Raw genomic sequence first — 230,686 nt, 5'->3', positions numbered from 1 at the left:
CATGGTGGTTTACTCGACCGGATGGACAGTCTGATCTTTAATGCTCCCATTTTCTTTTGGATCCTATCTCTTATTATAAAAAGTTAAAATCATGAGTGAAAAATTTAAAAGAGCGGTTCTATTTTCAGGAGGCGGAACCAGACTGATGATTTACCTTGGAATGTTCGCGGCTCTTGAAGAATTGGATTTGAAACCCGACATACTGATCGCTTCATGTGGCGGAGCATTTGCAGCAACTGTTATTAATGCTTTTCCTGATCATATTTCCAGAAAGGAATATCTCAAGTCGGAGGAATATTTCAGGTTTGTACGCGGAACGGTATTGACAAAACATAAAAAACTTTCTCAGATCGGAATTTTCTCACTAAAAAAATTATTATATAAAAAAAGAGCGCCTTTCATTGAAGATGTTTTTAGCAGATATCTTGTTGAAATGCCCCAGGATCTGTCCGAAGTTTTTCCTTCATTAAAAAACCTTCAATTTTCACAAAACATTCCTACAGTAGTAATCGGTTCAGAAATTCTCTTTCATCCAAACGAGAATGGAATGGAAAGAAATGGAAGAAAGCTTTATCAAAAAATTATAATCACTGACCCAAAGACAGCAGAAAAAATCAAGCCGGAACAGATCATTATCAGATCTGAAAATTTAATGAATAGCGCTGTAGAAAGGCTTGCGATGATAAGAACTGATATTTCTTTGCTTGAAAGCACCCGGATTTCTATTTCCGATATGTTTTATGTAGAACCCGCTTTTCTGCATGGAAAATATTTTGCAGGCGGAGCTATTGATCTTATTCCTGTAGAATTGGCCAGTCATCTTGCCGACGAAATCATTACCGAAAAAAAACAATCTTACAGTTCTGTCGAAGAAGCTTTTGTCCGAGCTGTGCTTGGTTTCAGTGGCAATGAAAGACTTGCCGAAATTGAAAAATCCCCGGTGAGTTTCCAGGTTGACACCACTACTATTAAGAAGGATTTAAAAGGTCATTATCTTAAAAAGGGAATCAACTGGAGTAAACTGGAGATTGATTTTTCTTTCCCAAAAACATACAACCAGTTTACAAAAGATATGGAAATGCAGTGGCAGTACGGCTATGACCAGACGATAAAATCTATTCGCAGCTGATGTTCTATGACCCAATATATTTGTCTAAAGCCCATTCCTATTGATGCATTGAAAATCTTTGATTTTCTAAACAACTCATGTGATCTTCTATTCTCAAACCTTTACACTTAAAATCACTAAAGTGTTTAAAAACTTTTGAACCTTTTGTGGTTGATAAAATCCAACTTTCAGTTTTAAAATCTATTTTTACACAAAATTCAAATCACCACAACCTCATGAATGTTTTTATAGCAGGCGGAACGTCCGGTATTGGCTATGCTCTTGCCCGGCATTATTTTGAAAAAGGAGATGATGTAGGGATCTGCGGAAGAAACCTGGCAACGATGTCTGAAAATAATTTTGAAAATTTAAAAGCATTTCAGGCAGATGTTTGTGATACGGATTCTATTGCCGCTGCGGTACATTCATTTTTGAACGATCGCGAAAATCTTGACATTTTCATCAACTGTGCCGGAAGTTATGCGGAAGATGTAGCCGGAAAAATTTCCTATGAAGAAGCTGAGGAAATGCTTCAAACCAACATTTTAGGAACGGTCAATTGTTTTGAAACAGCCCGAAAACTGATGAAAGGACAAAAAAAAGGAAGTATTGCGGTTATTGCTTCCGTTTCCGGAATTTTAGATTATGATAACTCAAGTCTGTATACCAAAACAAAACGCTCCGTCATACAAATCGCCGATGCCTATCGCCGTGCCCTGAAACCATTTGGAATCTCTGTAACGACCATTGCTCCGGGATATGTAGACACTAAAAAATTAAGAGAACTCAATAATAATGATCTTCATAAAAAACCTTTCCTTACCGATGTTGAAACTGCAGTAAGCATCATTTCAGAAGCTATTGAAAACCATGAAAAACTAGTAATTTTTCCGGCAAAAATGAAGTGGATGATGAAATCACTGTCTTTACTTCCTTCTTTTTTATTAAATACAATTATGTTCAGGAAAGCCCGATGGATGAAAGAAGACCAACCCTAAAACAGCAAACCTATGCTTTGGCCCTCTGTGCGTTTGTATTCATGACTGTTTACAATTTTGCGGCATGGTATACTTCAAAGGCTGAAAAAGTTCCGTCGTTCACCTTTGATTTTGAAAAGTATATCCCATTTCTACCCTGGAGCATTATTCCATATATGACCAGTGTCTGTTTTTTCTGTTTGGTATTTTTTGTATGTAAAAATAATGAGCAGCTTAAAGTTTTAACAAAGAGAATGCTTTTTACTACAATAGTTGCAGGCGTTTGTTTTATTCTGTTTCCACTGCGGTTTTCTTTGACAAAACCCGCTACAGACAATTCTATTTTAGATTACTCTTTTCAGTTTCTCAAGATATTTGATTCGCCTTTCAACCAGTCTCCGTCTCTGCACATCGCTTATGCGCTGATCTTTTGGACCGTATTCAGAAACTTAAACCGATTCCGGATTTTTCTGATGGTATGGCTTATTGCATTGGGAATTTCTACCCTGACAACTTACCAGCATCATTTCATGGATATTATTGCAGGAACTGTCCTTGCACACCTAAGTTTTATAGTTTTTCCTTATCGAAAAAATGATTTCAAATACAGAAATTTCCAGATTGCAAACTTTTATTTTTTGTCCGGATGGATTCTGATCATAGCTTCAGTTCTTCTTGATAAATTTTATGGCCATTTAGGGTTGATTCTTCTTTGGCCGGCCGCAATGGCTATTATTATCGGTTATCATTATCAAAAAAATAACATTCACTTTCTAAAAGATAGAAACGGAAAAATTTCATTATGGAAAAAAATATTTTATGCACCCTATCTGATGGTCTATTGGATTTTCTGGAAATTTTTACGGAAGAACAAAAGACCGCTGGAAATTGCTCCCTGCATTTACATTTCGCCAAGGCCCGGTCGTGATGATGTACATTATTTCGGAACAGGCAGAGATATTTTAGTCTATGATCTTTCAGCAGAAATTGAGGAAATACCGGATTTACAAAAGAAGTGTTCTTACCACTCTGTTTCTTTTCTGGATATCGGAACTTTAGATATTGAAGAAACGAAAAAGTTGGTTAATGAAATCACAGAGAACTATAGAAAACTTCCAGAAGAGGGAAAAATATTCATTCACTGCACCATGGGATTAACAAGAAGCTCTGTTATAGGCATTTTAGTAATGAAAAATATTCTATCTTTACCTCTAGATGAAGCAGTAGAAACCATGAAAGGCATCCATAAAGATGCAGTCATTCATCCTTATCTGAAGGATTTTTTGAAAAAAATTTAAACTATGAACAGCGGACATTTTAAGAGTTTCGACGGCAGTACTATTTTCTATCGGGAATGGAATTATCAGCCACAACAAAAAAGCATCATCATCATCCACCGCGGTCATGAACATTCGGAGAGACTGAATGATATTGCGCAATCTTCACAATTCTCAAAATACAACATTTTCGCATTTGATCTTCGCGGACACGGACACACCGAGACGAAAACATCATCTATCTTTATGGATTACGTGAGAGATCTGGATTCTTTCTCCAAATTTCTGGGATCAAAATACGCTGTGAATATTTCAGATATTTTCCTGTTGGCCAACAGTATCGGAGGGGTTGTCGCTTCAGCCTGGGCTCACGATTTCGCTCCTGATATTGCCGGAATGGCTCTTTTAGCTCCTGCTTTTAAAATCAATCTTATTGTTCCGCTGGCCAATGAAATGATTACGCTTGGAACAAAGTTAAAAAAAGGACTGATCATCAAAAGCTATGTAAAATCTAAAATGCTTACTCATGATCCGGAGCAGCAAAAAGCATACGACACAGATCCACTGATCACAAGATCTATCGACGCTGAACTTCTTATCGACCTTGCCAAAGCGGGAAAACGTCTGGTAGAAGATGCTGAAGCTATTGATACACCAGCATTGATTCTGGCAGCAGAAAAAGATCATGTGGTTTTCAATAAAGAACAGAAAACTTTTTATGACAGGCTTGATACAGATTTAAAGAAATATGAAGTATTATCCGGCTTTTTCCATGGAATCCTGTTTGATAGCGGAAAGGAGAAAGTATACGACAAAATAGCTGATTTTGCTGAAAAGTGCTTCAGCAGAACCCACAAAACAGCTTCCCTCCATCCTGACCGCTTTTCTGTAAAGGAATATGAGGATCTTCAGAATAATATCGGAAATAATCTGAATTTCAAGCTTCAGAAATTTTCACTGAATAACATCGGAAAAATAAGCAACGGAATGGCGATCGGTCTGAAATACGGCTTTGATTCCGGTGCTTCCCTGCATTATGTGTATCAGAACCAGCCGAAAGGCAAATTCGGTTTTGGGAAAATGATGGATAAAAATTATCTTAATGCGATTGGCTGGAAAGGAATTCGTATCCGTAAGGAGCATTTGATCCGACTTTTGGAACAGAATATCCAAAGTCTTAAGAAAGAAGGGAGAAAAATTAAAATTCTTGATATTGCCGGTGGGACAGGAAATTATTTATTCGATATTAAAGAAAAATATCCTGATGCCGAGATTGTTATTAATGAATTTGTTAAGGCTAATATTGAGATCGGAGAAAAAGTAATCAAAGAAAAAAACTATCAGAATATCCGTTTTACCAACTTTGACTGCTTTGATTCTGAAACCTATAAAAAGGTAGATTTCCAACCTAACATTACCATTGTTTCAGGGATTCTTGAACTATTTGGAGACAACGAAATGGCGGCTAAAGCAATTCAGGGAGCAGCTTCTATTTCTGAAAAAAATTCTTTTATCGTCTACACAGGACAGCCATGGCATCCGCAACTTAAAATGATTGCTTATGTTTTGAATAATCATCAGAACAAAGACTGGATCATGAGGAGACGTTCTCAGAAAGAGCTTGACAGGATCATGAAATACAGCGGAATCCGAAAGGAAAACATGCTGATTGATGACTACGGTATTTTCACAGTTTCTTCCGGGAAGATTAATTCTTAAACTTAAAAAAATATAATCTCCCGCAGATTTAGCAGATGGCACAGATGTTTGCGTTGCAATTAAACCTGCAAGATCTGATAGATCAGCGAGAATCAAATCCCAATAAAAAAGGTTTTTCAATCACTTGAAAAACCTTTTTTTATACAAATGGTCTATAAAACTATTGTTTTACCAGTTCAAAATATAAACTTACGTCTACATCCTTAGCGACTCCTGCACCAGTCGGGTCATATTTGATTCCATAGTCTAAACGGTTAACCGTAAATTTTGCCTGGAAACCCATTACTTCTTTCCCTTGCTGATTCTTAGTAATGCCCCCAAAGGTTACAGGAATGCTGACATCTTTTACAGTTTCCTTTATTTTCAGAGCTCCTTTCAGAATATAGGTGTTATTTTTATCTTTTGTGATCGATTTACTGCGAAAACTCATGGCCGGATATTGATCAGCATCAAAAAAATCCGGACTTTTAAGATGTTTGTCTCTCATATCTGTTCCTGTATTGATTGAGTTGACATCCACGTCAAATGCAAAAGTAGCATTATCTAAATTAGCAGCTTCTGTGCTTACTTTTCCGTCGAATTTATCAAATCTTCCCTGCACAAAATTGATTCCCATATGCTTGATATTGAAATTTACGGAAGAATGCATAGGATCTACAATCCATTCCGTTTGTGCAAACCCCAAAACGCTTAACAGCGTGAATACGAAAGATAAAAATACTTTTTTCATTATAACTTATTTTTAGTAGAGTAAAGATAATGCATATTGGTTATTCTCTTCTTGATGTAGGTTAGTTTTTAATTTTAGATCCCAAAATTTTAGAATAAAGGAGATCAAATAAATACATCAGAAGGAAAACAATAATTGAATTGATGTACAACATTAAGTCTATAAGATGATTATCTGTTGCCTCAATAAAATAAATAAGAGGATTAATACCAGACAGCAACAGCATCACCAGATAGAGGATTTCAAATAAAATGGCACTTTTCCATAGGGATTGATAGCTTCTCCTGAATATCACTATAGTTACAGATGCAATCACGGTAATGATCAAAGATCCGAAAAAAACAGCCGTTGGAAGCATTCCCAATTGACCGGCAGACAACTTAAGAATTCTTCCGCTCCAATGGGCAAGCTGAGCATTGAGACAACTCATCACAACAAATATGATCACACTTTTCAGAAGAATATTTTTCATGGCTGAAAATTAATTAAAATTCTGAAAGGAGATTCATTTTTTTTAACTTCGCAGTATGGCAAAACTGAAAACAGCATATTTCTGTCAAAACTGCGGAACCCAGTATTCCCAATGGATGGGGCAATGCAAAAACTGCGGAGAATGGAACACCCTTGTAGAAGAAGTCGTTGAGAAAACCTCATCTAAAACTCCCCCTTTTTCAAAATCAAAACAGCATGTCATCAACATCATTGAAGTGGTGACCAGCGAAGAACCCAGGATAAAAACACCTTCCGAAGAACTGAACCGTGTTCTGGGCGGAGGTATTGTACTGGGTTCAGTAACTTTGATAGGTGGAGAGCCCGGAATCGGAAAATCTACGCTTTTGCTTCAGCTGGCTTTAAAGATGAAGAAGAAAGTATTTTATGTTTCCGGAGAGGAAAGCGCTTCACAAATAAAAATGAGAGCGGACAGGCTGACAGATCTTCAGAATCCTAACTGTTTTCTTTTTACGGAAACTTCACTGGAAAAGATTCTTCACGAAGCCAAAAAACTGGAACCTGATTTTATGATCATCGATTCCATTCAAACTTTACAATCTCAGTTAATCGAAAGTTCACCTGGAACCGTTTCCCAGATCAGGGAATGCTCCAATGAGATCATCAAATATGCAAAAGAAAACAATACTCCCGTTTTCCTTGTAGGCCATATTACAAAGGATGGCCAGATTGCAGGACCTAAGGTATTGGAACATATGGTAGATGTAGTTTTAAATTTTGATGGCGACAGAAATCATCTTTTCAGATTGCTAAGGGCCAATAAAAACCGTTTCGGATCTACTGCCGAGATTGGAATTTATGAAATGGTTTCCCAAGGTTTAAAAGAGATCAGAAATCCTTCTGAAATCCTCATTACCAAAAAATTCGAAGAACTTTCCGGAAACTCTGTGGCAGTCACTTTGGAAGGAAACCGACCGATGTTGCTTGAAATCCAGGCACTGGTTAGTACAGCTGTTTATGGAACTCCTCAAAGAAGCTCCACCGGATTTGACGCCAAAAGACTGAATATGCTTCTGGCCGTTCTTGAAAAGCGGGCAGGTTTTCAGTTGGGCGCTAAAGATGTCTTTTTAAATATTACCGGAGGAATTAAAACGGATGATCCTGCTTTGGATCTTGCCGTAGTAGCTTCTATCCTGTCTTCCAATGAAGACATTGCGATTTCCGAGCATTTCTGTTTTGCCGGAGAAATCGGGTTAAGTGGAGAGATTCGTCCTATTGCGCAGGTTGAACAGAGAATTACAGAAGCTGAAAAATTAGGGTACGAAAAAATATTTGTCTCCAACCTGAACAAAATTCCGAAAAGAAAATTTGGAATTAAGATTGAGGAAGTGAGCAAAATTGAAGATTTCCATGAAAGAATTTTTTAACCCTGTTTTCTAAAAAGGTTGGAATAGTTATTGACAGACAGCTAAAGAATTTAAAATAATGAAAAACAGTATTCATGAATACTATGATCATCTTGCAGAAACCTATGAACAAAACCGTTTCGGGAATTCTTACGGAAGGTATATCGACGAGCAGGAGAATGTTTTTCTACATTCTTTTTTCAAAGATAAAAGATATTCAAAAATTCTGGATTTAGGATGTGGAACGGGCAGGCTGCTTAAATTTGCAACGCATGGACTCGATTTCAGTGAAAAAATGCTCCGCATTGCGAAAGAAAAAAATCTGGGGAAAATAACAGCTGTTGGGGAAATTTCTAAAATTCCGTTTGATCTAAAATTTGACTGTATATTCTGCTTTCATGTGATCATGCATCAAACGAAAGAGGAAACTGAAAAATTCCTTGATGAATGTTATATGAAATTAGATGATCATGGAATTTTGATTTTTGACTATCCTACAAAAACCAGAAGAAAGGCTGTTTCCCCTCAGCAAGACTGGCATGCAGGGAATACCTTTACGGCTTCAGAGATTTCAATTTTATCAGATAAACAATGGAATATCAGGAGGACTGCAGGTATTTTATGGTTTCCCGTTCACAGATTTCCCAACAGCATAAGAAAACTTTTTCTACCTTTAGATATTCTGCTCTGCCGTACTTTTCTGAAAAAGTGGGCTTCCTATCATATCGTAGTTCTGGAAAAGAAATGAAAAGGATATTAAAAAAAATGCTTCCCGATTCATTGAAACTGCAAATCAGATTGTGGCAGCGGTATTTTGACGAACAACAATCCCGTTATCGCTATTCAAAGGAATATAATTCAAAAAGAATCGGTAATCATATTCTCGAAATGAAACAGGCCATAAAAAAGGGAGAGTTCAATGAAAATAAGATCCACAACTTAAAAGTAGTCAGTGAGAAAATTCACCATCTGGTCATTCAGCCCGGTGAGGTCTTTTCTTTCTGGAAATTAGTTGGTAAGCCCTCAAAGAACAATTTCAAAGAAGGCCGGAATCTTATTAAAAATCATATATCCAGCGGAACCGGAGGCGGAATCTGTCAGTTTTCATCTATTCTGTATTATACAGCTTTACAGGCAGGGCTTAAGATTATTGAAAGGTACCCCCATTCTATAGATATTTATAAAGATCATGAGCGTTTTACTCCTTTAGGTTCAGACTGCACTGTGGTTTATGGGTATAAAGATCTGCAGATTCAGAATCACTTTCCCTACCCTGTACAGTTCACAAGTTTCGTGAACGAGGAGGAGCTTCATCTTCATTTGGTTTCTCCGGAAAAAATCATTTTAAATACTATTGATTTTAAATATACAGAAATTGAAAAAGGAGTTTGGGTGGAGACCTTTGCGGAGGACAGGTTATTGTGTAAAAATTTTTATATTCGTTTATGAATTATTTAGCCCATTCTTTTCTTACTTTTTCGGACGGCCAGATCGTAGGACAATTTCTTGAAGATTTCATCCGGAACAAAGACCGTTATTCTTTTCCGAAAGACATTCAGGATGGAATCACAATGCACAGGGCTGTGGATACATTCACCGATTCTCATCCCGCTATTCATGAGGCCAAAAAAGTATTCTCTCCTCTTGTGAGATTGTATGCCGGTGCTTTTGTAGATGTTGCTATGGATTATTTTGTGGCCAATGATCTCAGCCTGCATTCTTTGGCTGAATGGAAAGCTCATTCCCTAAGGGTTTACAGAGTATTGAACGAACATGAAGAATGGCTTCCTGAAAATTTCAAAAAAATGCTGGTAAAAATGGAGGAAGACGATTGGCTGTATAATTATCGTGAAGACCGGGGCATCAAATTCAGTATGAGAAATGTTCTCAACAAAGCGAAATACCTTGAACCGGACATTCCTGTTTTTGAAGCTTTCCTGAAAAACAAATCTTTTCTCCAGGAATGTTATCATGATTTTTTTCCTGATCTTCTTGCCCACGCAAAAGGCATCAATACATTGATCCAGCTTGACCATAAATAAAAAACACCTACAGGGAACGTAAGTGCTTTTTTAACAATTTGTGTTGTTAGAATCCGCTGCCTTCAATGTCATAAATGGGAATTTTTATGCATTACACCAAAGGTCTTATTTAAAATTATGGGTCAATCCCGTTTTAAATCTTCTCATCTCTACTTTTAAAGAGTTCATCATGATGTCCTACTGATGAGCTTTTTTTACTCTTGAATTCATTTAAAAAATACCTCAGTACTAATCCCTACTTAATCTGAAGAGCTATTTATCCTATGAAAATGCCAGTAGGATTACCTTGATTCATGTATGATTTTAGTGATTTCTTATTTTTAAATAAAAGATCGTAAATTCTAATTTATCAATTAATTTCAAATTTTATGAAAAATTTTCTTTAATAAATCATTAATTTAAAAATTAATCATCCTTATTAGACATACACAAATATAATTTATTTCAAACAAATAACAAATATTATAAAGGTTAATTAATTAAATAATATTTACCAATGCATTATTGATAACAAAAATAAGAATTCGCTAAAAAAAACTTATTAAAATTAATTCTAAAAGTGGGACAATTTAAAATTATTAATCATCAACTAGTGATTTAATATTTATTCTAAAATCTAGCGATGAAGAAAAAACTTCAACAAACAAAACAGCGCTAAAACTGGCGGTACAGATAACGGTTAGGATAAGTAAGTTTTTCACTTTGCCGTTGTCCGTTCACAATCATATGAACAATATTGATCTGATCATCAAAAAGATTGTACAAAAAACTTACTGCCGCTTCTAATTTTTTTGGAGGAGAAACCGTTTCTGATTCCAGAAAAATATTGACAGACTCGCTGTCTTCTTCATAACCCACATAATTTATTTTTAAAAACCTGCCGTCTGCTTTCAGTTTAAAATATTCGGCACAGTACTTTTCTAAAGCCTCGTTGAGTTTCGCTTTATATTTTTCATCATTAAAATGAAATGAGCTTCCGTATTTTTTACCCAGTCCGTTTTCCAGATCATCCAGAAAAAAACGTCCGGTAATCTCAAATGATTTGGATTTGGCATTATAATTAATTTCTACAGAACCTACATGATAAGGATGAACATGATCAGGCTTTGTAAAACTCTGAAAAAAAACAGCTATCATAAAAATAAAGGCGTAAAAGAATGTACCCTGCATTGATTTTATTTTTAAACAAATATAAAAAAAGCAGCAGTTATCCAACTGCTGCTTTTTTAAGACATCTGTTTGTATGTTTAACCTCGATTATTCTTTTACTATTTTCTTAATAATTTTAGTAGTATCATTTAATACAACATTGAACACATATACTCCTTTTACCAATTCTGAAACATCAATTTTATTGGAAGAAGCATCAACATTTACTGTTTTAATGAATTTTCCTGAAGCATCATAGATTGTTACAGTTGCTTTAGTATATTTTCCTAAGATTACATTTACATCATCTCTCGCGGGATTAGGTGTAATATTAACTTCTGAATTTATCTTAACATCTGCTGTTCCCAACACACTGGTGCTCGCCTTAGCAAAATATCCCCCGAAACCTGTCGTCTGAAAACTCACTTCCCAATATTGATAGGTTTCATTCCAGACAATATCATTTACATTAGGATTAATTACACTAGCTGAACTTCCAAAAGAAGCTATGGTACCGGTATTGCTTGCACTGGTTCCTGCATATTTTTCAATCACAAGATTGGATTTGTTTGCATTATCTGTCGCGGACATAGGTAGTTTTACGCTGCTAGTCAGATTATAGGCATCAAAATCAGCCTGCTTGAAGTATAGCGTAACTTTTCCCGTTGAAGTAGTTGCAGACGTTGCAGGATTGATTTCATATCTCCTTGAAACATAATTGGACTGCGCATTATCAACCCACACTTTTGAAGTAATATCTCCTGAAACGGTACTTGCTGCTTCTTTTTCTACCCTTGCAATCAGCTGACAGGTATTCGTAAAATAATTATATCCTCCGGATACTGTTGCTGTTTTATTCAGATTTGAAGTAGCGAGATTTTTCACTTCGGCAATATTTTCATAAACCGTTGCTCTCATTTTAAGATCAAAGGTTCTCATCATCCAGGTGGTTCCGTTGGTTGAAGTTTTAGTACGTCCGCTGGCCGAAACAGATTCGTTCTTCATAGAAACTCTTCCGCTCAGTCCATTAATTACAATATAAAAATCCTTCCCTGTCACCATCTGAACATTTAATCCGGACAGATCCACATAGTTCCAAGTAAATCTCTGAATATCATTTACCCATGAAGAAACGGTTTTAGTTGCAATGATATCTCCCGGATCACCATTGGCATTTACTTTTCTAATTTGAATATCAACGGCCATATCACTTGGAATTGTGGATGTACCTGTTGAGAATGAAAAGCCTCCTAATTTTCCTGTTAATGTTGGCGTATATCGAACAGCTAAAGCAGCATTATCAAAATAATTGTTGTTTTCTGCACTGACAAGAATGTATGGTTCGTCATAAGTTACAGTCTCAAAATTGGATTTTACACATCCCAGTTCATCCGTTACTGCTTTATAAATATCCAATTTTCCATAGCCCCATCTTGCATTCGGGATATTTCCTGTAGCTCCGTCTTTTCTAGCATTAGCAGTAAGTCGGCTCTTCACCTGTGCTGCGGTCAAAACAGGATTAGCCTGAAGAAGCAAGCCTACAGCTCCAGCCACTCCCGGTGAAGACATGCTGGTTCCTTGATTTTTCACATAGTAAGACGTACCGTTGATAATATCCGTTGCTCCCGGAACAGAATCAACTGATCTCGAAGAAATCACATTCTGACCTGAAGCAGTAATGTCCGGTTTTTGAAAACCATCAACCCTAGGTCCTTGTCCACTGAATGAGGAAATAGATTCTTGTGGAGTAGGTGTTAAATATCCGCCAGCAGCAGTATACCAGCTTCCCCTTCCCATATATGAGGCTACAGTAATAGCGTTAGAAGCATTACCAGGAGTTCCCACAACATATTCATTATCTCCATTTTGGAGGGTAGCATTAATCCCTATTCCTTTGCTATATAACCAGCCATGAGTGGTGATTGCCTGGGTTCCGTTATTCGTGATTTCTAAAGTATAATTTCCTGCACAATCAGCTGCAGATCCTGTATTTCTACTGATCACCAACTGCACATAACGTTTGTTATTATCTGTTCCCCAATAGTTATACATGGATGCTGTAAAACCTCCGCCTAATATACTATGGGCTGTATTCGTACTTACGTTTTGTATATATTGCTGTCCATCCGGGGTTGTCAGTTTTGCAGTAACAGCAGTATCATTGTTCGCATACATCAAAAATGCAAATACTGAAGAAGCAGAAGTATTACTTCCCACCGTAAAGGTATAAGACTGAGCAGCATTGGGTTCGATATCAACTTTTCTGTGAAGATTGGCACCATAATCATTTCCTGCGGAAATTACGACTACCCTGCCTGGAGCTGCTGTTGTGAAACTATTAACTGCGACTTCATGAGAAGAGGTTCCATCATGAGCACTTCCCTGACCTCCAATACTCATGTTAACGACGATTGGCTTATTTAAAGCTGTGGCCACATTCTGAAAGTAGGTCAAAGCATTGATTGTATTTGTCGTAGGAAAAGAACCGTTTCCTCCTTTTACAAAAACGATGTCTGCTTCGGAAGAAAAACCTTTGTGCCTTTTATCTGCAAAAGCAGCACCATTTCCGGCAGCTGTACCAGATACGTGGGTTCCGTGGCCGTTGGTATCATTTTCGCGAACAAAACCTGCCGGGCTACCATCCAATTCATTTTCGATCTGAGCTCTTGTGTACTCTACACCCGTCGCAAATCCTGCGGGCGGTACTTCACCTGCCTGAGCAGTTAATGTCTGATCCCAAATGGAAACAATTCTACTTTTTGTCTGGTCAGCAGCTTTTCTGAAATCGGGATGTTTCCAATCTATTCCCGTATCATAAACCCCCACTAAAATTCCGGTTCCGTTATAGGCGGTATTATTAAAAGCACCCTCCTGGAGCAGGCTTGCTCCGGATTGAGCTCTGCTCACATCGTTATGAAGCTCATCAAAGGTGGGCGCCATTACTGAAGTCACATAGGGAAGCTGCATCAGCTTTTCAATATCATCAATGGTGACCAAGGCGGTCGCAAAATTAGGAAGCTGACTTTGAACCAAAAAACCGTCAGCTTTCAGTTTTTCCGGTGTTTTTGTATAGATAATACATGAATACATGGTTTGAGCACCTTTAGAAGTTACGACAAGATGCTTGTCCAGCTTCATATCGTCACGTTCAAGATCTTTAATAACATTCCCTTTTACCAGGATATCTTTATTTTTCAACAAAATATCAAATCTGGAATCCAATTTCTGTACCTGTCCGTAAAAAGCATACGAGTACAGTCCTAAAAAAGCAGCCGTTGCATTCCTGAGAAACTTCGCTCCTCCAATCGGAATGTTTACTTTTGCAAGAAATAGTTTTTTTAATTGCATATTTTAAGTTTTTTTTAACATCACAAGTATACAATTTTTATTTCACAATAAAACCCAACAAAACACCATAAATATTAACAAAAACAACAATTAAAAAATAAATAATTCACAAAAATACCAAATTAAACAAAAATAAATCACATTCAAACTATTCAATAAATAAAAATTTTAATCTATTATTTAAAAAATAAAAAATTTATAAACCATACTAAAAATGCAGGATTTTCTATTTTACTTAAACCTTGGCTGGGAACATATTATTTCTCTTGACGCGTTGGATCATCAGTTGTTTGTACTGGCTCTGATCGCGGTCTATTCTTATAGTGACTGGAAGAAAATTCTTATCCTGGTTACCGCATTCACCATCGGACATTCTGTTACCCTCGCATTAAGTATTCTTGATGTTTTCAGAGTTCCTTCTGCGTGGGTAGAATTCCTGATTCCGCTCACCATCGTTCTGACTTCTCTGGATAATATTCTGATGAAGAATAAGAAGCAGATTCTGATGCGCGCCAATTATTATCTCGCCCTGATCTTCGGACTGATTCACGGAATGGGATTTGCCAATACAGCAAGAGTAATGATTGCCAAAAGCCAGGGCATTGCCATTCCTTTATTAGGATTTAATATTGGATTGGAATTAGGGCAAATCGTTATTGTACTGGCTATTCTTATCCTTTTATTTATTCTGCTTAAAATTTTTAAGGTCAATAAAAAAGACTGGATCCTGTTTGTTTCTTCGGGAGTATTTGCACTGGCGCTAAAAATGACATTAGAGAGAATTCCTTTTTAACTTTGAAACATTTTCAATTTTTCAACTACTTATTATTATCTTTGATAATTATTAAATCTTTTCGGTAATGAAACTAAAAGCAGTCCTATTTTCATTTTCTGTATTGGCCTATACAGGTTTCACCGCACAAAATATCCAGAACAATCCTGGAAGTAATCACGGAAACAGATTCGAGCAGCTGGGGACTATCCTCCCGACTCCCAATATTTACAGAACGGCTTCCGGGTCTCCCGGCCACGGATATTGGCAGAACAGAGCTGATTATGATATTAAGGCTTACCTTGATGAAGATAAAAGAAATCTGAAAGGTTCAGAGACCATTACCTACTACAACAATTCGCCGGATGATCTGGATTACATCTGGCTTCAATTGGACGAGAATGAACAATCTACCGTTAAAAATGCCGGATTCCAGTTCTCTTCTACCCTTCCGGCTTCTTCTAATGATCAGCAGCTGAAAGTCACTGATCTTCCGGAAAAAGACAACGGCTATGGCGTTAATCTGGAAAAGGTAACGGATGCTTCAGGAAATCCTCTGAAATATACGGTGAACAAGACGATGATGCGTATCGATCTTCCGAAAGTTTTAAAGAAAGGAGAAAAACTGGTCTTCAAAGTAGACTGGAACTATAATATCCCGAACAGAATCAAAATGGGCGGCCGCGGCGGTTATGAAAACTTCGCTGAAGACGGAAATGATCTTTACACAATGACCCAATGGTATCCGAGAATGTGTGTATACAGTGATTTCCACGGATGGCAGAACCATCAGTTCACAGGTCGTGGTGAATTCGCACTGGTATTCGGAAATTTTAAAGTTTCAATGGATGTACCGGCGGATCATATTATTGGCGGAACTGGAGAATGTAAAAACTACGATCAGGTTCTGACTTCTGACCAGATGTCCAGATACAGAAAAGCCGAAAGTGCTTCCGAACCTATTGAAATTGTAACATTAGACGAAGCGAAAAAAGCAGAGAAAAATCATTCCAAGCAGAGAAAAACATGGAATTTTGAAGCTAATGATGTAAGAGATTTTGCATGGACCTCATCCAGAAAATTTGTCTGGGATGGAATGCGTGTTACGATTCCTGAAAACAATAATAAAGTGATGGCGATGAGTTTCTATCCAAAAGAAGCCTATGGTCTGTACAGAAAATATTCAACAAAAGCCGTTGCCCACACTATCAAAACTTACTCTGAATTCACGATTCCTTATCCCTATCCTGTGGCACAGTCTGTAGAGGCGGCCAACGGAATGGAATATCCCATGATCTGTTTCAACTTCGGAAGAACGGAGAAAGACGGGACTTATTCTGAAGGAACCAAAAACGGAATGATTGGAGTAGTGATCCATGAAGTAGGACATAATTTCTTCCCGATGATCATCAACTCTGATGAAAGACAATGGAGCTGGATGGATGAGGGGTTAAATACATTCACAGAGTATCTTACCGAAGAGAAATGGGACAATAAATTCCCTTCAAAAAGAGGTCCGGCATGGACGATCACAGATTATATGAAATTGCCGAAAGATCAGCTGGAACCGATCATGAGTAATTCTGAAAACATTATTCAGTTTGGCCCGAATGCGTATTCAAAACCGGCTACAGGATTGAATATTCTTCGTGAGACCATCATGGGAAGAGAACTTTTTGACAAGGCTTTTAAAACGTATGCTAAAAGATGGGCATTCAAACATCCTGAGCCTGCCGATTTCTTCCGTACGATGGAAGATGCGAGCGGTGAGGATCTTGACTGGTTCTGGAGAGGATGGTTTTACGGAACAGATCCGGTAGATATTGCAATTGACAAAGTAACGGTTGCTGTCCCGGATCTCAACACGCCACCTAAAGAAGTCAAAGAAACAAAATATAAAGTGGAAAAACCACTTCAGAATACTTTTGAAGATATTTCAAAAATCAGAAACAGAGAAGATAAGAAAATCACATTCTATGTAGATAAGGATAAGGATCTTCAGGATTTCTATTACCGATATGACAGAGGTCAGGAGAAATTAGATGCGGACAAAGAATATACTGTAAAAACAGAAGCCGGTCTTCCGCTGGATGCCAAGGATCAGGAGAAATTCAAAAACCTGACAGGCTACCAGATTGATTTTGTTAATAAAGGCGGACTGGTAATGCCGATCATTCTTGAATTCACATTTGAAGACGGAACTCAACTGTATGACAAATCATCTGCGCAAATATGGAGACAGAATGAGCAGAAGGTTTCCAAGACGTATTATTTTGACAAAAAAATAAAATCGATCCAGCTTGACCCGATGAGAGAAACCGCGGATATCGATACTTCCAATAACGTATGGAGCAGTACCGGAACAGATACTCAGGTTTCCAAATTCCAATTGTTTAAACAGAAACAGGGAGGTGGTCCTGTAAGAGGAGGAGCCAACGGAAAGGTCAATCCGATGCAGGCTGCCGGAAAGAAATCATAAAATTAAAGGTTGTTTCAAATTGAGACAACCTTTTTTCTTGTAATACAACATTTTAATGATTGGGCTAAAGCCTACCCGTATTGAATTTTTAAATATTAAAATCAAAAAAATCTTCGTAATTTGTGTGATCTGCCGGAAATTTCCAAACGTACATTTTAATTTAAATAAGCCTTTAAAGAATTTTTATACGTTCTCCCAAGCGGAAGCTTCTCCCCGTCTTTAAGATACACATGAGCCGCATCATAGGAGCTGATGTGGGAAGACAGAACAATATATGATTTGTGAATTCTGATAAATCCCAGATTCTGAAATTTCTCTTCAAAATTGGACATCCGCTCAAGGATCATATACTTTTTAAGAGGAGTCACCAGAATAATATATTCACCGAATCCCTGGACCCAACGTACCTCATCCAGAAGAACTTTATGCATCACGTAATTGGACTTGAACATGATAAAGTCTTCTTTCTTCTGATCCTCCACAGAATTTTTAAACTGCAGGAAATCCTTTGCTTTACTAATCGCTTTTCTGAACGTCTCAAAGTCGACAGGCTTGACAAGATAATGCACCACATCCAGTTCAAAAGCTTTAACTGCATATTGAGTTTCCAGGGTAAGAAATATGCATAACGGCTTATACGGAAGCTGATGTAAAAGTTCAATTCCGTTGATGTAAGGCATATTGATATCCAGAATCACGAGGTCTACCCTATTCTGTTTAAGGTATTCCAATGCTTCTTCCGGATCCTGAAATACCTTCAGCAGATCCACATCTTCCATTTGCCCGCAATACTTCTGGATAAGCTGGAGCGCCGGATATTCATCATCTACACTTACAATCGTCAGATTAGGCATTACAATTTGATTTTTAAAATAGTTTGATAGTGGTTCTCTTCCGCAGGTTCCGATATAAAAGTAAATCTTCCTGCATAATTTTTCTCTAAAATATTCATGACTGCTTCATTTCCCAATCCGCTGTCATTCATATTTCCGACCAGGTTCTTTTTCTTCGATACAGAATTCCTTATCTCAAACAGAATATGCTGATCCTGTATTGTATAGCTGATCTGGATGTAGCTATCCGCTTCTATTCCAATGGCCGAATGTTTCAGGGCATTTTCAAATAACGTAAGGCATACAGAAGGTGGAATATCTATTAATTCCAGAGTTTCTTCATCCTGAATATCAAAAGTGATGTTCAGCACATTATTATATTTTAACTGATACAGTCCTGCAAGAGATTTTATGGAAGAAAACTCCTGAGCCATACTGATCTTTTCTTTACTCGTATCATAAATCACATACTGAAGCAGTTTACTGAGCTGTAAAATAGATTCTGAGGTATTTTCTGAAGGCTGAAAACTTTTGGAATAAATATTATTAAGGGTATTAAGCAAAAAATGAGGATTCATTTTAGATTTTAAAAGATCCAGATACAGTTGGTCTTTTTCCTCACCCAGATCTTTAAAATCCTGTTCAATGAGAAATTTATCCTTGGTAATTCCTAAAAATGAGGCAACAAGTATCACAATTCCCTGCGCCGTATATACATTGTAGAGAAATTTGGTATTGGAAAGCGTCTCGTTAAAATGCATATTAAAAACTGCCGGTTCGAGTAAAATTCTAAAGAGACTCGAGAACAGAAAGCTGATGAGCGCATAGAGAATGAACTCGGGATATTTATTGGAAAGATAGAATTCAGGAACCAGATAAAAATAGACGAGACTGTAAATTCCGACATTAAAAATAATCACAGATAAAACACTCCAGACCAGTTCCGGAACATCTAAAAAGTAGTTTTCAGTGAAAAAAGTGATGATAAAGAAGATAAAAAAGAAAAAAACATGCTGAAACTTCAGCAAAAGTCCCCAATGATATTCCATCAGTCTTTTCAAAACCTTTGCATTAAACAAAATCCTGAAAACCAACAATATAAATACAATATTTATAATTAAAAACATTTAAAAAATCCAAATTTCAATCTTTCAAATATACCATCTTTTTTACCCCCTCCTGCAGTTCACTGATAAAATCTGTCATTGGTTGAAAAATAAATCCGCGGCTGGTTCTTATAAATATATTTGAGACATCAGGATGTTAACTCAATATTACATGAAAATTAAATTCAAATTAATCGTCATTTTACTGCTGGCCATGAGCTGGCAGATCGATGCACAAAGCCGAGACAAATACAATATGTGGTTTCAGTATCTCATGTCTGCAAAACTGACCGACAAGAGTACACTGACCGCTCTTTCACAGTACCGTTCTTTTGATCTGGCGTATGACACCAGGCTTTTTCTGGTTTCTGCCTATGTAGATTATGAAGTAGCCAATGAAGTGAAGCCCGCAGCCGGATTTATGTTTCTGGTACTGGATTCTTATAAGTCTGACAATTCAAAAAAAGAAAGGTATGAAAAGAGACCTTTCCAACAGGTGACTTTGGGAGGCAATATCGGAAGAACGTCCGTCTCACACCGTTTCCGTGTGGAAGAACGCTTTATCAGTAATCCCGATGAATTCATTGTCAGGCTGCGGTATCTAATTTCCCTGAGAATTCCCTTTAACAGGGCGGGAGAAAAAGAAAAACTATACGGCATTCTGAAAAATGAATTAAGAATGAACGTAGTGAAAGAAGATCCGTTTGACAGTAACCGATTAACAGCAGGACTGGGAATTAAGGTTGGAAAAAACTCAGCAGTTGAAGTTGCTTTTATCAATCAGCTGGAGACCGGATCTACAAGCAACTACGCCTACATTGGGTACAGAAACAGCTTCGACTGGAGAAAGAAAAACAAAAATAAATAACTATAAATCAAATCATCTATGCTTACATTCCTTGGATTTCTCATGATTCTGATCTTCATGGTCCTGATCATGAATAAAAAACTGACTCCGCTTACGGCTTTGGTCATCGTACCGGTAACCATCGCTCTTTTGGCGGGTTTTGGTCCTGAACTTGGTGAAATGATGAAGAACGGGGTCAAAGAAATAGCGCTCACCGGAGTCATGCTGATCTTTGCCATCCTTTATTTCAGTTTAATGATCGACACAGGACTTTTTGAGCCTTTAGTCAATATCATTTTAAAAGCCGTTGGAGACAATCCCATCAAAACAACAGTGGGAACCGCTGTTCTTACGGCTTTGGTTTCGCTGGACGGCGATGGCTCTTCCACTTATCTCATTGTGGTTGCCGCTATGCTTCCTCTTTATAAAAAACAAGGTATCAATCCACTGATTCTTACGTGTATTATTATGCTTGCGGGACAGATCATGAATATTCTTCCATGGGGAGGTCCTACGGCAAGGGTAATGAGTTCTTTGAAACTTGGGCACACCGAAATATTCGTTCCTATGATCCCGATTATGGCTATTGGAATCCTTTGGGTGATATTCGTTGCCTATATTTTAGGGAGAAGAGAAAAAATAAGAATTGCCAAACATGGAAAATTCACCAAGTATAACAGCAATGATATCATCGGTGAGGTAGATCTTAAACTCAGACGTCCGAAACTGATCCTGATCAACCTGTCGCTTACGATCGCGCTTCTGGTTGTGATGATTCTGGATGTAGTTCCATTGGGAATTGCCTTTATGATCGCCTTTTGTATCGCTTCCATTATCAACTATCCCAAATTAAAAGATCAGCAGAAAATTATTTCAAAACATGCGGGTAATGCTTTATCGGTTGCCGGAATGATCTTCGGAGCGGGAATTTTCACCGGAATCCTGAATGGTTCAGGCATTATGCAGGCCATGGGAAACAGTATGATAGAAATCGTTCCGAAAAGCTGGGGTGGCTACATGAATATTGTTACTGCGGTATTCAGTATTCCGCTTACTTTTTTTCTTTCCAATGATGCTTATTATTTCGGGATCTTACCTATTATTGTGGCTACCGGACATCAATTGGGAATTTCTCCGGAAATCCTGGGAAGAGCGAGTCTTATTGGCCAAGGTTCCCATCTTTTGAGTCCGCTGGTTCCCTCAACCTATTTATTAGTATCATTAGCCGGTGTGGAATTTTCAGATCATTTGAAATATACTTTAAAATGGGCATTGGGATCTTCTGTTGTGATGTTGATCGCTGCATTGATCCTTGGAGTCATATAATCTGAATTCGTTAATTATTATTATATTTCGGAGGTATAAAAACCTTTCGTATTTCGTTTAGATCGATACGGACTGTATATTTTTTTCAGATGAACCTTTTTGAAACCAGGAAAACATTCACGGGAAGATATTTAAAAAATCTCACCTTATATGTATTTGCCGCCATTCTCGGCGGAGTACTTACAGGCTATTATGCGCCTGAAGCAAGTATTCAGCTGGGAATGGTGAGCAGATATTTTTTCATGGTGCTTGAAATGCTTATTCTTCCCATTATTTTCATGGCGATCATGTATGGAATCTGCCAGCTGTCCGGTATCAGAAATGCAAGTAGCATTGTCTGGAAAACCATTCTTTATTTTCTGATCATCAGTTCTGTGGCTATTATTATAGGGTTCATTTTCGGTTTTGCCGTAAAGCCCGGCGCTGATACAGGAATTAACACTTCGAGAATCAGTACATCGCTTCCGAAAACATTTGAAATCAATGACAGCAGCTTATCCGGTAGTCTGTATCTCAACAGGCACGGAATTTTTCTTATAGTCTCCATTATTGCCGGAATTTGCATGAATCTTTCCGGGGCAAGAGAAAAATTCCTGAATTTATTAGACCGCGGTCTCAAAGTTTTTTATACCGTAATTAAGTATCTCTACATCATTCTCCCGATTATTATTTTCTGTAATATCGCGTATGGCGTTGCGGTATATGGCATCAACACGCTCCTGCCGCTCAGTAAAGTCGTTGCCACGGTTTATCTCGCTGACATTGTTTTTATCTTTGGAATTTTAGGAATCGTTTCTTATATATTCAAAATCCGTCTGTGGAAGTTTTTGCTTGATTTAAAGGAGGAAATTATTCTGGTCATCACCACCTCTTCTTCCAAAACAGCATTTCCACTGATCTTTGAAAAAATGGAATCGGAAGGCTACAGCAGAAAGATTTTAAGATTTGTCATTCCTTTAGGCTATAATTTCAATCTTTCCGGGGCTTGCATTTATATCTCTGTAACCTGTTGCTTTCTCATCCAGTTTTATAATATTTCATTAACCGTGAGTGATTATCTCTGGCTTTTCGTGATTATTTCCGTGACTTCAAAAACGGCTTCAGGCGTTCCCGGATCAGGATTTCTTGCCCTTATTTTTACGTTGAACCGGTTTGGAAAAATTCCTTTAACGGATATTGCCCTTTTGTACAGTGTAGACCGTTTTATGAACGAGGCGAGATCTGTGACCAACTTTATCAGCATCGCTGTTTCCGGGGCGGTGATTTCAAAGATCAATCAGAATCAGAAAAATAAGATAAATTCTGTGTCATATGAAGAAAAGCTGATATCGGATCTGTAACTTTTTGAAAATCAGAAATACTTATTGGTAAAAAAATCATGAGAACATTTCTTATCTTTTTATTAGTAAGCAGCGCTAATTTATTTTCACAAAAACTGTTCACTCCAGGCAACAGCACCATTGATTCTAAACTGATCAAAGATGAAACCTCAGAAGCAGTATGGTACGCAGAAAATGCAGGCACAAAAATAGAGATAGGAAGCATTATTACAGAACTCAAAAAATTAAACAAAACCGATCTGCTCATCAAAACGACTGTAAAGCTGAAACAGGCTCCGGATGCCAAGTGGACAGATTCTACCATTGTAAAAACAGCCAATTTCGAACCGGTCTATCATTCATCTTTTAATATGAGTAGGGATATTGTTCTGAAATCTGAAAAAAATAAAGTCACCGGATATTATCTGGACAAAAATTCTCAGAAAAAAGACCATATAGAAATGGATGCCGCAGATTATTTTGACAGCAGCAGCTATCCTATGCTGGTCCGGTTTTTACCCTTAAAAGAGAATTATACCGCAGACCTTTCTATCTTCGATTATAATCCGGATGCTAAGAAAGGACTTATTAAAGCTTACATAATGGATGTAAAGAAAACAGATTATAACGGAAAAAAAGTATGGGCTGTAAAAACAACCGATGATATAGGAGATAAAAAAAACATCGTTACTTATTATATTGATCCCGAAACCAGAAAAATTCTGAAACAGGATATAGAGATGAGTGGAAGAAAAATGACAATGGAAACCATTCAATAATGAATATACAAAGTTTACTGCAATGGTAAACTTTTTCTTTTTAATGTATTGCGGCCATCAAAAGCATCGGTTAACTCCATCTCGCAAAATAAAAGTTAAAATAATGACAATCAGAATACAAAATTCATAAATAAATCTACCAACGGTGTATTATTGAATTCTATTTTTATTTATCTTTGACTTACACTTATCAAATCAAATCGTCAAAATCCTGATTGACATTAAATGTTCAGGCACGTACAATAAACAAAATATTACTTATGAAAAATGCTAAATCATTAAGCAGAGACGCCCAAAAATCCATCATGGGAGGCGCAGCAAGAACAGTCTGTTGTGAACGCGACGACCAGGGAAAATGTACTTTATGGATCGGGCCGGGACAGCACTGCCCATAATTCAATGAATCATCAGAGTTCAATACAAAGCCGGAATCTTCCGGCTTTATCTTTTCTATTTTTCTGCCAAATTTTCACACTCGGAATTAAAATTCTGCCATTTCATCCATCAGGGCCTCATGGCATACATTTAGAGAATTATAATGGAGAATTAATTAAAAAATAAAATATATTATGTCAGTAAACTTTAAACCATTAGCAGACAGAGTTCTTATCGAGCCTATCGCTGCAGAAACTAAAACAGCTTCAGGTATTATTATTCCGGACACTGCGAAGGAAAAGCCGCAGGAAGGTACTGTAGTAGCAGTAGGTCCAGGTAAAAAAGATGAGCCTACAACTGTTCAGGTAGGTGACAAAGTTCTTTATGGAAAATATTCAGGTTCTGAATTAAAATTAGACGGAAAAGATTTCTTAATCGTTAAGGAAGGAGATCTTTTAGGAGTTATTGGGTAAAAATCTGTACGTTGTACAATGTAAAATGTACAATGTATTAATGACTGATTAAAAGTAAATATTAAAAAAGTAAATCAAGTACTTTGTACACTGTACATCGTACATTAATACAACAAACAATGGCAAAAGAAATAAAATTCGATATTGAATCTAGAGACGCTTTAAAAAGAGGGGTTGATGCATTGGCTAATGCAGTAAAAGTAACGTTAGGACCAAAAGGTAGAAATGTAGTGATCGAGAAATCTTTCGGTGCACCTCACGTAACGAAGGACGGTGTTTCTGTAGCAAAAGAAATCGAACTTGAAGACAGAGTAGAAAATATGGGAGCGCAGATGGTAAAAGAAGTGGCTTCCAAAACCAATGATATCGCAGGAGACGGTACTACTACCGCTACTGTTTTGGCACAGGCTATCGTAAGAGAAGGTCTTAAGAATGTAGCTGCAGGTGCCAACCCAATGGATTTAAAAAGAGGAATCGACAAAGCAGTAACCGCGGTTGTTGCAAGTCTTAAAGCTCAGTCTAAAGAAGTTGGAGATTCTAAAGAAATGGTGAAGCAGGTAGCTTCCGTTTCTGCTAACAACGACGAAACTATCGGATCTCTGATCGCTGAAGCTTTCGGAAAAGTAGGTAAAGAAGGGGTAATCACTGTAGAAGAAGCTAAAGGTATCGATACAACAGTAGACGTTGTAGAAGGGATGCAGTTCGACAGAGGATACCAGTCTCCTTACTTCGTGACGAACCCTGAGAAAATGGTAGCTGAAGTAGAAAACCCTTACATCCTTTTAGTAGAGAAGAAAATCTCTTCTATGAAAGAATTACTTCCGGTTCTTGAGCCTATCGCACAAAGCGGAAAATCTTTATTGATTATCTCTGAAGAAGTGGAAGGTGAAGCTTTAGCAACTTTAGTAGTAAACAAATTAAGAGGTTCTCTTAAAATTGCTGCGGTTAAAGCTCCGGGATTCGGAGACAGAAGAAAAGCAATGTTGGAAGATATCGCCATCTTAACAGGTGGACAGGTGATTTCTGAAGAGCAAGGTTTCACAATGGAAAACATCTCTTTAGATATGCTGGGAACTGCTGAGAAAGTAACGATCGATAAAGATAACACAACGATCGTAAACGGTGGTGGTGATGAAGCTAAAATCAAAGGAAGAGTAGCTCAGATCAAAGCTCAGATGGAAACGACTACTTCTGACTACGACAGAGAAAAACTACAGGAGAGATTGGCTAAATTAGCTGGTGGTGTTGCCGTACTTTACGTAGGTGCAGCTTCTGAAGTTGAAATGAAGGAGAAAAAAGACAGAGTAGATGATGCCCTTCACGCTACAAGAGCAGCAGTTGAAGAAGGTATCGTTGCAGGAGGTGGTGTTGCTTTAGTAAGAGCAATCTCAGCTTTGGAAAACCTTACAGGAATCAATTCTGATGAGACTACAGGGATCAAAATCGTTAAAAGAGCGATCGAGGAGCCATTAAGACAAATCGTTGCTAACGCAGGAGGTGAAGGTTCTGTCATCGTTGCTAAAGTAGCAGAAGGTACAGGAGACTTCGGATACAATGCTAAAACTGACGAGTATGTAAACATGCTTGAAGCAGGAATCATTGACCCTACGAAAGTAACAAGAGTTGCCCTTGAAAATGCAGCTTCTGTTTCTGGAATGCTTCTTACGACTGAGTGTGTAATCACTGAAATTAAGAGCGCTGAACCTGCTATGCCAATGGGAGGTGGAATGCCAGGAATGATGTAACGCAGCGTGTCGCTGAGACCATTTAATATACTAACCGTTCTGCTTTTGCAGGGCGGTTTTTTGTTGGATTATGGTTTTATAGTATTAAACATTGATACTGAGATTTGTATATTTGTAAAGATCAAAAAATAAAGAACATACTCTTCCAAAGCAACAAAGTTTCGTATATTTAAGAATTGTACAACATTTCATCTAAAACCCTTGGTAAAAAGAAAATCAATAAATAATGTAATGAAACTAAAAATAAAAAGGTAGTGTCTCACTAACTGTGTAAGTTGAAAAGTTATTCTGGAAAATTTTGAGCCCTTAGAGCTCAAAAAATTTTACGGAAATAACTTTTTATTATTTTTAACATTACATAGTTATGATTGACAAAGAAGATTTATTAAACAACAAGGATTTCTACAAATCCTTTAAGAATGGGGAAGATTTAACATCCTTCTTCAAAGAACTGCACAAAAAAGCCGTGGAGCATATGTTGGATGCAGAGCTGGACAGTCATCTGGATAACGAAAAGCATGGTAAAACAACTAATGGAAATTATCGAAACGGTCATGGAACCAAAAAGATAAAATCGTCTTTTGGGGAATCCGAGATTAAGGTTCCCAGAGATAGAGAAGGTAGTTTTGAGCCCGCATTAGTTCCCAAAAGGCACAACATTATCGATGGTTTAGAAAACATCATCATCTCATTCTATGCCAAAGGAATGAGCGTATCAGACATTGAGGAACAAATCCGTGAAATGTATGATTTTGAGGTTTCTACTTCTACCATATCACGAATAACCAATGCGGTTGCAAGTGAAGCAGTAAGTTGGCAGAACCGCCCGCTTGAAGATTTGTATCTCATTGTCTGGATGGATGGGATTGTTTTCAAAGTAAGGGAAAACTCCAAAGTCATTAATAAAACAGTTTATCTGGCTGTTGGATTAAGCCGTGACGGGAGAAAGGAAGTATTGGGAATGTGGCTTGGAAAAAATGAAAGCTCAGCATTCTGGATGAGTGTTCTCACAGATTTAAAAGCCCGTGGTGTGGAGGATATTCTCATCACCGCCACCGATAATTTAAACGGATTTACCCAGACGATCCGCTCTGTCTTTCCCGAATCTCAAACCCAGATTTGTGTTGTGCATCAGATCAGAAATGCCTGCAAATATGTGGTATGGAAGGACAGAAAAGAATTCTCTGCCGATATGAAGCATATTTACACCGCTCCAACAAAACAAGCAGCTGAACAAGCACTCAATGATTTTGCAGATAAATGGGAAAGTAAATATTCTTATGCTATCCAATCCTGGAGAAACAATTGGGATGAACTTACTGTATTTTTTGATTTTCCTTTAGAGATCCGAAAAATCATTTATACAACTAATTTAATTGAAAATCTAAACGGAAAAATCCGAAAATACACCAAAAACAAAATGTCTTTTCCTACTGATGATGCCGTAATGAAATCAGTGTATCTGGCATTAAAAGAAGCTACTAAAAAATGGACGATGCCTATCCAAAATTGGGGCATTGTTCTCAATCAATTTATCCTTATTTTTGAAAAAAGGCTCAGATTATAAAATCCAAGCCTAACTTTTTAACTTACACACTTTGTGGGATAGTGTCAATAAAAAATTATTTCATCGTTTTTTTTAGAGTTGTATTCACTTTCCTTTCATTCTTCCTTCCATTTATTTTTACTAAAGGAGCGTCTCAAAATATGATTTCAAAAGGTCATTATTTATGGTTCAGCTACTTTATCTTATTCTTTCTATTTACAATTTACATATTAGTGAGAAAGAATTATTATGAATTGATACTTGCCAATATTCAAAATGACAATCTCATCTATAATAACTTCTTATTAATTAAAAAGACTATCCGCCTAAAAGACATTCTTGGATATAAAAATGGGATTGATGATGATGGAAATGAATTTATAAGTCTATTCAATAATAAAAGTAAAAAAATTGCAACGTTAAAGATAAATATATATTCCAATTTGCCTGAATTTATTGAGGCTCTGGATTCTAAGAACATTGGTTATGAATTAACTTCATTTCAAAAAATGATTGAGAAGATTAAAAAACTTTTTACAAATACATAAAAAACGTCGTATAATATTATATTACAAAATGTAAATCAGCTTTAAATATGCTTCTTACCACTGAGTGCGTAATCACTGAAATTAAGAGCGCTGAACCTGCTATGCCAATGGGTGGTGGAATGCCGGGAATGATGTAACGGTCAGCGACCGAGGCAAATTAATATACTAACCGTTCTACTTTTTGTAGAGCGGTTTTTTTGTTTGTATTATGATTTTCCGTAAGAAAATAGTATATTTATATTTGATGATTGACAAATAGATAACTAAAATCAAAACAGCATTAATGCAATTATATATATTGACGCAATGCGTAAATTAGAAAGTTACCTGCAAGCGTATGACAAACATTCCACATTATTTAGGAGGATATAATATCATTAAATTAAAGCCGATAAGTTTTGGTGCTTTACAGGGTAAAACATCACATACTTGTTCAAGTTGCATTAATTTTTCAATTTTCGATTCTTGGACTCAAAGCTGGGTAAAACAAAATTTGGGTAAAACTCAACAAGCAGAATTAAATATTAACGACGAAAAAATTAAAGAAATACAGAAATGGACAGAAGCAAAGTTCGATAATCTTGCAAATCTTTTCCCAACACTCGAAGATGCAAAAGAATTTAAAAATTTATTTCTTGAAAACATTCCAGATTTGGGAATTTATAGCATTAATTTTTCCGAAATAGATGCAAATTTTTAATTGATGAATTTGCAGAAGGTTTTCATACAAATGATTACAATTACAACAACGGAGATTTTGTTTTAAGAAAAAATTTGCTGAATAAAATTCCAGAAAATTCTAATGAAAAATTTATTGGGTTTGATTTAATCGGAGTTGAATGTGATGGTTCGTTTCATAGTTTTCTATGCAATAACACAAGTGAAAATTTGAATATTCAATTCGGTTTAGAATTAAATGAATTTGAATTATATGATGAAGTTTTTGACACTCCGAAATTGAGAAAATTTTTAGGAGATGAAAATTATTTCGAACCTGTTCCCTACTATATTTGTAAAGTAAAAAAACTAATTGAATAACAACGCCTGCAGATAATAACTAAGCTTTCGTTTTGTCCGCAGGACACGAGATGAAAGCCCGTTGAACGGAAGCTCCGGGAGCTTTTTTGGCCGTCTATGGAGTTTTCGATTTTAGGATTTAGGGTAACAAAGCAGTTTTTTGGAATGACTGCTTTTTTTTGTGGCATTTGGTAGCCTTTATGAGTGGTTTTCTGCAGGTTTTTCTTCGCTGCAGCATATAAATTCCCTTACCCGCAAAGGTTATTTTGCAGACAATGGTTGGATAACGAAAAGAAATTCCGGTGGCGGACCGCGCTGCCCGAAAACAGCTATAGTGACTAAGTTTCCTTCCTTGCAACTTCGACATTTCCGGAGCAAAGTTTTCGGTTTTGCTGCAGTAACTCTGATTTTCAAATCGGATTGCAGTGCCTGCAGTTTCCCACGCTTCCAGCTGCTGCTCAGGATGCCGTAATGCCGGATCCTTACAAATCTTTTCGGTAAAATATGCATCGAAAACCTCCGGACAAACTCCGTGTTTGCAAGAGTCATTTCCTTTTTTTCGCCGCCTTTGCGGTAATCTTTGTACTCAAAACGGACCTGCTGATCCGTCACTTCTTTTATGCGGTGATTGCTGATGGCGACTTTGTGAGTGTATCTCCCCAAGTACTCGATCACCTGTTTCGGGCCGCCAAAAGGCCGCTTGGCATATACGACCCAGTTCTTGGTGAAGAGTTTCTCCATTAAATCCCGGTCAGTAATTCCACAGGCTCTTAAGGAAGTCACAAACTTTGCCCGAAAGACTTTGCTCAGCGCTTTTACTGGAAACAGAAACTTATCCGTCCTTACTTTCTTTCTCCATTTTCCCTGCATCGTGAGACCACCTCCCGGCACAATGCAGTGCAGATGCGGATGAAGGCTCAGATTTTGTCCCCATGTGTGAAGTATGGCAATCATTCCCAACTGAAGGCCTTCGGTTTTGCCGAACTGGTTTAAAGTAGCCCAGGCGGCCTCAAATAAGGCTTTGTAAATGAGTTGGGGCTGGGATATTGCTAGCCCATTCAACTCCTCCGGCAGGGTAAAAACCACATGGTAATAGCTGCAGGGCAAGAGGTCCTGTTCGCGCTTTTGGATCCATTCTTCCTTTTTGTGTCCCTGACACTGCGGACAGTGCCGGTTACGGCAGGAGTTGTAGCTGATGGAAAGATTTCCGCAACCATCACACGTATCAATATGACCACCCAAGGCAGAAGTCCGGCAGTTGGACAATGCCCTAAGCGTCTTTTCCTGATGAACGCTGAAGTTTTGGGATGATAAATTGATTTTGCGAAGAACTTCTGCTACACTCGCACCTTTACTTCGGGCCTGCATTCCTGCTGCATAAAGTAAATACCGTATCCAAAGGACTGTGCGGTTTTTGGTCCGAGAGCTGGCACACATGAAGATATTCCATTGTACTTTCAATACGCTCATGACCCAGAAGTTTCTGTACCATGATGATCGGAACGCCGTCTTCCAAAAGGTGTGTGGCATAAGAATGCCGCAACGTGTGGGTGTGAACGTCTTTGGTGATGCCGGCTTTTTTAGAAATGGTTTTTATTACCCACTGCACACCGCGCTGGCTGTAGCGGGAATCGAAATCTTTGCTGGCAGACCGTGAAGCCCCTGTGCTGAGCGCATCAATCTCTTCAATATTCCTGTTATGGTTTCCATTGAATAAATACTGAACCGGATTCTCAATACTGATGAAGGTTTTCAGTCCCCGGATCAAATGTTCCGACAAGGGAACGTAACGGTCTTTGCTCCCTTTACCCTGAACAACATGCAACATCTTCCGGTCAAAATCCAGATGCTGAAGTTCGATATTCCTTACTTCCATGCAGCGCAGTCCACAGCCGTATATCAGACCGATGAGCAGTTTATGTTTCAGGAGTTCGGCACTCTGAAGCATACGCCAGATCTCTTCCCGACTCAGGATTACAGGAAGTTTCTTCACTTTAGCAATGGTGGGAAGGTGCAGAAAACTATAAGGCAAACCCTCAGTTTTCAGCAGGAACCGAAGACCGTATACAGTATGCTTAAAATACGATTGCGAAGGGGTTCTGCTCCGCCGCTGCAGTTCAAAAAGATAATCTTTGACCTGTTCGGGATCCAACTCGGTAGGCAGGGTTTTAAAATGCAGCGCCAGGGCCGCCACATGACGGGAATAATTATCAAAGGTTCTGGGGCTCCTGCCCAGGATAGAAATATTCCGCTCAAAGCGTTGCAGCAGTTCAGCAAAACCACTAACTTCGCTCGAGGCGCGGTTCAGAATTTTGTTTACCCTTAACTCCTCCGGAGATTTTTTTTTGTAGCCATTTTAAAGATTTTTTGTTGTTTTACCAAAGTTAATAAAACAGCGAAGGGAAAAGCTACCGGAGGTTTAGTTCAACATGGGTAACCGTTGCACAACTCCTATTTTTCAAAACTTATAAATAAATATGACCTCTTTAGAAGCGATTTTAGAGAGGTTTTTGCTTTTTTGGCAGGTAGATTTTTAATATTTTGAGGCTCTTAATTCAGAGATATAACACTCGTATTTTGCAGTTTGGACAAAAACCAAGACTTTACTTTGGGAAGGTCTTGAATTTGAGCTTTGATTTTTACTTTTCGGGCAGAAAATTTCAGTAGTTTCTTTAAATTATAAGATAATGCCGCCATCAAAACATGCTTGTTGGCAGATTTTATGCCGCGAGCATTGATGCGTTTCATCGAATGATGATTGATAAGCGTGCCTAAAACAGGCTCCACCGTAGAACTCCGGCGTTTGGTGAGGTATCTTGTGTAGTTTTTATCTCTGTTCAGCTTTTCGTGCATGGCATCGTAAAGGGGTTTATGAATGCTGTCGTCAAGCTTTTTAAATTTCGTCACTTTACCACAACAAACCTCTCTAAGTGGGCATTTCCCACAATCTTTTTCGCTGCTTCGGTAGACTTTTTTTCTGTAGCCTTTAGAATCAATCGCTTCTTTTTTGAATGGTAAAAAAGCCTTGTTCCCTCCTTCTTTTGTGCATTCGTAGCGGTTTTCTGATTGGTTAAAAACAAAACCATCACGATGAGATTTGTACTGTCCAAAATTGGGGATAAAAGCATTAATACCGCGTTTTTGACAATAGCTTAAACTTTCTCCACTGCTGTAACCCGCATCGGCTAAAATTTCATCGGGTTGTAAGTGGTTTTCTTTAAAATTGGCTAAAGTCTGATCCATAATTTCATTAAAAATTGCTGAATCTTTACTCCCAGAAGTACTTCCGCAGGCTCCTGTAATCACGTGATAAGCATCGTCTACTGAAACTTGTCCAGAATAATTCAACTGTCTGGCTTTCCCTGGTTTTACAGAGATTTTTGCATCGGGATCTGTGGGAGAATAATGCGTATGGTTACTTAAAAATTTGGGCCTAATTGCGTTACCATCTTCATCTTTTCTTTCGCTTTTAGTATTACCAGGCATGCCTTTATAAGCTTCTTCTTTCCAGCTATGGTGCTGATTGACGAGTTTTTTACGCGTGGTCGTCACTTTATACTCAGAATTTTCTTCCAGTTCATTAACAAAAGCACTCGCATCGTCTAAAACTTCTTTCTCCTCCAAACTATCCATACTCGCATTGGCTTTGATGAAAGCGGAGTCTACCGCCTGACGTTTGCCTCTCACCATTCCTTTTTCTATACATAAACTCAGGATTTTCCGGAAAAGCTGAAGGAAAACATCCTCTCCCAAAAGACCTCTTGTACGAGAAATAGTGCTGTGCCAAGGAAGTTCTTCATCCAGATCATATCCTAAAAACAACCGCACATCTAAGCAATTACTACAAAAGCGAAGCAAAGCCCTGTCGCTATTGATATTATTGAGGTAACCTACCAATAAGATTTTAAAAAACACAACCGGATCAATACTTTGATGACCTTCTGTGCCGTAATATTTTTTGGTGCTTGAATATAGAAATTGAAAATCTAATTCAAAACTGATTTTTCTATAAAAATTATCCATGGGAACCAGCCGATCTAAGCTGAGTTCATAGAATAATTGTGGTGTAAAATTTTTTCGTCCCTGCATATATAAATTTACCAAAAAAACATCACAACACAAAGAGTTTTTTACTATATTTGAGTTGTGCAACAAGCACATGGGTTTGGCAATATGGTGGGTTTCGTACTTCTATGAAACATTTGTACAAGGTTTAACGACAGTAATTCTATTGAACTTTTGTGCCAAAAATCCCCGCCTTCGGCAATACCCAAACCGTTATTCTATTACCTAATAGGTTAATAAATACAAATCTCAACTTTCGTCAGAATTTTTAATCAATTCTGAAATCCAATAAATCTTTAGGTGCTACATTTAGGCCTCTACCAGCTATGCCAATGGGAGGTGGAATACCAGGAATGATATAACGGTCAGCGACCGAGGCAAATTAATATACTAACCGCTCTATTTTTATAGGGTGGTTTTATTTTGCAAAAAATCCAATGGCCTTTTTACCTGAAACTTTATTAGCAATTGTATATATTATATATTAGCGCAATTCGTAAATTTGGCTGTTAGCAAAAATTATAAAACGACAAGACAACGAATGAGAAAAATTGTATCGGCACTCATCATTTTGACATTTTTAAACCAAGCAAATGCTCAAAAAATTTTCACTTCTGACATCAATAATTTTTGGACTGCATACGACAGTATTCAAAAGGTAGAAAATAATAAAAATGAAATTCTCGAAAACCTTTTTTTGAGTAAAAAAACTGAAGGGCTAAATGCCTTTATGCAAATCAAAAAATTTGACAGTAACGATTATCTAAAAGCTTTGGAAAAGTATCCAAAGTTTTGGAACTCAATTAGGCCCAATACTTTAATTGACGCAAAAAAAATACGAACAATAAACAAAGCTTTGACGAAATTGAAAAAGCTTTATCCTAATAATTCTAAAGGAAATATTTATTATACAATTGGAACGCTAAAATCTGGTGGAACAACTAATAACGAAGATTTACTTTTAGGAATTGAAAAAATCGTTGGAAATGAAAACACAATAGTTTCAGAATTTGAAAATGAAAATCTTCAAAAAATGTTTCAATTTTCAAAGACCACAACAATTGAACAAGTTACAATTCACGAATTTGTTCATACTTTTCAGAAAGATGGCGAGATTAATGTTCTATCAAAAGCAATTAAAGAGGGTTCTTGCGATTTTGTAGCGGAATTGACTTTAAACAAAAAATTTAATTCTCATTATATTGATTTTGGATTTAAAAATTACGAACAAGTAAAATCTCAATTTAAGTCCAAAATGTTTAGTCAAAACTTCAGAGATTGGTTTTATAATAGCGATGTGAGTAAAAATCCAGATTTAGGATATTTTGTAGGCTATGTAATTTCTAAAAAATATTATGAAAACTCTAAAGACAAAAAGAAAGCCATTAAAGATATTATTGAATTAGATTTTAATAGTGAACGAGACATCGTTCAATTTTTAGAAAGATCAAAATACTTTGACGAAAAAATAAATGTTGAGCAAATAAAAGCATCTTATAAAGAAAATCAGCCAAAAGTTGTAAAAATTTTGGATTTTGAAAATGGCTTTCAAAATGTAAAATCAGACATAAAACACATTCAAATTGTATTCTCAAAACCAATGAATGACAATATTTCGATTAACTTTTCTAAAAATGGAAAGGAACATTTCCCTCTAAAAAGTATTATTGGATTGGACGAAACTAAAACCATTTTAACACTTGAAACAGGAGAATTGAAAACAGATACAGAATATGACTTTTACATAACCGACAGAGAAACAAAATCAAAAGACGAATTTTCCTTTAGTGAACAAGAATATAAAATATCATTTAAAACCGAAAAAAAATAGCTTCTGCTAATAACTAAGCTTTCGTCTTGTCCGCAGGACACGAGATGAAAGCCCGTTGAACGGAAGCTCCGGGAGCTTTTTTGGCCGTCTATGGAGTTTTCGATTTTAGGATTTAGGGTAACAAAGCAGTTTTTTGGAATGACTGCTTTTTTTTGTGGCATTTGGTAGCCTTTATGAGTGGTTTTCTGCAGGTTTTTCTTCGCTGCAGCATATAAATTCCCTTACCCGCAAAGGTTATTTTGCAGACAATGGTTGGATAACGAAAAGAAATTCCGGTGGCGGACCGCGCTGCCCGAAAACAGCTATAGTGACTAAGTTTCCTTCCTTGCAACTTCGACATTTCCGGAGCAAAGTTTTCGGTTTTGCTGCAGTAACTCTGATTTTCAAATCGGATTGCAGTGCCTGCAGTTTCCCACGCTTCCAGCTGCTGCTCAGGATGCCGTAATGCCGGATCCTTACAAATCTTTTCGGTAAAATATGCATCGAAAACCTCCGGACAAACTCCGTGTTTGCAAGAGTCATTTCCTTTTTTTCGCCGCCTTTGCGGTAATCTTTGTACTCAAAACGGACCTGCTGATCCGTCACTTCTTTTATGCGGTGATTGCTGATGGCGACTTTGTGAGTGTATCTCCCCAAGTACTCGATCACCTGTTTCGGGCCGCCAAAAGGCCGCTTGGCATATACGACCCAGTTCTTGGTGAAGAGTTTCTCCATTAAATCCCGGTCAGTAATTCCACAGGCTCTTAAGGAAGTCACAAACTTTGCCCGAAAGACTTTGCTCAGCGCTTTTACTGGAAACAGAAACTTATCCGTCCTTACTTTCTTTCTCCATTTTCCCTGCATCGTGAGACCACCTCCCGGCACAATGCAGTGCAGATGCGGATGAAGGCTCAGATTTTGTCCCCATGTGTGAAGTATGGCAATCATTCCCAACTGAAGGCCTTCGGTTTTGCCGAACTGGTTTAAAGTAGCCCAGGCGGCCTCAAATAAGGCTTTGTAAATGAGTTGGGGCTGGGATATTGCTAGCCCATTCAACTCCTCCGGCAGGGTAAAAACCACATGGTAATAGCTGCAGGGCAAGAGGTCCTGTTCGCGCTTTTGGATCCATTCTTCCTTTTTGTGTCCCTGACACTGCGGACAGTGCCGGTTACGGCAGGAGTTGTAGCTGATGGAAAGATTTCCGCAACCATCACACGTATCAATATGACCACCCAAGGCAGAAGTCCGGCAGTTGGACAATGCCCTAAGCGTCTTTTCCTGATGAACGCTGAAGTTTTGGGATGATAAATTGATTTTGCGAAGAACTTCTGCTACACTCGCACCTTTACTTCGGGCCTGCATTCCTGCTGCATAAAGTAAATACCGTATCCAAAGGACTGTGCGGTTTTTGGTCCGAGAGCTGGCACACATGAAGATATTCCATTGTACTTTCAATACGCTCATGACCCAGAAGTTTCTGTACCATGATGATCGGAACGCCGTCTTCCAAAAGGTGTGTGGCATAAGAATGCCGCAACGTGTGGGTGTGAACGTCTTTGGTGATGCCGGCTTTTTTAGAAATGGTTTTTATTACCCACTGCACACCGCGCTGGCTGTAGCGGGAATCGAAATCTTTGCTGGCAGACCGTGAAGCCCCTGTGCTGAGCGCATCAATCTCTTCAATATTCCTGTTATGGTTTCCATTGAATAAATACTGAACCGGATTCTCAATACTGATGAAGGTTTTCAGTCCCCGGATCAAATGTTCCGACAAGGGAACGTAACGGTCTTTGCTCCCTTTACCCTGAACAACATGCAACATCTTCCGGTCAAAATCCAGATGCTGAAGTTCGATATTCCTTACTTCCATGCAGCGCAGTCCACAGCCGTATATCAGACCGATGAGCAGTTTATGTTTCAGGAGTTCGGCACTCTGAAGCATACGCCAGATCTCTTCCCGGCTCAGGATCACAGGCAGTTTGTTTACTTTTGGAATGGCGGGAAGATGCAGAAAACTATAAGGCAGGCCTTCAGTTTTCAATAAAAAGCGAAGTCCATAAACGGTATGTTTAAAGTAAGTTTGGGAAGGAGTTTTCGAGCGTTGCTGCAGTTCAAAAAGATAATCTTTGACCTGTTCGGGATCCAACTCGGTAGGCAGGGTTTTAAAATGCAGCGCCAGGGCCGCCACATGACGGGAATAATTATCAAAGGTTCTGGGGCTCCTGCCCAGGATAGAAATATTCCGCTCAAAGCGTTGCAGCAGTTCAGCAAAACCACTAACTTCGCTCGAGGCGCGGTTCAGAATTTTGTTTACCCTTAACTCCTCCGGAGATTTTTTTTTGTAGCCATTTTAAAGATTTTTTGTTGTTTTACCAAAGTTAATAAAACAGCGAAGGGAAAAGCTACCGGAGGTTTAGTTCAACAAGGGTTTTGCCGCAGGCGGGCTGAATTGCAAAACTCAACGGCAGTTTTTCAATTAAATATTAGTAATAAAACCAGTTTTTGTGCTTCGATTGCCCCACCATTGCAAAGCACTGAAACATTGGCGGTAATGCGGCAGACCTATAACTTAATAAAACACGTAATGCCCAATTCGAGAAATCATTCTAAAAAAATCAAGCAATTGCGAGACAAAAAAATTGACCTTGGAATTATAGATAAAGGATTTATTAGTTTATATCACAACGAAAATGTTATGAGCAGCCAGGTAAGAAAGCAACCCTATAACACAATGTAAAGAAAAATAAATTTAACTGAAAACTATAAAAAAATGACGATGACAAACTTATACTCCCCGCAAAATGATCTCAAATAAAAATTTAGCTAGAGTTGCAGGCTTTTGCTACCTGATTGTAATAGCTACAGGATTATTTTCAGAAGTTTTCGTAAGACAGGCATTAAGAGTGTCAAACGATGCATTGGCTACTGCTCACAATATTCAGACTCATGAAATGCTTTTTCGTTGGGGTTTTGTGGCTGACCTAATCAATTTTGTAGTGGGCATCCCCACAATATTGATAATTTATCATTTCTTTAAAAAGTCAAATAAAATTATATTGCAAATCGCTTTAGCATTCGTTATTATTCAAACGGCAATTATTGCAGTCAATCTATTAAATCAAATTACACCATTGTTACTATTAGGTAATGACACTTACTTGAATACTTTTCAGCAAAACCAACTCGCAACACTTTCTCTTTTATCCTTAAATATTCAAGCACAAGGATATGGAATTGGTTTAGTATTTTTTGGATTTTATTGTATATTAATTGGATATGTAATTGTCAAAACAAATGCAATCCCAAAAATTATTGGATTAGCTTATGCAATAGCAGGAGTATGCTACTTGATAAATAATTTTACAATGTTTCTGTCAAAAGGATTTGTGAATCCGCTGTTCATTTACCTTGCAATTCCCATTTTTTTAGGAGAACTCTCTCTTTGTTTGTGGTTACTCATAAAAGGTATTGACATATCAAAATTAGAAACAAAAGATGAAAATTAATACCGCTCGCTACCACACGATTGTATCGTGTGACTTTGGCTTTTAGATTATAGTATTAAACGGTTTAATTTACACTAGTAAAACTACACGAAAGTAGTTCTGCGGTAACGGAGGCGTTAGAATGCCAGGAATGATGTGACAGTGTGTCGCTGAGACCATTTAATATATTAACCGTTCTGCTTTTTCAGGGCGGTTTTTTTGTTCCGAATAGTACAACGAAATCAAGAAAACAGAAAATCAAGAAAAGCTGCCGGCGGTACACTTCAACAGCCGTTTCACATAATTACGAATTTTGTTGTGAATTCATCTTTACGTTTCGCAAGAAGCTTTATCTTTAGCCAAAAATAAACTAACAACCTAAAGAATGACTTTCATTAAAACAATTTCCACATTTTTAATTACCCTTTTAACATTAGCCACAATTTTTGGACAAGAGTCTAAACACAAAACCAAAATCCTGTTAATCGGGACCATTCACTTCGAAACCCCTCATTTAGATACGTATGAATTAAAGACTGATGATTTTTTAGCTCCGAAAAGACAGAAGGAACTGGAAGAACTGACCGAAATTCTAAAACGGACAAATGCTGATAAAGTGATGATAGAAAAACCATTGAATCAACAAAAGAAAATTGATAGTCTGTATAATGCCTATTCCCAAAACAAGTATACATTAACCGTTTCTGAACGGGAGCAAATCGGTTTTAGATTAGCTAAAAAATTAAATTTAAAACAGATCAATTGTGTAGATAAGTTTTATGGAATGAAGCATGACAGTTTGGTTTCTGTCACGGCTAAAGAAAAAAATCAGGTATATCTGTTAAAGGAATTAGGAACTACAGCGAATAACTTAAAACTTGAATTCGATGGTGTAGTAAAACGAAATTCAATCACCGAAGTCCTGAAATATATCAACACAAAAGAACTTTTGCAGAAAAATTTATCTTTATACTTAAAATATTATGCAAAAATTGGTGCCGGAGACAATTACATTGGTGCAGAATCCGTTTCTGACTGGTATTTGAGGAATTTAGCGATTTACTCTAATATAATAACGCAAATAAATCCCAATGACAAATATGTTATCCTCATATTTGGACAAGGCCATATTCCTATCTTAAAACACCTGCTACAAAATAATGACGACTTTGAAGTGGTTGAATTAAATACCGTACTAAAATAAACTGCCTCCAACAGATAAAGTTAATATTACAAGACAAAAAAGGAATGCTTCTAACTACTTAATCAATGAATTGAAGAGCACTGAACCTATACCAATGGGAGATAGAATATCAGAAACAATGTAACAGCCTGTCACTGAGATCATTTAACATACTACCCGTTCTATTTTTGTAGGGCGGTTTTTTATTATATTTGATGAGTAACTATAACCCATGAAAACCAACTTTTTTTCTACCCTATTTATCTGGCTGTTATTAATAGCGTTACCAGAAATGGTATTTTCACAATCGGCCGGCTTTACCATTCAGGATGTCAAGTTTGAAAGTCAGGGGATCACTCTCGCAGGCTCCATTTTACAACCTAAAAACTCCTTTGCAGCAGTGGTCATTGTTCACGGATCTGATCCGGTAAAAAGAGAAATGGAATTCGCAAAACGTCTTGCCAAAGAAGGCATTGCTGTATTCACCTACGACAAACGTGGCGTTGGAGAATCTGGTGGTGTCTATGTAGGACCTTCTGTGGGCACCAATAATATTGACACGACTAATCTTACTTTATTGGCTCAGGATGCCAATGCAGCTGCAGAAACGTTTCAGACCTATCTGAAAGATAAAAAAATACCCATTGGATTAGTCGGATTTAGCCAGGCTGGATGGATCATCCCCATGGCGGCAAGCAAAAATCCACAAATTAAATTTATGGTTTTATTTAGCGGGCCTACCATTACCACGCTGGAACAACTTCGATTTCAGTTTTATACCAATGGAAACAATAGTTTTTGGGAAAATCATACAGAAGCAGATGCCATTGAACATACCAGAAATGATCCGGACAAATACCAATTTGCAGCGACTGACCCCAAAACCTATCTGAGTACCCTTTCAATTTCCGGACTTTGGCTTTTTGGTGAAAAAGACATACAGATTCCGGTAAAGTTGTGTATAGAACAATTGAACACTCTTAAAGCACAAGGAAAACCTTTCGAATATGTTTCTTTTTCTAAACTAGGGCATAATACTTCTTCCAGCAATGAGACAGCTCCTCTTGATACTGCTGTACAATGGATGAAGCAGAAAGCATTGAATAAAAAATCTAAATCTTCAAAATAAAGCATGTGTTCGTCGCTGCAGTACGATTGTATCGTGTGGCTTTGGCTTTTAGATGATATTATTAAAATGTTTAATTTATTATACTTAAACCACACGAAAGGATTCGTGCGGTAGCGGGGAATGATCAGCAACCGAGACAATGTAATATATTAACCGTTCTATTTTTATAGAGCGGTTTCTTGTGTTTTTTACTTAAATACGGTTTCCCGTAAGAAAATCATATTTTTATATTTTAACTTAGCACAGAGTATATTAAAAAGTTTTATATCTAAAATGTTTATCATATGAAAAGTGCACATATTTTACAAAATCTGAAACTACTTAAAGAAGATATGGAAGACAAAGGCTGGGTTATTGAAGCCTTTACGTTCAATTATAAAAATATAAGTTATATAGTTCTTGTTAAACTGTATGTTGAAGATGAAATAAGACCTGAATATGCACTTTTGAAACTTGAGTTTATAAAAGCAAATGATTCTGATCATACTTTGATAGTTCCAGCCAACTCAAATCAAATTATGATTACCCCTCAAATATTAAGAGAGTTCTTCAATATTAATTACTCAACAAATCTACGAGATATTTTACAGCAGTTTTATGAATATTTTTCTGGTTTTATTCCTACTCAAGTAAATCTCAATCAACCAGACTATATAAAAAAAATAATGGTTTCTTCACTATCTAAAAGTGACAGTGAAGATCCCGATAAAATATACTGTTATACAGTAAAAAGAAATCCTAACAATGAAAAAAGATCTCCGTTCAACGATAATAAAACTCAATTATTAAGACCTACATTATATGCACGATTTAAAGAAGAACGTATAATTAGCTTTTGCTATTCTTTACATCAAGAAAAACAAAAAACTGATGAAGAAATACTTTTAAATTTCGGAAAGAGAAGATAGTTGTTAGGCAATGTAAACTATTACCCTCACTACCGCACGATTCTATCGTGTGGCTTTGGCTTTTAGATTTAAACAATCTATAAAATATTGAAGATACCAAATTAAACTTAGCTTCTTTTTTTAGAAAATAATTTGTCTTTTTATAATGTAATACTATGACCGAGAAAACCTTTCAAAAAAAACCAGGATATTATAATGAATTCCCTATTTTTAGAGTAATAAATCTAATGAAGAAAAATATTGGATTACAAGATTCATGCTTACAAACTAATGAAATTGCAATATTATATTTGGAGGAACAATCTTTAGAAAGCGGAAATAATGAAATTTTCATAAAAGAATTATGTTCAAAATTCAAAGTTAGTTTGGGAATTAGAGATTTTGAACAGTTTAAATCTACACTCTATAAATCATATATATTGCAAACCTATAACCTTATAGAACCTTTTTTTAAAAATATAAATCAAACATACAGATATTATAATAATTTTGATAGAGATTGGAAAACTCAGGATGATAAAGGTAAAAATTTAGACCCTTTTAATCAACTATTAATAAATTTACCTAAAGATAAAAGCCAAGAGTTAAAAACATATCCTGAATATTTTTTATTTAATTATTACAGACTAGTTAGAAATTCAATTGCTCATTTACAAGATTCATCAAATCAACATGAAAGAACTAACGAATATTTTAATAATTATATAAAATGTAACATTGATTTTTTTAAAGATAATTATGAAATTATTGCACCTAATTCTCCAGAGAGTATAAATTTCACAGATTATATTCTATATACAAAATCAATAAAGTATTTCAGCAATATTTTAAATGATCTATGTTTTCCTTCAATACATAATCTAGTTATACTTGCTCAAAAAGATAAAAATTTACAGAGCAAACTAAACATGACCAAAACTATAAAAAGTGATGGTATGCTATTAGTAAGGATTAATACACTAAGAGGATTTTTCCATGGTCATTTTAATACAAACTATAAAAAAATTAGAGATGAATTCTGTAAAGCTTATTTAGAGGACGAAAAAGTTGACTGCTCAAAGTTTCTTTAAGCTACAGCTAATAACTAAGCTTTCGTCTTGTCCGCAGGACACGAGATGAAAGCCCGTTGAACGGAAGCTCCGGGAGCTTTTTTGGCCGTCTATGGAGTTTTCGATTTTAGGATTTAGGGTAACAAAGCAGTTTTTTGGAATGACTGCTTTTTTTTGTGGCATTTGGTAGCCTTTATGAGTGGTTTTCTGCAGGTTTTTCTTCGCTGCAGCATATAAATTCCCTTACCCGCAAAGGTTATTTTGCAGACAATGGTTGGATAACGAAAAGAAATTCCGGTGGCGGACCGCGCTGCCCGAAAACAGCTATAGTGACTAAGTTTCCTTCCTTGCAACTTCGACATTTCCGGAGCAAAGTTTTCGGTTTTGCTGCAGTAACTCTGATTTTCAAATCGGATTGCAGTGCCTGCAGTTTCCCACGCTTCCAGCTGCTGCTCAGGATGCCGTAATGCCGGATCCTTACAAATCTTTTCGGTAAAATATGCATCGAAAACCTCCGGACAAACTCCGTGTTTGCAAGAGTCATTTCCTTTTTTTCGCCGCCTTTGCGGTAATCTTTGTACTCAAAACGGACCTGCTGATCCGTCACTTCTTTTATGCGGTGATTGCTGATGGCGACTTTGTGAGTGTATCTCCCCAAGTACTCGATCACCTGTTTCGGGCCGCCAAAAGGCCGCTTGGCATATACGACCCAGTTCTTGGTGAAGAGTTTCTCCATTAAATCCCGGTCAGTAATTCCACAGGCTCTTAAGGAAGTCACAAACTTTGCCCGAAAGACTTTGCTCAGCGCTTTTACTGGAAACAGAAACTTATCCGTCCTTACTTTCTTTCTCCATTTTCCCTGCATCGTGAGACCACCTCCCGGCACAATGCAGTGCAGATGCGGATGAAGGCTCAGATTTTGTCCCCATGTGTGAAGTATGGCAATCATTCCCAACTGAAGGCCTTCGGTTTTGCCGAACTGGTTTAAAGTAGCCCAGGCGGCCTCAAATAAGGCTTTGTAAATGAGTTGGGGCTGGGATATTGCTAGCCCATTCAACTCCTCCGGCAGGGTAAAAACCACATGGTAATAGCTGCAGGGCAAGAGGTCCTGTTCGCGCTTTTGGATCCATTCTTCCTTTTTGTGTCCCTGACACTGCGGACAGTGCCGGTTACGGCAGGAGTTGTAGCTGATGGAAAGATTTCCGCAACCATCACACGTATCAATATGACCACCCAAGGCAGAAGTCCGGCAGTTGGACAATGCCCTAAGCGTCTTTTCCTGATGAACGCTGAAGTTTTGGGATGATAAATTGATTTTGCGAAGAACTTCTGCTACACTCGCACCTTTACTTCGGGCCTGCATTCCTGCTGCATAAAGTAAATACCGTATCCAAAGGACTGTGCGGTTTTTGGTCCGAGAGCTGGCACACATGAAGATATTCCATTGTACTTTCAATACGCTCATGACCCAGAAGTTTCTGTACCATGATGATCGGAACGCCGTCTTCCAAAAGGTGTGTGGCATAAGAATGCCGCAACGTGTGGGTGTGAACGTCTTTGGTGATGCCGGCTTTTTTAGAAATGGTTTTTATTACCCACTGCACACCGCGCTGGCTGTAGCGGGAATCGAAATCTTTGCTGGCAGACCGTGAAGCCCCTGTGCTGAGCGCATCAATCTCTTCAATATTCCTGTTATGGTTTCCATTGAATAAATACTGAACCGGATTCTCAATACTGATGAAGGTTTTCAGTCCCCGGATCAAATGTTCCGACAAGGGAACGTAACGGTCTTTGCTCCCTTTACCCTGAACAACATGCAACATCTTCCGGTCAAAATCCAGATGCTGAAGTTCGATATTCCTTACTTCCATGCAGCGCAGTCCACAGCCGTATATCAGACCGATGAGCAGTTTATGTTTCAGGAGTTCGGCACTCTGAAGCATACGCCAGATCTCTTCCCGGCTCAGGATCACAGGCAGTTTGTTTACTTTTGGAATGGCGGGAAGATGCAGAAAACTATAAGGCAGGCCTTCAGTTTTCAATAAAAAGCGAAGTCCATAAACGGTATGTTTAAAGTAAGTTTGGGAAGGAGTTTTCGAGCGTTGCTGCAGTTCAAAAAGATAATCTTTGACCTGTTCGGGATCCAACTCGGTAGGCAGGGTTTTAAAATGCAGCGCCAGGGCCGCCACATGACGGGAATAATTATCAAAGGTTCTGGGGCTCCTGCCCAGGATAGAAATATTCCGCTCAAAGCGTTGCAGCAGTTCAGCAAAACCACTAACTTCGCTCGAGGCGCGGTTCAGAATTTTGTTTACCCTTAACTCCTCCGGAGATTTTTTTTTGTAGCCATTTTAAAGATTTTTTGTTGTTTTACCAAAGTTAATAAAACAGCGAAGGGAAAAGCTACCGGAGGTTTAGTTCAACATTGTATTGATAAAATACGGAAAGACAATATTTCTTTACTACTTCCGTTTCTGCTTTTCAATTCCAAATTTTTTCTTTAATATAGTTTTATTGAAAAGTTACCTTTGGTGGTCCTTGAACAAAGTTCTTCAAAAATCTAAATTTGTTAATAATTTTTCCATTAGCGGTAAGCGCTTCAGAACTTAACTCTAAATAATATAAAATCATGAATGATATTTGGCATTTCTTACGTGAGTTTGAAAGTAAAGATTTGGTTAAACACTATATCAAAACCAAATTTGGTTATGAAATTAATACTTCAAAAGCAACAGAAATCACATCAGCGTTCAAGCAAGGAAGAAGTTATTTTGATTCTGTCCTCAATAGTGATATTTCTGTAAAGCCTCTATTGCAATATTATGGTATTGTTGCGCTTAGTCGGGGCTTAATATTAATTTTAAATAGAAAATCAAGAGAAAACAATATATTTCCTTCGCACGGATTAAAAATAAGTAATTGGTCAGATATATCACCTACTGGAAAGTTCGAAAATATAGTTTTGAAAACATCCTCAGGAACTTTTAAAGAACTTGTAAAAGCTACTAATAATAAGTCCTATTTTCGTGCTAAAAGCAACTACATAAATTGGCATTTAGAATATGTTATTTTAGATGAAGCATATGAATTTAGCCTCAAAGAACTTTCATATTCTTATCCTGACTTAAGAAAATCTGTGGAAGCTTGGTTAGGGGAATCAATTCCATCCTATCAATTAGAAACTTTAAAATATGCAGAGGGAAAAACAATTATTAATGCGATTGGCAAAGGGAATTTTGAAAGAATATTCCCCGAACAGTTGTACAAAAATAGAACGATTGAAGAATCTGAAAAGATTACGAAAGTCACATTCGAAAGCAATATTAATCCACATATTTCTCAAAAATGGTCTAGTTCATTTCAAGTCATCGGAGATCCATATTTAATTCCACCGTTTAATAGTACTCTCTTTCTAAATGAAATTTCAAAGATGTTTGCTACATCATTTATATTTGGTACGATTTCAAGATATTATCCAACAGCTTGGAATAATATAACTAGCGGAGTTAAAGATGATAGAATTTTACCATTCGCGATAAACTTAATGGATTTTTTGCAGGAAAAATATCCACAAATAGTTATGGATTTTATTAATTCTCCATATAATTTTGAAAATAACGCCAGTCACTAACAACCCTTTACGTAATAGCTGGTTTTTTAATTAATTTGATGTTTTTTCTTTACATGCTCCCAAGGCACGCGAAATCTCACGATTGTAGACAATTAATATAAAACAAATCCTTTAAAAAAATTATCCACTTCGGGAAATGATAAATAAGACTTTATTCCATATAAAACTATGTAAAAGCTATCGCTATATCTTGGTGGTTTTATTTTTGAATAATCCATAAATTTATATTTCAAGATATTTAAAAGTATGGAAATTTTTGAATATAATAATTTTGATAGTCCACTAAAAGTGGGTGATGATAATCCCCACAAACAAAAATGTGTTTTTTGTCAAAACGAATTAGAAGTATTTTCAATAAATGATTATTGGGATGTAGATTTAAAACAAATTTATAATTTTCATCAATTAGGAAAGAGTTGGTGTTATGAAGAAGGGATGGATGAAGATATGTGGGAACTTGATCTTTCTAGATACTCATGTGAAGTATATTTTCATCATTGTACTAAGTGCGGTTGGTGGAGAATAATAAAGGATGTGACAGTTAGTGCTAAAGTATTGCAGTTATGGCAATTTTTTTATGGTACTGTAGGTTTATTGAAAAAATTAGATTTGCATAATATTGATATTCCAATCAATGAAATTTCAAAATATCTTTTAGCTAAATATGAAGCACGATTTAGTTTACATCCAAAATTATTTGAAGATGTCACAGGACAAGTTTTTAAAAACCTCGGATACGATACAATTGTAACAGGTTATTCAAATGATGGAGGAATTGATCTCATCCTAGAAAAGGAAGGAAACCAAATTGGTGTCCAAGTTAAGAGATACAAGAGTAAAATAAAGGTTGATCAAATAAGAGAGTTAACAGGCGCTCTTTTTCTTTCTGGTATACCAAAAGGTATTTTTATTACTACATCAGATTTTCAAAGCGGAGCAAACAAGCTAATACAGAAATCAGCTAATAGAGGCTTATCCATCGAACTTATAAACTCTGAAAGATTTTATGACATTCTTAAATTGACTACTGAGTCTAAAATTGATAAAGAAAACATTCGAAATAAACTTGAACTAGTTTTAAAAAATAAATTACATAGTTATAACTGGGAGAATCCGATGAATAGCCTTTAAAAGGATACTCACACTGCGAAAAGTATTAGGAATTTTCACAATAAAATAAATTCTATAGAATATACTCCAAAGTCGTAAACTTTCGTGTCACCCCAAATCCACCAGCTCCGGCAAAGAAACGTCCAATGCATTGGCTATTTCGAGCAAAGTATAAAGGGTGGGATTTACTTTACCATTTTCCAGCTTTTCAATAGCCTGACGGTCTTTATTACACGCACGGGCAAGATCAGACTGGCTCCAGCCCTTCTGCTGACGAAGCATAACAATGTGCTTACCCAATTCTATCTTTAACTTCTCTCTGGTCATAAATCAAATGTCAGCTAATTTGTTGACAAGATTGTCATATAAAAGATTGACAATTAAAAATTTTACAATACATTTGTCGTATAATTATATGACAATGATTAATTCAAGAAGACTTAAAATTCATACAAGATATCAGACAGGCACGTACAAAATGAAAACTGTTCCGGAGATCCGTCTCAAGGGAAAATGGCTTTATAAGCTGGGGTTTAAAGAAGGCCAAATGGTGAACATACAACTAAAGAAAAACAAACTGACAATCACGCTTGATAAATCGTGAAATAAGAATTGTATCATCAACTTTAACTTATAGATCATATTGAGTTACAACCCCTATTGTTTGCCCCCGCCGGAGTCCTCCGTTGGTTTCCCGCAACCTGCGGAAGACTTCCGGACACCTCATTTGATGACAATCACTATTGGTGGGAACCAACGGAGCCTTTCGATGGTCTCCTATAACTTGCAGGAGACTTCCGTACAACGTATTTGATAACAAACATCAGTGTTTGAGACTTCCGCCGCTTGTGACTGATCATAAACAGCCTTGGAAAGCGTGATGTAATTTCCAGTAGAACTCTGCAGGATTAATACAATTTATCTATATTTATAGGGTCGCAATACGTACATTCGGGTGTTGTGCATCATTATAAAAAAACATCATGGAATTTGAAATTAAATATGAAGATTATTTTGAAAATGAAATAGATTTTAATGTCATCAATAGTTCTGAAAAATATCTGAAAGTTTATTATAAAAATGGCTCTATAAAAAAGACCCTGCAAAGAATATAAAGATCATGCACAATTCTGTTAGAAACCTTACTTTCTGATGCCAATGGAAGTCCGCTCACAAAACTAGATCTCATTAAAGGAAAAGAACAGCGGGCAAAGGAAAGTTTTAAGAAAAATAATAATTTTATTGAAAAAGAATTGTCTAAATAATAGAATTACCCTACGCTGACACGGGAATTTATACTAACAATGTAATGCTTAAATTTGTAAGCTAAACCAAATAATTCAACTAGCGATGAAAAGACCATTACTCATATTGATATTCTCGATTTTTCTAACGGGTTCAAACCTATACGCACAGCTCGACAAAAATGGAAACCCAATATTTAACAGTGAAAAAATAGAAAATTTCAGTTTTGAAAATGTTGAAATAATTTCAAATTATTACACCATTAAAGATAATATTGATAATAAGCAGTCATCAGTTTTCATCAGTGAAAACCCAACGTTAGATAATTATTGGAATTTCTCTTGTAACCTACCCTCTTACTATTTTATGGTAGTTGATAAGGGAAATGTTAAAGGAATGCTGATGCTGATTCCTAAAAAAGAAGATGATTCGTTTTTTTATAATGTAGTCATTCCCAACAAAAATGAAAGTTTTCAAATTCCTTCAAAACTAAAGGGCAGAATAACAGAAAACAGGGCAAAAGAATTAGCAGACTTCAATAAAACTAAAGCAATCATCAATAATGGTATTTTAAAATTTAATAATAAAGATTTTCAGGTTTTAAAATACAATGATGTAATAGAGGAAGTGAAAAATATTGTGAAGGAAAAATTCATTGACAATCAAGATGATGAAAATTCTAGTATTGAAAACTATATTAAATCGGAATCTAAGGGAGGAAAGTTAGACTTCAAAAATACGGTGGAAAAATATGAAGGTGCTTTTATAAACTTTGACGGAATCATGTATAACAAAAAAGACTTTGCCATATTGATGTGGGGAGCTGCTGTTAAAAAAACAGGGATAACAGAACTCAACAAAGCACAGTTACTCTGGCAGGAGATTAATGAAAGGAGCCTAACAGAACCGGAATTAAAAGCGCTACGAATAGGTTTTGAGACGAAATTTTAAAGAGCACTTCGTGCAAATATCCTATTCGGTGAGCAACAAAATTTAAATTGCAAATAAAATGATGCAGTTAGAAGAATTAGACAAAATCAAAATACTTGAATTTCTAAAATTACAAATGTCAAAAAAGAAATTTGTGGTAACTCCTGTTTCAATTTTAAAAAAATTTGGTTTTCCTGTTTCTGAGCATCACTTCCTCCTTGAAAATAAGGCACTGATTTTAAAACTAAAATATATTCTGGAAGAACTTAATGAAGACGGTATTCTCATCCAAAGGGAATCAAAACAGGATTTTAAAGGATTAAAAGAAATTGGATATGACTTTATTACTTAATAACAATCAATGGTGCTTTTCAGGTTCTCGGAATTGAAAAAGTACCAAAGAAATTTCTTAAACTTTCCCCAATCCATGAAGTTCAATTTTCTATTGATACTCTGTACTAAAAAATATCGAATTCTTAATAGAATTAAAACCAAACATTAAATCTTAACAATTGAAAATAAAATTATTACTCCTTTCATTTCTGAGCTCATTATCAGTTCATACACAGACACTTCAATTTAAAAATCTCGCCAATATGTCTGCAGGCAGAGGTGCCATAACCAGTGTAATCGTGGATGATAATATCTATGTGAGCAATGGGTATCATGAAAAAGCAAGTGATGCAAAGTATGTTGAGAAATATAGTATTACCGATAACCGTTGGAGTATTCTCAATTCTACCCTGCTTCCCAAAAGATTTGCTAATTCGGAGACATACAATAATAAAATTTATATTTTTAACGGTTGGGGAAACAGCCATCTTGAAATTGTAGACCTTGCAACCAATACAGTAACGCAGGGGGCGGTTAATCATTCCTACACAGGAAACTCAGGCTCAGCAATCCATAACGGCAGAATATATGTATTTGGTGGCAGCGGCCTCAATGGAGCTGCAACCACTGTATTTTCCAATAAATTCCAGTATTATGATATTGCTTCCAATACCTGGAATCCATTACCCAATATGCCCACAGCCAGAGAAGCCAAAGGCAAAATTATTAATGATAAGCTTTATGTCATTGGTGGGTTTAACGGAACTCCCTCCCGCCTGATCAATGTTTACGACCTCAAGACTAATGTTTGGATTGATAAGTACACCATGCCTGTCGGCATATCCGGACACTCATTAGCGGTATCAGGTCATAAGATCTTTATTGCAGGTGGTTTTAATAACCAATCTTTCCTGGCCTATTTTGATACTGTAACCAATAAGCTCCATCAGTTATCATCCAATATGATTCCCAGAAGACATGCTGCAGCGGAAGTATACAACAATAAACTATACATCATTGGTGGAAGTACAACGGCTCTCACCAGCTCAGCGATTAAAAGCATACAGGTGGCAGATATTAATGAAAGTGTACTTTCTGCCAATGCAGACAAACCCGTCCAGGAGAAGAAAAATTAACTCTAAAATTTTGAAGGTTGAAGAATATCCAAAAACCGGGAAAGTAATTCATATCTCCTGCGACAGAATGAGCCCAATATCTCCTGATAATATGATAAAATTATGGACTGAGCAACATATCAAACTCAGCCCACCAGCAACCATAGATTTAATTAAAGCAACAGAAAAAATTATTGAGTTTCAGTTTCCAAACGATTTTAAAGCGTTTTACTTAACACTGGACGGCTTCGCAGATTGGGACTGGACAAAAAAAATGTTTTCTATCTGGCCATTGACGAGAATTGTGGAAGAATATCATAATGAGAGTAACAAGAGCTTCATTGTGTTTGCGGATTATTTAATCAATTCACATCACATTGGATTTGTGAAAGGACAAAAAGGGGTGTTTAAAAATTCTGGTGTAATCCCTGAGTTGATAGCAGAAACTTTTCTTGAAGCCCTATTTCTGATCAATTCGGATGCAGACATTTTGTATTGAGATCATCCGGCTTGCTCCGCAAAAAATCTCAATTTTGAGCAATATAATAAAAACAGTATTTTTAAAACATCCTTTGAAGTACGGAAACTTCCGGATCGTCTTGGCGGTTTAAGAAACAAGAATATACAACATGAGAGTAGCCATTTTTTCTGATATACATGGTAAAATACTATTGCCTTTCAAATTGGTTGATCTATACCAAAAAGAAACGGGTAATACCGTTGATTTTATTTTGCAATGTGGAGATATGGGAGCCTATCCTCACATCGACAATCTGGACAAAGCCACTGTAAAACACGCCCAATATGACAGGGATGAATTGGGATTTCATGACGACTTCACCAAAGTAAATCCAAATATCAAATCGTTTTTAGATGAACTCAATATCAAGATGATTTGTGTTCGTGGAAACCATGAAGACCACGATTTTTTAGACAATCTGGAAAATGATAATTCTCAAACCAGCCTGTTTCCTATTGATATTTACGGAAAAGTTTTTGTCTGTAAATCGGGCTTCATACAGGAATTAAAAACGAAAAACGAAGTTTTAACCTTTGTTGGTATTGGAAGAATTGGGGATAGGAAAGGAAGAACAGAAAAGCGATTTATTCAGGAGTATGAACGAAAGGAAATCAGGAAACTGCTTAAAACAAAAGATGTATTTGATCTCTTAATCACTCATGACAAGGATGACAGTAGCCAAAGAGGCTATGGAATGTCTGAAATCAGAGAGGTTCTGGACAATATCATTTTTCATTATCATTTTTATGGACATACGGGAGAACCTTTTAAACAGGAAACAGATTTTAATGGGATAACACAGTCCATAAAAATAAAAGAACTGGAATTTAATGAAAATGGAATCTTAGAAAAGGGCTGTATGATTATACTGACAAAAGAAAACGAAGAATTAAGCATTGAAATAGTTGACCAAAAACTGACCAATACAATGACAAAATATAATTGGAAAACTTATAACTAAAATGAACGACATTTTTACGATTGACGATTTGCAAAAAATATGGCAAAAAATAAGTATCCTGCATAGCGGACAAACCTATGGAGGACAAAAGCAAGGCGAAAAAATTGAATACATCAACCACATTGGGAGCGTTGTATTTGAAATCATGAATGCGGCTAAAAATACATCTGACTTCAATGCAGGGCTTGCCATCAAATGCGCACTTTTACATGATACAATAGAAGATACAGACTTTAGTACAGAAGATCTGGAAAAAGAATATGGACAACAGGTTCAGGCAGGTGTTTTGGCATTGACAAAAAACACGACTCTTGAAAAGAAGCTGCAGATGAAAGATAGCCTGGAACGGATAAAAGCACAGCCAAAAGAAGTCTGGGCCGTAAAAATGGCCGATAGAATCTGTAATTTATATGCACCACCCTATTATTGGAACCAATCGAAGAAAGAAAAATATCTTGAAGAGGCCAAAATTATTTATGAGCATTTGAAAGATGGCAACGATTATTTAGCAAAAAGACTATTAGAAAAAATTGAGATTTATCCTGATAAATAATGAGCAAACAACGCATCGGATCCATCGTGGTTTTGGATAAGCTAAACGTCTTTTCCTTATCTTGATTTTATGGTTTCAGAATGTACTTTCTCCAATTGCCGCTACGCCTTATTAAACATTGACGCACCTATAAAACAAAACCTATGACACCAATAGAAAACGGTCTTTTTGAAAACAATGAAGAAATAACAAACTGGACCTATCCGGGAGCCACATTATACTATAAAGACTGCGATTTAAAACCTTCTGTCGCTGAAAAATTCACGAAAGACCAACTCATCAGAAATGGATTTTTTCTTGACGTAAGTGCCAGAGGCGGTGGAATAAAATTTAATACCCGATTTTTAATTGCCTCTGCAAAAGCAGCAAAACTCTATGAAGTAAATCCGGACAATGAAAGGTTTGGTCATTGCTGTTTAAATCTTGACAGCTATTTCAAAGTTCTTGACATCTATAAACTCGGAGATAAAACTCAGATTTTCCTGTTGCACATCCCTGCAAAAAGCTTAAAATATTTTGAGCGCGTCACCTCAAACTGGGATGAAGACTTTATCAAAAAAGCAAGAAAAAGTTTTGATGATAAAATACACATGGAGCCTATAAGTGATTTGCTGGAACCATTTTGGTTAAAAAGAACAAACTTCCCGGTTGGAATGGATGCCTCTGAAAGATTTTATCCTCTGACTTCAGTATCCACCATTACAAAAAATGAACAGCCTTTGTATAATGGAATTAAAAATCTGACAAAAGATACCGGTGACATCAATATTCCGACACCATTTTTCAGCGAACAACATAGTAAATCCAAAGAAGGAGGTTTCTGGAAAAAATTATTTGGTAAATAAATAACTTTTCCTAAAAACATCTCCCCCATTAAAAAACATAATAACCAACAATATCTATGGGATTTTTCAGCAGAAATAAAACACTTAAGATTAGAAATATAGAATTTCAATCTGATCATCACTATCATTACTCCAAAGGATTAAAATCCTCTATTCACAAAGAAATAAAAATTGCAAAAAACAATCTGTCATTAGAGGACTTACAACCAATTCTGCTATATCTTGTGGAATTTATTCAGGACGAAAAACCAGACATTAAAAACGGAGAAAAAATAACATGCTTCTCCTGGAGTATTTTATTCCATGAAGTTTCAGACTTTTTTGAAATTCTGGAAGTAATCCCGGAACAGCAAGGCTTTGGCGAAGGTCTAAACCGTACACTTCATATATTGAAACAGCAAATTTCCGTTTGCAACCAATTAAAAGTAGAACCGGATTTTCCTCACTTCGACCAAATGGTTACCGTAGATCCGCTGATAAAAACAGGATTACAGGCCAATTTATTTCGTTGGAACGGAGATGATCCAGATTCCGGATGGGTTGCCATGACAGAAAAATTTAATGAAGAAACAATGTCTTTCGAAGGAATGACAGTAGGACAACTAATGACGCTGAGACCGGAAACCGTACAATTTATGGCTCTCCCAATTGGATTTAAAGTAATTTGGCAGGGAAATAATGCAAACATAGGATTTGATAAAAATATGATAGAAAATTAAATGGCCCATCACATAATACCACGGTGATGATGCAGAGAATAGTATACAGAAGCCGCGAAACCATGAGCACCAATAAAAAATGAAAAAATGAGTGAATTTTCAGGGTATGAAAAGATGCCCAACACCTTAAAAAAACTAGGCCTGAGCGAGAATGATTTTTCCCAAATGGAAAAATTGAAATGGGTGGTTACAGAAAAAGTCCATGGCGCTAACTTTAGTTTCATCTATGAAAAGGGGAACTTGAAATTTGCCAAAAGGAAAGAATATCTAAAATGGACAGACGATTTTTTCGGTTTCCAAATAATTGTCAACAAACTTGAAGACGACCTTCTGCGCCTTTTTGAAACTCTAAGCAATGAAATACTTGGGAAGAAATATATTGTTTATGGCGAATTGTTCGGAGGTAAATACCCCCATCCGGAAGTGGAGCCTGTAAAGGACCTGCATGCCATTCAAACCGGAGTATATTATACCCCTGCCATCGAATTTTGCGCTTTCGATATTGCTGTTGAGACCGATGGTTCAGACTCTAAATACTATCTGGATTATGAGACCTCACTGGCTTATTTTAAGCAGTTTGAAATATTTCATGCGCAACCCTTACTGATTGGAAAATTTAATGAGGCCATGAATTTCAATATTAGAATTAATTCAGCTATTCCTAAAGAATTTAAACTTCCGGAGCTCAAAGACAATTTAATTGAAGGGGTGGTGATAAAGCCTTTCAATCTGATCGATAAGAACAGTCTTTTTTCCAGACCCATTATTAAATTAAAAAACCCTGAATTTGACGAAGAAGAAAAATTTCATGAAGCTGAAAAATGGTCTTTCATTCCCAACATTTCTTCTAAAACAGAAGATTTATCCTTTATCGTAGATGAATTGAGAAACTATATTACTCAAAACAGATTAAAAAGTGCAATTTCCAAAATAGGAAAGCCGGATAGAAGCAACCCACTTCGAATAGCCGAAATTAAAACAGAATTTTCAGAAGATGTCATAACAGATTTCAATGAAAACAACAATAATCTTTTAAACGATCTATCTCCTGACGAAAAAGAATGGATTATGAAAAGAGTTGATTCTGAAATAAATAGAATAATGATTTTAAATTTTGAAGAGTCGTAATCAGCAAAAATCCGACCTGCTCCTGCCTTGTGAAACCTTCCGGTTTTGCGGCATTAAGAATCACATTCATTGGTACGAATTTAAATTTTACTATTTTATTTAAATTTACAAACAAAAAAATTCGCACAAATAACCTGACCTCAACACTAGCAATGGAAAACAGTTTAAAAAATTTCGAAAAGACGATTAAAAAAAAACACAGCATCAGTTTTACTCCAAAATATAAAGAAGAATTCAAAACATATGTCAATGAAACACTTTTCATCGCTATTGCTGAGAAAACCTTTGAAAGATTGGATTGGGACTTTATTTATAAAGATAGTCATCATATAGAAGCAAAGCGTAAAGAAGAAACCTTGGTAAATGAACGCTGGACTGAAATCATTACAGCCACATATAAAAATGGGATTATTTTAGTCCAAAGTGAATCCTTAGGTAACGAAATATGGGATGTGGGAAAAAATTCTAAAAGAGTAAAGCTATTCATTTATGCCTATCAGGAAATATTAAAAACTTTTGATGAACAGGCTCTTAAGGAGCTTGAAAATGAAACTGAAAAGAAAAACAATTGGGATGACTACATCATTCCTGAAACTTTACCAAAACCTGTAAAAACAAAAAGTCCCAATATTACAATACCCATTATTGGTAGTTTATGCCTTTCTTTAATTCTCGGTTTTATCTTAGCATTCCTTTCTGTAAAAGGATTGTATTTGATAGTGCTGTATGAGTTTTTGGTGGCAACTGCAATTGCTTTTGTCATGAAATACTTAATTAAGATTTCAAACTATACGGATTTTAGTAAATTACAATATGTTTTGGGAGCTATGATTATATTGATTTATATATTAAACCAATATTTTCAATACGAACTTATTTTGAATGAAAACAATCTGGACAGAATTGGATTTTTGAATTTTTTATACATAAGATTTACGCAAGGTTTTACAATAAACAAAATTAATTTTGGCTGGATTGGCTGGATAATAAGCTGGATTATACAACTTGGACTAACGGGTATTTTTCTTTATTTAAAAATAATTGCTGTCTTAACCAAATATATCATCGGAAGAGTTCCGATTGAAGTTGTAGACTTTGCCTATTATCATTTAGTAAAAGAAAAATCAGAAGAACAGATTAGAAGTGAACTTGCTAAAAAAGGCTGGCCCGACAAAAAAAATCAAGATGAAGTTCTGGAAGCTATTGGAGGGTGGCAAAATGCGACAGAACTCAATAGAGTCAAATAGAAAGCGAAAGTTCCGCACAAGCGAAAGTGTAATTTTAAATCCTAACAACCAATTAATCAACAATCTACCAAACAATCAATTATATGAAAGAATACACACTCCCCCACTTCGGGCAATTGTCAACAGAAAATCTGGAAGAATACTACACAACCAATATGGACTTCAATGGCAATGAAGTTCAGGTAGATCTTAATTTTGAAAACAAAAATATAGATCCGTCACAATTGGAAAAAGTCAAAAACTATCTTGAAAACATCGGAAAATTTGACAAGCTGAATAAAACATACCTACACGATGACTACAACGATGAAGAGGGAGAAACCGTAAAATTTTATGTAGAACATCACCTGGAAGAAGTTGAAAAAGAGGAACTTTCAACACTGATCAACTTTGATGACTCTGCCACTGAACCGGAGCAGCAACTTTTAAAAAAACTTGAATTGGTGAGGGTAGGACTTTATCCGGACAGTGAAGATCAATTTGCTATTTTAGACTATTCAATCGGACGGGACATCACTGATTATCTGGTGGTCATCAATACAGACGAAAACGGACAATTGGATTATATGGCAATGGAAAATTAAAATCCCTTTGATAGCGCGAGCCTTCATTGATTTTAAACACAATTTACTATATTAGCCGTTCTGTTTTCCAGAACGGTTTCTTTATTTTTACACCGTTATCATTTTAGACTTAACTCCAGTTAAAGTATAAAAATCAGGACTTATTTTTAAATTGAGATCAAAAGTTTAAATAACTCTGGCAAAAAAAACTTCTCCTATATTGAAGAACTAAAAAAGACGTTAAGATAAACAACACAAAAAACATGGATAAAAAATCATTTTCAAAGATTATTGCCGGCACCATGACCTGGGGCGTTTGGGGTAAAAACTGCAGCACGCAACAGATGATCGAACTGATGAACTGCTGCCTGGAAAATAACATCACTACTTTTGATCACGCAGATATTTACGGAGATTATACAACGGAAGCTGAGTTTGGAAAAGCTTTTAACGAAAGCAAAATAGACCGAAGTACAATACAGCTGATCTCCAAATGCGGTATTCAGATGGAATCCGATAAAAGAAATAATTTCGTAAAACATTACGATTATGCTACCTCATACATCATTGGGTCTGTAGAACAGTCATTGAGAAACCTGCAAACGGATTATTTAGACTTACTTTTACTGCATCGTCCCAGCCCCTTAATGAGAGCTGATGACATTGCAGAAGCCATCGCAAAACTCAAACAGGACGGAAAAATTCTGGACTTTGGGGTATCCAATTTTACCCCCTTACAAACGGATCTGATTGAGACCAAAATCAAAATCAATTATAACCAGATCAGTTTTTCTATTACCGATTTTGAAGCGATGACAAACGGAAGTTTAGATCATATGCAGACTCGAAATATTACGCCGATGTGCTGGTCACCCCTGGGAACTGTTTTCAGACAGGACGACGATCAGACCCGACGATTAAAAAAGATACTGGCCAATTTCTCCGACAAATATGAAGTTCCCGCAGATATTATCCTTCTCGCATGGATATTAAAACATCCTGCCGGGATTCTGCCGGTTTGCGGTACCGCAGATCCGTCAAGACTGGCCAATCTGATGAAAGCCACGACCGTTAATATGGAATTGCAGGATTGGTTTGCGCTTTGGTCGGAAAGTACGGGAGTTCCGGTTCCGTAATTGTCTGAGATATTCAGCTTGGAATCTGCGCCATCCTTAGAAGATACAATGAACGGTTTTACTATTTTAAAAAGATCCTATGACACCGCCAGATCATTCAAAGATAATAAACAAAACGGCCAAAAAAGTTTTTGGTCCTTACGGCATCAAACAAAAAGGAAAATCAAGAATCTGGCTCGATGATCATGGCTGGTATACCACTATCATCGAGTTTCAGCCATTTAGCGGCAGACAGGGAACGACGCTCAACGTCGGGGTCAATTTCAACTGGCAAGAACAGGCATATTTTTCATTTGACATCTGCTACAGACAGGATGTTGATTTTGTAGAATATACCGAAAATGAAGATCACTTTTCAAAAGAGGTTGAACAACTTTGTGAAATAGCCCTTAACAAAGCCCTTGAATACATAGAAAATCTTCAAAATACCCATAAAGCCAAAGCGTTCATTTTGAATCACCTCTACACCAGCGAGAACATTTGGGGAAGTTATCATAAAGGCACAATATGTGGACTAACCAATGATCTCATTGAACAAAATCATTACTATCAGAAATTATTACAGGAAAATCATCCGGGAGAATGGCTCAATGAGTTAAAAGAACAGGTGCAACTTCTCATGACCAATTCAGACCATAAGTTTAAAGAAAAGATCGTTGCAATCATTAAAAAAACAAGGGTTTTGAAAAAACTTCCTGAGATTGAAATAGAATTTATAGAGTGATGAATAAAAATAGTTCATCAACTACTGTTGAAGCACTTATGCCCGTAATATTTTTATAAAACCAGTAAAAATTAAAATGATAAAATATTTTTATTTTACCGTTCTTATCATATTGATGATCAGTTGTTCAACAATGGATTATAAACCCCTTTCTAAAGAAGAAATAGCTCAATCCAATCTCAAATTTGATGGATTTTATTTTTGCTATCAAAGAAAACCAGAGAAAGATTCCAGCAATACATCCAAAAGACATCATTCGGAATTTGATCCCGCCCATTTGTCAATTTATCTGTTTAGTAAAGAAGGAAAGGCTGTTTACCGGGGAATTATGGCAGAAATGTGGCAAATACCGGGATCAAGCAATGATGACAGGTGGATTTTTGATGTATTATTAGGTCGTCTGGGTTGGACAAAATCACATCTCTCTCAAGAATATAAAAAAACAGATTCTTATTCACTTAAGGGCAACAATTTCATATTAACATCCTACAATAGAAAAAAAATATTTAGGTATACACGGGAGTGTAAAATCCTGGCTAACTCTGACATTGTAATCGATCAAGATACTTTTAAGTTCAAAAAATATTACGCCAATTATAATACTTTTTTAGAGAACAAATAATTAAAGTTGCAAACAAATTATATTTTATTTGAGGTTTCCTGTTCAGAAAAAAACCACTGTTTCACTTCCTCATATTTTTTGTAGCTTCGTTTCTTGAAGCCTGATGAAGCATCGTATTTCATTACACCAATCTAAAAACACCATCCATGAAAAACCTCCAGCGCGAAGACCTCCATATCATCAGCCGCCACAGCAATGTGACGGAACAAACCATAGAAAGGGCCCTGAAAGAAAACATTTACCACGATAAAGCGATGTGGCAGAAATTCCTGCGCCTGTTCTTCATCACCCTCGGAATCGGTTTTACCACGGCGGGCATTATTTTCTTTTTTGCCTATAATTGGGCAGATCTGAATAAATTTGCCAAACTGGGACTGACCGAAATCCTCGTTATTGCAGCCACTCTCATTGTTTTTCTTCCTAAAATAAATAACACCACCAGAAATATTGTCCTTACGGGATCGTCATTTCTTGTTGGAGTTCTGTTTGCCGTTTTCGGGCAGATTTATCAGACGGGCGCTAATTCCTATGACTTCTTTTTGGCCTGGACTCTTTTCATCACCCTTTGGGTGGTAGTTTCGAACTTTGCTCCGTTGTGGCTGCTGTATATTGTCTTACTCAACACCACATTTTTTCTATACACGGAACAGGTTGCCAAAGACTGGCCGGCATTATTGGTCATTGCATTGCTTTTTCTGTTCAACACGGTCCTGTTTCTTATCTTGCTCTTTTTGGATAAGGATAAAAAAATTGAAACTGTCCCCAAGTGGTTGACCTATATTTTAGCTTTGGGTTCCATAACCTTCGCGACTGCAGGAATGATTTATGGGATTCTTGACGGTTACCATCCTGTTTTTCCGGTTTTAGCTCCCATCGTTTTACTGGTTTTTGGACTGGGAATCTGGCACGGTATCCAAACGAAAAACGGGTTTTATCTTTCGGTGATTCCATTGAGCATCATTATCATTATTTCAGCTCTGCTCCTTAAAATATCGGAAGGTGGAAGCATGTTTTTACTAGTCAGTCTTTTTATCATTGTAAGTGTTACGCTGGTCATTATGAACCTGATCAACCTTCAAAAAAAATGGAACCATGAGAAATAGAGAAGAAATCAAAGAACTCCTGGATTATTTCCGGACCCAGGAAAATAAAGAACTGAAATTTGATGAAGAAGCCATCTTTACCGCTTATGAAAAAAGAGATGACCATCAATCTTTAGCAGTAAAAATATTGTCTGTCTTTGGGGGCATTTTAGCAAGTCTAGCTTTTTTGGGATTCCTGTTCATTACCGGAATATATGATTCTACGTCAGGGTTACTGATCTCCGGAATCCTGTTGATGACAGGAGGAATGTTCATTAATAGAATGTACAGAACCATCATCTTTGATACGGTAAGTGTTTCATCATACCTCATTGGATTGGTCCTTTTCGCACTCGGTTTATTTAAGATGGAAATGACTGAAAATACGGTCAGTCTTATTTGTATTCTGATTGCAGCGGGATCGCTGGTGGTTGTCCGGAGTTATATCATTGCCTTTATTTCTGTATTAATCATCACTGGAGGCTCTATAACACTGATAGTATCCAACCACAATTATGATTTGATACACCTGTATATTTCTCTCCTGGCGATCATGATTACGGCCGTGTTCCTGAAAGAAGCCAAAATAATTTCTCTGCATCCCGCCCTTTCAAAATTATACGATCCCGTTCGCATCGGGCTTATTTTTTCATTCCTTGCAGGATTGGTTTTTCTCGGAAATGATTTTATTGAAGTATCCCGGGATTACATTTGGGTATCCTCTGTGGTTATTATACTTAACATTATGTTTGTTCTTTCCCGTCTTTTTGAAGTTTTGAGCATTTCCCAAACCACCCAAAAGACAGGAATTTATATTGTAACAATGGCTCTTCTCTTACCTACACTTTTGTCTCCCGCGATATCCGGAGCTATTTTAATTATTCTTGTAAGCTTTTTAGTGAATTATAAAACCAGTCTGGCTATTGGCATGATGGCATTTATTTATTTTGTGTCACGATATTATTACGACCTGCATTTTACCCTGCTGACCAAATCCATTCTCTTATTTTCTTCTGGTATTTTATTCCTGGGGCTTTATTTATTAACCCGTAAAAAACTGACATCGAATGAAAAAATATAAATGGATGATTATCGCAGCCAACCTTGTTATTTTGCTGGTATACTTCAATTATACCGTTGTCAAAAAGGAAGCCCTTTTAAAAGAGGGGCAACTGGTTCTTTTGCAGCTGGCCCCAGTTGATCCCCGTTCTTTGATGCAGGGCGACTACATGAACTTGCGGTATAGCCTATCAGAAAATATAAATACAAAATACCTTCCTAAAAGAGGCTATTGCGTAGTCCGTATCGACAGCAAAGGTATCGCAGAAAGAGTGAGATTTCAAGAGAAAACAACCCCCTTGAATAAAGATGAATACCTGATTAAATATACGGCTCCCAATGAATGGAATATCAATATCGGAGCAGAATCTTTCTTCTTTCAGGAAGGACAGGCTCAGAAATATGAAAAGGCAAAATACGGCGGCGTAAAAATCGATAAAAACGGAAACAGTCTGTTGGTAGGCCTTTATAATGAGCAGCTCAACAATATACAATAAGAACCTCATTGTCAGCGTATGCAGACTTTAACTACTCTACAACATGAAAAAAGCACTTGAATTCCTTAAACAACTGGAAAAAAATAACAATCGGGAATGGTTTGCCCGGCATAAACCGGAATATGACTTAATTGTCAAAGAAAACAAAGTTTTTTTTGATCAGATCTATACCGAACTTCAGGAATATGACAATTTAAAAGGAATCCATATCTATCGGATTTACAGAGACGTGCGGTTTTCGAAAGATCAGACACCTTATAAAAATAATTTCGGGGTTGGCTATTCCCGTTCAAAACCGATGTTAAGAGGAGGATATTATATACAGATAGAGCCTAATAACAGTTTTGTGGGAGGTGGATTCTGGGGTCCTGATACCAAAGATTTGCTTCGCATCCGTAAAGAATTTGAACTTAGCACAACAGCCATAGAAAAGATTACTTCTGACAAAACTTTCTTACAATACTTTGGAAACATTGAAGGTGATGCTGTAAAAACGGCGCCAAGAGGTTTTGATAAAAATCATCCGGCCATTGATCTCATCCGAAAAAAACAATATGTCGTTATGAGGAAATTTACCGATAAGGAAGTTTTATCATCCAATTTTCAGAAAGAAGCCATACTCACCTTGTTAGCCATGCGTCCATTTTTTGATTATATGAGTGAGGTGCTGACGACGGATCTTAATGGAGAACCTTTATTTTAAAAATACTACTGGAACAACTTTTCTTATCTTTACTTTTATTAAAACCCATCCATGAAGGCAACTCTTGACACCATCATTTTGTACGTTAAAAACGTTGAATTGCTTAAAAATTTCTATGTCGAAAACTTTCGTTTAGAAGTAATGGAAGAAGATCCGGTCTGGGCTCTTCTGAATGCAGGAGCACTACAGATTGGATTGCATACAATAGGCGATCCTTATCTTGAAAATATAAAAAACGGACATCAGTTTGATAACAATACCAAACTCGTTTTTGAAATTGATACAGATATAGAATCGGCAAGGAAGGAATTTGTATCCAGAAACATTCAGATGCGAGACATTAAAACATTTGATAATTATGATTTTTGGCTGTGTGACGGAACAGATCCTGAAGGCAATGTATTTCAGTTAAAAAGTAAAAAAGCAATCCGTTAATGATCAGTCACCAAAGATTAGGAGAAAGAAACTTCAATCATTCAAAAATACCTTAGCATTCCTTTAATCTTTGGTAACCCAAAATTCACTGAGAAAACAATGAAAAATATTTTCAGAGAACCAGCAGAACCTTTCACATTTTTTAGTTATTCTGATTTTCTCATTTTAATCATTATTAATCTTATTCTCTATCTCTTGCTAAAAAAACAATTGTTAAAACTGACCAGAATAAACAAAATTATGATCGGAATCTTTTTTCTCATCATCGTGCCATTACTGTCTACTCAAATTGAATTATATAATGTTCACTATAAATTTGAAATTGTCGATAGCTTTAATCTGTTGTATGTGATTTTCAAATTTCCGTTTTGGTGGTTGATTGGCATAATAAATATATATCTGATTAAAATCATAGTAAAGAAATACATCTAAGCTGGTAAGCATTTTCATTCTATTAAAACAATACTCTGCCATGAAACTTAAAATAGTTATCCTCCTTTTTACTTTTTCACTTATAAAAATTTTTGCTACCGGCCAGGAACCTGACAAAATAATCATCAACAACAAAGAGTATGATCTCATGAATAATCCTTTGGAGGGATATTTGGAGAAGCATCCTGATGATCATCCGGTCTATGGATCTCAACTCACCGAATTTCATCAATATAAGAACGGAGAAAGAATGCTTTCATTTTCCTCATCAAATGACCGCGAGTATATAGCAACGTTTAAAATTGAAAATAATATTTTAAGTTTAATTGATATTAAAATTCAGGATCTGAATTCAGACAGTGAAGATTATATTTCCGTTTTCCAAAAACTTTTCGGAAATCGAAAAATAGTTCTTAATTATTCGGGAATACTCGTGATACCAACCGGAAAACTTATTAAAGCTGCCAGCTTCGGATACTCGTCATTACATGAGCAATACAAATTAATGACCATCGACAATGATACGGTGGTCAGGGAAAAAGATCTGGACAAAGATGAGTTTATAAAATTCAAGTTTCGCCAGTTTGCCCAATACAAAAAAACGGAAGAGTATAAAACCGGGTTAAAAAAATATAGGGAAGAATGGGAATATCGCAAAAAATCGGAACTGTCTAAAGAAAATACGAAAGGCATGTCAAAAAAAGAAATCACCGCATTAAAAAAGGAATATGACCAACCTCCTACGGAAGATGATATCAATGGTTACTTTTTCGCGACCGGAAATCCGGATTTCGTCATTGTAGATTATTAATTTCAAAATAGACAAACCGTTCAGAAATCTGGAACGGTTTTTTATTCTCATACAGTGAAGATAAAATTTTAAAATGTAATAATTACGGTCTTGAAGTTGTTTTTAAATAAAAACCTATCATGAAAAGTCTATCTTATACCCTTCTCTTTATTACGATCGCCATTTGCTGTCAGGCGCAGAGAAAACAGTCAAAGGAATTTATCAAAATCCAAAATGAATTAACCCATAAACTAACGGCAATCAGCAGGAATGCAAGCTTTAATGGATTTGGAGTGGCGTTGGTGAATGATCGGGATATTCTGTACCAAAACGGATTCGGCATTGCGAATACAAAGACGCTTCAAAAATATGATGAAAATACAGTTCAAAATATAGCTTCCATTTCAAAAACATTGATCGGTCTTGCGATTCTTAAAGCTCAGGAACTGGGAAAGCTCAAACTGGATGATCCTGTCAACCAATATCTACCATTCAAAGTCACGAATCCTTATCATCCTGAAGTCGCTGTAACGATCCGGCAGCTCACCACACACACCTCCTCCATCAATGACAACAACGGCTATTTATTGAATACTGTCGTGTTAAAAGATACGGTAAACCTTTCATCCAATGTAAATATTGATATCTCCCCCACCCAATTCAATCCTCCTTCCTCTAAAATTTCCATTGAAGATTTTTTAACCCAAGTTCTCAGCGAAAGCGGAAAATGGTATTCCAAAGATGTATTTACAGAAAACAAGCCTGGCGAAATCTTTAATTATTCCAATATTGGAGCAACGCTGGCAGCATTGGTTCTGGAAAAGGCAACAGGAATTCCTTATGATGTATTCACTACAAAATATATTCTTAAGCCATTAAAAATGAATCATTCCGGCTGGAACTTTAATGCGATTGATTTTTCAAAATATACCCATACATTCATCAACAAGCAAACGCCCTATCCTTACTATTCCCTTAATACCTATCCTGACGGAGGGCTGCTTACAACTTCAAGTGATATGAGCAAATACCTTCTGGAATTGATGAAAGGTTACTTCGGCAAAGGAACGATTCTTTCCAAAGAAAGCTACAAAGAATATTTTACGCCTCAGCTCAACGCCGGGAATTTTCAGGACAGGAGCAACAGCGAATACAGTGATGAATACAATATGGGCATCACTATGGGCTTTGGCTCTACCGGAAATTTCGGTCATACCGGCGGCGATCCTGGAATGAATTCTGTCATCTGGTTTTTTAAGGATAAAAAGATCGGCAGGTACCTTATAGTAAATACCGACTGGGACAACAAAATTTCGGGAAAAGACCAAAAGGCTATTTATGATCTGCTGGATGAATATTGTATCAAACTGAATGCATTGAGCGGGTCTGAAAAATAACAAGAAATTACTGCTGAAAATAAGAATACAGACAGCTTCTAACCCTCAACAATGGTAATAATCTCCTGTTCCTGCTCGAAATCCTGATTTCGTCATTGTTGATTATTAGTATATTTCTCTAAAAGTACATCTCTCATTTCTATTTTTTTTTAACATTACTTTTCTTCGTATGGATTAAAATATATAGATTTGCATTTATAATTAAATGAATATTCATTTAATTATATTAATCTGATAATAAGATAAATATGAGAAACAGAGATCTCAACAAAGAAAACAGTATTAAACAGAAAGCTATTGAAATTATTGTTAAAGAAGGACTGGACGGCTTTACGATGAGTAAACTGGCGAAGGCATGCCATATCTCTGTAGGAACTCCTTACGTATATTATAAGGACAAAGATGATCTTATTATTAAACTGGTTATTGAGGAAGGCAATACAATGGAAATCGAAATCAATAAAGGATTCGATCCCGATTCTTCTCTTGAAGAAGGCCTGCGGGTGCAATGGACCAACAGATATAATTATGCCCTCAAAAATCCTCTCCTGCTTCCATTCTTTGAACAGATCAACAATTCTCATTACAGTCATCAATTTAATGAAATGTTTAACGAGAAGCCGGGAATGTTTATGAGTGAGTTCAAAAACAATCTTTTAAACTTCATTTCCAATACAGTGCAGAGAAGAGAAATGGCTGAAATTCCCTTTGAAATTTACTGGTCCATCGCTTTCTCTCCCTTGTATACCTTATTGCGCTTTCATCAGCAGGGAAAAAGCATCAGCGGATTACCTTTTACTTTAACAGACGAAATGGTATGGATTACCTTCGAAAAGGTTTACAGATCACTAAAAGAATAAGGAACAGAACAGAACAGAACAATACATAAACAGATACAATGACACATTCATTTCTAATGATTGGCCAGTCCAATATGGCAGGTCGTGGTTTTTTAAAGGAAGTCCCTCCTATTGATGACGAAAAGATCAAAATGTTGAGAAACGGAAGATGGCAAATGATGGCAGAGCCTGTTAATCCTGATCGTTCCACTTCCGGAGTCGGTCTGGCAGCTACTTTTGCTTCTTCATGGCGTTTATTTCATAATCAACAGGATAATATTGCATTAATTCCATGTGCTGACGGTGGTACCAGTCTGGATGACTGGTCGGTAGAAGCTCCATTGTTTCAAAATGCAGTTTTTAAGGCAAAAGCGGCACAAAAAATAAGCACCTTGCAGGGAATTCTGTGGCATCAGGGAGAAAATGACAGCAATAGGCAAAAATACAGGCTCTATGGAGAAAAATTAGCCCTCATTATGAAAACCCTGAGAGAAGAACTTAATGTTTCAGACATTCCGCTCATCATTGGAGGACTGGGTGATTTTTTACAAGACGGTAGGTATGGTCAATATTTTAATGAATACAACGAAGTCAATAAAGCACTCATCCAATTTGCAAAAGATCATGAGCACTGTTACTTTGTATCTGCTGAAGGTTTGACAGCCAATCCTGACAATATTCATTTTAATGCCATTTCCCAGAGGAAATTTGGGATCAGATATTTTAAAGCATTCCAGCAAAAAACACATATACTGGGATCATTACCGGACGAGGATCAGATTATAGAAGCTATTCATAACAGACCGCTGACTAAAAACGAAAAAATTGAACGGCTTCAATATCAATTTGCTATGGGGACTGTCACTTCTGATGAATTTCAGGAGCAATTGGTTCAACTTCAATGATCATTAGAATTTTGCCCATCGTCTGAATAACAAAATCAAATGATTATTTTATTTATTTTTATACATCATATCACAAAAATACCTCTATGAACACAACATCCACAGAAGCTCCCATCTACTACCACGGTACCAAAGCAGATCTTAAAACCGGAGACCTCATCGAAATTGGTTTCAGCTCCAACTATGGCACCAAGAAAAAAGCAAAATACATCTATCTTTCTGCGACTTTGGAAGCGGCAACATGGGGCGTCGAACTGGCTTTCGGAGAGGGGAAAGAACGAATTTATACGGTAGAACCTACAGGCCCGATTGAAGATGATCCCAATCTAACAGACAAAAAATTTCCGGGCAATCCTACAAAATCTTACCGTTCACAGCATCCTTTTAAAGTAACAGGAGAAGTTACAGAATGGCAGGGGCATTCGCCGGAGCAGCTGAAAACGATGAGAGATCACCTTGAAAAGCTGAAACAGCAAGGCATTGAAGCTATTGAGGACTGAAAAAAAATATATAACAAAATGATAGATTTTGAACTTTGGGAGGCAGAATTAAAAACAATATGGGATCAACTTGGACTTATTTCCAATGCTGATTTCATCGAAAAAATAAAAGTACATACAGAAACCTTATGTGCTCACCAACCCCATGCTATTGCAAATTTTGAAAGAGCATGCGCCTATGATTCTACGGGTTTTGAGAAAGATGCGGAGCCTCTTTACAGATCAGCTTTACACTTAGGTCTTACGGGATTACGCAGAAGAAGAGCAAGAATTCAACTGGCCAGTACCCTTAGAAATAATGGGAAAACAGACGAAAGTATTGAGATCCTGAGAGAAGAAAAGGAAAACTATTCTGATGAACTGGATGATGCGGTGAATGCTTTTCTGGCGTTGTCACTTTCCTCCATCAATAATGATAAGGAAGCGTTATCATTAGTTCTTGAATCACTATCTAAACATTTACCCAGATATAATAAGTCTGTATATCATTATTCAAAGGAACTTCTTAAATAAAAAAAACTTTATTCACGCTATAAAAAAAGAATCTTGAAAGCACCCAAACTAACTATAGAAAGACTTACTACAGAAAGATTAATTCTTATTCCGTTTACCACAAAAATCTGCAGGGATATTCTGAAAGATGATTTCAGTGATCTTGCAGCGATGGGACTAAAAAAAGGAAAAGGCTGGCCCTACTCCGATGTAATAGAAACACTTCCCAGAATTATTGATAATCTCTCAAAAGTTGAAGAACCTACCGGGTTTGAATCCTGGATGATTATAAAAAATGATACTTTCGAAATCATTGGGGATGCAGGATTTAAGGGATATAATGGTGAAGAAAAAAATATAGACATCGGATACGGAATTTCTAAAGAGGAAAGGCGAAAAGGTTATGCGGAAGAAGCGGTAACAGCATTAATCCAATGGGCTTTCTCAACGGGCATTGTATCTGAAATTACAGCAAGATGTCTCCCGGACAATGTCAACTCCATTAATTTTCTGCAAAAATTAAGCTTTGCAAAAATAAAGCAGGATACTGAAATGATGTATTGGTCGTTAAGAAAGTAATTTACCTTAAAAAAACAATTCAGATTACGCAAATGGCATTTTTTTTATCCCCTTTGTATAAGTTTTAAAAAAAATTGACGTTCTAGATTCAAAACTTTTATCCAAAAACATAATCGCATTAATTCATGAAAATATTGTATGCTCTACTTATCTGTGTTTCTTTTGTATGCAGAGGACAGTCTGAAATACAGCTTCCACAAATAATTTCTGACAAAAATATCATCTCTCAAAAGTTTGAGAAAACAAGTGATATTAATTTGTTCTATCATACAAAAGTGCAATATCTCGGAAATCCTCAACCGTCTATAAAATTAAGCTATACAGATTATAATTGGTCGAATCCTATCCTTATGAATAATTATAAACGCCCTACGGATAACTTGAATAGACAGTATAAAAATGATTATAAAAATATAAGAATCTTTGTTGATACAAATCAAACAACATTATTGACTCAAACTTTGGCTGACCTAAGTAAAATAACGGAAGAGGAAATTGAAGCTGAAATGGACAGAATCAATGACGGAGAAAAAGCTACAAAAGAAATTCCTAATATAATAACTTATTATGACGGATTTCCAGTTACTATTTATAATGCAGAAGATAAAGATATCATTGTTGGATTTGGAAATCATATTCCATTGGAACTCGAAGCTCTGGACAAAGAAAACAACTGGAAACAGATTTACGGCTACAGAAAATATTTATGCGGAACTGGAATTAAATACATCATGCTAAAACCCAAACAAATTGCCATAGTGTTCGAACCCAAACTGAACGGAAATTTTAAAACAAAGTTAAGATACCGATTAAAAAATATAGTTTCAAATGAATTTGAAGGAAATATTGATGAAGTTTATTTCAAAAACTGATATGAAAAATCTAAGCTTTTTTTAATGACTCTCCAAGGAAATCAATAAAAAAAACAGCAAAAGTTGAAAAAGAATGTGCTTTTAATACATTTATTTTGTACAAATTAATACCTCATCACTAATCCCTATTCTATTTCTTTTTGTAATTTAACACAGCAGAAAATAATTCCGCCACACCAAACAATATGTTATGAAAAAAGACAGCTCTGTACTTGTGAAGCTTTCTATCTTTCTCTGCTGCCTCTATTTCCTGTTCAATTCCTGTTCAGAACCTATTCCGGCATCCAAGGTCACAGATATTTCCGATATCAAAGCGGTGGTTGATATCTATCAAACCTTAACGGATGAAAATGACAACAGTATTTCCGTAAGTTTATACGACCGAAAAGGCAAAATGTTTGGCAACGATTCGGTAAATGTCACCGTGAACGGCAAAAAAATAGAGTACAAAATTATACAGGGGTTATATTATACCAAAACGTATCTATACCACACAGAGAAAATAGCACCCGAAAATAATCAATATGAGTTTCAGATTCAATTGGCCAACGGTAAAAAGTTTTTTCTGGGCAGCGTTCCCTCTCTGAAACTAAGCAGTTCAAGAAACATTATCTATGACGAAGAAGCATCATTAAACAATGATTTTTCCATCCAATGGTCCGGCCTTCATGATGTCAACGTACTCTATCTGTCTAAAACCGTTAAGGTAAACACCAGAGAGAAAAGCAATGTGGAGACCTTTATGGAACAGCCCGGAGATACCATAAAAATCGGTCCTGCCGGAACGTACACCTTAAAAAAAGAAAAGTTTTCCAAACCTGGCGAAACCTTAGACATCCTGGGGTTTGAATTCACAGCAGAGAAAACCGGAACTATGAATCCACAGCTGCTGAATGGAAGCAGTATTACGATCAATGGCAACCATGACGAACAGGCTAACTTCAAATAATACATTAAATTTAATTTTTCAGACAGGATGTTTCGATAAGGAATATCTCAAACTTTATGTAATCATCAATTATGCAAAACACTAAAATCCAGGAAGAATGGTTCTCAAAAGGAGAACAGTATGCTAGAGAAATTAATGAAATGGTTGATTTCGGTGAAAAGAACGGTTGGGAAAACTGGAAAGGAAAAGAACCTGAAGATACCAGATCCAATCTTGCTGAAGCGGTCTTCAATCTGCTTAAAACAGCCAACCAAAATGGCGATACGGAAACCTTCAGAGCAGAATTTCCGCCGGCTCACACGCCGATCATTCCTTTGATGGAAAACAGATCACAAAGTATTGAACAGCTGCACCTTATTTCTGATGAAAAGATCGTTTTTATGACCGGTACTTCTTATGAAAAAAGACAGGCTTATCTGCTGGATCATGATCAGGTGACCCCACTGGACGAAAATATTCAGGCCATAGGAAAATCAAAACAAGATCATGTTTTTGCGGTCGCAACTGCGGGTAAAATATCCATGTATAAAGGCTGGGACGGAGAACTTATCAACGAATTTCTGCTCGATAAAACAATAGAATTGGGAATTACAGAACTCATCCCATTCAACGATGGAAGCAAAGTCATCTTGGTTACTTCATTCGGAATTTATCTGATTTCTACAAGTGAAGAAAAACTCATCCATCCTATCAATGAAGACAATGAAGAAGACTGGACACCGGATATCGATATGGAAAACGCTGCGCTTTCCAACGACAATTCTTATATCGTGGTGGGAGATCAAAGTTATGACCACCGAATTTTAGATCCGGAAGGCAATACCCTAGGTGCTGTAGGAGCACAATCTTCATATCCCCATTTTTGTCTGTTTGCTAAAGATGACAGCCAGATGATCACCAATTCCTGCCATTTTTACAATGGAATGACCATCGGAATCAATGCCGATCAATATGTAGGGGCTGATATCGAAGCCTACACTGAAAGCGATGATTACACCATTATTGATGAAGAAATGAGAGTGTATGCGGGTACAGCCACAGAAGATTACTATATTTTAGGGGATGCTTACGGATATATCAAAGCATTTGATAAAAAAGGAAATCGGCTGTGGAGACACTTTTTAGGTTCCACCATCTCAGGAATGACCCTTTCTGACGACGGGAAAACACTTTGGGTAGGTGCCCATTCCGGTATTTTGCACCAACTTAAATTAGATCAGGACCGAAGAGACCCACAAAGTATCGGCAACGCCAATCTTTATGAAGAGTTCAGACTGCTGATCTGGAAAGAGGAACCACAGATCTGGAAGTGGTAAAATCATAAAATAATTTTCAAACGTTCTGTTTTCAGAGCGTTTTTTATTAGGTAGAAAGAAGAAAATACAAGAGTATTCACTCTAGTTTTTGTATTTTTAGTTTCACAAAAAGCACCAGTATAAACCGGAATAAAAATAACTCATGGAAAAATACGCACAATCGTCAGACGGACAGAATATTCACTACAAAGAAAGCGGAGAAGGAAATCCGTCGATCCTGTTTGTACACGGATGGCTCGGCAATGCAGAATGGTGGAACAGTCAGCAGGAATACTTCAAAGACCAATATCATATCGTACAGATGAGTCTTGCAGGCCACGGAAAATCTGATACTTCCAGAAAAACATGGTCAAGCGAATCCTATTCAGATGATATCAAAGCCGTTGCAGATCAGCTTGATTCAAAAGAGATCATTCTTGTAGGACACTCGATGTCGGGAGCCTATGTTCTTGAAGCCGCTTTAAAAATCCCTCAGGTAAAGGCTCTTATTTTAATAGATACGGTGAAAGATCTTGATGAAACCTTTACAGATGAACAGGCCGAAGATTATTTATTCGTACATTATCGCAATGATTTTAAAAATGCGGTTGAAAATATTCTTCCCCAATATCTTTTTTCAGAAAAAACACCACCTGAAGTAAAAGAAAAACTACAGAATGAATTCCTTCACAATACATCAGAAACAGCCATTGAACTGTTGAGACCCTTATACAAAACAGATTTCAGAGAAACCGCTTCAAACGTTCAGGTGCCTGTAAGAGCTATTAATTCAGATAATTCGCCTACCAACGCAGACAATAACAGGAAATATTTAAAAGATTACGAATACGTTGAAATAGCCGGAACAGGACATTATCCGATGCTGGAAAACCCTGAGAAATTTAATCAGTTACTCGAACAGACCATCAAAGAACTTATCTAAATATTCATCTTTATTATGGCCGATATTTCCACTAAAAAAGAAGAGCGCTCGCGAAAAGAAAGAAGTGAGGAAATTCTCAAAAAAGAAGAAATAAAAATTAATGTTAACCTCCCCTATATAGAAACAGAAGAGGAAACGACCCTTAGAACCCCAGAAGAAATAGCCAGAAGAGTCACCGTTCTTGCGGTTACCAATCTTATTGCTTTTGATTCCATTGATCCGGAAGAAGCCGTTGATTATCTCAAAGACTGCAATCTGTGGGACGATGTAACTACCAAAGAAAAAGATTTCTTAAATGATCCTACAGAACAAAAAAAGGCACAAGAAAGCTGGAAATGTGAATGTATCTGGGTTTTACTATGGGCATTGAAAAAAGTAAACACCCTGCCTTTCCCTGATGAATTGTGTGATCTGAATGATATTCCGTCCGAAAACTATCCCGTTGGCGGTGACATTGATCCAATTGATTTCATTCATGCCCCTCATGAGCTCCGTTCAAAATCTGAAATACTTGATGCTGCTGATTTGTATTACAGATATGACTGGGCCTGTGTGGATGCCCGGATCCAAAATATAGAAATGGAAACAATAGATCCAGGTATCGTTTATGAAAGACACTATTCCTTAAACTGGCTCATCACGTATATGGATCAGGAGTGGGATGATGTTTCATGTGATACCTAAAATTATATTTTCACCCATCATAACTCAATCCTGAAATTCCTTTATTCAACGGATTTTTTCCTTACATCATTATTTTTGTATTGATGACAGATCAACATCTGAATAGCTTTGTCCTATATATGATAACCCTACTATGAATAAAGAATTAATTTTTCTAAGAACGTTTGCATGGGCAGCAGCTATCGGAATTGTTTTCCTCACAGCATCGGCATTTAAGAAAAACGGCAATCAAAAGTTCACCGAAATTGATGTTGAAAGAATCAACATCGTAGAAAAAGACGGAACCGTAAAAATGATTATTACGAATGTCGCCCAATTTCCCAACGGAAAGGACAAAGTCAATAACCGCACAACCAATGAAACCCGGAAAAAGCGTTCAGGAATGCTGTTTTACAATGAAGACGGCATTGAGTGTGGAGGCTTTATCTATGACGGAGAAAAAAAGGAAAACGGACATAGCTCCGGGTTATCCTTAACCTATGATCAATATGACGGAGATCAGGTGATGCAACTTTTAACGCAGGATTATTCAAAAGATGGCAAACGGTTTGTGACCAGCAGCCTTGCTTTTAATGACAGGCCTTCAGAAGAATCACAGCTTCAAACATTTAAAATTATTAAAGAGCTAGAAGAACTCCGCAAAAAAGATCCCAAAGCCATGCAGCAAAAATATGATGAATATTTAAAAAAGAATTTAATCGGGGGCGCACCAAGAATTATGCTCGGAAAATCCAGAAATGAAAACAACGGACTGTTTTTATTTGATGATAAAGGAATGCCTAGAGCGATGTTCTATATTGATAAAGAAAACAATGCGAAACTTGATTTCTATAATGACAAAGGAGAAGTTACAGCATCATTCCCTGATCATAAGACAAAATAATCTCAATAATTTAATAGCCCTCCATCTCCTGTAGGGCTATTTTGTATTCTATGAATATGCTCTTTATGAAAAATATTTTGAATGAAGCCAGGCAAAGCAAATACTTTTTACTGTTTGTTTTTCTGTTCGGCTATGCACAATCCATACAGATCAGACTGCTGGTGAGGAAAAAACTGGACTGGTATATTTTTACGCCAGAGGCGGCCGTCATGTCTTTTGTTAGTGCCGGAATTCTGTTCTTCGTCATGTATATTTTTATCAGGCACTGGCAGAAGTCCGAAACATTTAGCACGAGAGAAGCATTAAAAATATTCAGTATTTCAATGCTGGTCTATTTAATGGTCATGAAAATATTGGGGGTATTCATTTCCCTTGTATTTGATACTTTTGAAAGAAACTTTAATCAGCAGTCACTGGCTTTATCGACCCTCTCTGAAATAATGAATACCTTTATCTATGGGAGCTTCTTCCTTGCATTTTACTATTACCAAAAAAATAAAAAAAACAAAAGCAAATCGAAAGGTACAATCAGGCATTTTCTGAAACTAAGATCAACCAGCTCAAATCACAGCTCAATCCTCATTTTCTGTTTAATAACCTGAATGTTTTGGACCAGTTAATTGAAGAAGATCAATATAAAGCGTCTGATTTTCTTAACGAATTTGCTGATCTATATCGCTATGTGCTCCAGGTTTCCGACAAAAGTCTAATCTCCATCGATGAAGAAATCTCCTTTGCAAAAAAGTACTTTGGACTGATGCAGCACAAATATGGCCATGCTTATCTCCTTGAAATCCAGGATACCGGAATAAAGGGAACGATTGTTCCCCTCACCCTGCAGTTGCTGCTGGAAAATGCTATTCAACATAATATAGGAACAGAAAAAAATCCTGTTGTGATAAAGATCTTTATCAATAATAACCTTGTGGTATCGAACAATATTGTTGAAAAAAGAAATACAAAAATAACCTCCGGAAGAGCGTTGCGGAATCTGAAAGAACAATACACTCTTTTAGCCAATCAGCAGTTTGAAATCCTCCATACTCAAAATGAGTTTTCAGTAACTTTACCTATAATTCCATTACAAGAAAAATGATAAAAATTCTTATCGTTGAAGATGAAATCCCGGCCAGAAAAAAGCTCAGAAGATTTCTGGATCAAGTAAAAGAAACCGTTTCTGTGGAAGCAGAAATAGATACTGTACTTGAAGCTGTAAGTTTTCTAAAAAAAACAAAATCTATTGATCTAATCCTTTCTGACATTGAACTTTTGGATGGAAATGCATTTGACATTTATCATGAAGTAAAGGTTTCGTGCCCCATTATTTTTATAACGGCCTATGATCAGTTCCTGATGAATGCATTCGAGAGCAATGGAATTGAGTATCTTTTAAAACCTTTTTCATTTGAAAGATTTCAGAAGGCATGGGATAAATTCCTGTTGTTAAGAAATAATAATGCTACGGATCATGCTCTGTTTTTAAAATTGAATCAAATCATCGGAAATCGTCTGGAAAAATATAAAACGAGGTTTTCTGCTAATACCAGTCAGGGAATTTACTTTTTTGAGACCACAGACATCCTGTTTTTTGAAGCAGATGAGGGAGTTGTTTTTGCCATTGATAAAACCGGAAAAAAACATCTGTTAAACAGATCTACTTTAAAAGAACTGGAAACTCAGCTTGATCCGCTCGATTTTTTCAGGATCAACCGCAGCGAGTTGGTGAATAAAAAATTCATCGAAAGAATTGAACGCTATTCTAAAAATTCATTAGCTTTAAAGATTGCCGGGTATGAAAAACATCTGGTCACCAGTCAAAGCAATACCCCTCTCTTCCGGGAGTGGATAGAAAAATAGATTTTATCAGAATACAAAGGATATGATGCTACAGGACCTTATTGAAAAATTCATCAGCCTCACAGAAGGAAAACTCACGCCTCAGGAATGGGTGGCCTGGTTCACAGCTCATAAAGGCACCATAGAAAAAATATGTGGGAGAACGGCTTTTCTTAAAATAAAAAACAAAGAAAGTTTCAGTGAGAGCCGGAACGCCTACATCGGGCAGCTGGGCGCTTTTGAATGGTTGAATTCCATGAATGTTAACACGACTCTTTCTGATCGCTATAAAAAAGGCTGGGAAAAAGAATTTGATGATTTCTGCAAAGTTGAAAAACAAAAAGAAAAACAGCTTCAGGAAGAGGTTGAAAACAAATTCGGCTATTTAAAAGACCGCTATCCAAAATTCTTCAGACAATTAACCTACTCATATAGCATCTCTGACATCATCGAAGCGGGCGTACAACAGGAATTTATTCTAAATAAAGAAAAAGAACTTTCTATCCAATTGTCCGAAGACCTGATAACATGGTACCGAAATGTATCCATCCTAAAGCTGGAAGGTATAGAAATCGATTTTCAGGAATTAAGTACGGAAACAATTCAAAAAAAACAATACTTAGTCTTAGGTGAATTTTGGTTGTATGGTGATGGAGATCAGCTGCTGTACAGTTTGGAAAATCAAAATATTTATAGCTTTGCCCACGAACATAGCCCTCCAAAAATCATAAAAATAGCGAACTCATTATCTGATTTCATAGAGAAAAAACTCGTGACTTATTTAAAAGAATACGAATCATAAAAATCAAAGTTACAAAACACGTAAAGGCTCTACAAGATACAATAATTCTAATCTGACCTATGGATAAAATACTCCTTATCTTATTTCTAATCATTTTTGTAAATAAGAATTTATACTCCCAAAATGTAAACTTAGACGAATATGAAGTTTATCTTGGAAATACCTTGATTGCTAAGCAAGACTTCATAAAAAATGGCCAGAATTTAAATGAAAATCAAGCAAAAACAATTGAATTTAAGCCAATAACCAATGGATTTAAAAAAGTTTATTATTTAAACGGAACATTATACTCAAGCGGTAAAATTGAAAATTTAAAAGAAAATGGGGTTTGGGAATACTGGCATCCAAATGGTCAAAAAGCCCGGAAAGGAGAATTTATAAATGGAAAACCTAACGGAACTCATGAATACTGGTATGAAAACGGAAATCTTCGGGGCATAGGAAATTGGAAAAATGGAGTATATAATGGAAGATGGGAAATGTACAATGAAGATGGAAAGGAAAAAACAATCCAAAACTATAAGGAGGGAAAACAAATTCTCTAGATTAATTTTTTCAAAGAAAAAGCTTATCAAAAACTTCACAAAAAAATCATTTCAGTTCGGAATGATTTTTTTTTGTAATTTATAATGGCAATCTATAAATACCAGCAAAAATCCCTTCTCCAATTCAAAAAACTTCACGAAATTTGTGGTCTGTGCGTTAAATAGAATCAATGAAATAAAATTTTAAATCAGAACATACAGTAAAACTTAGTATAAGTTTTCTTCGGGGCAGGGTGCAATTCCCTACCGGCGGTTACAGTCCGCGACTCCTTTCTTTTGAAAGGACTGATTTGGTGAAATTCCAAAACCGACAGTTACAGTCTGGATGGGAGAAGAAAATGAAACGGTCAGTAAGATTCCTTACGGGCTTATTGTGCCGTATTTCATTTCCATGTACCGAAGACTATTTTAACTTTTAAAAGTAAAATAACATGGAAAAATTATTAGAACAATTTGGAGCAACCTCCACAGAACGTGTAGAAAATGCACTTCTAAAACTACAACAGGGAAAAGGTATTCTTTTAGTAGATGATGAAAACCGTGAAAACGAAGGCGACATCATCTTTCCCGCCTCCACCATTACAGAAAAAGACATGGCACTCCTGATCCGTGAATGCAGCGGCATTGTTTGTCTGTGCATTTCGGAAGAGAAAAGCAAACACTTAAATCTGCGTCCGATGGTGGAAACCAACAACTCAAAAAACCAGACCGCATTCACCATTTCTATTGAAGCTAAAGAAGGCGTAGAATCCGGTGTTTCTGCAAAAGACAGAGTTACAACCATCAAAACTGCCGTAGCCGAAAATGCTCAGGCGGCTCATATCGCAAGTCCCGGACACGTGTTCCCACTGATTGCAAAGGAAGGTGGTGTTTTCGAAAGACGCGGCCATACAGAAGGCAGTGTAGATCTTGTGAAAATGGCCAATCTCGGTGATGATGCCGTACTCTGCGAACTGACGAATGAAGACGGCTCCATGGCGAGGCTTCCGGAGATTGTGAAATTTGCATCTCTCAAAGAAATGAGTGTAGTGACGATTGAAGATATTTACGCCTATCGTAAAATCATGAGCAACTAAAAAATAGAGATAACGCACAGAACTGCCACCCGATTGTACCGGGTGGTTTTTTCTTTTAAACAAGTTATTAAAAATAAGTTAATATCAAAACTATACCCGTTTGTATCCTCCTTTCACTGATTTTGCATCATCCATTCATCACTTTACTCACCGAATGATTTTTTCAATAACACTATTTTATTTTGCCCATCACAATAACACAAATACCAACCATATCATTATTTTTAAGTTAAAAATCAATTCATATTGAAATATTATTAATTTTTTGCCTACTTTTTGCTGATACTTTTTTACACCACAAAATATAACATCATGAAAAAGCTTCTCACCTTAATACCCTGTTTTCTGATTTCAGAGGCAGGCGCGCAGGAAATTCAGACTGTCCAGACTGTTCCCGTTGATAAAATGAATATCATTAAGACCAACGTAACAGCTTACGCATTCAGAAATATCAACCTGTCCTACGAAAGAGCCATCACTCAATGGTTCTCTCTTAATGTAGGTTTTGGAGCTATGACCCAGGGAAAAGTCCCTTTTATTAATGCATTTTTGAAGGATGAAGATGAGAAAAGATTCCAGAACCTGAGAGTAAAAGCTACGAATTTCACCATTGAACCCAGATTCTACATCGGTAAAGGTTATGGAAAAGGATTTTATTTCGCTCCCTATTACCGGTATTCCGATGTTTCTTCCAACAGTTTTGATTTCTATTATGACTATAATGCCATCGACGGAAATACTTATCAAATTCCTCTTAAAGGACAGGGAAGTACCAGTGGAAACAGTGGCGGTCTGATGGTTGGAGTACAGTTTTTCCTCACCAGAAGCCAAAATCTGGTCCTTGATTTCTGGATTGCAGGCGCTCATTACGGAAGCGGAAAAGGCGACTTTACCATGACCAGCGATTTTGTTCTGACTCCTGAAATGCAGGCTCAGCTGAAGAAAGAAATTGAAAATCTGGATATTCCTTTTGTAGATTATACCGTAGAAACCAATGCCAATGGCGCTAAAGTAAAGGTAGACGGTCCCTGGGCCGGCTTCAGAAGCGGTCTCTCCATTGGATACAGGTTTTAAAAATATTATTAAAAAATTCCGTTCTTGATTTTCTGAACGGTTTTTTTATATCTTTAAACCGGATATTAATGTATCCGTTTAATCCTTTCGCATGAAAATTCTTATCATAGAAGACCATAAAGATCTTGCAGCCAATATCACAGATTATCTTAAAAAGGAAGATTACGTCTGTGAAGTAGCCTGTGATGCGACGGAAGCTTTAGAAAAAATTGAGCTTTTTGAGTACGACTGTATTCTTCTGGACCTGATGCTTCCCGATGGAAACGGCCTGGATATTCTGAAGCACATTAAAAACTATACTCCCGGATCAAGTGTCATTATTGTTTCAGCAAAAAATTCTTTAGATACAAAACTAACCGGGTTAGATGACGGAGCCGATGATTATATTACCAAACCATTTTCCTTACCCGAGCTTCACTCAAGAATAAAAGCTGTCCTGAGAAGAAAAACGCCTGAGGCCAACCGCATTCTCAGTTTCAATGAAATCAAAATCGATCTGGAATCTAAGGAATGTAAAATCAATGAGCAACTGATCAATCTTACCAAAAAAGAACTGAACCTGCTGATCTATTTTATCAACAATCAGAACAGGATGCTTTCCAAACAGGCCATTGCAAGTCATCTTTGGGGTGATTACACGTACAGCATTGACAATGTAGACTTCGTCTATCAGCATTTAAAAAATTTAAGAAAAAAATTGATTGATGCGGGTGGAAAAGATTATCTGCAGACCGTTTACGGACTAGGTTATAAATGGATTGATAAATGAATTTAAGTTTCCGTTTTGCCAGAGCATTCACGGTATTGGTATTTTTCGTGCTGATCACAGGGTTTGCCATTCTCTATTTTGCTTTTGAAAGGGCAACGATGCGTTCCGCTATTCTTAAACTTGAAGATTTAAATACCTATGTAGCCCATAGATTGGAAAAGGATTCCACCTATGATTATTTAAAGTTTCATCACCGGCAAACCCAGATCAATATTCTTCCTTTGAACTCTAAAAATATCAAGGAAAAAATTATTGAAGAAAAATACATCTGGAACAAAAGCATACAGTCCCACATGAACAGGATCACCGTGACCACCTACCCTGTCATTCACCATAAAAGATATGCCATCACCAGTGTAAGATACATTACGATTATTGAAAATAATTTCCTGATGAGCATCATCATGGTGATTGCATGGATTATGGTGTTTCTTATTATTCTGACCATTATCGTGAGCATTCTGGTGTCTAAAAAAATTCTTGATCCTTTCTATCATGCGATAGACGAAATAAAAAAATTCAGTCTGAGAGACAACCGCTCGATGGATCTGATGAAAACAGAAACCGAAGAATTTAAATCACTCAATACATTTTTACTAAAAATGACTGAAAGCTCCAAAAAAGACTACAATCTCCTGGAAGAACTTTCTGAAAATACTTCTCATGAATTACAAACACCGCTAGCTTCCATTAAAGGGAAAATAGAACTGTTGATGGACAGTGAGCTTTCAGAAAATCAACTCATCACTCTTTCTTCCATGAATGATGAACTGGACAGGCTTTCATCGATCAATCAATCCCTTATTCTCCTTGCCAAGCTGGAACATTTTGAAAAGAACGATTCCCAGCTTATCAATTTTTCTGACTTACTTCAGGAAAGGCTTTATTATTTTGAAGATATTTTTGAAATTCAGAATCTTACGGTGACAAAAGATATTCATGAGGATGTTTATCTTAATTTTGATAAAAACCTGGCAACAATTGTCGTCAACAACCTCATCAATAACTCCAAAAGACACAATATAGAAAACGGAAAAATCTCTGTCCTGCTTACAGAAAAGTATTTCCAAATTTCCAATACGGGAAATCCTCCCACCATTCCTACTGCAGAATTGTTCAAAAGATTCAAGCGCGGAAATCCCAATCAGAACTCCATTGGGATCGGTTTAGCCCTCGTGAAGAAAATTTTGGAGATTTATGACGCTGAAATATTCTATCAATTTGAAAACGATCTACACACAATAAGGATCAATTTCATAAAATAAAATACTGAAATTCAAAAACATAGCATCAAATGTTTGAATTTTATGAAAACTTCAGAATTTCTTCAGAATTTATGTATTGTTTAGGTGCAAACAAAAGCGCCAATGAAAAAATTAATCATTATTTTCAGTTTAACTGTTATGCAAAGTATGTATGGTCAGGATACCGTGAGTGTAAAAAAAACTACAGAAGAAGTTTCTTCTGAAAAAAATCCTTTAGATGTAGGAGAACTTAAAATAAATCTCAACTCCAAAGGGGATAAATGGTTAAAATTCGGTATTTCAAGCCAGATTTGGTTACGCAGTATCGATAATAACCCCGGGACATTGGTGAACGGAGTTCCTCAGGAGCAGACCTATGATGCAGGAATACGGAGAATGAGATTAACGGTTCAGAGTCAGGTTACGCCTTTTTATTCTGTGTTTTTGCAGATGGGAATCAATAATCAGAGTTTCATCTCAGGTGGTGGAACAGGTACAGGAAACAGTGGGGCCGGAAAAAAAGCGCCTTTCTTTTTTCATGATGCTTATAATGAATTCGCCATTATTCCAAGAAATGATTTTCAGACAGGAAAGCCGAATAAAAACAACCTCTATTTAGGAGCTGGACTTCATTCATGGAATGGAGTAAGCAGGCTCACCAATGCAAGTACCACGAAAATGCTTGCAGGTGATATTCCGGTTTTTAATTTCCCGACCATAGAAATTGCTGACCAGTTTTCAAGACAATTGGGTATTTTTGTTCATGGGGAGTTCGATCGGATTAATTATCGTTTCAGTGTCAACAAACCTTTTGCTACCAATTTAAAACCTGCTGTGGGAGGTGCAGCCGTAGACAATAATCAAAGCGGAAAATTGTCTTATTCCGGATATGCCTTTTATCAGTTTTTTACCAAGGAAACGACCGTAACGTCTTTTCTGCCCGGAAATAATTTAACCACCAAAAAAATTCTGAACCTGGGAGCCGGTTTTTATACCAATAAAGAAGGAACCCAGTCTCAACCTTCAGAAAATATTTTTGAATCCCACAATGTCAATATTTTTGGAGCAGATGTTTATACTGAACTTCCCCTAGGCGACAAAAGTAAAGAAATGGGACTTACTTTGTATTCGGTTTACTATAATTATAACTATGGACCTGATTATTTAAGAGTAAGTGGTCTTTTGAATCCCGGTACTTCCAATTCAGACTTTACAGGACAGAAAGCACTGGAAGGAGCCGGAAACAACAGAATTCTGATGGGAACAGGAAATATATGGTTTTCACAAATAGGTTTTGTGATTCCGAAATTCAGTAAAATTCTAAAGGTGCAGCCCTTCTTCAATTATGCCCTTAAAGACATGAAAGCGCTTAACCAGAATGGAAGTTATTATGACGTGGGAGCCAGTCTTTATCTATATGGTCAAAATGCAAGAATCGTCGCTCAATACAGCAGCAGACCACTCTATGATATCACCTCCAAAACAATTTTTGACAGAAAAGGTGAATTTCTACTGTCTTTTCAAATCGTACTTTAAAAAATTTAATATCTTACTTATATGAATACTACTCAAATTACAACTGCTCAAAGGATCAAAGCCATTGTGGGTGGTTCCGTAGGAAACCTTGTGGAATGGTACGACTGGTATGCCTACGCAGCTTTTGCCATTTACTTTTCCAATTCTTTTTTCCCGGATTCTGACCTGAATGCACAGCTGATGAATACTGCAGGAATTTTTGCCGTTGGATTTCTGATGAGACCCATTGGTGGATGGATATTCGGAAGTATTGCAGATAAGATCGGAAGAAAAAAAGCGATGACGCTTTCTGTACTTTTAATGTCTTTCGGCTCCCTTCTTATTGCCCTTACTCCTACCTATAAGACTATCGGAATCCTTGCTCCTGCATTATTATTAATTGCAAGATTACTTCAGGGACTAAGCGTTGGCGGGGAATACGGTGTTTCCGCAACCTACCTGAGCGAAATGGCATCAGAAAACCGCAGAGGTTTTTACTCAAGCTTCCAGTATGTAACGCTTATAGGCGGCCAGTTGATCGCATTAGGAATTCAGTTGATTTTACAGAAACTGCTTTTAACGGAGACTCAGCTTGAAGAATGGGGATGGAGAATTCCTTTCGTAATTGGGGCACTACTCTCTGTGATTGCTTTATATTTAAGAGCCAATCTTCATGAAACTGAAGCTTTTGAAAATAAAAAAGAGGTGAGCGACAAGAAAAAAGGAACTGTGACAGAACTCCTTAAGCATCCTAAAGCGTTGCTTACCGTGATCGGTCTGACTTTGGGAGGGACTCTGGCTTTTTACACCTACACAACGTACATGCAGAAGTTTTTGGTCAATACGGTTCATCTTACTAAAGAGCAATCAACCCTGATCTCCTTTATTTCACTGTTTATATTTGCCTGTCTGCAGCCTGTATTTGGAGCGTTGTCTGATAAGATAGGAAGAAGGCCTTTGCTTTTAGGTTTTGGAATTCTTGGTACCCTTTGTACAGTTCCGCTTTTAACGGCTTTAAGTACTACTACTTCGATGTGGACAGCATTTTTCCTGATTATGGCAGCCCTGATCATTGTGAGCGGCTACACTTCCATTAATGCTGTTGTAAAAGCAGAACTCTTTCCTTCTGAAATCCGGGCGCTGGGAGTAGGACTTCCCTATGCTCTTACGGTAGCTATTTTCGGTGGAACGGCAGAATATGTGGCTCTATGGTTCAAACAGGCAGGAACAGAGCAATATTTTTACTGGTACATCACCGGATGTATTTTATTCTCTCTCATCGTCTATGCAGGGATGAAAGATACCAAGGACAACTCATCACTGGATAAAGATTAATAAATCAAGTATAAAAACGGGCGCCGCAGATTCTCTGCGGCGCCCGTTTTATTTTTAGTGGTAAGCTTTTTTAAATTTCTCCACCATACTATCCAGATTATGGCGCTGGACATATACACTCTTCACGTCGTGGTATCTTGGTGATTTGTAAAAAACCTCATGGAAATCCATGCTTCCGTTTCCTACTTTCACTACTTTCTGTACATCGATATTCAGTTTTTTCAGTTCGTCTTTAAAGACTTCAAATTCATCTTGTATATTGCTCATTTATATTTTTGGATTTTAGTTAAAAATTTCAATTTTTCACTTTATCCCCCTTCATTTAACCGGGGCATCTTCTAAATTCGTAATAAAATTAGTGAATTTTCTAATATAATCATCATGTAAATGCTATTTTTTTATTTAATTTTCGATTTTTATACCAATTTTACATTTTTTGAAACTTTTCAGATAAAATACAGCCCATCGCCCGGAATGAAAATCTATTTGAAAAGCCCATTAATTCAGGAAAAACTATCAGAAAAACGAATCTTCTTTTAAACGAGATAAAGCATTGAAATATGCAGCTTTACCCCCCTGTTATATAGAAAATTCATGTAAATTTTGTGAGAACGGTACCTTCACACAGTGTTTTTTTCTTCCAAAGTATTTTAAAGCATAAAAATTTGAAAATTTTCAGCAGGAAAAAGAAAATATTGATAATGATTTTTTGATTTAAAATTGATCGTTGTGAGATCGATGCGCTCCTCACCATGACAGCGGATGATTAACATTTTTAAATTACCCAAACCCTGATATCATTCCATTGTACCAAAAAATTTAAAATAACTTAAAACATATTGTAACATTTTAAATAAGTCTCTCTCTAAAAGACAGATTCATCTTAAAATTTTATACAATGAAAAAATACAAAGTCTTCTTCATTCTGATATTGTTTTTTGCAGCCGTATGCAATATATTCGGACAGACAAAGACCTATCCTTTTGAAGTAAAAAAAACCGGAAAAGGTAACCAGTCTATCATTTTTATTCCGGGATTTGCCTCTTCCGGAGAGGTATGGAATGAAACTGTAACTAAATTTGACAAGAACTTTTCTTGCTACGTATTGTCCATGAAAGGATTTGCCGGAGTACAACCATTGGCAGATGCCAGTTTTAAAGAATGGGAAAAAGGAATTGCTGATTATCTAAAAGATCTGAAGATTGGAAAAGTTATTATTATCGGACATAGTATGGGCGGCGGTATGGCACTGGCAATCGCCGCAGATTACCCTGAACTGGTTTCCAAAATAGTTGTTGTGGATGCTCTTCCCTGTTTAGCCGCACTATCAGATCCCCATTTTAAATCTAAAGAAAACAATGACTGTAGCACCACCATCAATGGATTGAAAGCAATGAATGAGGAACAATTTAAACAAATGCAAACCGGCACGATCCCCCGTCTTGTAGCCGATTCTTCCATGCAGGAAACGGTAATTGGCTGGAGTATGAAATCTGACAGAACAACGTTTGCAAAGATATACTGCGATTTTACCAATACCGATCTTCGTGAAAAAATAAAAACGATTCAGTGTCCTTCACTCATCCTGCTGGAATCTTATTTTGTAAATTTCAAACCAGCTATTGAAGCTCAATATAAAAATTTAAAGAATGCAGATATGAGATATGCTACCAAAGGACTTCATTTTATCATGTATGACGACAAAGAATGGTACTTTGAACAGTTAAATAACTTTTTATCATCTCACTAATGGTATTTGAAGAGATATATGAATTATACTGGCAGAAGATATTCCGTTTATGCATGGGGTATGTCAATGATTCTGAACTGGCACAGGATCTTGCACAGGAAACCTTCATTATTGTTTGGCAACAGCTTCCAAAATTCAGGAATGAGTCCAGTATCGGGACATGGATCTTTAGAATTGCATCGAATACGTGTTTAAAACAGATCGAAAAAGAGAAAAGATTTGCGAAAGCTGATCTTCCCATTCATCTTGAGGAAAAAAAACAGGAATCCATTGAACCCCAGATACAGCTTCTTTATCAGTTTATTTCAGAGCTGCCGGAAACAGATCGTATTATTATTTCTCTGGAACTCGAGGAAGTAAGGCAGGCAGAAATTGCCGGCATCGTTGGACTCTCTGAATCCAATATCCGGGTAAGAATTCACAGGATAAAAGAAAAATTAACAAAAAGATTCAAAGAAAATGGCTACTAATATTGACTTTAAAAATCTGTGGAAACAACAGACCACTGAGAAACCCAGCATAGAAGAACTGCTTGGCAGACTGAAAAAATTTAAAAACGAGAATATCCGAAAACTTGCCGTTACCAACATTCTTTTAATCGTAACGAGTGTAGGGATAGGCTTGATCTGGTACCATTACCAACCTCAACTGATGACAAGCAAAATAGGGATTATTTTAATTATTCTGGCTATGGTCATTTTTCTGTCTGCCTACAATCAATTGTTTACGAATTTCTATAAACTGAACAATACCCAAACCAATACGGAATATCTGAACAGCCTGTACTCTCTGAAAAGCAAACAGAAATTTATACAGACCACCATGATGAACATCTATTTTATGATGTTGTTCATAGGGATCTGTCTGTATATGTATGAGTACACTTCAAGAATGACTGTCTTTTACGGAATAACCGTTTATGCTGTTACTTTTTTATGGATTGCTTTCAATTGGTTTTATTTGAGACCTAAGACGATAAAAAAACAGCAGGCTAAACTGAATGGACTTATTGATAAGTTTGAAGAAATTAATAATCAGTTAAAACAATAATATTGATTAGTGCTTTCAAAAATGTCAAATAAAAAATTCACACTTTTCACATAACCATGTAATAAAACAATATTTTCATCATAAATATAAAAAATTTTACTTATAATCAGAATATTTAATGAATTTTTTCGCGATTTCCGCATTTATATAATTTTTTATTATTTTTATTTAACGAAATCATGACTATAAGAATTATGAAAAAACTACTACTTTTAATTATCTCAGGAACCTTATGTTCCAACTTGTACTCACAAAAGCAGGAATTCCAGGAATGCGGAACTGATGAATTAATGCGGAAACATTATGAAAGATATCCCGAACAGAAAGCTCAGGATGATGCCTTTAATCTGGAATTATCCAAACTGATCAAAAGCGGGAAGTTTTCCAAAACGATCAATAAAAAGCTGGTCTATGAAATCCCTGTCGTTGTTCATGTAGTAGGCGACGGAAGTGCCATCGGAACTGTGAATAACAAATCTGATGCGGATATTATCGCATGGGTAAATTATACCAATGGGGTATTTTCCGGAAGTGTTTCCAGCGGAATGTCCGGAACCAGCGCGGTACTGCCTGTAAAATTTGTTTTTGCCAAAGTAGACCCAAATTGTAATACAACCAACGGAATCAATAGAATTAATGCATCTAATTTACCTAAATATGTAAGCGGCGGAGTCAATAATGACAATACAACCAATGCTGTAACCGCTTCCGAAATTACCGCTTTGGGGATGTGGGATACGAGCAAGTATTACAATATCTATGTCGTTAAAAAACTAACCTCTAACTCAGGAGGATTAAACGGATTTGCTTATTATCCGGGCGGCAGTAATGACTATTCTTTCATGTCTACTAACGCATCTTCCGTGAATGCACAGACTTTAGCCCATGAATTCGGACATGCTCTGGGCCTGCGTCACACTCATGAAGGGTACAATGAATCTACAGGAGCCTGCCCTACCAATACAGACTGTACGCTGCAGGGAGATCTGGTGTGTGATACGGAACCTATGAAAAGTCTTTACCACTCGTCTGTTCCAAGCAGCTGCCAAACGGGACAGATCAATCCTTGTACGACCCAAATCTATGCAGGAGGTGAGAAAAACGTCATGGCCTATACCTACTGTTTCAGAAACTTATTTACAACGGGACAGGCAGACAGAGCCACCGCGCAGCTATTGCAGTACAGACAGTCTTTGATCAACTCTCCGGTTGCATCTACCACGACTCCTAACAACAGTTCTGTTTTAACCGCAGCATGTACTCCTACTTCCATGACGAATCCCGGAAACTTTAACATTGGTGTTACTTCTGTGAAATTTGCCAACATCAATAATTATTCTGCCAACTACAAACAGGCTTCTAATAATTTCTACGAAAACTTTACCGGAAACTATTGTGCCGGGGTTTCAAAAACTACCATTCCAGCCAATACCGCAACAACGCTTACGGTTGCACCGGGAACAAGCAATCCCCATATTATAAAGGCATATATCGATTATAATAATGACGGACAATTCAATGAGACCTCGGAACTCGTTCTTAATCAAAGCGGGATCAGCAACGGTTCTGTAGCGAGCATATCGGTAACTCCGCCAGCAAATGCTGTTGCTAATACTCCTTTAAGAATGAGAGTAATCGGAGAATTTAACGGAACAGCCGTTACCGCTTGCTCTACTCCAAAATACGGACAGGTTGAAGATTATTCCGTAATCATCGAACGTCAGACTGTACTCTCTGTAGGAAATACTGTCAAGACAAGCACTGCCGACATTACAAAAGATACGAATGCTGTGCTGATCAAAAGTGATCTGAAAATTTCATCATTACATATCTATGATGCTTCGGGAAGACTCCTTACCACCAGAACAGATATAAAATCATCCGAATTCAGATTCCCTGTCAACGAAAAGAATACGATCTTAACCGTAACTGCGGTTCTGGAAAACGGAAAAGTACTCACCAAAAAATTAAAATTCTAAGAAATTCATTCCAAATAGAAAAGAGAGCTCCAGGGCTCTCTTTTTACTTTTATACCAGTCAATGGACTATGATTGCTTCTCTTCTTCAAGTTCTACCTCATGTCTGAGCTGAGCTTTGTAAAGGGTTGAGTAGTATCCGTTCTGATCAAGTAGCTCCAAGTGTTTTCCTTCCTCTACTATTTTTCCATGTTCCATCACAATTATTTTATCTGCTTTCTCAATGGTGGAAAGCCTGTGGGCAATGATAATTGAGGTTCTGTTTTTAGTAATCTTTTCCGTGGCTCTCTGAATCAGTTTTTCACTTTCATGATCAATAGAAGAAGTGGCTTCATCCAGAATCAGAATTTTAGGATCTGATAAATAGGCTCTAAGGAAAGATAACAACTGTCTTTGCCCTAAAGAAATAGAGGAACCTCTTTCGCTGACTACAAAATCATAACCACCGGGAAGCTGTTCGATAAACTGGTCAACTTCAATTTCTTTGGCTCCAGCTTTTATTTTTTCCAAGGTAACGCTTTCATCACCAAAGGCAAGGTTTTCAAAGATACTTCCGTGGAAAAGGAATACATCCTGCAGCACCACACCAATATGACTTCTCAGGTTATAGAGTTCATAATCTTTTACCTCAACATCATCAATCACGATTCTTCCGGAATTAATATCATAAAGTCTTGTGATAAGACTGATGATCGTAGATTTACCAGCACCCGTAGCCCCCACAATAGCAACTGTTTCTCCTGGATTTACTTTAAAATCGATTCCCTTCAGCACTTCCTGTTTATCATCATAAGCAAAACGAACGTTTTCAAATTCAATTTTACCATCGAAATGATCTTTTTTCACGATTCCTGTATTAGGCATTGCGTAATCTTCATCCATCACACCCAATACTCTTTCAGCCCCTACAAGACCTCTCTGGATATTATTGAAGCGGTCTGCAATCTGTCTTAACGGACGGATCAGCATTGAAATATATTGAATAAATGCGATAACAACACCAGCACTGATCGTAATGTATCCTCCATAAAACAGGATAAATCCAATGAATAATGAGGATATCAATTCTACAACCGGAAAGAACAAAGAGAAGATAAAAACCGTTCTCAGTAAAGCGCTTTTCAGAGTAATATTAATATCATCAAATTTTTTGAACTCAGCATCCTGTCTGTTGAACACCTGAATAATGGACATCCCTGCCAGTCTTTCCTGAACGAAAGAGTTTTGATTGGCCGTCCACGTTCTTTCATCTCCGAAAGCTTTTTTAAGTCTCTTCTGAAAAAACCTGGTAATCATCACCATTAAGGGAAGGATCGCCAAAGTAATATAACTCAGATGAACATTGGTGCTGAACATCATCACCAAAACGAATACAATTCTCAGAATATCTCCGAAAACCATCAGAAAACCATCAGTATACACTGTAGAAATCGTCTCCACATCACCCACGGCACGGGTAACCAACTGGCCGATGGGAGTTTTATCAAAAAATGATGTCCTGAAATAAATCAATTTGGCATACAGTCTCTCGCGAATATCACGGATAACATTCTGCGAAATATAATTTGAAAAGTAAACTAAGAAAAAGTTTAAAATAGTTTCTGCAAAAACCAAACCTACCAGAATGTAGATATGCTGCATCATCAACGCTTTATCCTTCAGCTTGGTAATATCATTGTCTACCACCTGCATGGTAAGATAAGGTCGATAGGTAGAAACCACGGACAGTATGACGGAAATTATTAAAGTTAGGATGAACCATGAACGGAATTTCATTCCAATAAAGAATAGCCTCTTAACAATCCCCCAGGTATCTTGTTTTTTCATTGTACGAGTTGAAGAAAGAATTTAAAATTCTATGCAAAAATAAGACTTTATAATTTGACAGCCTTTACAAGTTGATCAAATCGTCATAGAAAATTTCAGATAAGTGTCATTTACAATATGAATATATTTTGGTGGATTTGTGTTAACAGGTAAGTTACAATGATCGTAGCGAAGGCACCCGAAGCCAGCATAAAGGTGACTTCCGGAACCTAACCTACCTAATTTTACAGATCCTGATCTCCAATTTTTTCAATTTCCAGAGAAGGTTTACTGATATTTTCTTTTAAAAATTTTCTTTCAAGAAGCTTATACACTCCATATACCGCTGCAATGGAAATGACCCAGCTGATCATATTGATTAAAGAAAATCCTGTGTAGTCTACTCCGTCAAGGGAATCGGGATCTGTGACACCTTTATAAATTCCGTAAGAGAAACCAAAGAACAGCTGAGTTCCCAGGTATACTCCAATCGCTAAAAGTCCATAGTGCCATTTTGTTTTGCCAAACCTTTCAGCAAGCTGTGCGTAATACCGGTAGGCCCCGATAAGAATAAAAATTGATAACATAATTCGTGTTTTATAGATTAAAAATTCAGGTCTGTCCTGATTTCATTATTCAGTACTTCATCTATTTCCAATAAACACCTGCATTACAAAAGAGAATCAAATAAGTTTTACATGGAAATAGTCGTTATCTGCTAAAATAACATTTTTTTTCATAATGCAAACAAACAGAAAGTGACAGGGAAAATCCTTTGAATTTCTTGTCTTATACAATTACGCCTCTGCCTGTTTTGTCTTTAAAAAACCATTAAACAAGCCAATATTCAATTATTTATCGTGCTGATATGAAGATGAGAGCGTGTTCTTATGGAAATTCATATCCCACGTCCACCAGAAACAATCCGTGACCCGGAGCTGAGGTTCCGGCAGCGTTCCGATGTTTATCTTCAATGATTTTACGAAGATCTTCAGGCTTTATTTTGCCACTTCCAATTTCTACCATAGTTCCTACGATAGCACGCACCATATTTCTGAGGAAACGGTTGGCGGAAACCGTAAACTTAAGTTCTGTTCCATCCTGCTCCCACTCTGCTTTATACATTTTGCAGATATTGGTTTTGTTGTCCGTTTTTAATTTGGCAAAACTCGTAAAATCCTCATATTCAAACAGAATTTTACAGGCTTCATTCATTTTATTGATATCCAGCGGTCTTTTCCAGTGCTGCCATGCAGATTCCTGGGTAAAAGGATTTTTTGCCAGAGAAATATAATATTCATACGTTCTGTACGTCGCATCGAAACGGGCGTGAAAATCATCTTTTACCTGAAACATTTTTTTTATGGCAATATCAGGCGGAAGAAAACTGTTCAGTTTATAGGGAAGATTCATCACATCCACCTCTTTCTCCGTATCAAAATGGGCAAATATTTTTTTGGCATGAACACCGGTATCCGTTCTTCCGGCACCCGTAGTTTTAATTTCTTCCCTTAAAATAGTGGAAAGTGCTTTTTCCAGCTCTTCCTGTACAGAAATAGCGTCCGGCTGTATCTGATAACCGAAATAATTTTTCCCGTTGTAAGAAAATTCTATAAAGTATCTCAATGTATTAAAATAACTCCACAAAAATACTTTAATTTAATGAAAAGTCTTTCAGAATATTGCTTAAAATCCTTATGAAAATTCCTATTTTTGCAAACGTATGAAAAGATGGTACCTTTATCCTTTTTCCCTTGGTTATCATTTGGTAACGGGTATCCGAAACACAATGTATGATCTGGGAGTTTTTAAAACGACAAAGTTCAAGACTCCGATAATCAATGTCGGAAACCTTTCTGTGGGCGGAAGCGGAAAATCGCCTATGGTGATGTATCTTGCCCAATACCTGTCCAAACATTACAGGACAGGCGTGCTTTCGCGTGGATACGGAAGGTTGAGCAAAGGCTACGAAGTCACGAATTACGACAGCAATTATAAAGTAGTGGGCGATGAAGCCATGCAGCTTTTTGAGCGCTTCAAAAACCGCTTCGTCATTGCCGTGTCAGAAGAAAGGGTTCCAGGAGCCAAAAAGGTGATCGCTGATATGGATCTTGATGTTCTTGTTCTTGATGATGCTTTACAACACAGAGCCATCAAAGCTGGTTTCAACATTCTGATGACTGATTTTAATGATCCTTATTTTAAAGATCATCTTCTTCCCGCCGGAGATTTAAGAGAATCCAGAAACGGGTCAAAAAGGGCAGATATCATTATGGTCAGCAAATGTCCTGATGAACTTACCGAAGAAACCAAACGCTATTATATTTCAAGAATAAAACCGTCGTACAATCAGAAGGTCTTCTTTTCATCCATCGGATATGACGAAAATGTGTACGGAAAAGACAAAATGCTTCCGGACAATAACCTGAATTATTATGATATCCTTCTTATCACAGGAATTGCCAATCCAAAACCTCTTCTTGAGCACCTTGCAAAATTCTCAAAGCGGGTGAAGCATTTAAAATTCAGAGACCATCATAATTTTACGGATGATGACATCAAAAAAATTACGGCAGAATATAAAAAATTAGGGGAATACAAACTGATCCTGACTACGGAGAAAGATTATGTACGTCTGAAAACTTTTGATTATCTTAGAGAAATTGTTTACTACTGGCCTATCAATGTCATCATTGATAAAAAAGAAGAATTCAACCAAATCATCTTAGATTATGTTAGAAAAAATTAAGCAGACTGCAGATTTCATTAAAAATATTATCAGGGAAACACCAGACTTCGCGATCATTTTAGGGTCCGGACTGGGAAAACTGCAGGATGAAGTGGAAGCCATCCATATTTTAGAATACCCTGAAATTCCTCATTTCCCCCAGACCACAGTGGTGGGACATGGCGGAAAATTGATCTACGGAATTCTGGAAGGCAAAAAAGTTCTGATGATGAGCGGACGTTTTCATTATTATGAAGGTCATTCTATGGAAACGGTAACTTTTCCCATCAGGGTTTTCCATCTTTTAGGGATTAAAAACCTCATCCTTTCCAATGCTTGCGGCGGTGTAAATCCAGCCTATAACGTTGCAGATATCGTTATTTTAAAAGATCATATCAACATGATGCCTGAACATCCGCTTCGGGGTAAAAATATAGATTCTTTCGGGCCACGTTTTGTGGATATGAGCGAGCCGTATAACAAAAAAATGATCGAAATAGCTGAAAAAGCGGCGATGGAAAATAATATTAAAATTCATCAGGGTGTTTATGTGGCCTTACAGGGTCCCACTTTTGAAACGCCTGCAGAATACGGAATGATCAAAGCCATCGGTGGTGATATGGTGGGAATGAGCACTGTTCCGGAGGTCATTGTTGCCAGACATATGGGAATGGATTCTTTCTGCATCTCTGTTATTACCGATCTTGGAGGACCTGACATTGCCTTTGCCGTTTCTCACGAAGAAGTTCTGAATGCTGCCAATAAAGCCATGCCGAATGTGATTGCTGTGGTGAAAGGTCTGGTAAAAAATTATCATAATTCTTTATAGAAATTTTCGATCTCATCAATTTTTCCTAATTCATAAGAAATCAATCTCCAATTGCGTTTCATTGTTTAGCTTTGTATATGAAATTGAAAAAATGAAAAAGTTAGCCTTAATTTTTATGATCAGTGTTTTCGGGGTGAGCTATGCACAGCAGCAACCGAAAGTTCTAAAAACCAGTTTTTCTAAAAAAGCTTTGGTACAAAAGCTCGAAGATGAACAAGGTAAAAATGTGACCATTCAACAAATTCTGGATCAGCATAAGGGAAAAGTTTTAGTGATTGATTTCTGGGCCGGATGGTGCAGAGATTGTTTAAAAGCACTTCCAAAAGCGGAAGAACTTGAGAAAAACAATCCCAATATAGATTTCGTATTCCTGTCACTCGAAAGATCAAAAGAAGGCTTTGACAAAAGTCTGGACAGATTCAATATGAAAGACAAGGATAACTACTGGTTTTCTTCAGGATGGAAAAATGATTTCAATAATTACATTGATCTGAACTGGATTCCAAGATATATGGTGGTGGATCAAAAGTCTTCTATTGCAAAATATTACGCGATTTCACCGGAAGATCCGGAGATCCAGGAAACGATAAACCGTCTTTTGAAATAATGATTACAAGAGTAGCTACAGAACAGGATTTAGAAATCCTTTTAGAATTTGAGCAGGGAATTGTTACCGCAGAAAGACCCTTTAACAGTACCCTTAAAGATGGAAAGATTCACTATTACGATCTTCTTCATCTGATACAATCTGAGGATTCACTGGTACTGGTGACGGAAGATAATAACGAAGTCATCGCATCCGGGTATGCAAAAATCAAACAAACGGAAAATAATTATTCTGATTTTGAAACGTACGCTTATCTGGGTTTTATGTATGTAAAGCCTGAGCACAGAGGAAAGGGAGTTAACAAGTTGATTCTAGACGAACTGATCGGCTGGGCAAAGTCTAAAGACATTCACGAAATAAGGCTGGATGTTTACGCTCAAAACGAATCTGCCTTAAAAGCCTATGAAAAAGCAGGTTTTGAGTCATTAATTGTTACGATGAGAATGAAAACATGATCAGAATTTAATTCAAAATAAATGAATCCATATCTTTGCGGTATGGATTCTTCTTTTCCCACCCGTAAAATAATTCATGTTGATATGGATGCATTTTATGCTTCCGTGGAGCAGCATGATGATCCGTCACTCAAGGGAAAGCCTGTTGCTGTGGGAGGAGAACATCGTGGGGTAGTTTCAGCGGCAAGTTATGAAGCCAGGAAGTACGGAGTGCGCTCTGCTATGCCCAGCAAAACAGCCAAGGAAAAATGTCCGCATCTAATTTTTGTTCCTCCCCGCTTTGCCCGGTATAAAGAAATATCAAAACAGATCCGGGAAATTTTTCATGAATATACGGATCTGGTAGAACCTCTTTCTCTGGACGAAGCCTATCTGGATGTTACGGAGAATAAGAAAGCTATGGAATCTGCCAATCAGATCGCCAAAGAGATTCGTCAGAAAATATTTGAACAGACGGGTTTAACTGCATCTGCGGGAATTTCCGTGAATAAATTTCTGGCGAAAGTAGCTTCCGACATCAATAAGCCGAATGGGCAGAAGACCATTCATCCTGATAGAATTGAAGGTTTTCTTGAAGAACTTCCTGTCGAAAAATTTTATGGTGTAGGAAAAGTTACGGCTAACAAAATGTTTAGTTTAGGTATTTATAAGGGAAAAGATTTAAAGAAACGATCGATAGAAGAACTGACCCGGCTTTTTGGAAAATCGGGAGGTTATTATTACAATGTCGTTCGCGGTATTCATGCTTCCGAAGTGAAACCTCATCGCATTCAGAAAAGTGTAGCGGTAGAAAGAACTTTTTTTGAAGATCTGTTTGATGATCAGGAGATCAATGAAAAACTGGAACATCTGAGTCAGGAACTTCATCAGCGTCTGCAAAAGAATAACATTCTTGGAAGAGCCTTAACTCTGAAAATTAAATACAAAGATTTTTCTCTTTTTACGAGAAGCTTTACAAAGGAGGATTATTTCACTTCTCCTGAGCAATATTTCAACACGGGGAAAAAGCTCTGGGAGCTCAGACCCTTCGATAAACCCGTGAGATTATTGGGCCTTTCCCTCTCCCATCTCAATACAGAAGAAAAAAAACAGATTTCTATTCAACTAAAAATCCCGTTCGAAGAATTTGAAAACCAATAGGTGAAAAATTTTCACTATCTTGTAGGAAACCAACCAAATTACGACTTATGAACGCGACGATGATTCAATTTTTCCACTGGTATTCTGAAGGAAATGGCAAATTATGGAAAGAAGCAGAACAACAGGTCTCCCATCTGGCAAAATTAGGAATCACCTCAGTATGGTTTCCCCCAGCTTATAAAGGAACGAATGGAGGTTATTCAGTAGGATATGATGCCTATGATCTCTATGACCTTGGAGAATTTGATCAGAAAGGAAGTCTTCCCACCAAATACGGTACTCATGACGACTATCTTAAAGCCATTAAAGCTTTAAAAAAACAAGATATCAACATTATCGTTGACATCGTTCTCGGGCATAAGGCCGGGGGCGACGAACTGGAAAAGTTTAAAGCGGTAAAAGTAGACGAAAACAACAGGGAAAAGATTATTTCCGATGTCATGGAAATTGAATCTTATACTAAATTCACCTTTCCCGGAAGAGGAAAAAAATATTCTGATTTCGAATGGAATTTCAACTGTTTCAGCGGGGTGGATTATGCTGAAGGCATGGACTCCCATATTTTCAAAATACAGTCTGAATATGGTAACGACTGGGAAGAGATGATTGACGATGAAAAGGGAAATTATGATTACCTGATGTATAACGACATCGAACACCGGAATCCTTTTGTCCGTGAGGAACTGAACAGCTGGGCGGAATGGTATTTTGAACTGACTGATTTTGATGGGGTAAGACTGGATGCCTTAAAACATATTTCTTTTGATTTTTACAAAGAATGGCTGACGATGCTGCGTTCCAATTCAGGAAAAAACATTTTTGCGGTCGGAGAATACTGGGCTCCGGGGCAGCTTAGTCTTCTTCAGAAGTACATTGATGTAACGGAAGGATGCATGAGTCTTTTTGACAGTTCTCTGCAAAATAATTTTCATACCGCTTCCAACGAAGGAAGTTCTTACGATCTCCGAAGAATTTTTGACGAAACCCTTACGCAGGCAGATCCAATGCATTCCGTAAGTCTTGTGGATAACCATGACACACAGCCTCTGCAAGATCTTGAAGCTCCTGTAGAAGCGTGGTTTAAACCATTAGCTTATGCCCTGATCCTTCTTCGTGAAAGTGGCTATCCATGTGTTTTCTACCCTGATCTTTATGGTGCGCATTATACTGATAAAGGTGGAGATGGCAATGACCAGGAAATTTTCCTTGAGAAAGTAGACGGTATTGAAGAGCTTCTTACCGCAAGAAAAGACCATGCCTACGGAGCTCAGCGGGATTATTTTGAAGATGCCAACTGCTTGGGCTGGACCCGTGAAGGAGATGATGAACATTCGGGATGTGCTGTTGTCCTGAGCAATAAAGATGCTTACACCAAACCCATGGAAATGGGGAAACGCTATTCCGGAAAAGAATTCTATGATCTGCTTAACAGAAGTAATGAAAAAGTAATGATTGATGACAACGGATGGGGTAATTTCCCGGTTCCGGCAGGCAATGTAAGTGTATGGATTTCTGAGTAAGTCCTGAAATCGATATAAAAAAGCATCCCTGACTCGAAGTTTACCTTCTCTTCTGATCAGGGATGCTTTTTAGTTTTACTAATCCTGTAATTGTTAGCAGAATATATAACGGCAATTCTGTATATTAATGGCCCACTCGCAGCAATATCCATCTTCATTGGAAGTACAGCATACCTTATCGCGGTTGATATCTCCCCCTTTCAGATTCTTAAGTTCCTGACGATCAAGTTTTCGTGCGTTCAGATGTTTCTTTGTTTTCATAGTCATATATTTTAAAATTCGGTTAAACAAATATAAATAAAATATCCATATTATTAAATAATTACTCAAAATTCAATAATTCAATGCATTTACTTCAAAAATACGAAATACTTGCAGAAAATCCCATCCTCCCACTGCTCTCTTGTTTTATTCCAGGTTGATATTTAAAACTCAATTTTCCGGATTTTTAGAATTTCCGGCCTTTCAGACTTATCCGATATCTTTCCTGTTCTGGCAAACTCTGCCCAAAGTGCTCTCAATTTTTCTCCATTCTCATGCACAAATTCCCATGGAATATCTTTCAGTAGTTCTGCCGATTCCCATGCCGATTCATTTCCAAAAATCAATGGAAGATCAATACAGTGAGCGGCTCCAATATGATTATATTCCGGCTTTGAATGAATCCTGAACAGATAGACATTTCCTCCTGCCCTGGCGTAATTTTCCGCAAACTCTTCTGCAGGTTTTCCATAGATGAATTCAGTTGTTTTTCTCACTGCCTTATCCAATATCTTTAATCCGATGCCTTTTCCGAAATACTTGTTTAAAGCATCGGAAGTTTTGAGATAAAATGCAGTTTCATTATCATTTAAACCTATAAGAACATCATATTTCCCTGCCTTTAATTTCCATGTATCAAGGGCCTCGTTTTCCTGACATAAAGGGGGAAAACCATACTGCGTTCCGAACGGCATAGCTGCTTTCAGCCCGTATTTGATGACAGCCGGCACATGTTTCCGATATTCTTCCGCTATTTTTAAGACATCTGGTTCACTGCTAAGAAATGCTGTTTTCTTAAGGAATTCCGCGGACATTTTTTGTCTGGTATGGCGCAATCCCAAAGGGGCACTCTGGATAATCACCCGCTGAAACAGGTCATCCACTCCTTCAGAGATCATCAGATGGGCAATGGCATCTCCTCCTGAAGACTGTCCTAAAAGGGTAATATTCTGAGCATCACCATCAAAATCTGAAATATAGGTTTTGATCCACTTTAATGCTTCAATGATATCAAATAATCCGAGATTAGGAGGTCTGTTTTCATCACCGCCCAGGAAACCGAAAATTCCAAGTCGGTAGGAAACAGTAACCACTATAATCTGCTGTTCTTTTACCCAGTCACCAGGATCAGAAGTAGGAAGATCACCACATCCGATTTCATGAGAACCCCCATGAATCCAAACGACAACGGGAAATTTCTCTTGGTCTGTAAAGGTTTCAGGGCGGAAAACAGAAAGAAACTGGGTAGATTCATCAGGTTCAAAATTTTTAATTTGGGTGGGTCCAATCATCTTTTCTACCAGCGGGCTTATAGTCTGCGGACAAACCGGTGTTTTATGAGGAAATACTATTTCTGATTCCAAAGGCTTTTCTGGAACAGGTCTTTTGAACCTTTCAGAATGGGCATAACGGATGCTTTTGGCTTTAATAACACCGTTCTCTTTTAATGCGATAATTTTCCCAAAGGAGGTCTGAAAAATGTGAGTTTTTGTCTGTGGAACTATCATTTTAAAAACTTTGAAAAATTTTATCTATTAAAATTAATTTAGTTTTTTGAAATGGGAAAATTTATTGGGGAAATTCTTGGCTTCAGCTTTAATGCCTGGAACGCTAAAATTTTTATAACTGTATCGTTTGGAGCGGAAAGGCGTTAACACTCAGCAAAGGCTGATTTAAACGCAAATTCCGCTAATTTTTTTACACAAAAGTTCACAAATGATTCTGAACAACAATCGTAGTATGGTGAAAATATTTCTTTTATCTGTGTTTTAAAATGATCAGTTTAAAGTTTTATATTCACTGGGTGAAACCCCGACTTTGGCTTTAAATAATCTTGTGAAATGCTGCGGATATTTAAATCCAAGATCATAAGAAATTTCACTGATGGATTTTGACGGATTTAAGATCTGTTCTTTCGCTGCATCGATCAGTTTATTATGAATAAATTCCTGAGCGGAAACTCCTAATTCTTTTTTGATCAGGTCACCGAAATAATTGGCAGAAAGGTTAAGTTTTTCGGCAAAATAATTGACCATCGGAAAACCAATGTTTTTAGGATTATCGGATTTAAAATAATCATCAACCAGATTTTCAAATTTTCCGATCACGCCCTGATTGACATGGTCTCTTGTAATGAACTGACGATCATAGAAACGCATGCAGTAATTGAGGAACAATTCAATATTGTTGACGATCAATGATTTGCTGTGTTTATCAATGGACTGCTCAAGTTCAAGTCTTATATTTTTAAAACATTCCAAAACAATTTCTCTTTCTTTTTCTGAGAGGTGCAAAGCTTCGTGAACGTCATAGGAAAAGAAACTGTAATCATTGATATTTTTTCCCAGATTCGTTCCTTTAATCAGATCAGGATGAAACAGCAATGCATATCCGCCCGGTTGTATTGATTTTCCGTCATTATTTACTCCGCTTACCTGTCCTGGAGCAATGAAGACCAGCGTTCCTTCCTGATAATCATAGCTGTGCTTGCCATAATGCATATCGCCGCAGATGACATCTTTCAGAAAAACCGTATAAAAGGTATACGTTCTACGGTACTGGCAAATAGGATCTGATTTTGAAAAATCGACCACACTTACCAGCGGATGCAGGGTTTCATTATTAACCATTTTATTATAATCTGAAACGCTCTTCACTTGATCAACTTCCTGATCTTCCATTGACTATGTTTTTAATCTTATTCAAAATTACCACTTTCTGACCTATCTTTTATAATGTCTGTAAAATTGGTAGGTATTTCGGTAATCTGTATAAGCTGTGTTTATTTAAAAGTATCGAATTTTGTACCGTTATGGAAACAGTGAATACCAACATTTTTTCCAAAGGAGAAAAAGCCCCCGAAGCCTATTTTTCCGGAGGAACAGCATGGGTGCAGATTTTAAAACCCAATGAAGATGATCTGAACTGCCAGATCGGAAATGTTATTTTTGAGCCCGGATGCAGAAATAACTGGCATTCTCACGGCGGCGGACAGATTTTAATCGTAACTTCAGGAACAGGATTTTATCAGGAAAAAGGAAAACCGGCTCAGGTATTGCGTGCAGGAGATGTGGTGAATATTCTTCCCGATATCATCCACTGGCACGGGGCAGCTCCAGACAGTGAGTTTACGCATATCGCGATTAATCCCAATACTCAAAACGGTATTGTGGAATGGCTGGAACCTGTAAGTGACGAAGAATACAATAATTTATAACTCAACTTAATTAACTTAAATCGAATAAACCAATGAGCACATTAACAGTAAAAGCCTACGGAGCTGAGTCTACCACGGCAGACCTGAAGGAAATGAATATTGAAAGAAGAGAAACAACTCCGAAAGATGTAGAGATTGAAATTCTATATTGCGGAGTATGCCACTCTGATCTTCATACTGCCAGAAATGACTGGGGCGGATCTTTGTATCCTGTAGTTCCCGGACATGAAATCGTAGGAAGAATTACCAGGGTAGGAAGTGAAGTTTCTAAATTCAAAGTAGGTGATCTTGCAGCAGTAGGATGTATGGTGGATTCATGCGGACACTGTGACAGCTGTAAGCAGGATCTTGAACAATATTGTTTAAACGGATTTACAGGAACTTATAACGGGAAGGATAAACATTTGGGAGGTCATACTTTTGGAGGATATTCTCAGAAAGTGGTGGTTGATGAGCATTTTGTTTTAAGTGTCCCTGAAAATTTAGATCTGGCTGCAGTAGCACCCCTTTTATGTGCGGGTATTACGACATGGTCTCCATTGAGACACTGGAAAGTAGGACCGAACTCTAAGGTTGCTGTTGTAGGTTTAGGCGGATTGGGACATATGGCGATCAAACTGGCGAAAGGACTAGGCGCGGAAGTAACTCTGTTCTCAAGAACTCCGGGAAAAACGGAAGACGCCAAGCAATTGGGTGCTGATCACGTAGTGATTTCTACTGATGATTCACAAATGGATACGGTAAAGGGAAAATTTGATCTGATCATCGATACGGTTCCTTATGAGCACGATGTGAATCCTTATATGCAGACGCTTACGCTGAACGGAACTTTGGTTCTGGTAGGATTTGTAGGTGAATTCCAGGAGACGGAGGTGAGCACAAGACCGATGATCTTCCAACGCCGTTCTGTTGCAGGTTCATTAATCGGAGGTATTGCTGAGACTCAGGAATTACTTGATTTCTGTGGAAAACATAATATCGTATCAGATATAGAACTGATCAAAATGCAGGATATCAATCAGGCTTATGAAAGAATGATTAAAAGTGATGTGAAATACCGCTTTGTAATAGATATGCAATCTTTGTAATGACTCGTATATTTTAACGAAAAGACTGTCTTTGGGCAGTCTTTTTTATTTACAGCATTACATGATTTTCAGATTTGACCGAGTCATACGATCTTTGTATAATGATTAAAATTGATTCATTATACTTAAAAAACTTATTTATATTCTCCTCTCATATCCTGAAATGACCACTCGGCTAAAGCTCCGATCACAGGAACCAAACCTTCTCCTGCTTTGCTCAGTTTGTAGGTCACGTGAGGCGGAACAACAGGTTTTGCTGTTCTGATGACCAATCCGTCCGCTTCCAACTGTTTCAGATGCTGAATGAGAACTTTTTCAGTCACAGCCGGAATAGCGCGTTTAAGCTCACTGTATCTTTTGTCGCCATTGGAAAGCTGGTATAGGATAATCGGCTTCCAGTAGCCGCCTATTTTTTCCATGACATAGGTAACGGGGCACTTATCCAGTGCATATTTTTTGTTTTGCTGAATGGTAGAACTTTCTTTAATGGCTGTCATAATATCACCTACTTTAGGGTAAGTACTTGTATAAAAGTAAGTACAAATATACCTTTGTTATCAGAATAAAAAAATAATTATTATGAAAATTATCATCACAGGATCTTTAGGAAATGTAGCAAAACCTTTAACACAACAATTGGTTGCAGAAGGTCACGATATTACCGTTATCAGTAGTAACGGATCTAAGGTTAGTGAAATTGAATCCATCGGAGCTAAAGCAGCAATCGGATCTATCACAGATCTGGATTTTTTAACTGCAACGTTTGAGGGAGCTGATGCTGTTTTTGCGATGACACCGCCTAATATGGGAGGAGTTCATATTGTTGAAAATACGGTTAATGCAGGTAAAAACTACGCAGAAGCGGCTCAAAGAAATCAGGTAAAAAGACTGGTGATGCTGAGCAGTATCGGAGCAGAGTCTCCTGTAGAAAACGGTCCCATCAAAGGACTTCACCATATTGAAAAATTATACAATGATCTGGAGAACACTTCTGTAACTCTTTTGAGAGCCGGATATTTTTATTTCAATTTCTTTAACGATATTCCATTGATCAAGGGAGCCGGAATTATTGGAGGAAATTATTCTGAAAATGTAAGCATTCCACTGGTTCATCCAAATGATATTGCCAAGGCCGCTGCTGAAGAATTGGTAAAAAGTCCTGTTGGTAAAAATATCCGATATATGGTGAGTGATGTACGCAAAGCTTCTGATTTTGCAGGTACTTTCGGAGCAGCGATAGGAAAGCCGGAATTACCATGGGTAGAGTTTTCCGATGAAGATTCACTCAACGGAATGTTGCAGGCAGGTCTTCCACAGGAAATGGCTGAGCTGTATACTGAAATGGGACGAGGAATAAGAACAGGGGTTGTTCAGAAGGATTTCGCAGAGCATGGATCTGTAGTTGATGGTTCCGTAAAACTAGAGGACTTTGCGAAGTATTTTTCTGCTCAATTTAATTCTTGATTTTTTTTGACTTTCACTTTGAATGTGATAAAAAAGTTTCGGCGCACCTGCGGTGCGCCGAAACTTTAATTTTAAACGATTCTATAAGTTTTTTTGATATCAATCTTAGCTTCAATTTATCTTTTCTCCTTTAAAGTCTGTTTTAAAACTTTAAGTTTTCCATCGATAGGCTGCTCTATTTTCAATCCTAATATTTCGGCAACTAATGGATATACATTGACATTCGAAAATTCATCAACTACCACATTATTTTTAAATTCCGGACCCCAGGCAAAAAATGTAGCTTTCATTTCGGGTACGAGTCTGGCATTGTAGCCGTGTTTTCCAACGGATGTTTTCTTTCCTTTTTCTAAAAATATTTTTGGAGCTTTTGGAATGAGAAGAATCTGTCCTATTCTCTGGTATTGATCATCTTTGGTCCCGAAATGCAAATATCCAGGAAGTCTTTTATCTAAATAAACTTCATAATCATCTGTTTTTCCGGCTTTAAGTTCTTTATAAACGGATTTTACTTCTGCAGGATTCTTGACAACCACTCTTAATAAGGTCTGGGAATTATAAAAATCGAACCGGTCTTTATCAAAAAGTATTGCAGGTATGTCTAAAGGAGCTCCTCCGTCTACTTTGATCATTCCGTGATCAGACACAAAAACAAAGTTGACGTTTTTCAATCCTAAACTATTGACTTTCTGAACCAGTTCACCAATAGCGTTATCTACTAAATGAACGGCATCTTCCGTTTCCCTGGCTTCCGGACCGAAGTGATGTCCGCTTCCGTCCACTTCGGGAAAGTACAATGAAATAAAGTGAGGTCTTTTATCCATCGGTAATTTCAGCCAGTCAATGACTTTATTGACTTTTTCGGAAGGAGTGAATTTCTCATGGTAAGGGTAATAGTAAGTCGGTCTTTTTCCTCCGGCATCACTTGCAGAACCTACCCACATCAGGGAGGCTGAAATCATTCCCTGCTTTTCGGCTAATCCCCAAAGAGGAACGCCGCCATACCAGCTTCCGTCTTCCGCATTCTTTCTATCGCTCATGGCATAGAATTCTTTTCTTTTGTAATCGTAGAAGAAATTATCAATCAATCCATGATGTGACGGATAAAGACCGGTAATCAAACTCCAGTGGTTGGGAAAAGTGATGCTTGGATAACTGGGAATCATTGCTTTAGCCTGAACACCTTCTCCGGAGAGCTTTAAAAGATTTTCAGCATTGTATTTTTTAGCATAATCATAACGGAAGCCGTCTGTAGAGATCATGATTACATAAGGTTTTGTCTGCGCATCAACGCTGTTATAACGATTAGCAACCACAACCTGAGCAGTATCGACCGGTGATTTCTGTGCAAAAATTGTTAAAGAAAAAATAAGCAGTAAAAAATGTAGTCCTCGCATCATTATAAAAATTTTTAGCAAAGTTAGGCTCTCAAAACCTCAGATGAAAGTTTAGTGGGTTAAAAAATTATTAAAACGAGTTTAGAATTTTTATAAACCAAACTCTACATTTTGTTTATTATTAGCCCTTCGTTCCTTTCCCTATCTGGTCTGATGTGTTAATATATTCGCTGGGAGTAATGCCTTCTATCTGCTTAAACACCCTGTTGAAAGTAGCCTGATTGGAAAATCCGGCTTCAGTGTAAATATACATTAAGGTTACTTTCTGCAGATTGCTTTCATCAATAAGCTTTTTCACATAGTTAATCCTGTGTACATTTAGGTAATTGCTAAAATTCAGGTACCCTTTAGAACGGATTATTTTGGAAAGATAATTATAGTTGATATCCAAAGAGGTGCTTAACATGGATATATTCAGATTGGCCTTTTTAAATAGTTTATCATTCCTCATCATCACTTCCAGCTGTTCAAACAATTTTTCCGCAGCCTCGTCATTAATCATAGGGGTTTCAACTATTTTTTGCAGAACAGGTATTTTGACATCTTCCTCGTTGGCATTAATCAATTTTTCATCTTCAATATCAATCAGAACCTTGAGCTTATTTATTTTATTGCTGTAGATCAGTAACAATATGATGACAAGAAGATTAAAACCAAAAAGAAATACATCGGAGGCAACCACTTCCGTCCGGGAGTATCTTGGAAATTGAAGATCAAAATATTCATACACTAAAAAGCAAACAAGAATATTGAGAATTAAATAAATGGAATAAAGAATAGTCTCCCTTTTTTGAAAAAAAATATAGGCAACTAAAGGAAGCGGAAACAAAGAAACCACATTACCAATAGAATTACTCCAAAAAGTAAGCATAATATAAAAATTATACAATGGAGCCATAATCATATATCCATGAATTATGTGATCTGCTTTGTATTTTCCTCTGATCAGAATATAAGTATAAGAAAGAAGAAATAATCCTGCAGTAAGATAGATAACTATGGTAGGATTATAAATGAAAAATTGAAAAATAACAATATATAATACAAGTATACTGCACATAATCATGATGTACAGATGAATAAATTTTTTTTTTAGATTTTCGATTTCATTCAGAAAGAGATCCCTCATTTTTTAATCTATCAAGTAATTATTTTTCAATTATCACTGACATAAATATTTGGTTAACAAAAATATAAACACTTTAAGTTTATATTGAAAATCAACTCATGTACAATGATTTTGATTTGCTAAGGTATGTAATTTTGTAGAACGAAAAAACAAGTAATTCACTAATCCCTCAAACATTGAATATACCAGGTAGCTTTAGAGAAATATTAATCAGCATGGCATTGCTGATATTTCTTTTTGGTAATGCCCGGGAGAAGAATGATTCAAGGCATCATAAGAATAGACAAAAAAAAACAGAATCAATAAAAATTTTTATTTACGAAGAAACCAGCGTTTATGCAAGAAAACTTATTTACCATGCAACATTTCCCGTTATAATAAAGAAAATCATCAAATCAAATTCTAAATTTTCAGCGCAAAAGAAAACAATTGCCACCAAGACTAAAGAAAAAACACAAACTAAAAATATAAACTATTATGATCATATAATTACTACTCATGGGTCTGATAAAAAAATACGAGTTAGTGCCCATGAAAAATATCATTATATATCATTACCAAAACATCACTCACCTTATTTTACAATTCGTAAGACTGTAGTTTCCCAATTATACTTTTTAGTAAAACTACTGCCTTCCATCTATAATCATATTCTCATTGAGAACGGCAAAAATAAGGCTTTCAGTATCAGACCTCCCCCCAAAAAAAAATTCAATATATAAAAAACAAGAAAAGAAGAGGGTAAAGTTGCTCTCAATAAAATAAATAAACCCTATTAAGATGAAAAATAAAACATTCTATCTGTTCTTGCTGCTATGCTTTTCTGCAAGAATTTTCAGTCAAGTTGGTATTAATACCACCTCACCTAATCCTAAATCTGCACTGGATGTTATTTCCAAAAACAATAATACGGGAGTACTAATTCCCCGTTTGACCACTGTAGAGAGAGATGCTATTGGTGCAGCATCCACAGAGGATGGTCTAACGATATACAACACCGATGAAAAATGTTACAACTATTACCAGTCAACGAATACAGCATGGTTAAGTTTATGTGGTACCTATCAGAAAGCGGTATACACAACAGACTGTACAAACATTAAGGTGTTCGGTACCTACACACAGGGAACATCTTTGAACACAAGCAATTATATAACGATGCCTATTACAGTGGCAAAGGCAGGGACTTATAATATTGTTGCAAAAACCACTAACGGATATTATTTCGAGAAGTCCGGGGTCTTTCCCAACACAGGTACTTTTACCATTACTTTAGATGGTTCCGGTGCACCAAGTACAGGTCCTCAAACCAATACCCTTTCGTTTGTATATGATGGATTAACCGATACTGCATGTACCACTAAAACAGTAAGCGTTTTAGGCTCGCAGGTAAGTTATGGTATTAATTGCAACGGCGCTGTAGTCAATGGTACTTATAATAAAGGCGTGCAATTGGTATATGATGATAATACGGTTACTATTACTCTTTCTAATGTAGACACTTCAGGTACGGTAAGTATTAATTCTTCTACCAACAACGGTGTCAATTTTACGACTACAGAATCTATAAATCCAAGCAGCACCAATATTACCCTGCATGGTGTAGGAACCCCAACAAGCGCTGGTACTTATACGTATACATTTACTACCAATGGAGCTAATCCTCAGACATGTACATTTTCTGTAACTTTTGAAACCAATCTAGGTACTTTTGCCAATCCTGCCAATAGATGCCTTGAAATATATAATGATGGGAAGAGAACTGACGGCGAATATTTCATTAAAGGATCCGGAAGTGATGTCGTAAAAACTTATTGTGACATGACCAACGGTGGCTATACCTTAATACAATCCTACTCTGAAAAGGCTTTATTGACAGACAACGATAATGACTTGAGAAATAACCAGAATTTAAACTGGAATGGTAACAAAAATTATACAGCAGCAGTAGGTGCCAGCGGTATTGTTACCTACAGAAACTTTTTACTGCCCCTTGTAGTGAGACAACAGGTAAGAAGTAATACTACAGGTAACCTATACAGAGTACGTATTGTAGAAGATGCAGTCAATCTGAATACTAATGGTGATGCGTGGGCAAAAAACAACTACGCTGTATTTGATTTATCTACAGCTGGAAGCAATGATTTTATAGGTAATGTATGGACTTCAACACAGGTAAAAATAACATCAAAACTATTTGGTAAAAATTATAATACTACCGGACTAACCAGCGGAAACTATGTGACTTTTGACGGACAATCCTGGAACTATGCAGAGACCTATAACATTGGTAACGCGAAAGTGATTAGTCATCAAAGCAATCCTCCAAATTATGCTTTCACGTATACCAATACAAACGGAAGCACTACATCAAGTAATTTAGTTGGCTTAGATGATATTTGGGGACCTTATTCTGACAGTACATTTAACCATCATATCGGTAAATGCAGACCCACTCTTAATGGAACTACAGGTATAGGGGATGATTATCAGGGTGTCGTAGAATGTAATGGAGGTTTGAATGTTATCTATAGAACACCTCACTCATTTAATGGTGGTGAAGGTCGCTATGTACAATGGTTTGTAAAATAAAATAGAATGGAAGACTGAATATCGCTTTTAAACATCATGAATCGTCTTCTAATCAAAAATTAATACTGAAGCCAGTTTATGATGTCTGGCTTCTTTAATTTGAAGCAAAACATAAATTCCTATATAAAATACCCTTCTGTCTCTTATACAATTTAAGCAATTTTCATAGACACAAAAAGATTCGGAAGGGTATTTACCTTTCATTAAAAAACTAATAATCAACTCATATATGAATTAGAGATCACAATTTTTATAACGAAGAACACAAATTATGGCCTTACTAGAAAATCTTTTCAGTTTTAGTATGATGGATATGCTTAAGTATATCCTTATATCGGGTACCTTTTATGTGATATGCTATATTCTCTACAAAAAATCACTGGCCTCCGCCAAAATACAGGAAAGAATTATTTCAAAGAAAGATATCAAAAGAGAAATTTATTATTCTTTACTATCTTCTGTCATCATGACCTTTATTATTGTATTAATTCTCAACACCCCACTTGTCAGGCATACTCTACTATATACCACCATTTCAGATTACTCTATTCTTTGGCTTATAGCAAGTATCCCTATTGGAATGTTCATTCACGACACCTATTTTTACTGGTTGCACCGCCTACTGCATCATAAAAAATTATTCAGACATATTCATCTTGTCCACCACCAGTCCAATAATCCTACTCCTTTTGCATCGTATTCCTTTCATATTCTTGAAGCGGTGGGTGAAGGCCTGATTCTCCCTCTCTTATTATTTATCATTCCGCTTCATCCTTTTGCTATTTACACATTTTTGTTATTTTCCTTTATCATTAATGTTTACGGACATCTGGGATACGAAATTGCTCCTCAATGGTTCAGAACCTCATTTTTATTTGGTATTCTGAATACTTCCGTCTATCATAATCTTCACCACAGTAAGTTCCACGGAAATTATGGATTGTATTTTAGGTTTTGGGACAGAATCATGGGTACTGAAAATCCAAAATATATTGAATGCTATGATGAAATTCAGAATAACAGATTTCCTCAATAATTATAGTTTCATTCATTTTTACAGGGTAGCATCATCAATACAATTTCACTTAACTATTAATTAATATAATCTCTATGAAGCAGAATAACAAAGAAAATTTCAAGCATATCCATATCGGAAAATACCTTCAGGCAAGAGTCGAGGATTTACAAATACCGTTAGATAGAATTAGTAATTTTTTAAATGTTACCGATGAGGAAATAGAATCTATGTACCAATCAGAAAGTATAGACAGTCATCAATTATTAAGATGGTGTAAATTATTGGAATATGATTTTTTCAGATTGTACTCCCAACACCTTATTTTGTATTCATCTCCTACAAAAAAGGATGCAACGGCTTCTGACAAAAAAACAAGTCATCATTTACCAGCCTTTAGAAAACATATCTATACCAAAGAAATTATAGATTTCATGTTGGAACTTATCAATACGGGACAAAAGACACGACAGGAAATCATTACCGAATACAGGATACCAAAGACTACTTTATATAAGTGGATTGCAAAACATACTGATACCAATTAAATATAGTAATGTAAAAAAAAGAAATGAATCCTCCTGATTATAATAGAATTTATCTTGATCTTATCAACAGAAAATTTCCTGACAGAAAAAAAGAACTCATTCCTATGCTTGACAAAGAAATCAAAAATTCTCTTGAACTTATTTCCTTTAATAATTTGATCTTTAATCATCAGGAAAAGGATATTATGGCTTTTAATCAGAAATTAAGATCTTATGATGAGGTAAGTATCAAAAAAATAATGGAATATCAGAAAATAAATAAGCTTAACAATCAACAGGTGGCCAACCAATTCAGAATCAGCAGAAATACGATTGCGAAATGGAAGAAATTATTTGCATAGCGTTGAAGAAATAGTTGATCTTCTGAAAAAATAAAGTTATTTCTCAATTTATTACAAAAAAATCTCTTACGGTGTAAGAGATTTTTCGTTTCAGATTGTTTATTATTCTTTAATCAGTTTTTCATACGTCAAACTGCCATCTTTTAAAGTAATCTCAAGATAGTAGCTTCCCGGTTTCAAATCGGAAACAAGGATCGCGTCTCCAGTGAGTTCCACAGATTTAACTTTTCTTCCCGTCGATTCATAAACATCTACAGATTTGATTTTATCTGCATTTTTAAATTGTACCCTGTCTGTAGCCGGATTGGGATATAGAATTACTTTCTTACTTTCAGCAACAGCCTCGCTTGTACCCAGTACTGCTCTTGTTAAAACGGCATATCCTCTATTGGAGGTTCCTCCCCCATGATAAGCCAAAGCTGTAGAGGATCCTTTAGCAAAGAAAATATTGATAGAGTTGGTATTATTTGTAAAAACAGTATCTCCGGTTCCTCCTGCAAGGGATCTTGTGGCCACAAGGGTTCGGATTCCTCCACTCGTCGTATTTGAGGTAATCGTCCAATCCTGTGAAGCATCTGCATTAGGCGTTTGTCCAATTCCTGCAAACGTATAATCAATATTGGTATTGGATGTCGAGTTTGAATTATAAATAAATCCGTCGACTCCTGTTACCATTCCTCCGCTTATTCCGTTACCTCCAAAACCTATTCCCAAATAGGATGTATCCGGTCCGGTAAGCGTCATGGTGACTGTAGTAGGATTGGTATTCATCTTTATAGTCATACCGGCCGATAAACTGACCGTTCCCGTCGAAAACTGTGCCCATACGAGATTGGCAAGGGCTACACTAAGTACTAGTAAAACTTTTTTCATTTTAATTTTTTAAGAGGTTGATGATTTCTTTGTTATTGGTTTGTAATGCATATTCAAAAGGCGTCATTCCCATTGAATCTTTTTTGGATTGATCTGCTTTGTATTTAAGCAGCAATTCTATGAGCTCTTTGTTTCCGAACTTTACCGCCCAGAAGAGAGGCGTAGATCCGGTAGCATCCGCAATATTAGGATCGGCATTTTTACTTAATAAATAAGCAGTCAGATCCTTATTATATTTTACAGAAAGTCCTGCCAGAGCGGTTCCTTCCTGGCTTTTATAATTAATGTCTTTCACATGATCTATCAAAAATTTAGCGACTTCAGTATTTCCTCTGTAGCATGCGAGGATAAGAGGCGAAAAACCGCTTTCATTGGTTCTATTGATAATATCCGGATCCTGTTTCATAAGATTTTTCACTTCATCTACTGTTCCTGTTCTGGCAATTTCAAATATTGATTTTACTTTTTCCTGAGCTGAGATAGCAGAAAAACCAAGGAAAATACTTATGATAATAATGATGTTTCTCATGGTTTTGCCATTACATAGTTGTACTGCACATTGACATTTTCAGCCACCTTTTTGCTTACCATTTTGGGGATCGTTACATTGTGATCTGCAGGTCTCGCCACAAATCCTCCCTGCATATAGACCTTCCCATCCTTGGCATAAATAGTTGCTGCAGAAGACACAGCTTTATCTACTCCATGAAAATTCAGAGTTCCCTGAACATTATATTTCTGTGGGGAAGCGGTAAGTTTTGTTTTATCAAAATTGACGATTTTTCCTTTAAAGGTAGTCTTAGGGTATTTTGCTGTTTCAGCATAGCTTTCATTGAAATGTTCTTCCATTAATTTGGTTTTAAAATGAAAGTTTTTCACCGCCGAAACGGATGCTATTTCTCCGTTGTCCGCATTCAGAACAACAATATTGTTATCATCCTTTGCATACACATCTTCGAATAGCGGCAGAGATGCCTCGAAGGTTACACTTCCTGTTTTTGAGCTGTATTTCTGCGCTGACACTACGCCTATAAAAAACAGCACAGCGCTCATTACTATTAATCTTTTCATATCCAATATTTTTTAATTTTCAGTAAGCCCATCGGCTTTCCACTTGATGAAGGTATTGATTTGGGTTTGAGATAAGGAACCGCCCTGTGGCATTTTGCCCGGATCTCCATTGGGCCTCTGGATTCTGTCGATAATTCCGTCTATATTATTCTTCACATCTGTGTAGGTAGCTAAGGGCTTAAAACTTCCGGCAGAATGACAGTTGATGCAACTGTTATCCACAATAGCTTTCACCTCAGCATTGTATCTTACAGGCGCTGTAATGGGAGTATTATCAGAAATTTCATCATAGGTCCTGCTGTCACAAGCGGTAAATAGCGCAGCTGATGACAATATGTATAGTATCTTCTTCATTTTAAAAAACTCTGTAAAGGTTAAACCCAAAGAATATCTGTCCTTTTCCCCACTTCCCTACTGCATTGGAGAGATAGCCGATATCTGAATTGATCTGGGAATTGGAGAATAAAAGCTGAAACACATGTCCCCCGGTTTCTATATCCATCCCTAAGGACAAAGGATTTTTATAGAAACTGTGATTATCAAAATTCACAAAATATTCTGCGTTGATAGAAATTCTTTTGGAAATTTTATAGCGGCCGCCTAATCCGGCCAGAAATTGATTTTTATCTTCAAGCGCCGGATCATACAAATTTTTATGGATGAAAGAAGGACTCAGCTGTAACGAAAACTTATCATTGAATCTTCTTGAAATTAAAGCCTGGGTAAGATAGGCCAGCCGGTCACCGAATTTAAGATAAGGATAATTGTCCTTGTCAAGATCTGTATTTAATGCCATGACATTGTAGCCCACAATGTCTGCCGGAAAATTTTCAGTTTGCTTTATCAGTTTATACTTGACCGCGCCCTCGAATGTTTTCATATTTGTTTCCCGGGAAAGGCTCACTGATACGGCATCTGTAAGGCCATAGATGACTCCCAGTTTGGTGGAAGCGTCATCAAGACCGAAAAAGTTTTTGAATCCGGTGCTTATATCTCCGAAACGGTGAGCTACCACAATATACCATTCATTTTTAGCAGAAAGCTTTGTGGACTGTCCGGTGACAATTTGCAGCGCTTTAAAGGCCGGCTGAGAAATTTCTGTCGTTGTTTTGAGTGTGTCAATATCTTTGAGCAGGTCTTCCTGTGCTGAGACAAGACCTGAAGCCAATACCGACAAAAATAAGAGAGCTTTTGTCATATACAATTTGAATTAAATTATGATATGACAAACTTATCGAGTTATGAAGTCAAAAGTATGTGATAAAAGTCACCGAATAAATTGTTTTTATCAATAATAAAGATAAAATCATTAAAACATCACATATTAGACTGATCTAACATTTTCATTTACAGGGATTTTAATCCCTTCTTTGGTCTGCAAAATTTCACCTTCATTTTCTATTTTCTTCAAAACTCTGCTTACGACTTCTCTTGAAGTCCCCAAATTACTGGCGATCTCGCGGTGTGTAATCTTCAGTGGATTGTTTCCTGTCGCTGAAATCTGTTGTTTGATGTAGTTCAGAACTCTTTTATCAAGTCTGTGGAAGACGGCATCATTGACCATATTCATGACATCTGAAAAGCGTTTGTCATATTCATGATAAAATACTTTGTTGATTTCCGGAAATCGGATCAGCCATTCATGGATAACGGAAACAGGAATCAGGATCACTTCAGACTCTTCTTCGGCAACAGCATATACTCTGCTTGTATAATCTGTAAAAATAGAGGAGAAAGTCATCAGACAGCTGTCATTAGGCTTTATATAATAATAGATCAATTCTCTTCCATCATTAAGGGTAAACACCTTGATTGAACCTTTGATCAAAAAAGGAACATACTTATTTTTCTGTCCTTCCCTGATAATTTCTGTTTTTGCTTTTATATCAGTGATAACTGCATTTGCGTGCATCTCATTTAAGAAGTCCTCACCCAAGAAACTGAATTTCTCAAGAATAAATTGATTATTAATCATATCTGCCATATCATTTTCAAAACAAATATATAAAATTGAAGTATTCAAATGTTATAAAAATAATATTCTTTCATTATCACTGTTAAAAAATCAACAATTGATTCATTCATCAGAATATTTTAAATATAAATTAATATTTTATCTTTAAAATATTCAATAAAACAAGATGATATATATTTTTGCGATGATGATTCATTTTCCCTTTCATCTTTTTGGAATGATAGAATAGATAAGTTAAAATTGGGGATGAAATAAAAAATGCCCCGGCAAAACCGGGGCATTCTTATGTATTGTAAGAAAAATCTTATGCTTGTACGTTGTTTCCTCCTAATACGAAAGGCTCAACTTCTTTGATTTCTCCGAACTGCTGCTCATAGTTAGCAATGTTCTGTTGAAGAGCAGATAATACTCTTTTAGCGTGAAGTGGAGCAAGAATGATTCTTGATCTTACTTTAGCTTGTTGAACACCCGGCATTAACTGGATGAAATCTACTACGAACTCAGATGGAGAGTGGTTTACCAATGCTAAGTTAGCATATACCCCAGCAGCTACCATTTCGTTCAATTCGATGTTGATGTTTCCGTCTTGTGGATTTTGATTGTTGTCCATTGTTATAAAATATGTTTTTAAAATTCGAAATTTGAGATGGTGAAAATATAAAAATAAATCCAAACCTCAAATTTCAAATCATTAATTTTAGTTAAGGTCTTCGAATTCTTTCTTAGAACCTACAATTACATTCTGATACTCTTTAAGACCTGTACCTGCAGGGATTCTGTGTCCTACAATTACATTTTCTTTAAGACCACTTAAGAAGTCTACTTTACCAGCTACTGCTGCTTCATTCAGAACTTTGGTTGTTTCCTGGAATGATGCTGCAGACATGAATGATTTAGTCTGAAGAGCTGCTCTTGTAATCCCCTGAAGTACAGGCGTTGCTGTAGCAGGTAAAGCTTCTCTTACTTCAACTAAAGCCTGATCTTCACGCTTCAATTTAGAGTTTTCGTCTCTTAATTCTCTTGCCGTAATCATCTGACCTGGCTTGAATTCTTTAGAATCACCAGCGTCAGTAACAACTTTAAGTCCGAATACTCTGTTGTTTTCTTCCAGGAAGTCGAATTTATGCTCTAATGCTCCTTCAAGGAACTGAGTATCACCTCCATCTACGATAGATACTTTTGTCATCATCTGTCTTACGATGATTTCGAAGTGCTTATCGTCGATTTTTACCCCCTGAAGACGGTAAACTTCCTGAATTTCATTAACAAGATATTCCTGAACTGCAGTTGGACCTTTAATTCTTAAGATATCGTCCGGTGTAATAGAACCGTCAGAAAGTGGAGAACCTGCTCTTACGAAGTCATTCTCCTGAACAAGAATCTGGTTGGAAAGTTTTACCAGATAAATCTTTCTTTCACCAGTTTTAGCCTCAACAATAAGTTCACGGTTACCTCTCTTGATTTTTCCGTAAGAAACTACCCCGTCGATTTCAGTAACAACCGCTGGGTTTGAAGGGTTTCTCGCTTCGAATAATTCGGTAACTCTCGGAAGACCTCCGGTGATATCCCCTGCTTTTGCAGATTTTCTTGGGATCTTGATCAAGACTTTACCAGCCTTAATTTTTTCACCATCGTTTACCATTAAGTGGGCTCCTACCGGTAAGTTGTACCCTTTCTGTTCAACTCCTTTAGAATCTACCACCTTCAAGGTAGGTACGGCTTTCTTATTTCTGGATTCAGAGATTACTTTCTCTTCAAATCCTGTTTGTTCATCTATTTCAAGCTGGAATGAAATACCCTGGATGATATCCTCGTATTCTACTTTACCAGCAGTTTCAGCAATAATTACCGCGTTGTACGGATCCCATTTTGCAATCAGATCACCTTTCTTCACTTTATCACCAGACTTCACTACCAACTGAGAACCGTAAGGTACGTTGGCAATCATCATTGGTGTTCTCTGTTCGTTATCGGTAACCAATCTAAATTCTGTTGTACGTGAAACTACTACTTCCGCAGTATTACCGTTTTCATCTTCAGAAGTAATGGTTCTTACTTCGTCCAATTCTACGATACCGTCTCTTCTTGCAACAATAGATGGATTTTCTGAAACGTTCGTGGATACCCCCCCTTGGTGGAAAGTTCTCAACGTAAGCTGAGTACCTGGTTCCCCAATTGACTGTGCTCCAATAACCCCTACTGCTTCACCCATGTGGATCATCTTACCGGTTGCCAGGTTTCTACCATAACATTTAGCACAGATTCCTTTTTTAGTTTCACAAGTAAGTGGAGAACGAACCTCAACAAACTCTAATCCTGCCGCTTCGATTCTCTTGGCTAGTACTTCATTAATTACCTGATCTGCTTCAGCGATTAACTCGTCTGATTCAGGATCATAGATGTTATGAAGAGAAACTCTACCTAAGATTCTTTCAGAGATCTTTTCAACGATCTCGTCATTTTTCTTAAGGGCAGTTACTTCAGTACCTCTTAGGGTACCACAGTCGTCTTCAGTAACGATAACGTCCTGAGCAACGTCTACCAGTCTTCTGGTAAGGTAACCAGCATCGGCTGTTTTAAGAGCGGTATCTGCAAGACCTTTACGGGCACCGTGAGTAGAGATAAAGTACTCAAGGATCGAAAGACCTTCCTTAAAGTTCGCAAGAATCGGGTTTTCGATAATTTCCGCACCGGTAGAACCAGCTTTCTGCGGTTTTGCCATCAAACCTCTCATCCCTGATAACTGACGGATCTGTTCTTTAGAACCCCTCGCACCAGAATCAAGCATCATATATACAGAGTTGAATCCACCTTGATCGGTTTTCATTCTACCCATGATCATTTCAGTTAATCCGGCGTTGGTGTTGGTCCAAACGTCGATTACCTGGTTATAACGTTCTGTATCGGTAATCAGACCCATGTTATAGTTGGCTCTAATTTCGTCTACTGTTTCAATTGACTGGGCAATCATTTTCTTCTTCTCAACAGGAACTACGATGTCACCTAGTGAGAATGAAAGACCTCCTTTGAATGCGTTTGAATACCCTAAGTCTTTCATTGCATCCAGGAACTTCACTGTTGTAGGGAAATCCGTATCAGCTAAAACTCTACCAATAATGTTTCTCAGTGATTTCTTCGTCAATAGTTCATTAACGTATCCTGATTGTTTTGGTACAATTTGGTTGAATAGAATTCTACCTAAAGAAGTTTCGATCAATTTTGTTTTGATTTCACCATCTTCTTTAACAGGTAGTCTACATCTTACTTTAGCATTCAGAGAAACTCTTCCTTCTGCATAAGCGATTTCCGCTTCTTCAGGAGAATAGAATGCAAGGCCTTCCCCTTTCACTTTCATATCTTCTGTAGAGCTCAATTCTTTGGTCATGAAATAAAGACCAAGAACCATGTCCTGAGAAGGTACCGTAATTGGAGAACCGTTTGCCGGGTTCAAGATGTTTTGAGAACCAAGCATCAATAACTGAGCTTCAAGGATCGCTTCAGGACCTAATGGTAAGTGTACCGCCATCTGGTCACCATCGAAATCGGCGTTGAATGCTGTTGTTACCAACGGGTGAAGCTGAATTGCTTTCCCTTCGATCATCTTAGGCTGGAATGCCTGAATACCCAGTCTGTGAAGGGTAGGTGCTCTGTTCAGTAGAACAGGGTGACCTTTCATCACGTTTTCAAGGATATCATATACTACAGGCTCTTTTCTGTCGATGATTCTCTTTGCAGATTTCACAGTTTTTACAATTCCTCTTTCAATCAGTTTTCTGATGATAAACGGTTTGTAAAGTTCTGCTGCCATATCTTTAGGAATACCACATTCGTGAAGCTGTAAGTTTGGACCTACAACAATTACAGAACGCGCAGAGTAGTCAACCCTTTTCCCTAGTAAGTTCTGACGGAAACGACCTTGTTTACCTTTCAATGAATCAGAAAGTGATTTCAATGGTCTGTTTGATTCAGATTTTACAGCAGAAGATTTTCTTGTATTATCGAATAATGAATCTACTGATTCCTGAAGCATACGCTTCTCGTTTCTCAAGATTACTTCCGGAGCTTTGATCTCCAATAGTCTTTTCAGACGGTTGTTTCTGATAATAACTCTTCTGTAAAGGTCATTTAAGTCAGAAGTCGCGAAACGTCCTCCATCCAATGGAACCAATGGTCTTAGTTCTGGTGGTATCACAGGAAGTACACGCATAATCATCCACTCCGGTCTGTTGATCATTCTTGTATTAGCACCTCTTAATGCTTCTACAACGTTCAATCTTTTAAGAGCTTCAGTTCTTCTTTGCTTAGAACCTTCGTTGTGAGCTTTGTGTCTCAAGTCGAAAGACAATGCATCAAGATTGATTCTTTTCAGAAGATCTTCAACCGCTTCAGCACCCATTCTGGCGATGAATTTGTTGGGATCAGAATCATCAAGATACTGGTTTTCCACAGGAAGAGTGTCCATGATGTCAAGGTACTCTTCTTCTGTAAGGAACTCCATGTTATCGAAATCAGAACCGTCTAATTTTTTAGCAATACCTTGCTGAATCACTACATATCTTTCGTAGTAGATGATCATGTCTAATTTCTTAGAAGGAATTCCTAAAAGGTAACCGATTTTGTTTGGTAAAGAACGGAAATACCAGATGTGAGCGATAGGCACAACAAGGTTGATGTGTCCGATTCTCTCTCTTCTTACTTTTTTCTCTGTAACTTCTACCCCACAACGGTCACAAACGATCCCTTTGTAACGAATTCTCTTGTATTTACCACAAGCACATTCGTAATCCTTTACAGGACCAAAGATCTTTTCACAGAACAACCCGTCTCTTTCAGGTTTGTGCGTTCTGTAGTTAATGGTTTCCGGCTTTAAAACTTCCCCTCTTGATTCCTGAAGAATCGATTCCGGTGAAGCTAAACCGATGGTTATTTTATTAAATCTACTTGATTTATTTTTATTTGACATAATTTAATTTTTGATTAAAAGATTAAAAGATTGAAAGATTTAAAATACTTTCGCTCTTATCATCTCAGAGTTAATTAATGCTTTAATTTTTTACTAATTAAATCTTTTAATTACTCCTCCAATCTTACATCAAGTCCAAGTCCTTGTAACTCGTGAAGTAATACATTGAATGATTCCGGAATACCTGGTTCAGGCATCGATTCACCTTTTGCAATGGCTTCATAAGTTTTTGCTCTACCAATCACGTCATCAGACTTCACCGTTAAGATTTCTCTCAAGATGTTAGAAGCTCCAAATGCTTCAAGAGCCCAAACCTCCATCTCTCCGAATCTCTGACCACCGAACTGAGCTTTACCTCCTAACGGCTGCTGAGTAATCAATGAGTAAGGACCGATAGAACGTGCGTGCATCTTGTCATCAACCATGTGTCCCAGTTTCAGCATGTAGATAATACCTACAGTAGCCGGCTGAGTAAATCTTTCTCCGGTACCCCCATCATAAAGGTGAGTGTTACCGAATTTAGGAAGACCTGCTTTCTCTGTATACTCGGTAATCTGATCAAGAGTTGCCCCATCAAAAATTGGTGTAGCGAACGTCATTCCTAATTTCTGACCAGCCCATCCAAGAACTGTTTCATAAATCTGACCGATGTTCATACGAGAAGGTACCCCTAGTGGATTCAATACGATATCTACCGGTGTTCCGTCTTCAAGGAATGGCATATCTTCTTCACGAACGATTCTTGAAACGATACCTTTGTTACCGTGACGTCCTGCCATTTTATCTCCTACATTCAACTTACGTTTCTTAGCGATATATACTTTAGCCAACTTCATGATACCAGCCGGAAGCTCATCTCCGATAGAAATTGCGAATTTCTCACGGTTTTTAACTCCCTGAATATCATTGAACTTGATTTTATAGTTGTGAATTAATTGTTTAACCAATTCATTCTTATCGTTATCTACTGTCCAGTCTGCACCGCTTACGTTAACGTAATCTTCAACTGAAGTTAATAATTTATGAGTGAATTTCACACCTTTACCAATGATTTCCTCATCAAGGTCGTTGGTAACTCCCTGAGAAGTTTTACCACCCACCAGTGTATTTAATTTTTCAATTAAAGTGTTTCTTAACTCATCAAACTTAGCCTTGTAAGTGTTTTCAATTTCTTCAAGTTTAAGTTTTTCTTCAGTTCTCTTCTTTTTGTCTTTAATATTTCTGGAGAACAATTTTTTGTTGATCACAACACCTCTTAATGAAGAGTCTGCTTTTAATGAAGCATCCTTAACATCACCGGCTTTGTCACCAAAGATTGCTCTAAGAAGTTTTTCTTCAGGAGTTGGGTCAGATTCACCTTTTGGAGTGATCTTACCGATCATAATATCTCCAGGCTTCACTTCAGCACCAATTCTGATCATCCCGTTCTCGTCAAGATCTTTAGTCGCTTCTTCAGAAACGTTTGGAATATCCGCTGTCAGTTCTTCCATACCTAATTTGGTATCACGAACTTCAAGAGAGTACTCGTCTACGTGGATTGAAGTAAACCAGTCTTCACGTACCACTTTTTCGTTGATTACGATTGCATCCTCAAAGTTGTATCCTTTCCAAGGCATGAAGGCTACTACTAAGTTTCTACCAAGCGCTAATTCTCCGTTTTCGGTAGCATAACCATCACAAAGTACCTGTCCTTTTTCCACTGTTTCACCTACTCTTACGTTTGGTCTAAGGGTAATGGTTGTACTCTGGTTGGTTTTTCTGAACTTGGTTAATTTATATGTTTTCGTAGCGGACTCGAATTGTACTAAATCTTCGTCATCGCTTCTTTCATATTTAATGGTAATCTGATCAGCATCTACATACTCAACAGTTCCTCTCCCTTCAGCATTGATCAAGATTCTTGAATCTTTAGCCACCTGCTGTTCCAGACCTGTACCCACGATTGGAGCTTGTGGCTTCAATAGAGGAACGGCCTGACGCATCATGTTGGATCCCATCAATGCACGGTTCGCATCATCATGTTCCAGGAATGGAATCAATGAAGCTGAGATACCAGAGATCTGGTTTGGTGCAACGTCGATAAGGTTAACCTGAGAAGGCTCCACTACCGGATAGTCACCATCCAGTCTTGCAATAATTCTGTCTGTTAAGAATTCTCCGCCATCCGTCAATTCAACGTTCGCCTGAGCAATTACTTTATCTTCTTCATCTTCTGCATTCAGATAAATAGGATCAGCATTAAGGTTTACTGTGCTGTTTTCTACTTTTCTGTATGGAGTTTCGATGAAACCTAAGCTGTTAATTTTAGCATAGATCCCCAGAGATGAAATCAAACCGATGTTTGGTCCTTCCGGAGTTTCAATCGGACAAATTCTTCCGTAGTGGGTATGGTGAACGTCACGAACCTCGAAACCTGCTCTTTCTCTAGATAAACCACCAGGCCCTAGTGCAGAAAGTCTACGCTTGTGCGTGATTTCTGATAATGGGTTGGTTTGGTCCATGAACTGAGAAAGCTGGTTGGTACCAAAGAACGAGTTAATTACAGATGTTAATGTCTTAGCATTTACCAGGTCAAGTGGAGTAAATATCTCGTTATCTCTAACGTTCATTCTTTCCTTGATTGTTCTGGCAATTCTTGAAAGACCTACACCGAACTGTCCTGCCAATTGCTCTCCAACAGTCTTGATTCTTCTGTTAGACAAGTGGTCAATATCATCAACCTCTGCTTTAGAGTTTACCAATTCGATCAAGTGTCTTACGATAGCAATGATATCTTCTTTTGTAAGAACCTCAGTGGTTGTAGGGATGTTTAGACCTAACTTTTTGTTTAGTCTGTAACGTCCTACTTCACCAAGTGAATATCTTTGTTCAGAGAAGAATAGTTTTTCAATGATTCCTCTTGCCGTTTCCTCATCGGGTGGATCTGCATTTCTTAACTGACGGTAGATGTACTCTACTGCTTCTTTTTCAGAGTTCGTAGGGTCTTTCTGTAATGTATTCTGGATGATAGAGAATTCATTGCTGTTTTCTTTGTGAATCAGGATAGATTTCACGCCAGCATCAAGAATAAGATCTAAATGTTCTTTTTCAAGAATAGTTTCTCTGTCCAGGATGATTTCATTTCTTTCAATAGAAACTACTTCACCTGTATCTTCGTCTACGAAATCTTCGAACCAAGTGTTCAATACTCTCGCAGCCAATGTTCTTCCTTCTACTTTCTTAAGGGCAGCTTTAGAAACTTTCACTTCTTCAGCAAGGTCGAAGATCTGAAGGATATCCTTATCAGATTCATAACCGATAGCTCTTAACAGGGTAGTTAATGGTAACTTTTTCTTACGGTCGATATACGCGTACATTACGCTGTTGATATCGGTTGTAAATTCCATCCAAGATCCTTTGAAAGGGATAATTCTTGAATAGTATAGTTTAGTTCCGTTAGCGTGGTAAGTTTGTCCGAAGAATACACCAGGCGAACGGTGAAGCTGCGTAACAATAACTCTCTCAGCACCATTGATGATGAAAGATCCACTAGGCGTCATATAAGGAACCGGGCCTAAATACACATCCTGAACCACTGTTTGGAAATCCTCGTGCTCAGGGTCTGTACAATACAATTTAAGTCTTGCTTTAAGAGGAACTGAATACGTCAATCCTCTTTCCACACACTCGTTAATTGAATAACGTGGAGAATCTACCAGATAATCAAGGAATTCCAATACAAACTGATTTCTAGAATCGGTAATTGGGAAGTTTTCCTGGAAGGTTCTGTATAAACCTTCGTCTGTTCTGTCTTCTGGAAGGGTATCAAGCTGGAAAAAATCTCTGAAAGACTCTAACTGGATGTCCAGGAAGTCAGGAGTGATAATTTTTCCTTTCGCTGATGAGAAGTTAATTCTCTGATTCCCCCTTGTAGTTGCTGTTGTTTTACTCATAAAACTTTTAAGAAAGGGTTAAAAAATATTTTGATTCATTAAAAAATATCAGGAGCAGAAGAAAGAAAATCAAGAAAAATAAAAGACTTCAAATGTTTGGCGCTATTAGAAATAGTCTTTAATCTTTTTTCTTTATTCTTAGAATCTGATTCCTAACTGCAACGCTGGTATATCTTTTCACAGCGTAATGCAAAATATTCTTATTAACTTTTGAGGCAGAATAGCCGCTATACCTATACACACGAAACCCCTTTCACTATTTGCATGAAAGAGCTGATTTACAATATTTTACAGGTTTATGTACAATTATTCGCGCCAAAAGAGGGACAAAATTACAAAAATTTCTGCATATACACAAATAAAACCTCTCATTTTGAGATCGTTAAACGAGTTAAATATAAAAATGGCCGCTCCTAAGGGCGGCCATTGCTTTTATCGTATCTGAGAAATTATTTTACAACAATCTTATAAGATTTTACGGTTGTTCTGGTTTCTATTTTCACAATGTAAACACCTGCCGGCAGTGAAGCTGTACTGATTTCAGTATTGCCTGAGAATTTGTCAGATCTGATCAGCTGCCCCTGAGCAGAGAACACACTGTAAATACCGGTTTCTTCAGACTTAACATTAAGGTTTTCACCTGATTTTACAGGATTAGGATATACTTTGATATCATTAGCCTTTTCAGTAATATCAGAATCAGTAATTGCTTTTGCTGATGCCTGACCGATTTTCAACAGAGAGATATAAGGGGATAGTGGAGAATTCGGTGCTCCTCTTCTGACAAGGTCTGTATCTACTACCGCCTGAATACCATCTTTATCAAGATCATTAATTCTGGAAATAAATCCTGCCCCGAAGTCATCTAGATTATCTTTACCAATAGCATAAAGATCATAATCAGCTCCATTTGAATTTAAATCAATAAAATCAGGTTTATCATCACCATCTGTATTTTTAAGAGGATATTTCAATATTCCTGAATCCGGAGAAGTTTCCAGGATATCGGCAATACCATTATTTCCTACGGCAACATTACTATCTATAATACCGTTACGGTCTGTATCAATCTGACTGATTACAGATGCAGGAATACCCGATTCAGATAAGTCTAAAATACCATCATTATCAGAATCTAAATCCAGGTAGCTGGAAATCCCGTCTCCCAATACCTGTACAGGACCAAAAACTCCTTCTGTATCATCATCTTCAAATTTTCCGTTCTGATCAAGATCTTCAAGAGCATCCGGAATTCCATCGTTATCAGAATCAAGATCACAAGCATCTTTAATACCATCTGCATCAGTATCTAATGAAGGGGATTTATCATTCACTGCTGTACATCCTTCTGCACAATCAGGAATACCGTTTCCATTCATATCGATACTGTCATTACCGTTTGAACATTGGTCAAAACAGTTTGGAATCCCATCATTATCATCATCTCTGCTGGCAAATGCATTATAGATGTAGTAATTCTGAGGAATACGAATTCCTGTACCGCTGTAGAAAGTTATTTTAATACGGTTAAAAGGTTTTGTCGCCTTACCTCCGACATAAAATTTGTTTGAATCTGTTGTGAAGAAGTTTCCACTAATCAGGCTTCCTGTACTTGTGAAAACATCTGTTTGAGTATTATTGTTATAAAGAGTCACCCTAATATTTTCAAGAACACTTACCCCGATCAAATTGGCCGCTTTTTCCAATGTAAATCCGGCGTATGTATTGGCTGGAAGCATAGTATTGGTATCCACCGTTGCATAGGAAGAGAAAATACTCAGAAATGACGCTGCAGGAATCGTTGCTGTAGCATAATTAGAAGTATTGGTATCCACAATAGCAGAAGGGTTGGTCATTTTCGCCAAAATAAGACCAAGAAATCCAGGACCGGATGTCCAGTTGGTTCCCGTTACCAGATTACCGGCAATCGCAGAACCACTTGTCTGAATTTTATCGTTACAGTCACAAGATGCAGGCTCCTCAAATGCATAATACACTTTTAAAGATCCTAAATTAATCCCTAAAGTCTGCGTCACTTTTAAACGTACTTCGTTAAAAGGCTTGGAAGAGGTAAGGGTAACCTTCTGTTTTCCTGAACCAAAACCTAATACTTTGATATTGATCAATCCTCCTCCATCTAATAATGTTCTGGAATCCTGCAGCTGGCCATATAAATAAGTTTCTACCGTGATATTTTTCAGGAATTCTGCACTTATAAGTTTTCCTTCATCATCAGGAGAGATGACAAAACCTGCTTTGTTTCCTGCAGGATATACCTGATTTTTATCTAAAACCCCCACTGAATAAGATCCAAGAAGACCTGCAGGCAATACAATAGACCCGTAGGAATTTTTATCACCATCTCCGATTCTTTCTCTATTCTGAACAAAAGAAAGCGGAGCAATAAAACTGCTGCTTCCGGATACATTACCGTCTACCCCACTTCCAGCAATAATATCATCACAGATATTATTCTGGTCAACAGGAACTTTGGCGGGATCAAACGCGAATGCATAATATACATTCATTGCACTGAACAAAGACAGTACGTTGGTCTGATAGAGTCTTACTTCATTAAATTCTTTTGTTGTTTTTAAATGCAGGAAAATTCTGTTTTTACTCCCTCCAAATGCCGGTACAGACAATAATGTACTGCTTGTCGTGGTTTCCTGAAGCACACCATTTTTGTAGGTACTGATTCGTAATGAACTTAACAGGTCTACTGTGATAAAACTTGTTCCAAGGTCTACATTAAATCCCGTGATATATCCTGCCGGATAAGTGGTATTTGTATTTTTTACTGAAATACCATTTCCACTCAACAGGGAAGCAAAATTACCCATGCTTACGCTGTTATCAAGATTCGCATCCACCACCGGATTCATGCTTCCGCTATAACAAGCCAGACAGATCCCTGAGTTGTTAACAGGTTTGGCTTCCACCCCCATTCCACGGATAGGTTCATAGCCTTTTTGTGCGAATGCTGATGCTGAGATGATCAACACCAGAAATACTGACGCCCATTTTTCGAATAATTTTTTTGTCATTTTTTGTTTTATTTTTTTTTGTTAAGGTTTGTGTCTATTGATTATAGATTTTGCCATCCGTACACAGCATTACCAGTCTGTCTGCAACCGATAAAAGTACCGCTGGTTACTCCCAGTGTAGTGGTGACTTCATAAAGTACTGATCCTGCATTACTTGAATCACAAGCTGGTCTTGCAGCAGAAGCCTTTATCTGAAGAGCCTTACTTATTTCAAGATCCGCATAATTGGTTGAGCTAGGCGTGACATTGATCCCAACATCCGTAATCACTGTTCCCGCATTCCCTTGTCCTGAAAATACGTGAGAAGTATTGGCGTAGGTTGATTGGGCAGCCACTGAGGTACCATTAATTCCAATGGCAACAGAACCTGTCCCACTTACCGTATTATTGCTTCCAAGAGCAAAATTATTTAAGGTCACATTATTGTTGGCCCCGAATGCGAAGCCACCATTTGAAGCATCATTTGAGTAACCTACTGCAACGGCTACAGAGTTTCCGGTTTTATTAAAACCTCCAAAAGCAAAATTGTCGGATGATATTGCCGAATTTCCTGTACCAAACACTTTCCCCCCCGCTGTAGCGGTATTTCCTGAGCCTATCGCTATTCCGGGAAAATTAGCCGCTGAAGCCGTCGCTGTATTTCCTCTTCCAAGGGCTATATTATTTGAAGTGTTATTGACCGTATTCGTACTTCCCCATGAGAGGCTGGAAGCATTTTCACCACCGCCTGAGAGTCCTCCTGCAGCATCAAGAACTGCATGAACTTTATTCGCACTGATCATAACAAGATCTGCAGATCCTTTAGGTCCCAGATAATTAGCTGAAATCGGAGCAACTCCTAAAGTTTCTGCTGATGTAGAAATTTCGCCAACGGCATTTCCTTTAACCTGCCATTCCGTTCCTGTCTGCTTCTGCCATAGTGATCCGTCAAAATAATAGTAACCGGAAGCAGTAACATTAACCGTCTGAACAGCAGGAGCAGCATCGATAGCCGTTACGTAAACCAAAGCTCCGGTTTGAGCAGTAGTATAGGTTTTAGCAGTCAACTGACTTACTGAAATCCTGGGTGCAATAATGCCATCCAATTTATTTGTGTTTAAAGGAAAACCCACCACATCAAGGCTTGCCTGGGGCTGATTAGTATTAATTCCTACTTGTGCGTCTGCCCCAAAAGAGAGAGCCATGGCTGCGATCGTAAATAATCTGTTTTTCATTTTTAGTGAATTTTGTTTTTTTGTGTGTTTATTTTTTATTAATAAGTACAGAGATCCTTTCACCCGCATAAAGAGGAGAACATTGTTGTTTTTCGTTAAAGCGAATGGATTGGATACCTATTAGAGAGTCTGCCTAAGATAATTTGTCAGGAAACTTAATGATGTCGCTAAATCCTTTCGTACTTTTAGAATCTACAGACAAATGGACATTGGATTTCTGGTATTTCCTAGTCCTTGTTTCTATAGATGGAGGGTTGATATGGTGTTGATCTGATGTAATAAAAGAGAGAATTCTGCTATGAGAATAATGAATTAGAGCGAAGTAATTGAATGTACTGTAATCAGTTCCAGAATAATAGTTATTTTTTAAACGGAACACTTCTTTGTTCCATTCCCTACTAGTGCTTGTTTCTGGTAAAAAATGATTAGTACCAGGTTGATCATATTGCGGGTTTTCTGAAGAGTTCGCTGTGATGTATTCGAAACTATTCATGATATCCGTACGGTATTTTTGAACAGTGGACTTCTGTACCACTGAAGATATAATGCTGAGATTCCCAACCTGCAATGCAGCCAGCATACTGATACAATATGCTACAGCAGAGCCGTAGAAAATAAAGTAACTTTGTTTCAAATTGTGCGTTTTTTTTCGATACAAATATAGTTATTTTTCAAACATTACAATATTATAATACAAAAAAATCAATAAAAATAAGCTATTCTATAAATAATAAACATTCAATCGTATCAATTATTAATTATTTCATAATTATAATCAAATATGAAATTACATCCATCATGCATATTTGAATACGATTAGCGAATATTTCAGTTTTAATAATTGAATCCCCACAAAAAAAGCCCGGACATTACTGTCCGGGCTTCCTATTTTATAGTAAACTGAATTATTTCAATTCTACTTCAGCACCAGCTTCTTCTAATTGCTTCTTAAGAGCTTCAGCTTCGTCTTTAGAGATTCCTTGCTTGATAGCAGCAGGAGCTCCGTCTACGATATCTTTAGCTTCTTTAAGACCAGCACCAGTTAAATCTTTTACCAATTTAACGATAGCTAATTTAGATGCACCTGCAGACTTAAGAATTACGTCGAATTCAGTCTTTTCTTCAGCAGCTTCTCCACCACCTGCAGCAACTACTACAGCAGCAGCAGCTGGCTCAATTCCGTACTCATCCTTAAGGATAGTAGCTAATTCGTTTACGTCTTTTACAGTAAGGTTTACTAGCGTTTCAGCTAAATTTTTTAAATCTGACATTGTTGTAATGTTTTTGTTGATTATTTATTTAATTTTTTGAGAGTAATTATTCAGCACTTGGAGTTTCTTCCGTGCTTTCTGCAGCAGGAGCTTCTGGAGCCGCCTCAGCAGGAGTTTCTTCCGCAGCAGGTGCAGCAGCTTCTTCAGCTTTAGCTTCTACTGTTTCAGGTTTGTTTTGAAGAGCAGAAACAACTCTTTGAATTGGAGATTGAAGTAATCCGATGATTTCTCCGATCATTTCTTCTCTAGACTTGATGTTAGCAAGTGCAGATAAGTTTTCGTCTCCAACGTAGAAAGTTTCCTGAAGGTAAGCAGACTTTAAAGCTGGCTTATCTTCTTTCTTTCTGAACCCTTGAATTAATTTTGCAGGAGCGTTTGCCGTATCAGAAATCATCAATGCTGAATTTCCTTTGAACGTTTCAAACATTTCAGAGTAATCTACTCCTTCCATTTGCTCCATTGCTTTTTGTAAAAGTGTATTTTTTACCACTTTCACTTTGATATTCTGTTTGAAAGCCTGTCTTCTGAAATCAGAAGATTTAGCAGCGTTCAAACCGTCTAGATCTGCTACGTAAACTACTTTCGCATCCTGAAGCAAGTCTTTGATCTCTTGTATTGCTACAACTTTTTGGTCTTTTGTCATTGTCTTAAGGATTATTATTAGTTAACAGATTTACTATCAATTGCAATACCTGGGCTCATTGTAGAAGACAAATAAATGCTCTTCACATAAGTACCTTTAGCAGCAGTTGGTTTCATTTTGATCAATGTCGAGATTAATTCCTGAGCATTTTCTTTGATTTTATCAGCATCGAAAGATACTTTACCAATACCTGCGTGGATGATCCCGTATTTATCTACTTTGAAATCAATTTTACCTGCTTTCACTTCAGTTACTGCTTTACCAATTTCCATGGTTACAGTTCCTGATTTAGGGTTAGGCATTAGACCTCTTGGTCCTAATACTCTACCTAATGGACCTAATTTACCCATAACAGCTGGCATAGTAACGATAACGTCAACATCTGTCCAACCCTCTTTTATTTTTTGTAAATATTCGTCAAGACCTACATAATCAGCTCCAGCTTCTTTAGCTTCAGCTTCTTTATCTGGTGTAACAAGCGCTAAAACTTTAACGTCTTTACCAGTTCCGTGAGGAAGAGATACTACACCTCTTACCATTTGGTTTGCTTTTCTTGGATCTACACCCAATCTTACAGCGATATCTACAGAAGCATCAAACTTTGTAGTGTTTACTTCTTTTACAAGAGCTGCACCTTCTTCAAGGTTATAGATTCTACCTTTTTCTACTTTGCTTAAAGCTTCTTTTTGCTTTTTAGTTAATTTTGCCATTTCAGTAAGTTTTAAGCGTTAGTTGGTTTAGTTCCTGTTACTTTTAATCCCATAGATCTAGCAGTACCAGCTACCATAGAAAGAGCAGAGTCTATTGTAAAACAGTTAAGGTCTGCCATTTTATCTTCAGCGATCTTTTTAACCTGATCCCAAGATACAGCCCCTACTTTATTTCTGTTTGGTTCACCGGAACCTCCTTTGATTTTAGCCGCATCCATCAACTGGATCGCTGCAGGTGGAGTTTTAATAACGAATTCAAAAGATTTGTCTTCGTATACTGTAATTACTACAGGTAAAACTTGCCCTGGCTTATCTTGGGTTCTTCCGTTAAATTGCTTACAAAACTCCATGATGTTCACACCTGCAGAACCCAATGCTGGACCTACCGGTGGAGAAGGGTTAGCTGCGCCACCTTTCACCTGAAGCTTTACCATTTTAAAGACTTTCTTAGCCATTTTATTTTTTTTTAGTTTGAATAATTAATGAGTTTGGAAGCATTATTTATTCAGCAGATCACCGACTCACATACAGTAAATCTACTTTTCGGACTGCAAAATTATGAAATATTTTTGAATTAGCCAATGGAATGTGTTGATTTTTAGAAAGAATTATCAATATTTTTTTATTTGTGTCTGCCGGAAACGGAAATCGACAAAGTTTACATTCTTATTTTGAAATCTATTTTTTACGGCTAACCTCTATTCTCCTGGTTACAAATAAGTTCATCATAAAATAAGACAGCTATCAGCTATCAGCTTTGTTACTTCATATAGGGCATTTGTGTAAATCAGATTTCCGGAGAGAAGTACATTTTAGAAATTGAAATTGTCTCCATAAAGAGAAAGCTCTTTGTAAAGAAATACTCAAAAATAATTACCCATTCATGATTCACCAAAAGAGACCCACACTTTAAAGATAACCGACTTTTCAGAAAATTTCTCATTCAAAAAATAACTCAAGAAAATATAAAAGAAGCTGCCTCCAGACAACTTCTTTTATATAAGCAATTCATTTCTCCTGCTAAAAACCAGACGGCTTGTTGATCGTACTCGCTGAACCATTCGTTCCTCCGAGATCAGAATTAATATCGCCGATATTCTGTTTAGTGATAAGTCTTTTATAGGCCATCAGATAGAGGTCTATTGTAAAATTATTATAGGTTCTTCCAGGGTTAGCAGATGTAAGGGCAATAAGCTTACTGTCCGTAAACCTAGCTCTGATGTGCCAAGTCCCTTTACTTTTAAATGCTGTTACATCAGGAGATCCCTGTCTGTTGTCATTGGTTCCGTTATCGCCGTAATCAAGAGCTACATTGGTAGTACCATCATTCATTTTAAATGAATAATTATGAACTACGACCAAGAACTTATCCGCATCTATTTTAGTATCATAATCTGTAATTCCCGCACCGGATATTCCCGTAAGAGAAAGCTTAAGATAATTGAACAGTCCGCTGCTTTCCAGTTTAGGATCATACAGCTGGAGCGAATTTTCAGAAGTAGCCAAAAAACTTCCTCCGGTCATCGTAGGTTCTCCGGGATTTCTAAGATATAGTGAATTGGTGTATGTATTTCCGTTAACATCCAATGTCTCTTTGGGATCAGTGGTTTTGATTCCTACTCTTCCAGACTGGGCATTTACCAACATTCCCAGAAATAATATCATTATAATGTAAATTCTTTTTTCCATGATCATTATTTATTGAAGCCCTAAAGGCGTATTGGTTGAAACTCCTGAATAAACCGGCGAAGCTGAAGCGGATACAGACCCGGTAAAGGTTCCCCATTCTTTCACCAGTGATTTTTCAAATACATTAAGGGTAAGAGTCCAGGTACCGTTCACTGAAGACACCGTACCAACTCCTTTAAAGCTTAAATTAATAGCGTGATACTTTTTCCCTCCGTTCGTCACCTGAGTTACTTCCGTAGAATAAGCTCCGAAGGATTTGGGTGTGGTTGAAGTATTTACCGCTGAAACGGCGCTTGTAAAAACAGCACCCGTAATGGCCACTACATATTTACTGGTTTCCAGGCCAGTATTGAGATTAACGACTTCATCCTGGCTTACATTTCTAAGAATAATATTATATGTATTCACAGGGGCTACATTACGGAGTGAAATATCCAGCATCTTGACTTTTCCGACAGGTGAAGTATCTTTTGAGCGGGTGAGAAGAAAATAATTTCCTGTTGCGGGTGAATTGACGGTATCTACAAGGTAAGATTCAACCAATGTTTCTCCCGCTACATCTAAAGTTCCCTGAGGATTAGCAGTATTAATACCCACCTGTGCGTTTGCAGCACATAAAGCACCCGCCACAAGGAATAATGTGGTGATTTTTTTCATGATGTCAATCTTTTTTATTGAATTAATGGAGCAGCAGCTGCACCCGTGGTGGAAGCTCCCAGATCCTGAGTATTGTTCATTTCTTTTGCATAAGCTTTGTCAAAAACCAGCAGGTTGAGCGTCCATTCTCCTGTAGGAAAGGAATTATCCGGAGCAAATCCCTGGTAGTCGGCTTTCAGCTTCCATGTTCCACCGGATGAATAGGCAAAAATCTGTGGAACAGGTGTAAGCCAGTCGGCAGAATAGGTTCTTACAGGCTGTGTAAATCCGAATGAGGAAATTACCACAAGAAATTTGTTGGAGTTGATTTTGGTATCAAACTGATTGACCCAGTCCTTATCTGAAGGATCACAGGTAATTTTAAACTGAATCAGATTAATGGGTGCCGGTGAATTAGGTACAAAAGAATCATTGTAGGCCGTAATTTTATTTTCCGGTGCCGGAGATTTGATAACGAATGTATAATTTTCATCTGCGCCTAACTTTTCTAACGGACTTTTGAAAATCATTCCTGATGTTTTCATTGTTCCGTTTACTGAGAGGTCTTTTTCAGGCTTGGAGGTATTGATACCCACCTGTGCGTTCAAAGATACAGCGCTTGCGAGAAGCACCATCGAAATAATTTTAGTCATTGGACTTATGTATTGTGTTTGTATTTACTAATTCCTTAGTTCATTGTTTACCTTTCTAATTCTGTATAGCCAATGATGTTTCTCTACATCTGCTATGCGTTAAATAAATTAAATAGGATAAAGCTTTAAGGATTAATTGCTTACTTGTTTACAAGAAACATGCCATATGAAAATAAATCAAAAAATAATTCTTTATTTTCACAAAAAACGAACAAATTATCACAAATAGGTGAAAACTAAGTTAAAATAAAGTCCCTTTTTTAGGAACCTCACAATAAATTAATTCTCTGAAGTCTCCCTTTAAAAAAATTTGAAACTATGACTACAGGTACCAAAAAAAGACCGCTTTAAAAAGCGGTCTTTATATATTTCAAAAGTATCAATTATACTTTTTCTACTTGCATATAGCTAAGCTCCATTGGAGTTTTTCTACCGAAGATCAATACAGAAACTTCGATTTTCTTTTTGTCTTCAAGAATCTTCTCAACAGTTCCGTTGAATCCGTTGAAAGGTCCGTCAATTACTTTAACGTTTTCACCTACAATGTACGGAATCTCAACGTCAGTTGCGAATTCTGACAACTCATCCATTCTTCCCAACATTCTGTTTACTTCAGACTTTCTCATTGGAACAGGATCTCCTCCTTTGGTTAAACTCAGGAAAGATATTACTCCCGGAATGTTCTTAATTGCGTGAGGAATTTCACCCATCAGATCAGCTTCGATCATTAAGTATCCAGGATAGTAAGGTTTCTCTTTAGGAACTTTTTTACCGTTTCTTATCTGAATAACCTTTTCCATAGGAATAACCACCTGAGTCACGTACTGCTCAAACCCTAGACGTTTGATTTCTGTCTCAATATAGTTTTTCACTTTATTTTCCTGTCCGCTGATTGCTTTCAGCACATACCATTTCAATTCGCTCATTATGGGAAAATACTTTTTTAGTTGAACACGTTAATTAGCATTCCAATTATGTTGCTGATTGCTTTTGAAAACAATTCATCAACTCCAAAGGTAAACAATGCCAAAATCACTGTAGCTATAGTTACTACAATAGTGGAAGACTGAAGATCAGACCACTTTGGCCATTCAACTTTATGTCTGAATTCGTTATAAGAACCTTTTAAAAAATCAACAAATGAACTCATAATTAATATTTGCACGGGCACAAGGATTCGAACCCTGATCAACGGTTTTGGAGACCGGTATCCTACCATTGGACGATGCCCGTAGATAAAAAGCTTCCGAGAGTTTCCTTCCGGAAGCTTTATTTATTTTAAGATGATTAGTCTAAGATTTCAGTTACCTGACCTGAACCAACTGTTCTACCTCCTTCTCTGATCGCAAATCTAAGACCTACGTTAAGAGCGATTGGCTGTAACAATTCTACAGTGATCTCTAAGTTATCACCAGGCATTACCATTTCTACACCTTCTGGTAAGAAGATCTCACCTGTAACGTCAGTAGTTCTTACGTAGAACTGAGGACGGTACTTGTTGTGGAATGGAGTGTGACGTCCACCTTCTTCCTTAGAAAGGATATAAACAGAAGCTTTGAATTTTTTGTGTGGCTTAACAGAATCTTTCTTAGCGATTACCATACCTCTCTTGATGTCAGTTTTTTCAATACCTCTCAACAATAGACCTACGTTATCTCCAGCTTCACCTCTGTCAAGAATTTTTCTGAACATCTCAACTCCTGTAATCGTAGAAGTTAATTTTTCTTCACCCATACCGATGATATCAACAGGATCACCTGTATTGATAATACCAGCTTCGATTCTACCCGTTGCAACAGTACCTCTACCTGTAATAGAGAATACGTCTTCGATTGGCATCAAGAATGGCTTGTCAGTATCTCTTGGTGGTTGCTCGATCCAGTTATCAACTGCATCCATTAATTCCTCAACAGACTTGAACCATTTATCTTCAGTATCAGGAGTAGCAGCAGTAGCAGCTGTAAGAGCTCCTAATGCAGAACCTTGAATTACTGGAGAGTTGTCTCCGTCAAAATCGTAAGTAGATAGTAAGTCTCTAAGCTCCATTTCAACAAGCTCTAATAACTCAGCATCATCTACCATGTCAACTTTGTTCATGAAAACAACGATTCTTGGTACGTTTACCTGACGGCAAAGTAGGATATGTTCTCTAGTCTGAGGCATAGGACCGTCAGTTGCAGCACATACTACGATAGCTCCATCCATTTGAGCAGCACCAGTTACCATGTTCTTTACATAATCCGCGTGACCTGGACAGTCAACGTGAGCATAGTGTCTTTTTTCAGTTTCGTATTCAATGTGAGCAGTATTGATAGTAATACCTCTTTCTTTTTCTTCTGGAGCAGAGTCAATTGCAGAGAAGTCTTTTTTCTCAGCAAGACCTTTGCTAGCTAATACAGCAGAAATTGCAGCTGTAAGAGTAGTTTTACCATGGTCAACGTGACCAATAGTACCAATGTTCAAGTGTGGTTTGTTACGATTAAACGTTTCCTTTGCCATGATTTAAAATTATTTATTTTATTATTTTTCAATTTTTCGGTGTGCAAATATAATGATTTTTTAAATACCACAACCTTTTTCATGAAAAAAATTTCAATATTCAAATCAAAGAAGCACAAACCTTATATTTCAATGTATTGAGACTGCAAATTTACACAAATTTCCGGATTGAAAAAAATCATGTCTAACGTTTTTATTTGAATTTGTAAACTATATGATTAATTACTAACAGGATAGAACCCTAAAATATTTTTTTTATCATTAAAATTAAGGGTATAAAAACCGTCTTATGTGTTTTCTCGTAGATGTTATAAACCATTAAAAATAATATTATGAGAACACTATTACATTTCTTTCTGGTCCTGATGACCGTAACCACTTTTTTTTCGTGCAATGATTCTGATGATCCAATGATGACCCCGGACCCCACTGTTACCGGTCCTGATCTTATGGCCTATGGCCTTACTTCAATGAACGAACTTGTTTCTTTTAATGCCAATAATCCCAAAACATTTGCTGCGAAAACAGCAGTGACCGGAATTCCTTCAGGTGAAAAATTAATGAGTATCGATTTCAGACCTGCTACAGGTGAACTGTATGCTTTATCCAATGCCAGTAAATTATACATCATCAATACATCTTCTGCCTCAGCAAGAGTTGTAAGTTCTACCGCTTTCACTCCTGCCGTTTCCGGAACGATAGCTTCTATTGATTTTAATCCAACGGTGGACAGAATCCGTTTGGTAAGTAATTCAGGGCAAAATTTAAGACTGCATCCTGAAACAGGTGCCGTTGCAGCTACTGATACCAATATAACAGGCACAGGAACACCGAGCATTACCGGAGTAGCGTACACCAACAGTAAAGCTGGAGCTTCATCTACTGTTTTATATGATATTGATCCTGTTTCAGGAAAACTTTTTAAACAAGATCCTCCCAATAACGGAACTTTGGTAGAGGTAGGAAGTCTTGGAGCAACATTCTCAGGACAGGCTGCTTTTGATATTAAATATGATAACAGTACGGCATTGGTTGCTTTAAGTGATAAGCTGCACGTTTTAGATTTAAGCAGCGGTAAAACAACTTTTATAGGATCTCTTCAACAGGCTGTTATTGATCTTGCAATTCCGACTGAAGCAGTAGCCTATGCTATTGACAATTCAAATAACCTTCAGATATTTAATCCGAACAGTCCGGTGCCTGTTTCTAAAGCAGTGGCGGGATTACAAACCGGAGAAAATATTTTAGGAATAGATTTCCGTCCTTTAAACGGGCAATTGTATGCATTGGGAAGTTCAAGCAGAATTTACACGATTAATTTAGGAACAGGGGCTGCAACAGCAGTAGGAAGTTCACCATTTGCTACTTTACTTGCAGGAACAGATTTTGGATTTGATTTTAATCCGGTTGTTGATAAAATACGTGTCGTGAGTAATACTGGACAAAATCTTCGTTTAGATCCGGTAACCGGCGGGATTACCGCTGTAGACACTACTATTAATCCTGCAGGCGCCATGATCAGCGCAGCGGCTTATACCAATAATTTTGCGGGGACAACCGCTACTACTCTATTTGTGATTGACCATAATACGGATAAACTGTATCAGCAAAATCCGCCTAACAATGGAACTTTAGTTGAAACAGGTTCTTTAGGGGTTAATATTACGAATGCCAATGGTTTTGATATCGGAAGCGTAAGCCAGAAAGCTTATTTAATGGCTACGGTAGGAACCTCAACAAAGCTATATTCGATCAATACAACCAACGGGACTGCTACATCAGTTGCTGATTACCCTAATGCTGTAAAAGCTTTTGCTGTAGGATTAGGATTCTAAAAAGACTCATAGTTATTATTTCAATACCAAGAAGCGCGGAAAACAATGTTTTCCGCGCTTCGCTTGTTATAGATAGAAGAAATATTAAATCTGCTGGGACTTCTTCGTTCTGTTGAAGATCCAGAATATAATCGGGAAGATCAGCAGGGTTAATACAGTCGCGGTCATTAAACCTCCAATGATAACGATCGCCAGAGGTTTCTGGGATTCTGAACCGATTCCTGTAGACAGCGCTGCAGGCATTAATCCAATTGAAGCCATCAGTGCAGTCATAATAACAGGACGCGTTCTGGATTTTACTCCGTTTAATATGGCATTATCCAAACTTAATCCGTTTTTGACATTCTGGTGGAACTCTGTGATGAGGATTACTCCGTTCTGTATACAGATTCCGAGCAGGGCGATCATTCCAACTCCGGCGGAAATTCCAAAGTTCATTCTGGTGATATGAAGGGCAATAATTCCCCCGATCAATGCAAAAGGTACGTTGGCCAATACCAGCAATGAATCTTTCATGTTTCCAAAAAGGATGAATAATAGGAAGAAAATACCCAAAATACTGATTGGAACCACTTGCGCCAATCGGTGTGAAGCTCTCTGCTGATTTTCAAACTGACCTGTCCAACCGATGGAGTACCCATCAGGAAGGTTCACATTGGCCACTTTTTTCTGCGCATCGGCTATGGTACTTCCTAAATCACGGTCACGGATCGAGAATTTTACGCCGATGTATCTTTTAATATCATCTCTGTAAATGAATGCTGCTCCGTTATCTTTTACAATGGTACTGATCTCTTTCAGCGGAATCTTTGCACCGTCCTGTGTAGGTACCATCAAAGCAGCAATATCGTTTTCATCTTTTCTGTATTCCTGGGAATAGCGGAGACGGATCGGAAATTTCCTTTCGCCATCGAACATCTCTGAAGCCGTTTTTCCTCCAAAAGCCATTTCCAGTACAGATTGTGCATCATCCGGCATCACACCGTAAGCAGCCATTTTATCTCTGTCCAGCACTACGCTTACTTCCGGCTGACCGATATTTTTAATGATTCCCGGATCTTTTACCCCGTCTACATCTTTAATCTGTTTTAAAACCTCATCAGCCAATTTATCCAGGGTTTCCAGATTATCACCATAAATTTTAATTCCGTTCTCTGCCTTAAACCCTGCTACTGCTTCTGCCACGTTATCTGAAATAGGCTGTGAATAATTAAAAGTGATTCCCTGGTAGCTTCTGAGTTTTTTATCTATCTCCTCGATCAATTCTTCATAGCTGATCTTACGTTTCCATTCATCTTTGGGTTTAAGATTGACGGCAAACTGTACGAATCCAAATCCATTCGGGTCTGTTCCGTCATTACTTCTTCCGGTTTGAGCCAAAACATCGGTCACCTCAGAAAAACTCATAATGTCTTTCTTTAAGAGGTCTGCTGTCTTTAAAGATTCTTTTAACGATGAACTCATAGGCATTTCTGCGGTGATCCAAAGTGAACCTTCATTCAGCTGCGGCAGGAATTCCGTTCCCAAGAATTTCCCTGAGAACAAAGTGATCACCATGAACGATATGGCCACAATTAAACTCGTCTTTTTATGTTTAAAAGTATAGTTGAATCCTTTTAATACTATTCTGTCCCAGAAATTAACAAATGGATTGTTTTTTTCTCTAACATTCTTATTGAGTAGAATATGGGACAAAACAGGAACTAAAGTCAGTGTAAAAATCAATGCTCCTATCAAAGCAAATCCTAATGTAAATGCCAATGGTGAGAACATCTTTCCTTCTACTTTCTGGAAAGAGAAAATAGGGATCAGCGAGGTGATAATAATTAATTTTGAAAAGAAGATGGCCTTCCCTAAGCCTGTTCCGGTCTGTTTGATCCAGCCTCCTTTTGACAGTTTATTAAACTTTTCTGTTCCGTATTTAAGGGCTTTATGGTCGAGCATTACAAAGAGTCCTTCCACCATGACGACCGCCCCGTCAATGATAATCCCGAAATCTACTGCCCCCAAAGAAAGGAGGTTCGCACTCATCCCGGCCAGTTTTAAACATAAGAATGCAAACAACAATGATAAAGGAATAATAATGGAAACAATAAAGGTCGTTCTCCAGTCAGCCATAAAAATCAAAACGATTACGGTAACGAGGATGATTCCTTCAATCAGGTTATGCATTACGGTGTGGGTCGTAAAGTCCATGAGGTTGTCTCGGTCATAGAATGTGACCATTTTGACATCTTTCGGAAGGATTTTTTCATTGAGTTCTTTAATCTTGGCTTTTACCCCAACGAGAACTTCGCGCGGGTTTTCTCCTTTTCTCATGACAACGATTCCTTCTACGGTATCTTCGTGTTTATTGAGTCCGGCCTGCCCCACTCTGGGCATGGAACTTTCATGAACGTCTGCCACATATCTTACCAGTACAGGATTTCCACTGTCATTCTGTATGGTGATATTTCCAATGTCTGCTACAGATTTCACAAGACCTATTCCTCTTACCACATAAGCCTGACCGTTTTTTTCAATGACATCCCCTCCTACATTTAAATTACTTTTGGTAACGGCATCATACACCTGAAGCGGAGTCAGATTATATTTATCCAAAGCTCTGGGATCAATACTTAACTCAAATACTTTATCCTGTCCTCCGAAAACATTGATGTCTGCTACGCCCGGAACGCCTCTCAATGCACGGTCTATCACCCAGTTCTGAAGGGTTAGCAGTTCTCTTGAATCTTTTGTTTTACTTTCCAGCGTATATCTGAAAATTTCCCCGGTAGGCCCGTAGGGTGGCTGAACTTCCGGATCCACCTCATCAGGAAGGTTTACGGTTCTTAATTGGTTATTGACCTGATTTCGGGCAAAAGTATCATCCACCCCGTCGTCGAAAAGAATTTTAACGATAGAGAGACCAAACATCGTGGTACTTCTCACACTTGTTTTCTTCTGGACCGGGCTCATGGCCAATTCGATGGGCGTTGTGACAAAACGTTCTACTTCTTCTGCACTTCGTCCATTCCATTGGGTTATAATAACAATCTGGGTATTGGTTACATCGGGGAAAGCTTCAATAGGCATATTTTTGAAGCTTATAAAACCAGCAATGGCCAGAATAGCTACCCAGATAAAGGTAAATGCTTTGTTTTTTAGCGAGAAAGCAATTATATTTTTAATGAATTTATTCATGATAGATTAAATTGGTGACCTAAAAAAGCCGTTGAAAGAAATATTGGATTTGATCATAAAAATTTCAAACACCAAAACTGAAAAACAGGATTTACAGAGGCATCTAAATGAAGCTTGCAAAGGCATTTTACTCGACAAAGCCCAATACATTGAATTCATTGCAGACAACTGTTAACTGTTCAGAGAGCGGTAGATCAGCAGCTGATTGTTGGTAATCACTTCTTCACCTTCAGACAATCCACCTACGACGTAGGTGATATCCCCTACCTGCTTTAATATTTTTATTTCTTTAATTTTTATATCTGTTCTGGATTTGAAAACTACCACAAAACTTCTGTTATCATCAAAAATCACTGCTTTTGAAGGTACGGTAAGTGCGGTACTGTTTTCAGAACTTGACACTTTAATGGTGGCTTTACTTTCCGGAATCAAAAGACCATTGGCATTATCCAATACGACTCTTGCCTGCATGGAGTTAGTTTCCGGATCGATGATTTTGAATATTTTATCAATTCTTCCGTCAAAAATTTTATCCGGATAAGACAGGGTGGAAACCTGTGCTTTCATTCCAAGGCTTATTTTTTCGATATCAGCTTCATTGACGTTCATGATCGCCCAGACGTTTGTCGTGTTGGCTACATCAAAAATATTCTCACTTCTGTCGCTTCTCAGCTGCATATCTTTATTAATATTTTTCTGAACAATATATCCGCTGATGGGGGCTACCACACTGTAAATATTTCCTTTTTTCACATTGTAAACTGTACTTACTGCCGTGGCTCTCTGCATCTGATCCTGGGCTTTCTGCAATATGCTTTTGGCCTCAAGGACTTCCCTTTCTGTATTCAGCTTACCTTCGTACATTTCTTTGGCAACACGCAGGTTATTTTGAGCAACCACCATATCGGTCTTTGCATCACTTACATCTTTTTGAACTTCTGCCAGTTCGGTACTTCTTATTGTGGCCAGTACCTGTCCTTTTTTCACGTAATCGCCAAGTTCAGCGTTTACACTTAAAACATTTCCGCCTACCAATGGGTATACATCAATATAGCTGTTCTTGTCTGCAGAAATTTTCCCATAAAAACTATATTGATCTTCTATGTTTTTTTTCTCAGCCTTGGCTAAAGAGATGGAGTTCAGCATGGTATTGCTCAGTTCAAAACCTTTTTTTGCCTGTGGAGCTTTTTCTTCTTCTTTTTTTGCACATGACAACAAAGAGAAGGCTATCAGTACAGGGATTATATATTTTTTCATTGCTTAATAGAAGATTTTCGTTTGTATGAGTTGATTAAGTTGTTCTGCAGATTGCATGATCTCGTTCTTCATATCGTAGATCTGGAGGGCTGTTTCGCGGTAACTATCCATGAAATCTGTAAACTCTATCAGATTGACGTTCCCTTTTCTGAAATTTTTCAACATTCCGTCGTAAACCAGTTCCATATTGCTAAGGTCTGTGGTTTTAATTTCTGCAAACTGATCGTATTGACTTTTCCAGGTTTTATAGGCGGCCTGAACTTTCGTTTCAAGGTTCATTTTCTGGTACTCAGCATTTTTCTGATTTTGCTGAATCGCATAATTGGCTTTTTCCACATTCCCCTGATTGGATTTCCATAATGGCAAAGGAATTCCCAACATAAGATTCACCTCATTTTTAAAGGTTCCTCCATTCTGGTCCCATCCGGCTCCAACATTCAGATCCGGAACATTAAGGGATTTCTGCCACTGGGAATACAGCTTACTGTTGTCAATTAGTTTTAGGAAATAGAGATAGTCGGAATTATTTTCCAGTGCTTTTTTCTTTAATTCATTTTCATCTCCGAAAGGTTGAGCTGCGAGGATTTCCTTAGCATCGGCATCAGCAAGCTGTGGTTCTATATCATCCGATATTCCGGTAAGTACTTTTAAGTTCTGCTCAAAGTCAAGGATATTTTTATTGATTCCAAGTTTGTCATTGTTGAGCTGAATCACTAAACTCTGTAGTCTGACTTCATCCTTCAGGGATACGTTTCCTTTCGCAGACTGGACACGATAAGCACTGAGCAAATCATTCATGTAGCCAAGCTGCTTATTTGTATTATCGAGTTTCAGTTTCTCATAATAGAGATTGAAGTAAGCAGCATGAAGCTGAGTTCTAAGATCTACCAGAAGTTGGGAAAACTGGAGCTGGGCAAGTTCTTTATTTGATTTTGAGAAAGCAATTTCATTTTTCTTTTTTCCACCCATATAGATAAGCTGGGTAATCTGAGCTCCTTTAGCGCTTCCTATATCAAAAACTTTTTTGCCTTCAGGATTGTAGGCATTGATCTGCCCGCTCAACTGGGGGAGTTCCCAAATCTTAGCCTGCAGAATATCCGCATCAGCCATATTGATATTGTACTGCTCTGCAAGCAGCTGGAGATTGTTTTTTTGAAATGCCTCTTCACAGTCTGAAAGCGACATTTGTTGCTGCCCTGCCATGAATGAGGAAATGGCAATCAACAGCCCTGCAATTTTGTTCATTATTTTATTTTTAAAATACAAAATTGCTTTTATACGATTAAAACGAACTTAAAGAACCCTTAAAAAAAAATTAAATTTCCCATGAATACAATGATTTCCGAAAGTCTCAATTTGTTTATTACTCAGTTTTTTATCCCCGAGTGTTGATTTTTTATGTTAAATTCAATCCCAAGTTTAACTAAAAATTAACATCAAATTGGCAATTACTAACCACGGCATACTGTTATTCTTAAATCTACTTTTAAAAATAGTTTGGTATTTACGCGAGTAGTATAAATTATGACAAAGAAAACAGGCAATCAATACTATTTAGTAAAAATCACAATGAATTTATTGAGATTTTCCTCTGGGGAAGAATAGATGATCATAGCACCATGGTATTCAAGGATCCTTTTGACAATCCTTAGACCGAGACCAGACCCTGAAATATTTTGAGAATTATTTCCTCTCATAAAAGCTTCAAACAGTTTTGCCTGCTCTTCTTCCGGGATTGTATTTCCATGGGACATTACATCTACTATGAGCTGATCACTGTTTTCCGTGATTAAAACATCCACTTCAGTATCGTCAGAATATACGGCCGCGTTTTTAAAGAGATTGATAAAGACAATTACCAAAAGAGAATGAATCCCTCCTATGGTCAGAAGTCCGTTTTCTGAGGTCTCTTCAGAAATCAGGAAATCTAGCTTAAGAGTAGGATAACTTTTTTCTACCGCTTCAAAAGCTTCAAATATCACTTCATCAATCCTTACTTCCTCATAAATGCTCTGAATATTCTCTTTGTCGAATTTGGTAAGCAGTAAAAGAGAATTGGTGAGATCAGACAACTGATACACATCACGCTGAATCTGTTTTAAAGAAGACAGGGTTTCCGGAGAATGTTCTTCGAATTTGATCAGGTTTTCAAGCTGAAACGCCATTCTTGTAATAGGTGTTCTGATTTCATGGGAGGCACTTGCTGTGAAATCTTTCTGGGACTGAAAAACATCATCCAGCCTCGCGATCATCGTATTAAAAGATTTAGCCAGGACATTGATCTCATCATTAGACTCCTGGACCGGAATCTGCTTGGTCAGCTTATGGGCTGTAACCTCTGAAATTTCAGTATTCAGATCTTCTAAAGGGCGCAGAAACTGCCCCATAAAATAGTAACTGAAAAAGCCGATCAAAAGGGTACTCATGACATAGGCTGTAATCAAAAGGTACTTAAGATATTCCAGTTTTGATTTTCCGTTCGTATCAAAAGCGCTGGTGAGGATATAATAATTTTCGCCATTGATATTCCGAAGGGCGGCGTATATTTCAGGAACCGTTTTCTCAGTGTATATAATCTTCCTTTCATCCAGCTCTTTGAGAAGGGCACTATCCCAGGTAACATTTCGGTCTTTGATGGTGCTGTAGATTAATTCTTTATCGCTATTAAAAATCAGGATGGTTTCATTGAGAAGGATATTATCTGAGTTTTCATTAAAAAAAACAGGGGCTTCTTCTTCAAAATCTTTAGACTTTGAAATGAAGTGAGATGTAAATTCGAGACGCTGTCTAAATCTTTCTTTGAATTCATCTCTTCTAAAATCATTAAAAGACATATAGATCACCGCCATCACCATTGCAAAAAGCAGGGAAAAGGCTACGCTGATCGTTAATGCTATCTTTCTTTTTAAAGACATCTACAGTGTACTTAGGTAGTATCCGAAACCGGAACGGGTATGAATCAGTTTAAGTTTAAAATCTTTATCAATCTTCTTTCTCAAAAAATTGATGTAGACTTCTACGGTATTGGTATTGGTATTGAAATTATGTTCCCATACGTGCTCGGTGATCTGCTGTTTGGAAACGGTTCTTCCCTGTGCTTCGGCAAGATAAACCAGCAGTTGAAATTCTTTCAGGGTAAGCGCTATTTCATTGCCTGCTCTATAGACTTTCTGTTCTGTTTTATTAATAATCAGGTCATCTACCCTGATGATATCCTGATCAGCAGTGTCGGACGGTGATTTTCTTCTCAACAGTGAATTCATTCTCAGCAAAAGTTCTTCAAACTGAAAAGGTTTTACCAGATAGTCATCGGCAAGTCTCGTGAATGCGTCTTTTTTATCTGAAATATCTCCGTAAGCCGAAATAATAATGATGGGGGTATTTTTATCGAAAGAACGGATCGTCTGACAAACATCAAGTCCGTTTATTTTAGGAACATTAATATCTAACAGATACAGGTCATAGGTATTATTTTTAATCTGACGAAGAAAGGTTTCGCCATCATAGATTTTGTCACAGGTAAAGCTGTTTGACTCTAAAAACCTGCAGAGCTCTGCTGAGAGAATAAGGTCGTCTTCCAATAAAAGAATATTCATCAAAAATATATTTAATACGAATTTAACGAAAATTTTATGATTTATACTTACGGGAAAAAGGCAAAAAAAAATCCCGAAGTAAATTCGGGAAATTTGAGAGCCAACTACGGGACTTGAACCCGTGACCTCTTCCTTACCAAGGAAGCACTCTACCGCTGAGCTAAGTCGGCACTAACTAAAAAAATCACACCAATCAGCGTGATTTTTTTTGAGCGGAAGACGAGGGTCGAACTCGCGACATTCAGCTTGGAAGGCTGACGCTCTACCAACTGAGCTACTTCCGCAATTTTGTTTCCAAAACTATTGGTAAACGCTTTGCAAATCTAGAAAAATTCTTTTAAATCTGCAAGACTTTTTTTAATATAAAATAGTGGGAAGAGCAGGATTCGAACCTGCGAAGCCGAAGCAACTGAGTTACAGTCAGTCCCATTTAGCCACTCTGGAATCTTCCCAAAAGTTTATATTAAAATTGAGCCTCCAGAGGGACTCGAACCCACGACCTGCTGATTACAAATCAGCTGCTCTAGCCAACTGAGCTATGGAGGCAATTTTAATTTTACGCCTGAAAGCTTTTGAGAAAATTCTACTCTGAGCTTTTCAGTTGTTTAAAAAATCATTCTTTTTGAGTCTGATTTTTGAGCGGAAGACGAGGGTCGAACTCGCGACATTCAGCTTGGAAGGCTGACGCTCTACCAACTGAGCTACTTCCGCAATTTTGTTTCCAAAATCATTGGTAACGGTTTGCAAATCTAAGAAAACTTCTTGAAACCTGCAAGACTTTTTTTTAATATAAAATAGTGGGAAGAGCAGGATTCGAACCTGCGAAGCCGAAGCAACTGAGTTACAGTCAGTCCCATTTAGCCACTCTGGAATCTTCCCAAAAGTTTATATTAAATGAGCCTCCAGAGGGATTCGAACCCACGACCCCGAGATTACAAATCACGTGCTCTGGCCAGCTGAGCTATGGAGGCATAATTAAAAAGAATTCAAAAGAACGCTGTTCCCTTTTTGCGAGTGCAAATATAGAACGGTTTTTTTGAATTCTCAAACTTTTTTATGACTTTTTTTATCTTTTTTTTCTATGCCATCTCTTTTTTCTTGATTAGTAGCTTTTTAGCTGTATCAACACAAAGGTCTAAACTTTCTTCAAAAGTTTCAGATGTCTTTTTTACTACGATATCGTCTCCCGGAACGGCCAAAATAAGTTCAGCAGTTTTGTTACTTCGATCCGAGGTATTTTCGACTTTTAAGAAAACCTTACACTCATGAATTTTATCATAGAAGGTTTCCAATTTGCTTACTTTTTTGTCAATGTGTGATTCTAATGGTTCGTGTGGTGTTAAACCAATTGATTGAACTGTGATCTTCATAATTCTTCTTTTTTAGATGCTCGCGGGTGAGCCTGATTAAACACTTTTTTCAATTGTTCAATATTGGCATTCGTATAGACTTGAGTACTGGCAAGACTGGAATGCCCTAATATTTTTTTTACTTTGGAGATCTCCGCCCCATTATCCAAAACGTGCGTAGCAAAGCTATGCCGAAGGATGTGAGGACTTCTTTTTTCTTTCGTTGTTACAAGACTAAGGTACTTATTAACTACCACATAAACAAATTTTTCTGAGAGTTTTTTACCCTTTTTATTGACCAAAAAATATGCCTGATGCCCGTTTTCAGGTTTCCTTACTTCAAGATAACTTCTAAGCAGATCCGAGAGATCTTTGGATATAGGAATAAAGCGTTCTTTATTTCCTTTTCCTATTACTCTTAGCTCGTTTCCGTCTAAATTAACATACTCAAACATCAGGCCACAAAGCTCGGCTTTCCGGATACCGGTCTGATATAATACTTCAATAATGCATTTTTCAAGAAGATCATGGTTCTCTGACAGGAAATCGTCACTCAGCGTCTGCATTTCTTCCTGTGAGATAGGAATCTGTTTTTCAGCATAAAACTTAAGGGAAGAGATACTTTCGGTGGGAGAAACTTTAATCTCCCCTATTTTTAAAAGAAATAAATAAAAACTTCGCAGTGATGATAGTTTTCTATTGATGCTTCTCTTCGAAATATTATTTTCGCTTAGTTCAACGATAAAATTTCTGATCACTTTTTTATCTGCCCGGGAAATATCTTCGGAAGCTTCTGTTTTGAGGTAGAAATAAGAAAAGTCCTCAAGATCTTTTTTGTAGCTTGTAACGGTATGAGGTGAATACCTCTTTTCGAACTGCAAATATTCTAAATATTTATTCAACATTACGTAAGGTGTAAAAACAAAAATTCACCTCTCAAATATAAGAATATTTAAGAAGTGAATTATTATGTGGTTAAGAAAAATTCTTAAGCCTGCTCTTCCTTGCTAAGCCCTCTTTGTTTATAAGCGGCTTTCAGTCTAGATTGTCTTAAAGTTACAGAAGGCTTAATAAACGCTTGTCTAGATCTCAATTGACGAACTGTACCCGTTTTATCAAATTTTCTTTTATATTTTTTTAATGCTCTGTCGATGGATTCACCATCTTTTACTGGAATTATTAACATACTTTACATCTCATTTTGGGTTGCAAAACTAGACATTTTTTATTAAACCTCAAAATTTAACCCCGATTTAATTAAAAAAAAGCAAATAACTTATCCACAAAAAAACTTTGCAATGTGGATAAGTCACCAATACCCCATAGGCAATATTTATTTTATATACTGAAAATCAATTAATTAATCATTATTTTATCTAAGAAAACATTGCCCAACTTTCTTACGTCAGCATAATTCTAAAAAGCAGCCTATATTATGAACGGTATATAAACAAAAAACTTTATCTTTGCAATTACTTAATTCATGGGGTTGACTGGTTTCGACAGCAAGATCAATGGGTAAGTAAGCATGCAGAGAACCGTAGCGCGATCTCTTAAATCCCTTGCTACACAACTTTAACTGGCAACGAAGAGTTCGCTCTTGCAGCTTAATCCGAATAAAGTAAGATTCAAGCGCTTTCCCGAAGATAGTAAGGAAGCAAGATATCTCACAAATGCTCCGTTCTACGGCGTTTGATCCTGGGATATAGGAATGTAGAAATAAGGCTTCAGACGCTTCGGCTGAAACTCGAAAACCTCAGAAGATAAGCTGGATGTTGGGTGTCTGCCCTCTGCCTTCAGTCGAAAATCAATGGTAGAATAAGCATGTAGAAATCTTATGTATTGCTTGTTTGGACGAGGGTTCGAATCCCTCCAACTCCACATTTAATGAAATTAGGCACTTTTAACAAAGTGCCTTTTTTATTGCCATTATTCATGTAAACCGCACAAACAAACAGTTTAACATAGTTTTGTTTTTGTTTTTTTAATTGCATCAAATTGTTTTACATTTCATTTCGTTGACACAAACGTTGATACAAATCTTAAATACTTCATTTTGTATCAACAATTTTACTAACTTTGATTTGTTCAAATTTTCGCACAATGGCAATCAAGTTATTTTTACGCTCTAAAACTGGAGCAACCTCAACTATTTATTTCCGTTACACAAGGGGAAGAGATTTTAAACTCATTCTTAAAACTCCCTACATAGTTAATTCAGAAAAATGGAATGAACACACAGAGTTAAGAAACACAGATGATATAATTAAAAACCCAAAAGATACTGTTGAAAAAAATCACAATTCAGATATTGTTAATTTTAACTCAAAACTTGGAGTATTTAAAGATGCAATGTTTCTATATCTTGCAAATAATCCTAATGCAACAATTGAGGAAATAAAAGAGTTTTACAACAATTCTTTTTTTCCAAAAAAAAATGAACCTAAAACAACAAAAACGGCAATTCCTAACGATTTTGTAAGTTTTATTGATCATTACATAAAAGAAAAAAGTAAAAGGATTGAGGGCAAACAAGAACCTATTACAGAAGCTACCCGAAAAAAACTCACTACTATCAAAAATCGCATCATTTTATTTGATAAAAAACTTTTGTTAAAAAATATTGATGATGATTTTAGAGACAATTTAACTGAATATATGCAGTCTGAAAAGTTTAGCGCAAATACAATTGTTAAGGATTTAAAATACATTAAAACCGTGTGCAGTTTTGCATCTAAAAAAAAGGTTGTAATTAATTCCGAAGTTTTACATTGGGAGTTTATCACTCCAAGACAAACATACACACCCCCTATTCTATCATTCCAGGAAATTGAACAAATAAAAAACACAATCTATCCACATGATTACTTAGAAAACGCAAGGGATTGGATGATTATAGGATTTTACACAGGTGCAAGAGTTTCAGACCTACTTAATTTCACTTCAAAAAATCTTGTTGATGGAGATATTTTAAAATTCAGACAAAAGAAAATCCAAAACCAAACGCATGATGCAGAAGAATACATTTATTTACATCCCGAAGTTTTAAAAGTTTTAGTAAAAAGAAACGGAGAATTTCCAAGAAAAATATCAGACCCGCGTTTAAATGAATACATTAAAGACGTTTGTAGAATAGCTGGTTTAACTCAAAAAATGATTGGAGGGATAAAAGATAAAAAACAGGGAGGAAGAGGTAAAAAAATTGTGAAAGAATTTGAAAAATGGGAATTAGTGAGCAGTCATATATTCCGCAGGAGCTATGTAACAAACTTTTTACAGGCATTAGGAAAAGAGAATATGAAAACTCAAACAGGTCACAAAACCGATGCTATGGTAAGTTTGTACGATAAAACGGAAAAGATTCAAAGAGCGTTGAGAGTAAAGGAGCAAATGGAATCTTATTTAAAAATTGTTTAATCAAGTTTTTGCACTATGAATCGAAAAGAATTTGAAGAGAAATATAAAAATGCTAAACTACCCGAAGATTTACAAGAGCTACTGAATAATGCAGCAAAAGACGCAAATTTAATATTATCAGAATACGAAACTGAATACCAAAAAATCCAACACTCTTACAGTTCCTTTTTTCACACCAATGGTATTATTAAACCTTATGATATTAAAGAGTTTTTTAGTTGGATTGCAAATAGATATCCTGATAAAAACTTATCTTTTATTATTGAGGTTGCTAAAAATCCCAACAGTTACAAAATGTTTCATGATTATAACTTGAGTTTATTTAATGGTAAAGATAATAATATAACAAACTTAGACGCATGGAATATTAATGAAATTTTCGATTTTATAAGAAATGAAGACATAGCAGAATTTGACATTTATAAACTGTTAAAAAACTATACAGAGAACTTTGACAGTGAAATTATCAGGAGTGTTTTAAAAGATTTAGAATTTTACTTGTTTGTCGAAAAAGAAGAAATAGAGGCTAAATTTTCTTTCGATGAGGTAGATTCTGCTATCGCTCTAAGAAAAGAAAAAGGTTTAGAAATTCCTTATTATAAAAGCATTGAAGCAAATGAATTAACTGAAAAACAGAAACAATTTAGAAGACAGGCAGAAGAAAAAGGGTTTAATTTTGACAATCCAATTATAAACAAAGAGCAACTTCTTTTTCCTTATGAATTCATGAATTTGTATAGGTTGAAAAATTTATTAAATAGTAAATTACAAGGAAATAATAAAAAATCTAATGAACCAATTACAAAAAGTAATAACAATGACACAATTAAAAATATTGATTTAGATACGGGTATTGATAAAGATTTATTAAATTATCTTTCTGAAAACTTCCGCTCATCTGATAAAAGATTTAATGATCTTACAAAATACAATCAAATTTATAGAGTGCTAAATAATGGTAGAGAGTACAACATTGAGCATAGAGCATATAAGAAGTTAATAAAAGAATTGTTTGGTTTTGATTATCTAAATAGAGAAATTAAAGGGGAAACAAAAAAACATCAAACGCAATTAGATAAACACACAAAAAATTATAATGATTTAAAAAAATGATGTTATTTCATAGTAATGGAATAAAATAGAAATAACAGCGGAATAATGACGGAATAACTCATTTTAATCTTTGCAGTATTAATTTAAACAATATTGCAAATGAGTCAAATCCAATTTATCGGAACAAATCCGACCGATTTAATTACAGAGTTAAAAAACTCTTTAATTCCTGAACTGACAGCGCGCCTTTCTGCGCAATTTCAACCCAAACAACCAACGGAATATTTAACACGTTCCGAAGTTTGTAAACTCCTAAAAATCGACCTTTCAACCCTCCACCGATGGAGGAAAGAAAACCTTATACCAAGTTATGGGTTTAGCAATCGTGTGTACTTCAAACGTGAAGAAGTGGAGCAGATTATTAACCAAAATAAATTAAGTTAATATGAAAACGGCAACCACACATACACCTGGCCATTACGGAATGATTTACACGCTCGATGAGGTTAAAAAATCATTCAGACAATATAAACTATCCAATTACGAAAAGATTGCATTTTCTGAACTGATAAGAACCGAAAAGAATAATGGATACAATTCCAGCACAGGAGCGGAAAACCTATTTAAAATCCGAAATACAACTAACTGGAGTAAATGTACCATTACGGGATTACGTCCTACCGCAACTCCTAATTTCTACTATGCAGATTTACCGATAAAGGATAAAAAATCTTTATTTGTGGTATTCATTCCCGAAGATTGGGAAATGATATACATACGTATTTGTCCGCAGTTCTACCCATTTAATAGAACCGACCGCTTTAGTACAGTTAATGAAATAATAAAAGTAATGTTAAACCATATGAACGAAAAAGGGAACGAGTAAAACCGCTCCCTAATTGTTCAATTTTGTAATAGTGGCAACCACTACAATAATAACAAATGTACTAAAAATGATTGATAATACTAAGTTTCTTTTGGACAATCGGCCAATCATAGAAAGACTATACTGTCATCCCGATTTCATAGTCTGCAAACCACAAAATAATAGATATTTTTCTCTTTCTCATAAAAGGTATGGAGTGAAACTCAGATTAGATTTTCGTACCATAATGCTGAAAGGAGCAGTTATAGGATATAGACACGTAGAAATAAATATAAGTCCACATTATCATAAAAATAACTACCAGCATAATGGAGATGATTTTACCCCTTTACAGGCAATTAAATCTATAAAAGACGTTCTTTGTTATCTTAATATAAAAGAGTCTGAATACAGTTATTTAAAGGTAGTTAATTTGGAATTTGGCGTGAATATTATCCTTCATGATGATATTAAGAATATTATGAACGGTTTATATTATCACAATAAAGATCAATTCATTATTCCCGATGAAAGATACATCTATTCAAAAAGGAGTGATACGACAAAATATAAACAGATTAAAGTCTATGCTAAGGGTATACAGTTTGCCACTAATCCCGGGTATAGAATAGATCCAAATACCTTAAGATTTGAAGTAAAAAGTAAAGAGAGTAAATACATAAGAACGCAAAAAATATATACAGCACTTGATTTACTTAATGTATTTAAATATGAAAAATTCGCTGATACTCTACTCTTGGAATGGGAGAGAGTTTTAGTAATTAACTTAATATCAAAAACAAGAAAAGAGCACAATTCGGAGTATTGGAGTAATTTAATAACCAATGAAAAACGCAATATATTTAGAGATAATAAAATAAAATACTACGATGGTTTGATTAGACATGATAATATACATTTACAGGTAAAATTGAAATTGATCGACAAAATTTACCAACTATTAAATAATGCAATTTCCACACAGAAAACGACCATTAATCCGGGTTTTTTAATAAACGACACTACTAGCACAAAAGAGATAAACGTGGAAAATGCATATTTGCATAGATGTATAATTACGGGAATAGATATATCAAGTCAAAAGAAAGGGAGTAAATTCCTAAGAGAAACAACTCTAAGAGATATTAAAATAAATGATTCCGACCTATTTCAAGAATTATCAAGTAGATATCTAACAGACCATGGAAAACAACAAAGTGATGAAAGAAAAATATACCTCATCTGTAAAAATATTCGTGACGTTGATAGCAATAAAAGGAATTGCCGTAAAAGTTTTGAGAAAAGAAACTATAACGCTAATCAGTTGCAGTTTTGTTTTAGAACCTAACAAAAGTTAACATTTAGATTTTTTATTATGCTCAAATATGTTACTGTAAATAAATATTGACACTATCCCACAAAGTGTGTAAGTTAAAAAGTTAGGCTTGGATTTTATAATCTGAGCCTTTTTTCAAAAATAAGGATAAATTGATTGAGAACAATGCCCCAATTTTGGATAGGCATCGTCCATTTTTTAGTAGCTTCTTTTAATGCCAGATACACTGATTTCATTACGGCATCATCAGTAGGAAAAGACATTTTGTTTTTGGTGTATTTTCGGATTTTTCCGTTTAGATTTTCAATTAAATTAGTTGTATAAATGATTTTTCGGATCTCTAAAGGAAAATCAAAAAATACAGTAAGTTCATCCCAATTGTTTCTCCAGGATTGGATAGCATAAGAATATTTACTTTCCCATTTATCTGCAAAATCATTGAGTGCTTGTTCAGCTGCTTGTTTTGTTGGAGCGGTGTAAATATGCTTCATATCGGCAGAGAATTCTTTTCTGTCCTTCCATACCACATATTTGCAGGCATTTCTGATCTGATGCACAACACAAATCTGGGTTTGAGATTCGGGAAAGACAGAGCGGATCGTCTGGGTAAATCCGTTTAAATTATCGGTGGCGGTGATGAGAATATCCTCCACACCACGGGCTTTTAAATCTGTGAGAACACTCATCCAGAATGCTGAGCTTTCATTTTTTCCAAGCCACATTCCCAATACTTCCTTTCTCCCGTCACGGCTTAATCCAACAGCCAGATAAACTGTTTTATTAATGACTTTGGAGTTTTCCCTTACTTTGAAAACAATCCCATCCATCCAGACAATGAGATACAAATCTTCAAGCGGGCGGTTCTGCCAACTTACTGCTTCACTTGCAACCGCATTGGTTATTCGTGATATGGTAGAAGTAGAAACCTCAAAATCATACATTTCACGGATTTGTTCCTCAATGTCTGATACGCTCATTCCTTTGGCATAGAATGAGATGATGATGTTTTCTAAACCATCGATAATGTTGTGCCTTTTGGGAACTAATGCGGGCTCAAAACTACCTTCTCTATCTCTGGGAACCTTAATCTCGGATTCCCCAAAAGACGATTTTATCTTTTTGGTTCCATGACCGTTTCGATAATTTCCATTAGTTGTTTTACCATGCTTTTCGTTATCCAGATGACTGTCCAGCTCTGCATCCAACATATGCTCCACGGCTTTTTTGTGCAGTTCTTTGAAGAAGGATGTTAAATCTTCCCCATTCTTAAAGGATTTGTAGAAATCCTTGTTGTTTAATAAATCTTCTTTGTCAATCATAACTATGTAATGTTAAAAATAATAAAAAGTTATTTCCGTAAAATTTTTTGAGCTCTAAGGGCTCAAAATTTTCCAGAATAACTTTTCAACTTACACAGTTAGTGAGACACTACCTAAATATTACAAAAGTTACCAATCTTGTGTATCTTTTTCATTATCGAAATGGAATAAATTAAAAAAAGTATAGTCGTAAAATTTAGCATTTGTATCAATGAATCTATTATTAAATTCTGTATTTTTATTTTTTAGACCATATCTTTCAAGATTAATATCTCTAAGAATATGGTTGTTCTGGCCGGGGTCATGAACAACTATATCCTTTACTGTAACTCGGTACTTATTTTCCTTGAAATCTATAATAAATTTAGAAATAACTGTTGTATGTTGTACATATATGGACGGATAATTTGAAAACCTTTTAAAATCGACTTTCAAATTTTGAGTTGCACCATATATTGTATTTTCATTATCAGATAACTCAGAAAACTTATTGGAACTTTTTAATAAATGAATAACTTCAGATTTTGTTAATTTTGACTCATAAACTTTTTGCCATAGAATTTGATTATTTACAATAGAAAAATTTTCAATTTGGGAATAAAGAAATAACGGTGAAAGTAGAAATAAATAAAGTATTTTTTTCATTTTGTTTTTTTAATTAATAACATTATAGCAGTATCGCAAAAATGTCGTTGACATACCAGAAAATCCGGCACCTTTGTAGTCGGCCATAAGTTCAGAAAAAGAACCGCTAAAATTTTCATTATTGTCACTTTGTTTGGAGAACTTACCAGAATCTTTAACTAAAGCCATTAATTCCTCTTGCGTAAGAGTTGTTTCATACACTTTCTGCCACTGAACCTGACCATTATCTAAGGGAAAATTTGATACTTGCGCAAAGGACGATGTGAATATTAAGAATAGAAAAAAAATGTTTATTTTTTTCATTGTATTTATTTTTAAATAACACTTATTTAAACTTGTACACTAAACCAACTTGAAACGCTTTATTTTTTATTTCAGTTTTATTAGGTATGTTGTAAGGATTTTTTGTCGTATCGGTTAACCCAAAAATGTATCTTCCTGTAATTCCTATGTTGTCGGTAAAATAATACCCTGCTCCAGCTCCAACACCGAAATTAAAAGTATTCAAAAAATCTTTACTGATATCTATTGTCCTATTTTGCAAATAACTATCAGCTGTTTCTGTATATTTCTCTTGGGCAATTATGTTAATCCCAAATTCGGGACCAACTTCTACATATAAATTAGGAATGATGCTATACTGAACCATTATCGGAATTACAATATATCCTAAATTCGTTGTGTATGTCGCTTTATTTCCGACAAGTAATGGATCGTACCCATCTTCCGTATTTATTATACGGAAATCATATTCTGTTTTATATCCATATTGACTAAAAAGTAATTCGGGTTGAATGCTGAAAGATTTTGAAATTGGAATATTAACGAATGCACCTGCGTTAAAACCAATTCTTGATTTTTGATTCGAATAGCCATAGCCGTATGTAAATGACTTGTCTGTTGCATTTGAAATATTTAAACCACCTTTCAAACCATAGGATATTGAACCGTTTTGAGAATTACTTGTTTTTTGAGCATTTAAAAATAATGCAAATTGAATTGCACCTGCAATCATCATTTTTTTCATAGTCGTTAATTTGGCACAAATATAACTTTTAATAAGAAAACTGTTTTACGGGATTCCTTAATAATTTAGGTTTCGAAAATTAGACGTAAATTTAACATATGGGAAGATATGCTACTTTTCCGATAACGGTCGAAGACCTGAGATTTTTAGATCTTAAATTTTTATCTAAGCATCAGTATCTAATACCTAACTCTATAAAGTCGGGAGTTATAACATGGAGTAATAAAACAGGGGATAAAAATAGTATTTCTGTACATAGCAGTACAGATAATGATGCCGGGGTTTTAACATTGAATTATATTCTTAACAATGATAAAAAAATAAACTATCAAGTAAAAATAGCCTCTAAAACCTCCAATTTAGGAAAAGGTTTAGTTTGGTTTTTCATTTGTCCCTTCACGGGCCGATATTGTCGTAAATTACACCTTATCAATGGCTATTTTCAACACCGCACCGCGAACCCTCATTTAATGTATGAAAAACAAATAGAGCCTAAAATATGGAGGGTATGGAATAAGGCATTTGGAGCAGAATTCAATGACCATTTATATTTTGAACTGCATAAGAAATACTTCAAAAGATTTTACAATGGCAAAATAACCAAACGATACGCCCGGATAAGAAAAAAATTAAATCAGCGGGATGAGGTGGATTTAAGGGAATTGGACAAGTATATTATATGGAATTTAGATAAAAAATAATTTGGATTCAATCCTTTTAAAATACTTATTTTCAAGTAATAAAGGCGTATTCTTGAATGTCCGATTAGCTGTAACATTAATTATTCACTATATGAAATTTTAGTTTCTCGCATTACGGAAATCCATAGATGATTTTATCACCATATGTAGAAAAAAAACTATATTTGGACCGAAAAACTAAAATATATGACAAAAAAATTAACTATCCCGGTGGTTCTAGCTTTTCTAGTTGCCATATCCCTGCACTCCTGTCGGTCTGAAGATCTTCTTAATAGTAGTGAAGAATTACCTCCTACTAAGTTTAGAGTATTTACTGCACAGGGAAAAGAAACAATTAATTATGCAAAAGGTTTCAAAACATTACTAGAGCACTATGACGAAATTAACAATGTCCAACACACTGCGAAAGCACTGAGAAAAGCATTGAAAAATTCATCAGAAATGGCGAATGAATATGTAGAACTAAATATCCATTCTCAGGATTTCACCACAAAGGGCAATGAAAAATTTACGCTTTTTCCACTCATAAAAAATGGAAAAGTAGATGGTATTATTATTGCCAGACTAAAGGAAAATGATACTCAAGTAGAATTTCTGAAAATGTATACTGAAGCAGAAAACTACAATAAAATATTAGAATTGTTTAAAGAAGCATATCTTAAAAAACACATTACCTCAAAGAATTGCAGCTAAAGGAAATGGTAATTGCAGTTCTGACGGATCACCTTGTGATACAGGAGAAGTAATTATTACGATGCCCGGAGCTGGAGGAGGATATACTGGTGGAGTATGGAATGGAGATAATCTCCCTCCAGGAGGATGTAAACCTTATGAAAACTGCCTAAATCCTGAAGGCCCCGGTGGAACCGGTGGGGGTGAAGGAAATAGCCCCTCCCCTGATGGGCCCCAATTAAGCCCATGCGAAAAAATTAAAGAGAAACAGGCTAATGTGAAATATTCTCAAAAATTTGCTGATCTGAACAAAAAGGATATTTTCGACATGAATAAAGAAAGAGGATATTATGAAAAACAACCTCCAAAGGGAGTTATAGCTCAGTCTGGATTTGTACAAATAGATGGGGCTCCGGGAACACAGGGACTAGATCTTCCAGATGATAAAACAGGAATATCAGGACTTTTCCATTCTCACAATAATGCAGACGGAAGTATAAAAATTTTCTCTCCTACAGACGTAAGAACCTTTATTAACACATTCTTAAAAAATGCAAGAGAATATGCAGGAAGCTATGAGGATGCCTATTCAACTGTAGTAACATCTGAGGGTAGTTATACAATAAAGTATACAGGGACTACTCACCCAGGAGGAGTGGATTATGATACTAGCTTGATTTGGGACAAGTGGTACGAAGATGAAATGGCAAAAATTATTGATAAAGATGGAGAGTTTCCACAAAATAAAGTAGAAGAAGTTTTTACCAGGTTCATTACAGAAGTGGTTAATAAACCTGGGCTTCAAGTATTTAGGGTAACAGCTAATTCTGCAACTAAAATGACCTACAATCCAACTACTAGAGGTATGGACACCGATGATTGTCCTCAATAATTTTAAAACTTATAAAATGAAAAACATAATTTTATTTACAATACTTATAATAGGTATAAAATGTAAAGCACAAGTATATCCTTTAACAACAGATACAGATGTCCCGAATAATACATATATAAAGGATACTAACAATGATCTTCCCGCATTTGAAGGGACTTGGAAAGGGACTTGGAATGGTAAAGCACTTTTGATTAATTTTAAAAAAATTGAACACTATTTGGATACCCACCTAAAAAACAATCCATTTTATCGAGATCTATTAGTTGGTAAATTTCAAGTTAAAGATCCTTCTGGAAATATATTATTTGATAATTTAAGTATTGCCGATAATAGTGCTAAAATAACAGGGGGCAAAATATTCCCCAATGGAAAATATGTATTATCCTATGTAGATCCTGAGCTTTGTTTTAAAGGTGGTCGCATTTTTATAGAATTTACGAATAGTTCAAAAACAGAAATTAAATTTAAATTTATGGAAACCAGCAATCTTATTGATACCGACTGCTTCTATCATGGAAAACCAGCAGATCAGAGACCAGAACCACTACCTAAAGAAATTATCCTAATAAAACAATAATTAAAAGCCTCCTATATTAGAGTTTTTTTTATTGAATAAATTTTAAAATGAGAGTTCAATTAAATAGTATTGGAATTAAATTTTTTCTATTACAGAATATTACAGTTTTTGTTGTGGTACCACCTGTAAATATCTAAAAAAAAATCTACAATGGTAAGATTACAAAACAGTATGCACAACTAAGGAAAAAAATAAGTCAGCGGGATGAGGTTGATTTGATAAAATTAGATAACTATTTTACAAAGAAATATTAGAATTACATACACAACCGTTGATACAAATCATTTTTTTAAACTTTAATTGATTGATTTTCACATATATTTAGTAGTCCCTCCAACTCCACAAAAAAGAGAGCCTGTGTTTTACAGACTCTCTTTTTTTATTAAAATCGTTATTAAATTAATGCCCTATTTCAGTACACTTTCATTTACCTTTATCTTATTATCTACATTATACGGAAAGCATGCTCGGCGGCAAACCATATTGTTTCTTGAAAGCAAATGAAAAATGAGAAAGATTTTCAAAACCAAGATCCAGATAGATATCACTCGCTCTTCTGCCTGTTTTCAAAAGATAATGCGCTTCCTTAAGTCGCTTTTCGAGCAGCCACTTTCTCGGGGCAGTACCGAATATTTTTTCAAAGTCGCGTTTAAAGGTGGCCAGACTTCTTCCCGTTAGATAAGCAAAGCGGTCCAGCTTCACATTAAAATGATAATTTTTCTGCATAAAACTTTCAAGATCTATTTTATAGGGATCTGAGATATCAAACAGAATATTTTTCAATGAGTGATCATGTCCGAATAAAAGAATTAAGGCTTCTTTCTGTTTTAATAAAGCCAGTTCAGGAGATTTATTTTCCAGCAAATCCTTGTATTGCAGTAAAGATTCCATGAAATATTTCAGATGCTTTACTTCAGAGACCTCAATAAAGGCAGGCATCTTTAATCTTTCAGGAAGAATAAATTGCTCTTCCGAAATCATTTCATTGAGCATTTCATCATCAAATCTGATGGATAATGATTTAAATTCTGCTTCTTCCCCAGGTTTTTTCAAAAATTTCAATAATTGATTTTTCCTGACCAGATAAATATCTCCACTACGAAACATTTGCCGGTGAACCCCATCATTAAGTTCCATTTCACCGGAAATTACCATTGACAAAGCATTGCACGAAACAAACTGTTCCCCTTCGCGAAAAACAGTAAAGTAGCAGGAATAATTAATGTAATCTATATTTTCAGACATTTCTTGACATTAAAGTCAAGCCAAAACTTTTTGACTTGACTGTTCAATATACTATTTTTAAGGCTTAATTACACCAAAATTGATTTCGGTTCTAAATATTCTTCCAGACCGAATGCTCCGAATTCTCTTCCGATTCCGGACTGCTTGAATCCCCCAAACGGAGCCAAAGGATCATGTTTAAAACCATTAATACAAACTCTCCCTGCTTCAATCTGAGAAGCAACTCTTACAGCACGGTTTTCATCGGAAGAGGTAACATAAGCAGCCAATCCATATGAAGTATCATTTGCAATAGAAATCGCTTCTTCTTCATTTTCATAAGGAATAATGGACAATACCGGGCCAAAAATTTCTTCCTGAGCAATACGCATATTGTTCCGGACATTCGTAAAAATGGTAGCTTTTGCAAAATTGCCTTTGTCAAGACCTCCTGGTTTTCCCAAACCACCTGTTAAAAGATCTGCTCCCTCTTCAATACCCAACCTAATATAGCTTTGTACGCGTTCATATTGTTTTTCAGAAACCATTGGACCAACATTGGTATTTTCGTTCGCCGGATCTCCAACCACAACGTGACGGACAGTCTCTTTGGCCAATTCATTAACCTCCTGCAACCTTGAATAAGGCACCAATAAACGGGTTGGCGCAATACAAGCCTGCCCGCTATTCATATATGCTCCATAAACAGCTTGAGGAACAGCCTGTTTAAAATCAGCATCGTCCAATATAATGTTCGGTGATTTTCCTCCCAGTTCCAAGGTCACTCTCTTCATCGTTTCCACAGCTCCTTTGGCAATCATTTTTCCTGTCTGAGTAGATCCGGTAAAAGATATTTTGGCAATATCCGGATGATTCACGATTTCATTACCTGCAACACTTCCCAGTCCATTCACTAGGTTGAATAATCCTTTTGGCAGGCCAGCTTCGTGAAAGCACTCTATAATCAGTTGGGTCTGAAGTGCACTCATTTCACTGGGCTTTACCACTACGGTACAACCTGCTGCAACCGCCGTTGCCAATTTACTGCATATAAAACTGTTGCTGGAATTCCACGGGGTAATAATACCTATCACTCCTATAGGTGTCATCTGTACAAGGGTCTTACCCGCTTTTCTTTCGAATTCAAAATGACGAAGCGTTTCTATCATCTGCTCAAATGCGCCCACCATATTTTGAAAACTGGCCGTACAGAACTGTCGGGTTCCACCATATTCCAGAATCATCGTTTCAATGAGTTCACTTTCCCGTCTTTCAACCGCCTTCTTTAGATTTTCAAGGATTTCAATACGTTCTTCTACACTAGTTTTAGAAAAAGTTTTAAAAGCTTTTTTCGCTGCTGCAATTGCTTTTCTGATATCTCTTTGATCTCCCAAAACAACTTCTCCGATTTTTTCATGATTTGTTGGGTTAATCAGATCAAATATTTCTGTTCCCTCTATTGATGTCAATTCACCATTGATGTAAGCCTCAGTGATACGTTTCATATTAATTGTTTTAATTTAATATGGCAAAGTTCTTACAATTTCAAAAGCTTCACTTTGCTACATGGCTCAATTCAACTTTGCTAAATAGTTCATAATGCAAATAAAAGTTAGGCTCCATTGCATTGATTAAAATAAAAAAAGCTTCATCATCATTGAATTTAACAGAAATAAAACGCGAGCTCTATATTATTACAGATTCAATTTCTAAGCTGAAATATCTTTGATTTGCCATTGACTACAAAGGATTTTAACATCATTTCTGCCCTGAATAACAATTTATTTTACTTATGATTTGCATAGCAAACATAAATAGCTGAAAACTAAAACACTAAAACTTCTCACTATAAAATAAGTATAGTCTACCCACAAAAAAGACTAAAAAAATGTTTTATCGTGAAGAATTTTATATATTTGCACCATCTAACAATTAAAAAAATAATTTACTATGTCAGACATTGCATCAAGAGTAAAAGCTATCATCGCTGATAAGCTTGACGTTGAAGAAACAGAAGTAACTCCTGAAGCTAGCTTCACAAACGATTTAGGAGCTGACTCATTGGATACAGTTGAGTTAATCATGGAATTTGAAAAAGAATTCAATATTCAAATCCCTGATGATCAGGCTGAAAAAATTACTACTGTAGGGCACGCTATCGCTTACATCGAAGAAGTAGTAAATAAATAATATTCTTCAACAAAAAAGAAAATTTTAAAAGTTTATGGAATTAAAAAGAGTAGTTGTAACCGGTTTTGGCGCAATAACACCGATTGGAAATAATGCAAAAGAATACTGGGAAAATCTTCTTAAAGGTGAGAGCGGTGCTGCTCCGATTACTCTTTTTGATGCCAAAAACTTTAAAACCAAATTCGCTTGCGAAGTAAAAGATTTCGATCCGTTGCAGCATTTCGATAAGAAAGAAGCAAAGAAAATGGACCGAAATACTCAACTTGGGCTTGTAGCCGCAAGAGAAGCGGTAGCACACTCCAGAATTATGGAAGACAATGTTGATAAAAACAGAGTCGGGGTAATCTGGGGGTCTGGAATCGGAGGTTTAGAAACTTTCGAAACTGAGGTTTTAGGATGGGCGAATACGGAAATTCCAAGATTCAACCCATTCTTTATTCCTAAAATGATTGCGGATATCACTCCTGGTCATATCTCCATTGAATATGGTTTTCACGGGCCGAATTATACTACGGTATCTGCCTGTGCATCCTCTGCCAATGCGCTGATTGATTCCAAGATGATCATCCAGTTAGGAAAAGCTGACGTTATTGTATGCGGAGGCTCCGAAGCTGCCGTTACAGCAAGTGGTGTCGGTGGATTTAATGCGATGATGGCACTTTCTACAAGAAATGATGACCCTACCACCGCTTCAAGACCCTTTGATAAAGACAGAGATGGTTTTGTACTGGGCGAAGGTGCGGGATCTATTATCCTTGAAGAATATGAGCACGCGGTAAAACGTGGTGCTACCATTTATGCAGAATTATTAGGTGGCGGTATGAGTGCAGATGCACACCATATGACAGCGCCTCATCCTGAAGGCCTAGGCGCTTATCTTGTAATGAAAAACTGCCTGGAAGATGCAGGCTTAACTGCTGATGAAGTAGACCATATCAACATGCATGGTACCTCTACTCCATTAGGAGATATTGCAGAATCCAACGCAATTTCGAGATTATTGGGCGAGCACGCTTTTGACATTCAGATTAATTCTACAAAATCAATGACCGGTCACCTTTTGGGTGCTGCCGGGGTTATTGAGGCTATCGCTGCATTAGGAACAATTATTCATGGTATCGTTCCACCTACCATCAACCATTTTACTGATGATGAAAATATTGACAAAAGATTGAATTTCACATTCAATACAGCTGTTAAAAAAGATGTAAAAGTAGCCATGAGCAATACTTTTGGATTTGGTGGGCACAATGCTTGCGTTCTATTTAAGAAAATCTAAATTCAATGAATGGAGTTACAGAAATACTTTTCTAAATTCCTTCTCAAAAAAAGAAAAAGAAAATTAACGGAGAGAGACTACTTTCTCAGTACCGAGATGAAAAAAATGCTGGGTGCCGAGGTTCAGAATGTCGCTCTTTACCGTGAGGCTTTCTCTTTAAAAAGTTCTTCTAAAAATCAAGACAGTAATTACGAAAGACTTGAATTTTTGGGAGATTCTGTTTTGGGTACAATTATTTCCTGTCATCTGTTCCAGACGTATCCTCAGGCCAACGAAGGATATCTGACCCAGATGAAATCTAAAATTGTTAATAGGAAGAATCTTAATAAATTAGGTGAAGACCTGAAGTTGATCGATCTTTTGCAAAAGCAGGGATCCGCAGCGTTAGGCGAAAATATTTCCGGAAATTTATTTGAAGCACTGATCGGTGCGGTATATCTTGACTTCCATTATGAAGCCTGTAAAAGGATCATTCTGGAGAGATTGCTGACGCCTACCGAAATGAACAAGCTTGAAAATAAGATCGTCAGCTATAAAGGTCTTTTGCTCGAATGGAGTCAGAAGAAAAAAGTAAATATAAAGTACGAAACCTGCGAAGAAATCCAGGCTAATAAAGCAGTGGTATTCAGGTGTCATGTCTGGCTGGGAGAAGAAAAAATCGCCAATGCGACAGAAACTTCCAAAAAGAAAGCAGAGGAAAAAGCAGCACAGAGAGCATTTTATATTTTAAACAAAAAAGAAAACATACTTGGAAATCCAAAAACTTTATGATCTAGACGATATAGAATTTGAAGATATTGCCATAGGATTGGTAAGATTAGCAAAAGATGTACCTGCTCATGAGTTTTTCTATAAAATAAATCAAATCAACGGCCTTACCTTTTCCAGAAAAAAAGATGTGATCATTCACGGGGCTTATTATGATTATCATTTTCCAAGATTTGAAGCTTATCACAAGTTTACCAAGACGTGTTTTACATTCATTTCAAACCGTTCTTCGGAAAGTAAGCAAAAAAAACTGCAGACTGAGCTCTTTACAGAAGAAGAAAACATTAAATTTTTATTAAATAATCAGGTAGATGTAGAATATATTCTGCATACTTCGGAACAAATTCCTGATTTTTCCGTAATTTTGCTCCCGGAAAATCTTGTGTTTCCGATACAAGATTACACACTAGGTTCTGAAGAGGAACTTTATCAAATTATCCAGTATTATGAATAAGTATTTAAAGAAGACAAAAATTATTGCAACACTAGGACCTGCTTCATCATCGAAGGAGGTAATGTTAGGACTAATGAAAGCGGGTGTTGATATTTTCAGAATAAATTTTTCACATGCAGACTACGACTTAGTTCGAAATAATATTGAAATTATCAGAGAGCTTAATAAGGAATATGGCTATTCTATAGGAATCCTAGGAGACCTTCAGGGACCAAAACTTAGAGTAGGCGTTGTAAAAGAAGGTTCTTATCTTAACCCGGGAGACATCCTGACCTTTACCAATGAGAAAATAGAAGGTGATTCTACGAAGGTATATATGACTTACCAGCAGTTTCCTCAGGACGTAAAAGTGGGGGAAAAAATTCTTATTGATGACGGGAAACTGATGTTGGAGGTTATTGAAACCAATGAGATCGATACCGTAAAAGCAAAAACGATCCAGGGGGGACCATTAAGCTCTAAAAAAGGAGTTAATTTACCTAATACGAACGTTTCTCTTCCAGCTCTTACGGAAAAGGATATTCAGGATGCTAATTTCATGCTTGACATGGAGGTTGACTGGATTGCATTGTCATTCGTTCGTCATGCCCAGGATATTATCGACTTAAAAGAACTGATCAAGGCGCATCCAAACGGTAAATTCAAAACACCGATCATTGCCAAGATTGAAAAGCCTGAGGGCGTTAAAAATATTGACGAAATTTTATTGGAATGTGACGGACTGATGGTTGCCCGTGGTGACCTTGGGGTGGAAGTTCCAATGGAAGAAGTTCCTGCTATCCAGAAAAACCTGGTAGAAAAAGCAAGATTCTATTCTAAGCCGGTAATTATCGCTACGCAGATGATGGAAACGATGATCAACAGCCTTACGCCTACCAGAGCAGAGGTCAATGACGTTGCCAACTCTGTATTGGACGGTGCAGATGCAGTAATGCTTTCAGGAGAAACTTCTGTAGGAAGATATCCTATTCAGGTGGTTGAAAATATGACGAAGATTGTAAAGAATATCGAGACTACCCATTTTTACCAGCATAAAAATGAGCCTATCGAGAAAGATTACAACTGCATCGACGAAAGATTCATTACCAACAGAGTATGTCTTGCAGCGGTTAGAATTGCTAAAACAACCAATGTTTCAGCGATCGTTACTTTGACCCACTCAGGATACACCGCATTCCAGCTTGCTGCTCACAGACCGAATTCACAGATCATTGTATACAGTGGAAACAAAAGAGTGATCACTATGCTGAATCTTCTTTGGGGAGTTCACGCGTATTACTATGACATGAAGAAGTCTACGGATGAGACGATTATTCAGGTCAATATGCTGACGCATAACCACGGTTATATCGAAAGTGGAGATTTTGTAATCAATATCAATGCGACTCCATCTTATGAAGGTGGAAAAACAAATACGTTGAGACTGACGACAGTTTAGGCGACAAGCGAAATTACTTTTCGATTACCATACAAAAAACTCCCGGAAATAGTTATTTCTGGGAGTTTTTTATATTTAATAACTGTAAATTACATTATTACTTTTTACAATTATACTTTTTACATTGTACAACTAGTTTCCCACGATCGTTCTTGCCACGACAAACTCTTTCAAAGCTAATAAAGACAACTCTGTTCCATAACCCGAATCCTTGCTGCCACCGAATGGAAAACGCGGATCAGAGCTCGTCATTCTGTTAATATTTACAGTCCCTGATTCCAGGTTTTCGATAAAAAATAACTGACGGTCTGCTTTTTTTGTCCAAACGGAATTTGAAAGTCCGAAAGGAATGTCATTAGCCATTTGTAAAGCTTCTTCGTCACTTTTAGCGATCATCACCATTCCCAGAGGTCCGAAAAGTTCCTCTTTCAAAATAGGATTTCCTTCCTGAACACGAATTAAACCAGGTTTAAATTCATTTTCAGAAATTCTTTCCAAAGGAATAATAATTTCAGCACCATTTTCCAATGCCCTGTTGAATTGAGCTTCCAACTCATCGGCCAGGTCTGGTCTTGCCATTCCCGCTAATTTGGTTTCCTTATTGAAAGGATCTCCGACTTCGTACGTTTTATATTCTTCAATGAATTTCGGCAAAAATTCATCTTCAATTTTTTCGTCAATAATAAATCTTTTAGCAGCAGTACAGGTTTGTCCGCAATTTTGAAGTCTGGATTTCGCTCCTGCTTTTGCCGCTGCATCTAAATCTGCATCATCAAAAATAATGAAAGCGTCACTTCCTCCTAATTCCAATAAAGATTTTTTGATATTTAAACCAGCGATTGAAGCTACTTCACCCCCCGCTTTTCCACTGCCTGTAAGACTCACTCCTCTTACTGCATCGTGCTCAAGAATTTCTTTCACAGCGGTATGTCCTACTTCCAGGTTCTGGAAAACACCTTCCGGAAAACCGGCCTCCAGAAGAACCTCGGCAATTGCATTCCCGCTTCCGAAACAAATTGAAGCATGTTTCAGAACGACTGTATTTCCGGCTAAAATAGCTGGTACAGCAAATCTCAACACCTGCCAGAAAGGAAAATTCCATGGCATTACTCCTAAAATTACCCCTTTTGGAACATAATGAACTTCAGAATAAGAAAATTCAGATTCAATTTTTTCGGGTTTTAAAATATTTTCAGCGTCCGCATAATAGTTCATCATCAAAGCACATTTTTCCACCTCAGCAATCGATTCTGCAATAGGTTTATTCATTTCAGTGGTGATGATCCTGCCGAATTTTTCCGAATTATTTTTTAAAATTTCCGCCGCCTTTCTGATCAGCTTTTGCTTATCTTCAAACGGTACTTTTCTCCATTCTGAAAATGTCTTATTTGCTTGAATAAGCTTATTTTCAATTAACTGTTCCATAATATAATTTCTGTTTTAAATTCAAAAATGAATTTATTAATGCTTTTATTCTAAAAAGCATCGTGAAAGTAACAAATTTTGTTCCTTAAGGGTTAAAAAAAGAAATGATTTTCTCTATTAAAATAATATAATTTTACCTTTAGATCATAAACCATTCATTCATAAGACATGCGGCAAGTCTTGCGGTTCTGTCTTCAATATCAAGTGATGGATTAACTTCTGCTGCATCCAACGCTATCAGTTTTTTACTTTTTAAAATGTGGCGGTATAAATGCATAAAGGGTGTATCTGCAAAAATGCCATTGTAAGCGGAAGCAGAAACTCCCGGCGCAATAGAAGCATTAAAGACATCCATGCAAATGGTAAGATAGAGAACGTCTACACTTTCAACAAGCTCATTAATGCGTTCATAGATGGAAGGAAGATTTTCAAAAAACAGTTCATCGGCAAGGATGTACTTCATTCCATACTGATGGGCTGTATCAAACAGTTTCAGGGTATTTGAATTTCTCTGAATCCCGATATGCAGTGAATTGATCTGTCCTTCCTGTGCGATCTGCCAGAATCCGGTTCCTGAACTTGCTCCTACTCCATTTTCCGGTTGTCTGTTATCAAAATGAGCATCGATATTAATGATCCCGATCTTTTGTTCAGGAAAGGCCGTTTTCACGCCTAAATAGTGAGCATAAGTCACTTCATGACCTCCACCCAAAACAATTGATTTCCCGCCTTTCAAAAGTACTTTTGACACATTTTTAGCAAGACTGTTTTGGGAACTTTCCAGGTCACCGTCTTCACACGTTACATTTCCAAAGTCCAGAAGGGAAAAATCCGGGCGGATGACGGGAAAATTAGACATATTTTTTCGGATCACATCCGGAGCATCTTTTGCACCCTGCCTTCCTTTATTTCTTCTCACTCCTTCATCTACGGCAAAACCGTGCAGCACAAAATCATCTGCTGCAATATTGTCATAGTTACGTTCTTCCTTAACCCGTTGAAATATTCTGTGAAAAAGAAGTTCTTCTCCGTCTAATCTGCCTTGCCAAGTGTCCTGAAACATAGATTTTAAATTAAATTTTAATTACATCGTTTTATCCTGTAAATCTAAATAATATTGTTTAGATAGTAAAACACTCCTGTGTTCAATTTCAAAAACGTTCTATGACATCCGTCATTCACGTCATAAGCCCATTGTAAGCTATTCTTTGTTCTGATTGGCATTACTGCTGATGAACATTTCATTGCGCTCTTCCGAAACTATTTCCAGGAATCGTTCATAATGCTTGAGCACATCAGAAATCAGTTCGTTCTTTGTAAAGTACTGCACATCATATCCTTCTCTTCCATCCCCAAAATAGGATCTTGGATAGTGGGTTTTACTGTTGTCCAGATCCGGAAGGTTTTCTTCATTAATCATGTATTCAGAAACGGTTTTCACCTTATTTTCAACGCCATATATAAAATTATTGACAACTCCCTGATGAATCTCTATTTCTATTCTTACGGGACTTTCATATTGATTTATTTTGGCTTCGATTCCATTGGATGCAAATTCCTGCTGCAGCTCTGTAAAAGCTTCTTTCGTCTTAACTTTAATAAAATGATCGACTGAAGAATTATCTTTAAAGGAAACGATATTTTTTAAGCGTTCTTTCCAAAATTCCCCTGACCACGGAACGGTAGAGGCAGAAAAGTTGGTATCATAATATTTCTGATCAATAATAAGTGCCTTCATTAAGCTTACGATGAATAAAAGTACGATGATTGAAAAGGGCAAAGCTGTAATTAAGGTCATACTCTGAAGCGCTTTCAATCCACCTGCATTTAATAATAACAGGGAAAGTACGGCCAGTAGAATACCCCAGAATATAATTTGCCATTTGGGAGACTTTTTGGCATTTTTAGTAGCGATACTGTTCATGACGAATATGCCCGAATCGGCAGAGGTTACAAAGAAAATAATAATGATGGCGATAACAAAAAATCCGGTTACTGTTGAGAGTGGCATATATTCTAAAAACCTGAACATCAAAGCATCAGGATCGGACGCCAGAGCACTTAAATTTCCGTTGGCCACATTCAGATCGAACCAGATAGCACTGTTTCCGAATACAGACATCCAGATAAAATTGAATAAGGTAGGAAGTACCAAAACTGCCAGAATAAACTCCCTGATGGTTCTTCCTTTAGATATTCTTGCGATAAATAAACCTACGTAAGGCGACCATGAAATCCACCAGGCCCAGTATAAAATAGTCCAGTCATAGAACCATGGCAATGCATTTTTTTCATAAACATGGGTATTGAAAGTAAGATTGAAAAAATTATTGATGTAGTTTCCCAATCCATCGGTAAAACTTCCTATCAAATATACCGTTGGACCCAATATCAGAACGAAGAGTAAGAGTACAATGACACTCATTATATTAATATTGCTTAAAATCTTTACGCCTTTATCTACTCCGCTGATGGCTGAAAAAACAGAAAGAGAAATAAGGCTGATAACAATAATCACCTGATTGGTAAAACTGTTTTCTGCGGTGATATGGAGTATATTTAATCCTGAGCTGATCTGTACCACTCCAAATCCTAAAGTCGTGGTCAATCCAAAGAAGGTACAGCATAATGCAAAAACATCAATGGCGTTTCCCCATTTCCCATTAATCTTATCTTTCAGCAATGGATAAAAGCAGCTTCGTAATGAAAGCGGTAATCTGTATCGGTAAGCAAAGTAAGATAAGGAAAGTCCTACCACTCCATAAATGGCCCAGGCATGGATTCCCCAATGAAAAAAAGTATATAACTGCGCCTGTTTTGCCCGGCTCACATAATGATTATCGGCAAAAACTTCGGAAGAATAATGCTGCATAGGTTCTGCCACACTAAAATAGATCAATCCGATTCCCATTCCGGCAGCAAACAGCATTGAAATCCATGAAAAGAAGGAATACTCCGGTTTACTATCATTAGCGCCCAGTTTTATGTTTGCATATTTACTAAACAGCAGGTAGACTAAAAAGATCACAAACAGAGTGACGGCCCAGACATATACCCAATTCAGATTGACAAATATGAACTGTTTAATCTGATTCAGAATATTTTCCGTCGGCTTTGGAAACAGAGCTGAAAGAAAACATGTTCCAATAATAAAAATCAGACTTGGGATCGTCACCCCTTTATTGAAAGTAGATTGTACATTTTTAAATTTCATCACATTTATTTTTCGTATTAATATTGACAGACACCTGGCATAGCCCTGGCAGAAGTACTCAAAGAATAATATGACTGCGTTATTTTCCTTATCAGGGATGTACTTAAGAACTATAGAAAATTACTGTTTTATACAATGAATTAACAGTAATGGGGTCACAATATAAGAAAACTTATATAAAAAAATAAAAATCAAAGGCTGTAATTTTATCTACTCTGCCCTTCCAAAAAATGAATTTGTTTTAATTAACGTTGTATTGTTCAAAACTTTGCCAGTATTTATCTTTATAAATTTCGAGTGAAATTTTATATTCAGGATTTTCTTTGATGATCTGATCAAAAACTTTTGAAGGTTGTCTAAAATCTTTGCTTGCAAAATAAATGCTTTTGGAATTGTCTGCCGTTTCTCTCCCGATATACAAATGTCCGTCTTTTGGCGTCAGAGTTTCTACCGCATAATCTTCAAGTGCATTCATTTTATTGTAATCCTTTTCTTCAGGAAAACCACTATTATTGCTTCCGTCATAAAAAATCTTCAGGACAGAGATCCATGGATAGGAAGCTTTTGCATCGTATTTTAACAGAGAGGCATTCACTGTAGCCATGAGTGGCATCCCGTTTTCTAAAGTGGCTTCAAGAACTGAAAACTGATCTTCACTTTCTACAATCTGTGAATCTTTATACTTTTCAGTAAATTCTCTTTCTCTCCACAGAAGAAAATCTCTTAATTTTTCTATTGGAATAAGTTCCTGCTCTGCTTCATGTTTACCGATAATGCTAAAGGTATCAATCTGAGTGGCAAAATTCAGCTCCCCAAGGAAGTTATCCAGAAAGATACAGATTCCTGTCGTGGCAGATTCTCTGTTTTCTTCGTTCAGATTTTCATAAACAAAAGCCAGATCGATCTCATCCGGATACCCTTCTATGTCATTTGAATAAAAGTAAATATTATGTTTTGTCAACTCACAGTCATTGATTCTAACCCCTACATTTTCAATATCTGTTTCGGGTTTTAGAGCGGTAAACTTCCAGTGATCAATCTTTGGAGCAGCGGCAATCAATTCTTCAGCAAAAATTATTTTTTTCACGTCACCTTCTACTGTAATGATGAGCTCTGCGGTGTGTTCATCACACATTCCAGAAAGGAAATAATAGCCATCGTTTACCTTACTAAGTTCAGGAGACATGATATCAAAGAATTGCTCTTCAATATGTTCTCTGCCTTTTACCACTTCAAAAAAAGTTTTTTCTTTTGTCAAAAACCAGTCCCAAAACTCGTTATAGGTTCTGGTTTCCTTTTCCGGCAGCTTTTTGCCGAGCATCTTGTCAAATAATCCCATCATTAATGAACCTGATTTCCGTTGATATAAACCTTCTCAGCACTCAGGCTTCCCTGATTGTACAGTACATTCTGGAAATTATCTGTTTTAAAAGTTACAAAATCAGCTTTCTTTCCGTCTTCCAGCTTTCCGATGTCTTCAAGCCCTAAAGCGTACGCGGCACGGAAGGTCATTCCTGCCAATACCTCAGCAGTTGTTAATTTTTCAAATGTGGCCAAAATGGAAGCTTGAGTAATTAAATTTCCCATGGGCGCAGATCCCGGATTCCAATCACTGGCAATCGCCACGATTGCTCCCGCATCTAATAGTTTTCTGGCTGGTGTAAATTTTTCGCCTAATCCTAAACTTGCTCCCGGAAGTGCTGTTGCTACCGTATCTGATTTGGCCAAAAACTCAATATCTTCATCAATAGTCGCTTCCAGATGGTCTGCCGATTTCGCTCCTACTTCTACGGCAATTCTTGAACTTCCCGGTGTAAACTGGTCTGCATGAACGGTTATATCAAAACCTAAATCTTTAGTTTTAAGAAGGAAATCTTTACTTTCTTCCGGCTGAAACGCCGATTTTTCAATAAATATGTCTACACGCGTTGCAAGCGCCTCTTCTTTTACTTTAGGTAAGATTTCGGTGATGATATAGTTTAAATATTCTTCATTACTTCCTTCAAAATCTCTTGGTTTCAGGTGGGCAGAAAGACAAGTAGGAACCAGCGTAGCTTGGGTATGGCTTTGTGCTTTTTTAATAATTCTGAGCATTTTCAACTCGTTTTCGACATCTAGCCCGTAGCCACTTTTCACTTCAATAGTTGTGATTCCCAATGAGATCAGAAAGTTGATTCTTTCGAGTAATGTCTTTAGTAATTCGTCTTCCGAAGCACTTCTTGTATGCTGTACAGAACTCCAGATTCCACCACCGCTTTCAGCTATTTCAAGGTATGTTTTTCCGGCATTACGCATCGCAAAATCATTGGCCCGGTTTCCTCCAAAACAGATATGAGTATGAGAATCCACCAATCCTGGAAGAACAATCTGCTCTCCTTCAATGGTTTCTATGTTTATATTTTGATTTTCAGATTTCAGTGTTTCGAAATTTCCAATTTTCTGGATGGTACCGTCATTCACCACAATTCCTCCGTCTACAATAATATCGATCTGCTCATCGGAAAGTTTTCCTCTTAAAGGAAGATTGGCCAATGTTACAATTTGCTTGAAAGGTCCTATTAATTTCATTGATCAAAGATTAAGCTATAGCTTGTTTATAATTAATTTTTCCTCTCAAAAATACTTAAAATATATCAATATCCTCCATCTAAATTAGCCTTATTCTTTACCTCAGTCTCTATCTCAGCCTCCGTATTCCCCTTTTTCCAATCTCTGAAATTTCTCAGTCCACACCTCAACCTTAGTCTAAATTTGTTATCTTTGAGGTAAATGAAATGAATTAATGCCAGACTTTTTACATCCAGATAAGGAAAACTACTCGCATGAAGAGCTTATGCAGGAGGAGCAGATCCGTCCGCAGAGTTTTAAGGACTTTGCCGGGCAGAGAAAAACTTTGGAAAACCTTGAAGTTTTCGTAAGTGCTGCCAAAAGACGGGGTGGAGCTCTCGATCATGTACTTCTGCACGGTCCGCCGGGTCTGGGTAAAACCACTTTAGCCAATATCATCGCTAATGAACTTGGTGTAGGCTGTAAAATTACTTCCGGCCCTGTTTTGGATAAACCGGGAAGTTTAGCAGGCTTACTTACCAATCTGGAAGAAAATGACGTTCTTTTTATTGATGAGATCCACCGTCTTTCTCCTATTGTAGAAGAATATCTGTATTCTGCTATGGAGGATTATAAGATAGACATTATGTTGGAAACCGGGCCTAATGCAAGAAGTGTTCAGATTGGTCTGAATCCTTTTACATTAGTGGGAGCGACTACAAGAAGCGGAATGCTGACAAAGCCGATGCTGGCAAGATTCGGGATCCAGAGCAGACTTGAATATTATTCGGTTGAGCTTTTGTCGATGATCATTCAGAGGAGTTCAAGGGTTTTAGGCAGTAAGATTTATGAAGATGCAGCGATAGAAATCGCGAGAAGAAGCCGTGGAACTCCGAGAATTGCGAATGCTCTGCTAAGAAGGGTACGTGATTTTGCTGAGATCAAAGGAAATGGTGAAATTGAGATCAACATTACCAAATATGCATTAAATTCTCTTAATGTCGATGAGTTCGGATTGGATGAAATGGATAATAAGATCATGCGTGTCATGATAGAAAATTTTAAAGGAAAACCGGTAGGAATTTCTGCCTTGGCGACTTCTATTGCAGAAAACCCTGAAACTTTGGAAGAGGTTTATGAACCCTTTTTGATTCAGGAAGGATTTATTATCAGAACACCCAGAGGAAGAGAAGTAACGGATAAGGCTTATAAACATTTAAATATAGCCATACCGAGAAGTCCCGGAGAATTATTTTAACGATCTATGTTTATTCCAAAATTATACAGAAGCGAAGATTACAATCTGATGAGAGAAATCATCAGGGAAAATGCTTTTGCCTTACTCATTTCTTCCGGGGAAAGAATAAGGGCAACTCATTCTATGATGATGCTTAATGAAGATGACCCTGAGAACATTTATGTGGAAACTCATATTTCAAGAGCTAACCCTCAGGCAAAAACATTAAGAGACGGAGATGAAGTACTCTGTGATTTCCTGGGTGCTCATGCTTATATTTCAAGCAGCTGGTATGATCATATGAATGTATCAACCTGGAATTATGAAGCGGTACAGATCCAAGGAAAGGTAGAACTGATGAATCATGATGAATTGTATCGGCATCTGGATAAATTAACTTCTAAATATGAAAGTTTTCAGAAGTGTCCGGTGATGGTGAAAGATATGGGAAGGGAATTGGTAGAAAAGGAAATGAAAGGTGCTTTCGGACTGAAAATAATTCCTACGGAAATATTTATCAAGCAGAAACTTTCCCAGAACAGAAAGGAACATGATTTTCAAAATATCATTTCAGAGCTTGAAAATTCAGATGAGAATGGTAAAAAGATTGCTGAAAAGATGAAATTAATAAAGAAATAATAATCAAAATATATATGAAATTATATCCAATACAATGTGGAAAATTTAAACTGGATGGCGGTGCCATGTTTGGAGTCGTCCCAAAGAGTTTGTGGGAAAAAACCAATCCTGCAGACGAAAAAAACCTGATCGAACTGGGAACAAGATCCCTGCTTATAGAAGACGGCAAGAAACTGATTCTTGTAGACTGCGGTCTCGGCAATAAACAAGATGATAAATTCTTCGGCCATTATTCTCTTTGGGGAGATGACAGTCTTGATAAAAATTTAAAGAAATTCGGTTTTGTAAAAGAGGACATCACCGATGTTTTCCTTACTCACCTTCACTTTGACCATTGTGGAGGCGCTATCGAATGGAATGACGACAAAACAGGATACAGGCCGGCTTTTAAAAATGCACAGTTCTGGACGAACGATAACCATTGGAAATGGGCTACAGAGCCTAATCCCAGAGAAAAAGCAAGTTTCCTGAAGGAGAACATCCTTCCGATACAGGAAAGTGGACAACTTAACTTTTTACCTCTTCCTGCAACAGGAAATTATGGTTTTGCCCCTGATTTGAAGATGGATGTCATCTTTGTAGACGGGCATACGGAAAAGCAAATGCTTCCGGTAATTCAGTACCAGGAAAAGACAATTGTTTTCGCCGCAGACCTTATTCCTACAGCAGGACATATCAACCAGGTATATGTGATGGGCTATGATACCAGACCTCTTTTGACGATGGAAGAAAAAGGAAAGTTCCTGAAACAGTGCGTCGATAATGAATATTTACTGTTCTTTGAACATGATGCCCACAATGAATTAGCAAGCCTTAAAATGACAGAAAAAGGAGTAAGATTAGACGAGATCCACAGTTTTAATGACGTTTTTGGATATTAATTTTTGATTATGGAAGAATTACATTCAGAGACACAGAAAGCAGAACCGGAACCGTCACCCAAGATCATTGGGCTTACCGGTGGTATAGGCTCAGGAAAGACTACTGTAGCCCATTTTATTGAGGAGTTTGGATTCCCGGTTTATTATTCCGACGACAGGGCTAAAACCATTGTGAATGATAGTGAAGACCTCAAAATAAAGATCAAAGAATTACTGGGCGAACAAGCTTATGATTCAAACGGCCTTTATGATAGAAAATATGTAGCAGAAAAGGTTTTTAATAATAAAGATCTGCTTCACGAATTAAACGAAATCATTCATCCTGCTGTAAAGATTGATTTTGAAGAATGGCTGAAAAAACAGACCAAATATTTAGTTTTCAAAGAAACAGCATTATTGTTTGAATTAAAACTGAACAGACAATGCTACAAATCTCTTCTGGTCACTGCAGAAGATAATATCAGAACCAAAAGGGTAATGGACAGAGACGGAAAGACCTACCGTGAAGTAGAATCCGTCATGGAAAAGCAGATGCCCGAAAAGGATAAGATCAAGCTGGCAGACTGTATTATTTACAACAATACCAACCTGGAGGATCTTAAGGAACAAACCGAACGGATCGTTTTCAGTATAGAATAAAAAAAACTCGTTAGATTTTTCTGACGAGTTTTTTAAAACTTTGGAAAGATTTGAACTGAAAAGTTATAGTTTCTTTATCAGACAGCTTTATTAGTCATCTCGACTTTATCTGCTGAGGAATTATATGCACAAGTTTAATAATACCTAAGCAAGTAATCATAAATTACCATTTCAAATAGTCTTTGATTGGAAATAAAAAGCCTATTCATATTCAAGTAAAAAATAGTTTAAAAAGCCTGTAAAGATATTTCTCAGGAATCATTTTCAATACGGGATAGGAAACTTAAATATTTTAAAATACTATAGTATCGTATAACTTTACACATTGAAATTGATACTTTTGCATTGCACCAATATCAAAATGATGAAATATATATTCCTAATTGTAATATTATTACTTAGCAATTGGGCGAGTGCCCAAGGGACCAAAATTGATAGTTTAGACGAGCTTAAGTATTCAGAATTGAAGAATAAATTTTATGATTATTATGATCATATTAAAATCCCACAATCTGAACAGATAGCGAGATATTATCTACAAAAAGCTAAAAAAGAAAAAAACACACTCGAAATCGCTGAAGGCTACAATCTTATGCATTTTAGTAAAGATTTTCCTACTGCTATAAAATATGTTGACAGTTTAGCGTCCATAACAAAAAATGTGACAGGAAATCTCTACCCTACCAGAACCTATCTGATAAAAGGAAATCTTTATTACAAGAATGATAATTTGAAATCAGCCCTGGATAATTATATCTTGGGATTAAAGTATGCTAAAGAACAAAACGACGAAAGACAAATGGCCTATGCCAATATGAATATTGCTTATATCAATAGTTATATCGGTAAAAACAAAGAAGCGGCAAAAACATTCAGACACTATGTGTACAATAGAAATAATATCACAGATGATTATCAACATAACCAAATGCGTATAGCCCTCATTAGCTGTTATATTGAGATTAATAAATTAGACTCTGCCAATATTTTAATTCAGGAAGGGCAAAAATATGCTCTTAGAAATAAAAATCAACACGATTACAATCTATACCACTACCTATCAGGAACTTACGATCTAAAACAAAAGAAATACAACACAGCCATCACAAAGCTATCCAATGTCTTTAGATACTTTACTAATTCCGATGAGAAGAGTAATATAATTTACATTTTGTACAATTTAGGCAAAGCTTATGAAGGTGAGGGAAAAAGTGATAAAGCATTAGACACATATATTAAATTAGATTCTATTGTACAAAATTCTGGCATTACTTTTCCAGAGCTTCGGGAAGTATATACTTATTTGATAGATTACTTTAAACAAAATAATGATAAAGAGAAGCAGCTTTATTATATTGAAAGGTTTCTAAAAGTTGATCAGAAATTAGATGAACAATTCAGATACTTGTCAGTAGAGCTACCCAAAAAATATGATACGCCAAATCTCTTACAGGAAAAAGAGAGTATCATTAATGATCTTCAAAATAGAAAAACAATTCTAAATTTTTCAATTGGTTTTTTATCAATTTCTTTAGTACTGCTTTCCTTCTTTTATTATAAATCTAAAAAAACAGAAAAAAAGCATAGAAAGATTGCTCAGGATTTAATCAATTCTATTGAGAGACGAAACCTTGAAACTTTAGAGGAGAAATCAGATACACCTCAACTTCATGATCATAAGGAGGTTGAAGCGGAAGATAAGAATGCTAAAAATACTCCTGAAGATGTTGCACAATTTATTTTAAAAGAACTGGAAGTTTTTGAAACAAAAGAACTTTTCCTAAAGAAAGGGATTACCTCAGCAAGTCTGGCAAAAAGTATTAAAACCAATACGACTTACTTATCAGAGGTGATCAACAGTCAGAAAGGAAAGAATTTCGCAACCTACCTTAATGATCTTCGTATTAGCTATGCGCTAAACAGGCTGGTGAAGGACAGAAAATTCCGTTCTTATAAATTATCTGTCATATCAGATGAATTAGGATATAACAATGAGCAGGCATTTTCATTAGCCTTTAAGAAAAAAACAGGGACTACTCTATCTATATACATTAAAGAGATCGAAAACAAAGCCACTCAAAATACTGATATAAACAAAACATAATCAACAATTTAAATACTTTATTTTTATAAATATATAGCTCTAAATTTACAAATCTAGAGTTCATTTACTTTTTTCACGTTACCTTCTTATGTAAGTTTGCTCAGGGTAAAAACACAGATATTTAATTTTTGTATGTGTACAGTACAAAATGCAAATATAAAAGCGCTGATCAGCAAATAACCATGTTACTGACTGTATGACCAAGTGAGTATTATTAATTTTAAAAATCAAAAATGAATTTAGAAACTTTAAGTACAGAAGATCTTAGAAGGATCGAAGGAGGTTTTGGGGGTGAACCTGAAACTATTGTAATTCTCGGAAATGTAATTCATACAAACGGAGTTGGCAATCAAAATCTTTAAAATTAACATATTTATTATTCAATTTTAAAAAAAAAATGAACTTAGCTTAATTAAACTTAGTAGAGCTTGAGACTCATGAATAAAAAACAATTGATGGGGGTTTTCCATCGGTAGTATTAGCAGCTTGGGTTATAATGACAGCAATTGACATAGGATTGGTTGCAGTATATCAAAATCAGCAAAATCATAAATAAAATGAAAACATTTAAATCAAGGAGAGGAAATACAGATTTAGTCAATTCAAAAAATGAAAATTCTTATTTCGTAGTCATACTAGTATGTGTACTCATGATCTTTACAGTTCTTCTCGTTGTGAATATGTAATCATTTATTTCTCATAACAAAGAAGCAATCAATTAATAATTGGTTGCTTCTTATTTTTTTCAGTTGTTAAAAAGTCTTCAAAAAAAGATTATCAATGATCTGGAAAATAGAAGAATAATTTCATTTGTTCTTTAGTTTTTTTTATGACTATCATTATTACATTACGAATTAAAAAAGACAGAAAGCAAACATAGAAAAACTGATCATGATTTAGTTAATTCTAGTGAAAAAAGTGATTTTAAAATTCCTAAAGAAAAATCGCTTAAAGATACTAATCAGGCTGAAATAGCAGAGGACAAAACGTCTAAAAAGGTTCCTAAGTAAGTAGTACAATTTATTTTAAAAGAATTGAAAGTTTTTGAAACGAAAGAACTCTTTTTAAAGAAAGATAGTATATCCGCCGGTTTAGGAAAAAGTATAAAAACCCATACTATCTGTTTATCACAGGTAATCAATATTCAGAAAGCAAAGAACTTACTGCTTATCTTAATGATCTTCCTATTAATTATGCACTCAATAGGATGATTAAGGGTACGAAATTCCGGTCTTATAAATTATCCGCATATCAGACGAATTGGGATATAAAAATAAGCTGGAATTATATTTGGTCTTTAAAAAAACCAAATACTCTTCTTTCAATCTGCATTAAAGAGATTAAAAAGTAAACAAATTCAATATAGACAATAAACAACTGATAATAAACATTTTAAATATTTTATTTTTATAAATATATAGCTCTAGATTTACAAATTTAGGGTCCATTTACTTTTTTCACGTTACCATCTTAAGTAAGTTTGCAACAGGTAAAAACACAAATGTTTTATTTTTTTGTATGTGTACAGTACAAAATGTAAATAAAAATGCTGATCAGCAAAACCCATGTCAGGGTTTATATGACAAAATAATTTACTTAATTTAAAAATTAAACTAAAATGAAAACATTATTATTCGCAGCGTTCTTATTTGCAGGAACAACTCTAGGATTTGCTAAAAGCAATACACCAGTTCATAATTTTTCTAATGAAAGCAAAGAAACTATATCTCTGAAATCTACATCTGACAAAGTAAATTCTTTGAAAGAAGGGAAAAATGATGAAAAAGCAGAAGATGTTAAAAACATCTGTCATCAAACTGTTTTTACTACTGAGGTTACATATAGTTATTTTGATGATGGTATGGGAAATCTTATCGTAACAAAATCAACTGATTTGGTAATGAGTACCTATTGGTACGGTTGCTAAATAATAGTTACTAAAAGTATAAATAATAAGAGCGTCTATTTACTTAGGCGCTTTTATAAATACAATTTAATAGATATGAAATACACTCTTTTTATCTCCTTATTTTTTTTTAATTTTATTAATGCCCAAAATTTAAAGGTAGAATATGAATATGTAAATAAGCAGGATCTTAGCGAATACTCTTCAGAATCCTCAAGCACATTTAAAAGACAGGCAGAGGAAAAGCTTAAAAAAGCTCAAAAACAAATACTGTACTTTTATAAAGGAAATACTTTTTATAAAAATATTCCCACTGAAGGATTTGAAAACGAGAAAGAAAGAAAAAAAGTAGATGAAAGAACGACTAGCATAACAAAAGAATCTTTTGTTATAAAACCGATTAAGATTTACCATAAAAAAAATGATCCCGGTTTCTATCAATATCAAAATTTTGGAGACGAAGAATATTATAAATATTATGCACCTAAGTTTTCCAAAGTAGAATATAAAGATAACGTTGAACAAATTGAAAAATATACATGTAAATTAGCAGAGGTTACACTAAATAGTGGGGGCTTGGTAAAAGTATGGTATGCTGAAGATTTCCCCGTAAGTGCAGGTCCTTATGTTTATAATAGTTTTCCAGGGCTTGTTTTAAAAGTGGAATCTCCTAATTTTATTGTATATGCAACTAAAATAAGTAATGACGGAAAAGAAACAGATTTTGAGCCTATGAATTCAAAGCTTAAAGTTTTAGACCAGGAAAAGGACAAGGATAAAATTCAGGAAATTATGAAAGAAGCATCAAAGGTAAAAGAAACACATACAGATATTCGATTATAATGAATTTCAAATTTTCGATTATTATTATTTTATTTTTTTTCAGCTATTCTTTTTCACAAAACATTAATATTGAAGTTAAGGAAGCGAACGGAAACCCTATATCGGAAGTTAACGTTCAGCTTCTTAAACATGAAAAAACTTTAGACTTCCAAAAAACAAACGATAAAGGTGTTTGTAATTTCCAGCCCTCCCAGAAAGGAAATTTTTCCTTAAAATTTTCCTCTTTATTATACAAAACAAAGATTGTAGAAATTAATACAAACGAAAAAAATGATTTTGGGATTGTCTTAGAATCACAAGTTAAAACGATACCCACGATAGAAATAAAAGCACGTCCTAAAATAGCCAGTGCGAAAGAAGACACTATAGCTTTTAACCTGAAAGCTGTAAGAGACGGTACAGAAAGAACGACGGAAGATCTCATTAAAAAACTTCCGGGCCTTAATATTAATGAAAACGGGAAAGTAACCTATAGAGGAAAATCAGTAGGCCAGGTTTTAGTAGAAGGAAACGAGTTTTTCGGGAAAAACCATAAAATGGCAACTCAGAATATTTCGGCTAATATGGTTGAAAGTATTGATCTTTGGCAAAACTATACTACCATTAATGGAAATCGTTCCACTGCCCTTAATTTAAAGCTGAAAGAAGAATATAAAGGAAAAATTACCGGAAATATAGAAGGTAATTATGGTACTAATAATTCATATCTGGGACATGCTAATTTGTTTCGTATTGGAAAACTTGGAAATTTAGCCCTTATTGCTGACGCTAATAATATTGCTAAAGACCCTATCAGCTTTATGGATTTTTACGAAATGAATACGCAGGAAGATATAGATAATTCAGATAGCAGTTCAAATGTAGATATTCCCACTTTTCTTAATAATGACGGAAAAGTAGAATCTAAGGATAATCAGTTTGGAGCCTTGCAGTATTCTAAGTCAAAAAAGAATTTTAGCATTACGGCTTTTTCAATTTTCAATAATGCTCAATTAAATAAATTTTCAACTTCTAAAAGAACTGTATTCGAAGGACAGTCAATGGATTTTAATTTCTATGAACAAAGAACAGAGAACAACAGAGGATTTTTAGGGACTACCCAGATTAAAATGAAAAAAACCTTTGCAGATGATAGTTTTCTATATTATAACTTTGGCTATAATCCTACTCAAGATAATTTTAACCAAAATATAGACCGATATTCTACAGATATCAATTTTTACACTATTAATAACACTGTAAAAAATAATGGTATAAGCAATTTTATTTCGTGGAATAAACAGTTGAATAGTTCAAAAATAATCTTCGCTTTCAACCAAATGAATGAAGATTATTCGGGAAATTTAAATATACTTTCCAATAACAATCTATTTCTGACTGATAACAATTCATTATTTCAGCAATATGACGTGAATTCAAAGAGATATGGACTAGACTTTTACCTGAAGAATAAAAACAAGCTTGTCAATTTTAATTTGCATTCGGGATTTTCTTATAAAAATGAAAAATCGGAACTTACAGAGCTGATATCACAGGCAAATGAGAATAGGACGTTAAAAACTTATCATTATATCAATGATCTGAATATGTACAAACAATTTGGGAAATTTGAGTTGTCTGCTTCGTTAAGTTCTCATTTTCTGAATATCAATGAATATGAAAAACATTATTTTGAGAAAAGACTAAAATTTCAATACAGTCCTGCATCCAAAGCCAATACAGAAGTTAGCCTTGAATATAACTCAATATATAAACTTCCCACATTAAAGCTTCTGCAATACAACCCCTTATATACAAAGGATTTATATTTTACTCAAAATGTAGATCTTACTCCTGATCTGATAAGCAACACGGACAGTTATAAATTGACATTTCACAGGGCTTATTTAGAAAAAGGAAGCAGCATGTTTCTTATGCTGATGTATGATAAAACCAAACCTAGCTTTACGACAAATTCCATTAATTATGGTAAATTTTCAGCTATGGAAAATACAATGGGAAGATATAATGATCGATTGATATTTTTGTTTGCCAGTGATCGAAGATTTAGTAAGTATTATACATTAAAAACAAAGTTTACAAGTGCTTTAACCAAGAATGTAAATTATATCAGTGAGAATGAAAATATTTCTACCGTCCAAAATTTTGAACTATCTCAAAAGCTCTCTACAAATTTTAAAAACAAGCCCCTGCAATTTGATTTAGGTTACACTTTTACTAAAGGTATTTTCGAGCAGAGTTTTTATGATACAACTTCCAAACAAGACAATATAAGATTGTCTTTTGGGATAAGAGCCAACATTAAAAAAGAATGGATTGGTAATATTTTAAGCGAATATTTAATACAGAAAACAGGAGAGAACAAGCTTAGTAACTTCTTAATTGGTGGTCAAATTTCATATAGAAAAGAAAAATCAAACTTTGAATACAGCTTGTTATTTAGTAACATTTTAAATTTAAATTCTTTTCAGTATATCAATAGCTATACAAGTCAGCTAGGTACGGAAGAAGCCTCTACAGCCGCTTTACAAGGTTATATTATTGGTGGCTTAAAGTATAACTTTTAAATAAGATGATTATGATGATGTTAACATGAACTATTTGTATGTGAGTAAATTTACCTGCTTCAACAATCTTCAATAACAAAAAAAGCCCTCATTTTTCCTGAGGGCTTCCTATATTTGAAATTTAAATATTATTCTTTAATAAATTTCTTTTGAACGGTTGTACCATTGTCTTCGATATCTAAAACATAAACTCCGTTGATCAGCTTGCCTACATTGATCTGATTGTTCAATAAAATGCCCTGAGCAATGATCTGTGCCGCTGAATTGTAGATCCTATATTTTGCTCTTTTGCTGATATTTTTCACATACAATACTGAGCTTACAGGATTGGGATAAATCATAATATCAGTCTGATTCACCGGATTAGCCGTTGCGGGTTTAGATATTCTTACGGAATAATCTTCTACTTCGCCATTGGCAAATCTTGTACAATTTACCGGAACTCCATCTCTCATCAGTGCAATTCTCATGACTACATATTTGTAAGTTGTCATGCTTACAAAGGCATCAGCAGGTACACTGAAGGTCCCTGTCACCGGACTTGTTGTATTCGGAGACGATGTAAATACTCTTTCATCAAGATCGAAATATCCGTTTCTGTTGAAATCGATCCATACTGCAATACCTTCGTCATGATTGGTTCCATTCCATTTTTTCTCAATCGTGATCTGATTACCTGTTGATCCCTGAACCATTTCTATAAAGGTATCAGGTACTCCTGTGTAATCTGTATAGCTTGAAGGTCCTGAAGCATTTTCCATCTTAGGTCTGCCGCTTGGCGTTACTGTAACTTTAGCAATATGCTCGTTCACTGAACTTCCTGAAGACATTTGACAGTAGATCACTGTAGGGGTCGTGAAATAATACGGAGGCGTATAAGTTCCCGGTGTCCCGTTACAGATATTCACCACCTGCATTTCATATTTCGTATCTTCTAATAATCCTGTTATGGTATAAGCATTATTCGCTACCGGAACATTGGTCCAGCTCGGAATACCTACTTTTCTGTATCTCAGGATATACGTTGCTCCAGAAAAACCTTCCCATATCACTTCAGCTGATGTCGGCGTAAGCTGGGTAATCATTAATCCCGGAGGAGGAAGTTCACATGTTCTTAATGTCGTAAATACAATAGGGTTTGAATATGGATTAGGAGTCGTTTCTCCTGTACACTGATTGGCTACCTGCACTTCATATTTTGTATACGGATCTAAACCGGATAAAGGATAAGTATTGGCAGGCGGAGCCGGCAGATTAACAAGATTCCATGTTGTTGCTCCAACTTTTCGCCATCTCATAATATAGGTAGAACCTGTTACTAAAGGCGTCCATGTTACTACTGCTGAATTTGTAGTGATTCCCGTAACTGATACTCCCGGAGGGGTAGGATCACATTTTGTAGTGAATGATCTGATAGGTGTAAAAGCACCTGTAGAAGTTCCGCAGTTGGCAGCAATCTGTACTTCATACGTCGTAAAAGGAATCAGGTTATTTAATGTGTGAGGTACTGCGGTAACATACACCGAAGTCCATGTTGTAGTTCCCTGTACTCTGTATTGCAACAGATAGGTAAGATTATTTGTCGCGGCTGTCCAGTTGACAACAGCTGAATTATAAGTTATCGCTGTAATCGTAGGATTTGTTGGGGTAACTGTACTGCAAGGTTTTAACTTTACGACATAGTCTTCAACTTCACCATTGACTGCATTCTGGCACATAACAGGGGCACTTGAACGTCTCAGCACAACTCTCATCGTTGTTGTCAGCGGTCCGTTATATGCTCCTGCCGGAACTGCAAAATTCGCAGTAACAGGAGTGGTTGTACTTGATGCTGAAGTAAGGATCTGCTCTGTGGTTTCAAAAACTCCGTTTCTGTTGAAATCGATCCAGGCAGTAACTGCATCACTGCTGGTTGTTCCAGTCCATCCTTTTGCCACAGAGATTTGATTTCCTGTAGAACCGATCTCCAGTGTAATAAGCGTAGGCGCTGTATTATAACTGGTATAGTTATTCTGTACAGTGGTATTATTCATTACAGGAAGCGCAGGATTCACAGAGGTAACGGTCACATTTGAAATATGATCATTCGTTCCTGTACCTGTCATAGGACAGTAAGTAACCGGAGGTGTTGTAAACTGTGCAGAAGGAGAGAATGTACTTTGGCTGCCGTTACATTTTGTAGCTACCTGTACTTCATATTGTGTCTGCTCTGTTAAGTTTGGAATTGTATAGTTATTTCCGGGAGCTGGCACTGGATCTACTGTAGTCCAGGTGGTAGTTCCTACTTTTCTGTATCTTAATATATAGGTGGCCCCGGTTGCTGCTGACCAAGAAACATTAGCCGTTGAAGGGGTAAGATTCGTTACCGTAATATTGGCAGGTGGTGCATTCGTACATACCGGCTGATCGATCAGCTTCACTGCATAATCCTCTACCTCACCATTGGTAAAGGTACCACAAGCGGCAGGATTGGCAGAATCTCTCAGGACCACACGCATACGGGTTGTAAGTGGGCCTGCATAAGCTGTAGCAGGTACTGTAAACGCGGCAGTTACAGGAGTCGTTGTATTATTGGCCGCATTTAAAACACGTTCAATAGTCTCAAAGGTTCCGTTTTTATTAAAATCGATCCATACACTTACGGCTTTACTTGATACAGCAGCCGGCCAGGATTTGGAAATAGAAACGTTATTATTGGTTGATCCCCGTACCAGTGTTATCAATTTTGTGATCTCTGCAGAGTAGTCTGTATAGTTTGCTGCAGCCGAATTATTACTCATGGTGTATGAGTTTGTGGCTGCTACGGTTACATTGGAAATATATCCATTATCTGTACTCGTAGATGTTGCAGCACAATATAAGGTTACAAACGTTGAAATCGGTGAAAAAGCTCCGGCTGTTCCCGCACACACATTAGCGATTTGAAATTCATAATGTGTTCCGGCTGCCAGCCCGCTTAGGGTAACTGTATTGGTTGTTGGAGCAGGTGTTACTGTTGTCCATGCTGTAGCTCCCGCAATACGGTATTGAAAGATATACGTTGCATTGAATGATGCATTCCAGGTTACTGTTGCCTGTGCCTGCGTAATGGCTGAAACCACAATTCCTCCAGGTGCAGTGGTCGTACAGATCGGAAGTGTTTCTATTGAAGCTGTACCGATCGCATAGAATACATTATTAACAGCACTCACTCTTATTTTAGCAGTTCCTCCCACTGTTAAAGGAAAAGCCGTAAAATCTACCGCCTGGTTTCCATCATTAGGGGTGGATGCAGCTACGACATTCCAGGTGGTTCCGTTATCTGTTGTAAAATCTATTTTCACATTAGCTGCATTATATGGTGCTGCATTGGTGTTTACCACATTCCAGGTTACGTTGGTAGGACCGTTATTATAGATTGTCGCCGGGTTTACTATAAAAGGGCCGTTGTTTCCTACAATAATGGTTTGTGTTGCAGATTGGGTCTGCTGTTGATTCGCAACAGGATTGTTATCTCTTGCTGTCACTGTAAATTTGGTAGTTCGTGCCACTGTAGATACAGCTTCCCAAAGGTTGTTGGCATTATTTAACACCCCTGCAAGCACAGAAGAGAGTCTGGGGAAATATCGGACAGGACTGGTTGAGGGAGCAACAGATCTGAAAGAAGGACCTGTGGTTGTATTTCCTAAGTTCGCATTATTGATTACTTCATTGGCAATATCAACTTCCTCCCAGTTAAAAGTCATAGGATCATTCTCAGCATCTGTAGCAGATGCAGTCAGCACGAAAGCGGTTCCTTTTGGAATATTATAGGTCGTAAGTGGTGTAATTACCGGAGGAGTATTGGTAATAACTGTTTCTGCATCACATGTTTTGGTGATGAGGTTTGCCTGAATCTGGGTAATATTAGTCACATTAAAATAAGGATCTGAATGTGGCTGTACATCAGTAGTTGGTCCTGTAATACCTGCATATCCCATAATACTTGATCCTGAACCAGGCTCCACACTCGTGGAAGAGCCTAACTGAGGAGCAGAGTACGAAAAGCTGTGAACTCCTCCCAGCTGATGCCCTACCTCATGGGCTACATAGTCTATATCAAAATTATCTCCCACAGGAGGATTTCCGCCCGGAGATGTCCATCCTGAACCTTTATCATTGGCTGTAGGCACCATATTATCCCTGCATATACAACCTACACATCCGGCATTTCCCCCCGCACCCGGTGGAGAAAAAAGGTGTCCTATATCATAGTTGGCATTACCTACGGTTGCTGTAATCACATTCTGCACCTGAGAATTCCAGCCGGTAATACCGTTCTCTGTTCCATTTTCGGTTGCAGAATAAGGATCTGTATTTGAATTGGTGTAAATTAAACTTGGGTAATTTTGGAGATTCAGATGGAGTGCAAAATCTTTTTCGTAAACTCCATTGATTCTTGTTAAAGTTGCATTCATAGCAGCCAGAGCTCCGGCTACTGTACCTCCATGGTACTGGGTATATTCCCCGCAGACTGACAATGCTAATCTTAAAGTTCTGAATTTCTTATCTGAATTTTTTGCAAAATCGGTAGCCTGGTTAAAAAAGGCTTTTCCATTTTTATGAAGGATCTCGATATCATGTTTTGCATCTTCACTTTCCTCAGTGGAACATATAAAACCTTTTTTATCTTTTCCTGTTTTAGGATGGACTTTATAGATTGTCTTAGCCGCATTGGCAGGTTCTATAAATTCATAGCCTCCGTCCTGAATAATCATGGACTGGAAATCATTTGGTGATAAACTGAATCTTAAGTATTTTGAAGGATCGTCCATCCCTACTCCAACATAAGAACCCAGTTGGTACTGATCTGCCAGCTCTTTTACCACAACAGGAAAGCTGTATACTGCAAATTTTTCAATTTTTCCTTCCATCGTGGGAAGAGATATAATTACAGGTTTTGCATTTTTACCTGTTTCTTCTGCTTGGGCTAATTGCAATTTCAGTTGTGAAATGTCCAAAGAGTAATACTTGTGAGATTTTGAATCTTCAGTAGCTCCTTTTCCATTGTACACAGCAGGGGTCCATTGGGCATGGATCATTGCAAATAAACACAGGAAGAAGAAAGAAAGAGAGGTTTTCTTCATAATTAAAAATATTTTGTAATGATTTCACAAATCTACTATATTTTTTAATAATAAAAACCCTATCTATCCATATTATTAAAAATAAAGCAATGGAATAGTTGAAAATTAAAAAAACAAATAATTTTTTAAATTTTTAGCGAAAAATTCAACAAATATTGAATTATTCATTAAAAATATACTAAAAATATGAGAAGTCACTTTTTATGACGCCAAAAAAAAGCCCTCATTTCTGAGGGCTTCCTATATTTGAAATTTAAATATTATTCTTTAATAAATTTCTTTTGAACTGTTGTACCATTGTCTTCGATATCAATTACATAAATTCCGTTGATCAGTTTGCTTACATTGATCTGGTTGTTTAGAAGGATACCATCCCCTATTACCTGGCCTGCAGAATTGTAGATCTTATACTTCGCTCTTTTGCTGATATTTTTCACATACAATACTGAGCTTACCGGGTTAGGATAAATCAGAATGTCAGTTTGGTTAACAGAATTTGGCACTCCCGGTTTGGCGATTCTTACTGAGTAATCTTCTACTTCACCGTTTGCAAAATTCGTACAGTTCACTGGAACTCCATCTCTCATCAATGCAATTCTCATCACCACATACTTGTAGTTAGTCATACTTACATAAGCATCTACCGGTACACTGAACGTTCCTGTAACAGGACTTGTTGTATTCGGAGGTGATGTAAATACTCTTTCATCAAGATCGAAATATCCGTTTCTGTTGAAATCGATCCATACTGCAATACCTTCGTCATGATTGGTTCCATTCCATTTTTTCTCAATCGTGATCTGATTACCTGTAGATCCCTGAACCATTTCGATGAAGGTATCAGGTACTCCTGTATAATCTGTATAGCTTGAAGGTCCTGAAGCATTTTCCATCTTAGGTCTGCCGCTTGGCGTTACTGTAACTTTAGCGATATGCTCGTTTACAGAGTTCTGAGAACCCATCTGGCAATAGACTACCGTAGGTGTTGTGAAATAATATGGAGGCGTGTAGGTACCTGGTGTACCGTTACAAACATTCACTACCTGCATTTCATATTTCGTTTCTTCCAATAATCCTGTAATAGTATAAGTATTTGTAGTCAGAGGAACATTCGTCCAGCTAGGAATACCTACTTTTCTATATCTCAGGATATACGTGGCACCAGGGAAACCTTCCCATGTAACTTCAGCCCATGTAGGGAAAAGTTGAAGAATCGTTAATCCCGGAGGAGGAAGCTCACAAGTTCTTTCCGTTGTAAATACTTTCGGATTTGAATATGGGTTAAGAGTCGTTTCTCCAACACATTTGTTAGCCACTCTTACCTCATATTTTGTATAAGGATCCAAGCTTGTCAACAGGTACGTATTGGTAGGAGGAGCAATATTGCTAACCGGAGTCCAAACTGCAGCTCCTACTTTTCTCCATTCCAATGTATACGTTGAGCTTGCAGCAAGCGGTGCCCACGTAATCAGTGCAGAATTTGTAGTAATAGCACTTACCGTAACATTTGGAGGAGTAGGATCACATCTTGTTACAAAAGGCTTAAGTGCTGTAAATGCACCTGGAACGTCTCCACACACAGCGGCAACCTGAACTTCATAGTTAGTAGCCGGAGTTAAACCTGTCAAGACAAGTGGAATGTTGTTAAGTAACGCAGAAGCATATACTTGAGTCCATGGTCCCGGAGGAGGTCCTACAAGTCTGTATCTCACAAGATAAGTCACTGTATTGGCAACTCCTGAGAAAGTAAGGGTAGCGGAATTATAAGTCGTCGTGATTCCAGGCTGGTTTGGAGTTCCATTACTACATGGTCTTATTCTTACAGCATAATCTTCCACTTCTCCATTGACTGCGTTCTGGCATAATACCGGAGCACTGGTACGTTTAAGTACCACTCTCATGGTCGTCGTAAGCGGACCTGTATAAGCAGTTGCCGGAACCGTGAAACTATTATTAGTAACAGGAGTGGCAGTACTTGCTGGTGAGCTTAAGATCTGTTCTGATGCTTCAAAAACTCCGTTTCTGTTATAATCTATCCAAGCTGAAACTGCAACATTACTTGTTGATCCTGTCCATCCTTTTGATACGGAAAGCTTATTATTGGCAGAACCAGCATCAAGGGTGATCAGTGTTTGAGGTGTTGTATAGCTTGTATAATTCGTCTGTACTGTTGTGTTATTCATTACCGGTACTCCAGGATTAGAAGACGTAACAGTTACATTGGAAATGTGGTCGTTAGTTCCTGTACCTGTCATAGGACAGTAAGAAAGTGGTGGTGTTGTAAACTGTACAGTTGCAGAATATGCTCCCGTAGAAGTTCCACATGTTGTAGATACCTGTACATCATACTTAGTCTGTTCTGTAAGGCCCGGGATTGTGTAGTTGTTTACTCCCGCAGCCAAAACCTGAGTAGTCCATGCTCCACTAGGAGATACTCTCCATCTGATGGTGTAGGTGGCATTGGCAGCACTCATCCAATATACGGTAGCTGTAGTAGCCGTAAGGTTGGTAACTGTAATGGTTGTAGGTGGAGCTGTAGTACAAGCGGGCTGATCTACAAGCTTCACTGCATAATCCTCTACTTCACCCCAAGTGAAAGTTCCACAAGCAGCTGCAGTAGCACTTTCTCTTATCGCTACACGCATACGGGTCGTAAGATTCCCCATATACACTCCCCCCGCAGCATTAGGAACTGCAAAAATAGCAGTTACAGGAGAGGTAGTATTACTTGGTGAATTCAATACTTGTTCAATAGATTCAAAAATTCCATTTCTGTTAAAGTCAATCCATACTCCCGTTCCGAACGACCATTGCGTTCCCGGCCAGCTTTTTTCAACAGTAACCGTATTGGCTCCTAAACCTCTTACTAAGGTAACGAGTCTAGCAGGATCTGTACTGTAATCAGTATAATTGCTGAAATCTGAAGTACTGGTCATTGGTATTCCAGCATTCGGAGTTACAGAAACCTTGCTGATGAAACCATCAATGGTAGTACTTGTAGAAGCAGAAGTACAATAAGATATTGCTGGTGTTGTAAAGGTCGTACTTGGAGAGAATGCTCCAGTGGTACCTCCACAGATTGTAGCAATCTGAACTTCATACTGAGTCTGTTCAGTAAGTCCTGGTATCGGATAGTTGCTTGAAAGTGGTGCCGTAATATTTACCGTAGTCCATGCTCCTGAAGGGGCAACTCTGTATCTCAATACATAAGTAGCTCCAGTTGAAGGCAACCATGTTACAAGCGCTGAAGTTGGTGTAATATTTGAAACTGCTATATTTCCCGGAGGGGCAGTACTACAAGGCTGTAAAGCAATAACATTCAAGGTAAAGTCTACATAATTACCGTAAGGTGCCGGACCACATGCAGTGTTGGCTCCAATAAATGATGAAGAAGTTCTTACCCTATAATTTCCCGGTGGCTGAGATCCTGGTATGGTGATGGTTGCCGTTCCATTGGTAGCATAGGTAGTTGTTGCAAGAACAGTTTCTCCCGGATCGTTAAAATTCATATTATTATTCCAGTCCACCCAAACATAATAATAGTAAGTACTGGTTCCAGAGTTCAAATTCATGGTTATCGTATTGGTTGGTAACCCTGAAAAAACGGTGGCTGTGTTATTAACATACGCTGTGTAGGAATTAGCAGTATAATTTAAATTTGTAATTCCTCCAGTTGTCGTAATCGTTTTCAGATAGTATGAAGTTGAACTTCCGCCCCCTGTTGGTGTACAGTATCCTGTAAGTACCGTTAGCGGCCCTGTCCATGAACTTTGGTCTGTAGCAGTACATCTTGATCTTACCCATACATAGTAAGTACCATTGGCAGCTAGTGGAGATAGAGTTGCAGTGGTTCCTGTAACGGTTTGTGAAGGTACCGTTGCACCCGTTGGCGCAGTTGCAGATGTACTGTAATAGACATCATACCCTCCTGCAGGAGCAGGTGAAGGCGCTGTCCAGCTGATAGTGGCACTCGTTGGTACCACCGTTCCTAAAGTCAATGCTGTAGGCGCTATACATGACGGTGGTGTCGTCAAAGTTAATTGTCCTACCCATGTACTCTGGTCAGTCGCACTACATCTTGATCTTATCCACACATAATACGTTGTATTAGGGACTAATGGAGAAAGGGTTACTCCTGTTCCTGTAGTCACTGTTTGTGTAGGTGGAGTTGCAGCTGTTGGGGCTGTAGCTGTTGTACTGTAATATACATCATATCCTCCTGCTGGCACAGCAGAAGGTGCAGTCCAGCTGATCGGAGCTGTTGTTGCCGTTAAAGTTCCTGAAGTTAATCCTAAAGGAGGTAAACAAGAAGGTGGCGGACCAAAGGTTAACTGAACATTGGGTCTGTTGCCATCGACTGTTCCATTGCCTGCAGGTGCTGTAGTATCTGCCTCGATATACATATGTTTCGACGCATTGCTGGAATAGGTAAAGGAATTTCCTGTTGAAGTTCCATTTCCGCCTCCACCATAACTTGTTTCAACCAATACCATCAGGTTTTCTGTTCCATTATAATAATAAGGATTTTGAAGCGTGATTGTATTCCATCCTGTAGGGATGCTGTTGATCGTTCCGTTGTACACTAAGGTAGCACCGGTGGTTGCAGTAGCCCAGTTTTGGGCTGTAATCGTAGTGGTTGCAGCCGGAACAGATTTTAAATAAATCTTTACCGGAGTAGCAATACTGGTGGCTACTGTTGCATTCCATGCTATAGACAGGACACTTCCACCCGCAGGAATACTCGCTTCCGCAGCTGTATAAAGTGACACATCTCTTTGGAATCCATAGTAAGTACTCAAAGGATACCTCTGTGTACTTGTTCCTGTACCAATTGTAACTGTTTGTGCTTGCGTGAAGAGTCCGAAGACCATACACAGCAATGTTATGAGCACCCTAAAGGGCCTGCTCATTTTACAGAGTAAAAATCCACTCATATTTTTTAAAATTTAATGATAACAATAGTATAAAGTAATTGTAGGGTTTTCCATTTTGGTGCTCAAATGTCAATTTGAAACATCCATTTTACATATAATCTGTATTGAAAAGAATAGTTTTTTAATTCATACGCTAATATTTTAATAATTACACAAATCTAATAATTTTTTCACTACTAATATATCCATTCAAATATTTTTTTGTAAAAATTTCATAATAATAATACATTTTATACATTAAAACGTAAAATCTTCAGTAGAGCCTGAGGATTTTATATTATTTGAATTCGGGTAGTTTTTTCATCTGAATTTGGGATAATATATTTTCATTTTTACCAAAAAAAGGAAACTTTATAAGGAAATAAACCTGCTATTCCCTTATAAATAACGATAAAATAATAAGATTTATTATTCTTTGACCGCAGTTCATCAAATTATTAATAAAACTTAAAGATTAATGACAAAAAAAATCCTCAGATAAAAATCTGAGGATCTATTATTTTTAATAAAGACTGCCTGATTCAATATGAAGAATCATTTTTGAATTAAAATTTGTAAGCTATGTTCCATGCAAAACCCATATTGAATTTAGCTGAGCTTTTCCCAAATCCCGGCACAATCATTGGCGTGATATCATCCTGTTTGGAAGTGTATACAAGATATCTTGGCTGCATATTGACATCAATATAAAAATTGGATTCAAACAGCTGAACTCTTCCCCCCAAGGTACCTTCCAGCCAGGCAGAAGTTTGTGATGATGATGGAAATGATACAGATGAACCGCTTCCTCCAAAACCACGCACAGGGACTGCCCTATATTCCTGGTTGTAGAATGCTCCTCCAATCTTACCTCCGGCGTAAAAACCATTGAATTCATTCTCAAGATCTTTTGCAAGCATATAAAATGCCCCTAACTTAACAAAAGGACCGCTTGCTTTGCCATCATAGCCATTCTTCTGATATACATTTTTCTCAAAACCTGCTTCTGCAATGGCATGAATATCCCCTTTCACTTTTGAGGAAATAAATCCCTGGTAAAGCATTCTGTCTGAAAAAAAGGAAACGCCAGTATTAAGAACATCAAGACCCACCATAAAATTAGGCTTGTATTTCTCCTGAACTTTTTTGGCTTCTTTGGTTTCTTTTTTTTCCTGGGCCAACCCCAGTATTCCTATTATGCTAAAAAAGAAGGAAAAGATTAGTCTTGTCTTCATTCTCTATTTGATTTTGTCCTGCTTCCAATTTGAGGACAGGATTTGATTGTAGTAATTCTGAACTTAAATTCTCATAGCTTTTTTTAATTCCACATCCCGGAGAAACATATTGGGCTTTTGTTGTATAACTAACCCGGACGTGAGATTCGGTCCCTTTATCTGCAAGCCTGAAGTAAACATCTGTATAAGGTGAGTCATCTACTCTTAATGGAATCAGCCTTGAATCGATATTGGTAAGTTTTCCTAATTGCACCTTTCCTGAACCATAGTCCACTGCTACATACAGTGAATCTAAGGTTCTTACTTTATCAGTCTCCAGAGATTTAAATGCCACCTTCATTCTGGGGGTTCCTTCCCCACTCTCACAGATATCGTCTTCTCCTCCACAGGAGAAAAGTATTCCTATGAAGCAGATCATGACGAGAAATTTAAAGTATTTCATCTGTATATTTTTATTTTTTATTGAGTCAGATGGAACTGACGTTTCATATTAAGATTTGACATTCAAATTTAAATAAAATTATTTTTTAATCAGCAACGCGATATTTTCAACGTGATGGGTTTGCGGGAACATATCCACAGGTAATATTTTAACCAAAGTATAATGTTCTTTCATTAAAGCCAAATCTCTGGCCTGTGTTGCAGAATTACAGCTTACATACACTACTTTTTCCGGAGCAAGTTTCAGGATCTGTTCCACCACTTTCTGGTGCATCCCGTCTCTTGGCGGATCGGTAATTAAAACATCTGCTTTGGGATGGTTTTCCATGAATTCATCATTAAAGACATTTTTCATATCTCCACAATAGAATGTTGTATTGGTAAGACCATTTAATTCGGCATGCTCAATAGCAGCATCAATGGCTTCCTGGACTGATTCTATGCCAATAACGTGTTTTGCATTTCTTGCCACATATTGTGCAATAGTTCCTGTTCCGGTATACAAATCATACACTACTTCATCTCCTTTTAAATCAGCAAACTCTAATGTCTTTCTGTAAAGTTCCAATGCCTGTTTGTAATTGGTCTGAAAGAATGATTTTGGCCCGATTTTAAACTTCAGCCCGTCCATTTCTTCCATTAAAAATCCTTCTCCGAAATAAACATTAACGTTTAAATCGTAAATAGAGTCATTTTGTTTTGGATTAATAGCATACACCAATGTTTTGATTTGTGGAAACTTCTCTAATAAATACTGGAAAAGCTGTTCTCTGTTGTTCTTCTCTTCTCTGTAAAGCTGGAATAAGACCATCCATTCTCCTTTAGAGTTCTGTCTCATCATCAGGGTTCTCAAAAAGCCTTCCTGATTTTTCACATCGAAGAAATCCAATCCATTATCTACTGCGAACTTTTTCACAGCCAGACGGATGGCATTGGATGGATCTTCCTGAAGGAAACATTCTTTAAGATCTAAAATCTTACTCCACATTCCAGGAATATGGAAACCAAGAGCATCTTTGCTTCCAAAGTTTTCTTCAGAACTTATTTCATACTGAGTAAGCCATCTCGCGTTAGAGAAAGAAAACTCCATTTTATTTCTATAAAAATACTGCTCTTCAGCCCCTAAAATAGGAACGGTTTCAAAGTCTTCAATTCCGCCGATCCTTTTAATATTATTGTATACTTCTTCCTGTTTGAAATCCAGCTGTTTTTCGTAGCTCATATTCTGCCACTTGCATCCGCCGCATGTTCCAAAATGAATACATTTAGGTTCTACTCTGAACGGTGAAGGCTCTACCACCTCTACGGTTTCTGCCTCATAGTATTTGGACTTGGATTTTTTCACTCTTGCATTCACAACATCTCCCGGAACAGCGCCTGAGATCAGTACTGTTTTTCCTTCTTCCGTTTTTCCTATGGCCACGCCTTTTGCCCCTGCACCGAACAACTTAATATTTTCAAGAATAATATCTTTCTTCTTTCTCATCCGTAAACTCAATTTCTTTTAATGATCGGAAGAACCCCTCCGGTTTCCTCCTCAATCTCTATTTCTATTTTTTCTAACACAACCAGAAAATCTTCCGGTTTGATTCCGCAAAAATACAATAAAAAAAACCTTATCCGAAGATAAGGTTTCCATCTATATTAAAGTTTATTATTTTGTAGGGGCAGGCTGTGGATTTGCAGGCTGTGCTGAAGGATCCATTTGCATTCCCGGCTGCATTTGCATATTCGGTTCTACTCTTGGGGCAGAAAGACCTGTAAGTTTATCAAGAATTGTCACAACCTCCTGCTCACCTAAGTTTACAAAAGATCTGCTGGCAATCTTACCGTCTTTATCCACCACTATAAAACAAGGCAGTTTGAATCCGTACACTCCATATTTTTTAGCGATATCTGATTCCAAACCTTTTTCTCCGTAAACATTGGTTCCCGGAATTCCTTTTAATAAGGCACTGCTGGTTTTTACAAACTGATCTTTTGTATCATCAACGTTTACAAAAACAAAGTTCATTTTTGACTTGTAGAAATTCACAACTTCTTTCAATACAGGAACTGTCGCTTCACTGATGTAAGGGTTCCAAGATGCGTAGAAGAACAACATATACGGTTTTCCTTTATTTTCAGAAAGCTGGTAAGATTTACCGTCTGCTTTTACTAATGATGCTTCAGGCGCAGCTTCACCTACTTTAAGACCGTTGATAGCTACCTGCATTTTTACAAGATCAGCTTTTATAGAAGCATCTGTAATATCTGTATCAATAATTTTTTTAATCTTCTCGGTATTTTTTGCAGGTGCACCCGGATGAATATCCTGTGCTACTACAAATGCCAAAAGATAATCTTTAGCCGTCTTGGAAATTTCTTTTCTGTCTTTCAGGAATTGTGCGAACACTTCAGAAGTGGTAACGTCTGTTTTCCCTTTCGTTTTAGCTTCCGCGAACTTCTGAAAATCCGGACTTAATTTTACAAGTAAATATTGTCTGTATAATGGAATAGTTTTTACCATTACATCTTTGTTTTCTTCCAGTTTGGTTTCATAATCCTGGAAAGCTTTAGAAACTTTAAATGAAGGATTTCCAGACATCTGACGCTTTGCCATTTCATAGTTGGCAAGAAGGTTCAGAATCGTTACTTTCACATCATTCTTTTTCCACTCAAGAATCCCTTTACCCGGATTATTTTTTTGAGCAAGATCATCTACATTTTTGTTGATATCAGCTTCGATCTTCTGCGCTCCTTTTAAGAACGTTTTTTCATCTCCTGCCATTAGCTGCTGAATATTGATCTTACTTCCGTACTCCCCTAAAAATTTTTGGCTTGCCTGAAGGAAATCATTGTTTTTCTTAGCATCTCCTGTTACTACGAATTCGTTTGGAAAGGTCATTGCGTTTCCGGAAATATTCAATTTCTGTCCGCCTTCAAGATAAATAAGATTTTGTCTTCCGGCGTAGTTGATGACATACATGCCGTCTTTAGGAGCATCGAAACTTCCTGTAAAGTTTCCGTTTTTATCTAAACCTATATTAACAAGCGGAAGTGTTGCTACACCAGAAGCTTCAACAAATTCAATTCTTTCGAGTGGTGAACTTCCAGCAATTTTTCCTTTTACTTCAACTTTTTTTGAACAAGACATCACAAAAGCTGTGATGATAAACAATAAAAGATATTTTTTCATTTCAATTTTAATATTACACAAAAATACCGTTTTTTACGGCTTGTTGATTAAGACTATTTATTTTTTTTGAAAATTTTATGAAAACCTATGAAAAGGGACGTTGAGCGGTTTTTCTCAGCATAAATTTTAATAGACAAAAAGAATTCGGTACTTGAGTATTCTTTCTTCTTTTCATAAAAAGTGTTCACCAAATATAGACTTATTAAATAAAGAATATCTTATTCAATCAACAACTTAACAAATTTTAACAGACAAATGCATAGCATAAAAAAATCGTCTCCATAATGAAGACGATTTTTTTATATTTTGAATAGGTTCTATCCGTTATCTACCATAGCAGCCATATACTCTCTGTTCATTCTGGCGATGTTTTCAAGAGAAATTCCTTTCGGACACTCAATTTCACAAGCTCCAGTATTTGAACAGTTTCCGAATCCTTCTTCATCCATTGCTTTCACCATGTTCAGAACTCTTCTCTTAGCTTCTACTCTACCCTGAGGAAGTAGGGCGAACTGAGAAACTTTAGCTCCAACGAATAGCATAGCAGATCCGTTTTTACACGTAGCCACACAAGCACCACATCCGATACATGCCGCAGCATCCATCGCTTTGTCTGCATCTTCTTTAGGAACCGGAATGGCATTGGCATCCAAAGTATTACCAGAAGTGTTCACCGAAATGAAACCTCCGGCAGCCATTACTCTGTCGAATGCGCTTCTGTCTACCATTAAATCTTTAATAACAGGGAAAGCAGCACTTCTCCAAGGTTCAATAACGATGGTTTCACCGTCTTTGAACATTCTCATGTGAAGCTGACAAGTGGTAATACCAGTATCGGGACCATGAGCTCTACCGTTGATGTAAAGAGAACACATTCCGCAGATTCCTTCACGACAATCGTGGTCGAAAGCGATAGGTTCTTTTCCCTCGTTAATAATATTTTCATTCAAAATATCCAACATTTCCAGGAAAGAAGAATCTGTAGAAACATCCGATATTTTGTAGGTCTCAAACTGACCTTTAGTTTTGCTATTTTTTTGTCTCCAAATTTTTAGGGTAAGATGAAGGCCTTTTTTTGCACTCATAATTATTTATTTATAGGTTGGAGATTATTTGTAACTTCTTGCTTTAACTTCAATGTTTTCGTAGATCAGATCTTCTTTGTGCAGAACTTCAGTTGTGATATCATCTGTCTGATATTCCCAAGCGCCTACATATTTGAAGTTAACATCATCTCTTTCAGCTTCACCTTCAGGAGTAGCATGATCTTCTCTGAAATGACCACCACAAGATTCGTTTCTATGGAGAGCATCGATAGCCATCAATTGCCCCAATTCGATAAAGTCTGCAACTCTGAAAGCTTTTTCAAGCTCAGTATTCATTCCTTCTGCATCACCAGGAACTTTCACATCGCTCCAGAAATCTTTTTTCACCTGTGCGATTTCAGCGATAGCTTCTTTTAATCCTTCAGGAGTTCTTCCCATTCCTACCTTATTCCACATGATGTGTCCTAATTTTTTGTGGAAATAATCTACTGAATGAGTTCCTTTATTATTTAAGAAGAAATTGACTTTGTCTTTAATATCTTTTTCAGCCTGATCAAACTCACCAGAAGTCGTAGGAATTGCTCCTGTTCTGATGTCTGCAGAAAGATAATCTGCAATTGTATAAGGAAGTACGAAGTATCCGTCTGCCAAACCTTGCATCAATGCAGAAGCTCCCAATCTGTTAGCTCCGTGATCTGAGAAGTTAGCTTCACCAATTACAAAACATCCAGGGATTGTAGATTGTAGATTATAATCCACCCAAACCCCACCCATTGTGTAGTGTACTGCAGGATAGATCTTCATAGGCGTTTTGTAAGGATCATCGGCTGTAATTTTTTCGTACATTACGAATAAGTTACCGTATTTCTCCTCAATCCAGGCTTTTCCTAAATCATAGATTTGCTGATCGGTAGGATTGTGAATATGTTTTTCGATAGCGGCTTCTTTACCTTTTTTGATGATCTCTGTAGAGAAATCAAGGTAAACACCTTCTTTAGTATCATTATTCTCGATTCCGAAACCTGCATCACATCTTTCTTTACCAGCTCTAGAAGCAACGTCTCTAGGTACTAAGTTTCCGAATGCAGGATATCTTCTTTCCAGATAATAATCTCTATCTTCTTCTTTAATATTTTCAGGTCTTAATTTACCTTCTCTGATGGCTACAGAATCTTCAATTTTCTTAGGAACCCAGATTCTTCCTGAGTTTCTGAGAGATTCCGACATCAAAGTCAGTTTAGACTGTTGTGTTCCGTGAACCGGAATACAAGTCGGGTGAATCTGTACATAACAAGGGTTTGCGAAGTAGGCTCCTTTTTTGTGGATCTTCCAAGCCGCAGAAACGTTTGATCCCATTGCATTGGTAGAAAGGAAATAGACGTTTCCGTAACCTCCGGATGCAATAACAACCGCGTGAGCAGAATGTCTTTCAATCTCTCCCGTTACAAGGTTTCTTGCGATGATTCCTCTTGCTTTTCCGTCTACAATTACCAACTCCATCATTTCATGACGGTTGTACATCTTGATTCTTCCTTTACCGATCTGACGGCTCATTGAAGAATAGGCACCCAGCAATAACTGCTGTCCTGTCTGTCCTTTTGCGTAGAATGTTCTTTTTACCTGAACTCCACCAAATGAACGGTTATCTAACTGACCGCCGTAATCTCTTCCGAAAGGAACTCCTTGTGAAACACACTGGTCGATAATATTGGCAGAAACCTCAGCAAGTCTGTAAACGTTGGCCTCTCTCGCTCTATAGTCACCTCCTTTGATGGTGTCATAGAATAATCTGTAGGTAGAGTCACCGTCTCCCTGATAGTTTTTAGCAGCATTGATACCTCCCTGCGCTGCAATGGAGTGTGCTCTTCTTGGAGAATCCTGGTAACAGAATGCTTTTACATTATATCCCTGTTCAGCCAGTGTAGCGGCAGCAGAACCACCTGCCAAACCTGTACCTACAACAATAATATCAATCTTATCTCTGTTGTTGGGTGCAACAAGGTTCATATGGTCTTTATGATGCTTCCATTTATCCTTTAAAGGACCAGCCGGAATTTTTGAATCTAATTTACTCATATTGGTATATTGATATTATTGAGTTACGAAGTGAAAAATTGCAATAAAAATAAAACCTGCAGGAATAAGGATTGAATACCATTTTCCAAAAGCTTTAATTACCGGAGTATATTTCGGATGTCTGGCACCAATCGACTGGAAAGAAGATTGAAAACCGTGAGCCAAATGTAGTCCAAGCAAAACAAAAGAGATCACATATAAAGCGACTCTCCAAAGGTCTGCAAACTTCTCATGTAACTCCGGCCAGAAACGTTCTGCGTCAGGAGCAAGTCCTTCCACATACTTGTAGTTGATTTCATGTAGCCAGAAATCATATAAGTGAAGCGCAAGAAAAGCTAAAACAACAGCACCGGAAATAATCATATTTCTGGACATCCATGAAGAATTCACGGAAGGGTTGTTTGAAGCGTACTTTATCGGACGCGCTTTATTGTTCTTAATTTCCAGTACAAATCCCATAATGAAATGGAAAAGAACTGCAAAACCAAGAACAGGCTGCATTAAGAACTGCACAAAAGGATTATAGCCCATAAAATCTGATGCGGTATTGAATGCATCACGATTCAGGACTGATAACAAATTGGTCGTCAAATGCAGTATAAGAAAGATCAGCAAAAATAAAGCTGATAATGCCATCGCATATTTTCTACCTATCGTAGAACTCGTTAAACCTGCCATATAAGTTTAAATTTGAATTTCCCACAAAATTAAGAAATGTTAACAATATCGGGAAGTGAGAAATCTCACAATTAGCCAGTTTGTAATCTTTCTAAATAAGAATCTACCGCATTGTATAAGGAAAAAATGAAAAATACCAGTTATTATTTCAAATCATACATCTTACCGTTGTATACCACTTCTTGTACCGTATGAGGAAATGTCTTTATTTCCAGACTCCGAATTCGTCTTGATGCACAATATGGGCTGGCAATAAATGTGATTATTTTTTGTTTATCAGCGTTTTCAGCTATCCAAAAACAGGCGCTGTCACCTTTCTTCAAAGATAATACTTTGGTTTTATTAAAATCATGAAGTAAGATCTCCTCTTTTTGATTTTCAAAAATACCAAATCCTGTTCTCATGACTAAAAACACTAAAACCGCGGTAACCAGACGCACTGAATTTTTAAAATCAACCTTTAAAAGCAATGGCCTCAACAGATACACAATAAAAGATAAAAACAATACTTCTGCTATATTCATAGGGATTTCAGAAAAAAACAGGATATCTGATTCTGCAAACCAATGAATAAGTTTTAGCAAAACCTGAATTGACAGATCATATATAAAATTGATCCAAGTAAAATCTACCTGCAACGCTATAAGAATGGTCATCAAAAAAGAAAATATAATGATCAGCTCTGAAAAAGGAACAATCAAAATATTGGCAGGAAAAGAAACCAGAGAAAACTGGTGAAAGTAATAAAGAACCACCGGAAGCGTCGCAAGTTGTGCGGATAAGGAGATGGTAATGGTGTTGAATATTAATTTTTTAAAATAGCTATCCTGTCGAGGGAAATATCTCAAAAGGGGCTGGTTTAACCAAAAAATACCTAAAACAGCCAGAAAGCTTAACTGAAATCCTACATCAAAAATCTGCTGCGTATCCAACACTAAAATAATCATCGCTGATAGTGAAAGTGAATGGAGTAAATCCGGTTTCCGCTGAAGAATTACATAAATGAAATAGGCCGTAAGCATAATGCAGGATCTGGTGACTGAATTCCCAAAACCTATAAGTGCGGCGAAAAGCCAGATCAATGCTATACTTGCAACAACAGCGTATTTTCTGAACCGGAGAGGACTAAACCGGGTCAGCAAAAAGTAAAACATTCCAAAAATAACGACGATATGTGTCCCGGAAATAGCTAAAAAATGAACCAACCCTGACCTGTTAAAGTCCCGTACGGTTTCAGCATCCATTTCCGTTCTGTCTGCCAGAATTATTCCTTTCAAGAACTCACGGGTCTTTGCAGATATTGAAACTGAATCAATCTTCTTCAGGATTTCAAATCTCTGCTGCTGAATCCGTTCATTCAAGTTTAAATCACTCCTTACTGTGGAAGAAATCTCTTTCGACACATAGCATTGATATTCAATATTTTTCCTTTTTAAATAATGGGAGTAATCAAACTGAAAATCATGCTCTGGAGCTCTTGGTTTTGATAGATATGCCTCTGCTTTATAATAGTGTTTAAAATCAAGTTCTTCATGTGCTTTAGGAATATAAAGAACTGCATTGAAATTTTCTTTTTCACTACGGACAACGGCTTCGTATTTTTTATTTTTTACAGTAGAGTTTAATTTCTTTGAAATTTTAAAGACAATGACTCCCTTTTTGGGAACAGAATGGTCACGGGAAGAATAGGTATTAAAAAAATGAAGAATTATTCCCGCTCCAAAAAACAGTAATCCCAGCAATACTGTTTTCATTTTATGCAGAAAATAAGAATGGAAGAAAGTCAACAGAAAAAACAACAGACAACATGCGGATACAGGATAGACGAAGTTCTTATTCATCTTCAGCTGATCCTGAAAAAAAATTCCCAGAATAAAACAGGTGGCAAGAATAAGAATAGGTTGTCTGCTCAATGAATGCGATTATTTATAATCACAAATTATTGATTTATTTGATTACTAAATAGCACTTATTTTGCAGGAATTCATCATTATTCATGATAAGAGCGAATAATATCGGGCTTAATTATTTACGCTGAAATTGCAATTTATAAAAAAAATAAAAGCCGACTCTATCAGACGACTTTGTACTTGAAAACGGTCAGTAACAGCAGTTTTATTTTATTAATGAAAATTAGTAATTTAATTTCTTTTTCTATGAATGAAACTTAATTATCAACTGTAATTTTTAGAATTATTTACCTTTTAACAATTGATCTGTCAACCTCTTTGTTTCCTTAATATAAAACCAGGAATCTTTCCCGTAATCTTCATATTTGAAATTTCCCGTTTTTTTAGGAATTGCAGGTTCTATTTGTGTTCCTTCATGCCATTCGTTAAAAGAAGTGATCCCAATATAGTCAGGATTTACTTTTGCAGCAGCCTTAAACATCGTTTCGTAATATCTTCCGTTTTCACGGCTTTTGAAATTGGCTTCATTCCAGGGCCTTATCCTTGTATCTGAATAACCCGGGCCTACACACGGTATAAAAATAAGATTATGGTCTTTTGCGTATTGAGAAAGGTAGCTCCAGTTGGAAGTAGTGCTCCCGAAGACAAAACCTTCACTGGCAAAGTAGGTATAGAAACCATCAAAACCTGACTTCTCAAAAAAGTCTGAATGTTCTTTTTCAACCCAAAGCCCAATGTAATGTCCGTCCAATTCTGTATTCCGAACTGTTTTTTCTCCGTTTACAGAGAGAAGCTTTGACCATTCTGCCGAAGAAATCTTATAGCTGTCGTATATATAATAAAGCGGTTTCCCGTCCTTTTTATAAAAAGCATGATGATGGGAATAGGTTTTGACAAGATAGGAAAGCTGATCTCTGAGTTCCGTACTGTTTTTATAGAAAGGTTCTATGTGAAAAGCAATTTTAAGGTCAAACTGATCTGCAATATCAAGATATTTGATGATGCTTTTATCTACGAAAGGATCTTTGCCAAGCCAGCTTAAGACAACCACTCCCACACCGGATTCTTTGATCATTTTCATATGTTTCCTGATGATCTCAGGATCGTTGGAACTATAATTTCCCAGTTCAGGATAAAAATTAGCACCTATGTCGTCTCCTCCTTTATGATGTCCGAGATTATTCCATTTTGGGTTACTCCAATGGGGTAAAATATCATGATTCCAGTGAGCATATTTCCCATCAATGGTTGGATTTCCGTACCAGCCGTAGTAGAATATCTGCACCTGATCTCTGGATTTGGTGTTTTGGGCAAAACTTTTCGGAGAAAAACAGATCAGTACAATTAATACTATAAAGCTTTTAAAATTCATTTTTATAAAATTTAAATCTACAAAACCATTCAGCAAATCATCAGTAAAGTTTTTTAAACATTTAAAATCACCTCAGCCGCTTTTTCACTGGCTCCTTTGCCTCCCAGTTTTTCTCTTAAAAGGCTGTAATCCGCCAGAACCTGGTTTCTCTTCTCCCCTGCTATCATTTTGTTGAGTTCTTCAACCAGATTTTTGGTATTCAGATCGGTCTGGATCAGTTCTTTCACTACTTCCCTATCCATAATCAGATTGACGAGTGAAATATATTTAATGTTTTTCACCAACCTTTTGGCGATGGCATAAGAAACTTTGCTTCCCCGGTAACATACTACCTCCGGAATATTGAGTAAAGCAGTTTCTAATGTGGCGGTTCCTGAAGTTACCAGCGCAGCTTTTGAACATCTCAGTAAATCGTAGGTTTTGTTGGAAACAAAATGAACGTTGTCATCTACATATTTTTGATAAAATTCTTTCGGAAGACTTGGTGCACCGGCAATGACAAACTGGTAATTTTTAAAGTGAGGCCTTACGGAAAGCATTATTTCAAGCATTTTCTCCACTTCCTGCTTTCTCGAACCCGGAAGAAGCGCTATGATTTCCTTTTCGTTCAGTCCGTTTTCTTTTTTAAATTCTTCTGTACTGATATCCTTCAGACTGGAAATAGCATCCAGCAGCGGATGTCCTACAAAATGGGAATGAACCCCATGTTTCTTATAAAAATCTTCTTCAAAAGGAAGAATGACCATCATTTCGTCTACATACTTTTTAATGATCTCTACTCTGCCTTCTTTCCAGGCCCAGAGTTGTGGTGAAATGTAATAGACTACCTTAATTCCCAGTTCTTTTGCAAATTTTGCGATCCTCAGATTAAACCCAGGATAATCGATCAGAATAAGAATATCCGGTTTATTTTTTTTGATATCTTCTTTACAGAATTTGATGTTATTCAAAATCGTTCTCAAGTTCATAGCCACTTCTAAAAATCCCATAAAAGCGAGATCACGGTAATGTTTCACCAATGTTCCGCCCTGAGCTTTCATAAGATCGCCACCCCAGAATCTGATGTCCGCCTGCGGATCTTTCTGTAGAAGAGCTTTCATTAAATTGCTCCCATGAAGATCACCGGAAGCTTCTCCTGCTATAATATAATATTTCATTTCTTCCGAAATCTTTATTTGTTGTTATGGCTCCCTTAATCTCCCTTTATTTTATGAGATAATTTTAAATTATGGGAGGCTTCTATGGTAAGGATAGAGAACAAATTAAGGTTTTCATAATCTTAATTTGTAAATTTGTCCAAAGATAATGATAAAAAATGTCAGAAGAATTTGAAATCCGAAATAAAGTTGCTGAAAGCGGTCTTGTTAATTTTGATCTAGCGACTCTGGTTCCTAAGGGGATAAGAAAAGGTATTGACCTTAAAGATTTTCTTTTCCAGGAAATGATCCTGAAGGAAAAAGATTTCAGGGAAAAGGTAGATGCGATAGATACAAAGGCGTATGAAGATACTTATATATACATTTACAATTCTGTAGATACCATTATTCCATTGTGGGCTTATTTTGTATTGACCGCCAAACTTACGGATGTAGCTAAAAAGGTGGTCTTCGGAAATAAGGAAGATCTGGAAGTTATATTGATGCATAATGCCATCCAGACGTATGATTTCGAAGATATGAGAGGCAAAAGAGTTTTGGTAAAGGGCTGTTCTGATAAAGAAATTCCTGAAAACGCTTATATAGAACTTGTTGAACAACTAAAACCTCTGGTAAAATCATTGATGTTCGGCGAAGCATGCTCTAATGTTCCCATTGTTAAGAATTAGTAGATGTTCAGAAGTTTATACGCTGTATTTATATTTTTCATTTTTATCGCTATTTATGATGCCGGAAGTTTTTCAAAAATCCCTTTTGTAGATTCTATCGGTTTTGTACTTGATGTAGAAAAAGGCCAATGGATTATCACTTCTGAAGCAACAACCCACGCTCTTTATATCAATACGGCTATCGTTCTTAAAAACCTTACAGGCCTCAATGCCATTGAAGCATGCCGACTTCTGGTTATTTTTTCGGGGGCTGCCACTGTTTCAATTATTTATCTTACAGCTAAAAGCATTACCAAGACGGAATGGGCGTCCATTACAGCAGCCTTTGTCTTTGGATTTAGTTTTTCATTTTGGAAAAATGCAGAAATTGTAGAAGTCTATACCTACAATTGCCTATGGCTGAGCCTTTTTTTCTTTTCACTGATCAAAACTTTTACAGAATATAAAAAAGTATATATTCTTTTAAGCGGATTATTTTTAGGAATCAGTTTGTGGGTTCATATCGAGAATATCCTGCTGATTCCTGCATTTTTAATTTTTCTTTTTTATTTCAGAAATGACAGGAAATATGTCTATAGTTCACTGCTTATTTTCGGACTGTTTCTTTCATGTCTGTTCCTTCTGAATATGTCACAGGGATTACCTTTTAATTCTGTTTATAGTTCTGAATACGGGAACTGGGTGGAAGATTCTTTCAAAAAAACTTTCGTGCAATATGTAAAAGATTTCTTCAAATCAATTGCCTACCTCATTTACAACTTTAATCTGTTTACTTTTTTTGGAATAGCGGGTGCTATTCTGCTATATGGCACTTACAGGAAAATATTTTTTGTATTTATATCAGGAGCTGTCTGTGTGTATGGCTTTTCTACGTTTTATGCCGTTTCGGATAATTATGTTTTCTTTTTGCCTTTTAATCTTATTTTTGCACTTTCTGTAGGCTATGGACTTTCCTCTCCAAAATATGCTGCAGTGAAAAAGTTTTCATGGATATGCCTTCTTATTCCCCTTGGATATCTGGCTGTTTATAAAACCGCATTTTTAACGGAAAAAGGAAAGGCTTTCCACACATTCAAAAAACATAAGGGCGGCCTGAATTATTACATTCTTCCGTGGATGAACAACAATACTGGAATTCTTGAATTCACTATTGATAAAAAAACAGCTCCGGAGCCTGTAGAATGGATGACAACGATTGCCCGTGAATATATCGAACTGATGAAAACCAAAGGATATACGGAAGACGAACTTCGAAAACTTTAACTATACAGCAAGACTAAAACAATTATAAAGAATTAATCTATGTTTAAAAACTTATACGCAATATTTATATTTTTCATCTTCATAGCGATCTATTATGCAGGTAGTTTTACAAGAATTCCATTTGCTGATTGTGTAGGATTTGTACATAGTGTAGAGCTTGGAGAATACAAAACAGTAGCGACAGCTATTACCCATATTCTCTACGTAAACACCGCTATTTTCATAAAAAATATTACAGGACTTGATGCTATTGCCACCAGCAGACTCCTGATAATTGGATCTGCCGCTGCTACGGTATCTGTGATCTACCTTACAGTAAAAAGTATTACAAAAATAGAATGGGTATCCATTACAACCGCTTTTGTTTTCGGTTTCAGTTTTTCCTTTTGGAGAAATGCTGAGATCGTAGAGGTATACACTTATAATTCGCTATGGATCAGTCTTTTCTTTTTCTCAATGGTCAAAACATTTACAGAGCATAAGAAAAACTACATCATTTTAAGTGGATTATTTTTAGGAATAAGTCTTTGGCTGCATATCCAGAATATACTCATGATTCCAGGTCTTTTTCTTTTTCTATATTATTTTAGAGCAGAGAAAAAATATGCTTACACTTCACTGATTATTTTTCTTATTCTATTCTTATCACTAACTGTTTTAAATGTAGCTCAGGGACTGCCACTTAATTCTCCTTATACTTCAGAGGGAGCGCATTGGATTCAGGACACATTTAAGAAAACACCAAAACAATATTTACTGGATTTTGTACAGTCTATAGGCTATTTGATTTACAATTTCAACCTGTTTATATTTTTTGGAATCATAGGAATGATAGCCTTATACAGGATAAACAAGAAAATGTTTTTTGTATTCTTCACTGCTGCCGTTTGTGTATATGGATTTTCTACATTCTATGCCGTTTCGGACAATTATGTATTTTTCATCCCGTTTAATATGATTTTTGCTCTTTCAATTGGATATGGACTTGCATTACCCAAATACGCTCCTCTAAAAAAATTCTCCTGGATATGTCTTCTCATTCCTTTAGGTTATTACGCTTCCTATAAGATGGCTTTTTTAACAGAAAAAGGAAGAAGCTTTCATGAGGCTAAAAAATATAAGGGTGGCCTGGATTATTATCTGGTTCCATGGATGAATAATAACGTAGGAATTCTTGATTTTATTATTGAAAAAAAGAAATCTCCGGATCCAATGCACTGGATGCTCAACGGAGCCCATGAATATATAGAGTTGATGAAGAGCAAGGGATATACAGAGGAAGATCTGAAAAAACTTTAACAATAATTGTGAAGTGAAAAGATTTCGTGAATCACATTTTTTGATAACTTTGATTTACTTAATACTTTAAAATAAACACAAACATGAGTTTAATTGACCTACTTACAGGTAGCACCAGCAATCAGGTTGCTGAACAGGCTGAAAACAAATTTGGAATCAGCAGAAACCAGATCATCGCTTTATTGGCGGTAGCTGCACCATTGGTAATTTCTTACCTTAGAAATAAATCTCAGGATGCTAAAGAAGCAGAAGCTTTGAATAACGCTTTAGATAAAGATCACGACGGAAGTATTCTTGATGATGCAGCACAGGCAGAGTCGAGACAGGCTGAAGGAGGATCAATTCTTTACCACGTTTTTGGCGGGCAAAAAAGTACCGTTGAAAACCAATTGTCTCAGAATACAGGAATTTCAATCGATAAGATAGGTCCTATTTTAGCGATGCTTGCTCCGGTTATTATGGGATATATCGGTAAAGAGAAACAACAGAATAATGTAGGAGCAGGAGGCCTGGGAGATCTCTTAGGAGGAATTCTTGGAAATGCATCCAGCCAGGCTCAAACACAGCAATCCAATCCTTTGAATGACATTTTAGGTAGTGTCTTAGGAAGCGGTCAATCGCAGTCCGGAGGAAATCCACTTAACGATATCCTGGGAAGTGTACTTGGCGGAGGCGGAGGACAGCAGCAACAGGGCGGCGGCTTAGGAAGTATCCTGGGTAACATTTTAGGAGGAAAATAATTTAATTTTGTATATCAAAAAAGGCTGAAGATGAATCTTCAGCCTTTTTTATTTTTAGCTTTTTGCTTTAGTTTCAGAAGGACCAATTGACTTAGAAGCCTTTCTTGGTCTTCTCTTACCATAACTTCCTGAATTGATTTTTCCTCTTCTTGATTTTCTGTCTCCTTTTCCCATAATGATAACTGTTTTGTTGGTTTAGCACTAAATTAGGCAATATGACTTACAACCAAAAATTAAGGTTGTTAAAATTTTTATAAATCTACACTTTCACCGCTTTCCACCTTCCTTTTTTAAACAAAATAAAAGCCACGATGGTAATTAAAGTTTCCGCAGCCGGAATAGAAATAAATACACCTTTAGGTCCCATTCCAAAATGTTTGGAAAGAAAATACGCCATTGGAATCTGAAACAGCCAGAATCCAAAGAAATTCACCCACGTTGGCGTCCATGTATCTCCTGCTCCGTTAAAAGCATTGATAAGTACCATTCCTATTCCATAGAAAATAAACCCCACACTCATAATGTGCAATGCATTTTTAGCAACCATTTTAATTTCGGTTTCCTGTGTAAAAAAACCTACCAGGAAATCTCCGAGCAGAAAAAAAAGTAAACTTACTCCCAGCATGAAGATCACATTGTATTTTACTGTCTTCATGACAGCCTGTTCCGCCCTTAACATTTCATTGGCCCCCATATTCTGTCCAACCAGCGTTGAAGCTGCATTGCTCAAACCCCAGGCAGGAAGAATAAAAAACATCATCAGCCTTAAAGCGGTCTGGTACCCTGCAGAAGCATTTTCTCCTCCGGTAGTCGCCACCAGTTGGGCAAGAAAGATCCAGCTGCATGAAGCAATCACAAATTGAAAAATTCCGGGTGTTGCAATTTTCACGATGCCTTTTATTTGTTTGAAATCAGGAGTAAAATAAGGGAGCGCTATACGAATCTGAGTATCTGCTACCAAAAGATGGTACAGCTGATATATCACACCGATACTTCTTCCTATCGTAGTAGCTAAGGCTGCTCCGGTAAGCCCCATCGCAGGAATGGGTCCTAAACCTTTAATCAAAATGGGGCAGAGTATAATGTTGGCAATATTGGCGATCCACAGAGACTTCATCGCAATGGCTGCGTTTCCCGCTCCCCTGAAAATCCCGTTGATCAGGAATAAAAGCATAATGATCACACTGCTTCCCATCATGATCCTTGTGAAATCTTTCCCATAAGCTGCTGCTTCAGGCTTTGAGCCCATCAGAATCAAGATTTCTTCGGCATAAATAACTCCAAATAAGCTTAGGATAAAAGTAATAATAAATGACACCAACAAAACCTGCGCAGCGCTTCTGGAAGCCTGTTCCGGATTTTTCTCACCAATCCTTCTTGCGACCAAAGCTGTAGCAGCCATACTCATCCCTATTGCAATGGAATACATTACCGAAAGTACAGATTCTGTTAATCCAACCGTCTGAATCGCATACCCGCTTTCTTTCAAATGTCCTACAAAATACAGATCAACCAATGCAAACACTGATTCCATAGCCATCTCCAGCATCATAGGAACCGCCAGAAGGAGTACAGCACTTCTTATCGTTATTTTGGTGTAATCTACCTCTTCACCACTAAATGCTCTTTTCAAAAACGCTATATATTTTGTCATTTTCTAATCAATAATTATCTGATTTTCAAAAATACAAATTCAATTCTTATAAAAATTTAGTTACTCATATCAAAAAAATAATTTAGATTTGTATATTCTTAAAATGAATCTTATGAAAAAAATAATCTCTACCGTTTTTATACTTGTAATCTCAGTATCTGCCAATATGCTTTCTGCTCAGACACTGAGTAAAGCTCAGATGCAAGCCATTCAGTCTGACAATGTTGCTTCATTTAAAAAGAATTTTCAAAAAGCAGATTATGATAAGTGTTTTCCGCTTAAAGATGAAACTTTCAGTGCTTTAGGCTTTAGTTCGCTTTATGGAAGAAATAATATTGTTCAGTTTCTTATTGAAAACAAAGCAGATGTTAATAAGGCCTGTAACGGTAAAACACCTCTTGCCTTAGCTAAATTAGGAAAGAAAGAGCAAACCGTACAACTATTGCTACAAAAAGGAGCTGCTAATAACTAAAAAGCTCTCAAATAATATACAAGACTTCCGAAAGGAAGTTTTTTTTTGTTTAAAAACCTTCAAAAATCTTATCTTTGCATCCGGAATTTATGGTTGAAAACTTCATCATCAGAAAGCTAGACCCTATATCTTAAACATTGAACCTTAAACAAATAATTATGTTTCGATCACACACGAACGGAGAATTATCTCTGAAAAATCTTAATGAAGAAGTTACACTTTCCGGATGGGTACAGACTATCCGTGATAAAGGATTTATGATTTGGATAGATCTTCGGGATCGTTACGGAATTACCCAGTTGGTTTTCGATCAGGACCGTTCTTCTGCACAATTGATGGAAGACGCAAAAAAGTTGGGACGTGAATTCGTTATTCAGGTTACAGGAAAAGTAATTGAAAGAGTAAGTAAAAATCCCAATATTCCAACAGGCGAAATTGAAATTTTAGTTGAAAAATTAACGGTTCTTAATGAATCTCAACTCCCTCCTTTCACTATTGAAGATGAAACGGATGGGGGTGAAGAATTAAGAATGAAATACCGTTATCTGGATATCAGAAGAGCGCCGGTAAGAGATAAACTGATCTTCCGTCACAAAATGGCGCAGAAAGTAAGAAATTATCTTTCAGATGAAGGATTTATCGAAGTGGAAACTCCGGTTTTAATCAAATCTACTCCGGAAGGTGCAAGAGACTTCGTTGTTCCAAGCAGAATGAATCCGGGACAATTCTACGCTTTACCGCAATCACCCCAAACTTTCAAACAATTGTTGATGGTAGGGGGAATGGATAAATATTTCCAGATTGTAAAATGTTTCCGTGATGAAGACCTAAGAGCTGACAGACAGCCGGAATTTACACAAATCGATTGTGAAATGGCTTTTGTAGAGCAGGAAGACATCATGAATGTTTTTGAAGGAATGACAAAGACACTGATCAAAGATATTACAGGTCAGGAATTTGGAGATTTCCCTAGAATGACATTTGCAGAAGCCATGCAAAAATACGGAAACGACAAACCGGACATCCGTTTCGGAATGAAATTCGTAGAACTGAATGACTTGGTCAAAGGAAAAGATTTTAAAATATTTGATGACGCCGAATTAGTAGTAGGAATCAATGTAGAAGGATGTGCTGATTATACAAGAAAGCAGATCGATGAACTTGTGGATTGGGTAAAACGTCCACAGATCGGGGCTTCAGGAATGGTTTGGGCTAAGTTTCAGAATGACGGCGTAAAGACTTCTTCTGTCAACAAGTTCTATAATGAAGAAGATTTAACAAAGATCATTGAAAAGTTCGGAGCTAAAGAAGGCGATTTAATGCTGATCTTATCCGGAAACGAAAATAAGGTAAGAGCTCAGCTTTCTGCGTTAAGAATGGAACTTGGAAACCGTTTGGGACTGAGAAAAGGAAATGTATTTGCCCCGCTTTGGGTGGTAGACTTCCCGTTATTGGAATTTGACGAAGAAAGTGGACGTTACCATGCCATGCACCACCCTTTCACCTCTCCTAAGACTGAAGATATTCATTTACTGGAAACAGATCCGGGCAAAGCAAGAGCCAATGCTTACGATATGGTTCTTAACGGAAACGAGATCGGTGGAGGTTCTATCAGAATATTTGATAAAGATTTGCAGTCTAAAATGTTTGACCTTTTAGGATTTACAAAAGAGGAAGCGGAAGCTCAGTTCGGATTCCTGATGAATGCCTTCAAATACGGAGCTCCTCCTCACGGTGGTTTAGCTTTCGGATTTGACCGTTTGGTAGCTATTCTTGATGGAAACGAAGTGATCAGAGATTATATTGCATTCCCTAAGAATAACTCAGGACGGGATGTAATGATCGACGCTCCTGCATCTATTGCTGATGCACAGCTGGACGAACTGGAAATACAATTGAATTTAAAAGCATAAATCGAAAGCGGGGTTAGTTTCCCCGCTTTTTTAATGACCTAAAAATGAAAATTGCAGCAGCACAAATTAAACCCGTAAAAGGAGATATTCTGAAAAACATTGAGAATCACACAAGATTAATCAGAGCCGCAGTTAGTAAAAATGTTGATTTAATCATCTTCCCTGAACTTTCAATTACCGGCTACGAAACTGATTTAGCGGAAAAGCTGTCAATTCATTATGAAAATGAAACTTTAGAGGTATTCCAGAAATTGGCAGACGAAAACAGCATCAGCATCACTGTTGGCATGCCTACAAAATCTGAGGGTCAATTATTAATCAGCAGTATTATATTTCAACCGGAAAAGAGAAGAAAAGTGTATTCAAAACGTCATCTCTTTCCAACCGAAACCTCTGTTTTTTCAAGAGGAAATACTTTCTGCCAGCTGGAAGTATTGCAGAATAAAATTTCATTAGCCATCTGTTATGATTTATCTGATCCGAACCATTCACAGGAAGCTTATCAGGCGGGTTCTACTTTTTATACTGCAAGCGTTCTTAATTCCGTCAATGGCATTGATGAAGACCTTATTAAACTCTCCACCATCGCAGAAAAATATCATATGCATGTTGTAATGGCTAATTTCATTGGAGAGTCCGGAGGTTATGAATGCGCCGGAAAGTCTTCTGTTTGGAATAATGATGGAAGTTTACTCGGACAGCTCAATAGTAAAGATGAAGGCATCCTGACTTTAGACACAGATAATGACCGTATCGAAAAATTTTATGTGAATGAGTCATCCTAAAATAGGTTGATTATAAACTAAACAATAATACGATGCGAATGAATCATTTTTTCTCCGGATTTTTTATGCAAAATTACAGGAATGTCAAGTTTAGATCTATATACATTCATAATATGGGGATTACTCTAAGTATCATATCAAACACTTGTGAATAATTAAAAGTTCAATTCTACAGGAAAAAATAACGAAAAATAAATTTATTAACGAAATAAATACACTATTAAATACGATAAGTAGTAAAACAACTATTATATTATGTTATATTCCAATATTGGTTTTTTTCAATATATTTATAAACAGAATACGAATATAATTGAAATATCAATATTCATATTTGGATAAAATTACAAATACACCAACATTTAAATAATATGAAAAGTAAACTATTACTCTTATCAGTATGCCTTCTTCTGGCACTGAATTCTTGTAGGTCGGATATTGAAAGCACACAGGCTAACTCAATGGACCATACAACGGCGAAACTGGACAATACCACGATTCACAAATTATTAATTAACGGGACTTATACTTATGTTAACGAAGTAAATGGTGAATATTTTTATGCAGATGATATTACGATTACACCTGAACAGTTTAACAAATTAAAGACGCAGGCCAATTCGGAGCTATCAACAGCAGAAAAAAGCACCATTGTGAGTTCCTTTATTAAGACATGGCCCAATGCAACGGTCTATTATACCCTACCTAGCCAGGGCACGCTGAGCACTCAGAACTATAATACTTTTCTTACTAACATTAACAAAGCGTTTGATATGATTTCTTCTCAAACCAGTGTTCAGTTTGTTCAACGTACCAACCAAACAGAATATATCACCTTTACCTATTCTACAGGTAACAGTTCTCCACTTGGATGGCAGCAAAACAGAGTCAATGGTATCAAAATTTATAATATTACCTATCCGGCAATTATTGCCCACGAAGTCATGCACTCTATGGGAATCATGCATGAGCAGTGCCGTCCGGACAGAGATCAGTATATTATTGTAGATATTAACAGAGCGGTAGAAGGCAGCCGTCACAACTTCAATATTTATAATGATTATGCAGGACACGGTGCCTTTGATTTTGGTTCAGTGATGATGTATCAGTCTACTGACTTTGCTATAAACTCAAGCCAACCTGTAATGACTAAACTGGACGGTTCTACTTTCACCAAGCAAAGAACAGGATTGTCTGCCGGTGACTATGCGGGAATTAATCATTTGTACGGGCCTGTGAATGCTACTTCTGCAATCAACGGAACCTACACCATGACAACATCTTTAGCGAATGATAAAAATGTAGATATTTCCGGAAGCTCCACTACAGATGGCACCAGCGTGATCCTATATTCAGCTTCTACAGGGAATAACCAGAGATTTACTTTTACTAAATCAGATCATGGTTATTATATCATCAAATCTAAATTGGATGCTACAAAGGTGCTAACCGTAAAAAGTAATGGAACTGCGAATGGCACTGCCGTAGAGTTAAGAACTAATTCCAATACAGATTCTCAGAAATGGTTATTATTTAACCTTGGAAATAATGGTTTCGGATTCGCTCCTAAAAATGCACCATCCCTGAGATTAGAAGTAAAGAATGGCCTGACAACTAATCTTACGCCTATCGTAATCGGCAGTACAGATCAAACGGTTCAGCCTTCTACAAAGCAACGCTTTAAACTTACAAAAGTTAATTAAATTCAACTTTTTCATTAAACAAAGAGGTTAGGGAATAAATTCCCTGACCTCTCTTGTTTGTCACATCAGTAGACCTTTCCTGTTTTATAATTATTTCCTGTTTAATTTCAATATCTCATTTCTTCCCGGACCCGTAGAAAGATAGGTAATAGGAACACCCAGCTCATCATTCAGAAAAGAAAGAAAAGTTTTTAATTCTTCAGGTAAGTTGGAGGCATCATCAATAGCGGTAATATCTCCTTCCCAGCCCTTCATCTGTTTTAAAACCGGAAGGCCATTTTCAGGAAGTGTTCCGGAAATCGTTGCCATACTGCCATCTTCAAGTGCATAATGGGTACAGACTGCTACAGATTTCATTCCACTTAAAATATCAGCTTTGGTAAGGATCACCTGCGTAACTCCGTTGATCATAATGGCATATCGCAAAGCCGGAAGATCCAGCCAGCCAATTCTTCTTGGACGTCCCGTATTGGAACCAAACTCATGGCCTTTATTTCTGATCTCTTCTCCAAGCTCATCAAAAATCTCCGTCGGAAACATACCGTTCCCCACCCTGGTACAGTATGCTTTTGCAATCCCGAATATCTCACCGACTTTTTTAGGCGAAATACCCAATCCACTGCAAGCTCCTGAAGCGGTGGTGGAAGAAGATGTTACATAGGGATAAGTTCCATGATCTATATCCAGCATTGCAGCCTGAGATCCCTCAGCAAGAATCTTCTTCCCCGTTAACAAAGCGGTATTTAAAAACAGTTCTGTTTCTGTACGAGTGAACTTTTTCAAAAATTCTATAGCCTCAAAAAACTCCCTGCTGATTTCTTCCCATGGAGGAAGTACCGTATCACCACCTGCGAGCACGCTGTAATCTCTATTTAAAATACGCTCTATCCTGCTCTTAAAATCCGGAGCATCTATATCACCAACCCTTAGATTCTGTCTCAGGATTTTATTGGAATACGCCTGGGCAATTCCGTTTCTTGTTGTGCCGATGGGGGTGTAATCGGGATTATCTTCCATGAATATATCCAGAAGTTTATGGGTCGGAAGGACAAGGTGTGCTTTTGCAGATATGATGAGATTATTTTCCGGCTCAATCGTTCCGTCAAATTCCTTAAGATTTAAAATTTCTCTTCTCAGACTTACCGGATCCAACACCGTCCCTGTTCCGATAACATTCTGAACTCCTTTCATAAAAATCCCGGAAGGTAGAGATTTCAGGGTAATTCTTTTTCCGTGACGTTCTATACTGTGTCCGGCATTCGCACCACCATTAAAACGGGCGGTAATATCATAGTCTTCGCTGATGAGATCAATAAATTTACCCTTACCTTCATCTCCCCACTGCAATCCTAATACAATGTCCATATTCATACTTTACATTTTTTATACTGCAAAGCTATAACAGGCAGAACGCGAAGCCATTGTCATTTGACAAAAAAGTATTTACACAATATTTCTTCTGATCCTGCTTAATGACGAAGGGGTAATTCCCAGGTAAGAAGCCAGCATAGATTGCGGCACTCTGTTGGCAAGTCCCGGATAATGATCTAAAAAATGAGTATACCTTGATTTAGCATCCAGATTCAGCATAGTACTGGCCACCTTAAGTTTATTCTCTGCCACAAAAGCATGAAGCCTGGCGAATAATACCGGCCAAACGGCAATTTCCTTTTCCAACTTTTTGAAATAATCAAGATCAATGGTCAGCAAAACACCATCGGTTACCGCTTCAATATATTCAAGCGCAGGGATCTGATCGGCAAATCCGTAGAAATCACCTATAAACCTTCCTTCATATATAAAATAACGTGTAAAATCATCACCCTGCTTATTGTAGTACAAGGATCTGAAAACGCCCTCTTTTACAAAAGCTATCTTTCGACTTACCTTTCCGGCCTCTATAAAAGCTTCTCCTTTAAGAATAGTAATTTCCTGCAAACCCTGAGCGATCAGCAGCTCCTCTTCTGTATTCAGTATTCCGAATTTTCTTATGTATTTAAAAAGTTCTTCCATATGTATTGACGCCCTGATATCGGGAAAATATAAATGTATAAAAATAGCAGGAACAACCCATTGTCATTTGACAACAAGACGATAAAATGTACCACATAATCTTTTCACGGCATGTTAATTGATTGATTTTTAAAAACGTAAGACAATGAAAGCAATCTGGAACGGCGCCATTGGCTTCGGTTTAGTCAATATCCCGGTTAAAATCTATTCAGCTACAGAAACCACAAAACTGGACCTCGATATGCTCGATAAATCTGATTTTTCCAATATCAAATTTAAAAGAGTGAACGAGAGCACCGGAAAAGAAGTTAAATGGGAAAACATTGTAAAGGGTTATCTCATGGATGATCAATACATCGTTCTTGATGAGGAAGATTATGAAGCCGCAAGTCCTGAAAAAACAAAAATACTTTCCATTGATCAGTTTGTCAGGGAATCAGAAGTAGACAGTGTTTATTTTGAAAACCCCTATTATCTGGAGCCTCAGAAAAACGGTGAAAATGCCTACAGGCTTTTGCTAAAAGCATTACAGGAAACTGAAATGGCTGGTATCGGAACATTTGTCCTCCGGGACAGCGAGGCTATTGGCATGATCAGGCCTTACAACGAAGAAATACTGGTTCTGAACCGTCTTAGGTTTAATCAGGAAATAAGAGATTATAAGGATCTTAAAATTCCGGCTCAAAAAGCACCTAAACCCGCTGAGCTTAAAATGGCGGTAAGCCTTATCAAACAGCTTTCCCAGGAATTTGACCCTGTGATGTATAAAGATAATTATTCTGATGAATTGATGAAAATCATCAAAAAGAAAGCAAAAGGCAAAAATATAAAAGCTAAAAAAGCTGAACCTGCTAAAGAAGGAAAAGTAATTGATCTTATGGCTCAGCTGAAAGCCAGCCTGCAAACTCCTAAATCCAAATCTGCATCGTAATGGCTCTAAAAGATTACCAGAATAAACGAAAGTTCGACGAGACCAGCGAACCTAAAGGAGAGACCAAAAAAAGCAAAGACCAACTCGTTTTTGTGGTTCAAAGACACGCAGCTTCCCGGCTTCACTATGATTTCCGTCTGGAAATGGAAGGGGTCCTGAAAAGCTGGGCGATTCCCAAAGGCCCGTCATTGGATTCAAAAGACAAACGCCTTGCCATGAAGGTGGAAGACCACCCTTATGACTATAAAGATTTTGAAGGAAATATCCCGGAAGGAAACTATGGAGCCGGACAGGTAGAAGTATGGGATAGCGGAACGTATGAACCTTTAGATGATACAAGCCAACTTTCTGACGAGAAAGAATTATTAAAAGAATTAAAAGCAGGTTCCATAAAATTCATTTTACACGGTAAAAAACTGAAAGGTGAATTTGCACTGGTTAAAATGAAAAACGCTGAAAATAATGCATGGCTTTTAATTAAACATCAAGATGATTTCGCAGAGGAAAAATATGATGCAGAGAAAAACACCTCTCCAAAATCTCTGGTAACGAAATTTTTAGAGGAAAAAAAAAGCCTGAAAATAAAGTAAAAAAGGAAGTCATAACCTCTGAGAAAAGGTTTAAAAACTTCAATTCTTTATCCAACGAAAAAAAACTTACCTCATTCATCAAACCGATGCTGACCAAATCTTTTGAGAAAGCATTCGATGATGAAGACTGGCTTTTTGAAATTAAATGGGATGGCTACAGAGCTGTTGCCGATCTACGTCATACCAATCCCCTATTCTACTCACGCAACGGAATTTCCTTTTTATCAAAGTTTGAAAAAGTTACTAAAGATTTTAGCCACCAGAAGCATAAAATGGTCCTGGATGGAGAAATTGTCGCTTATGATGCGCATGGTAAACCCAATTTTCAGCTTTTACAGCAGATCGGGGATCATCCTGACATGGCATTAACCTATCAGGTTTTTGATCTTCTCTGGCTGAATGGGCATTCAACAGAAAAACTTCCTCTTGTGCAACGGAAGGAACTTTTAAAAGAGGCTTTAACGGAAACGGATATTATCAAATACTGTGATCATATTCCGGAAAAGGGAATCGCTTTTTTTAATCAGATGAATACAATGAAACTGGAAGGGATGATCGCCAAGAAAGCTGACAGCTTGTATATTGAAAATCAAAGGAGCAGTGACTGGCTGAAAATAAAATTCACAAATACGGATGAAGCTATTATTTGCGGATTGACAGAACCCCGTGGTTCACGTGAAAGTTTCGGAGCTCTGATTTTGGGAAAATATACAGATGGAAGACTGACTTACTGTGGTCATACGGGAACAGGTTTTAACAATGAATCTTTAAAACAACTTTATGACAGACTTCAAAAGATGGTTATAAAAACATCACCATTTGAAACGGTTCCTACAACGAATATGCCTGTAACATGGACGAAACCTGAGTTGGTATGTGAGATTAAATATTCTGAAATTACTAAAGACGGTATGTATCGTCATCCTGTTTTCTTGGCTATCCGTGAAGATAAGGAGCCTGAAGAAATTCAATTGAATCCAAAGAACGAAAAGTCTAAAGAAATGAAAGCTAAAGCCCCATTAAAAAAGTCAGCGAATCCTGAAAAAGAAAAGGAAATTACATTGGACAAACATCAAGTCCACCTCACGAACCAGGATAAGATCTATTTTCCCAAAGACGGCATTACAAAAGGAGATGTGATAGAATATTATCAGTCGGTTGCTTCTTATATTCTTCCTTTTCTGAAAAACCGTCCACTCTCTCTCAACCGCTTTCCCGGTGGCATTGAAGAACAGGGTTTTTATCAGAAAGATGCAGGAGATAACATGCCGGACTGGATCAAAACAACAAAGGTCTATTCGGAATCCAATGACAAATATATTGACTACGTTTATTGCAATGATAAAGCAACCTTAGCCTATCTGAATAATTTAGGCTGTATTGATCTGAATCCCTGGAACAGTTCACTTCCTGATCTGGAACATCCGGATTATCTGGTGCTAGATCTGGATCCATCCAAGAAAAATACATTCGATGATGTGGTTGAAACAGCACTTCAGGTGAATGAAGTTTTAAATTCAGTTAAAGTTAAAGGATATTGTAAAACTTCCGGCAGCACAGGAATTCATATTTATATTCCGATGGGAGGAAAATATGATTTTGACCAGGTCAAAGATTTCGCCCATATTCTGATGAAACAGGTCAATGAAAAGCTTCCCAAACTGACGACTCTGGAACGAAGTTTACAGAAAAGGGATGATAAGAAAATTTATATGGATTATCTACAAAACAGGATTGGTCAGACCTTAGCGAGTGTCTACAGTGTACGTCCAAAAGAGGGAGCCGCCGTTTCTATGCCCCTGGAATGGAATGAAGTGAAACCTGGTTTGAAGCCTACCGATTTTACGATTTATAATGCCCTGGAAAGGATTAAGGGCAAGGGAGATTTGTTTAAACCGGTTTTGGGTAAGGGAATTGATATGATGAAGGTGTTGGAATTGTTGCAGAATGGTGAATAATTTCTATATTTTTAATGCAGCAAATTTTCTAAAATGATTGAGTCTATCAAATTACAACTTCTTTTCAATGAAAATACCGAAAAGGATCAGCAAAAATCTTTCTTTAAACATGTATGGAAAAAATCTTTTAATGACATTAAAAAAGCGCTTATTTATGCTATTCTTTTTTTGTCATTGGGCTTTTTCCCAATAAAAGGTTTTGTGGGAAGTCCATTTCCTTATATTTTTAAATATGCTGGTTTTCTTTATATTGGGTACGCATTTATTCTGGTTTATCAATATTTTACGACCAAAACTAAAACATATAAACTGATAGATGAAAATATAAATGATTTGAAGAAGAGAGATTTGAACATGCACTCTATTACTTTGAAACAAAATATAATAACTATTGAAAATCCTCTCAACACGATTAGTTCTGTATGGGAAAAAACCAATTACAAGTTCATTCATAAACGTCTTATAATAAGCACTCTAAATAACACTCTTCATTTTATTTTCACCTCATCTCAATTTAAAAACGATGATGATTATCAAACATTGATTAATTGTTTGCAACAATATTCCAAACAAAAAGATTAAGGAAGTTTTGCCACCAAACTCTCCGGCAAGATTTTCAAAATAACATAAATGATCTTCCACTTAAAATTCGGAACAATAGTAAAAGAATTTCCGGCATTGACGATATGTTTTGCTACATAATCCGGTTCCATGATCAAGGATTCATTGAGCTGTAAACCTTCATTAATCTTTGTTCTGATATAGCCGATGACCAGAGCATTCACTTTTATTTTCCTTGAAGCCAATTCCTGTCTTAAACCCGCTAAATATTGAGTAAACGCTGCCTTGGTACTTCCATACACAAAATTACTTTTCCGTCCTCTTACTCCCGAAAGTGAGGATAGTCCAATAATTCTTTCCAGATGGGAATTGCTATGATCCATTGCGATAATATTCAGAATGGAAACAGCTCCCATATAATTGACCTGCATCATCTGGTGAGTGCCTTTAAAGTCTTTCATCGCTTTTTCATTATCAACCAGAAAACCGGCCGTGTACACTGCAATATGAGGTTTTACAGGAAGTTCATCATAAAATTTCTGATGGGAATCAAAATCTACCGCGTCAAAATAAAGAATGATGACCTTTGAAGCATCCAAACGGTTGTCTGCGACGAATTTTTCAAGCGAGTCAGTATCCCTTGAAGCTGCGATTACAGAAAATCCTTTATGAATGTATTGTATGATACACTGCTTGGCCACATCTGAATTGGCTCCCAGAATGAGAACGGTTTTGCCTGTATTTTGATTCATGATGCAAAGATATTTTATTTGAATTCACGGTCATCTTTTTTAAACACAAATTTCACGAATGATTTTCACGGATAGCACTGATTTGACTAAGCTTATAATATGCAAGATCTGCAGAAGATTTTTGACGTAAAGTTTTGGGATGATATGAGATACGGAGTTCACATTTCACTTGTAAAGTAAAATTCACTATTGCAGTTTCTCGATCTCAGTCTTACCCTAAGAAAAGTCTGGTATCTGAAATCTTGATTCTTAAGCTATATAAAAAAGCCCGGCGCGGTGAACTTTGTTCACCGCGCCGGGCTGATATTTTCAAACTAAAAGATTATTTCTTTTCAGTATCGATTTCTTTTTTCTCTGCTGTTTTTTCAGCAGCTGCTTTTGCTTTTTCTCCAAAACGCGTTTCAGTAAATTCTCTTGAAACGGCCGCTTTTTCGAATTTCAGTTTTCCTGATAAAGTTTCGATCACGAAACCATCATCCTGAACCTGAGCAATTCTTCCGTGAAGACCTGAAGTAAGGACTACTCTGGTTCCTACTTTTAAAGTTTCCTGAAAGTTTTTCTCTTGCTTCTGTTTTCTCATCTGTGGTCTTATCATCAGAAAATAAAACCCCACAAACATTACCCCCATCATGATCAGCATCATTGATGAAGACCCCTGCTGTGCCTGTAAAAAGATTGTCAACATATATTTATATTATGGTTGGATGTTCGCTGTGAACGTTAATTTAATAGGAGCCTTGTCTACATTAGCAAATACATCTGCATACTTCTGAACGTTTCCGTCGAAGCTTGAAGAGTCAAAATGCAAAGTGATATTTCCTTTTTTACCCGGAAGGATCGGTTCTTTTGTAAAATCCGGAGCTGTACATCCGCATCCAGGTTTTACTTCAGAGATCACTAAAGGATTTTTTCCTGTATTGGTAATCTCATAAATGTGCTGTACTTTGTCTCCTTTTTTGATTTTTCCAAAATCGAAGTTATTTTCTGAAAGCGCAACTGATGTTAGGGGCTGGTTAGAAACCGGAGATGCTGCTGCATTGGCAACTGCCGGAGATGCTGCTGAATCAGTTGGAGCTGTTTGTTGTATTGCTGTAGAATCTGCGGTTGCAGTTTCAGTACCTTGCACCTCTTTGTTTTCTTTTTTACAAGAAACCAAACCAAAGCCTATGATAGACAAAGCGATAATTGATAATGTCTTTTTCATGTTAAATTCTATTTTGATCTTTACAATATTTATCCAAAATTCCGTTAATGAAGATATTGGAACGGTCTGTTGCAAATACTTTTGCAATTTCAATATATTCATTGATAATAACTCTTGAAGGCGTCAGAGCAAAATTATCCAGTTCTGAAATAGCAGTAGACAAAATTACTTTATCCATTAAAGAAACTCTTTCCAGATCCCAGTTTTCCAGTCTTTCGCTAAGTTTTTTCTCATTAGCTTCCCAGTTATTCAGGGTATCTCTGAGAAGTTTTCCCGCAAAAACTTTATCCTCTTCATCTTTAATCATCTTAATTAAAGTTCTGCTTTCTTCATCTTCTTTCAGGAAACCTATTGTTTTCTGTACCATGGAGTTGGCGATGTGAATATCATCATACCATGAAAGTTCTTTATCACTAAGATATTCCTGGAAATCTTCATTTTCAGCAATATATCTTAAGAATAGCTTCCCGATAAATTTCTGATCTGCTTCAAAAGAATATCCTTCTTCTTTCATGAAATCCTGATAACGCTTTCCTGCGGTAATTCTTTGGAAAGTTTTTACCAATACATCATCATGCATATCCCATTTCAATTGCTTGTGCTGACCTGTGAAAAATAATCTTTCAGGATTTTCTTCCAGCTTGATCAGTACCTGGTTATTGATGAATTTTTGGTTAGGATTAATTTCAGCATCAGTTTTAAGGTATTTGTTTTTACCAATCTCGATCTGGGTTTCTGCCAATTCTTTCAGAGCGACCAAAAAATTGATCTGATAGATGTAGAGATTATAGATTTTCTCTATTCCAGAGAACATATTTTTCTCTAAAACATCAAATTTTAAAGGGTTCTGGTAGTATGAATACACTGTCTGTACTACTTTTTCACGGATTTGTCGTCTTCCTAACATTCAAAGAGCTTTTTATGGGTGCAAAGATACAAAAATTAAAATTGATGAAATTCGTAGTCTGCCTACATTTTCGTAAATTTGTAAAACTTTATGAAAGCTCTAAAAACTTTAAACCCTTACTTTTGGAAGCACAAAACATTGCTGTTTTGGGGGTCATTATTCATCATTGCCAGTAATTTCTTCAATATATATAAGGTCCAGTTTGTAGGAAAGTCTGTAGACGAACTTACCAAGGACGGACATCTGGGTTTCAACCAACAAGTTCTGGTGTACGTTGCTATTATTGTTGGCTGTTCACTTTTAACCGGATTTTTTACCTTTATGATGCGTCAGACTATCATTGTGGCATCAAGAAGAATTGAATATGAACTGAAAAATAAAATTTACAGACATTACCAGGAGCTATCTCTTACGGATTACAAGCAGACGACTATCGGTGACCTGATGAACAGGTTGAGTGAAGATGTTGTGGCCGTAAGAATGTATTTGGGTCCGGGTGTCATGTATGTGGTGAATTTAGTAATCCTTCTATTGATCACCAGTATCTATATGATAAAAACGGATGCCTCTATGACCTTATGGACTTTGTTGCCGCTTCCCGTTTTATCCTATATCATCTTTAAAGTGAGTTCTATTATCAATAAGAAATCGAAGATCATGCAGAAAAGCCAGTCTGCGATCTCCACTTTTGTACAGGACAGCTTTTCCGGGATCAGAGTGGTTAAGTTTTTTGCTAAAGAAAATTACATAAAGAAGAACTATGGGATCAAGGTAACTGATTATCAGAACAAAGCTTTGGATTTAGCGAAAACGGAAGCGTATTTCTTTACTATTATTCTATTTGTAATCGGACTCCTTAATGTTGCTGTTATTCTTGTAGGCGGACAGAAATATATTGCCGGGGAACTGAGTGTCGGTAAAATTGCTGATTTCTTTATGTACATCAACATCCTGATCTGGCCCTTCTCAATGGTAGGTTGGGTAACTTCTGTAAACCAAAGAGCTGAAGCTTCCATGCAGAGAATTAATGAATTTCTGGATAAAAAGTCAGAAGTCATTAATACCAACTTTGAGACC

215 protein-coding genes, 8 tRNA genes, 1 other RNA gene and 1 riboswitch (2 of these 225 only partly in view) are annotated in these 230,686 nt (G+C 36.8%); of the genes, 131 read left to right on the top strand and 93 right to left on the bottom strand.

The features are described 5' to 3' along the window. From EG346_RS10165 to EG346_RS10145, 5 genes are all read left to right on the top strand, one after another. Nucleotides 1-87: the 3' portion of a phosphatidate cytidylyltransferase gene (locus EG346_RS10165; protein WP_123878419.1), read on the top strand. Its footprint begins 717 nt before the window's first position; only the last 87 of its 804 coding nucleotides appear in the window; the start codon falls outside the window, past its left edge; the stop codon is at nt 85-87. A gap of 4 nt (nt 88-91) precedes the next feature. Continuing rightward, nucleotides 92-1,129 (top strand): patatin-like phospholipase family protein, encoded by a 1,038-nt coding sequence (locus EG346_RS10160; RefSeq protein WP_123878417.1) that lies wholly within the window; start codon nt 92-94, stop codon nt 1,127-1,129. 215 nt (nt 1,130-1,344) lie between these two features. Further along, a complete protein-coding gene (locus EG346_RS10155) occupies nt 1,345-2,106 on the top strand; it encodes an SDR family NAD(P)-dependent oxidoreductase (RefSeq protein ID WP_123878415.1) in 762 nt (253 codons plus the stop codon). After that, nucleotides 2,013-3,383: a phosphatase PAP2 family protein gene (locus tag EG346_RS10150; RefSeq protein ID WP_164466377.1), complete on the top strand. Its 1,371-nt coding sequence runs from the start codon at nt 2,013-2,015 to the stop codon at nt 3,381-3,383. Before EG346_RS10155 ends, EG346_RS10150 begins: the two co-directional genes overlap by 94 nt. A 3-nt stretch (nt 3,384-3,386) precedes the next feature. Beyond that, a complete protein-coding gene (locus EG346_RS10145; RefSeq protein ID WP_123878411.1) occupies nt 3,387-5,081 on the top strand; it encodes a bifunctional alpha/beta hydrolase/class I SAM-dependent methyltransferase in 1,695 nt (564 codons plus the stop codon). A gap of 160 nt (nt 5,082-5,241) precedes the next feature. On the opposite strand, the gene EG346_RS10140 is transcribed toward EG346_RS10145, so the two are convergent. Both EG346_RS10140 and EG346_RS10135 read right to left on the bottom strand, forming a co-directional pair. Further along, complete coding sequence (locus tag EG346_RS10140; protein ID WP_123878409.1) at nt 5,242-5,811, bottom strand: YceI family protein; 570 nt, start codon at nt 5,809-5,811, stop codon at nt 5,242-5,244. A 61-nt stretch (nt 5,812-5,872) separates the two neighbouring features. Continuing rightward, a complete protein-coding gene (locus EG346_RS10135; RefSeq protein ID WP_123878407.1) occupies nt 5,873-6,283 on the bottom strand; it encodes a hypothetical protein in 411 nt (136 codons plus the stop codon). A 55-nt stretch (nt 6,284-6,338) separates the two neighbouring features. On the opposite strand from EG346_RS10135, the gene radA reads away from it, so the two are divergent. The 4 genes from radA to EG346_RS10115 are packed head-to-tail and all read left to right on the top strand — an operon-like array spanning nt 6,339 to nt 9,709. Then, nucleotides 6,339-7,688: a DNA repair protein RadA gene (radA, locus tag EG346_RS10130; protein ID WP_123878405.1), complete on the top strand. Its 1,350-nt coding sequence runs from the start codon at nt 6,339-6,341 to the stop codon at nt 7,686-7,688. Nucleotides 7,689-7,746: 58 nt separating this feature from the next. Further along, nucleotides 7,747-8,415 (top strand): class I SAM-dependent DNA methyltransferase, encoded by a 669-nt coding sequence (locus EG346_RS10125; protein WP_228425782.1) that lies wholly within the window; start codon nt 7,747-7,749, stop codon nt 8,413-8,415. Further along, nucleotides 8,412-9,116, top strand: a complete 705-nt coding sequence (locus tag EG346_RS10120; RefSeq protein ID WP_164466095.1) for a VanW family protein — start codon at nt 8,412-8,414, stop codon at nt 9,114-9,116. Before EG346_RS10125 ends, EG346_RS10120 begins: the two co-directional genes overlap by 4 nt. Further along, nucleotides 9,113-9,709 carry an acyl carrier protein phosphodiesterase gene (locus EG346_RS10115; RefSeq protein WP_073334235.1) on the top strand — a complete coding sequence of 199 codons (597 nt, stop codon included), beginning with the start codon at nt 9,113-9,115 and terminating at the stop codon, nt 9,707-9,709. Before EG346_RS10120 ends, EG346_RS10115 begins: the two co-directional genes overlap by 4 nt. Nucleotides 9,710-10,363: 654 nt before the next feature. Here the strand turns inward: EG346_RS10115 and EG346_RS10110 are convergent. Both EG346_RS10110 and EG346_RS10105 read right to left on the bottom strand, forming a co-directional pair. Beyond that, nucleotides 10,364-10,879 (bottom strand): DUF6702 family protein, encoded by a 516-nt coding sequence (locus EG346_RS10110; RefSeq protein ID WP_073334233.1) that lies wholly within the window; start codon nt 10,877-10,879, stop codon nt 10,364-10,366. An 87-nt stretch (nt 10,880-10,966) separates the two neighbouring features. Then, the gene (locus EG346_RS10105; protein ID WP_123878399.1) at nt 10,967-14,206 is read right to left on the bottom strand and encodes a S8/S53 family peptidase; all 3,240 of its coding nucleotides are present in this window, start codon (nt 14,204-14,206) and stop codon (nt 10,967-10,969) included. Between the two features lie 214 nt (nt 14,207-14,420). On the opposite strand from EG346_RS10105, the gene EG346_RS10100 reads away from it, so the two are divergent. Beyond that, nucleotides 14,421-14,999, top strand: coding sequence for a HupE/UreJ family protein (locus tag EG346_RS10100; protein ID WP_123878397.1), 579 nt, complete (start codon nt 14,421-14,423; stop codon nt 14,997-14,999). A gap of 67 nt (nt 15,000-15,066) precedes the next feature. Continuing rightward, nucleotides 15,067-17,457: a M1 family metallopeptidase gene (locus EG346_RS10095; protein ID WP_123878395.1), complete on the top strand. Its 2,391-nt coding sequence runs from the start codon at nt 15,067-15,069 to the stop codon at nt 17,455-17,457. Nucleotides 17,458-17,612: 155 nt separating this feature from the next. On the opposite strand, the gene EG346_RS10090 is transcribed toward EG346_RS10095, so the two are convergent. Together EG346_RS10090 and EG346_RS10085 are read right to left on the bottom strand one after the other, a co-directional pair. Then, nucleotides 17,613-18,311: a LytR/AlgR family response regulator transcription factor gene (locus EG346_RS10090; RefSeq protein ID WP_073334226.1), complete on the bottom strand. Its 699-nt coding sequence runs from the start codon at nt 18,309-18,311 to the stop codon at nt 17,613-17,615. Then, nucleotides 18,311-19,351: a sensor histidine kinase gene (locus tag EG346_RS10085; RefSeq protein WP_228429384.1), complete on the bottom strand. Its 1,041-nt coding sequence runs from the start codon at nt 19,349-19,351 to the stop codon at nt 18,311-18,313. The genes EG346_RS10090 and EG346_RS10085 overlap by 1 nt, the downstream gene beginning before the upstream one ends. 217 nt (nt 19,352-19,568) lie before the next feature. Here EG346_RS10085 and EG346_RS10080 point away from each other — a divergent pair, with 217 nt between their 5' ends. From EG346_RS10080 to EG346_RS10035, 11 genes are all read left to right on the top strand, one after another. Beyond that, nucleotides 19,569-20,264 carry a DUF2490 domain-containing protein gene (locus EG346_RS10080; protein ID WP_123878393.1) on the top strand — a complete coding sequence of 232 codons (696 nt, stop codon included), beginning with the start codon at nt 19,569-19,571 and terminating at the stop codon, nt 20,262-20,264. Nucleotides 20,265-20,282: 18 nt separating this feature from the next. Next, nucleotides 20,283-21,569, top strand: coding sequence for a CitMHS family transporter (locus EG346_RS10075; protein ID WP_123878392.1), 1,287 nt, complete (start codon nt 20,283-20,285; stop codon nt 21,567-21,569). An 89-nt stretch (nt 21,570-21,658) separates the two neighbouring features. Next, nucleotides 21,659-22,909: a cation:dicarboxylate symporter family transporter gene (locus tag EG346_RS10070; RefSeq protein WP_123878390.1), complete on the top strand. Its 1,251-nt coding sequence runs from the start codon at nt 21,659-21,661 to the stop codon at nt 22,907-22,909. 38 nt (nt 22,910-22,947) lie between these two features. Continuing rightward, nucleotides 22,948-23,667, top strand: a complete 720-nt coding sequence (locus tag EG346_RS10065) for a DUF3108 domain-containing protein (protein WP_123878388.1) — start codon at nt 22,948-22,950, stop codon at nt 23,665-23,667. 260 nt (nt 23,668-23,927) lie between these two features. Beyond that, a complete protein-coding gene (locus tag EG346_RS25345) occupies nt 23,928-24,062 on the top strand; it encodes a hypothetical protein (protein ID WP_262487919.1) in 135 nt (44 codons plus the stop codon). A 174-nt stretch (nt 24,063-24,236) separates the two neighbouring features. Then, a complete protein-coding gene (locus EG346_RS10060) occupies nt 24,237-24,515 on the top strand; it encodes a co-chaperone GroES (RefSeq protein ID WP_034723531.1) in 279 nt (92 codons plus the stop codon). 119 nt (nt 24,516-24,634) lie between these two features. Beyond that, nucleotides 24,635-26,260 carry a chaperonin GroEL gene (gene groL, locus EG346_RS10055; RefSeq protein WP_073334217.1) on the top strand — a complete coding sequence of 542 codons (1,626 nt, stop codon included), beginning with the start codon at nt 24,635-24,637 and terminating at the stop codon, nt 26,258-26,260. A gap of 364 nt (nt 26,261-26,624) precedes the next feature. After that, the gene (locus tag EG346_RS10050; protein ID WP_123878212.1) at nt 26,625-27,827 is read left to right on the top strand and encodes an IS256 family transposase; all 1,203 of its coding nucleotides are present in this window, start codon (nt 26,625-26,627) and stop codon (nt 27,825-27,827) included. Nucleotides 27,828-28,039: 212 nt separating this feature from the next. Continuing rightward, nucleotides 28,040-28,354 carry a hypothetical protein gene (locus tag EG346_RS10045; RefSeq protein WP_128124730.1) on the top strand — a complete coding sequence of 105 codons (315 nt, stop codon included), beginning with the start codon at nt 28,040-28,042 and terminating at the stop codon, nt 28,352-28,354. Nucleotides 28,355-28,691: 337 nt separating this feature from the next. Beyond that, complete coding sequence (locus EG346_RS10040) at nt 28,692-29,054, top strand: hypothetical protein (RefSeq protein WP_123878384.1); 363 nt, start codon at nt 28,692-28,694, stop codon at nt 29,052-29,054. Nucleotides 29,055-29,128: 74 nt separating this feature from the next. Further along, complete coding sequence (locus EG346_RS10035; RefSeq protein WP_123878382.1) at nt 29,129-29,392, top strand: hypothetical protein; 264 nt, start codon at nt 29,129-29,131, stop codon at nt 29,390-29,392. 240 nt (nt 29,393-29,632) lie between these two features. On the opposite strand, the gene EG346_RS10030 is transcribed toward EG346_RS10035, so the two are convergent. The 3 genes from EG346_RS10030 to EG346_RS10020 form a co-directional block, all read right to left on the bottom strand. Further along, on the bottom strand, nt 29,633-30,739 hold the full coding sequence (locus tag EG346_RS10030) for an IS91 family transposase (RefSeq protein ID WP_079467321.1): 1,107 nt from the start codon (nt 30,737-30,739) through the stop codon (nt 29,633-29,635). Beyond that, nucleotides 30,723-31,607, bottom strand: a complete 885-nt coding sequence (locus tag EG346_RS10025) for a tyrosine-type recombinase/integrase (RefSeq protein ID WP_394343280.1) — start codon at nt 31,605-31,607, stop codon at nt 30,723-30,725. Before EG346_RS10025 ends, EG346_RS10030 begins: the two co-directional genes overlap by 17 nt. Nucleotides 31,608-31,921: 314 nt before the next feature. Continuing rightward, the gene (locus EG346_RS10020; RefSeq protein WP_034751733.1) at nt 31,922-33,460 is read right to left on the bottom strand and encodes an IS1182 family transposase; all 1,539 of its coding nucleotides are present in this window, start codon (nt 33,458-33,460) and stop codon (nt 31,922-31,924) included. A 517-nt stretch (nt 33,461-33,977) separates the two neighbouring features. Here EG346_RS10020 and EG346_RS10015 point away from each other — a divergent pair. Further along, the gene (locus EG346_RS10015) at nt 33,978-35,267 is read left to right on the top strand and encodes a DUF2268 domain-containing putative Zn-dependent protease (RefSeq protein WP_123878378.1); all 1,290 of its coding nucleotides are present in this window, start codon (nt 33,978-33,980) and stop codon (nt 35,265-35,267) included. Between the two features lie 234 nt (nt 35,268-35,501). On the opposite strand, the gene EG346_RS10010 is transcribed toward EG346_RS10015, so the two are convergent. Together EG346_RS10010 and EG346_RS10005 are read right to left on the bottom strand one after the other, a co-directional pair. Beyond that, on the bottom strand, nt 35,502-36,608 hold the full coding sequence (locus tag EG346_RS10010; RefSeq protein ID WP_079467321.1) for an IS91 family transposase: 1,107 nt from the start codon (nt 36,606-36,608) through the stop codon (nt 35,502-35,504). Beyond that, complete coding sequence (locus EG346_RS10005) at nt 36,592-37,476, bottom strand: tyrosine-type recombinase/integrase (protein WP_394343279.1); 885 nt, start codon at nt 37,474-37,476, stop codon at nt 36,592-36,594. Before EG346_RS10005 ends, EG346_RS10010 begins: the two co-directional genes overlap by 17 nt. Before the next feature lie 571 nt (nt 37,477-38,047). Between EG346_RS10005 and EG346_RS10000 the strand changes: the two genes are divergently transcribed. The 5 genes from EG346_RS10000 (at nt 38,048) to EG346_RS09980 (ending at nt 43,021) form a co-directional block, all read left to right on the top strand. Next, nucleotides 38,048-38,752 (top strand): DUF4386 domain-containing protein, encoded by a 705-nt coding sequence (locus EG346_RS10000; RefSeq protein WP_123878376.1) that lies wholly within the window; start codon nt 38,048-38,050, stop codon nt 38,750-38,752. Nucleotides 38,753-39,116: 364 nt separating this feature from the next. Continuing rightward, nucleotides 39,117-39,935, top strand: coding sequence for a DUF5694 domain-containing protein (locus EG346_RS09995; protein ID WP_123878374.1), 819 nt, complete (start codon nt 39,117-39,119; stop codon nt 39,933-39,935). A 211-nt stretch (nt 39,936-40,146) separates the two neighbouring features. Next, nucleotides 40,147-41,043: an alpha/beta hydrolase family protein gene (locus tag EG346_RS09990; protein ID WP_123878372.1), complete on the top strand. Its 897-nt coding sequence runs from the start codon at nt 40,147-40,149 to the stop codon at nt 41,041-41,043. A gap of 284 nt (nt 41,044-41,327) precedes the next feature. Then, a complete protein-coding gene (locus tag EG346_RS09985) occupies nt 41,328-41,951 on the top strand; it encodes a DUF6037 family protein (RefSeq protein WP_123878370.1) in 624 nt (207 codons plus the stop codon). A 155-nt stretch (nt 41,952-42,106) separates the two neighbouring features. Further along, complete coding sequence (locus EG346_RS09980; RefSeq protein ID WP_123878368.1) at nt 42,107-43,021, top strand: hypothetical protein; 915 nt, start codon at nt 42,107-42,109, stop codon at nt 43,019-43,021. Nucleotides 43,022-43,256: 235 nt separating this feature from the next. Here EG346_RS09980 and EG346_RS09975 read toward each other — a convergent pair whose 3' ends face one another. Both EG346_RS09975 and EG346_RS09970 read right to left on the bottom strand, forming a co-directional pair. Further along, nucleotides 43,257-44,363, bottom strand: a complete 1,107-nt coding sequence (locus EG346_RS09975; protein ID WP_079467321.1) for an IS91 family transposase — start codon at nt 44,361-44,363, stop codon at nt 43,257-43,259. Next, complete coding sequence (locus tag EG346_RS09970) at nt 44,347-45,231, bottom strand: tyrosine-type recombinase/integrase (RefSeq protein WP_394343279.1); 885 nt, start codon at nt 45,229-45,231, stop codon at nt 44,347-44,349. The genes EG346_RS09975 and EG346_RS09970 overlap by 17 nt, the downstream gene beginning before the upstream one ends. A gap of 398 nt (nt 45,232-45,629) precedes the next feature. Between EG346_RS09970 and EG346_RS09965 the strand changes: the two genes are divergently transcribed. Further along, a complete protein-coding gene (locus EG346_RS09965) occupies nt 45,630-46,631 on the top strand; it encodes a YaaC family protein (protein WP_123878364.1) in 1,002 nt (333 codons plus the stop codon). Between the two features lie 246 nt (nt 46,632-46,877). Beyond that, complete coding sequence (locus EG346_RS09960; protein ID WP_123878362.1) at nt 46,878-47,762, top strand: restriction endonuclease; 885 nt, start codon at nt 46,878-46,880, stop codon at nt 47,760-47,762. Between the two features lie 87 nt (nt 47,763-47,849). Here EG346_RS09960 and EG346_RS09955 read toward each other — a convergent pair whose 3' ends face one another. Beyond that, on the bottom strand, nt 47,850-48,068 hold the full coding sequence (locus EG346_RS09955; RefSeq protein WP_123878360.1) for a type II toxin-antitoxin system RelB family anti-toxin: 219 nt from the start codon (nt 48,066-48,068) through the stop codon (nt 47,850-47,852). Between the two features lie 94 nt (nt 48,069-48,162). On the opposite strand from EG346_RS09955, the gene EG346_RS09950 reads away from it, so the two are divergent. From EG346_RS09950 to EG346_RS09735, 45 genes are all read left to right on the top strand, one after another. Then, nucleotides 48,163-48,345 (top strand): SymE family type I addiction module toxin, encoded by a 183-nt coding sequence (locus EG346_RS09950; RefSeq protein WP_123878358.1) that lies wholly within the window; start codon nt 48,163-48,165, stop codon nt 48,343-48,345. A 379-nt stretch (nt 48,346-48,724) separates the two neighbouring features. Next, nucleotides 48,725-48,856 (top strand): hypothetical protein, encoded by a 132-nt coding sequence (locus EG346_RS25340; protein WP_262511525.1) that lies wholly within the window; start codon nt 48,725-48,727, stop codon nt 48,854-48,856. Between the two features lie 235 nt (nt 48,857-49,091). Further along, nucleotides 49,092-49,937, top strand: a complete 846-nt coding sequence (locus EG346_RS09945; RefSeq protein WP_123878356.1) for a hypothetical protein — start codon at nt 49,092-49,094, stop codon at nt 49,935-49,937. 58 nt (nt 49,938-49,995) lie between these two features. Beyond that, complete coding sequence (locus tag EG346_RS09940) at nt 49,996-50,268, top strand: hypothetical protein (RefSeq protein ID WP_123878354.1); 273 nt, start codon at nt 49,996-49,998, stop codon at nt 50,266-50,268. Between the two features lie 160 nt (nt 50,269-50,428). Beyond that, entirely contained in the window at nt 50,429-51,385 is a 957-nt protein-coding gene (locus tag EG346_RS09935; protein WP_123878352.1) for a Kelch repeat-containing protein, read from the top strand. A 10-nt stretch (nt 51,386-51,395) separates the two neighbouring features. Beyond that, nucleotides 51,396-51,863, top strand: coding sequence for an SMI1/KNR4 family protein (locus tag EG346_RS09930; RefSeq protein ID WP_123878350.1), 468 nt, complete (start codon nt 51,396-51,398; stop codon nt 51,861-51,863). Nucleotides 51,864-51,993: 130 nt separating this feature from the next. Beyond that, nucleotides 51,994-52,845, top strand: coding sequence for a metallophosphoesterase family protein (locus tag EG346_RS09925; RefSeq protein WP_123878348.1), 852 nt, complete (start codon nt 51,994-51,996; stop codon nt 52,843-52,845). Between the two features lies 1 nt (nt 52,846). After that, nucleotides 52,847-53,398 (top strand): HD domain-containing protein, encoded by a 552-nt coding sequence (locus tag EG346_RS09920; RefSeq protein WP_123878346.1) that lies wholly within the window; start codon nt 52,847-52,849, stop codon nt 53,396-53,398. Nucleotides 53,399-53,541: 143 nt separating this feature from the next. Next, nucleotides 53,542-54,243 (top strand): hypothetical protein, encoded by a 702-nt coding sequence (locus tag EG346_RS09915; RefSeq protein ID WP_123878344.1) that lies wholly within the window; start codon nt 53,542-53,544, stop codon nt 54,241-54,243. A 56-nt stretch (nt 54,244-54,299) separates the two neighbouring features. Next, entirely contained in the window at nt 54,300-54,962 is a 663-nt protein-coding gene (locus tag EG346_RS09910; RefSeq protein WP_123878342.1) for an immunity protein Imm33 domain-containing protein, read from the top strand. An 87-nt stretch (nt 54,963-55,049) separates the two neighbouring features. Then, the gene (locus tag EG346_RS09905) at nt 55,050-56,090 is read left to right on the top strand and encodes an RNA ligase family protein (RefSeq protein ID WP_228425774.1); all 1,041 of its coding nucleotides are present in this window, start codon (nt 55,050-55,052) and stop codon (nt 56,088-56,090) included. A 29-nt stretch (nt 56,091-56,119) separates the two neighbouring features. Continuing rightward, nucleotides 56,120-57,337 carry a hypothetical protein gene (locus tag EG346_RS09900; protein ID WP_228429382.1) on the top strand — a complete coding sequence of 406 codons (1,218 nt, stop codon included), beginning with the start codon at nt 56,120-56,122 and terminating at the stop codon, nt 57,335-57,337. Nucleotides 57,338-57,420: 83 nt separating this feature from the next. Continuing rightward, entirely contained in the window at nt 57,421-57,921 is a 501-nt protein-coding gene (locus EG346_RS09895; protein WP_123878338.1) for a DUF2004 domain-containing protein, read from the top strand. Nucleotides 57,922-58,163: 242 nt separating this feature from the next. Beyond that, nucleotides 58,164-59,036, top strand: a complete 873-nt coding sequence (locus EG346_RS09890; protein WP_123878336.1) for an aldo/keto reductase — start codon at nt 58,164-58,166, stop codon at nt 59,034-59,036. Between the two features lie 79 nt (nt 59,037-59,115). After that, nucleotides 59,116-59,760, top strand: coding sequence for a hypothetical protein (locus tag EG346_RS09885; protein WP_123878334.1), 645 nt, complete (start codon nt 59,116-59,118; stop codon nt 59,758-59,760). 133 nt (nt 59,761-59,893) lie between these two features. Continuing rightward, on the top strand, nt 59,894-60,382 hold the full coding sequence (locus EG346_RS09880; RefSeq protein ID WP_123878332.1) for a hypothetical protein: 489 nt from the start codon (nt 59,894-59,896) through the stop codon (nt 60,380-60,382). Nucleotides 60,383-60,528: 146 nt separating this feature from the next. Then, nucleotides 60,529-61,485: a DUF2157 domain-containing protein gene (locus tag EG346_RS09875; RefSeq protein WP_123878330.1), complete on the top strand. Its 957-nt coding sequence runs from the start codon at nt 60,529-60,531 to the stop codon at nt 61,483-61,485. Further along, nucleotides 61,475-62,545 carry a DUF4401 domain-containing protein gene (locus EG346_RS09870; protein WP_123878328.1) on the top strand — a complete coding sequence of 357 codons (1,071 nt, stop codon included), beginning with the start codon at nt 61,475-61,477 and terminating at the stop codon, nt 62,543-62,545. Before EG346_RS09875 ends, EG346_RS09870 begins: the two co-directional genes overlap by 11 nt. Further along, nucleotides 62,532-63,020: a GDYXXLXY domain-containing protein gene (locus tag EG346_RS09865; protein ID WP_123878326.1), complete on the top strand. Its 489-nt coding sequence runs from the start codon at nt 62,532-62,534 to the stop codon at nt 63,018-63,020. Before EG346_RS09870 ends, EG346_RS09865 begins: the two co-directional genes overlap by 14 nt. Before the next feature lie 43 nt (nt 63,021-63,063). After that, nucleotides 63,064-63,723 carry a DUF2461 domain-containing protein gene (locus EG346_RS09860; RefSeq protein ID WP_123878324.1) on the top strand — a complete coding sequence of 220 codons (660 nt, stop codon included), beginning with the start codon at nt 63,064-63,066 and terminating at the stop codon, nt 63,721-63,723. Nucleotides 63,724-63,774: 51 nt separating this feature from the next. Further along, on the top strand, nt 63,775-64,158 hold the full coding sequence (locus EG346_RS09855; protein ID WP_123878322.1) for a VOC family protein: 384 nt from the start codon (nt 63,775-63,777) through the stop codon (nt 64,156-64,158). A gap of 472 nt (nt 64,159-64,630) precedes the next feature. Then, nucleotides 64,631-65,401 (top strand): hypothetical protein, encoded by a 771-nt coding sequence (locus EG346_RS09850; protein ID WP_123878320.1) that lies wholly within the window; start codon nt 64,631-64,633, stop codon nt 65,399-65,401. 119 nt (nt 65,402-65,520) lie between these two features. Then, the gene (locus EG346_RS09845) at nt 65,521-66,777 is read left to right on the top strand and encodes a serine hydrolase domain-containing protein (protein ID WP_123878318.1); all 1,257 of its coding nucleotides are present in this window, start codon (nt 65,521-65,523) and stop codon (nt 66,775-66,777) included. Nucleotides 66,778-67,025: 248 nt separating this feature from the next. Beyond that, entirely contained in the window at nt 67,026-67,637 is a 612-nt protein-coding gene (locus EG346_RS09840) for a TetR/AcrR family transcriptional regulator (protein WP_123878316.1), read from the top strand. A gap of 38 nt (nt 67,638-67,675) precedes the next feature. Beyond that, complete coding sequence (locus EG346_RS09835; RefSeq protein WP_123878314.1) at nt 67,676-68,521, top strand: sialate O-acetylesterase; 846 nt, start codon at nt 67,676-67,678, stop codon at nt 68,519-68,521. A gap of 86 nt (nt 68,522-68,607) precedes the next feature. Continuing rightward, complete coding sequence (gene arr, locus EG346_RS09830) at nt 68,608-69,021, top strand: NAD(+)--rifampin ADP-ribosyltransferase (RefSeq protein ID WP_123878312.1); 414 nt, start codon at nt 68,608-68,610, stop codon at nt 69,019-69,021. A gap of 18 nt (nt 69,022-69,039) precedes the next feature. Next, nucleotides 69,040-69,534 (top strand): tetratricopeptide repeat protein, encoded by a 495-nt coding sequence (locus tag EG346_RS09825; RefSeq protein WP_123878310.1) that lies wholly within the window; start codon nt 69,040-69,042, stop codon nt 69,532-69,534. A 33-nt stretch (nt 69,535-69,567) separates the two neighbouring features. Further along, nucleotides 69,568-70,092 (top strand): GNAT family N-acetyltransferase, encoded by a 525-nt coding sequence (locus EG346_RS09820; protein WP_123878308.1) that lies wholly within the window; start codon nt 69,568-69,570, stop codon nt 70,090-70,092. A 125-nt stretch (nt 70,093-70,217) separates the two neighbouring features. Next, on the top strand, nt 70,218-70,964 hold the full coding sequence (locus EG346_RS09815; protein ID WP_123878305.1) for a hypothetical protein: 747 nt from the start codon (nt 70,218-70,220) through the stop codon (nt 70,962-70,964). A 190-nt stretch (nt 70,965-71,154) separates the two neighbouring features. After that, nucleotides 71,155-71,913 carry a hypothetical protein gene (locus EG346_RS09810; RefSeq protein ID WP_123878303.1) on the top strand — a complete coding sequence of 253 codons (759 nt, stop codon included), beginning with the start codon at nt 71,155-71,157 and terminating at the stop codon, nt 71,911-71,913. A 71-nt stretch (nt 71,914-71,984) separates the two neighbouring features. Next, a complete protein-coding gene (locus EG346_RS09805) occupies nt 71,985-73,229 on the top strand; it encodes a hypothetical protein (protein ID WP_123878293.1) in 1,245 nt (414 codons plus the stop codon). 142 nt (nt 73,230-73,371) lie between these two features. Next, a complete protein-coding gene (locus EG346_RS09800) occupies nt 73,372-74,151 on the top strand; it encodes an alpha/beta fold hydrolase (RefSeq protein WP_073329848.1) in 780 nt (259 codons plus the stop codon). A 15-nt stretch (nt 74,152-74,166) separates the two neighbouring features. Next, nucleotides 74,167-74,835 carry a DUF4272 domain-containing protein gene (locus tag EG346_RS09795; protein ID WP_123878291.1) on the top strand — a complete coding sequence of 223 codons (669 nt, stop codon included), beginning with the start codon at nt 74,167-74,169 and terminating at the stop codon, nt 74,833-74,835. A 133-nt stretch (nt 74,836-74,968) separates the two neighbouring features. After that, nucleotides 74,969-75,718, top strand: coding sequence for a hypothetical protein (locus EG346_RS09790; protein WP_073329842.1), 750 nt, complete (start codon nt 74,969-74,971; stop codon nt 75,716-75,718). 65 nt (nt 75,719-75,783) lie between these two features. Continuing rightward, nucleotides 75,784-76,320 (top strand): hypothetical protein, encoded by a 537-nt coding sequence (locus EG346_RS09785; RefSeq protein WP_123878289.1) that lies wholly within the window; start codon nt 75,784-75,786, stop codon nt 76,318-76,320. A 5-nt stretch (nt 76,321-76,325) separates the two neighbouring features. After that, the gene (locus EG346_RS09780; protein WP_262511524.1) at nt 76,326-76,814 is read left to right on the top strand and encodes a histidine kinase; all 489 of its coding nucleotides are present in this window, start codon (nt 76,326-76,328) and stop codon (nt 76,812-76,814) included. Continuing rightward, nucleotides 76,811-77,575 (top strand): LytR/AlgR family response regulator transcription factor, encoded by a 765-nt coding sequence (locus EG346_RS09775; protein WP_123878285.1) that lies wholly within the window; start codon nt 76,811-76,813, stop codon nt 77,573-77,575. The genes EG346_RS09780 and EG346_RS09775 overlap by 4 nt, the downstream gene beginning before the upstream one ends. A 22-nt stretch (nt 77,576-77,597) precedes the next feature. Continuing rightward, the gene (locus EG346_RS09770; RefSeq protein WP_123878284.1) at nt 77,598-78,356 is read left to right on the top strand and encodes an SMI1/KNR4 family protein; all 759 of its coding nucleotides are present in this window, start codon (nt 77,598-77,600) and stop codon (nt 78,354-78,356) included. Between the two features lie 59 nt (nt 78,357-78,415). Next, nucleotides 78,416-78,901, top strand: coding sequence for a toxin-antitoxin system YwqK family antitoxin (locus EG346_RS09765; protein WP_123878282.1), 486 nt, complete (start codon nt 78,416-78,418; stop codon nt 78,899-78,901). A 215-nt stretch (nt 78,902-79,116) separates the two neighbouring features. Further along, nucleotides 79,117-79,242, top strand: a riboswitch (FMN riboswitch). 90 nt (nt 79,243-79,332) lie between these two features. Beyond that, nucleotides 79,333-79,977 carry a 3,4-dihydroxy-2-butanone-4-phosphate synthase gene (gene ribB / locus EG346_RS09760; protein ID WP_123878280.1) on the top strand — a complete coding sequence of 215 codons (645 nt, stop codon included), beginning with the start codon at nt 79,333-79,335 and terminating at the stop codon, nt 79,975-79,977. A 312-nt stretch (nt 79,978-80,289) separates the two neighbouring features. Next, nucleotides 80,290-81,051 carry a DUF3575 domain-containing protein gene (locus EG346_RS09755; RefSeq protein ID WP_123878278.1) on the top strand — a complete coding sequence of 254 codons (762 nt, stop codon included), beginning with the start codon at nt 80,290-80,292 and terminating at the stop codon, nt 81,049-81,051. Between the two features lie 91 nt (nt 81,052-81,142). Continuing rightward, nucleotides 81,143-81,820 carry a response regulator transcription factor gene (locus EG346_RS09750; RefSeq protein ID WP_123878276.1) on the top strand — a complete coding sequence of 226 codons (678 nt, stop codon included), beginning with the start codon at nt 81,143-81,145 and terminating at the stop codon, nt 81,818-81,820. Next, nucleotides 81,817-83,085 carry a sensor histidine kinase gene (locus EG346_RS09745; RefSeq protein WP_073329819.1) on the top strand — a complete coding sequence of 423 codons (1,269 nt, stop codon included), beginning with the start codon at nt 81,817-81,819 and terminating at the stop codon, nt 83,083-83,085. Before EG346_RS09750 ends, EG346_RS09745 begins: the two co-directional genes overlap by 4 nt. A gap of 102 nt (nt 83,086-83,187) precedes the next feature. Then, nucleotides 83,188-84,600 carry a porin gene (locus EG346_RS09740; protein WP_123878274.1) on the top strand — a complete coding sequence of 471 codons (1,413 nt, stop codon included), beginning with the start codon at nt 83,188-83,190 and terminating at the stop codon, nt 84,598-84,600. Nucleotides 84,601-84,621: 21 nt separating this feature from the next. After that, nucleotides 84,622-85,914 (top strand): MFS transporter, encoded by a 1,293-nt coding sequence (locus EG346_RS09735; protein WP_073329816.1) that lies wholly within the window; start codon nt 84,622-84,624, stop codon nt 85,912-85,914. Between the two features lie 54 nt (nt 85,915-85,968). On the opposite strand, the gene EG346_RS09730 is transcribed toward EG346_RS09735, so the two are convergent. After that, the gene (locus EG346_RS09730) at nt 85,969-86,181 is read right to left on the bottom strand and encodes a hypothetical protein (protein WP_073329813.1); all 213 of its coding nucleotides are present in this window, start codon (nt 86,179-86,181) and stop codon (nt 85,969-85,971) included. 631 nt (nt 86,182-86,812) lie between these two features. Here EG346_RS09730 and EG346_RS09725 point away from each other — a divergent pair. The 4 genes from EG346_RS09725 to EG346_RS09710 all read left to right on the top strand — a co-directional run bounded on the left by EG346_RS09725 (nt 86,813) and on the right by EG346_RS09710 (nt 90,693). Continuing rightward, on the top strand, nt 86,813-87,664 hold the full coding sequence (locus EG346_RS09725; protein ID WP_123878272.1) for an alpha/beta fold hydrolase: 852 nt from the start codon (nt 86,813-86,815) through the stop codon (nt 87,662-87,664). Then, nucleotides 87,664-88,134 carry an RNA polymerase sigma factor gene (locus tag EG346_RS09720; protein WP_123878270.1) on the top strand — a complete coding sequence of 157 codons (471 nt, stop codon included), beginning with the start codon at nt 87,664-87,666 and terminating at the stop codon, nt 88,132-88,134. Before EG346_RS09725 ends, EG346_RS09720 begins: the two co-directional genes overlap by 1 nt. Beyond that, nucleotides 88,124-88,714, top strand: a complete 591-nt coding sequence (locus EG346_RS09715) for a hypothetical protein (protein ID WP_123878268.1) — start codon at nt 88,124-88,126, stop codon at nt 88,712-88,714. The genes EG346_RS09720 and EG346_RS09715 overlap by 11 nt, the downstream gene beginning before the upstream one ends. Nucleotides 88,715-88,908: 194 nt before the next feature. Continuing rightward, the gene (locus EG346_RS09710) at nt 88,909-90,693 is read left to right on the top strand and encodes a GEVED domain-containing protein (RefSeq protein ID WP_164466087.1); all 1,785 of its coding nucleotides are present in this window, start codon (nt 88,909-88,911) and stop codon (nt 90,691-90,693) included. A gap of 66 nt (nt 90,694-90,759) precedes the next feature. Here the strand turns inward: EG346_RS09710 and EG346_RS09705 are convergent, their stop codons facing one another. The 3 genes from EG346_RS09705 to truA all read right to left on the bottom strand — a co-directional run bounded on the left by EG346_RS09705 (nt 90,760) and on the right by truA (nt 94,122). Beyond that, nucleotides 90,760-92,517, bottom strand: coding sequence for an ABC transporter ATP-binding protein (locus EG346_RS09705; RefSeq protein WP_073329795.1), 1,758 nt, complete (start codon nt 92,515-92,517; stop codon nt 90,760-90,762). A 224-nt stretch (nt 92,518-92,741) separates the two neighbouring features. Continuing rightward, nucleotides 92,742-93,083 carry a hypothetical protein gene (locus tag EG346_RS09700; RefSeq protein ID WP_073329792.1) on the bottom strand — a complete coding sequence of 114 codons (342 nt, stop codon included), beginning with the start codon at nt 93,081-93,083 and terminating at the stop codon, nt 92,742-92,744. 301 nt (nt 93,084-93,384) lie between these two features. Beyond that, complete coding sequence (truA, locus tag EG346_RS09695; protein ID WP_123878264.1) at nt 93,385-94,122, bottom strand: tRNA pseudouridine(38-40) synthase TruA; 738 nt, start codon at nt 94,120-94,122, stop codon at nt 93,385-93,387. A 97-nt stretch (nt 94,123-94,219) separates the two neighbouring features. Here truA and lpxK point away from each other — a divergent pair, with 97 nt between their 5' ends. The 6 genes from lpxK (at nt 94,220) to EG346_RS09665 (ending at nt 99,775) form a co-directional block, all read left to right on the top strand. Then, nucleotides 94,220-95,245, top strand: a complete 1,026-nt coding sequence (lpxK, locus tag EG346_RS09690; RefSeq protein WP_073329786.1) for a tetraacyldisaccharide 4'-kinase — start codon at nt 94,220-94,222, stop codon at nt 95,243-95,245. Beyond that, nucleotides 95,229-96,053, top strand: a complete 825-nt coding sequence (locus EG346_RS09685) for a purine-nucleoside phosphorylase (protein WP_073329783.1) — start codon at nt 95,229-95,231, stop codon at nt 96,051-96,053. Before lpxK ends, EG346_RS09685 begins: the two co-directional genes overlap by 17 nt. A 91-nt stretch (nt 96,054-96,144) precedes the next feature. Next, nucleotides 96,145-96,660, top strand: a complete 516-nt coding sequence (locus EG346_RS09680; RefSeq protein ID WP_123878262.1) for a TlpA family protein disulfide reductase — start codon at nt 96,145-96,147, stop codon at nt 96,658-96,660. Next, nucleotides 96,660-97,115: a GNAT family N-acetyltransferase gene (locus EG346_RS09675; RefSeq protein WP_123878260.1), complete on the top strand. Its 456-nt coding sequence runs from the start codon at nt 96,660-96,662 to the stop codon at nt 97,113-97,115. The genes EG346_RS09680 and EG346_RS09675 overlap by 1 nt, the downstream gene beginning before the upstream one ends. A gap of 42 nt (nt 97,116-97,157) precedes the next feature. After that, a complete protein-coding gene (gene dinB, locus EG346_RS09670; RefSeq protein ID WP_073329774.1) occupies nt 97,158-98,255 on the top strand; it encodes a DNA polymerase IV in 1,098 nt (365 codons plus the stop codon). A gap of 47 nt (nt 98,256-98,302) precedes the next feature. Beyond that, nucleotides 98,303-99,775: an alpha-amylase gene (locus EG346_RS09665; protein WP_123878258.1), complete on the top strand. Its 1,473-nt coding sequence runs from the start codon at nt 98,303-98,305 to the stop codon at nt 99,773-99,775. Nucleotides 99,776-99,868: 93 nt separating this feature from the next. On the opposite strand, the gene EG346_RS24785 is transcribed toward EG346_RS09665, so the two are convergent. The 3 genes from EG346_RS24785 to EG346_RS09655 form a co-directional block, all read right to left on the bottom strand. Further along, on the bottom strand, nt 99,869-100,036 hold the full coding sequence (locus tag EG346_RS24785; RefSeq protein WP_164466085.1) for a hypothetical protein: 168 nt from the start codon (nt 100,034-100,036) through the stop codon (nt 99,869-99,871). Between the two features lie 164 nt (nt 100,037-100,200). Then, complete coding sequence (locus tag EG346_RS09660; RefSeq protein WP_123878256.1) at nt 100,201-101,544, bottom strand: carboxylesterase family protein; 1,344 nt, start codon at nt 101,542-101,544, stop codon at nt 100,201-100,203. 270 nt (nt 101,545-101,814) lie between these two features. Beyond that, nucleotides 101,815-102,717, bottom strand: coding sequence for a helix-turn-helix domain-containing protein (locus EG346_RS09655; RefSeq protein WP_073329764.1), 903 nt, complete (start codon nt 102,715-102,717; stop codon nt 101,815-101,817). Nucleotides 102,718-102,848: 131 nt separating this feature from the next. Here EG346_RS09655 and EG346_RS09650 point away from each other — a divergent pair, with 131 nt between their 5' ends. Together EG346_RS09650 and EG346_RS09645 are read left to right on the top strand one after the other, a co-directional pair. Continuing rightward, nucleotides 102,849-103,253 carry a cupin domain-containing protein gene (locus EG346_RS09650; RefSeq protein ID WP_123878254.1) on the top strand — a complete coding sequence of 135 codons (405 nt, stop codon included), beginning with the start codon at nt 102,849-102,851 and terminating at the stop codon, nt 103,251-103,253. Nucleotides 103,254-103,285: 32 nt separating this feature from the next. Further along, nucleotides 103,286-104,341, top strand: a complete 1,056-nt coding sequence (locus tag EG346_RS09645; RefSeq protein WP_083563928.1) for an NAD(P)-dependent alcohol dehydrogenase — start codon at nt 103,286-103,288, stop codon at nt 104,339-104,341. A 134-nt stretch (nt 104,342-104,475) separates the two neighbouring features. Here EG346_RS09645 and EG346_RS09640 read toward each other — a convergent pair whose 3' ends face one another. After that, nucleotides 104,476-104,838 (bottom strand): winged helix-turn-helix transcriptional regulator, encoded by a 363-nt coding sequence (locus tag EG346_RS09640; protein ID WP_073329759.1) that lies wholly within the window; start codon nt 104,836-104,838, stop codon nt 104,476-104,478. Between the two features lie 82 nt (nt 104,839-104,920). On the opposite strand from EG346_RS09640, the gene EG346_RS09635 reads away from it, so the two are divergent. Continuing rightward, nucleotides 104,921-105,805 carry an NAD(P)H-binding protein gene (locus EG346_RS09635; protein ID WP_123878252.1) on the top strand — a complete coding sequence of 295 codons (885 nt, stop codon included), beginning with the start codon at nt 104,921-104,923 and terminating at the stop codon, nt 105,803-105,805. Between the two features lie 116 nt (nt 105,806-105,921). On the opposite strand, the gene EG346_RS09630 is transcribed toward EG346_RS09635, so the two are convergent. Further along, nucleotides 105,922-107,205 carry an alkaline phosphatase family protein gene (locus EG346_RS09630; protein WP_123878250.1) on the bottom strand — a complete coding sequence of 428 codons (1,284 nt, stop codon included), beginning with the start codon at nt 107,203-107,205 and terminating at the stop codon, nt 105,922-105,924. 118 nt (nt 107,206-107,323) lie between these two features. Then, nucleotides 107,324-108,262: a helix-turn-helix domain-containing protein gene (locus EG346_RS09625; RefSeq protein WP_164466083.1), complete on the bottom strand. Its 939-nt coding sequence runs from the start codon at nt 108,260-108,262 to the stop codon at nt 107,324-107,326. 245 nt (nt 108,263-108,507) lie between these two features. On the opposite strand from EG346_RS09625, the gene EG346_RS09620 reads away from it, so the two are divergent. From EG346_RS09620 to EG346_RS09600, 5 genes are all read left to right on the top strand, one after another. Beyond that, the gene (locus EG346_RS09620) at nt 108,508-109,053 is read left to right on the top strand and encodes a hypothetical protein (protein ID WP_123878247.1); all 546 of its coding nucleotides are present in this window, start codon (nt 108,508-108,510) and stop codon (nt 109,051-109,053) included. A gap of 58 nt (nt 109,054-109,111) precedes the next feature. Further along, nucleotides 109,112-110,923: a phage tail-like protein gene (locus EG346_RS09615; RefSeq protein ID WP_123878245.1), complete on the top strand. Its 1,812-nt coding sequence runs from the start codon at nt 109,112-109,114 to the stop codon at nt 110,921-110,923. A gap of 271 nt (nt 110,924-111,194) precedes the next feature. Then, entirely contained in the window at nt 111,195-111,959 is a 765-nt protein-coding gene (locus EG346_RS09610; protein WP_073329740.1) for a sterol desaturase family protein, read from the top strand. 74 nt (nt 111,960-112,033) lie between these two features. Next, a complete protein-coding gene (locus EG346_RS09605; protein ID WP_073329737.1) occupies nt 112,034-112,486 on the top strand; it encodes a transposase in 453 nt (150 codons plus the stop codon). A gap of 23 nt (nt 112,487-112,509) precedes the next feature. Then, nucleotides 112,510-112,827, top strand: a complete 318-nt coding sequence (locus EG346_RS09600) for a hypothetical protein (protein ID WP_073329734.1) — start codon at nt 112,510-112,512, stop codon at nt 112,825-112,827. A gap of 102 nt (nt 112,828-112,929) precedes the next feature. On the opposite strand, the gene EG346_RS09595 is transcribed toward EG346_RS09600, so the two are convergent. From EG346_RS09595 to tuf, 23 genes are all read right to left on the bottom strand, one after another. Next, entirely contained in the window at nt 112,930-113,700 is a 771-nt protein-coding gene (locus EG346_RS09595; RefSeq protein WP_123878243.1) for a T9SS type A sorting domain-containing protein, read from the bottom strand. A 1-nt stretch (nt 113,701) separates the two neighbouring features. After that, entirely contained in the window at nt 113,702-114,229 is a 528-nt protein-coding gene (locus tag EG346_RS09590; protein ID WP_123878241.1) for an ankyrin repeat domain-containing protein, read from the bottom strand. Next, the gene (locus EG346_RS09585) at nt 114,226-114,771 is read right to left on the bottom strand and encodes a YceI family protein (RefSeq protein WP_123878239.1); all 546 of its coding nucleotides are present in this window, start codon (nt 114,769-114,771) and stop codon (nt 114,226-114,228) included. Before EG346_RS09585 ends, EG346_RS09590 begins: the two co-directional genes overlap by 4 nt. Before the next feature lie 12 nt (nt 114,772-114,783). Further along, nucleotides 114,784-115,125 carry a c-type cytochrome gene (locus EG346_RS09580; RefSeq protein ID WP_228425772.1) on the bottom strand — a complete coding sequence of 114 codons (342 nt, stop codon included), beginning with the start codon at nt 115,123-115,125 and terminating at the stop codon, nt 114,784-114,786. A 1-nt stretch (nt 115,126) separates the two neighbouring features. Continuing rightward, the gene (locus EG346_RS09575) at nt 115,127-115,969 is read right to left on the bottom strand and encodes a DUF5777 family beta-barrel protein (RefSeq protein WP_123878235.1); all 843 of its coding nucleotides are present in this window, start codon (nt 115,967-115,969) and stop codon (nt 115,127-115,129) included. A 126-nt stretch (nt 115,970-116,095) separates the two neighbouring features. Then, the gene (locus tag EG346_RS09570) at nt 116,096-116,755 is read right to left on the bottom strand and encodes a Crp/Fnr family transcriptional regulator (protein WP_228423609.1); all 660 of its coding nucleotides are present in this window, start codon (nt 116,753-116,755) and stop codon (nt 116,096-116,098) included. 295 nt (nt 116,756-117,050) lie between these two features. After that, nucleotides 117,051-117,356, bottom strand: coding sequence for a DUF3467 domain-containing protein (locus EG346_RS09565; RefSeq protein ID WP_034723398.1), 306 nt, complete (start codon nt 117,354-117,356; stop codon nt 117,051-117,053). Nucleotides 117,357-117,443: 87 nt separating this feature from the next. Beyond that, nucleotides 117,444-121,709 (bottom strand): DNA-directed RNA polymerase subunit beta', encoded by a 4,266-nt coding sequence (gene rpoC, locus EG346_RS09560; RefSeq protein WP_073329719.1) that lies wholly within the window; start codon nt 121,707-121,709, stop codon nt 117,444-117,446. A gap of 110 nt (nt 121,710-121,819) precedes the next feature. After that, a complete protein-coding gene (gene rpoB / locus EG346_RS09555) occupies nt 121,820-125,641 on the bottom strand; it encodes a DNA-directed RNA polymerase subunit beta (protein WP_073329716.1) in 3,822 nt (1,273 codons plus the stop codon). A gap of 449 nt (nt 125,642-126,090) precedes the next feature. Beyond that, nucleotides 126,091-128,688: a T9SS type A sorting domain-containing protein gene (locus EG346_RS09550; protein WP_123878234.1), complete on the bottom strand. Its 2,598-nt coding sequence runs from the start codon at nt 128,686-128,688 to the stop codon at nt 126,091-126,093. A gap of 41 nt (nt 128,689-128,729) precedes the next feature. Further along, nucleotides 128,730-129,902: a phage tail-like protein gene (locus EG346_RS09545; RefSeq protein WP_123878233.1), complete on the bottom strand. Its 1,173-nt coding sequence runs from the start codon at nt 129,900-129,902 to the stop codon at nt 128,730-128,732. Between the two features lie 133 nt (nt 129,903-130,035). Beyond that, nucleotides 130,036-130,536 (bottom strand): hypothetical protein, encoded by a 501-nt coding sequence (locus tag EG346_RS09540; RefSeq protein WP_123878232.1) that lies wholly within the window; start codon nt 130,534-130,536, stop codon nt 130,036-130,038. A 271-nt stretch (nt 130,537-130,807) separates the two neighbouring features. Beyond that, nucleotides 130,808-131,173 carry a 50S ribosomal protein L7/L12 gene (gene rplL, locus EG346_RS09535; protein WP_034749652.1) on the bottom strand — a complete coding sequence of 122 codons (366 nt, stop codon included), beginning with the start codon at nt 131,171-131,173 and terminating at the stop codon, nt 130,808-130,810. Nucleotides 131,174-131,219: 46 nt separating this feature from the next. Continuing rightward, nucleotides 131,220-131,816 carry a 50S ribosomal protein L10 gene (rplJ, locus tag EG346_RS09530; protein WP_073329704.1) on the bottom strand — a complete coding sequence of 199 codons (597 nt, stop codon included), beginning with the start codon at nt 131,814-131,816 and terminating at the stop codon, nt 131,220-131,222. Nucleotides 131,817-131,833: 17 nt separating this feature from the next. Further along, entirely contained in the window at nt 131,834-132,526 is a 693-nt protein-coding gene (gene rplA, locus EG346_RS09525) for a 50S ribosomal protein L1 (RefSeq protein WP_073329701.1), read from the bottom strand. Nucleotides 132,527-132,537: 11 nt separating this feature from the next. Then, nucleotides 132,538-132,981: a 50S ribosomal protein L11 gene (gene rplK / locus EG346_RS09520; protein ID WP_073329698.1), complete on the bottom strand. Its 444-nt coding sequence runs from the start codon at nt 132,979-132,981 to the stop codon at nt 132,538-132,540. Nucleotides 132,982-133,546: 565 nt separating this feature from the next. After that, nucleotides 133,547-134,215, bottom strand: coding sequence for a hypothetical protein (locus tag EG346_RS09515; RefSeq protein ID WP_123878231.1), 669 nt, complete (start codon nt 134,213-134,215; stop codon nt 133,547-133,549). Nucleotides 134,216-134,224: 9 nt separating this feature from the next. Continuing rightward, entirely contained in the window at nt 134,225-134,872 is a 648-nt protein-coding gene (locus tag EG346_RS09510; protein ID WP_123878230.1) for a hypothetical protein, read from the bottom strand. 14 nt (nt 134,873-134,886) lie between these two features. After that, on the bottom strand, nt 134,887-135,504 hold the full coding sequence (locus tag EG346_RS09505) for a hypothetical protein (protein WP_073329692.1): 618 nt from the start codon (nt 135,502-135,504) through the stop codon (nt 134,887-134,889). A gap of 383 nt (nt 135,505-135,887) precedes the next feature. Beyond that, complete coding sequence (gene nusG / locus EG346_RS09500; protein WP_073329689.1) at nt 135,888-136,430, bottom strand: transcription termination/antitermination protein NusG; 543 nt, start codon at nt 136,428-136,430, stop codon at nt 135,888-135,890. A gap of 17 nt (nt 136,431-136,447) precedes the next feature. Then, complete coding sequence (gene secE / locus EG346_RS09495; RefSeq protein ID WP_034723808.1) at nt 136,448-136,654, bottom strand: preprotein translocase subunit SecE; 207 nt, start codon at nt 136,652-136,654, stop codon at nt 136,448-136,450. 12 nt (nt 136,655-136,666) lie between these two features. Beyond that, a tRNA-Trp gene (locus EG346_RS09490) sits at nt 136,667-136,737 on the bottom strand. A 54-nt stretch (nt 136,738-136,791) separates the two neighbouring features. After that, a complete protein-coding gene (gene tuf / locus EG346_RS09485) occupies nt 136,792-138,003 on the bottom strand; it encodes an elongation factor Tu (protein WP_034749673.1) in 1,212 nt (403 codons plus the stop codon). Between the two features lie 332 nt (nt 138,004-138,335). On the opposite strand from tuf, the gene EG346_RS09480 reads away from it, so the two are divergent. Beyond that, complete coding sequence (locus EG346_RS09480) at nt 138,336-139,838, top strand: DUF4394 domain-containing protein (RefSeq protein WP_123878229.1); 1,503 nt, start codon at nt 138,336-138,338, stop codon at nt 139,836-139,838. Between the two features lie 84 nt (nt 139,839-139,922). Here the strand turns inward: EG346_RS09480 and EG346_RS09475 are convergent, their stop codons facing one another. The 15 genes from EG346_RS09475 to rpsU form a co-directional block, all read right to left on the bottom strand. Further along, on the bottom strand, nt 139,923-143,021 hold the full coding sequence (locus EG346_RS09475; protein WP_123878228.1) for an efflux RND transporter permease subunit: 3,099 nt from the start codon (nt 143,019-143,021) through the stop codon (nt 139,923-139,925). 171 nt (nt 143,022-143,192) lie between these two features. Then, nucleotides 143,193-144,278, bottom strand: coding sequence for an efflux RND transporter periplasmic adaptor subunit (locus EG346_RS09470; RefSeq protein WP_123878227.1), 1,086 nt, complete (start codon nt 144,276-144,278; stop codon nt 143,193-143,195). A 3-nt stretch (nt 144,279-144,281) separates the two neighbouring features. Further along, a complete protein-coding gene (locus EG346_RS09465; protein ID WP_123878226.1) occupies nt 144,282-145,523 on the bottom strand; it encodes a TolC family protein in 1,242 nt (413 codons plus the stop codon). A 305-nt stretch (nt 145,524-145,828) separates the two neighbouring features. Continuing rightward, entirely contained in the window at nt 145,829-147,193 is a 1,365-nt protein-coding gene (locus tag EG346_RS09460; protein WP_073329678.1) for an ATP-binding protein, read from the bottom strand. Further along, nucleotides 147,194-147,874, bottom strand: coding sequence for a response regulator transcription factor (locus tag EG346_RS09455; protein WP_073329675.1), 681 nt, complete (start codon nt 147,872-147,874; stop codon nt 147,194-147,196). 98 nt (nt 147,875-147,972) lie between these two features. Continuing rightward, a tRNA-Thr gene (locus EG346_RS09450) sits at nt 147,973-148,044 on the bottom strand. A 41-nt stretch (nt 148,045-148,085) separates the two neighbouring features. Beyond that, nucleotides 148,086-148,158 (bottom strand) — tRNA-Gly (locus tag EG346_RS09445). Between the two features lie 87 nt (nt 148,159-148,245). Further along, nucleotides 148,246-148,326: transfer RNA gene (locus tag EG346_RS09440), tRNA-Tyr, on the bottom strand. Nucleotides 148,327-148,346: 20 nt separating this feature from the next. Continuing rightward, nucleotides 148,347-148,420 (bottom strand) — tRNA-Thr (locus tag EG346_RS09435). Nucleotides 148,421-148,512: 92 nt separating this feature from the next. Then, nucleotides 148,513-148,585 (bottom strand) — tRNA-Gly (locus EG346_RS09430). Nucleotides 148,586-148,672: 87 nt separating this feature from the next. Further along, nucleotides 148,673-148,753, bottom strand: a tRNA-Tyr gene (locus tag EG346_RS09425). Between the two features lie 18 nt (nt 148,754-148,771). Beyond that, nucleotides 148,772-148,845: transfer RNA gene (locus tag EG346_RS09420), tRNA-Thr, on the bottom strand. Between the two features lie 108 nt (nt 148,846-148,953). Beyond that, on the bottom strand, nt 148,954-149,244 hold the full coding sequence (locus EG346_RS09415; protein WP_073329672.1) for an HPF/RaiA family ribosome-associated protein: 291 nt from the start codon (nt 149,242-149,244) through the stop codon (nt 148,954-148,956). After that, entirely contained in the window at nt 149,241-150,128 is an 888-nt protein-coding gene (locus EG346_RS09410; protein WP_123878224.1) for a tyrosine-type recombinase/integrase, read from the bottom strand. Before EG346_RS09410 ends, EG346_RS09415 begins: the two co-directional genes overlap by 4 nt. A gap of 83 nt (nt 150,129-150,211) precedes the next feature. Continuing rightward, on the bottom strand, nt 150,212-150,409 hold the full coding sequence (gene rpsU, locus EG346_RS09405; RefSeq protein ID WP_034723363.1) for a 30S ribosomal protein S21: 198 nt from the start codon (nt 150,407-150,409) through the stop codon (nt 150,212-150,214). A gap of 299 nt (nt 150,410-150,708) precedes the next feature. Between rpsU and ssrA the strand changes: the two genes are divergently transcribed. The 6 genes from ssrA to EG346_RS09375 all read left to right on the top strand — a co-directional run bounded on the left by ssrA (nt 150,709) and on the right by EG346_RS09375 (nt 155,906). Further along, nucleotides 150,709-151,107, top strand: a transfer-messenger RNA (tmRNA) gene (gene ssrA / locus EG346_RS09400). A 219-nt stretch (nt 151,108-151,326) separates the two neighbouring features. Beyond that, entirely contained in the window at nt 151,327-152,640 is a 1,314-nt protein-coding gene (locus tag EG346_RS09395; RefSeq protein WP_123878222.1) for a tyrosine-type recombinase/integrase, read from the top strand. Nucleotides 152,641-152,655: 15 nt separating this feature from the next. Continuing rightward, entirely contained in the window at nt 152,656-153,753 is a 1,098-nt protein-coding gene (locus tag EG346_RS09390; protein WP_123878220.1) for a hypothetical protein, read from the top strand. Nucleotides 153,754-153,852: 99 nt separating this feature from the next. Further along, on the top strand, nt 153,853-154,137 hold the full coding sequence (locus EG346_RS09385; protein WP_123878218.1) for a helix-turn-helix domain-containing protein: 285 nt from the start codon (nt 153,853-153,855) through the stop codon (nt 154,135-154,137). A gap of 1 nt (nt 154,138) precedes the next feature. Beyond that, complete coding sequence (locus tag EG346_RS09380) at nt 154,139-154,579, top strand: hypothetical protein (RefSeq protein WP_123878216.1); 441 nt, start codon at nt 154,139-154,141, stop codon at nt 154,577-154,579. A 67-nt stretch (nt 154,580-154,646) separates the two neighbouring features. Next, entirely contained in the window at nt 154,647-155,906 is a 1,260-nt protein-coding gene (locus EG346_RS09375; RefSeq protein ID WP_123878214.1) for a hypothetical protein, read from the top strand. A gap of 104 nt (nt 155,907-156,010) precedes the next feature. Here EG346_RS09375 and EG346_RS09370 read toward each other — a convergent pair whose 3' ends face one another. The 4 genes from EG346_RS09370 to EG346_RS09355 form a co-directional block, all read right to left on the bottom strand. After that, nucleotides 156,011-157,213, bottom strand: coding sequence for an IS256 family transposase (locus EG346_RS09370; RefSeq protein ID WP_123878212.1), 1,203 nt, complete (start codon nt 157,211-157,213; stop codon nt 156,011-156,013). Between the two features lie 129 nt (nt 157,214-157,342). After that, complete coding sequence (locus EG346_RS09365) at nt 157,343-157,858, bottom strand: hypothetical protein (RefSeq protein ID WP_123878208.1); 516 nt, start codon at nt 157,856-157,858, stop codon at nt 157,343-157,345. 9 nt (nt 157,859-157,867) lie between these two features. Next, complete coding sequence (locus EG346_RS09360) at nt 157,868-158,161, bottom strand: hypothetical protein (RefSeq protein WP_123878206.1); 294 nt, start codon at nt 158,159-158,161, stop codon at nt 157,868-157,870. Between the two features lie 22 nt (nt 158,162-158,183). Then, nucleotides 158,184-158,885 carry a porin family protein gene (locus tag EG346_RS09355; protein WP_123878204.1) on the bottom strand — a complete coding sequence of 234 codons (702 nt, stop codon included), beginning with the start codon at nt 158,883-158,885 and terminating at the stop codon, nt 158,184-158,186. 470 nt (nt 158,886-159,355) lie between these two features. On the opposite strand from EG346_RS09355, the gene EG346_RS24780 reads away from it, so the two are divergent. The 4 genes from EG346_RS24780 (at nt 159,356) to EG346_RS09335 (ending at nt 161,730) form a co-directional block, all read left to right on the top strand. After that, nucleotides 159,356-159,586: a hypothetical protein gene (locus EG346_RS24780; protein WP_123897610.1), complete on the top strand. Its 231-nt coding sequence runs from the start codon at nt 159,356-159,358 to the stop codon at nt 159,584-159,586. 186 nt (nt 159,587-159,772) lie between these two features. Beyond that, nucleotides 159,773-160,279, top strand: coding sequence for a hypothetical protein (locus tag EG346_RS09345; RefSeq protein WP_123878200.1), 507 nt, complete (start codon nt 159,773-159,775; stop codon nt 160,277-160,279). A 61-nt stretch (nt 160,280-160,340) separates the two neighbouring features. Then, nucleotides 160,341-161,150, top strand: a complete 810-nt coding sequence (locus tag EG346_RS09340; protein ID WP_123878198.1) for a hypothetical protein — start codon at nt 160,341-160,343, stop codon at nt 161,148-161,150. Between the two features lie 16 nt (nt 161,151-161,166). Next, nucleotides 161,167-161,730 carry a DUF6705 family protein gene (locus tag EG346_RS09335; RefSeq protein ID WP_052202437.1) on the top strand — a complete coding sequence of 188 codons (564 nt, stop codon included), beginning with the start codon at nt 161,167-161,169 and terminating at the stop codon, nt 161,728-161,730. A gap of 450 nt (nt 161,731-162,180) precedes the next feature. On the opposite strand, the gene EG346_RS09330 is transcribed toward EG346_RS09335, so the two are convergent. Together EG346_RS09330 and EG346_RS09325 are read right to left on the bottom strand one after the other, a co-directional pair. Next, on the bottom strand, nt 162,181-162,975 hold the full coding sequence (locus EG346_RS09330) for an AraC family transcriptional regulator (RefSeq protein ID WP_123878196.1): 795 nt from the start codon (nt 162,973-162,975) through the stop codon (nt 162,181-162,183). A gap of 68 nt (nt 162,976-163,043) precedes the next feature. Continuing rightward, nucleotides 163,044-164,459: an aldehyde dehydrogenase family protein gene (locus EG346_RS09325; RefSeq protein ID WP_123878194.1), complete on the bottom strand. Its 1,416-nt coding sequence runs from the start codon at nt 164,457-164,459 to the stop codon at nt 163,044-163,046. Between the two features lie 445 nt (nt 164,460-164,904). Here EG346_RS09325 and EG346_RS09320 point away from each other — a divergent pair, with 445 nt between their 5' ends. From EG346_RS09320 to pyk, 5 genes are read left to right on the top strand one after another with little or no spacing between them, the layout of a single operon-like run. Next, nucleotides 164,905-165,144 (top strand): acyl carrier protein, encoded by a 240-nt coding sequence (locus EG346_RS09320; protein WP_002976354.1) that lies wholly within the window; start codon nt 164,905-164,907, stop codon nt 165,142-165,144. Nucleotides 165,145-165,178: 34 nt separating this feature from the next. Beyond that, complete coding sequence (gene fabF / locus EG346_RS09315) at nt 165,179-166,423, top strand: beta-ketoacyl-ACP synthase II (protein ID WP_073329594.1); 1,245 nt, start codon at nt 165,179-165,181, stop codon at nt 166,421-166,423. Nucleotides 166,424-166,432: 9 nt separating this feature from the next. Further along, nucleotides 166,433-167,194: a ribonuclease III gene (gene rnc, locus EG346_RS09310; protein ID WP_073329592.1), complete on the top strand. Its 762-nt coding sequence runs from the start codon at nt 166,433-166,435 to the stop codon at nt 167,192-167,194. Further along, nucleotides 167,172-167,645 carry an IPExxxVDY family protein gene (locus EG346_RS09305; protein WP_073329590.1) on the top strand — a complete coding sequence of 158 codons (474 nt, stop codon included), beginning with the start codon at nt 167,172-167,174 and terminating at the stop codon, nt 167,643-167,645. The genes rnc and EG346_RS09305 overlap by 23 nt, the downstream gene beginning before the upstream one ends. Continuing rightward, the gene (gene pyk, locus EG346_RS09300; protein WP_073329588.1) at nt 167,638-169,083 is read left to right on the top strand and encodes a pyruvate kinase; all 1,446 of its coding nucleotides are present in this window, start codon (nt 167,638-167,640) and stop codon (nt 169,081-169,083) included. Before EG346_RS09305 ends, pyk begins: the two co-directional genes overlap by 8 nt. Before the next feature lie 132 nt (nt 169,084-169,215). On the opposite strand, the gene EG346_RS09295 is transcribed toward pyk, so the two are convergent. The 5 genes from EG346_RS09295 to hutI form a co-directional block, all read right to left on the bottom strand. Further along, entirely contained in the window at nt 169,216-170,508 is a 1,293-nt protein-coding gene (locus tag EG346_RS09295; RefSeq protein WP_123878192.1) for an aldehyde dehydrogenase family protein, read from the bottom strand. A gap of 139 nt (nt 170,509-170,647) precedes the next feature. After that, entirely contained in the window at nt 170,648-171,571 is a 924-nt protein-coding gene (gene hutG / locus EG346_RS09290; RefSeq protein ID WP_123878190.1) for a formimidoylglutamase, read from the bottom strand. A gap of 138 nt (nt 171,572-171,709) precedes the next feature. After that, nucleotides 171,710-173,722: a BCCT family transporter gene (locus tag EG346_RS09285; RefSeq protein ID WP_164466081.1), complete on the bottom strand. Its 2,013-nt coding sequence runs from the start codon at nt 173,720-173,722 to the stop codon at nt 171,710-171,712. Nucleotides 173,723-173,963: 241 nt separating this feature from the next. Continuing rightward, nucleotides 173,964-175,064, bottom strand: coding sequence for a DUF695 domain-containing protein (locus EG346_RS09280; RefSeq protein ID WP_228429380.1), 1,101 nt, complete (start codon nt 175,062-175,064; stop codon nt 173,964-173,966). Next, on the bottom strand, nt 175,064-176,290 hold the full coding sequence (hutI, locus tag EG346_RS09275; protein ID WP_123878188.1) for an imidazolonepropionase: 1,227 nt from the start codon (nt 176,288-176,290) through the stop codon (nt 175,064-175,066). The genes EG346_RS09280 and hutI overlap by 1 nt, the downstream gene beginning before the upstream one ends. A gap of 214 nt (nt 176,291-176,504) precedes the next feature. Here hutI and ruvB point away from each other — a divergent pair, with 214 nt between their 5' ends. The 9 genes from ruvB (at nt 176,505) to EG346_RS09235 (ending at nt 187,085) form a co-directional block, all read left to right on the top strand. Beyond that, nucleotides 176,505-177,527, top strand: a complete 1,023-nt coding sequence (gene ruvB / locus EG346_RS09270) for a Holliday junction branch migration DNA helicase RuvB (RefSeq protein ID WP_073329578.1) — start codon at nt 176,505-176,507, stop codon at nt 177,525-177,527. 6 nt (nt 177,528-177,533) lie between these two features. Next, a complete protein-coding gene (locus EG346_RS09265; RefSeq protein ID WP_073329576.1) occupies nt 177,534-178,145 on the top strand; it encodes an FMN-binding negative transcriptional regulator in 612 nt (203 codons plus the stop codon). 14 nt (nt 178,146-178,159) lie between these two features. Next, nucleotides 178,160-179,026, top strand: a complete 867-nt coding sequence (locus tag EG346_RS09260; protein ID WP_073329574.1) for an MBL fold metallo-hydrolase — start codon at nt 178,160-178,162, stop codon at nt 179,024-179,026. A 9-nt stretch (nt 179,027-179,035) separates the two neighbouring features. Continuing rightward, nucleotides 179,036-179,665: a dephospho-CoA kinase gene (coaE, locus tag EG346_RS09255; protein WP_073329572.1), complete on the top strand. Its 630-nt coding sequence runs from the start codon at nt 179,036-179,038 to the stop codon at nt 179,663-179,665. A gap of 463 nt (nt 179,666-180,128) precedes the next feature. Continuing rightward, nucleotides 180,129-181,769 carry a helix-turn-helix domain-containing protein gene (locus EG346_RS09250; RefSeq protein ID WP_164466079.1) on the top strand — a complete coding sequence of 547 codons (1,641 nt, stop codon included), beginning with the start codon at nt 180,129-180,131 and terminating at the stop codon, nt 181,767-181,769. 233 nt (nt 181,770-182,002) lie between these two features. After that, the gene (locus EG346_RS25335; protein ID WP_262511523.1) at nt 182,003-182,131 is read left to right on the top strand and encodes a hypothetical protein; all 129 of its coding nucleotides are present in this window, start codon (nt 182,003-182,005) and stop codon (nt 182,129-182,131) included. A gap of 1,256 nt (nt 182,132-183,387) precedes the next feature. Then, nucleotides 183,388-183,696 (top strand): hypothetical protein, encoded by a 309-nt coding sequence (locus EG346_RS09245; protein ID WP_123878184.1) that lies wholly within the window; start codon nt 183,388-183,390, stop codon nt 183,694-183,696. Nucleotides 183,697-183,771: 75 nt separating this feature from the next. Beyond that, nucleotides 183,772-184,518 carry a GLPGLI family protein gene (locus tag EG346_RS09240; RefSeq protein WP_123878182.1) on the top strand — a complete coding sequence of 249 codons (747 nt, stop codon included), beginning with the start codon at nt 183,772-183,774 and terminating at the stop codon, nt 184,516-184,518. After that, complete coding sequence (locus EG346_RS09235) at nt 184,518-187,085, top strand: TonB-dependent receptor (RefSeq protein ID WP_123878180.1); 2,568 nt, start codon at nt 184,518-184,520, stop codon at nt 187,083-187,085. The genes EG346_RS09240 and EG346_RS09235 overlap by 1 nt, the downstream gene beginning before the upstream one ends. Nucleotides 187,086-187,213: 128 nt before the next feature. Here EG346_RS09235 and EG346_RS09230 read toward each other — a convergent pair whose 3' ends face one another. The 12 genes from EG346_RS09230 to lpxB form a co-directional block, all read right to left on the bottom strand. Further along, on the bottom strand, nt 187,214-192,190 hold the full coding sequence (locus tag EG346_RS09230) for a GEVED domain-containing protein (protein ID WP_123878178.1): 4,977 nt from the start codon (nt 192,188-192,190) through the stop codon (nt 187,214-187,216). A 260-nt stretch (nt 192,191-192,450) separates the two neighbouring features. Continuing rightward, nucleotides 192,451-197,061, bottom strand: a complete 4,611-nt coding sequence (locus tag EG346_RS09225) for a GEVED domain-containing protein (RefSeq protein ID WP_164466077.1) — start codon at nt 197,059-197,061, stop codon at nt 192,451-192,453. 608 nt (nt 197,062-197,669) lie between these two features. Further along, nucleotides 197,670-198,338, bottom strand: a complete 669-nt coding sequence (locus EG346_RS09220; RefSeq protein ID WP_123878173.1) for a DUF6048 family protein — start codon at nt 198,336-198,338, stop codon at nt 197,670-197,672. Continuing rightward, complete coding sequence (locus EG346_RS09215; RefSeq protein WP_073329560.1) at nt 198,304-198,780, bottom strand: DUF6452 family protein; 477 nt, start codon at nt 198,778-198,780, stop codon at nt 198,304-198,306. The genes EG346_RS09220 and EG346_RS09215 overlap by 35 nt, the downstream gene beginning before the upstream one ends. Nucleotides 198,781-198,858: 78 nt before the next feature. Continuing rightward, complete coding sequence (gene rlmD / locus EG346_RS09210) at nt 198,859-200,265, bottom strand: 23S rRNA (uracil(1939)-C(5))-methyltransferase RlmD (protein WP_123878171.1); 1,407 nt, start codon at nt 200,263-200,265, stop codon at nt 198,859-198,861. A 168-nt stretch (nt 200,266-200,433) separates the two neighbouring features. Further along, the gene (locus tag EG346_RS09205; RefSeq protein ID WP_123878169.1) at nt 200,434-201,957 is read right to left on the bottom strand and encodes a TlpA family protein disulfide reductase; all 1,524 of its coding nucleotides are present in this window, start codon (nt 201,955-201,957) and stop codon (nt 200,434-200,436) included. Nucleotides 201,958-202,274: 317 nt separating this feature from the next. After that, complete coding sequence (locus tag EG346_RS09200; RefSeq protein ID WP_034746785.1) at nt 202,275-203,042, bottom strand: succinate dehydrogenase/fumarate reductase iron-sulfur subunit; 768 nt, start codon at nt 203,040-203,042, stop codon at nt 202,275-202,277. 24 nt (nt 203,043-203,066) lie between these two features. Beyond that, the gene (locus tag EG346_RS09195; protein WP_073329551.1) at nt 203,067-205,079 is read right to left on the bottom strand and encodes a fumarate reductase/succinate dehydrogenase flavoprotein subunit; all 2,013 of its coding nucleotides are present in this window, start codon (nt 205,077-205,079) and stop codon (nt 203,067-203,069) included. A gap of 15 nt (nt 205,080-205,094) precedes the next feature. Then, on the bottom strand, nt 205,095-205,757 hold the full coding sequence (locus EG346_RS09190; protein WP_034701962.1) for a succinate dehydrogenase cytochrome b subunit: 663 nt from the start codon (nt 205,755-205,757) through the stop codon (nt 205,095-205,097). A 143-nt stretch (nt 205,758-205,900) separates the two neighbouring features. Then, nucleotides 205,901-207,670, bottom strand: coding sequence for a ComEC/Rec2 family competence protein (locus EG346_RS09185; RefSeq protein WP_123878167.1), 1,770 nt, complete (start codon nt 207,668-207,670; stop codon nt 205,901-205,903). A 280-nt stretch (nt 207,671-207,950) separates the two neighbouring features. Further along, nucleotides 207,951-209,039, bottom strand: coding sequence for a glycoside hydrolase family 99 protein (locus tag EG346_RS09180; protein WP_123878165.1), 1,089 nt, complete (start codon nt 209,037-209,039; stop codon nt 207,951-207,953). Nucleotides 209,040-209,092: 53 nt separating this feature from the next. After that, a complete protein-coding gene (lpxB, locus tag EG346_RS09175) occupies nt 209,093-210,196 on the bottom strand; it encodes a lipid-A-disaccharide synthase (RefSeq protein WP_073329541.1) in 1,104 nt (367 codons plus the stop codon). 158 nt (nt 210,197-210,354) lie between these two features. Here lpxB and EG346_RS09170 point away from each other — a divergent pair, with 158 nt between their 5' ends. The 4 genes from EG346_RS09170 (at nt 210,355) to EG346_RS09155 (ending at nt 214,166) form a co-directional block, all read left to right on the top strand. After that, a complete protein-coding gene (locus EG346_RS09170; RefSeq protein ID WP_123878163.1) occupies nt 210,355-210,864 on the top strand; it encodes a DUF2480 family protein in 510 nt (169 codons plus the stop codon). A 3-nt stretch (nt 210,865-210,867) separates the two neighbouring features. Next, nucleotides 210,868-212,127, top strand: a complete 1,260-nt coding sequence (locus tag EG346_RS09165) for a protein O-mannosyl-transferase family (protein ID WP_073329535.1) — start codon at nt 210,868-210,870, stop codon at nt 212,125-212,127. Nucleotides 212,128-212,166: 39 nt separating this feature from the next. Beyond that, entirely contained in the window at nt 212,167-213,426 is a 1,260-nt protein-coding gene (locus EG346_RS09160) for a protein O-mannosyl-transferase family (RefSeq protein ID WP_073329532.1), read from the top strand. Nucleotides 213,427-213,509: 83 nt separating this feature from the next. Next, nucleotides 213,510-214,166 carry a DUF937 domain-containing protein gene (locus EG346_RS09155; protein WP_123878161.1) on the top strand — a complete coding sequence of 219 codons (657 nt, stop codon included), beginning with the start codon at nt 213,510-213,512 and terminating at the stop codon, nt 214,164-214,166. Between the two features lie 54 nt (nt 214,167-214,220). Here the strand turns inward: EG346_RS09155 and EG346_RS09150 are convergent, their stop codons facing one another. Continuing rightward, nucleotides 214,221-214,340 carry a 30S ribosomal protein THX gene (locus tag EG346_RS09150; RefSeq protein WP_073329526.1) on the bottom strand — a complete coding sequence of 40 codons (120 nt, stop codon included), beginning with the start codon at nt 214,338-214,340 and terminating at the stop codon, nt 214,221-214,223. 85 nt (nt 214,341-214,425) lie between these two features. Further along, nucleotides 214,426-215,820 carry an MATE family efflux transporter gene (locus EG346_RS09145; RefSeq protein ID WP_123878159.1) on the bottom strand — a complete coding sequence of 465 codons (1,395 nt, stop codon included), beginning with the start codon at nt 215,818-215,820 and terminating at the stop codon, nt 214,426-214,428. Between the two features lie 112 nt (nt 215,821-215,932). Here EG346_RS09145 and EG346_RS09140 point away from each other — a divergent pair, with 112 nt between their 5' ends. From EG346_RS09140 to EG346_RS09125, 4 genes are all read left to right on the top strand, one after another. Beyond that, nucleotides 215,933-216,292, top strand: a complete 360-nt coding sequence (locus tag EG346_RS09140) for an ankyrin repeat domain-containing protein (protein ID WP_164466075.1) — start codon at nt 215,933-215,935, stop codon at nt 216,290-216,292. Nucleotides 216,293-216,450: 158 nt separating this feature from the next. After that, the gene (aspS, locus tag EG346_RS09135) at nt 216,451-218,205 is read left to right on the top strand and encodes an aspartate--tRNA ligase (protein ID WP_073329518.1); all 1,755 of its coding nucleotides are present in this window, start codon (nt 216,451-216,453) and stop codon (nt 218,203-218,205) included. Nucleotides 218,206-218,249: 44 nt separating this feature from the next. After that, the gene (locus EG346_RS09130) at nt 218,250-218,990 is read left to right on the top strand and encodes a carbon-nitrogen hydrolase family protein (protein ID WP_123878155.1); all 741 of its coding nucleotides are present in this window, start codon (nt 218,250-218,252) and stop codon (nt 218,988-218,990) included. A gap of 371 nt (nt 218,991-219,361) precedes the next feature. Next, nucleotides 219,362-220,693 carry a M12 family metallopeptidase gene (locus EG346_RS09125; RefSeq protein WP_123878153.1) on the top strand — a complete coding sequence of 444 codons (1,332 nt, stop codon included), beginning with the start codon at nt 219,362-219,364 and terminating at the stop codon, nt 220,691-220,693. A 90-nt stretch (nt 220,694-220,783) separates the two neighbouring features. Here the strand turns inward: EG346_RS09125 and EG346_RS09120 are convergent, their stop codons facing one another. Beyond that, the gene (locus tag EG346_RS09120) at nt 220,784-222,064 is read right to left on the bottom strand and encodes an adenylosuccinate synthase (protein ID WP_123878151.1); all 1,281 of its coding nucleotides are present in this window, start codon (nt 222,062-222,064) and stop codon (nt 220,784-220,786) included. 72 nt (nt 222,065-222,136) lie between these two features. Continuing rightward, nucleotides 222,137-222,706 carry a Crp/Fnr family transcriptional regulator gene (locus EG346_RS09115; RefSeq protein WP_123878149.1) on the bottom strand — a complete coding sequence of 190 codons (570 nt, stop codon included), beginning with the start codon at nt 222,704-222,706 and terminating at the stop codon, nt 222,137-222,139. Nucleotides 222,707-222,851: 145 nt separating this feature from the next. On the opposite strand from EG346_RS09115, the gene ku reads away from it, so the two are divergent. The 4 genes from ku (at nt 222,852) to EG346_RS09095 (ending at nt 226,767) form a co-directional block, all read left to right on the top strand. After that, a complete protein-coding gene (gene ku, locus EG346_RS09110; protein WP_073329507.1) occupies nt 222,852-223,637 on the top strand; it encodes a non-homologous end joining protein Ku in 786 nt (261 codons plus the stop codon). Further along, complete coding sequence (locus EG346_RS09105) at nt 223,637-224,227, top strand: DNA polymerase ligase N-terminal domain-containing protein (protein WP_123878147.1); 591 nt, start codon at nt 223,637-223,639, stop codon at nt 224,225-224,227. Before ku ends, EG346_RS09105 begins: the two co-directional genes overlap by 1 nt. Nucleotides 224,228-224,313: 86 nt before the next feature. Further along, nucleotides 224,314-226,185 carry a DNA ligase D gene (gene ligD / locus EG346_RS09100; protein WP_123878145.1) on the top strand — a complete coding sequence of 624 codons (1,872 nt, stop codon included), beginning with the start codon at nt 224,314-224,316 and terminating at the stop codon, nt 226,183-226,185. Between the two features lie 33 nt (nt 226,186-226,218). Next, on the top strand, nt 226,219-226,767 hold the full coding sequence (locus EG346_RS09095; RefSeq protein ID WP_123878143.1) for a hypothetical protein: 549 nt from the start codon (nt 226,219-226,221) through the stop codon (nt 226,765-226,767). On the opposite strand, the gene EG346_RS09090 is transcribed toward EG346_RS09095, so the two are convergent. The 4 genes from EG346_RS09090 to EG346_RS09075 form a co-directional block, all read right to left on the bottom strand. Next, on the bottom strand, nt 226,764-227,498 hold the full coding sequence (locus EG346_RS09090) for an SDR family NAD(P)-dependent oxidoreductase (protein WP_123878141.1): 735 nt from the start codon (nt 227,496-227,498) through the stop codon (nt 226,764-226,766). The genes EG346_RS09095 and EG346_RS09090 overlap by 4 nt on opposite strands. Nucleotides 227,499-227,820: 322 nt before the next feature. Further along, nucleotides 227,821-228,183, bottom strand: coding sequence for a preprotein translocase subunit YajC (gene yajC, locus EG346_RS09085; protein ID WP_073329495.1), 363 nt, complete (start codon nt 228,181-228,183; stop codon nt 227,821-227,823). Between the two features lie 9 nt (nt 228,184-228,192). Then, a complete protein-coding gene (locus EG346_RS09080) occupies nt 228,193-228,702 on the bottom strand; it encodes a DUF1573 domain-containing protein (RefSeq protein WP_123878139.1) in 510 nt (169 codons plus the stop codon). Between the two features lies 1 nt (nt 228,703). After that, nucleotides 228,704-229,609, bottom strand: coding sequence for a transcription antitermination protein NusB (locus EG346_RS09075; RefSeq protein ID WP_073329488.1), 906 nt, complete (start codon nt 229,607-229,609; stop codon nt 228,704-228,706). A 90-nt stretch (nt 229,610-229,699) separates the two neighbouring features. On the opposite strand from EG346_RS09075, the gene EG346_RS09070 reads away from it, so the two are divergent. Further along, a protein-coding gene (locus EG346_RS09070; protein WP_123878137.1) for an ABC transporter ATP-binding protein crosses the window boundary here: on the top strand, nt 229,700-230,686 show its 5' portion. Its footprint extends 675 nt past the window's final position; the window shows 987 of its 1,662 coding nt (coding positions 1-987); the start codon lies at nt 229,700-229,702; its stop codon lies off the right edge, out of view.

Origin of the sequence: Chryseobacterium carnipullorum (assembly GCF_003815695.1) — a bacterium.
Classification (GTDB): domain Bacteria; phylum Bacteroidota; class Bacteroidia; order Flavobacteriales; family Weeksellaceae; genus Chryseobacterium; species Chryseobacterium carnipullorum.
The sequence above is the reverse complement of the archived record's forward strand: the minus strand, read 5'-3'. Positions and strand labels throughout refer to the sequence as shown.

What these genes read in the sequence shown, in the direction of transcription:
- EG346_RS10160 (WP_123878417.1), top strand. Translation starts at nt 92, where the DNA reads ATGAGTGAAAAATTTAAAAGAGCGGTTCTATTTTCAGGAGGCGGAACC.
- EG346_RS10155 (WP_123878415.1), top strand. Translation starts at nt 1,345, where the DNA reads ATGAATGTTTTTATAGCAGGCGGAACGTCCGGTATTGGCTATGCTCTT.
- EG346_RS10145 (WP_123878411.1), top strand. Translation starts at nt 3,387, where the DNA reads ATGAACAGCGGACATTTTAAGAGTTTCGACGGCAGTACTATTTTCTAT.
- EG346_RS10140 (WP_123878409.1), bottom strand. Translation starts at nt 5,811, where the DNA reads ATGAAAAAAGTATTTTTATCTTTCGTATTCACGCTGTTAAGCGTTTTG.
- EG346_RS10135 (WP_123878407.1), bottom strand. Translation starts at nt 6,283, where the DNA reads ATGAAAAATATTCTTCTGAAAAGTGTGATCATATTTGTTGTGATGAGT.
- radA (WP_123878405.1), top strand. Translation starts at nt 6,339, where the DNA reads ATGGCAAAACTGAAAACAGCATATTTCTGTCAAAACTGCGGAACCCAG.
- EG346_RS10125 (WP_228425782.1), top strand. Translation starts at nt 7,747, where the DNA reads ATGAAAAACAGTATTCATGAATACTATGATCATCTTGCAGAAACCTAT.
- EG346_RS10120 (WP_164466095.1), top strand. Translation starts at nt 8,412, where the DNA reads ATGAAAAGGATATTAAAAAAAATGCTTCCCGATTCATTGAAACTGCAA.
- EG346_RS10115 (WP_073334235.1), top strand. Translation starts at nt 9,113, where the DNA reads ATGAATTATTTAGCCCATTCTTTTCTTACTTTTTCGGACGGCCAGATC.
- EG346_RS10110 (WP_073334233.1), bottom strand. Translation starts at nt 10,879, where the DNA reads ATGCAGGGTACATTCTTTTACGCCTTTATTTTTATGATAGCTGTTTTT.
- EG346_RS10105 (WP_123878399.1), bottom strand. Translation starts at nt 14,206, where the DNA reads ATGCAATTAAAAAAACTATTTCTTGCAAAAGTAAACATTCCGATTGGA.
- EG346_RS10100 (WP_123878397.1), top strand. Translation starts at nt 14,421, where the DNA reads ATGCAGGATTTTCTATTTTACTTAAACCTTGGCTGGGAACATATTATT.
- EG346_RS10095 (WP_123878395.1), top strand. Translation starts at nt 15,067, where the DNA reads ATGAAACTAAAAGCAGTCCTATTTTCATTTTCTGTATTGGCCTATACA.
- EG346_RS10090 (WP_073334226.1), bottom strand. Translation starts at nt 18,311, where the DNA reads ATGCCTAATCTGACGATTGTAAGTGTAGATGATGAATATCCGGCGCTC.
- EG346_RS10080 (WP_123878393.1), top strand. Translation starts at nt 19,569, where the DNA reads ATGAAAATTAAATTCAAATTAATCGTCATTTTACTGCTGGCCATGAGC.
- EG346_RS10075 (WP_123878392.1), top strand. Translation starts at nt 20,283, where the DNA reads ATGCTTACATTCCTTGGATTTCTCATGATTCTGATCTTCATGGTCCTG.
- EG346_RS10070 (WP_123878390.1), top strand. Translation starts at nt 21,659, where the DNA reads ATGAACCTTTTTGAAACCAGGAAAACATTCACGGGAAGATATTTAAAA.
- EG346_RS10065 (WP_123878388.1), top strand. Translation starts at nt 22,948, where the DNA reads ATGAGAACATTTCTTATCTTTTTATTAGTAAGCAGCGCTAATTTATTT.
- EG346_RS25345 (WP_262487919.1), top strand. Translation starts at nt 23,928, where the DNA reads ATGAAAAATGCTAAATCATTAAGCAGAGACGCCCAAAAATCCATCATG.
- EG346_RS10060 (WP_034723531.1), top strand. Translation starts at nt 24,237, where the DNA reads ATGTCAGTAAACTTTAAACCATTAGCAGACAGAGTTCTTATCGAGCCT.
- groL (WP_073334217.1), top strand. Translation starts at nt 24,635, where the DNA reads ATGGCAAAAGAAATAAAATTCGATATTGAATCTAGAGACGCTTTAAAA.
- EG346_RS10050 (WP_123878212.1), top strand. Translation starts at nt 26,625, where the DNA reads ATGATTGACAAAGAAGATTTATTAAACAACAAGGATTTCTACAAATCC.
- EG346_RS10040 (WP_123878384.1), top strand. Translation starts at nt 28,692, where the DNA reads ATGACAAACATTCCACATTATTTAGGAGGATATAATATCATTAAATTA.
- EG346_RS10030 (WP_079467321.1), bottom strand. Translation starts at nt 30,739, where the DNA reads ATGCAGGCCCGAAGTAAAGGTGCGAGTGTAGCAGAAGTTCTTCGCAAA.
- EG346_RS10020 (WP_034751733.1), bottom strand. Translation starts at nt 33,460, where the DNA reads ATGCAGGGACGAAAAAATTTTACACCACAATTATTCTATGAACTCAGC.
- EG346_RS10015 (WP_123878378.1), top strand. Translation starts at nt 33,978, where the DNA reads ATGAGAAAAATTGTATCGGCACTCATCATTTTGACATTTTTAAACCAA.
- EG346_RS10010 (WP_079467321.1), bottom strand. Translation starts at nt 36,608, where the DNA reads ATGCAGGCCCGAAGTAAAGGTGCGAGTGTAGCAGAAGTTCTTCGCAAA.
- EG346_RS10000 (WP_123878376.1), top strand. Translation starts at nt 38,048, where the DNA reads ATGATCTCAAATAAAAATTTAGCTAGAGTTGCAGGCTTTTGCTACCTG.
- EG346_RS09995 (WP_123878374.1), top strand. Translation starts at nt 39,117, where the DNA reads ATGACTTTCATTAAAACAATTTCCACATTTTTAATTACCCTTTTAACA.
- EG346_RS09990 (WP_123878372.1), top strand. Translation starts at nt 40,147, where the DNA reads ATGAAAACCAACTTTTTTTCTACCCTATTTATCTGGCTGTTATTAATA.
- EG346_RS09985 (WP_123878370.1), top strand. Translation starts at nt 41,328, where the DNA reads ATGAAAAGTGCACATATTTTACAAAATCTGAAACTACTTAAAGAAGAT.
- EG346_RS09980 (WP_123878368.1), top strand. Translation starts at nt 42,107, where the DNA reads ATGACCGAGAAAACCTTTCAAAAAAAACCAGGATATTATAATGAATTC.
- EG346_RS09975 (WP_079467321.1), bottom strand. Translation starts at nt 44,363, where the DNA reads ATGCAGGCCCGAAGTAAAGGTGCGAGTGTAGCAGAAGTTCTTCGCAAA.
- EG346_RS09965 (WP_123878364.1), top strand. Translation starts at nt 45,630, where the DNA reads ATGAATGATATTTGGCATTTCTTACGTGAGTTTGAAAGTAAAGATTTG.
- EG346_RS09960 (WP_123878362.1), top strand. Translation starts at nt 46,878, where the DNA reads ATGGAAATTTTTGAATATAATAATTTTGATAGTCCACTAAAAGTGGGT.
- EG346_RS09955 (WP_123878360.1), bottom strand. Translation starts at nt 48,068, where the DNA reads ATGACCAGAGAGAAGTTAAAGATAGAATTGGGTAAGCACATTGTTATG.
- EG346_RS09950 (WP_123878358.1), top strand. Translation starts at nt 48,163, where the DNA reads ATGATTAATTCAAGAAGACTTAAAATTCATACAAGATATCAGACAGGC.
- EG346_RS25340 (WP_262511525.1), top strand. Translation starts at nt 48,725, where the DNA reads ATGGAATTTGAAATTAAATATGAAGATTATTTTGAAAATGAAATAGAT.
- EG346_RS09945 (WP_123878356.1), top strand. Translation starts at nt 49,092, where the DNA reads ATGAAAAGACCATTACTCATATTGATATTCTCGATTTTTCTAACGGGT.
- EG346_RS09940 (WP_123878354.1), top strand. Translation starts at nt 49,996, where the DNA reads ATGATGCAGTTAGAAGAATTAGACAAAATCAAAATACTTGAATTTCTA.
- EG346_RS09925 (WP_123878348.1), top strand. Translation starts at nt 51,994, where the DNA reads ATGAGAGTAGCCATTTTTTCTGATATACATGGTAAAATACTATTGCCT.
- EG346_RS09920 (WP_123878346.1), top strand. Translation starts at nt 52,847, where the DNA reads ATGAACGACATTTTTACGATTGACGATTTGCAAAAAATATGGCAAAAA.
- EG346_RS09915 (WP_123878344.1), top strand. Translation starts at nt 53,542, where the DNA reads ATGACACCAATAGAAAACGGTCTTTTTGAAAACAATGAAGAAATAACA.
- EG346_RS09910 (WP_123878342.1), top strand. Translation starts at nt 54,300, where the DNA reads ATGGGATTTTTCAGCAGAAATAAAACACTTAAGATTAGAAATATAGAA.
- EG346_RS09905 (WP_228425774.1), top strand. Translation starts at nt 55,050, where the DNA reads ATGAGTGAATTTTCAGGGTATGAAAAGATGCCCAACACCTTAAAAAAA.
- EG346_RS09895 (WP_123878338.1), top strand. Translation starts at nt 57,421, where the DNA reads ATGAAAGAATACACACTCCCCCACTTCGGGCAATTGTCAACAGAAAAT.
- EG346_RS09890 (WP_123878336.1), top strand. Translation starts at nt 58,164, where the DNA reads ATGGATAAAAAATCATTTTCAAAGATTATTGCCGGCACCATGACCTGG.
- EG346_RS09885 (WP_123878334.1), top strand. Translation starts at nt 59,116, where the DNA reads ATGACACCGCCAGATCATTCAAAGATAATAAACAAAACGGCCAAAAAA.
- EG346_RS09880 (WP_123878332.1), top strand. Translation starts at nt 59,894, where the DNA reads ATGGATTATAAACCCCTTTCTAAAGAAGAAATAGCTCAATCCAATCTC.
- EG346_RS09875 (WP_123878330.1), top strand. Translation starts at nt 60,529, where the DNA reads ATGAAAAACCTCCAGCGCGAAGACCTCCATATCATCAGCCGCCACAGC.
- EG346_RS09870 (WP_123878328.1), top strand. Translation starts at nt 61,475, where the DNA reads ATGAGAAATAGAGAAGAAATCAAAGAACTCCTGGATTATTTCCGGACC.
- EG346_RS09865 (WP_123878326.1), top strand. Translation starts at nt 62,532, where the DNA reads ATGAAAAAATATAAATGGATGATTATCGCAGCCAACCTTGTTATTTTG.
- EG346_RS09860 (WP_123878324.1), top strand. Translation starts at nt 63,064, where the DNA reads ATGAAAAAAGCACTTGAATTCCTTAAACAACTGGAAAAAAATAACAAT.
- EG346_RS09855 (WP_123878322.1), top strand. Translation starts at nt 63,775, where the DNA reads ATGAAGGCAACTCTTGACACCATCATTTTGTACGTTAAAAACGTTGAA.
- EG346_RS09850 (WP_123878320.1), top strand. Translation starts at nt 64,631, where the DNA reads ATGAAACTTAAAATAGTTATCCTCCTTTTTACTTTTTCACTTATAAAA.
- EG346_RS09845 (WP_123878318.1), top strand. Translation starts at nt 65,521, where the DNA reads ATGAAAAGTCTATCTTATACCCTTCTCTTTATTACGATCGCCATTTGC.
- EG346_RS09840 (WP_123878316.1), top strand. Translation starts at nt 67,026, where the DNA reads ATGAGAAACAGAGATCTCAACAAAGAAAACAGTATTAAACAGAAAGCT.
- EG346_RS09835 (WP_123878314.1), top strand. Translation starts at nt 67,676, where the DNA reads ATGACACATTCATTTCTAATGATTGGCCAGTCCAATATGGCAGGTCGT.
- arr (WP_123878312.1), top strand. Translation starts at nt 68,608, where the DNA reads ATGAACACAACATCCACAGAAGCTCCCATCTACTACCACGGTACCAAA.
- EG346_RS09825 (WP_123878310.1), top strand. Translation starts at nt 69,040, where the DNA reads ATGATAGATTTTGAACTTTGGGAGGCAGAATTAAAAACAATATGGGAT.
- EG346_RS09815 (WP_123878305.1), top strand. Translation starts at nt 70,218, where the DNA reads ATGAAAATATTGTATGCTCTACTTATCTGTGTTTCTTTTGTATGCAGA.
- EG346_RS09810 (WP_123878303.1), top strand. Translation starts at nt 71,155, where the DNA reads ATGAAAAAAGACAGCTCTGTACTTGTGAAGCTTTCTATCTTTCTCTGC.
- EG346_RS09805 (WP_123878293.1), top strand. Translation starts at nt 71,985, where the DNA reads ATGCAAAACACTAAAATCCAGGAAGAATGGTTCTCAAAAGGAGAACAG.
- EG346_RS09800 (WP_073329848.1), top strand. Translation starts at nt 73,372, where the DNA reads ATGGAAAAATACGCACAATCGTCAGACGGACAGAATATTCACTACAAA.
- EG346_RS09795 (WP_123878291.1), top strand. Translation starts at nt 74,167, where the DNA reads ATGGCCGATATTTCCACTAAAAAAGAAGAGCGCTCGCGAAAAGAAAGA.
- EG346_RS09790 (WP_073329842.1), top strand. Translation starts at nt 74,969, where the DNA reads ATGAATAAAGAATTAATTTTTCTAAGAACGTTTGCATGGGCAGCAGCT.
- EG346_RS09785 (WP_123878289.1), top strand. Translation starts at nt 75,784, where the DNA reads ATGAAAAATATTTTGAATGAAGCCAGGCAAAGCAAATACTTTTTACTG.
- EG346_RS09775 (WP_123878285.1), top strand. Translation starts at nt 76,811, where the DNA reads ATGATAAAAATTCTTATCGTTGAAGATGAAATCCCGGCCAGAAAAAAG.
- EG346_RS09770 (WP_123878284.1), top strand. Translation starts at nt 77,598, where the DNA reads ATGATGCTACAGGACCTTATTGAAAAATTCATCAGCCTCACAGAAGGA.
- EG346_RS09765 (WP_123878282.1), top strand. Translation starts at nt 78,416, where the DNA reads ATGGATAAAATACTCCTTATCTTATTTCTAATCATTTTTGTAAATAAG.
- ribB (WP_123878280.1), top strand. Translation starts at nt 79,333, where the DNA reads ATGGAAAAATTATTAGAACAATTTGGAGCAACCTCCACAGAACGTGTA.
- EG346_RS09755 (WP_123878278.1), top strand. Translation starts at nt 80,290, where the DNA reads ATGAAAAAGCTTCTCACCTTAATACCCTGTTTTCTGATTTCAGAGGCA.
- EG346_RS09750 (WP_123878276.1), top strand. Translation starts at nt 81,143, where the DNA reads ATGAAAATTCTTATCATAGAAGACCATAAAGATCTTGCAGCCAATATC.
- EG346_RS09745 (WP_073329819.1), top strand. Translation starts at nt 81,817, where the DNA reads ATGAATTTAAGTTTCCGTTTTGCCAGAGCATTCACGGTATTGGTATTT.
- EG346_RS09740 (WP_123878274.1), top strand. Translation starts at nt 83,188, where the DNA reads ATGAAAAAATTAATCATTATTTTCAGTTTAACTGTTATGCAAAGTATG.
- EG346_RS09735 (WP_073329816.1), top strand. Translation starts at nt 84,622, where the DNA reads ATGAATACTACTCAAATTACAACTGCTCAAAGGATCAAAGCCATTGTG.
- EG346_RS09730 (WP_073329813.1), bottom strand. Translation starts at nt 86,181, where the DNA reads ATGAGCAATATACAAGATGAATTTGAAGTCTTTAAAGACGAACTGAAA.
- EG346_RS09725 (WP_123878272.1), top strand. Translation starts at nt 86,813, where the DNA reads ATGAAAAAATACAAAGTCTTCTTCATTCTGATATTGTTTTTTGCAGCC.
- EG346_RS09720 (WP_123878270.1), top strand. Translation starts at nt 87,664, where the DNA reads ATGGTATTTGAAGAGATATATGAATTATACTGGCAGAAGATATTCCGT.
- EG346_RS09715 (WP_123878268.1), top strand. Translation starts at nt 88,124, where the DNA reads ATGGCTACTAATATTGACTTTAAAAATCTGTGGAAACAACAGACCACT.
- EG346_RS09710 (WP_164466087.1), top strand. Translation starts at nt 88,909, where the DNA reads ATGAAAAAACTACTACTTTTAATTATCTCAGGAACCTTATGTTCCAAC.
- EG346_RS09705 (WP_073329795.1), bottom strand. Translation starts at nt 92,517, where the DNA reads ATGAAAAAACAAGATACCTGGGGGATTGTTAAGAGGCTATTCTTTATT.
- EG346_RS09700 (WP_073329792.1), bottom strand. Translation starts at nt 93,083, where the DNA reads ATGTTATCAATTTTTATTCTTATCGGGGCCTACCGGTATTACGCACAG.
- lpxK (WP_073329786.1), top strand. Translation starts at nt 94,220, where the DNA reads ATGAAAAGATGGTACCTTTATCCTTTTTCCCTTGGTTATCATTTGGTA.
- EG346_RS09685 (WP_073329783.1), top strand. Translation starts at nt 95,229, where the DNA reads ATGTTAGAAAAAATTAAGCAGACTGCAGATTTCATTAAAAATATTATC.
- EG346_RS09680 (WP_123878262.1), top strand. Translation starts at nt 96,145, where the DNA reads ATGAAAAAGTTAGCCTTAATTTTTATGATCAGTGTTTTCGGGGTGAGC.
- EG346_RS09675 (WP_123878260.1), top strand. Translation starts at nt 96,660, where the DNA reads ATGATTACAAGAGTAGCTACAGAACAGGATTTAGAAATCCTTTTAGAA.
- dinB (WP_073329774.1), top strand. Translation starts at nt 97,158, where the DNA reads ATGGATTCTTCTTTTCCCACCCGTAAAATAATTCATGTTGATATGGAT.
- EG346_RS09665 (WP_123878258.1), top strand. Translation starts at nt 98,303, where the DNA reads ATGAACGCGACGATGATTCAATTTTTCCACTGGTATTCTGAAGGAAAT.
- EG346_RS24785 (WP_164466085.1), bottom strand. Translation starts at nt 100,036, where the DNA reads ATGAAAACAAAGAAACATCTGAACGCACGAAAACTTGATCGTCAGGAA.
- EG346_RS09660 (WP_123878256.1), bottom strand. Translation starts at nt 101,544, where the DNA reads ATGATAGTTCCACAGACAAAAACTCACATTTTTCAGACCTCCTTTGGG.
- EG346_RS09655 (WP_073329764.1), bottom strand. Translation starts at nt 102,717, where the DNA reads ATGGAAGATCAGGAAGTTGATCAAGTGAAGAGCGTTTCAGATTATAAT.
- EG346_RS09650 (WP_123878254.1), top strand. Translation starts at nt 102,849, where the DNA reads ATGGAAACAGTGAATACCAACATTTTTTCCAAAGGAGAAAAAGCCCCC.
- EG346_RS09645 (WP_083563928.1), top strand. Translation starts at nt 103,286, where the DNA reads ATGAGCACATTAACAGTAAAAGCCTACGGAGCTGAGTCTACCACGGCA.
- EG346_RS09640 (WP_073329759.1), bottom strand. Translation starts at nt 104,838, where the DNA reads ATGACAGCCATTAAAGAAAGTTCTACCATTCAGCAAAACAAAAAATAT.
- EG346_RS09635 (WP_123878252.1), top strand. Translation starts at nt 104,921, where the DNA reads ATGAAAATTATCATCACAGGATCTTTAGGAAATGTAGCAAAACCTTTA.
- EG346_RS09630 (WP_123878250.1), bottom strand. Translation starts at nt 107,205, where the DNA reads ATGATGCGAGGACTACATTTTTTACTGCTTATTTTTTCTTTAACAATT.
- EG346_RS09625 (WP_164466083.1), bottom strand. Translation starts at nt 108,262, where the DNA reads ATGTGCAGTATACTTGTATTATATATTGTTATTTTTCAATTTTTCATT.
- EG346_RS09615 (WP_123878245.1), top strand. Translation starts at nt 109,112, where the DNA reads ATGAAAAATAAAACATTCTATCTGTTCTTGCTGCTATGCTTTTCTGCA.
- EG346_RS09610 (WP_073329740.1), top strand. Translation starts at nt 111,195, where the DNA reads ATGGCCTTACTAGAAAATCTTTTCAGTTTTAGTATGATGGATATGCTT.
- EG346_RS09605 (WP_073329737.1), top strand. Translation starts at nt 112,034, where the DNA reads ATGAAGCAGAATAACAAAGAAAATTTCAAGCATATCCATATCGGAAAA.
- EG346_RS09600 (WP_073329734.1), top strand. Translation starts at nt 112,510, where the DNA reads ATGAATCCTCCTGATTATAATAGAATTTATCTTGATCTTATCAACAGA.
- EG346_RS09595 (WP_123878243.1), bottom strand. Translation starts at nt 113,700, where the DNA reads ATGAAAAAAGTTTTACTAGTACTTAGTGTAGCCCTTGCCAATCTCGTA.
- EG346_RS09590 (WP_123878241.1), bottom strand. Translation starts at nt 114,229, where the DNA reads ATGAGAAACATCATTATTATCATAAGTATTTTCCTTGGTTTTTCTGCT.
- EG346_RS09585 (WP_123878239.1), bottom strand. Translation starts at nt 114,771, where the DNA reads ATGAAAAGATTAATAGTAATGAGCGCTGTGCTGTTTTTTATAGGCGTA.
- EG346_RS09580 (WP_228425772.1), bottom strand. Translation starts at nt 115,125, where the DNA reads ATGAAGAAGATACTATACATATTGTCATCAGCTGCGCTATTTACCGCT.
- EG346_RS09575 (WP_123878235.1), bottom strand. Translation starts at nt 115,969, where the DNA reads ATGACAAAAGCTCTCTTATTTTTGTCGGTATTGGCTTCAGGTCTTGTC.
- EG346_RS09570 (WP_228423609.1), bottom strand. Translation starts at nt 116,755, where the DNA reads ATGGCAGATATGATTAATAATCAATTTATTCTTGAGAAATTCAGTTTC.
- EG346_RS09565 (WP_034723398.1), bottom strand. Translation starts at nt 117,356, where the DNA reads ATGGACAACAATCAAAATCCACAAGACGGAAACATCAACATCGAATTG.
- rpoC (WP_073329719.1), bottom strand. Translation starts at nt 121,709, where the DNA reads ATGTCAAATAAAAATAAATCAAGTAGATTTAATAAAATAACCATCGGT.
- rpoB (WP_073329716.1), bottom strand. Translation starts at nt 125,641, where the DNA reads ATGAGTAAAACAACAGCAACTACAAGGGGGAATCAGAGAATTAACTTC.
- EG346_RS09550 (WP_123878234.1), bottom strand. Translation starts at nt 128,688, where the DNA reads ATGACAAAAAAATTATTCGAAAAATGGGCGTCAGTATTTCTGGTGTTG.
- EG346_RS09545 (WP_123878233.1), bottom strand. Translation starts at nt 129,902, where the DNA reads ATGAAAAACAGATTATTTACGATCGCAGCCATGGCTCTCTCTTTTGGG.
- rplL (WP_034749652.1), bottom strand. Translation starts at nt 131,173, where the DNA reads ATGTCAGATTTAAAAAATTTAGCTGAAACGCTAGTAAACCTTACTGTA.
- rplJ (WP_073329704.1), bottom strand. Translation starts at nt 131,816, where the DNA reads ATGACAAAAGACCAAAAAGTTGTAGCAATACAAGAGATCAAAGACTTG.
- rplA (WP_073329701.1), bottom strand. Translation starts at nt 132,526, where the DNA reads ATGGCAAAATTAACTAAAAAGCAAAAAGAAGCTTTAAGCAAAGTAGAA.
- rplK (WP_073329698.1), bottom strand. Translation starts at nt 132,981, where the DNA reads ATGGCTAAGAAAGTCTTTAAAATGGTAAAGCTTCAGGTGAAAGGTGGC.
- EG346_RS09515 (WP_123878231.1), bottom strand. Translation starts at nt 134,215, where the DNA reads ATGGAAAAAAGAATTTACATTATAATGATATTATTTCTGGGAATGTTG.
- EG346_RS09510 (WP_123878230.1), bottom strand. Translation starts at nt 134,872, where the DNA reads ATGAAAAAAATCACCACATTATTCCTTGTGGCGGGTGCTTTATGTGCT.
- EG346_RS09505 (WP_073329692.1), bottom strand. Translation starts at nt 135,504, where the DNA reads ATGACTAAAATTATTTCGATGGTGCTTCTCGCAAGCGCTGTATCTTTG.
- nusG (WP_073329689.1), bottom strand. Translation starts at nt 136,430, where the DNA reads ATGAGCGAATTGAAATGGTATGTGCTGAAAGCAATCAGCGGACAGGAA.
- secE (WP_034723808.1), bottom strand. Translation starts at nt 136,654, where the DNA reads ATGAGTTCATTTGTTGATTTTTTAAAAGGTTCTTATAACGAATTCAGA.
- tuf (WP_034749673.1), bottom strand. Translation starts at nt 138,003, where the DNA reads ATGGCAAAGGAAACGTTTAATCGTAACAAACCACACTTGAACATTGGT.
- EG346_RS09480 (WP_123878229.1), top strand. Translation starts at nt 138,336, where the DNA reads ATGAGAACACTATTACATTTCTTTCTGGTCCTGATGACCGTAACCACT.
- EG346_RS09475 (WP_123878228.1), bottom strand. Translation starts at nt 143,021, where the DNA reads ATGAATAAATTCATTAAAAATATAATTGCTTTCTCGCTAAAAAACAAA.
- EG346_RS09470 (WP_123878227.1), bottom strand. Translation starts at nt 144,278, where the DNA reads ATGAAAAAATATATAATCCCTGTACTGATAGCCTTCTCTTTGTTGTCA.
- EG346_RS09465 (WP_123878226.1), bottom strand. Translation starts at nt 145,523, where the DNA reads ATGAACAAAATTGCAGGGCTGTTGATTGCCATTTCCTCATTCATGGCA.
- EG346_RS09460 (WP_073329678.1), bottom strand. Translation starts at nt 147,193, where the DNA reads ATGTCTTTAAAAAGAAAGATAGCATTAACGATCAGCGTAGCCTTTTCC.
- EG346_RS09455 (WP_073329675.1), bottom strand. Translation starts at nt 147,874, where the DNA reads ATGAATATTCTTTTATTGGAAGACGACCTTATTCTCTCAGCAGAGCTC.
- EG346_RS09415 (WP_073329672.1), bottom strand. Translation starts at nt 149,244, where the DNA reads ATGAAGATCACAGTTCAATCAATTGGTTTAACACCACACGAACCATTA.
- EG346_RS09410 (WP_123878224.1), bottom strand. Translation starts at nt 150,128, where the DNA reads ATGTTGAATAAATATTTAGAATATTTGCAGTTCGAAAAGAGGTATTCA.
- rpsU (WP_034723363.1), bottom strand. Translation starts at nt 150,409, where the DNA reads ATGTTAATAATTCCAGTAAAAGATGGTGAATCCATCGACAGAGCATTA.
- EG346_RS09395 (WP_123878222.1), top strand. Translation starts at nt 151,327, where the DNA reads ATGGCAATCAAGTTATTTTTACGCTCTAAAACTGGAGCAACCTCAACT.
- EG346_RS09390 (WP_123878220.1), top strand. Translation starts at nt 152,656, where the DNA reads ATGAATCGAAAAGAATTTGAAGAGAAATATAAAAATGCTAAACTACCC.
- EG346_RS09385 (WP_123878218.1), top strand. Translation starts at nt 153,853, where the DNA reads ATGAGTCAAATCCAATTTATCGGAACAAATCCGACCGATTTAATTACA.
- EG346_RS09380 (WP_123878216.1), top strand. Translation starts at nt 154,139, where the DNA reads ATGAAAACGGCAACCACACATACACCTGGCCATTACGGAATGATTTAC.
- EG346_RS09375 (WP_123878214.1), top strand. Translation starts at nt 154,647, where the DNA reads ATGATTGATAATACTAAGTTTCTTTTGGACAATCGGCCAATCATAGAA.
- EG346_RS09370 (WP_123878212.1), bottom strand. Translation starts at nt 157,213, where the DNA reads ATGATTGACAAAGAAGATTTATTAAACAACAAGGATTTCTACAAATCC.
- EG346_RS09365 (WP_123878208.1), bottom strand. Translation starts at nt 157,858, where the DNA reads ATGAAAAAAATACTTTATTTATTTCTACTTTCACCGTTATTTCTTTAT.
- EG346_RS09360 (WP_123878206.1), bottom strand. Translation starts at nt 158,161, where the DNA reads ATGAAAAAAATAAACATTTTTTTTCTATTCTTAATATTCACATCGTCC.
- EG346_RS09355 (WP_123878204.1), bottom strand. Translation starts at nt 158,885, where the DNA reads ATGAAAAAAATGATGATTGCAGGTGCAATTCAATTTGCATTATTTTTA.
- EG346_RS24780 (WP_123897610.1), top strand. Translation starts at nt 159,356, where the DNA reads ATGTATGAAAAACAAATAGAGCCTAAAATATGGAGGGTATGGAATAAG.
- EG346_RS09345 (WP_123878200.1), top strand. Translation starts at nt 159,773, where the DNA reads ATGACAAAAAAATTAACTATCCCGGTGGTTCTAGCTTTTCTAGTTGCC.
- EG346_RS09340 (WP_123878198.1), top strand. Translation starts at nt 160,341, where the DNA reads ATGCCCGGAGCTGGAGGAGGATATACTGGTGGAGTATGGAATGGAGAT.
- EG346_RS09335 (WP_052202437.1), top strand. Translation starts at nt 161,167, where the DNA reads ATGAAAAACATAATTTTATTTACAATACTTATAATAGGTATAAAATGT.
- EG346_RS09330 (WP_123878196.1), bottom strand. Translation starts at nt 162,975, where the DNA reads ATGTCTGAAAATATAGATTACATTAATTATTCCTGCTACTTTACTGTT.
- EG346_RS09325 (WP_123878194.1), bottom strand. Translation starts at nt 164,459, where the DNA reads ATGAAACGTATCACTGAGGCTTACATCAATGGTGAATTGACATCAATA.
- EG346_RS09320 (WP_002976354.1), top strand. Translation starts at nt 164,905, where the DNA reads ATGTCAGACATTGCATCAAGAGTAAAAGCTATCATCGCTGATAAGCTT.
- fabF (WP_073329594.1), top strand. Translation starts at nt 165,179, where the DNA reads ATGGAATTAAAAAGAGTAGTTGTAACCGGTTTTGGCGCAATAACACCG.
- rnc (WP_073329592.1), top strand. Translation starts at nt 166,433, where the DNA reads ATGGAGTTACAGAAATACTTTTCTAAATTCCTTCTCAAAAAAAGAAAA.
- pyk (WP_073329588.1), top strand. Translation starts at nt 167,638, where the DNA reads ATGAATAAGTATTTAAAGAAGACAAAAATTATTGCAACACTAGGACCT.
- EG346_RS09295 (WP_123878192.1), bottom strand. Translation starts at nt 170,508, where the DNA reads ATGGAACAGTTAATTGAAAATAAGCTTATTCAAGCAAATAAGACATTT.
- hutG (WP_123878190.1), bottom strand. Translation starts at nt 171,571, where the DNA reads ATGTTTCAGGACACTTGGCAAGGCAGATTAGACGGAGAAGAACTTCTT.
- EG346_RS09285 (WP_164466081.1), bottom strand. Translation starts at nt 173,722, where the DNA reads ATGAAATTTAAAAATGTACAATCTACTTTCAATAAAGGGGTGACGATC.
- EG346_RS09280 (WP_228429380.1), bottom strand. Translation starts at nt 175,064, where the DNA reads ATGATGGGATTATTTGACAAGATGCTCGGCAAAAAGCTGCCGGAAAAG.
- hutI (WP_123878188.1), bottom strand. Translation starts at nt 176,290, where the DNA reads ATGAAATTAATAGGACCTTTCAAGCAAATTGTAACATTGGCCAATCTT.
- ruvB (WP_073329578.1), top strand. Translation starts at nt 176,505, where the DNA reads ATGCCAGACTTTTTACATCCAGATAAGGAAAACTACTCGCATGAAGAG.
- EG346_RS09265 (WP_073329576.1), top strand. Translation starts at nt 177,534, where the DNA reads ATGTTTATTCCAAAATTATACAGAAGCGAAGATTACAATCTGATGAGA.
- EG346_RS09260 (WP_073329574.1), top strand. Translation starts at nt 178,160, where the DNA reads ATGAAATTATATCCAATACAATGTGGAAAATTTAAACTGGATGGCGGT.
- coaE (WP_073329572.1), top strand. Translation starts at nt 179,036, where the DNA reads ATGGAAGAATTACATTCAGAGACACAGAAAGCAGAACCGGAACCGTCA.
- EG346_RS25335 (WP_262511523.1), top strand. Translation starts at nt 182,003, where the DNA reads ATGAATTTAGAAACTTTAAGTACAGAAGATCTTAGAAGGATCGAAGGA.
- EG346_RS09245 (WP_123878184.1), top strand. Translation starts at nt 183,388, where the DNA reads ATGAAAACATTATTATTCGCAGCGTTCTTATTTGCAGGAACAACTCTA.
- EG346_RS09240 (WP_123878182.1), top strand. Translation starts at nt 183,772, where the DNA reads ATGAAATACACTCTTTTTATCTCCTTATTTTTTTTTAATTTTATTAAT.
- EG346_RS09235 (WP_123878180.1), top strand. Translation starts at nt 184,518, where the DNA reads ATGAATTTCAAATTTTCGATTATTATTATTTTATTTTTTTTCAGCTAT.
- EG346_RS09230 (WP_123878178.1), bottom strand. Translation starts at nt 192,190, where the DNA reads ATGAAGAAAACCTCTCTTTCTTTCTTCTTCCTGTGTTTATTTGCAATG.
- EG346_RS09225 (WP_164466077.1), bottom strand. Translation starts at nt 197,061, where the DNA reads ATGGTCTTCGGACTCTTCACGCAAGCACAAACAGTTACAATTGGTACA.
- EG346_RS09220 (WP_123878173.1), bottom strand. Translation starts at nt 198,338, where the DNA reads ATGAAGACAAGACTAATCTTTTCCTTCTTTTTTAGCATAATAGGAATA.
- EG346_RS09215 (WP_073329560.1), bottom strand. Translation starts at nt 198,780, where the DNA reads ATGAAATACTTTAAATTTCTCGTCATGATCTGCTTCATAGGAATACTT.
- rlmD (WP_123878171.1), bottom strand. Translation starts at nt 200,265, where the DNA reads ATGAGAAAGAAGAAAGATATTATTCTTGAAAATATTAAGTTGTTCGGT.
- EG346_RS09205 (WP_123878169.1), bottom strand. Translation starts at nt 201,957, where the DNA reads ATGAAAAAATATCTTTTATTGTTTATCATCACAGCTTTTGTGATGTCT.
- EG346_RS09200 (WP_034746785.1), bottom strand. Translation starts at nt 203,042, where the DNA reads ATGAGTGCAAAAAAAGGCCTTCATCTTACCCTAAAAATTTGGAGACAA.
- EG346_RS09195 (WP_073329551.1), bottom strand. Translation starts at nt 205,079, where the DNA reads ATGAGTAAATTAGATTCAAAAATTCCGGCTGGTCCTTTAAAGGATAAA.
- EG346_RS09190 (WP_034701962.1), bottom strand. Translation starts at nt 205,757, where the DNA reads ATGGCAGGTTTAACGAGTTCTACGATAGGTAGAAAATATGCGATGGCA.
- EG346_RS09180 (WP_123878165.1), bottom strand. Translation starts at nt 209,039, where the DNA reads ATGAATTTTAAAAGCTTTATAGTATTAATTGTACTGATCTGTTTTTCT.
- lpxB (WP_073329541.1), bottom strand. Translation starts at nt 210,196, where the DNA reads ATGAAATATTATATTATAGCAGGAGAAGCTTCCGGTGATCTTCATGGG.
- EG346_RS09170 (WP_123878163.1), top strand. Translation starts at nt 210,355, where the DNA reads ATGTCAGAAGAATTTGAAATCCGAAATAAAGTTGCTGAAAGCGGTCTT.
- EG346_RS09165 (WP_073329535.1), top strand. Translation starts at nt 210,868, where the DNA reads ATGTTCAGAAGTTTATACGCTGTATTTATATTTTTCATTTTTATCGCT.
- EG346_RS09160 (WP_073329532.1), top strand. Translation starts at nt 212,167, where the DNA reads ATGTTTAAAAACTTATACGCAATATTTATATTTTTCATCTTCATAGCG.
- EG346_RS09155 (WP_123878161.1), top strand. Translation starts at nt 213,510, where the DNA reads ATGAGTTTAATTGACCTACTTACAGGTAGCACCAGCAATCAGGTTGCT.
- EG346_RS09150 (WP_073329526.1), bottom strand. Translation starts at nt 214,340, where the DNA reads ATGGGAAAAGGAGACAGAAAATCAAGAAGAGGAAAAATCAATTCAGGA.
- EG346_RS09145 (WP_123878159.1), bottom strand. Translation starts at nt 215,820, where the DNA reads ATGACAAAATATATAGCGTTTTTGAAAAGAGCATTTAGTGGTGAAGAG.
- EG346_RS09140 (WP_164466075.1), top strand. Translation starts at nt 215,933, where the DNA reads ATGAAAAAAATAATCTCTACCGTTTTTATACTTGTAATCTCAGTATCT.
- aspS (WP_073329518.1), top strand. Translation starts at nt 216,451, where the DNA reads ATGTTTCGATCACACACGAACGGAGAATTATCTCTGAAAAATCTTAAT.
- EG346_RS09130 (WP_123878155.1), top strand. Translation starts at nt 218,250, where the DNA reads ATGAAAATTGCAGCAGCACAAATTAAACCCGTAAAAGGAGATATTCTG.
- EG346_RS09125 (WP_123878153.1), top strand. Translation starts at nt 219,362, where the DNA reads ATGAAAAGTAAACTATTACTCTTATCAGTATGCCTTCTTCTGGCACTG.
- EG346_RS09120 (WP_123878151.1), bottom strand. Translation starts at nt 222,064, where the DNA reads ATGAATATGGACATTGTATTAGGATTGCAGTGGGGAGATGAAGGTAAG.
- EG346_RS09115 (WP_123878149.1), bottom strand. Translation starts at nt 222,706, where the DNA reads ATGGAAGAACTTTTTAAATACATAAGAAAATTCGGAATACTGAATACA.
- ku (WP_073329507.1), top strand. Translation starts at nt 222,852, where the DNA reads ATGAAAGCAATCTGGAACGGCGCCATTGGCTTCGGTTTAGTCAATATC.
- EG346_RS09105 (WP_123878147.1), top strand. Translation starts at nt 223,637, where the DNA reads ATGGCTCTAAAAGATTACCAGAATAAACGAAAGTTCGACGAGACCAGC.
- ligD (WP_123878145.1), top strand. Translation starts at nt 224,314, where the DNA reads ATGCTGACCAAATCTTTTGAGAAAGCATTCGATGATGAAGACTGGCTT.
- EG346_RS09095 (WP_123878143.1), top strand. Translation starts at nt 226,219, where the DNA reads ATGATTGAGTCTATCAAATTACAACTTCTTTTCAATGAAAATACCGAA.
- EG346_RS09090 (WP_123878141.1), bottom strand. Translation starts at nt 227,498, where the DNA reads ATGAATCAAAATACAGGCAAAACCGTTCTCATTCTGGGAGCCAATTCA.
- yajC (WP_073329495.1), bottom strand. Translation starts at nt 228,183, where the DNA reads ATGTTGACAATCTTTTTACAGGCACAGCAGGGGTCTTCATCAATGATG.
- EG346_RS09080 (WP_123878139.1), bottom strand. Translation starts at nt 228,702, where the DNA reads ATGAAAAAGACATTATCAATTATCGCTTTGTCTATCATAGGCTTTGGT.
- EG346_RS09075 (WP_073329488.1), bottom strand. Translation starts at nt 229,609, where the DNA reads ATGTTAGGAAGACGACAAATCCGTGAAAAAGTAGTACAGACAGTGTAT.